This is a genomic window from Rhodanobacter sp. G2-10, assembly GCF_055809185.1.
This window is the reverse complement of the sequence record NZ_CM147900.1, coordinates 2677600-2908285: the sequence shown is the minus strand read 5'-3', so window position 1 is coordinate 2908285 and position 230686 is coordinate 2677600. Positions and strand designations below refer to the sequence as shown.

The 230686-nt window shown below is 64.7% G+C and carries 195 protein-coding genes and 5 pseudogenes (1 of these 200 cut by a window edge); 122 read left to right on the top strand and 78 right to left on the bottom strand.

The annotated features are described in order from the left end of the window. From hemE to AC0L58_RS13200, 5 genes are all read right to left on the bottom strand, one after another. Positions 1–968 carry the 5' portion of a uroporphyrinogen decarboxylase gene (hemE, locus tag AC0L58_RS13220; protein ID WP_473684126.1) on the bottom strand. It extends 100 nt beyond the left edge of the window, so only the first 968 of its 1068 coding nucleotides appear in the window; its start codon is at positions 966–968; its stop codon lies off the left edge, out of view. Between the two features lie 24 nt (positions 969–992). Beyond that, positions 993–1253 carry a WGR domain-containing protein gene (locus AC0L58_RS13215; RefSeq protein WP_473684124.1) on the bottom strand — a complete coding sequence of 87 codons (261 nt, stop codon included), beginning with the start codon at positions 1251–1253 and terminating at the stop codon, positions 993–995. Between the two features lie 80 nt (positions 1254–1333). Further along, positions 1334–5080 carry a translocation/assembly module TamB domain-containing protein gene (locus AC0L58_RS13210; protein ID WP_473684122.1) on the bottom strand — a complete coding sequence of 1249 codons (3747 nt, stop codon included), beginning with the start codon at positions 5078–5080 and terminating at the stop codon, positions 1334–1336. Between the two features lie 63 nt (positions 5081–5143). Next, on the bottom strand, positions 5144–6919 hold the full coding sequence (locus tag AC0L58_RS13205; protein ID WP_473684120.1) for an autotransporter assembly complex protein TamA: 1776 nt from the start codon (positions 6917–6919) through the stop codon (positions 5144–5146). Positions 6920–7073: 154 nt separating this feature from the next. Continuing rightward, a complete protein-coding gene (locus tag AC0L58_RS13200; RefSeq protein WP_473684118.1) occupies positions 7074–9674 on the bottom strand; it encodes a glycosyltransferase family 2 protein in 2601 nt (866 codons plus the stop codon). A gap of 563 nt (positions 9675–10237) precedes the next feature. Between AC0L58_RS13200 and AC0L58_RS13195 the strand changes: the two genes are divergently transcribed. The 3 genes from AC0L58_RS13195 to AC0L58_RS13185 all read left to right on the top strand — a co-directional run bounded on the left by AC0L58_RS13195 (position 10238) and on the right by AC0L58_RS13185 (position 15853). Beyond that, entirely contained in the window at positions 10238–11512 is a 1275-nt protein-coding gene (locus AC0L58_RS13195) for an HlyD family secretion protein (RefSeq protein WP_473684116.1), read from the top strand. Continuing rightward, positions 11509–13701: a peptidase domain-containing ABC transporter gene (locus tag AC0L58_RS13190; protein WP_473684114.1), complete on the top strand. Its 2193-nt coding sequence runs from the start codon at positions 11509–11511 to the stop codon at positions 13699–13701. Before AC0L58_RS13195 ends, AC0L58_RS13190 begins: the two co-directional genes overlap by 4 nt. 877 nt (positions 13702–14578) lie before the next feature. Continuing rightward, a complete protein-coding gene (locus AC0L58_RS13185) occupies positions 14579–15853 on the top strand; it encodes an aspartyl protease family protein (RefSeq protein WP_473684112.1) in 1275 nt (424 codons plus the stop codon). Positions 15854–16303: 450 nt separating this feature from the next. Here the strand turns inward: AC0L58_RS13185 and AC0L58_RS13180 are convergent, their stop codons facing one another. From AC0L58_RS13180 to AC0L58_RS13170, 3 genes and pseudogenes are all read right to left on the bottom strand, one after another. After that, a complete protein-coding gene (locus tag AC0L58_RS13180; protein WP_473684110.1) occupies positions 16304–17242 on the bottom strand; it encodes an IS110 family RNA-guided transposase in 939 nt (312 codons plus the stop codon). Between the two features lie 9 nt (positions 17243–17251). Then, positions 17252–18388, bottom strand: a pseudogene (locus AC0L58_RS13175) (IS3 family transposase). A 218-nt stretch (positions 18389–18606) separates the two neighbouring features. Continuing rightward, on the bottom strand, positions 18607–18897 hold the full coding sequence (locus AC0L58_RS13170) for a hypothetical protein (protein WP_473684108.1): 291 nt from the start codon (positions 18895–18897) through the stop codon (positions 18607–18609). A 266-nt stretch (positions 18898–19163) separates the two neighbouring features. Here AC0L58_RS13170 and AC0L58_RS13165 point away from each other — a divergent pair, with 266 nt between their 5' ends. The 6 genes from AC0L58_RS13165 to AC0L58_RS13140 all read left to right on the top strand — a co-directional run bounded on the left by AC0L58_RS13165 (position 19164) and on the right by AC0L58_RS13140 (position 23975). After that, complete coding sequence (locus AC0L58_RS13165; RefSeq protein WP_473684106.1) at positions 19164–19730, top strand: hypothetical protein; 567 nt, start codon at positions 19164–19166, stop codon at positions 19728–19730. Between the two features lie 49 nt (positions 19731–19779). Then, the gene (locus AC0L58_RS13160) at positions 19780–20268 is read left to right on the top strand and encodes a transposase (protein WP_473684104.1); all 489 of its coding nucleotides are present in this window, start codon (positions 19780–19782) and stop codon (positions 20266–20268) included. A gap of 20 nt (positions 20269–20288) precedes the next feature. Further along, a complete protein-coding gene (locus AC0L58_RS13155; RefSeq protein WP_473684102.1) occupies positions 20289–20723 on the top strand; it encodes a hypothetical protein in 435 nt (144 codons plus the stop codon). 485 nt (positions 20724–21208) lie between these two features. Continuing rightward, positions 21209–22456: a group II intron reverse transcriptase/maturase gene (ltrA, locus tag AC0L58_RS13150; RefSeq protein ID WP_473683945.1), complete on the top strand. Its 1248-nt coding sequence runs from the start codon at positions 21209–21211 to the stop codon at positions 22454–22456. Positions 22457–22513: 57 nt separating this feature from the next. Then, positions 22514–23161 carry a transposase gene (locus AC0L58_RS13145; protein ID WP_473684100.1) on the top strand — a complete coding sequence of 216 codons (648 nt, stop codon included), beginning with the start codon at positions 22514–22516 and terminating at the stop codon, positions 23159–23161. Positions 23162–23243: 82 nt separating this feature from the next. Continuing rightward, positions 23244–23975: a hypothetical protein gene (locus AC0L58_RS13140; RefSeq protein WP_473684098.1), complete on the top strand. Its 732-nt coding sequence runs from the start codon at positions 23244–23246 to the stop codon at positions 23973–23975. A gap of 72 nt (positions 23976–24047) precedes the next feature. On the opposite strand, the gene AC0L58_RS13135 is transcribed toward AC0L58_RS13140, so the two are convergent. Further along, positions 24048–24884, bottom strand: coding sequence for a sulfotransferase domain-containing protein (locus AC0L58_RS13135; protein ID WP_473684096.1), 837 nt, complete (start codon positions 24882–24884; stop codon positions 24048–24050). A gap of 374 nt (positions 24885–25258) precedes the next feature. On the opposite strand from AC0L58_RS13135, the gene AC0L58_RS13130 reads away from it, so the two are divergent. From AC0L58_RS13130 to AC0L58_RS13110, 5 genes are all read left to right on the top strand, one after another. Continuing rightward, positions 25259–25672, top strand: coding sequence for a hypothetical protein (locus tag AC0L58_RS13130; protein WP_473684094.1), 414 nt, complete (start codon positions 25259–25261; stop codon positions 25670–25672). 359 nt (positions 25673–26031) lie between these two features. After that, the gene (locus AC0L58_RS13125; RefSeq protein ID WP_473684092.1) at positions 26032–26415 is read left to right on the top strand and encodes a GntR family transcriptional regulator; all 384 of its coding nucleotides are present in this window, start codon (positions 26032–26034) and stop codon (positions 26413–26415) included. Between the two features lie 2 nt (positions 26416–26417). Then, positions 26418–27314: an ABC transporter ATP-binding protein gene (locus tag AC0L58_RS13120; protein ID WP_473684090.1), complete on the top strand. Its 897-nt coding sequence runs from the start codon at positions 26418–26420 to the stop codon at positions 27312–27314. Further along, positions 27311–28801, top strand: a complete 1491-nt coding sequence (locus AC0L58_RS13115; protein WP_473684088.1) for a hypothetical protein — start codon at positions 27311–27313, stop codon at positions 28799–28801. The genes AC0L58_RS13120 and AC0L58_RS13115 overlap by 4 nt, the downstream gene beginning before the upstream one ends. A gap of 94 nt (positions 28802–28895) precedes the next feature. Continuing rightward, a complete protein-coding gene (locus AC0L58_RS13110) occupies positions 28896–30350 on the top strand; it encodes a hypothetical protein (RefSeq protein WP_473684086.1) in 1455 nt (484 codons plus the stop codon). 20 nt (positions 30351–30370) lie between these two features. Here AC0L58_RS13110 and AC0L58_RS13105 read toward each other — a convergent pair whose 3' ends face one another. Further along, on the bottom strand, positions 30371–30796 hold the full coding sequence (locus AC0L58_RS13105) for a hypothetical protein (RefSeq protein WP_473684084.1): 426 nt from the start codon (positions 30794–30796) through the stop codon (positions 30371–30373). On the opposite strand from AC0L58_RS13105, the gene AC0L58_RS13100 reads away from it, so the two are divergent. The 4 genes from AC0L58_RS13100 to AC0L58_RS13085 all read left to right on the top strand — a co-directional run bounded on the left by AC0L58_RS13100 (position 30795) and on the right by AC0L58_RS13085 (position 36876). Next, positions 30795–32114: a hypothetical protein gene (locus tag AC0L58_RS13100; RefSeq protein WP_473684083.1), complete on the top strand. Its 1320-nt coding sequence runs from the start codon at positions 30795–30797 to the stop codon at positions 32112–32114. The two genes, AC0L58_RS13105 and AC0L58_RS13100, sit on opposite strands and share 2 nt — an antisense overlap. Before the next feature lie 56 nt (positions 32115–32170). Beyond that, positions 32171–34837: a M16 family metallopeptidase gene (locus tag AC0L58_RS13095; RefSeq protein WP_473684081.1), complete on the top strand. Its 2667-nt coding sequence runs from the start codon at positions 32171–32173 to the stop codon at positions 34835–34837. 186 nt (positions 34838–35023) lie between these two features. Then, entirely contained in the window at positions 35024–36172 is a 1149-nt protein-coding gene (locus AC0L58_RS13090) for a baeRF3 domain-containing protein (RefSeq protein WP_473684080.1), read from the top strand. A gap of 131 nt (positions 36173–36303) precedes the next feature. Next, positions 36304–36876, top strand: a complete 573-nt coding sequence (locus tag AC0L58_RS13085; RefSeq protein WP_473684078.1) for a GNAT family N-acetyltransferase — start codon at positions 36304–36306, stop codon at positions 36874–36876. A 72-nt stretch (positions 36877–36948) separates the two neighbouring features. On the opposite strand, the gene AC0L58_RS13080 is transcribed toward AC0L58_RS13085, so the two are convergent. Next, complete coding sequence (locus tag AC0L58_RS13080; RefSeq protein WP_473684076.1) at positions 36949–37416, bottom strand: Dps family protein; 468 nt, start codon at positions 37414–37416, stop codon at positions 36949–36951. Positions 37417–37545: 129 nt separating this feature from the next. Here AC0L58_RS13080 and hrpA point away from each other — a divergent pair, with 129 nt between their 5' ends. Then, positions 37546–41808, top strand: coding sequence for an ATP-dependent RNA helicase HrpA (gene hrpA, locus AC0L58_RS13075; RefSeq protein WP_473684074.1), 4263 nt, complete (start codon positions 37546–37548; stop codon positions 41806–41808). Positions 41809–41818: 10 nt separating this feature from the next. Here hrpA and AC0L58_RS13070 read toward each other — a convergent pair whose 3' ends face one another. Next, entirely contained in the window at positions 41819–42298 is a 480-nt protein-coding gene (locus AC0L58_RS13070; RefSeq protein WP_473684072.1) for a hypothetical protein, read from the bottom strand. Positions 42299–42443: 145 nt separating this feature from the next. Between AC0L58_RS13070 and AC0L58_RS13065 the strand changes: the two genes are divergently transcribed. The 5 genes from AC0L58_RS13065 to AC0L58_RS13045 all read left to right on the top strand — a co-directional run bounded on the left by AC0L58_RS13065 (position 42444) and on the right by AC0L58_RS13045 (position 50205). Further along, positions 42444–44570, top strand: a complete 2127-nt coding sequence (locus tag AC0L58_RS13065; RefSeq protein WP_473684070.1) for a RelA/SpoT family protein — start codon at positions 42444–42446, stop codon at positions 44568–44570. Positions 44571–44653: 83 nt separating this feature from the next. Continuing rightward, positions 44654–46357: a hypothetical protein gene (locus tag AC0L58_RS13060; protein ID WP_473684068.1), complete on the top strand. Its 1704-nt coding sequence runs from the start codon at positions 44654–44656 to the stop codon at positions 46355–46357. 7 nt (positions 46358–46364) lie between these two features. Beyond that, positions 46365–47204 carry an SDR family oxidoreductase gene (locus AC0L58_RS13055; RefSeq protein WP_473684066.1) on the top strand — a complete coding sequence of 280 codons (840 nt, stop codon included), beginning with the start codon at positions 46365–46367 and terminating at the stop codon, positions 47202–47204. A 137-nt stretch (positions 47205–47341) separates the two neighbouring features. After that, positions 47342–49687, top strand: coding sequence for a penicillin-binding protein 1B (gene mrcB / locus AC0L58_RS13050; protein WP_473684064.1), 2346 nt, complete (start codon positions 47342–47344; stop codon positions 49685–49687). A 2-nt stretch (positions 49688–49689) separates the two neighbouring features. Beyond that, positions 49690–50205 carry a tetratricopeptide repeat protein gene (locus AC0L58_RS13045; protein WP_473684062.1) on the top strand — a complete coding sequence of 172 codons (516 nt, stop codon included), beginning with the start codon at positions 49690–49692 and terminating at the stop codon, positions 50203–50205. A 249-nt stretch (positions 50206–50454) separates the two neighbouring features. Here AC0L58_RS13045 and AC0L58_RS13040 read toward each other — a convergent pair whose 3' ends face one another. Beyond that, a complete protein-coding gene (locus tag AC0L58_RS13040) occupies positions 50455–50844 on the bottom strand; it encodes an MAPEG family protein (RefSeq protein WP_473684060.1) in 390 nt (129 codons plus the stop codon). 122 nt (positions 50845–50966) lie between these two features. Between AC0L58_RS13040 and AC0L58_RS13035 the strand changes: the two genes are divergently transcribed. The 5 genes from AC0L58_RS13035 to AC0L58_RS13015 all read left to right on the top strand — a co-directional run bounded on the left by AC0L58_RS13035 (position 50967) and on the right by AC0L58_RS13015 (position 57762). Further along, on the top strand, positions 50967–52901 hold the full coding sequence (locus tag AC0L58_RS13035) for an ATP-dependent DNA helicase (protein ID WP_473684058.1): 1935 nt from the start codon (positions 50967–50969) through the stop codon (positions 52899–52901). 482 nt (positions 52902–53383) lie between these two features. Further along, on the top strand, positions 53384–54739 hold the full coding sequence (creD, locus tag AC0L58_RS13030; protein ID WP_473684056.1) for a cell envelope integrity protein CreD: 1356 nt from the start codon (positions 53384–53386) through the stop codon (positions 54737–54739). Then, on the top strand, positions 54736–55428 hold the full coding sequence (gene tsaB, locus AC0L58_RS13025; RefSeq protein WP_473684054.1) for a tRNA (adenosine(37)-N6)-threonylcarbamoyltransferase complex dimerization subunit type 1 TsaB: 693 nt from the start codon (positions 54736–54738) through the stop codon (positions 55426–55428). Before creD ends, tsaB begins: the two co-directional genes overlap by 4 nt. A gap of 514 nt (positions 55429–55942) precedes the next feature. Further along, the gene (locus tag AC0L58_RS13020; protein ID WP_473684052.1) at positions 55943–56689 is read left to right on the top strand and encodes a polysaccharide deacetylase family protein; all 747 of its coding nucleotides are present in this window, start codon (positions 55943–55945) and stop codon (positions 56687–56689) included. Next, positions 56686–57762, top strand: coding sequence for a glycosyltransferase family 4 protein (locus AC0L58_RS13015; protein WP_473684050.1), 1077 nt, complete (start codon positions 56686–56688; stop codon positions 57760–57762). Before AC0L58_RS13020 ends, AC0L58_RS13015 begins: the two co-directional genes overlap by 4 nt. A 61-nt stretch (positions 57763–57823) precedes the next feature. On the opposite strand, the gene AC0L58_RS13010 is transcribed toward AC0L58_RS13015, so the two are convergent. After that, positions 57824–59155 carry an NADH:flavin oxidoreductase/NADH oxidase family protein gene (locus AC0L58_RS13010; protein ID WP_473684048.1) on the bottom strand — a complete coding sequence of 444 codons (1332 nt, stop codon included), beginning with the start codon at positions 59153–59155 and terminating at the stop codon, positions 57824–57826. A 389-nt stretch (positions 59156–59544) separates the two neighbouring features. Between AC0L58_RS13010 and AC0L58_RS13005 the strand changes: the two genes are divergently transcribed. After that, positions 59545–59958 carry a DoxX family protein gene (locus tag AC0L58_RS13005; protein ID WP_473684046.1) on the top strand — a complete coding sequence of 138 codons (414 nt, stop codon included), beginning with the start codon at positions 59545–59547 and terminating at the stop codon, positions 59956–59958. A 42-nt stretch (positions 59959–60000) separates the two neighbouring features. Here AC0L58_RS13005 and AC0L58_RS13000 read toward each other — a convergent pair whose 3' ends face one another. Then, positions 60001–61041 (bottom strand): YeiH family protein, encoded by a 1041-nt coding sequence (locus tag AC0L58_RS13000; RefSeq protein WP_473684044.1) that lies wholly within the window; start codon positions 61039–61041, stop codon positions 60001–60003. A gap of 149 nt (positions 61042–61190) precedes the next feature. Here AC0L58_RS13000 and AC0L58_RS12995 point away from each other — a divergent pair, with 149 nt between their 5' ends. Next, positions 61191–62084: a LysR family transcriptional regulator gene (locus AC0L58_RS12995; RefSeq protein WP_473684042.1), complete on the top strand. Its 894-nt coding sequence runs from the start codon at positions 61191–61193 to the stop codon at positions 62082–62084. Between the two features lie 117 nt (positions 62085–62201). Here AC0L58_RS12995 and ptsP read toward each other — a convergent pair whose 3' ends face one another. The 12 genes from ptsP to AC0L58_RS12935 all read right to left on the bottom strand — a co-directional run bounded on the left by ptsP (position 62202) and on the right by AC0L58_RS12935 (position 72388). Further along, on the bottom strand, positions 62202–63950 hold the full coding sequence (gene ptsP, locus AC0L58_RS12990) for a phosphoenolpyruvate--protein phosphotransferase (protein WP_473684040.1): 1749 nt from the start codon (positions 63948–63950) through the stop codon (positions 62202–62204). Between the two features lie 145 nt (positions 63951–64095). Continuing rightward, positions 64096–64365, bottom strand: coding sequence for an HPr family phosphocarrier protein (locus AC0L58_RS12985; protein WP_473684038.1), 270 nt, complete (start codon positions 64363–64365; stop codon positions 64096–64098). 20 nt (positions 64366–64385) lie between these two features. Beyond that, positions 64386–64778, bottom strand: a complete 393-nt coding sequence (locus AC0L58_RS12980) for a PTS sugar transporter subunit IIA (protein WP_473684036.1) — start codon at positions 64776–64778, stop codon at positions 64386–64388. Positions 64779–64821: 43 nt separating this feature from the next. Next, positions 64822–65724 carry an RNase adapter RapZ gene (rapZ, locus tag AC0L58_RS12975; protein ID WP_473684034.1) on the bottom strand — a complete coding sequence of 301 codons (903 nt, stop codon included), beginning with the start codon at positions 65722–65724 and terminating at the stop codon, positions 64822–64824. A 5-nt stretch (positions 65725–65729) separates the two neighbouring features. Further along, the gene (gene hprK / locus AC0L58_RS12970; RefSeq protein WP_473684032.1) at positions 65730–66686 is read right to left on the bottom strand and encodes an HPr(Ser) kinase/phosphatase; all 957 of its coding nucleotides are present in this window, start codon (positions 66684–66686) and stop codon (positions 65730–65732) included. Between the two features lie 146 nt (positions 66687–66832). Next, a complete protein-coding gene (gene hpf, locus AC0L58_RS12965; protein ID WP_473684031.1) occupies positions 66833–67156 on the bottom strand; it encodes a ribosome hibernation-promoting factor, HPF/YfiA family in 324 nt (107 codons plus the stop codon). A 149-nt stretch (positions 67157–67305) separates the two neighbouring features. Continuing rightward, positions 67306–68781, bottom strand: coding sequence for an RNA polymerase factor sigma-54 (locus AC0L58_RS12960; protein WP_473684029.1), 1476 nt, complete (start codon positions 68779–68781; stop codon positions 67306–67308). Between the two features lie 88 nt (positions 68782–68869). Further along, the gene (gene lptB, locus AC0L58_RS12955; protein WP_473684026.1) at positions 68870–69589 is read right to left on the bottom strand and encodes an LPS export ABC transporter ATP-binding protein; all 720 of its coding nucleotides are present in this window, start codon (positions 69587–69589) and stop codon (positions 68870–68872) included. 4 nt (positions 69590–69593) lie between these two features. Beyond that, positions 69594–70184, bottom strand: a complete 591-nt coding sequence (lptA, locus tag AC0L58_RS12950; RefSeq protein ID WP_473684024.1) for a lipopolysaccharide transport periplasmic protein LptA — start codon at positions 70182–70184, stop codon at positions 69594–69596. Then, complete coding sequence (gene lptC, locus AC0L58_RS12945) at positions 70147–70758, bottom strand: LPS export ABC transporter periplasmic protein LptC (protein ID WP_473684022.1); 612 nt, start codon at positions 70756–70758, stop codon at positions 70147–70149. The genes lptA and lptC overlap by 38 nt, the downstream gene beginning before the upstream one ends. Next, positions 70755–71303, bottom strand: a complete 549-nt coding sequence (locus AC0L58_RS12940; protein ID WP_473684020.1) for a KdsC family phosphatase — start codon at positions 71301–71303, stop codon at positions 70755–70757. The genes lptC and AC0L58_RS12940 overlap by 4 nt, the downstream gene beginning before the upstream one ends. Positions 71304–71377: 74 nt before the next feature. Beyond that, positions 71378–72388, bottom strand: coding sequence for a KpsF/GutQ family sugar-phosphate isomerase (locus AC0L58_RS12935; RefSeq protein WP_473684018.1), 1011 nt, complete (start codon positions 72386–72388; stop codon positions 71378–71380). A 180-nt stretch (positions 72389–72568) separates the two neighbouring features. Between AC0L58_RS12935 and AC0L58_RS12930 the strand changes: the two genes are divergently transcribed. After that, complete coding sequence (locus AC0L58_RS12930) at positions 72569–72811, top strand: BolA family protein (RefSeq protein ID WP_473684016.1); 243 nt, start codon at positions 72569–72571, stop codon at positions 72809–72811. An 88-nt stretch (positions 72812–72899) separates the two neighbouring features. After that, on the top strand, positions 72900–74159 hold the full coding sequence (gene murA, locus AC0L58_RS12925) for a UDP-N-acetylglucosamine 1-carboxyvinyltransferase (RefSeq protein WP_473684014.1): 1260 nt from the start codon (positions 72900–72902) through the stop codon (positions 74157–74159). Between the two features lie 157 nt (positions 74160–74316). On the opposite strand, the gene AC0L58_RS12920 is transcribed toward murA, so the two are convergent. Genes AC0L58_RS12920 through purM form a run of 3 tightly spaced genes read right to left on the bottom strand, consistent with a single transcriptional unit; the run spans position 74317 to position 76945 of the window. Continuing rightward, positions 74317–75018, bottom strand: a complete 702-nt coding sequence (locus AC0L58_RS12920; protein ID WP_473684012.1) for a DUF3108 domain-containing protein — start codon at positions 75016–75018, stop codon at positions 74317–74319. Positions 75019–75053: 35 nt separating this feature from the next. Beyond that, the gene (purN, locus tag AC0L58_RS12915; RefSeq protein ID WP_473684010.1) at positions 75054–75716 is read right to left on the bottom strand and encodes a phosphoribosylglycinamide formyltransferase; all 663 of its coding nucleotides are present in this window, start codon (positions 75714–75716) and stop codon (positions 75054–75056) included. 8 nt (positions 75717–75724) lie between these two features. After that, on the bottom strand, positions 75725–76945 hold the full coding sequence (purM, locus tag AC0L58_RS12910) for a phosphoribosylformylglycinamidine cyclo-ligase (RefSeq protein WP_473684008.1): 1221 nt from the start codon (positions 76943–76945) through the stop codon (positions 75725–75727). Positions 76946–77032: 87 nt separating this feature from the next. Between purM and AC0L58_RS12905 the strand changes: the two genes are divergently transcribed. The 3 genes from AC0L58_RS12905 to hda are packed head-to-tail and all read left to right on the top strand — an operon-like array spanning position 77033 to position 79904. Further along, on the top strand, positions 77033–78028 hold the full coding sequence (locus AC0L58_RS12905; RefSeq protein WP_473684006.1) for a DUF2066 domain-containing protein: 996 nt from the start codon (positions 77033–77035) through the stop codon (positions 78026–78028). Next, a complete protein-coding gene (locus AC0L58_RS12900; RefSeq protein ID WP_473684004.1) occupies positions 78025–79200 on the top strand; it encodes an AI-2E family transporter in 1176 nt (391 codons plus the stop codon). The genes AC0L58_RS12905 and AC0L58_RS12900 overlap by 4 nt, the downstream gene beginning before the upstream one ends. Next, complete coding sequence (gene hda, locus AC0L58_RS12895) at positions 79197–79904, top strand: DnaA regulatory inactivator Hda (RefSeq protein ID WP_473684002.1); 708 nt, start codon at positions 79197–79199, stop codon at positions 79902–79904. The genes AC0L58_RS12900 and hda overlap by 4 nt, the downstream gene beginning before the upstream one ends. Before the next feature lie 73 nt (positions 79905–79977). Here the strand turns inward: hda and AC0L58_RS12890 are convergent, their stop codons facing one another. Beyond that, complete coding sequence (locus tag AC0L58_RS12890) at positions 79978–80685, bottom strand: RNA polymerase sigma factor (RefSeq protein WP_473684000.1); 708 nt, start codon at positions 80683–80685, stop codon at positions 79978–79980. Between the two features lie 55 nt (positions 80686–80740). Continuing rightward, positions 80741–81370 (bottom strand): GTP cyclohydrolase I FolE, encoded by a 630-nt coding sequence (gene folE / locus AC0L58_RS12885; RefSeq protein WP_473683998.1) that lies wholly within the window; start codon positions 81368–81370, stop codon positions 80741–80743. Between the two features lie 153 nt (positions 81371–81523). Here folE and AC0L58_RS12880 point away from each other — a divergent pair, with 153 nt between their 5' ends. From AC0L58_RS12880 to AC0L58_RS12870, 3 genes are all read left to right on the top strand, one after another. Then, positions 81524–82060 carry a DUF4142 domain-containing protein gene (locus AC0L58_RS12880; RefSeq protein ID WP_473683996.1) on the top strand — a complete coding sequence of 179 codons (537 nt, stop codon included), beginning with the start codon at positions 81524–81526 and terminating at the stop codon, positions 82058–82060. Positions 82061–82070: 10 nt separating this feature from the next. Then, positions 82071–82403: a cupredoxin domain-containing protein gene (locus tag AC0L58_RS12875; RefSeq protein ID WP_473683994.1), complete on the top strand. Its 333-nt coding sequence runs from the start codon at positions 82071–82073 to the stop codon at positions 82401–82403. A gap of 117 nt (positions 82404–82520) precedes the next feature. Beyond that, complete coding sequence (locus AC0L58_RS12870) at positions 82521–83186, top strand: FAD-binding oxidoreductase (protein WP_473683992.1); 666 nt, start codon at positions 82521–82523, stop codon at positions 83184–83186. A 50-nt stretch (positions 83187–83236) separates the two neighbouring features. Here AC0L58_RS12870 and AC0L58_RS12865 read toward each other — a convergent pair whose 3' ends face one another. Then, on the bottom strand, positions 83237–84016 hold the full coding sequence (locus AC0L58_RS12865) for a YiiX/YebB-like N1pC/P60 family cysteine hydrolase (protein WP_473683991.1): 780 nt from the start codon (positions 84014–84016) through the stop codon (positions 83237–83239). 298 nt (positions 84017–84314) lie between these two features. Then, a complete protein-coding gene (locus tag AC0L58_RS12860) occupies positions 84315–85118 on the bottom strand; it encodes an inositol monophosphatase family protein (RefSeq protein ID WP_473683989.1) in 804 nt (267 codons plus the stop codon). Positions 85119–85231: 113 nt separating this feature from the next. Between AC0L58_RS12860 and AC0L58_RS12855 the strand changes: the two genes are divergently transcribed. Beyond that, positions 85232–85993 (top strand): RNA methyltransferase, encoded by a 762-nt coding sequence (locus AC0L58_RS12855; protein ID WP_473683987.1) that lies wholly within the window; start codon positions 85232–85234, stop codon positions 85991–85993. Positions 85994–86083: 90 nt separating this feature from the next. Here AC0L58_RS12855 and AC0L58_RS12850 read toward each other — a convergent pair whose 3' ends face one another. Beyond that, a complete protein-coding gene (locus AC0L58_RS12850; protein WP_473683985.1) occupies positions 86084–87409 on the bottom strand; it encodes a hemolysin family protein in 1326 nt (441 codons plus the stop codon). Between the two features lie 135 nt (positions 87410–87544). On the opposite strand from AC0L58_RS12850, the gene AC0L58_RS12845 reads away from it, so the two are divergent. Further along, positions 87545–88174, top strand: a complete 630-nt coding sequence (locus AC0L58_RS12845) for a DUF47 domain-containing protein (RefSeq protein WP_473683983.1) — start codon at positions 87545–87547, stop codon at positions 88172–88174. 90 nt (positions 88175–88264) lie between these two features. Next, positions 88265–89377, top strand: a complete 1113-nt coding sequence (locus AC0L58_RS12840) for an anion permease (protein ID WP_473683981.1) — start codon at positions 88265–88267, stop codon at positions 89375–89377. 20 nt (positions 89378–89397) lie between these two features. On the opposite strand, the gene AC0L58_RS12835 is transcribed toward AC0L58_RS12840, so the two are convergent. Beyond that, on the bottom strand, positions 89398–89802 hold the full coding sequence (locus AC0L58_RS12835; RefSeq protein ID WP_473683979.1) for a hypothetical protein: 405 nt from the start codon (positions 89800–89802) through the stop codon (positions 89398–89400). Between the two features lie 80 nt (positions 89803–89882). Between AC0L58_RS12835 and AC0L58_RS12830 the strand changes: the two genes are divergently transcribed. After that, the gene (locus AC0L58_RS12830; protein WP_473683977.1) at positions 89883–90224 is read left to right on the top strand and encodes an MGMT family protein; all 342 of its coding nucleotides are present in this window, start codon (positions 89883–89885) and stop codon (positions 90222–90224) included. Positions 90225–90232: 8 nt separating this feature from the next. Here AC0L58_RS12830 and AC0L58_RS12825 read toward each other — a convergent pair whose 3' ends face one another. From AC0L58_RS12825 to AC0L58_RS12815, 3 genes and pseudogenes are all read right to left on the bottom strand, one after another. Beyond that, a complete protein-coding gene (locus tag AC0L58_RS12825; protein WP_473688727.1) occupies positions 90233–91531 on the bottom strand; it encodes a polyhydroxyalkanoate depolymerase in 1299 nt (432 codons plus the stop codon). 369 nt (positions 91532–91900) lie between these two features. Beyond that, positions 91901–92377: pseudogene (locus tag AC0L58_RS12820) on the bottom strand (class I SAM-dependent methyltransferase); the annotation flags it as partial. 41 nt (positions 92378–92418) lie between these two features. Further along, complete coding sequence (locus tag AC0L58_RS12815; RefSeq protein WP_473683975.1) at positions 92419–92925, bottom strand: RDD family protein; 507 nt, start codon at positions 92923–92925, stop codon at positions 92419–92421. 32 nt (positions 92926–92957) lie between these two features. Here AC0L58_RS12815 and xerD point away from each other — a divergent pair, with 32 nt between their 5' ends. From xerD to AC0L58_RS12795, 4 genes are all read left to right on the top strand, one after another. Further along, positions 92958–93893, top strand: a complete 936-nt coding sequence (xerD, locus tag AC0L58_RS12810) for a site-specific tyrosine recombinase XerD (protein WP_473683973.1) — start codon at positions 92958–92960, stop codon at positions 93891–93893. A gap of 134 nt (positions 93894–94027) precedes the next feature. Then, entirely contained in the window at positions 94028–94510 is a 483-nt protein-coding gene (locus AC0L58_RS12805) for a MarR family winged helix-turn-helix transcriptional regulator (RefSeq protein ID WP_473683972.1), read from the top strand. Further along, positions 94507–95130 carry a glutathione S-transferase family protein gene (locus tag AC0L58_RS12800; RefSeq protein WP_473683971.1) on the top strand — a complete coding sequence of 208 codons (624 nt, stop codon included), beginning with the start codon at positions 94507–94509 and terminating at the stop codon, positions 95128–95130. Before AC0L58_RS12805 ends, AC0L58_RS12800 begins: the two co-directional genes overlap by 4 nt. Before the next feature lie 66 nt (positions 95131–95196). Continuing rightward, on the top strand, positions 95197–95610 hold the full coding sequence (locus AC0L58_RS12795) for a VOC family protein (protein WP_473683969.1): 414 nt from the start codon (positions 95197–95199) through the stop codon (positions 95608–95610). A gap of 36 nt (positions 95611–95646) precedes the next feature. Here AC0L58_RS12795 and AC0L58_RS12790 read toward each other — a convergent pair whose 3' ends face one another. The 3 genes from AC0L58_RS12790 to AC0L58_RS12780 all read right to left on the bottom strand — a co-directional run bounded on the left by AC0L58_RS12790 (position 95647) and on the right by AC0L58_RS12780 (position 99075). Continuing rightward, positions 95647–96258 (bottom strand): hypothetical protein, encoded by a 612-nt coding sequence (locus AC0L58_RS12790; protein ID WP_473683967.1) that lies wholly within the window; start codon positions 96256–96258, stop codon positions 95647–95649. Positions 96259–96881: 623 nt separating this feature from the next. Next, positions 96882–97952, bottom strand: coding sequence for an IS110 family RNA-guided transposase (locus AC0L58_RS12785; protein WP_473683965.1), 1071 nt, complete (start codon positions 97950–97952; stop codon positions 96882–96884). 172 nt (positions 97953–98124) lie between these two features. Further along, positions 98125–99075 carry a LysR substrate-binding domain-containing protein gene (locus AC0L58_RS12780; protein WP_473683963.1) on the bottom strand — a complete coding sequence of 317 codons (951 nt, stop codon included), beginning with the start codon at positions 99073–99075 and terminating at the stop codon, positions 98125–98127. Positions 99076–99360: 285 nt separating this feature from the next. On the opposite strand from AC0L58_RS12780, the gene AC0L58_RS12775 reads away from it, so the two are divergent. The 14 genes and pseudogenes from AC0L58_RS12775 to AC0L58_RS12710 all read left to right on the top strand — a co-directional run bounded on the left by AC0L58_RS12775 (position 99361) and on the right by AC0L58_RS12710 (position 112210). Next, positions 99361–102042 carry a M1 family metallopeptidase gene (locus AC0L58_RS12775; protein ID WP_473683961.1) on the top strand — a complete coding sequence of 894 codons (2682 nt, stop codon included), beginning with the start codon at positions 99361–99363 and terminating at the stop codon, positions 102040–102042. 853 nt (positions 102043–102895) lie between these two features. After that, positions 102896–103336 (top strand): tetratricopeptide repeat protein, encoded by a 441-nt coding sequence (locus tag AC0L58_RS12770; protein ID WP_473683959.1) that lies wholly within the window; start codon positions 102896–102898, stop codon positions 103334–103336. A 97-nt stretch (positions 103337–103433) separates the two neighbouring features. Further along, positions 103434–103688, top strand: a complete 255-nt coding sequence (locus AC0L58_RS12765) for a hypothetical protein (protein ID WP_473683957.1) — start codon at positions 103434–103436, stop codon at positions 103686–103688. Between the two features lie 435 nt (positions 103689–104123). Further along, entirely contained in the window at positions 104124–104588 is a 465-nt protein-coding gene (locus AC0L58_RS12760) for an SseB family protein (protein WP_473683955.1), read from the top strand. A gap of 110 nt (positions 104589–104698) precedes the next feature. Next, positions 104699–105073, top strand: a complete 375-nt coding sequence (locus tag AC0L58_RS12755) for an energy transducer TonB (RefSeq protein ID WP_473683953.1) — start codon at positions 104699–104701, stop codon at positions 105071–105073. A 7-nt stretch (positions 105074–105080) separates the two neighbouring features. Continuing rightward, positions 105081–105494, top strand: coding sequence for a hypothetical protein (locus tag AC0L58_RS12750; protein ID WP_473683951.1), 414 nt, complete (start codon positions 105081–105083; stop codon positions 105492–105494). A gap of 106 nt (positions 105495–105600) precedes the next feature. Further along, entirely contained in the window at positions 105601–106530 is a 930-nt protein-coding gene (locus AC0L58_RS12745) for a hypothetical protein (RefSeq protein ID WP_473683949.1), read from the top strand. 832 nt (positions 106531–107362) lie between these two features. Beyond that, entirely contained in the window at positions 107363–107725 is a 363-nt protein-coding gene (locus AC0L58_RS12740) for a hypothetical protein (RefSeq protein ID WP_473683947.1), read from the top strand. A gap of 193 nt (positions 107726–107918) precedes the next feature. Then, positions 107919–108598, top strand: a pseudogene (locus AC0L58_RS12735) (IS3 family transposase); the annotation flags it as partial. 506 nt (positions 108599–109104) lie between these two features. Then, positions 109105–110352: a group II intron reverse transcriptase/maturase gene (gene ltrA, locus AC0L58_RS12730; RefSeq protein WP_473683945.1), complete on the top strand. Its 1248-nt coding sequence runs from the start codon at positions 109105–109107 to the stop codon at positions 110350–110352. 78 nt (positions 110353–110430) lie between these two features. After that, positions 110431–110886: pseudogene (locus tag AC0L58_RS12725) on the top strand (IS3 family transposase); the annotation flags it as partial. Positions 110887–111094: 208 nt separating this feature from the next. Then, positions 111095–111289 carry a hypothetical protein gene (locus AC0L58_RS12720; RefSeq protein ID WP_473683943.1) on the top strand — a complete coding sequence of 65 codons (195 nt, stop codon included), beginning with the start codon at positions 111095–111097 and terminating at the stop codon, positions 111287–111289. Between the two features lie 220 nt (positions 111290–111509). Continuing rightward, entirely contained in the window at positions 111510–111836 is a 327-nt protein-coding gene (locus tag AC0L58_RS12715; protein ID WP_473683941.1) for a nucleoside triphosphate pyrophosphohydrolase family protein, read from the top strand. 107 nt (positions 111837–111943) lie between these two features. Then, positions 111944–112210 (top strand): hypothetical protein, encoded by a 267-nt coding sequence (locus tag AC0L58_RS12710; RefSeq protein WP_473683939.1) that lies wholly within the window; start codon positions 111944–111946, stop codon positions 112208–112210. Positions 112211–112269: 59 nt separating this feature from the next. On the opposite strand, the gene AC0L58_RS12705 is transcribed toward AC0L58_RS12710, so the two are convergent. Then, on the bottom strand, positions 112270–112911 hold the full coding sequence (locus AC0L58_RS12705) for a DUF998 domain-containing protein (RefSeq protein WP_473683937.1): 642 nt from the start codon (positions 112909–112911) through the stop codon (positions 112270–112272). Positions 112912–112919: 8 nt separating this feature from the next. After that, positions 112920–113252, bottom strand: a complete 333-nt coding sequence (locus AC0L58_RS12700) for a hypothetical protein (protein WP_473683935.1) — start codon at positions 113250–113252, stop codon at positions 112920–112922. Positions 113253–113588: 336 nt separating this feature from the next. On the opposite strand from AC0L58_RS12700, the gene AC0L58_RS12695 reads away from it, so the two are divergent. From AC0L58_RS12695 to AC0L58_RS12680, 4 genes are all read left to right on the top strand, one after another. Then, the gene (locus tag AC0L58_RS12695; protein ID WP_473683933.1) at positions 113589–114011 is read left to right on the top strand and encodes a GntR family transcriptional regulator; all 423 of its coding nucleotides are present in this window, start codon (positions 113589–113591) and stop codon (positions 114009–114011) included. Further along, entirely contained in the window at positions 114008–114895 is an 888-nt protein-coding gene (locus AC0L58_RS12690; RefSeq protein WP_473683931.1) for an ABC transporter ATP-binding protein, read from the top strand. The genes AC0L58_RS12695 and AC0L58_RS12690 overlap by 4 nt, the downstream gene beginning before the upstream one ends. Continuing rightward, entirely contained in the window at positions 114892–115578 is a 687-nt protein-coding gene (locus tag AC0L58_RS12685; protein ID WP_473683929.1) for a hypothetical protein, read from the top strand. The genes AC0L58_RS12690 and AC0L58_RS12685 overlap by 4 nt, the downstream gene beginning before the upstream one ends. Before the next feature lie 116 nt (positions 115579–115694). Continuing rightward, entirely contained in the window at positions 115695–116819 is a 1125-nt protein-coding gene (locus tag AC0L58_RS12680) for an acyltransferase family protein (RefSeq protein ID WP_473683927.1), read from the top strand. Between the two features lie 171 nt (positions 116820–116990). On the opposite strand, the gene AC0L58_RS12675 is transcribed toward AC0L58_RS12680, so the two are convergent. Beyond that, the gene (locus AC0L58_RS12675; protein ID WP_473683925.1) at positions 116991–117956 is read right to left on the bottom strand and encodes an alpha/beta hydrolase; all 966 of its coding nucleotides are present in this window, start codon (positions 117954–117956) and stop codon (positions 116991–116993) included. Positions 117957–118137: 181 nt separating this feature from the next. Here AC0L58_RS12675 and AC0L58_RS12670 point away from each other — a divergent pair, with 181 nt between their 5' ends. The 4 genes from AC0L58_RS12670 to AC0L58_RS12655 all read left to right on the top strand — a co-directional run bounded on the left by AC0L58_RS12670 (position 118138) and on the right by AC0L58_RS12655 (position 125837). Next, positions 118138–122283 (top strand): hypothetical protein, encoded by a 4146-nt coding sequence (locus AC0L58_RS12670; RefSeq protein WP_473683923.1) that lies wholly within the window; start codon positions 118138–118140, stop codon positions 122281–122283. After that, positions 122276–123097 (top strand): peptide chain release factor N(5)-glutamine methyltransferase, encoded by an 822-nt coding sequence (gene prmC / locus AC0L58_RS12665; RefSeq protein WP_473683921.1) that lies wholly within the window; start codon positions 122276–122278, stop codon positions 123095–123097. The genes AC0L58_RS12670 and prmC overlap by 8 nt, the downstream gene beginning before the upstream one ends. 455 nt (positions 123098–123552) lie before the next feature. After that, positions 123553–124683 (top strand): carboxylate-amine ligase, encoded by a 1131-nt coding sequence (locus tag AC0L58_RS12660; protein ID WP_473683919.1) that lies wholly within the window; start codon positions 123553–123555, stop codon positions 124681–124683. Beyond that, positions 124680–125837, top strand: coding sequence for a hypothetical protein (locus AC0L58_RS12655; RefSeq protein WP_473683917.1), 1158 nt, complete (start codon positions 124680–124682; stop codon positions 125835–125837). Before AC0L58_RS12660 ends, AC0L58_RS12655 begins: the two co-directional genes overlap by 4 nt. Before the next feature lie 65 nt (positions 125838–125902). Here AC0L58_RS12655 and dxs read toward each other — a convergent pair whose 3' ends face one another. Then, entirely contained in the window at positions 125903–127795 is a 1893-nt protein-coding gene (gene dxs / locus AC0L58_RS12650; protein ID WP_473683915.1) for a 1-deoxy-D-xylulose-5-phosphate synthase, read from the bottom strand. Positions 127796–127928: 133 nt separating this feature from the next. Here dxs and AC0L58_RS12645 point away from each other — a divergent pair, with 133 nt between their 5' ends. After that, positions 127929–128372: a low affinity iron permease family protein gene (locus tag AC0L58_RS12645; RefSeq protein WP_473683913.1), complete on the top strand. Its 444-nt coding sequence runs from the start codon at positions 127929–127931 to the stop codon at positions 128370–128372. 11 nt (positions 128373–128383) lie between these two features. Here the strand turns inward: AC0L58_RS12645 and AC0L58_RS12640 are convergent, their stop codons facing one another. Then, complete coding sequence (locus tag AC0L58_RS12640) at positions 128384–128983, bottom strand: HNH endonuclease (RefSeq protein WP_473683911.1); 600 nt, start codon at positions 128981–128983, stop codon at positions 128384–128386. A gap of 236 nt (positions 128984–129219) precedes the next feature. Between AC0L58_RS12640 and AC0L58_RS12635 the strand changes: the two genes are divergently transcribed. After that, on the top strand, positions 129220–129996 hold the full coding sequence (locus tag AC0L58_RS12635) for a SapC family protein (protein ID WP_473683909.1): 777 nt from the start codon (positions 129220–129222) through the stop codon (positions 129994–129996). 65 nt (positions 129997–130061) lie between these two features. Here the strand turns inward: AC0L58_RS12635 and AC0L58_RS12630 are convergent, their stop codons facing one another. Continuing rightward, positions 130062–130535 carry a GNAT family N-acetyltransferase gene (locus tag AC0L58_RS12630; RefSeq protein ID WP_473683907.1) on the bottom strand — a complete coding sequence of 158 codons (474 nt, stop codon included), beginning with the start codon at positions 130533–130535 and terminating at the stop codon, positions 130062–130064. Between the two features lie 163 nt (positions 130536–130698). On the opposite strand from AC0L58_RS12630, the gene AC0L58_RS12625 reads away from it, so the two are divergent. Then, positions 130699–132132: an RNB domain-containing ribonuclease gene (locus tag AC0L58_RS12625; RefSeq protein WP_473683905.1), complete on the top strand. Its 1434-nt coding sequence runs from the start codon at positions 130699–130701 to the stop codon at positions 132130–132132. Between the two features lie 24 nt (positions 132133–132156). On the opposite strand, the gene AC0L58_RS12620 is transcribed toward AC0L58_RS12625, so the two are convergent. The 5 genes from AC0L58_RS12620 to AC0L58_RS12600 all read right to left on the bottom strand — a co-directional run bounded on the left by AC0L58_RS12620 (position 132157) and on the right by AC0L58_RS12600 (position 135359). Next, the gene (locus AC0L58_RS12620) at positions 132157–132522 is read right to left on the bottom strand and encodes an ArsR/SmtB family transcription factor (RefSeq protein WP_473683903.1); all 366 of its coding nucleotides are present in this window, start codon (positions 132520–132522) and stop codon (positions 132157–132159) included. Further along, positions 132506–132967, bottom strand: coding sequence for an SRPBCC family protein (locus tag AC0L58_RS12615; RefSeq protein WP_473683901.1), 462 nt, complete (start codon positions 132965–132967; stop codon positions 132506–132508). Before AC0L58_RS12615 ends, AC0L58_RS12620 begins: the two co-directional genes overlap by 17 nt. 145 nt (positions 132968–133112) lie before the next feature. Next, entirely contained in the window at positions 133113–133712 is a 600-nt protein-coding gene (locus AC0L58_RS12610) for an OmpA family protein (protein WP_473683899.1), read from the bottom strand. 186 nt (positions 133713–133898) lie between these two features. Further along, positions 133899–134909: an Lnb N-terminal periplasmic domain-containing protein gene (locus tag AC0L58_RS12605; protein ID WP_473683897.1), complete on the bottom strand. Its 1011-nt coding sequence runs from the start codon at positions 134907–134909 to the stop codon at positions 133899–133901. A gap of 39 nt (positions 134910–134948) precedes the next feature. Continuing rightward, positions 134949–135359 (bottom strand): hypothetical protein, encoded by a 411-nt coding sequence (locus AC0L58_RS12600; protein ID WP_473683895.1) that lies wholly within the window; start codon positions 135357–135359, stop codon positions 134949–134951. 223 nt (positions 135360–135582) lie between these two features. On the opposite strand from AC0L58_RS12600, the gene AC0L58_RS12595 reads away from it, so the two are divergent. After that, positions 135583–135828 carry a hypothetical protein gene (locus tag AC0L58_RS12595; protein WP_473683893.1) on the top strand — a complete coding sequence of 82 codons (246 nt, stop codon included), beginning with the start codon at positions 135583–135585 and terminating at the stop codon, positions 135826–135828. A 161-nt stretch (positions 135829–135989) separates the two neighbouring features. Here the strand turns inward: AC0L58_RS12595 and AC0L58_RS12590 are convergent, their stop codons facing one another. Further along, positions 135990–137780 carry an acyl-CoA dehydrogenase C-terminal domain-containing protein gene (locus AC0L58_RS12590; protein ID WP_473683891.1) on the bottom strand — a complete coding sequence of 597 codons (1791 nt, stop codon included), beginning with the start codon at positions 137778–137780 and terminating at the stop codon, positions 135990–135992. A gap of 37 nt (positions 137781–137817) precedes the next feature. Then, the gene (locus AC0L58_RS12585; protein ID WP_473683889.1) at positions 137818–138300 is read right to left on the bottom strand and encodes a hypothetical protein; all 483 of its coding nucleotides are present in this window, start codon (positions 138298–138300) and stop codon (positions 137818–137820) included. Between the two features lie 177 nt (positions 138301–138477). On the opposite strand from AC0L58_RS12585, the gene AC0L58_RS12580 reads away from it, so the two are divergent. From AC0L58_RS12580 to AC0L58_RS12545, 8 genes are all read left to right on the top strand, one after another. Continuing rightward, positions 138478–138966: an SET domain-containing protein gene (locus tag AC0L58_RS12580; RefSeq protein ID WP_473683887.1), complete on the top strand. Its 489-nt coding sequence runs from the start codon at positions 138478–138480 to the stop codon at positions 138964–138966. A 135-nt stretch (positions 138967–139101) separates the two neighbouring features. Continuing rightward, positions 139102–139620, top strand: a complete 519-nt coding sequence (locus AC0L58_RS12575) for an RDD family protein (protein ID WP_473683885.1) — start codon at positions 139102–139104, stop codon at positions 139618–139620. Further along, positions 139620–140300: an RDD family protein gene (locus tag AC0L58_RS12570; protein ID WP_473683883.1), complete on the top strand. Its 681-nt coding sequence runs from the start codon at positions 139620–139622 to the stop codon at positions 140298–140300. Before AC0L58_RS12575 ends, AC0L58_RS12570 begins: the two co-directional genes overlap by 1 nt. Further along, positions 140297–141274 carry a stage II sporulation protein M gene (locus AC0L58_RS12565; RefSeq protein ID WP_473683881.1) on the top strand — a complete coding sequence of 326 codons (978 nt, stop codon included), beginning with the start codon at positions 140297–140299 and terminating at the stop codon, positions 141272–141274. The genes AC0L58_RS12570 and AC0L58_RS12565 overlap by 4 nt, the downstream gene beginning before the upstream one ends. Beyond that, complete coding sequence (locus AC0L58_RS12560) at positions 141264–142796, top strand: DUF4129 domain-containing protein (RefSeq protein ID WP_473683879.1); 1533 nt, start codon at positions 141264–141266, stop codon at positions 142794–142796. The genes AC0L58_RS12565 and AC0L58_RS12560 overlap by 11 nt, the downstream gene beginning before the upstream one ends. Continuing rightward, positions 142793–143908 (top strand): DUF4350 domain-containing protein, encoded by a 1116-nt coding sequence (locus AC0L58_RS12555; protein WP_473683877.1) that lies wholly within the window; start codon positions 142793–142795, stop codon positions 143906–143908. Before AC0L58_RS12560 ends, AC0L58_RS12555 begins: the two co-directional genes overlap by 4 nt. Next, complete coding sequence (locus AC0L58_RS12550) at positions 143905–144909, top strand: AAA family ATPase (protein WP_473683875.1); 1005 nt, start codon at positions 143905–143907, stop codon at positions 144907–144909. The genes AC0L58_RS12555 and AC0L58_RS12550 overlap by 4 nt, the downstream gene beginning before the upstream one ends. Positions 144910–145069: 160 nt before the next feature. Continuing rightward, positions 145070–146377 carry a DUF58 domain-containing protein gene (locus tag AC0L58_RS12545; protein ID WP_473683873.1) on the top strand — a complete coding sequence of 436 codons (1308 nt, stop codon included), beginning with the start codon at positions 145070–145072 and terminating at the stop codon, positions 146375–146377. A 175-nt stretch (positions 146378–146552) separates the two neighbouring features. Here the strand turns inward: AC0L58_RS12545 and AC0L58_RS12540 are convergent, their stop codons facing one another. The 3 genes from AC0L58_RS12540 to fusA form a co-directional block, all read right to left on the bottom strand. Next, the gene (locus AC0L58_RS12540) at positions 146553–147410 is read right to left on the bottom strand and encodes a tetratricopeptide repeat protein (protein WP_473683871.1); all 858 of its coding nucleotides are present in this window, start codon (positions 147408–147410) and stop codon (positions 146553–146555) included. Between the two features lie 323 nt (positions 147411–147733). Then, entirely contained in the window at positions 147734–148555 is an 822-nt protein-coding gene (locus tag AC0L58_RS12535) for a tetratricopeptide repeat protein (protein ID WP_473683869.1), read from the bottom strand. A 259-nt stretch (positions 148556–148814) separates the two neighbouring features. Continuing rightward, complete coding sequence (gene fusA, locus AC0L58_RS12530) at positions 148815–150863, bottom strand: elongation factor G (RefSeq protein ID WP_473683867.1); 2049 nt, start codon at positions 150861–150863, stop codon at positions 148815–148817. A 659-nt stretch (positions 150864–151522) separates the two neighbouring features. Between fusA and AC0L58_RS12525 the strand changes: the two genes are divergently transcribed. From AC0L58_RS12525 to AC0L58_RS12505, 5 genes are all read left to right on the top strand, one after another. Further along, positions 151523–152305 carry a hypothetical protein gene (locus AC0L58_RS12525; protein WP_473683865.1) on the top strand — a complete coding sequence of 261 codons (783 nt, stop codon included), beginning with the start codon at positions 151523–151525 and terminating at the stop codon, positions 152303–152305. Between the two features lie 421 nt (positions 152306–152726). Beyond that, positions 152727–154730 carry a hypothetical protein gene (locus AC0L58_RS12520; RefSeq protein ID WP_473683863.1) on the top strand — a complete coding sequence of 668 codons (2004 nt, stop codon included), beginning with the start codon at positions 152727–152729 and terminating at the stop codon, positions 154728–154730. Between the two features lie 101 nt (positions 154731–154831). Continuing rightward, positions 154832–155365, top strand: coding sequence for a hypothetical protein (locus AC0L58_RS12515; RefSeq protein WP_473683861.1), 534 nt, complete (start codon positions 154832–154834; stop codon positions 155363–155365). Between the two features lie 218 nt (positions 155366–155583). Beyond that, positions 155584–155862: a hypothetical protein gene (locus AC0L58_RS12510; RefSeq protein ID WP_473683859.1), complete on the top strand. Its 279-nt coding sequence runs from the start codon at positions 155584–155586 to the stop codon at positions 155860–155862. Between the two features lie 190 nt (positions 155863–156052). Further along, on the top strand, positions 156053–156472 hold the full coding sequence (locus tag AC0L58_RS12505; protein ID WP_473683857.1) for a TonB-dependent receptor: 420 nt from the start codon (positions 156053–156055) through the stop codon (positions 156470–156472). A 46-nt stretch (positions 156473–156518) separates the two neighbouring features. Here AC0L58_RS12505 and AC0L58_RS12500 read toward each other — a convergent pair whose 3' ends face one another. From AC0L58_RS12500 to AC0L58_RS12465, 8 genes are all read right to left on the bottom strand, one after another. Next, positions 156519–158801: a xanthine dehydrogenase family protein molybdopterin-binding subunit gene (locus tag AC0L58_RS12500; RefSeq protein ID WP_473683855.1), complete on the bottom strand. Its 2283-nt coding sequence runs from the start codon at positions 158799–158801 to the stop codon at positions 156519–156521. Beyond that, positions 158798–159328, bottom strand: a complete 531-nt coding sequence (locus tag AC0L58_RS12495) for a (2Fe-2S)-binding protein (RefSeq protein WP_473683853.1) — start codon at positions 159326–159328, stop codon at positions 158798–158800. Before AC0L58_RS12495 ends, AC0L58_RS12500 begins: the two co-directional genes overlap by 4 nt. A gap of 127 nt (positions 159329–159455) precedes the next feature. Further along, positions 159456–161102, bottom strand: a complete 1647-nt coding sequence (locus tag AC0L58_RS12490) for a methyl-accepting chemotaxis protein (RefSeq protein WP_473683851.1) — start codon at positions 161100–161102, stop codon at positions 159456–159458. Between the two features lie 55 nt (positions 161103–161157). Beyond that, positions 161158–161586: a phosphate ABC transporter substrate-binding protein gene (locus tag AC0L58_RS12485; RefSeq protein ID WP_473683849.1), complete on the bottom strand. Its 429-nt coding sequence runs from the start codon at positions 161584–161586 to the stop codon at positions 161158–161160. A gap of 10 nt (positions 161587–161596) precedes the next feature. Then, positions 161597–162805 carry a hypothetical protein gene (locus AC0L58_RS12480; protein WP_473683847.1) on the bottom strand — a complete coding sequence of 403 codons (1209 nt, stop codon included), beginning with the start codon at positions 162803–162805 and terminating at the stop codon, positions 161597–161599. A gap of 147 nt (positions 162806–162952) precedes the next feature. Beyond that, a complete protein-coding gene (locus tag AC0L58_RS12475; RefSeq protein WP_473683845.1) occupies positions 162953–164275 on the bottom strand; it encodes an APC family permease in 1323 nt (440 codons plus the stop codon). 142 nt (positions 164276–164417) lie between these two features. Further along, positions 164418–165299 carry a PhzF family phenazine biosynthesis protein gene (locus AC0L58_RS12470; protein WP_473683843.1) on the bottom strand — a complete coding sequence of 294 codons (882 nt, stop codon included), beginning with the start codon at positions 165297–165299 and terminating at the stop codon, positions 164418–164420. A 97-nt stretch (positions 165300–165396) separates the two neighbouring features. Next, positions 165397–167301 (bottom strand): S53 family peptidase, encoded by a 1905-nt coding sequence (locus AC0L58_RS12465; protein ID WP_473683841.1) that lies wholly within the window; start codon positions 167299–167301, stop codon positions 165397–165399. A 347-nt stretch (positions 167302–167648) separates the two neighbouring features. Here AC0L58_RS12465 and AC0L58_RS12460 point away from each other — a divergent pair, with 347 nt between their 5' ends. From AC0L58_RS12460 to murD, 5 genes are all read left to right on the top strand, one after another. Continuing rightward, positions 167649–169166, top strand: a complete 1518-nt coding sequence (locus AC0L58_RS12460) for a fumarate hydratase (protein ID WP_473683839.1) — start codon at positions 167649–167651, stop codon at positions 169164–169166. A gap of 352 nt (positions 169167–169518) precedes the next feature. Next, on the top strand, positions 169519–172134 hold the full coding sequence (locus tag AC0L58_RS12455) for a bifunctional aspartate kinase/diaminopimelate decarboxylase (protein ID WP_473683837.1): 2616 nt from the start codon (positions 169519–169521) through the stop codon (positions 172132–172134). Positions 172135–172297: 163 nt separating this feature from the next. Next, positions 172298–172615: a DUF559 domain-containing protein gene (locus AC0L58_RS12450; protein ID WP_473688725.1), complete on the top strand. Its 318-nt coding sequence runs from the start codon at positions 172298–172300 to the stop codon at positions 172613–172615. A gap of 3 nt (positions 172616–172618) precedes the next feature. After that, a complete protein-coding gene (gene murL, locus AC0L58_RS12445) occupies positions 172619–173995 on the top strand; it encodes a UDP-N-acetyl-alpha-D-muramoyl-L-alanyl-L-glutamate epimerase (RefSeq protein ID WP_473683835.1) in 1377 nt (458 codons plus the stop codon). Then, on the top strand, positions 173995–175359 hold the full coding sequence (murD, locus tag AC0L58_RS12440; protein WP_473683833.1) for a UDP-N-acetylmuramoyl-L-alanine--D-glutamate ligase: 1365 nt from the start codon (positions 173995–173997) through the stop codon (positions 175357–175359). Before murL ends, murD begins: the two co-directional genes overlap by 1 nt. A gap of 468 nt (positions 175360–175827) precedes the next feature. On the opposite strand, the gene AC0L58_RS12435 is transcribed toward murD, so the two are convergent. After that, a complete protein-coding gene (locus AC0L58_RS12435; protein WP_473683831.1) occupies positions 175828–177186 on the bottom strand; it encodes a winged helix-turn-helix domain-containing protein in 1359 nt (452 codons plus the stop codon). Positions 177187–177324: 138 nt separating this feature from the next. Here AC0L58_RS12435 and AC0L58_RS12430 point away from each other — a divergent pair, with 138 nt between their 5' ends. Then, positions 177325–177849: a hypothetical protein gene (locus AC0L58_RS12430; protein ID WP_473683829.1), complete on the top strand. Its 525-nt coding sequence runs from the start codon at positions 177325–177327 to the stop codon at positions 177847–177849. Positions 177850–177953: 104 nt separating this feature from the next. Here AC0L58_RS12430 and AC0L58_RS12425 read toward each other — a convergent pair whose 3' ends face one another. From AC0L58_RS12425 to AC0L58_RS12415, 3 genes are all read right to left on the bottom strand, one after another. Beyond that, positions 177954–179363 carry a winged helix-turn-helix domain-containing protein gene (locus tag AC0L58_RS12425; protein WP_473683827.1) on the bottom strand — a complete coding sequence of 470 codons (1410 nt, stop codon included), beginning with the start codon at positions 179361–179363 and terminating at the stop codon, positions 177954–177956. 312 nt (positions 179364–179675) lie between these two features. Beyond that, entirely contained in the window at positions 179676–180110 is a 435-nt protein-coding gene (locus tag AC0L58_RS12420; RefSeq protein ID WP_473683825.1) for a type II toxin-antitoxin system death-on-curing family toxin, read from the bottom strand. Positions 180111–180119: 9 nt separating this feature from the next. Further along, positions 180120–180341, bottom strand: coding sequence for an AbrB/MazE/SpoVT family DNA-binding domain-containing protein (locus AC0L58_RS12415; RefSeq protein WP_133947811.1), 222 nt, complete (start codon positions 180339–180341; stop codon positions 180120–180122). Positions 180342–180580: 239 nt separating this feature from the next. Here AC0L58_RS12415 and azu point away from each other — a divergent pair, with 239 nt between their 5' ends. Then, a complete protein-coding gene (azu, locus tag AC0L58_RS12410; RefSeq protein WP_473683823.1) occupies positions 180581–181186 on the top strand; it encodes an azurin in 606 nt (201 codons plus the stop codon). A gap of 152 nt (positions 181187–181338) precedes the next feature. Here the strand turns inward: azu and AC0L58_RS12405 are convergent, their stop codons facing one another. From AC0L58_RS12405 to AC0L58_RS12395, 3 genes are all read right to left on the bottom strand, one after another. Further along, positions 181339–183390 (bottom strand): M13 family metallopeptidase, encoded by a 2052-nt coding sequence (locus AC0L58_RS12405; protein ID WP_473683821.1) that lies wholly within the window; start codon positions 183388–183390, stop codon positions 181339–181341. 162 nt (positions 183391–183552) lie between these two features. Then, positions 183553–184665, bottom strand: coding sequence for a 3-dehydroquinate synthase (gene aroB / locus AC0L58_RS12400; protein ID WP_473683819.1), 1113 nt, complete (start codon positions 184663–184665; stop codon positions 183553–183555). Beyond that, a complete protein-coding gene (locus AC0L58_RS12395; RefSeq protein ID WP_473683817.1) occupies positions 184662–185219 on the bottom strand; it encodes a shikimate kinase in 558 nt (185 codons plus the stop codon). The genes aroB and AC0L58_RS12395 overlap by 4 nt, the downstream gene beginning before the upstream one ends. Before the next feature lie 47 nt (positions 185220–185266). Between AC0L58_RS12395 and AC0L58_RS12390 the strand changes: the two genes are divergently transcribed. The 3 genes from AC0L58_RS12390 to AC0L58_RS12380 all read left to right on the top strand — a co-directional run bounded on the left by AC0L58_RS12390 (position 185267) and on the right by AC0L58_RS12380 (position 186795). Continuing rightward, positions 185267–186100: an NAD-dependent epimerase/dehydratase family protein gene (locus AC0L58_RS12390; RefSeq protein ID WP_473683815.1), complete on the top strand. Its 834-nt coding sequence runs from the start codon at positions 185267–185269 to the stop codon at positions 186098–186100. Between the two features lie 39 nt (positions 186101–186139). Further along, positions 186140–186481, top strand: a complete 342-nt coding sequence (locus AC0L58_RS12385) for a YbjQ family protein (RefSeq protein ID WP_473683813.1) — start codon at positions 186140–186142, stop codon at positions 186479–186481. A gap of 110 nt (positions 186482–186591) precedes the next feature. After that, complete coding sequence (locus AC0L58_RS12380) at positions 186592–186795, top strand: dodecin family protein (RefSeq protein WP_473683811.1); 204 nt, start codon at positions 186592–186594, stop codon at positions 186793–186795. A gap of 129 nt (positions 186796–186924) precedes the next feature. On the opposite strand, the gene AC0L58_RS12375 is transcribed toward AC0L58_RS12380, so the two are convergent. Further along, entirely contained in the window at positions 186925–187752 is an 828-nt protein-coding gene (locus AC0L58_RS12375) for a kinase (protein ID WP_473688723.1), read from the bottom strand. A 236-nt stretch (positions 187753–187988) separates the two neighbouring features. Here AC0L58_RS12375 and pdxH point away from each other — a divergent pair, with 236 nt between their 5' ends. The 6 genes from pdxH (at position 187989) to AC0L58_RS12345 (ending at position 191590) form a co-directional block, all read left to right on the top strand. Continuing rightward, complete coding sequence (gene pdxH, locus AC0L58_RS12370; RefSeq protein ID WP_473683809.1) at positions 187989–188576, top strand: pyridoxamine 5'-phosphate oxidase; 588 nt, start codon at positions 187989–187991, stop codon at positions 188574–188576. Further along, on the top strand, positions 188573–189013 hold the full coding sequence (locus AC0L58_RS12365) for a secondary thiamine-phosphate synthase enzyme YjbQ (protein ID WP_473683807.1): 441 nt from the start codon (positions 188573–188575) through the stop codon (positions 189011–189013). The genes pdxH and AC0L58_RS12365 overlap by 4 nt, the downstream gene beginning before the upstream one ends. A gap of 19 nt (positions 189014–189032) precedes the next feature. Next, entirely contained in the window at positions 189033–189830 is a 798-nt protein-coding gene (locus tag AC0L58_RS12360) for a cobalamin-binding protein (RefSeq protein ID WP_473683805.1), read from the top strand. Between the two features lie 36 nt (positions 189831–189866). Further along, positions 189867–190337 carry a hypothetical protein gene (locus AC0L58_RS12355; protein WP_473683803.1) on the top strand — a complete coding sequence of 157 codons (471 nt, stop codon included), beginning with the start codon at positions 189867–189869 and terminating at the stop codon, positions 190335–190337. A gap of 54 nt (positions 190338–190391) precedes the next feature. After that, the gene (locus AC0L58_RS12350; protein ID WP_473683801.1) at positions 190392–190727 is read left to right on the top strand and encodes a hypothetical protein; all 336 of its coding nucleotides are present in this window, start codon (positions 190392–190394) and stop codon (positions 190725–190727) included. 107 nt (positions 190728–190834) lie between these two features. Beyond that, positions 190835–191590 carry an SDR family oxidoreductase gene (locus tag AC0L58_RS12345; RefSeq protein WP_473683799.1) on the top strand — a complete coding sequence of 252 codons (756 nt, stop codon included), beginning with the start codon at positions 190835–190837 and terminating at the stop codon, positions 191588–191590. A gap of 46 nt (positions 191591–191636) precedes the next feature. On the opposite strand, the gene AC0L58_RS12340 is transcribed toward AC0L58_RS12345, so the two are convergent. Then, entirely contained in the window at positions 191637–193103 is a 1467-nt protein-coding gene (locus tag AC0L58_RS12340; RefSeq protein WP_473683797.1) for a GTPase, read from the bottom strand. Positions 193104–193373: 270 nt separating this feature from the next. On the opposite strand from AC0L58_RS12340, the pseudogene AC0L58_RS12335 reads away from it, so the two are divergent. The 3 genes and pseudogenes from AC0L58_RS12335 to AC0L58_RS12325 form a co-directional block, all read left to right on the top strand. Further along, a pseudogene (locus AC0L58_RS12335) lies at positions 193374–193826 on the top strand (ligand-binding sensor domain-containing protein); the annotation flags it as partial. 151 nt (positions 193827–193977) lie between these two features. Then, positions 193978–197076 carry a hybrid sensor histidine kinase/response regulator gene (locus tag AC0L58_RS12330; RefSeq protein ID WP_473683795.1) on the top strand — a complete coding sequence of 1033 codons (3099 nt, stop codon included), beginning with the start codon at positions 193978–193980 and terminating at the stop codon, positions 197074–197076. A gap of 220 nt (positions 197077–197296) precedes the next feature. Then, complete coding sequence (locus AC0L58_RS12325) at positions 197297–200797, top strand: hybrid sensor histidine kinase/response regulator (RefSeq protein WP_473683793.1); 3501 nt, start codon at positions 197297–197299, stop codon at positions 200795–200797. Between the two features lie 56 nt (positions 200798–200853). Here AC0L58_RS12325 and AC0L58_RS12320 read toward each other — a convergent pair whose 3' ends face one another. Together AC0L58_RS12320 and AC0L58_RS12315 are read right to left on the bottom strand one after the other, a co-directional pair. Next, complete coding sequence (locus tag AC0L58_RS12320) at positions 200854–201273, bottom strand: DNA polymerase III subunit chi (protein ID WP_473683791.1); 420 nt, start codon at positions 201271–201273, stop codon at positions 200854–200856. Positions 201274–201432: 159 nt separating this feature from the next. Next, complete coding sequence (locus AC0L58_RS12315) at positions 201433–202923, bottom strand: leucyl aminopeptidase (RefSeq protein WP_473683789.1); 1491 nt, start codon at positions 202921–202923, stop codon at positions 201433–201435. A gap of 184 nt (positions 202924–203107) precedes the next feature. Here AC0L58_RS12315 and lptF point away from each other — a divergent pair, with 184 nt between their 5' ends. From lptF to AC0L58_RS12230, 17 genes are all read left to right on the top strand, one after another. Next, a complete protein-coding gene (gene lptF / locus AC0L58_RS12310) occupies positions 203108–204220 on the top strand; it encodes an LPS export ABC transporter permease LptF (protein WP_473683787.1) in 1113 nt (370 codons plus the stop codon). Further along, on the top strand, positions 204220–205320 hold the full coding sequence (lptG, locus tag AC0L58_RS12305) for an LPS export ABC transporter permease LptG (RefSeq protein ID WP_473688721.1): 1101 nt from the start codon (positions 204220–204222) through the stop codon (positions 205318–205320). The genes lptF and lptG overlap by 1 nt, the downstream gene beginning before the upstream one ends. A 121-nt stretch (positions 205321–205441) precedes the next feature. Beyond that, complete coding sequence (ltaE, locus tag AC0L58_RS12300; protein ID WP_473683785.1) at positions 205442–206464, top strand: low-specificity L-threonine aldolase; 1023 nt, start codon at positions 205442–205444, stop codon at positions 206462–206464. Between the two features lie 93 nt (positions 206465–206557). Beyond that, positions 206558–208378 (top strand): DNA helicase RecQ, encoded by a 1821-nt coding sequence (recQ, locus tag AC0L58_RS12295; protein WP_473683783.1) that lies wholly within the window; start codon positions 206558–206560, stop codon positions 208376–208378. Positions 208379–208788: 410 nt separating this feature from the next. Next, positions 208789–210210: a sugar porter family MFS transporter gene (locus AC0L58_RS12290; RefSeq protein ID WP_473683781.1), complete on the top strand. Its 1422-nt coding sequence runs from the start codon at positions 208789–208791 to the stop codon at positions 210208–210210. Between the two features lie 189 nt (positions 210211–210399). Continuing rightward, a complete protein-coding gene (locus tag AC0L58_RS12285; protein WP_473688719.1) occupies positions 210400–211422 on the top strand; it encodes a LacI family DNA-binding transcriptional regulator in 1023 nt (340 codons plus the stop codon). Between the two features lie 324 nt (positions 211423–211746). Next, positions 211747–212937: a GGDEF domain-containing protein gene (locus AC0L58_RS12280; protein ID WP_473683779.1), complete on the top strand. Its 1191-nt coding sequence runs from the start codon at positions 211747–211749 to the stop codon at positions 212935–212937. Between the two features lie 238 nt (positions 212938–213175). Beyond that, positions 213176–213694 (top strand): adenine phosphoribosyltransferase, encoded by a 519-nt coding sequence (locus AC0L58_RS12275; protein WP_473683777.1) that lies wholly within the window; start codon positions 213176–213178, stop codon positions 213692–213694. 114 nt (positions 213695–213808) lie between these two features. Then, a complete protein-coding gene (locus tag AC0L58_RS12270) occupies positions 213809–214576 on the top strand; it encodes a DsbC family protein (RefSeq protein WP_473683775.1) in 768 nt (255 codons plus the stop codon). A 90-nt stretch (positions 214577–214666) separates the two neighbouring features. Beyond that, on the top strand, positions 214667–218593 hold the full coding sequence (purL, locus tag AC0L58_RS12265) for a phosphoribosylformylglycinamidine synthase (RefSeq protein ID WP_473683773.1): 3927 nt from the start codon (positions 214667–214669) through the stop codon (positions 218591–218593). Positions 218594–218622: 29 nt separating this feature from the next. Continuing rightward, positions 218623–219375 carry a hypothetical protein gene (locus AC0L58_RS12260; protein WP_473683771.1) on the top strand — a complete coding sequence of 251 codons (753 nt, stop codon included), beginning with the start codon at positions 218623–218625 and terminating at the stop codon, positions 219373–219375. Between the two features lie 1010 nt (positions 219376–220385). Next, complete coding sequence (locus AC0L58_RS12255) at positions 220386–221309, top strand: glycosyltransferase family 2 protein (protein WP_473683769.1); 924 nt, start codon at positions 220386–220388, stop codon at positions 221307–221309. A gap of 143 nt (positions 221310–221452) precedes the next feature. Then, on the top strand, positions 221453–222361 hold the full coding sequence (locus tag AC0L58_RS12250) for a DMT family transporter (protein WP_473683767.1): 909 nt from the start codon (positions 221453–221455) through the stop codon (positions 222359–222361). Positions 222362–222630: 269 nt separating this feature from the next. Continuing rightward, entirely contained in the window at positions 222631–223803 is a 1173-nt protein-coding gene (gene iadA, locus AC0L58_RS12245; RefSeq protein ID WP_473683765.1) for a beta-aspartyl-peptidase, read from the top strand. A 147-nt stretch (positions 223804–223950) separates the two neighbouring features. Next, on the top strand, positions 223951–224799 hold the full coding sequence (locus AC0L58_RS12240) for a cyanophycinase (protein WP_473683763.1): 849 nt from the start codon (positions 223951–223953) through the stop codon (positions 224797–224799). A 137-nt stretch (positions 224800–224936) separates the two neighbouring features. Next, the gene (gene cphA, locus AC0L58_RS12235) at positions 224937–227732 is read left to right on the top strand and encodes a cyanophycin synthetase (protein ID WP_473683761.1); all 2796 of its coding nucleotides are present in this window, start codon (positions 224937–224939) and stop codon (positions 227730–227732) included. Positions 227733–228126: 394 nt separating this feature from the next. Then, entirely contained in the window at positions 228127–229899 is a 1773-nt protein-coding gene (locus AC0L58_RS12230) for a Mur ligase family protein (RefSeq protein ID WP_473683759.1), read from the top strand. A 15-nt stretch (positions 229900–229914) separates the two neighbouring features. Here the strand turns inward: AC0L58_RS12230 and AC0L58_RS12225 are convergent, their stop codons facing one another. Then, entirely contained in the window at positions 229915–230415 is a 501-nt protein-coding gene (locus AC0L58_RS12225) for a DUF2127 domain-containing protein (RefSeq protein ID WP_473683757.1), read from the bottom strand. Between the last annotated feature and the right edge of the window lie 271 nt (positions 230416–230686).

Sequence of the window (230686 nt, the reverse complement as noted above, 5' to 3'; positions counted from 1 at the left end):
ACATGGCCGGGATGATTGCCGTAGCTGTCCATCACCGCGCGGGCCTCCCGGCGGATCACGTCGGCGCCCGCGCGCAGGATCGAGGGGTCCAGGTTCCCCTGCAACGCAACGCGATCGGCCACGGCGACGCGGGCATCGGCCAGGTTGATGGTCCAGTCCACGCCGAGGCCGGCGCAGCCAGTGTCGGCCAGTGCCGCCAGGTGTGCGCCAGCGCCCTTGGAAAACAGGATTACCGGCAGGTCACGCGATGCCGGGTCGGCGTTCAGCGCGGCCACGATCTGCGCCATGCTGCGCAACGAGAATTCGCGGAACGGCGCCGGGCCGAGCAATCCTCCCCAGGTATCGAAGATCATCAGGGCCTGCGCGCCAGCGGCGGCCTGGGCGATCAGGTAAGCAGCCACCGCCTGCGCCAGCGTGTCCAGCAGCTGGTGGGCGAGCCTGGGCTGATCCCAGCACATCGCCTTGAGCGTGGCGAAATCACGCGAACCGTGGCCTTCGACCATGTAGCACGCCAGCGTCCACGGGCTGCCGGAGAAGCCGATCAGCGGCACGCGGCCGTGCAATTCCTGGCGGATCAGTCGCACGGCATCCATGACGTAGCGCAGTTCGCCGTCCATGTCCGGCACGGCGAGTTTCACGATGTCGGCGGCGCTGCGCACGGGACGGGCGAATTGCGGGCCCTCGCCCTGCGCGAAGGACAGTCCCAGCCCCATCGCGTCGGGGATGGTGAGAATGTCCGAGAACAAGATCGCGGCATCGAGCTCGAAGCGCTCCAGCGGCTGCAGGGTCACCTCGCAGGCGTATTCGGGGTTTTGCGCCAAGCCCATGAAGTTGCCGGCGCGTTCGCGGGTGGCGCGGTACTCGGGCAGATAGCGACCGGCCTGGCGCATCACCCAGATGGGCGTGGTATCGGTCGGCTCGCGGCGCAGGGCGCGCAGAAAACGGTCGTTCTTCAAGGTGTCGGGCATGTCTGTCAACTGGTCGGGGAGGTGTCAGCGGCCGTACGGACCGTCCTGGCCCTGGGCGAACATCACGCGGAAACCACGCTTGAGCTGGGCGTCGCGGGTCTTCTCGAAGGCGGCGATCGCGGCTTCGCGCTCCAGGAATTGTTCGCGCTTCATCGTGGCGCGGCCGCCCTGCGTGCCCGATTCGCGATACAGCGTCCAGCCGCCGAGCAGATCCTGCTCCAGCGTGATCTGGACATAACGTGGTGCATCGGCACTGCCGGGCACGGTTTGCAGGTAGAGGCGCATGGCTTCCCGGGGCAAGGTGGCAAGAGCTGCTGCGAACTGGACATTCTAGAAGGCTGGCGCCCAGGTAGCGAGTGCGACCGCTATTTCTCCAGCCGATAGTTCAAGCTGGCGCGACTGAATTCGGTCGCTTGCTGGGCTTCCAGGTTCCAGCGCTTGCTCAAGCGGTAACGCAAGGTGATGACCTCGCCGGGCTCGAACAGGCCCACGCCGTAGCTGAGGTACAGCCGTGGCGAAAGGTATTTGCCGACGGTAAAGGCGGAGTTGCCGCCCAGTGCTTCGTTGCTGGAAACGCCAATATCGTCGACACCGATCTTGGAGCCGATCCGCTTGGCCAGCAAATCGCCCGCGGCCGAGCCCAGTGCCTGGGCGGCGGCGCTGACCATGCTGCCTTCGCCGCCCTTTACCTCTGACAGGGGTTTGCCGGTGATCAGGTAGGACAACGCGTCGGACTGTTCCATCACCGGATTGGAAAACACCGTGAGGATCGGGCGCTGCGCCGTGCCGGAGACGTACAGGCCCACTTCCTGCCCCTCGTCGATGGTGGCATTGGGGTTGAGCTTGCGTATGGCGCGGATGTTGAGGCCGGGGTTGTCGATCGGTGTGCTGGCGAACAGCAACTGCCCGCGCTGGATCTTGAGATCCTGGCCGTAGGCGCGGTAGGTACCGTTCACCGCGATCTGCCCTTGTCCGGTGGTGGCCCTGCCCGGCTTCTCGCTGACCGTCAGCACGCCGCTGACCCGACCATCCAGACCCATCCCGGTGACGTGGGTGTTCTCACCCAGATCGACTTTCACGCGTGCGACCAGCGGCAATTTTCTGGCCGCCTCCTGCTGTTTCTCATCCACCACCACCACGTCCGGTGAGGCGTCGGTGGCGCCCGCGCCGGGCAGTTTGTCGACATTGATCCGTGCGCGATCGAGGCTGACCGAACCACCGATATCGATGCCGGACGCATCCTGTCTCACGGTCAGGTCGGGCGAGATCACCACGCTGGCGGCAGGAATGTCGGCGGCGGTGAACTGGCTGCCGGTAATGGTCAACTGCGTCTGCGCGCCGCTGCCCAGGCCGGCGACCCCGGTTACCGCCAGCTTGCCCTTGCCTGACTGCACGCTGCCGCGGATCTGGAACTGGCGTGCGTCGGCGGTGCTGAGCGCGAGCTGGCCCTCGCGCAACTTGAGGCCGGCGGCGGGTATTTCGGCGGCAAAGTCGCGAACCTCGGCCTGGCCGGTGACGGCCGGTTGATCCAGGCTGCCACCAAACTGGAAACTGCCGTCGATGCCACCGCTGACATTGGCAACCTCGTGGCTGAACAACTCGACGAAGGCGAGACTCTTCAAGTGAAGCTCGAGCTGCCCATCCAGCGTCTGTTGTGCGCCGGTGATGCTGGCCTGACCGTCGATGCTTCCGCCATCGTCGAGCCCGGCATGCAATTCTATTTCCTGGCGGCCGGGCGCAAGGTCCGCATTCAGTCGCAACTGGTCGTAGCGCAGCAGCGGCGCGTGCGCGTCGTCGGTGTAGGTGATCGTCCCTCGCGCGGAAGTAATGGACGCATGGCCACTCAGCGCGCCGGCTGCGCTGCGACGAATCTTGCCCTCGCCTTCGATATTGCCGTCGGCGCGCAGTGGCAGGTCGGCCTCGCCGGCTGCGTTAAGCAGCAGGGCCAGCGGCAGGGCCTGCAGCCGATAGCTGGCGTCGAGGTTGCCGGGCTTGTCCTGTCGGGCGCTGACGCAAAGCAGCGGGTCGCCGGCGCTTAGGCACAGTTCGGACAGGCTCATCGCGCCGTCCCGGTAAGCGAGTTGGGTTGGTTTTTGCAGGCGCCAGCCCGGCATGCCCTGGGGTTCGAGATTGAGCGTGGAGAGCGTGCCGGTCCAATGCGAACCCTTCAGGGCACCGTGCAAATCCAGTTCGCCCGAGATCTGACTGCCGCGCGCGTCCACGCTCACGCGATGGTCGCCCCGGCTGCCCTCGGCAAGCAGATTGATGTGTTGAAACAGCAAGCCCTGCAAGTAGACATTGCCAGTTTGCAGATCCAGTTTGCCGGACGGATGACTGATGTCGGGAATGCCGACGATCAGTCGCAAGGTGTCAGCCTTCTGCTGCTGCCAGCTCAGGGCCTGGCCGTGCAGCTGGCCATTGACGCTGAGTCTCGGCGCCACGCCGCGGATCCGGAAATGGCCGTCCAGACGGCCGCCGGCGTTCGGCAGCCAGTCGCCGAGCGAGGCGAGGGCGAGCTGAAGTTCAGCGTCATTGCTGGCCCCGGGTCGGGCGATCAGCCTCACCGTGCTGCCGCCGGAGGCGATATCCAGCTGACCGTCGAGGACCTTGTTTGGTGACAGGTGCAGTTTGCCACTGCCGCTGACCGCGCGATCACGCAGTTTGCCGCCGAGCTCGTGAATCTCCAGCGTGGCATCGGGACCGCCTTTGGCTACGCTGCCCTGGCTGGCGATGTCGAAATCCAGCGCGCCGTTCCAGCCGGCAAACAACTGACCGGGGTCGAATTTGTCTGCGCTGGCCTCGCCCTGCCAGGCACGCGCGGGTTGCAGGGTCAGTGTGCCATGGGCCTGCAGCTTGCCTCGGGCCTGCGTCATGCTCAGTGCATGCAGGATGACCTGCTGCGTGGTGCCGTCGAGGTTCAACGCCAGTTGCGCCAGTTTTCCGGGCGGACCGATCCCGAGCTTGCCTTCGGCGTGGTATCTGGCAGCGCTGCCGCTTGCCTTGACTTGCCCCTCACTGGCCAGTGCCTGGCCGGTCAGGTCTGCCGGCAGCTGCAGATCGTTCCAGTGGATGTTCAGCGCCGCGCTGACCGGGGTGGCGGCAAGTTGCACGGTGCCATTCGCTTCAAGCGTGCCCTTGATCTGCGGCGAGCCAAGCTTGAGCTGCTGCAGGGTCAGGGTCTGGTAGTCGTGACCGAACTGCGCGCGCAGCGGTTGCAGCAGCAACTGGTAGTCGTTGAGATCGAGCCGGCCTTCGAGCGTGCCGCCGTAGCGGTCACCGTGTCCTTGCACGGCGATGGCGACTGTCTTCAGCGAGCCGGGCCCGAGCAGCGGCGCGGGATCGAAACGCGGCGCGTCGAGCGTGCCTGTCCATGCATAGTCGCCGCGCTGGGTGAGGTTCAGTTGCAGTTGCATCGCCGTCGGCGCGGTGAGCTTGAGATCAAGCTGCGCCTGCTTGCCGTTGCTGTTCGCATCGAGACTGCCGGCGTACTGCGTACCGTCGATTTTCCACGCGAACGCCGCAGTGGCCTGTCCGCGATAATTCTTGCCGATGGCCAGTTTGCCGTTCAGATCGGCGTGGCCATCGGGGGCCTTCAGCACCAGTTTGCGAATCTTGATGCCGCGTGAGGTCCAGCTGCCCGCGAGGTCGAGCTGGCTGGAGGCAAACAGCGGCTGGCCCGCCTGCGTCACGTTCACCTTGCCGACCTGCACGCGATCGAGGATCAGCGCGATTGGCGGCTGCAACGAGAAGCTGCCGTTGTCCTTCGTGTCCTGTTCGGTCGGCTTGGGCAGGGCGACCTCGACGCCATCGGCGCGCAGGGCCAGCACATGCACACGCCGGGCCAGCAACGGCCAGAAACGCAGGTTCAGGCGCAGCGTGGCCACCTTGGCCACCATGCCCTTGCCATCGTCGTAGCGCACGCCGGTGAGGTCCAGCGGACCGATCAGGCGTCCCTTCGCCTGTTGCACGTGCAGCGCACCATTCGTGGCAGCTTGCGCGCGGGCCAGCGCAAAGCGCATGCCGGCCTGGCTGCCCAGCAGCCACCACAGCGCCGCCGCCGCGATCAGCAGCAGCGCAGCGAGTGCGATGGCAATGCGCTTGACCCACTTCATGTATTCAGCCTGCTCCTGTTGATGTTTGCCTCATGCCCATGCCGCCTTTCCCGAATCCCGAACCTACAAATCCGGCCCGATCACGAGGTGCAACTCGATGCCGTGTTTGCGCGAGTCGTGAATCGGTGTGCCGAAGTCGACGCGGATCAGACCCACCGGGGAGCGCCAGCGCACACCGAAACCTGCGCCGATCTTCGGCCGGTAGTCCTTGCCGGTGAAGGCGTTGCCGGTGTCCACGAAGGCCGCCATGCCCCAGTTGCGGGTGAAGTAGTGCTCCACCTCGGTGCTGAACACCAACAGGTTCTGCCCGCCGATCACCCGGTCGTAGCTGTTGCGCGGGCCGATCGACTGGTAGCCATAGCCACGCACCGAACGATCGCCGCCGGCGAAGAAGCGCAGTTGTGGCGGCAGTGCGGAGAAATTGTCGGTCCAGGTCGCGCCGAAACTGCCGCGCAGGATCAGACGATTGCGCTGCTTCGCGCCAAAGGCCCGGATCCACTTCGCATCCGCGGTGACCTGGCTGAAGTTGGCATCCGACAACAAGGTGCCAGCGGTGCTGCGCGCGGCCAGGTTGAGCGACCAGCCACGATGGACGAAGCTGAGATTGTCGGCCTGCTTGCGGCTCAGCGATGCCTCGGCGAAAACCTCGGTGCTGCGCCCGCGTTCGATGCCGGGCGTGTCGTTTGGCTCGTTGCCACGCTTGCCCACGGTAAAGGTACCGGACAAGGCGTGCAGGCCGATCGAACGGGTCCAGCCACGCCATTGGCGAGTCTCGTTGCCGACCAGCTCCAGCGTGCGCGATTGCGATGTGGTGGTGTCAGAGTCGCGGAAGTTGGCGCCGAAGTTGTAGCTGCGCTGATGCGGCCCCGGCATCGGGATGACGTACAGCGTCGACAGCGTCTTCAGGCGCTGCGCCACCACCAGCTCGTTCTTCCACTTGTGCCCGCGCCGGTTCGTCCAGCGGCGCTCGACGCCGCCGCGCACGCCGAAACCCGTGTCGGTGCCGATGAATGGCCCGCCGGTGTAGATCGTGCGCTTGGCGGGCGCCAGTTGCACGGTGACGTCGACCACGCCGTCTTTCGCCTCATCGACGTCCGGCAACACGTTGACCACGGCGAAGTAGTCGGCACCATTCAGTGCCTGCTGCAAGGCCAGCAGCTGATCCTGGGAGAAGTAGTCGCCGGACTTGAACGGTACATAGCGGTCGAGGAAGCCGGGATTGAACTGGGACCCCTCGAAATCCACCTTGCCATAGCGATAGCGCGGGCCGGTGTCCCAGGCCAGCTTGATCACGGCGCTATGGGTGCCGCGATTGACCTCGACCCGATGCGTCACCAGGCGGGCGTCGAGAAAGCCGTTGGCGGTGAGCTGCGCACTCAGGGCATCGCGTGCTTCGTCGTAGGCTGCATCGTTCTGCGTCCTGCCCTTGAGTCGCTCGATGGCGCGCCGCGCACGGCGGATCGGCGGGATGTCGCTGGCGGTCTTGTCCAGCTGCAGCTCGACCGCGGTGACTTTCACCGGTTCGCCTGGCTTCACATGCAAGGTGACCTGCCAATCGTCGCCCACCTGCTTGAGGTCGCCGCTTACGCTGGCGTCGTAATAACCGTAGGGTCGCAGGGCCAATCTGGCCTGGTCCGGCGCGCGTTGGTACAGGCGCGTGGCCTGGGCTGCCGTGACATCGCGCCTGGCGTACTGCGAGAGCTCCACACGGTCGATCACGGCGGCCTTCAGCGGATCGTCGATCCCGTCCACCTGCAGCGTCATGCCCGCGTGCGCCGGCCATGCCAGGGCCAGCAGCAGCGGCAGCAACAGACTCAAGTGTCGGGGCGGGCGGCACATGCGGAGGCGGGTCGTCCTTGGCTGGTGTGAAGCGGAGTGCCAGCTTACCTAACCGAGGGTTGACGGCGAATGAAGCTTTCTCGATCCCGCGACGTTGGTGCTGGCGCGCAGGGCTGATTCGCGGGTGCGGCCGAAGCCGCTCCCGCCCGTGATTTCAGCCCGCCTTGTCGCCCGCGCGGTGCGCGATCCAGGCGCCGGCCACGGCGGACAGGTAAGGGATCGACTGGGCCGCCAGGATGATCATCCACAGCGTGCCCTCGATGTAGCGCGTGCCGAAGGCCCCGGCCATGCCCGTAATGCACAGCGCCAGCGCGATCGCCATCAGCAGCTCCTCGCGCACCGGGGCGAACGCGGCGAAGTTGCTGCCGCCCAGGCGCCGGCTCTTCGCCGTGACCACGAACGAGGTCTTCTCTCGGGTCAGACCGTGCAGGATGCCGCGTGCGATTGCGTGCGACAGGCCCATGCTGGCCAACGACGCCATCAGCGTGTCGCGCCAGCCGCACGGCACGCGGGCGCGGTACAGCACGATGCCGAAGATCGCCTTGGCGAAGAAGAAGCCGATCACCGGGATCAGGAACAACTGCATCGGCAGACTGAAGTACTGCGGGAACGCCACCATGCCCGCGGTCCAGAACAGCGCCATCAAGGTGAAGATCAGGTGCAGCGCGTCGGCGAACCAGCTGAACCAGCCGGTGAGGAAGTGGAAACGCTGGCCGGCGCTTAGCGGGCCCTTCTTCGTCATCCAGCTCCAGCGACCCTTGAGGATCTGCATCGCGCCGAAAGCCCAGCGGTAACGCTGGCTCTTGTACGCCTTGAAGTCGGCCGGGGTCAGGCCCTTGCCCATCAGCTCGTCGACATAGACCAGGTCGTAACCGGCATGCATCAGGCGCAGGCCCAGCTCGGCATCCTCGCAGATCGTCCACTCCGACCAGCCGCCGGTGCCCTCCAGCGCGCTGCGCCGGACCATAGTCATGGTGCCGTGCTGGATGATTGCGTTGCGTTCGTTGCGGTGATGCATGCCGATGCGGAAGAAGCCGTCGTATTCCCAGGCGGTCATGCGGCGGAAGGTGTTGTGTTCAAACTCGCGATGCGCCTGCGGGCATTGCACCACCGCCACCTTGGGGTCGTGGAAATGCCCGGTGAGGGTGGACAGCCAATCGTGGCGGACCACGTAGTCGGCGTCGATCACCGCCACCACGTCGGCCTCGGGCGCGGTTTCCTTCAGGCCGAAATTCAGCGCGCCGGCCTTGTAGCCAGGCCACGGTTCAAGGTGGAAGAAGCGGAAACGCTTGCCCAGCTGCTCGCAGTATTCCTGCACCGGCTGCCACACCGCCGGGTCCTTGGTGTTGTTGTCGATCACCAGCACTTCGTAATTTTCGTAGTCGAGCGCGGCCAGCGAGTCGAGCGTGACTATGACCATCTCGGGCGGCTCGTTGTAGCAGGCCAGGTGGATCGACACGAACGGCTGCCGGTCCGGGTGATCCGGGCGCAGCATCCCGGCATGGCGCATCCACTTCGGGCGCCACAGCACCTCGGTGAACTCGAAGCCGTTGATCAGCAGGATCGCCAGGATCGCGATCTGCGCGGGGAACAGCAGCGTGAGCATGGTCCAGTCGACCCAGCTCAGGTAGAAATTGAACGGTAGCGTCGCCGCCCACACGATCAGGCCGCAGGCGAGCTGGATCAGCGCGCAGAAGAAGAACCGCCCGACCAGCTTGAAGCGGCTGAAGCGGCGTGCGAACAGGATCATCGGCAACAGCGCCAGCAGGCTGGCGGCCAGCGCTTTCCACGGCCAGGCGGTGTCCTCGGTCACCGGCCCGGTGAACGGAAACTTCAGCTGCCGGTCGGCATTGAAGATGCCCCAGTACGCGCCGGTGCGACCTTCACCCGTGGCTTCCTTCCAGGGCTGATCGAACGCCTCGAACAGGTAGTAGTCGATGTTCTGTGCCTTGGCCGCGTTGAGCCAGTCACGGTCGAAGATCGCCTCGTTGGACACCGAGGGATCAGCATATTCCCGGCGGTCGCCATTCGACGGCCAGCCGATTTCGCCGACCACGACATGCTTGCCGGGGAAGCGTTGTTGCACGTTGTGATACGCGCCAAGTGCCTGGCCGACCGCATCCTTGCGCACCACGCCGTTCCAGAACGGAAACAGATGGATAGTGATGAAGTCGACGTGGTCGGCCAGCTCAGGGTATTTGAGCCAGATGTAATCCGGCTCCGCTATCGACACCGGCTGATGCACGGCGGCACGCACCCGGTCGAGGTACGCAATCATCTGTTCGGGCGTGAGATCGTTGCGGAACAACACCTCATTGCCCACGATCACCCGGTCGATCGTCTGCGGAAAACGACGTGCCATCGCAATGAGCACCTCGATTTCCCGCTCATTGTTGGCCAGGCGCCGGTCAATTTCCGCCCCCGCCATCACTTTCAGGCCTTCCTTGTGGGCCAGCCGGTAGGTCTGCGGATTGACCTGCATCGAGTAGGTGCTGATGCGGTCGGTATATTTCGCGACCAGCTTGAGATCCCGGTCGACCTGATCGTCACTGGGGAAATCCTGTTTGGTCGGATCCTGGTAGCGCTGGAACGAGGAGAACGCCAACCCCCCGATCTTCCCGTGCCAGTCATCCGGCCCGTGCGGATAGTTGCCACCCCACCACAGCGCAATATTCAGTGCCGCCGCGACCAGCGCGAGCACGATCGCGCTGAGCAGGGGAAACCGGCTGTTGTGATTGGCTGCGCTGGTGCTCAAAAAAATTCCTGACGAAGCCTGCACGACAGGCGGCTTAGCCGCAGAAGCTTACTGAATGTGCGGCTGGGGGCCAATGATGGAGCGCAGAGGCGGTCAGCGGGAGGTCATGACGGGGGGGCTGCCCAGAGATGACTGGCGTCGATGCCATGGAGGCCCAAGGTCTGAGACACCCAGCGACTCAGGGCATGCCTATGCTGCCTCCGTACCCAGGGGGCTGCCATTGGCGTGAAAGCAACCCCGCCGCCGAGAATGCGACCGTTCGGTGCGCAAAGTGGGCATTTCCAGACGGGTAGGAAACGAAAGTTCTCACGAAAGAGTGCGAGATCCCTCTGACGAGCAAACAGAAGCATTTCTACTACTTCGGCCGGAACTACTTGATTCCACGCCATCTTGCCGAACCGCCGTGTGATTGGTGAGCGTGCGCACGTTTTTGCGATCAACGCGAGCTAGGAAAATCTCCTATTGCCGTACTGCGTCGAGGTCTGAAATATAGAAAGGGAGCTGCAGAAAGCGCTGACCAGCAGGCATTTTCGCTCTGAATCAAATTATGGGGAAGTCGGGTTTTGTCACAGGGATTGTTTCGACAAGAAGTCATCGATGCGAAGCGCGGCGAGTGGCTGGGCGCAATTAATCTTGCGACCCCGCTGTCATTCACTTGGTGGTCTTTGCTGGCAGTGGCGATGGCTACTGCCATTGTACTGCTGTTAATTTTCGGCAAATACACCCGCCGCGAACAAGTCACCGGCCAGCTGTTGCCGAGCGAAGGATTGCTCACGCTATCGGCACAAACGACCGGCACCGTGACACAAAATTTGGTACACGAAGGCCAATCTGTCGCGTCCAAGCAGCCGCTGGTCGAAGTCTCCAGTGAGCTCAATACCAGCATGGGCGAAACCCATGAATTGGTTAACGCAAAACTACGAGCGCAGGCAGCGCAGGCCCGCATAGCCCTCGCGAGCGTGCAACCTCAAGCCGATGCCCAGACCAAAGACTTGCGGAATCGTGTTCGTATGTTTCGCGCGCAGCTCAGTCAAATCAAAGGTCAATTGGCGCTGCAGCGCCAACAGGCCGATACCGCTGCGAATTTGTTGCAAAAAATCCTGCCTCTGAAAGCGCGCGGCCAGATCTCCATGGTTCAGTTCGACCAGTATCAGGCGACCGCTCTATCTGAAGAAAGTCAGGTCGCCACTATTGTAAACAAGCGGCTCACTGTCCAGCAGCAGTTAAGTGGTTTGAGGGCACAACTGAAACAATTGCCGCTCACCACGGCATCCCGGGCCAGCCAATTGCGCGGACAAATCGCTCAGTTGGATGCTCAGATTGCGGAGAACGCGGCCGCGCGCGGAACATTGCTGCGAGCGCCACAGGCAGGCACCGTCACGGCATTGCTGGTAAAGCAGGGTCAGAGCGTGACCGCGGGTCAACAGCTACTCTCGATCCTTCCGCAAGGTTCCAAACTTGAAGCGCAACTGTTGGTACCCAGCAGCGCGGTCGGATTCATTGATCCCGGCAATCGTGTGGTGCTTCGTTATGAGGCGTATTCGTATCAAAAATTTGGTCAACAATACGGTAAGGTCGTACAAGTTTCGCGCAGCGCGCTTACTGCTACAGAAGCCACATTACTGTTGGGGCATAGCGCGACGGTCCCACTGTACCGTGTATTGGTCGCACTCGACCACCAGACGATTGACGCGTACGGCGAAGCAAAAGCGCTGAAGCCTGGCATGGCGCTGAGCGCAGACATCTTGCTTGATCGCAGGAGTCTGTGGGAGTGGGTATTTGAGCCGCTGTACGGGTTGCGCCAGCAGCTCTCGGTCCACGCGGAGCCGCGCAGTTGAAGGGAAAGCCAGCCAACGACGGCAGAAGTCCGTTCGACGGCGTGCAATGGGGCTGGCGGCGCCGGTTGCCCATGGTGCTGCAAACCGAAGCAGCTGAATGCGGACTCGCATGCCTTGGGATGATCGCGGGCTACCATGGTCATGATGTTGATCTTCCGTCGCTGCGCCGCAGGCATTCGGGCTCGCTGAAAGGCACGAACTTAGCGCAGGTGACGGAACTGGCGGTTCAACTTGGCTTCGATACTCGCGCATTGCGATTGGAATTGGACGAGCTGACGCAGCTAAAAGCGCCCTGCATCTTGCACTGGGGCTTGAACCACTTCGTGGTGCTCAAACATGCTGGTACACGCAGTGCAACCATCCACGACCCGGCACGCGGTGCGCGAAAACTCACCAACGCGGAACTCTCAAAATATTTCACTGGAGTCGCGCTAGAGTGTACACCCAGAGCCGATTTCCGACCCATCAAAACGCGCCAATCAATCTCGCTGCGCGCACTGGCAGGCAAGGTCAAGGGTTTGCCGGGCGCGTTGACTCAGATTTTCGCACTGGCTTTGGGATTGGAAGTATTTGCTTTGGCCGGACCGTTCTATCTGCAATGGATATTAGATCAAGTATTGGTCTCATCCGACAAGAACCTGCTGACTCTGCTCGGCATTGGATTTATAGTTTTGTCAGTGCTCCAAGTACTTATTTCATCTATCCGAAGTTGGACGGTAACCTGGTTCGGAACCGTGCTGAATTTGCAGTGGACCAATAATCTGTTCAGTCATATGTTGCGGCTGCCGTTGGACTGGTACGAGAAGCGTCACGTCGGCGACATAGTCTCGCGTTTCGGTTCACTGGGCGCCATCCAATCCACGGTCACGACGCAGTTCATCGGTTCGATTCTTGATGGATTGATGTCAACGGTGACCTTGGTCGTGCTGTTCTTATATTCAGTACCATTGACCTTCCTTGTACTCGGATTGTTTGTGACATATCTGGCCCTACGCTTGGCATTTTTCAGGCCGTTCTATCGTCTTTCAGAAGAGCAAATTGTCTATTCGGCACGGCAACAGACTGAAATGTTGGAAGCGATTCGGGGTGCATTGTCGATTAAACTCGGAAACAAGCAGTCCCAGCGCGCAGCCCGCTATGCCAATACCATGGTGGAGACAACGAACCGTGGAATCGCGACCCAAAAGTTGGGTATTTTGTTCAAATCTCTCAATCAAACGTTATTTGGCGTTGGCAACGTGGTATTAGTCTGGATCGCAGCCACCTTGGTGCTGAGCGGTCGATTTACTGCGGGCATGCTCATCGCGTATACGGCCTACGCGGCGCAATTCACTTCCCGGGCGGGAAGCCTCGTGGACTATGCGATGCAACTGAGGATGCTCCGCTTGCATGTCGAGCGAGTGTCCGATATCGCGCTGGCTGGCCCGGAGGCTGCCGTTGAAACCACATGGATTGAAGAAACACTGCAACCTTTCGTCGAGGTATGCAACGTCAGCTTCCGCTACGCCGAGAGTGAACCGTGGATTCTTCGTAATTTTTCGCTTCGAGTTGAACCCGGCGCCTCCCTAGCTCTCGTTGGGCCGTCTGGCTGCGGCAAAACAACACTAGTGAAAGTCATGTTGGGCTTATTGATGCCGCAGGAAGGAAGCGTTCGTTATGGTGGCGTCGACATCCGCAAACTCGGTCTTGGCCGCTACCGCAGCCACATCGGCACAGTAATGCAGGACGATCAAATGTTCGCTGGGTCCATTGCCGACAATATCTGCTTCTTCGAGCTCGATGCAGACCAAGCGCGTGTCCAGGAGGCTGCTGTACTAGCCGGCGTCCACGAAGACATTATTCGGATGCCAATGGGCTACGAATCGCTCGTCGGGGACATGGGATCAACCCTCTCCGGTGGCCAGCAACAGCGCGTAATTCTTGCGCGTGCGCTATATCGGAAGCCAGCTTTACTTGTGCTTGATGAGGCCACCAGCCACCTCGATATCGAACGTGAGCGCCAAATCAATGACGCAATCAGCCGCATGAAAGTGACACGAGTAGTAATCGCGCATCGGCCGGAAACGATCGATAGCGCGCAGTACGTCCTGAATATATTAGATGGTGAGCTGAAAGAGCTTAGTCCGAAATCTGTGAAAATGACGGCTGACTCAGCTGTTACCAGCGGAAAGGTAGAAATGATAAAATGACGTCAACGATAAGTACTGACACGAATGCCGAATACGACTACCGTCCGTCGCATGATGGCATCGCTGTAGTCACGGTATTCCCGCCAAAGAGAGGCTAACTGTGACGGTCGAATGATAAGTAATGCGGTGCTGAGAAGCACTGAACTTTTATTAGAACGCTTGAGCATGTTGCGGAACCGTGTCGAAAAACGAGTACCGAAGAAGCGGCGGGGTTGCGTAAGTTGACAAGTTTGCCGAGTATATATCTTATGGGGTAATTTGGCGAAATTGCCAAGTGTATAAAGTAAGTGTGGCAATATAAATGTCCTGAACCGTTTTAGGCTGGCGCTGGAACAGCCACATATTTCCAGCATTTAAATTACGAGGTAACGGAGATGCGCGAACTACTAGTGACAGAACTTGAGTCCGTTTCTGGCGGTAGCTTCTGGGGCGATGTTTGGAATACAATAAAGCAAATTTTTGGAAATGATTCAAAAGGACCCACTGACCCGTGCCCACCCGGCATGAACTTCACATTTACTAGTGGAGGAAGTAGCTTCGAAGTCAGCGGCAGCGGCGTGGGTCCTGAGGGCGTAGTCAATTTCGATATAAAGCAGAACGGGTCTGATCAGAAAACGCACTATTCGTGCACCGTGCCAACGTCGGGATCTGGCCCAGCACATGGCTCCAGTTCGATTCAACAGTAACGCTGCCTAGAGCTCTTCACGGCTGGTCTTGTGTGATGTGACAAGGCCAGCCTTTCAAGTTCATTTGTTGCGTAGGTTCCGATTTCGGGAGGCCTGGGGTTTTGCAAAGGATAGTTTCAAAGTCAGCACTGGTATTGGTCGCTCTGTTCTCGATATCATATTGCAAATACTCGACATTAAACCAAAATGATTTGTCGCAAGACGAAGGCGGCAAGATCAGGATCGCGATGCTTTCTGGTGACGTTTCATTGCTACCTGCTTGCGAAAAAACATCTTGCTTGCATGGCAAAAGAGACCTGTTCATCGCCGCCGCAATGCGTATTGAGGGCAATCTCGCCGCGTCGACGGATTTGGCCACGAGGTGCCTCGCGTTGTCTAGAGCTCGGATGGTCATTCATTACACGTGCGCCCGCATCTTGAATATGGATGCAAAGGATAAAGATGGGTTATACGGCGATTGGTCGACCATTGACAAGCTGGCGGATGCTGTTGAGCCATTGTACCGCAATCATGTTTTCGGGAAAGAAGAAGATTACTCGTCCAGCTATTTGAATGTAAGGAGGAGGCGATTACGTTCGCTGAAAATCCCGCCTGAAAGTACCGTCCACATCTCGTCTGCAGCGTCAGTCCCGCTTGTCGGCCATTTGCGAAGTTCAGTGTTTGTCGATAAAGAGTCCCGGGTGTCGAAGGTCGCGCAGTACTTATACCCATCGGTTCCTGTATTGGTCAATGGTGTTCCGTTGATATTGCAGGTCGATACAGGATCCCAAACAACAACTTTGACGGCTTCCGCGGCGCGCAGGGCCGGCGTGAAGTCGGTTGAAGGTCTTCGTGAAAACACACAGTCCCTGACGGGGAAGGTTATGGTGGTCCGCCCTGGAATTGCTCGCACGCTTAAGTTCGCGAACGTGCTAATCGCAAATAAATCAGTTCAAATTGTTCCCGACAGCTCGGGGAAGTCGGCTGATTTGGGAGATGGAACCTTGGGGCTAGATGCGATTCGTAAACTCAATTCCTTCGAGATTACCAAAAACTCGCTTGTTGTTGGGAGTCATCCGCCGCCTGGCTGTAATGGAGATTTGGGGATTTCTTCAGACATTAATTCTGGTGGCGTTTTGGGACTTGTGTTGCTACATTCGACGTTCAACCATATTCCGGTTGTAGCCCTGCTCGATACAGGTAACGCGATTGCCGGAGTGATTCCCACAGCTCAACTGGGGCCGCATCATGGAATAGAAGTAAAGGATCGTCATCTTTTGAATGTCGTGGCTCTTGGAAGGTATTCCACGGTGGCGTCTGGTTATGTGGATGGTACGTTTGGGGTGTTGGGAAGCAAGTACAAAGGAAAGATGGAGATTGCCGCGAGCTTTCCAGGGACGCCGATAGATTTTGACATCGGCATGCCGGTGTTCGGGGGAGAGCCGATTTTTGTTGATCTCGACAGGATGAAAATCTGTCGGGGCTGAAATCGGATTGACTGTTTTGCCGCCCGTCTGAGCAGGCACATGTTTTTTGATGTCCGCTTGTCACGGAAGTCCGGAAAACAGGGGTCATCATTTCGCCGCCTGAGTCAATAGGCACGCACTTGCTCTTCCCCGGCGCTGCCGAAGAGGATATGCCCGTCTTGTCGTTGACCACCAGCCGTTGTGTTTCAGCCGGCGCCAAGATCGCGCCAGTCACCGTTCTGGTTAAGTCCGCGCTGACGGCCCTTGTTGCTTGCCAAACACTCGTCGGTCATCGCGGATCCCGTCCAGGTGCACGGCGTGCGTGGCACAGAATCACGGGCTCAAGGCCCACCCCTTGATGGCTCGGTCCGCGTGCGGTCTTGCGTACAACACGGGTGCCGACGGTCGCGACCTTTCAGAGTGACTGGCTCAGAGCCAAACCCCGGTTCCGGCCTGCGACCGTCAGCGTGATCAGCCGAAGGCACGTTGGAGATCGAACGTCGTGCCGTCGTGCAGCATGTGATAACAGGCGCGAGCCAGCTTGTGTGCCACGGCCTTGATGGCGACGACGCGGTGCTTGCGTGCGCGCTTGCGCTCGTACCAGCGTCGGATGGACGGGTCGTAGCGCACCGCATAGTTGGCCGCCTCCATGTACGCCCAGCACAGGTAGCGGTTGCCGCACTTGCGGTTGCCGTGTCCCTTGCGCTTGCCGTTACTCAGACGCACGCTTTCGACCATGCGGCAGTACGAGGCGTGGTCGCCGACCGAGGCGAAGCGCTCGATCGTGCCGCTCTCGAGCAGGATCGTCATGCCCAGAATGGAGCCGATGCCGGGCACGCTCTGCAGCCGTACCAGCAGATCCGGTCGCGCCAGATCCTTGCGGATCCAGCGCTCCAACGCGGTGATCTGTTCATGCAAGGTCAGCCACAACTTGAACTGGATCAGCACGCCGTAGCGCTTAGAAAGCTCTGGAAACAGGTCGATCAGCTGCGACGGCGACAGCTGTCGTAGCTGGTTGACCGACAGCTGTCTGCCGGTGCTGCGGCTGAAGCTGGACTGGATCGACAACGTCAATCGCACCGCCTGCCGTACCAGGCTGAAGCGACGACGCAGCAAGTCGCGCGTGCCGCGCTGCTCGCGCGGGTAGATATAGCCTTCCGGCAACAAGCCGAGCCGCATGAGCTGGGCCAGATGCAAGGCGTCGCTATCGTCGTCGCCGTGCTTGAGGCCGTCGTACTGGGGGATCGCCGTGGTGTTGACCAGATGCACGGCATAGCCGTGATCCATCAGGCCATCGACCAGCCAGTACCAGTTGTAGGTGGATTCCACCGCCACGCCGACCAGTTCCTCCCGGTAGGGTGCAAGGTCGCTCAGCAGACGCGCCTGAATCGCCCCGGCTTCTGTAGACACCCCGAAGCCTCAAACTGATTGTCGCTTTTCGAACTCTACCGGAGGCAGCCCGTCGTTGTGGCCGTGCTGCCTGCGGACGTTGTAGAACATCTCGATGTAGTGGAAGACATCGGATCTCGGCCTCATCGCGGGTGGTGTAGATCCGGCGCCGGATGCGTTCGCGCTTGAGCAGCTGGAAGAAGCTCTCGGCGACGGCGTTGTCATGACAGTTGCCACGCCGGCTCATGCTGCTGACCAAGCCATGGGCCTTGAGGAAGTCCTGGCAGTCGTGGCCGGTAAACTGGGTTCCCTGATCGGAGTGCACGAGCAAGCCGGCCGGTGGCTTGCGCCGCCATACCGCCATCATCAACGCCTGCAACACCAGGTCGGTGTGCATCGTCGATCCCATGGCCCAGCCCACGATCTTGCGCGAGTACAAGTCCATCACCGCCGCCAGGTACAACCAACCTTCGTGCGTGCGGATATAGGTGATGTCGGTGACCCAAGCGCGATTGGCCGCGACAGGGTTGAACTGCCGCGCCAGGTGGTTGTCGGCCACTACGGCCGACTTGCCCCCGCGCATGCCCGGGCGGCGGCGATAGCCGACCTGTGCCCGCAGACCTTCCCCGCGCATCAGCCGGGCGACCCGATGCTTGCCGCAGCGCTCACCCAGATCACGCAGGTCCCGGGTGATCTTGCGGTAGCCATAGACGCCGCCGCTCTCCAGCCAGGACTGCTTGATCAGTCCGAGTACGCGTCGATCGTCCCGAGCCCGTGTTGATAGCGGCGCACGGCGCCATGCGTAGTACCCGCTGGGGTGCACGCCCAGCACCCGGCACATGCTGCGCACCCGGAACTCCCGCTCATGGTGGCGCATAAAGGCGTACCTCACCCGGACTGCTTGGCAAAGTACGCCGCGGCTTTTTTTAGAATGTCGCGCTCCTCCGTCACCCTGCGAAGCTCCGACTTGAGGCGGCGAAGCTCCTCCGCCTCGCCCGCCGCTGTCCCCTGCACGGGACCCGACTTGCCGCACTGCTTGCGCCATCCGTAGAGACTGTGGATCGACACCCCCAGCCGGCCGGCAACATCGGCGACCGAATGGCCGCGGTCCGTCACTTGCTTGACCGCCTCAATCTTGAACTCTTCCGTGTACCGCTTGCTGCTCATAGACACTCCTGCTGCTGCCGTGGATTATGACTGCAAGGTGTCTACGAAACACGGGGCGATTCACTGGTTCGGTGTGATGAAGAAGTTGTCTTCCCAGTTTGCAATGCGCGAAAGGTTTTGCAATCCCGGATTGTTGCGAAAATTTCCTATGGACGCGGAGAGACAGGGTTTGAAATCATGAGTGGATGACGTGCGGCGAACGAGTTTCGTTGGGCACTTCAATGCCTAATCGATGCAAAGGGAATTGAAAAATTGTCACAGGGATTGTTTCGACAGGAAGTCATCGAGGTCAAGCGCGGCGAATGGTTGGACTCGATCATCGTGGCCTTACCGTTGTCGCGCTGGTTGCTCACCGCCTTGGCGTTGACGTTGGCTTCAGCCATCTTGCTGTTTCTGTTCTTCGGGCATGACACCCGCCGCGAAATGCCGCCGGACAACTGGCGCCTAGCACCGGCGCGCTCAATATCGCCGCGCCCAGTGTCGGTACGATCACCCAGTTGCATATCCACGACGGTCAACAGGTAGACGCCGGTATCGAAACTTGGATGATCCTCGCTTGCGGAGAGATAAATTACCCCTGCCCAAAATCATATACGTCAGAACTTCACTCAGCGCACTCCAGGATGAATCTGGCAGCGTACCTGCAAATAAACTTGATACAGACGCCATAATGATGGTCAGATACATATTCAGATCGTTTACCTTCTTTGCCCTCGCAATTTGCGTCCTTGGCGCTGGGGGGACAGAGTCAAATGGGCGCGTCAGGAACGAGCAGGTGAAACCCATCATGGGCGATCTCTATGGTGTAATGCATACGTTCGTAGCCTGGGATGTTGCTGGTCTCGCTGCATACAAGAAAAATCACAATGAAATGATTTCGGACCTGGCAAGGGCGGCTACGTTCCGCCTGCAAGGGAGTAAAAACCAAGCCATCTCTTCGGTGAACAAGTGTATTAGTAATCGCGTGGACCGTGGTGTCGACGCCTATCTTCACGCGGTGTGTTTATGGGTACTCGCTGGTATGGAGCGCGAAAACGGCAACCATCAACAATTTTATCTAAGGCACAAGGAGGGATGCGACTATGTGCGCTTGCATGAAGGAATTATTGCCGGAGACTTGACTGATGAGGCAACGGGGTACCCGAACACTGCCGGGAGTCTGGTCGGTGCATGTCGGGAACTTGGATATTTTTCAACAGAACTGTATTTCCCGAAGACGTCTTATCATTTGAAACAGGATTGGTCTTCTTTCGGTGTAACTGACGGTTACTTAGAGCTCTACATCGATGGCAAGAAGGTCGATTTCCTTGTGGATACGGGTGATCCCCCTCTGTCACGATAGTTGTCCGCTCTTTTGATACCTGCCCTGAGGGGGCGAGAGGAGCACAACCATGACCCGTTACAGCGCCGAGTTCAAAGAGCAGATGGTCCGCAAGATGATGCCACCGAACAACCAGAGCGTCGCCAGCATCCACCGGGAGACCGGCATCTCCAACCCGAGCCTGTACGCTTGGAAACGTCATTTCCAGGAAAAAGGATACGTCGTGCCTGCCAAGACTTCCCCGCCCGACGGTTGGGACAACAGAGCCAAATTGGCCGCCGTGATCGAGACGGCCCTGATGAACGAGGCCGAGCGTTCGACCTACTGCCGCGAGCGGGGTTTGTACGTAGAGCAGCTCGATAGGTGGAAGTCAGCCTTCGAGCAACCGGGCGGCGCCGGCACGGTCGTCAGCCCGGCGATGTTGGCCGCAGAGCGCAAGAAGACACGTGCGCTGGAAAAGGAGCTTCATCGCAAGAACAAGGCGCTGGCGGAGGCGGCCGCGTTGCTGACGTTGTCAAAAAAAGCCCAGGCCATCTGGGGCACCGACGAGGACGCTTGATTCCCGAGTCGATGAAACAGATGGCCATCGTATTGATTGATGAGGCGTTCGGCGCCGGAGCGCGTCAATGCAAGGCGTGTGAGGTGCTCGGCCTCACCAGCCGTACGCTGCGTCGATGGCGGCGTGCCGACAGCCTGCAAGACCGGCGCAAGGGGGCACCGCGCACCTGTCCACACGCGTTGACCGACGAGGAGAAGCAAACCATCGTGACGACCTGCAACCTGCCGCAATACCAGAGTTTGCCGCCGGGCCAGATCGTTCCGCGCCTTGCCGACGAGGGTATCTGGCAGGGCTCGGAGTCCAGCTTCTACCGGGTGCTTGCCGAGTACGATCAGTGCCACCGACGGGGCCGCGCCAAGGCGCCGCGCAACGTCGCCAAGCCCAAGGCGTTGGCGGCAGAGATAGCCAATCAGGTGTGGTCGTGGGACATCAGTGTGCCGCAGCAAGCGGCGTGAGAGATGAGGGTAGGTCCCTCGCCATCGGCTTGCAGGAGCAGGTGGCAAACCACCGCAAGCGGCTTGGATCAAAAGTCCCGGTCGTGAGCGTTGCGGAAAAGGCGTCCGTGAGGCGTCAGGTATGAACCCGAAAGACGAACAACCGTGAACAGCCGTTCAAGCGTCGAAAGTGATCAGATGACATCGAAACCGGGGAGTGATGTTGCTCCGGGATCAGTCTGGCAGGTGCCTGCTTATGGGCCAGGCGGTGTCCGGCGTAGAGGCTGCGTGAGTCGGGTTCAGGCTCTTGCGTTGAACTGCGGGAACCTTCGGTGGCGATGGCAAGGGAAAGGCACAAGCCCGCAAGGCGAGGCCGATAGTACCGATGCGTCACCAAGGGGCGGAGCGGTCCGTAGTAGTGATGAAGTCGCGGTAATCGCGATGGAGCGAAGGGGCCGCGTCATCCGCGCACGTTCATGGGTCAACTGCGTGAGCAGGAGGAGCCCATGGGCGTGAGCAAGCCGTTTGCGATTCCCAAGCAGTTGGTCTGGGAAGCGTACAAGCGTGTGAAAGCCAATGGCGGTTCATCCGGGGTCGATCAGGAATCGATCGAACGGTTCGAACAGCGTCTCGGCAACAACCTGTACGTGCTTTGGAACCGGCTCTGCTCCGGCAGCTATTTCCCGCCGCCGGTAAAGGGCGTGGCGATTCCGAAGAAGTCAGGCGGTATGCGGATGCTCGGCGTGCCCACCGTGGCCGACCGGGTGGCGCAGACCGTGGTCAAGATGGTCTTGGAACCGGTGCTTGAGCCCGTGTTCCATCCCGACTCGTACGGCTACCGACCCGGGCGCTCGGCGCTCGATGCGGTGGCCCGTGTACGGCGTCGGTGCTGGGATTACGACTGGGTGATCGAGTTCGACATCAAGGGATTGTTCGACAATATTGACCATGCATTGCTGATGCGGGCGGTGCGTAAGCATTGCCGGATTCCATGGGTACTGCTGTACATCGAGCGTTGGCTCACGGTACCGATGGTGATGGCGGACGGACGGCAGGTGGAACGGACGCAGGGTACCCCGCAAGGGGGTGTCGTGAGCCCACTGCTGGCCAACCTGTTCTTGCATTACGCGTTTGACCGCTGGGTGGCCGAGCATCTGCGCAGTGTGCGGTTTTGCCGCTACGCCGATGACGGGGTCATCCACTGCCAGAGCCAGGCGCAGGCAGAGTATGTCCTGCGTCGGATCGCCGCGCGGTTCAAGGCCTGTGGGTTGGAGCTGCATCCGGACAAGACACGGATCGTCTACTGCCGCGACGTCAACCGTCCAGCGGACTACCCGGTCGTGAAGTTCACGTTCCTCGGCTACACCTTCCAGCCGCGCAAGGCGGTGGACAAGTACGGCCGAATTTATGTGAACTTCTCGCCTGCGGTCAGCCGTGACGCGTTGCGCGCCATGCGGCAGACCATCCGAAGCTGGCACCTTCAGCTCATGTGCGACCGTGAGGTGGGCGATCTGTCCCGCATGTTCAATCCAATCCTTCGGGGCTGGATGAACTACTACGGGCGGTTCCGCGGTTCTGCGATGGACGTCGTGTGGAAGCACGTGAACGCCTACTTGACCCGGTGGCTGAGGCGCAAGTACAAGAAGCTGGCCCGTCATAAAACGCGGGCCATTCGTGCACTTGGCAAGTTGGCAGTCGCCTCGCCCCGTGCCTTCGTGCATTGGGAGAAGGGAATCTATCCTGCGGCTGGATGATGGGAGCCGGATGACGCGAGAGTGTCACGTCCGGTTCTGCGAGAGGCTGGGGCTGCAATGCCCCGGCCTACTCACCCCTACCTGCCTACCGCTGTACGTGGCCAGTTCTACCGGCTGTACATGGTGCTGGATATCTACAGCCGGAAAATCGTCGGCTGGGAAATCCACGGCGAAGAGCTGGCCAGCCACGCCGCCGTGCTCATCGACAAGACCTGCCGGCGCGAGCGCATCGCCAAGAATCAGCTGGTACTGCACGCCGACAACGGCGGTCCGATGAAAGGCGCCACCATGCTGGCCACCCTGCAGAAACTGGGCGTGGTGTCGTCTTTCAGTCGACCCTCCGTCAGTGACGACAACCCGTACTCCGAGGCCATGTTCCGCACCCTGAAATACATCCCGGCATGGCCAAAGCAGCCCTTCCAAAGCCTGGATGAAGCGCGCCAATGGGTGCAGACCTTCGTCACCTGGTACAACACCGAGCACCGCCACAGCGGCATCCGCTTCGTGACCCCGCAGCAGCGCCATCAAGGCCTCGACAAGACTATCCTCACCGCACGCACCAGCGTCTACGAGCAAGCCAAGGCCAAACATCCGAACCGCTGGCGCGGTCGAGCCGTGCGCAACTGGACACCTGTCGGAACCGTGCTGCTCAACCCGGATCGAGAGTCACCTACCGCAGCCGAACCTGACCGTCTGGCTGCATGATTGAGCGGACAACTTCGTTGACAAATACCGTGATGGTGAGATAACCATCAACTGCAAGGTAAACAAGAGAGTGTGTGAAGGTATGCAGAAGGTGGGCGTCGAGTACGCGGTGACTGATTTTACACACACCTACACTACGCATGATCTGGTGGCCAAGCACGTCCGTGTTGGACCTCTTTACGTGAATAACGCGTACCTCGGTACCACGGATAGCGCGCCGAGCACTATCGGTGCCGCTTACCTCAAACGTCTCGGGAGGTTCGTTTTAGGCAAGCATGAGATACGCAGGCAGAGTTCGAGGCCAGCAGGTGCTTCGCAGTGCGCGCGCCTCGAGTATCACTACGGTGTCTTGGATGCGCGGCAGCCGAACCTGTTGGTCGATGTGGCAACCGATATGGGCGACTTGAAGCTGCAGTTCGATACAGGGAGCTCCTCCGGTCCGGGAATGCCGAAGACGGCGTTATTCGTATACAGCGGGTCGCACGCGGATCGCGCTTCGATAGAGGCAAATGTGTTCAAGACACAGAATGTCGGACGGACGCAGCATGGATCGCGTATTGCCATGAGGGCCAAGTTTTTCCACTTCGCCATGGCCGGCATTGCTGGGACGGAACTGACCGGACTGGTCATGTCCGGGCGTGATTATGCGTCTGGAGAGGCGGACGGAGTTCTTGGTGGCGCGTTGGTCGACCAGTTGTCGATGTGGCTGGATTTCGACCATAGGAGAGTGTGCTTTTTCCCGCCTGCTGAGGGAAACGACAAGCGTGGGTCGGAGACTTTGTCTGATGCGGCCAAAGGGGAAAGTGGCAGTTGATGTTTGTCAGGCGCCTTCCGGCTCTCCCGGTCTCAGGATCCCGAGCCTTCTTTTCACGCGAGTCTCCGGCTCTCAATAGCCGGGAGGCAGGTAGCCGAAGCGCTTCATCTGGTCGCGGTGGGCCGCGACGACGCGCTGAATCTGTTCACGGGTCAATTGTGTGCGCCATTCATTGTGGCGGCCTTTGCGGAAGAATCGTGCGCCGGTGTCGGATGCCTCGACGAAGCCGTGTTGCTTTTCCATCGAAGCGAGAGCCTGGAAATTGCTGTGCCGGATGGCGCGCTCGACGCGCGGGCGATCGTGGCCGAGGCCGGCCAGTTTCGCCACTTTGACGAAGACCTTGGCGGGCTTTTCGATCATGTCTTCGTATCGCACCACCAGCACGCGGTCATGCTTGATGTCGGCCCAGCTCTTTGCATGCAGCGACCATGAACCGAGAATCTGGCTGACAAACAGGGCATCGTTGGCTGTTGCCACGTTTTCGTTGCCGAGCCGCTCGATGGCTGCGTCGGTGTCGATGCCGAAATGGTGCGTCATGCTGATCGCGACGTCGAGCGGATTGCGCACGACACAGATCGCGCCGGCCGTCACCTGCATATTGTGCAGCGGGTGTCCGTCGAAGTTTCCGAACATGTTGTGGGTTTTCACGAAACGCGTCCCGGCGCTGCGCCTGGCAATGGCTTCGTGTACGGCCGGGCGCAGCGCGGCGATTTCATCGATATCGAGACTGCTGCTCGGCTTGCCTGCCAGGGCGCTGAACAGATCCGGATTCGCCTCGTCTTCCGCGAAGCTCGACAGCTCGTTCAGGGGCACGGGATCGGCGCGATTGGCGACAAGATTGGCAAGGAAGGCACGTAGCCAGGTGTTGCCGGATTTGGGGTATGAAGCGAGCCAGACGATGTTGCCCATGGTGTTGCCGTCAATGAAATCAGAGCCGCATCCTAGCAGTCGCTTTGCGACGCAACCAGAAGCGGAGCAGGCTTGTCGTGAGTCGGAAGGCCGGGGCGGGTGCCGAGATTTCTCCCTGGAATGCCATGATCAAACAAGACGTTGTGCACAGAGCGGGGAGCACCTGCGGGTGGTGAGGTCCTTCCACACGGGTCACGAGGCTGGCGCACCATGCGCGAGGATGAAAGATCGCGAAGGCGCCTGGGCTGCACGTCGATCGGTGCGTCTACTGCGGCGACGCAAGCAGTCCGTCGTGATGCTCTCTGCTGCGCGGCGTATTATCCACTTCGCACAATTCGTGCATCCGCTTATCACACGCTGAGGAGAAAGTTCGCATGAGCAAATGGCTGACCAGGATGTTGATCGTTTCGCTGTCGTTCGTGGCGCTGGCCGCCTGCACCTCTGCGCCGCTCAAGCCTGCCGCGCCGGTGGACGTGCCGCCGGGCCTGACCCAGGCGCAGGTCAAGTCAAGCATCATCGATGCGTTGAACGGGCGCGGCTGGACGATCGACGAGATCAAGGATGGCTCGATTGGCACCACGCTGCATCTGCGTGATCACACCGCCACGATCCGCATCACCTTCGACCGCTCGCAGGTGCGGCTGGCTTACGTGAGCAGCACCAACCTCAACTACGCCAATCGCCGTGGCAGTCAGACGATTCATCGCAACTACAACAGCTGGATCATGTATCTGGAGCAGGACATCACCCGCAACCTGCAGAATTTCAGGGCCACTCACGGCAGCTGATTGCGCGACTGAAGCCAGGGCGCCGCGGCTCTTGTGCCGCGGTGTCCTCCTGTTCCGGAAGCCTTGAGCGACGGACGCAATTTGCGCTTCGGCGCTATCAGGGAATCCCGGTTTGCGTGCGGCCGCGGGCGTTCACGCCAGTTTCCGGCTTCAACCGCATCATCCGGCTCCCGGCAGGTGCACAGCACCCGACATAGCGGCGTGTGGGACACGTTCCGAGCCGCATGGTTCTGACTGAACCTGCTGTCGAGACAGCTCCCGCCGGCTCCGAGGTACTGCGGAAAACTCCCTGCGGCCCCGACCACCATGCCGCAATTTCCACTTGACTTTGCATCAAGTGTATTGTTGTATTGATACACATGGATGCCTCCTTGTTCAATGTGCAACCGTCTTCGCCGGAGCCGATCTACCGGCAGATCGTGGAGCAGTTGCGCCGGTTGATTGCCGGGGGGCAATTGGCCGCGGGCGATGCGTTGCCGTCCGTGCGCGAGGTGGCGGGGTTCCATGCGATCAATCCGATGACCGTGTCTCGCGCCTACAGCCTCGCCGAAGCGGATGGCCTGCTGGAACGCCAGCGCGGCAAGGGCATGGTGGTGGCCAGTGTGCGCCGCTCCAACCTGTCCGAGAGTCATCGGCTGGCTTTGCTTGAGCCGCAACTGGAAGCGCTTGCGCGACATGTGCGCGAGCTTGAATTGCCTGCCGAGCCGGTGCTGGCTCGGCTTACTCGTCTGATGGGGAGTTGAAGATGAATGCGATGCTTCGCGAGATGAAGTCCGCCGACAGCGCACCGCTGGTGGCACGGGAGCTGACTCATTGCTATGAGGGCAGCAATGTTTTGTGCGGTGTCGATCTGGCCTTGGAGCCGGGCTCGGTGCTGGGCCTGATCGGGCGCAACGGCGCCGGCAAATCCACCTTGATCCGCGCCATGCTCGGGCTGTTGGAGCCGTTGTCCGGCGAGGCGTTCGTGTTCGGTGAGCCGGCGCTGAAGCTTTCCGATGCCGCCAAGGAACGCCTTGCGTATGTGCCGCAGCAGCCCGAGGCGCTGGCCTGGCTGACCGCGCAGCAGATGCTGGATTACGTGGGTCGTTTCTATCCGCGCTGGGATCAGGATTTTGCGAGAAACACGCTGGACCGCTGGAAGATCCCGTCGAACAAGGTGATGGCGAAGCTGTCACCGGGCGAGCGCCAGCGGGTCGATCTGATCCGCGCGCTGGCCTCGAATCCCGATTTGCTGGTGTTGGATGAGCCGGCCGCCGCGCTCGATCCGGTCGCGCGTCGCGAGCTGCTGCGCGAGATCGCCCTGCGTGCCGGCGAGGCCGGCGCCACCGTGCTGTTCTCCACCCATATCGTGTCGGACCTGGAGCGTGTCGCCTCCACGGTCGCCTTTCTGCATCAGGGCAAAGTGCTGATGCATTGCAGCGTCGACGAAACCAAGGAGCGCTACGGCCGTCTCTGGCTGCCCGCCAGGTTCAGTGTCGTGGCACCGGCGCAAAGCCTGAGTCGGCGCCACCACGAGGACGGAAGCCTCAGCCTGGTGGTCGAGCGTGATGCACAAGGTCAATGGCCGGAAGCTGCCAGCCTGGAAGGTGCGCGCGTCGATGCGCTGGGGCTGGAGGACTTGTTCGTCGAGATCGCGGAATGAAAACCTGGCGGCTATTGGCGCTGCCGGGTCACGCGCTGTCGAAGACGGCGAGTCTGATCTTGCTTATCGTGGGTGTGGCCGTGTGGTCGATATCCGTCACCGTGACGGGAGTGATCGGTGCCGACGCGCAGACTTCGACCGCAGCGGTGCTGAATACCGCACACGCCTGGGCCGTGATGAACGCCTTGGCTTGGGTCGCGTTGTCCAATACCGTGCTGCTTGCCCGCGACGCACGACACTGGCGGCTGCCGCGACTTGAGCGGCGCGCCATCGCCAGTCTTGCCCTGTACGCGCTGCTTGGTGTGCTGCTGCCCGACGCGCTGCTGTGCTGGATGCATGGCGGTGCACTGTCCGTGTTGCTGCTGTTGCTGATCGGCGCGGGCCTGGGCATGGCCTACGCGCTGCTGCCGGCCTACCTCTCTGCTTTCGTGCTTTTCGCACCGTCGATTCGTGCCGGCTTGTCGACGTGGCTGCCGTTGCCTGCCGCTGGCCAGCCCGGCTTCGTCACGTGGGCCGGGCCCTTCGCCATCCTGCTGTGTGCTCTGCTCGCGTGGCGTTGGCGCGGACTGCAGCGCGGTGACCATGCGCTGGATCGACCCAACGGTCCGATGTTGCTGTTGTTTCGGCAGGCCATCTGGCGCTGGAGCGGACATGGTTCCGGTAGCGTAGGTGATTGCCGCGCGCCGGGGCGGGGCCCGCGCTGGACGCAACCGACGGTGGACTTGCGCGATTGCGGTCCTGGCCATCCCACCACGAATCTGCGCGTGGCGCTCGGCGGTTGGTGGATGCCGCAAACCCGGTCCAGCCGTGCGCGGCAGCTGGTTCTGCTGCTCGCCGGTGTGCTGGTGGGTGCCATGTTCCTGATGCTGCAATCCCTCGGCGATGCGCACGATCATGTGGCCGACATTTGGTCTGACTTGGGTGACGTTGGCAGCGTGCTGTTTTTGGGCACCTTGTTGAGCGTGATTATTGCGTTGTACACGGTTCGCACGTTGTACCAGCGCTGGAGCCGCACCGATGCCGAACTGCCCCTGTTGGCCTTGCTGCCCGGGCTGACGGGCGCAGGCTCGGCCAAGCCGGCCTTGCTGCGCGCCAGCTTGCTGCCGTCATTGTGCGGCCAGCTCGCGCTGGCGCTGCTGATGCTGTTGATCGCCAGCAAGGCTGGCTGGATCGACGAGGCCATCGTGCTGCTGATGCTGGGACCGATCGGCAGCGCGGGGTTGATGTGCAGCTTCACGCTGATGCTGTTCGGTGCCGGGCCGTTGCGTGGACGGGGTCTGGTATGGGTCGGCGGCGCCGCCTACCTGTGGATCTGCGCTACCGCCGGCGGTGCATTGTTCCAGCAGCATCCTTTGAGTTTCGGCCCCGTGGCGCTCTCGCTGCTGGCGCTGGGCTGGTCCGCGCTGTTCGTGGCGCTGCTGTGGCTGGGTCGGCGCGGCTGGGCAATGTTGCAGCAGCGGCCGCACCCGTTTCTGGTCAATCGATGATTGCCCTTCGCGCCAAGGCGATGGGCATATCCCGCCTCGCTCATCTCGAGGCCCCGAACGCTGCTTTCGGAAGCTTGTGCAGGGAGGATTCGAAGTGAATATCAAGGACGCATACCTGTTGCCATGGCGGATGACGCAGAAGGGCATCGGCTGGATCGAACTGGCGTTTTTTGTCCTGGCGCTGATCGTGGCGACTTTCCTGGCGATCTTTTCCCACGAGCCACACTTGTGGATGGATCTGGCTGCGCTCAGCGGTGTTGCACTCGCGTTGATCCTGCCGCTGTCAATGAATGCCGCGGTGCTGCTCAGTGTCGATGCGCACCAGTTGCGCCTGCCCGGTGTACAGCGAGAGGCGGTGGTGGGGGTATGGCTCAATGTATTGGTGGCGGCGCTGCTGCCGACACTCGTGCTCGGCGGTCTCTTTGGTCACACCCTTGCGATCGCGGTGATCATCGCCGTGCTGGTGGTTTCCGGCCTTCTGTACGGGTTGCTGCCGCGCATGGTCGGCATGGTTTTCTATCTCGCGTTCGTGGCGACCCTGTCCGGCGGCTTGTGGCGCCGCTGGCTGATCACCATGGGCTCTCACGATTTCGATGTGGCATGGCTGGCGTTGGCCGTCGGGGTCATGCTCGTGATGCTGTTCTGGCGCCGTCTGGTACGTGCCTCGGACCCGCAAAAACTGTCGTGGCACAGCCCGATGGTGCTGCGCCTCGGGCGCGGCCGGGGTGCGGCGGCGGGACGCGTCGGCAGCTCGCAGATCCATCGTCGGCCCGACTGGTTGCAGGCGCGTGGCGATTTGCGCCGCTGCGGCCCGGGCCACCCGGTGACAAGTTTGCGCATGGCGCTGGGCGATCCCTACATGCCACTGACTGCCATGGGCAAGCTGCGCCGTTACGGGGTGTTGGTGGGCACGGTTGCCTTGGTGGGCGCGTGGGTCGTTTTTGTGATCGTGAGCGATGGCGAATCGCTCGCGCGGATATGGAGTGGTGACGGGCTGGTCCTTCTGCTGCTCGCAGGCGGCGGGGCGATCGTGATGACCTCGCTCTTGTGCCTCACCAGTCTCACGATTCGCTGGAGCCGGACCAACGCCGAACTTCCGCTGCTTGCCTTGCAGCCGCAGCTCGGTCACGACGTCAAGGGTGACCTGCTGCGTGCCGCGTTGGGGCCACCGCTGCGCAAGTTGCTGCTGGCGGCCGCGCTCGTGCTTGTCGTGCTGCCCCGCATAGGGTTGCGCCGCGACTTGTACGCGCTGTTGCTGGTGGTTGGCGCAGCAGGTTTCGTGATTACTTTCGGCTTGCGCATCCTGAGTCATTGCCGGTTGCAGCGATGGGAGGCACGTGCAGCCGCCATCCTCGGCTTCGTGTTGTTCGTGGGCACGCTCATCGGCGGCGAGTTGTCCATCGACCTGCACGGCGATCCGTTCGTCATTAACCTGGTGTGGCTCACGTTGCTGGCCGGCTGGATTGCCGTGGCGGTGATGTTGTGTCGGTTGGGGCGCCGCGCGTGGCAAGTGTTCGCGCGGCGACCGCATCCGTTCCTGGTCAGGTGAGGAGATCAGGATGAATTGGGTCAGTCTGAAACCGTTGGCGCGAGGCTGCGCGCCTTCATGGGTGGCGCACGAATCCATCGTTTGCGCGCGAGCCAGCCTGCTGCGCAATCAATCCGGAGTGCCGCGCATGTTGGTTGGCGCTGCGCATCAGCGCGGAACGGCGTTGTCTTTAGCTGACATCGACGGGTTACTGCCTTCGAGGCGGATGCTGCCGCGAACGCATGCGGGCGATGCGCGCCTAACAGCGGCATCCGCGCAGATCGTTCAATCATCAACGCGAGCATCCATGTCATGAATTTCTTTCGAATCCTGTTGGCACCCTGGATGGCCGCGCCGCGATCATCGCGATGGCTGGCCGTATCCGTGCTGGCATTGATGGTCGCAGGGGTCGCGTTGGGTCGAACCTTGGCCCCTGCGCAACATGAGCTGGCGTTCAGCGCGGCCATGTTGGTAACAACCAATGCAGTGTTTTGGCTGTTGTTGATGCCGAACGGCTTGCTGTTGACGCTCGCGGCGCGTCAGCTGCGTCTGCCGGGAGTCAGTCGCGACGTGGCGTGGAGTCTGCCGTTGTATGGCGCGCTGTGGATCGGCGTTCCGATGCTGTTCCAGTTCCCGCAGGGGCATGTGTCGGAATTTGCCGTGATGCAGCTGTTGGCAGCCACCGGTGCCATGTTGTTCATGGTCATGCCGGCCTATCTCTGGTTGACGTTGTACCTGGTCTTCCTGATTTTTCATCGCGCGCTGAGCCATGTCATTCCGATGCCCGGGCTGTTCGATGCGCGCTTCGTGCCATGGGCTGGCACGCTGGCTGTCGCATTGGTGCTTGTGCTCGCTTGGCGCTGGCGCCGGTTGCAGCGCGGCGAGTATCCCCGGAAAGGATGGCTCGCGCCTAATTTGATCAATCTGCGGCTCGGCAGATCGGCGTCATCAAGCGATCCGCTGGCCGACGCGAGCTTGATTCGTGCGCGGCCCAACTGGTTGCTGGCGCGCCCGGATTTGCGTGGCGTCGGTCCGCGGGCGCCGGGCAAGTCGCTGCGCACCGCATTGGGTGGCGTGTACCTGCCGCAAACCATCATGGGTCGCCTTTGTCAGTGGGTTCCGGTGGTCCTGTTCGTGGCGGCGTTCGGGCTGATCTACTTTGCGCTCACGCTCGACGATCAGGGCTTTTCGCGTGCCTGGCATTACATCTTCAGTCGCGACGGTTTTCACGCGTTGAGCTGGGTGTTTGCGGTATTCAGTCTGGCCGTCGTGATGATGCCGGTTGAACTATTGACGCTGCGCTGGAGTCGACCGAACGCCGAGCTTCCGTTGCTGACGTTGTTGCCCGGGTTGAATTCGGCACAACGTGGCAAGTCCGTCCTGCTGCGCGCGGCGATTGGTCTGCCGGGCATTCGTCTGGGCTTGCTGTTGGCGGTGGGTTGGATCGGTGCGGCCAGCGTGGGCAGCGGATGGTCGGTGGGGCCGCTGATGCTGGCGATTGCGCTGGGTTGCCTCGGCTATCTGCTGGCCATGGTGCTGAGTGTTTTGGGCGGCAGCCCGTTGCCCGGTCTGGCCAAGGTCGTGCTGATGATCGGCCTGTCTGGGCTGATGGGCCTTTCCATGCTGTTGCCGCAGATATGGAACGACTGGAGCGCACGATCCGTGGCCCAGGCGGAAGGCGTGTTGGCGACGGGTTGGATCGTGATCGCGCTGATCCTGTTCTGGCTTGCCCGCCGCGGCTGGCATGGATTGCAGCAGCGGTCGCACCCGTTCCTGCCCAATTGAATTCACCTCGGGACGCGGGGGTCGCGTCTGCTTTGCTCAAACAAAAGGACCTATGGATGAAGAAGCGATTCGTACAACTGACGGTGGCAATCTCCCTCGCGCTGGCTGCAAGCGGTGCCATGGCTGCCGGGAGCGACGCCGACGTCACTCGTGCCACGCTCGACAACGGCATGCGCGTGGTGATCGTGCGCGACACGCTGGCGCCGGTGGTGGCAACCGAGATGAATTATCTGGCCGGTTCGAACGAGGTGCCGAAGGGCTTTCCCGGCACCGCGCATGCGGTCGAGCACATGATGTTCCGCGGCAGTCCCGACCTCAGCAAGGATCAACTGGCGGCGATCGCGGCGAACATGGGTGGTGCGTTCAACGCCGACACCACGCAGGGCGTGACCCAGTACTACTTCGTCGCGCCGGCGCAGGATCTGGACGTGGCGCTGCATGTACAGAGCCTGCGCATGCGCGGCGTGGACATGGATCAGGCGGCCTGGGCGAAGGAGCGTGGCGCGATCGAACAGGAAGTGTCGCGGGACATGTCCAGCCCGACCTACAAGTTCCAGACCCAGCTGATGGCGCAGATGTTCGACGGCACGCCGTATGCGCATACGGCGCTGGGTACGCGCGGTTCGTTCGACAAGACCACCGCGGCGATGCTCAAGCAGTTTCACGACAGCTGGTACGTGCCCAACAACGCGATCCTGGTGATTGCCGGCGATGTCGATCCGGTCGCCACGCTGGCCAAGGTGAAGCGCGAATTCAGCGACATCGCGCGCAAGACCTTGCCGGCGCGGCCCACGTTCGATTTCAAGCCGGTGCAGGCGAAAACCATCAAGCTGCCGACCGACAGCCCTTATGGACTGGTGGCGGTCGCCTATCGGTCGCCGGGTTTGCGCTCCAGCGATTACGCCACGTCGCTGGTGTTGAGCCAGGCGCTGGGCTCGCAGCGCGCGGCGCTGGCCGGCATGCGTTTTGACGGCACTGCGCTGTATGGCGGTTTTGCAGGAAATGCGATGCCGCATGCTGGCGTCGACTATGCATTGGCAGCGTTCCCCAAGGGCGGTGATCCGCAGCCGATTCTCGAGCGCATGCGCGGCATCCTGGCCGAGGCGGCCGCCAAGGGCGTCGATCCGGCCCTGGTCGAGGCAGCCAAGCGCAAGGCGATTGCGGCGCTGGAGTTCAAGAAGAACTCGGTGGATGGCCTGGCCAATGCCTGGTCCAGCGCCTTGTCGATGCAGGGACTGGAATCGCCCGACGCGATGAAGCAGGCGGTCGAGGCGGTGACGCCGGCCGCGGTGAACGCGCTGGCCAAGGCCACGTTCGATCCGACCCACGCAGTGACCGCGATCTTGACCCCCGAGAGTTCGGGCAAGCCGGTTGCCGGCAAGGGCTTTGGCGGCGCCGAGAGCTTTGCTTCCAGCCCGGACAAGCCGGTGACCTTGCCCGACTGGGCAGCGAAAGCGTTTGCCCAGCTTGAGCTGCCGCGGTCCAGCCTGAAGCCGGTCTCCTACACCCTGGCCAACGGCCTGCGCGTGATCGTGCAGCCCGAGACCATCAGCGACACCGTGGCCGTGTACGGCCAGATCAAGACCAACCAGGATCTGCAGGCGCCGAAGGGTGAGGAAGGTGTCGCCGACGTACTCGCCGGCCTGTTCCCGTTTGGCACCACCGACATGAACCGGCTCCAATTCCAGCAGGCGCTCGATCAGATCAGTGCCCACGTCAGCGCCGGCACCAGCTTCTCGCTGGCGGTGCCTTCGGCGCATTTTGCCGAGGGCATCAAGCTGCTGGCCGACAACGAGCTGCATCCGGCGTTGCCGGCGCGGGCGTTCGCCGTCGTGCAACACCAGACCGCCGCGGCCGTGGCCGGGCAGTTGCAGTCGCCCGCGTTCCTCACCGGGATGGGCCTGCAAAAGGCGCTGCTTCCGGCGCACGATCCCTCCTTGCGCCATGCCACGCCGCAGAACGTGATGGGGCTGAACCTGGACAAGGTGAAGCAGTACTACGCGCAAACCTTCCGTCCCGACATGACCACCATCGTCATCGTCGGCAAGGTCGATCCGACGCAGGCCAAACAGGTGGTCGAACAAGCCTTTGGCGGCTGGAAGGCCGAGGGCCCCAAGCCGGATGTGGATTACGCCGCCGTGCCGGCCAACAAGCCTGGGCAGTTCAACGTGCCCGATAGCAGCGCCAGCCAGGACAGCGTGCAGATGGAACAAATCATCGACGTCACCAGCCACGACCCGGCGCGCTATGCGTTGTACCTGGGCAACGAGGTGCTTGGTGGCGGCTTCTACGCATCGCGCCTATACCACGACCTGCGTGACAAGCGCGGGCTGGTCTACACCGTAGGCACCGGATTCGACCTGGACAAGCATCGCGGCACCTACTCGGTGTCCTTCGGCGCCGATCCGGACAAGGTCGCGGCGGCCAGCAAGATCGTGGTGCAGGACTTGAAGCAGATGCAGCAGGCGCCGGTGACCGAAACCGAGCTCAAGCGTGCCAAGGGCATCCTGCTGCGGCAGATCCCGCTGGGCGAATCCAGCTTCGGCGCGATCGGTGGCCAGTTGCTCAGTCTGTCCATCGAGGGCAAGCCGCTGGATGCGATGACGATTGCCGGCGAGCACTACCTCAAGCTCACCGCCAAGGACGTGCAGCATGCCTACGCGCAGCACATCCGCCCGGACGGATTCGTCATGGCGGTGAAGGGGCCGGCACCGAAGGGTTGAGGATGGCCCGAGTCACTTTCCGCTCGCGGGAAGTGACTCGGGCGCCGCGGGCTTGACGAAGGATGTCGGCCTCCGTGTCAGCTGCGAAGTGATGTGTGCCGATGCCCGCGTGGGAGCTTGAATTGCGTCGCCATCGGCCAGATGTCTGACAGGAGGGGGAAACCGCAGCCGAGGAGTTTGTCGACCGTGGATCTGCTTGCCAATGATTATCCTGATGTCATCCTGGCCGATCGTGCCGGACCTTGTTTGTCGCTGTACCAGCCGACGCATCGTCGGCACCCGGAGAACCTCCAGGATCCGATCCGCTTCGGCAACCTGGTCAAGCAATTAGCCCAATCCCTGCAGAAGAAGTATCCGCAACGCGATGTCGCGCCGCTGTTGGCGCCGCTGCACGCGCTGGCGAAAGACAGCAGGTTCTGGAATCAGAGCCTGGACGGACTGGCCGTGCTGGTGGCGCCGGATTTCCTGCGTGTCTACCGACTGCAACGACCGGTTGCCGAGCTCGCCGTGGTTGCCGACAGCTTCCACACCAAGCCCTTGCTGCGCATCGTGCAATCCGCCGACCGCTATCAGGTGCTGGGCTTGAATCGCCACGAGGTGCGCCTGTTCGAAGGCAATCGCGACAGCGTGGATGAGATCGAGCTGGCGCCGACGGTTCCGTCGACCCTGGCAGATGCGCTGGACCGCGATATCGAACGGGAACGCGCGATCCGTACCCACGGTCCGGTCAAGCACCAGACGATGGGGCGCCACGGCGCCAGCGACGTGAAGCAGGACGCCATCCGGGCGGACACCGAGCATTTCTTCCGCGCGGTGGACCGCGCCGTGCTCGAGCATCACTCGCGGCCCACGGGCTTGCCGTTGTTGCTGGCTGCGATGCCCGAACACCATCACCTGTTCCGTGAGATCAGCCGCAACCCGAACCTGCTTGCGGAGAGCATCGATGTCCATCCGGACGACCTGACGCTGGATGCCCTGCGTGAGCGCGTATGGGAACAGCTGCAGCCCCATTATCTGAACCGGCTTGCCGGTCTGGTCGACCGCTTTCATGCGGCGGTCCCGCGTGAACAGGCTACCGACGACCTGGCCATGGCGGCGAAGGCAGCCGTCGCTGGTCGTATCGACACTTTGTTGCTTGAAGCCGAACGTCATGTGGCCGGTCGCATGGATGCCAGCAGCGGGGCACTGTCGCTCGGAGAGCTGGATGATCCGGAGATGGACGATGTGCTCGATGATCTCGGCGAACGCGTGCTGGCCGCCGGTGGCGAGGTGGTGATGGTGCCCGTCGAACGCATGCCGACGCGCACCGGGCTTGCGGCGATCTACCGCTTCTGATGGCACGGCAGCCGGCATCGCCTTCGTCGGTCGATGCCGGCCCCGCGCTTGCGATCAGGGTGCTGGAACGGGGCGAACTGGACGCGGCCGCGGCACTGCTGGCCGACGGCATGCGTGACAATCCGTTGCACGTGAAGGTGTTCGGTGGCGGTGTGACGCGCCACCGACATCGCCTGTTGCGATTCCTGCGCCAACTGCTGCTCCACGTCCATGCGAACGGTGCGCTGCTGGGTGCATTTGCGGACCAGGAGCTGATCGGCGTGCTGGGCATGATGAAGCCAGGCCGCTGTCGTCCGTCAACACGAGAAATCCTGCGCATGGCCGGCGCGATCATCGTCAGCAATCCGCCGCTCGGCGTCTTGCGCATTCATCGTTGGCTCAAAACCTGGGCGCGCAACGATCCGCAGGAGCCGCACGCCCACGTGGGCCCGCTCGCGGTATCACCCGCGTGGCGGAGGCAGGGGGTGGCGCGGGCATTGATGAATCGGTGCTGCCGGCATCTCGACGCGCAAGGCCAAACCGCCTGGCTGGAAACGGATCTGGCGATCAACGTGGCCTTCTACGAAACGCTGGGATTTGTCGTGGTTCGACAGGAATCCGTGTTGGGCGTGCCCAACTGGTTCATGCGGCGGGAGCCCGGGATACGGACTATCGCAGCGCCTGGCCGCGACAAGGCGGGCAAAGCCCGCCCTACAACGCCGTAGGGCGGGCTCCGCCCGCCAGCTTTGTTGCGTAGGGCGGGCTCTGCCCGCCGGCCATCGATGCACCGCCGCAGCCTAGCGCAGCAGCGAGCGCAGCATCCACGCAGTCTTCTCGTGATCCATCAGGCGCCCGGTCACCATGTCGGCGGTACCTTCGTCGCCCGCGTCGTTGGCTGACTTGATGGTGTCGCGCGCGGTTGCGGCGGCGATTTCGTGGCCCTCGACCAGCTGGCTCACCATCTCCTTCCATTCCGGCACGCCGGACTCTTCCTTGATCGAGCTGAGCTTGGCGAACTGGCTGTAGGAGCCGGGGGCGAACACGTCCAGCGTGCGGATGCGTTCGGCAACTTCATCGGCCGCTGTCCACAACGCCACGTACTGGGTTTCGAACATCTGGTGCAGGCTGTTGAACTGCGGGCCGGTCACGTTCCAGTGGAAGCTGTGCGTTTTCAGATACAGCGAATAAGTGTCCGCCAACAGCTTGGACAGATGCTTGGCGACCGCTTCACGGTCCTTCCTGGCGATGCCGATTGAAATGGCCATGTGTTGCTCCTTCCGGGTGGGTGAATGCAATGGATCAACGGTAACGGGCGGGTGGGCGCGTGTGAAATGAATCCTTCGGATGCCGCCGATAGCCGGTGACTATCGGGTCGGCTGGCGCCAGCCGCTATCATGCGCAGTCCGATGAACGACAAACACTCGCCGACGCCCACCGCCGCCGCCGATCCAGGCCTGCGCAAACTGCGCCGACAACTGGATGCAGTCAGCAGCCGCGATTTCGGTCGCCTGCTGGGACGCTGGCGCACGCTGTCGCGTCGACCCGACGAAAAGAAGATGGGGGCGCTCATCGCCGATATCGAGCGCTCCGCGGCCAAACGCCGCGCACGCGCCGCGGCCAAACCGGTCATTCGGCTCGACGATGCGTTGCCGATCAGCGTGCGCGCGGACGACATCGTCAAGCTGATCCGCGAACATCAGGTGGTGGTGATTGCCGGCGAGACCGGTTCGGGCAAGACCACCCAATTGCCCAAGCTGTGCCTGGCTGCCGGCCGCGGCGAGGCCGGCATGATCGGTTGCACCCAGCCACGCCGGTTGGCCGCACGTTCGATGGCGCGGCGCGTGGCCGAGGAGCTGGGCACGCCACTCGGTGAGGTCGTGGGTTTCCAGGTGCGTTTCACTGACCAGGTCTCGGAACGCAGCCTGATCAAGTTCATGACCGACGGCATCCTGCTGGCCGAAACACAGGGCGATCCCTGGCTCAGCGCTTACGACACCTTGATCATCGACGAGGCGCACGAGCGCAGTCTGAACATCGACTTCCTGCTCGGCTATCTCAAACGGCTGGCCATCAAGCGACCGGAGCTGAAGATCATCGTGACGTCGGCGACGATCGACACGGCGCGTTTCGCCGAGCACTTCGGCGGTGCGCCGGTGGTCGAGGTGGAAGGACGGGCGTATCCGGTCGAGCTGCGCTGGCGGCCGGTCAACGACACTGTAGGAGTGCACCCTGTGCGCGAACGGCGGGCACAGCCCGCCTCGCAAGAGCAACAACAAGAGCATCGCGCACAGGGTGCGCTCCTACAAGAGCGTCGCAACCTGCAACAGGGCAGCGCCGAACACATCGCGGCCGTACTCGACGAGATCAGCCACGAGGACCCGCGTGGCGACGTGCTGGTGTTCCTGCCCGGCGAGCGCGAAATCCGCGACGCGCACCAACTGCTGTCGCGTCGGCAATATCGCGAGACCGAAATCATGCCTTTGTATGCGCGGCTCTCGGCTGGGGATCAGGATCGCGTGTTCAAACCCGGCGTGAAGCGCCGCGTGGTGCTGGCCACCAATGTGGCCGAGACCTCACTGACCGTGCCGCGCATCCGCTACGTGATCGACACCGGCACGGCGCGCGTCAAGCGCTACAGCCAGCGCAGCCAGCTCGAACGGCTGCACGTGGAGCCGATCTCGCGCGCGGCAGCCGACCAGCGCAAGGGCCGCTGCGGCCGGGTCGGGCCGGGCATCTGCTTCCGGCTGTACGACGAAACCGACTTCGCTGGTCGCGATGCATTCACCGATCCCGAATTGCTGCGCTCGTCACTGGCCAACGTGATCTTGCGCATGCTGGCGCTGAAGCTGGGCGAGGTCGACGAGTTCCCGTTCCTGGATGCACCCGACCCGCGCGTGGTCGCCGATGGCTTCCGCCGGCTCACCGAGATTTCCGCGATCGACGACCAGCGAAAACTCACCACGATCGGACGCATGCTGGCGCGCCTGCCGATCGACGTGCAGCTGGCGCGCATGCTGGTCGAGGGCGAGAAGTTGCATGCCTTGCGCGAGCTGCTCACCATCGTTTCCTTCCTCAGCATCCAGGACCCGCGCGAGCGTCCTGGCGACGCGCGCCAGCAGGCTGACACTGCGCATGCCGTGTTTGCTGATCCGAAATCGGACTTCATCGGCGTGCTGAACCTGTGGCGGGCCTACCACGACGCGCATGAGGAGTTGACCCAGTCGAAGCTGCGCGACTGGTGTTCGCGGCACTTCCTCAGCTTCATGCGCATGCGCGAGTGGAGGGAGTTGCATCGGCAGTTGTTGGTGGTGGTCGAGGAACTTGGCTGGCGACTTGGTACTGGCGGCTCTGCTCCTTCTCCCCCGCGAGGAGAAGGTCGGGATGAGGGGACACGATCGCGACGAACTCCGGGCGCCCGGGCGGCGATTTCACGCAAGAGCGCGGGCGGCCGAGATTCCGGCGAGCACCCGCCCCTCACCTCAAACCTCGTCCACCCGCAAAGAGACTCCGTCCGGTCGCGGACGGGCAAAGGAGGCGAACGCAAGGAGCGCGACGTGGACCAAGAGACAGCGGCCGATCGCCGTTTTGAGGCGATCCATCGCTCCTTGTTGGCTGGCCTGCCGACCCAGGTCGGCCGCAAGGACGAGAAGGGCGTCTACCAAGGCACGCGCGAGCGCAAATTCCATGTTTTTCCCGGGTCCGCGTTGGCCAAGGCGCCGCCGAACTGGGTGTTTTCGGCGCAGATCCTCGACGTGGGTGGGCGCGTCTGGGGGATGGCGAATGCGCGGGTGGAACCGCTGTGGATCGAGCAGCAGGCGGAGCACCTGCTGCGCACGCAATGCCGCGATCCGCACTGGTCGAAGAAGCGCGGCTGCGTGGTGGCGCATGAACAGGTCAGCCTGTTCGGCCTGGTGCTGGTGGAGAAGCGCCCGGTCACGTTTCAGCAGCAGGATCCGGCATTGGCCCACGCGATCTTTCTGCGCGAAGGGCTGGTACGTGGCGACATCGACACCAAGGCGGATTTCGTCCGCGCCAATCAGCGCGTGCTGGAGGAAGCGCTCGGCATCGAGGCCAGGCAGCGCCGTGAAGGGTTGATTCGTCACGAAGACGATCTGGTCGCGTTTTTCGAGGGCAAGCTGCCGGAGGAGATTGCCAGCGGCCGCGCACTCGATGCGTGGTACCGCAAGGCGCGCCCGGCCGAGCAGGCGGCGCTGCGCTGGTCACTGGACGAGGTGATGGGCGGCAGCGCCGGGCTGGATGCGAAGGCATTTCCAGCGTCGCTGGACATGGATGTCCGAGTGCCGCGAGCGCAGGACGCGCAGGAGCGACCATCGGCCGGGGCAACACAAAAGTACAAGTTGGAGTACCGCTTCGTGCCCGGCGACGAAGCCGATGGCGTGACCCTGCAGCTGCCGCTCGCCATGCTCAACGCCGTGCCGGCCGCGCGCTGCGAATGGCTGGTGCCGGGCCTGCTCGCCGACAAGGTGGCCGAACTGATTCGTGGCCTGCCCAAGGCGCTGCGCCGCAACTTCGTGCCCGCGCCGGACTTCGCGCGCGCTTTCGTCGAGGCTGAAGCGCCGCGCGACGAACCGCTGGCCAAGGTACTGGCGGCCTTCCTGAAGCGCGCCACCGGTGTGGCGATCGGTGCGGACGAATTCGCCGCAGTCGAACTGTCGCCGCATTTCCTGATGCGCTATCGGCTGCATGATGAGCGGGGCAAGACCCTGGCCAGCAGCCGTGATTTGCTGGCACTCCGCGGCCAATGGGAAGGCCGGGCGCGCGAGGCTTTTTCGCGCAAGACCGATATCGAGCTAACGCGTGAGGATGTGGCCAGTTGGGATTTCGAGGCAATCCCGGCGCAGGTGCGTTCGGACAGTGGCCTGGTCGCATGCCCGGCACTGGTCGATCTGGGCGAGACGGTGGCCTTGCGCGTGTTCGAGCGCGATGACGAAGCGCGCGCAGCACACCGACAAGGTGTGGTGCGACTGCTGCGCAATGCCTTGGCCAGCGAGGCGAAACAGGCGCGGCGTCGGCTGCCGATCAGCAACGCGATGGGGTTGCAGTATGCGCCGCTCGGCAGCGTGGACGGCTTGCGCGAAGACCTCGTCGAAGGCGGATTCCAGGATCTGCTGGCCAGCCATGCGCTGGATGTGCGCACTGCTGCCGCGTTCGAGGCATTGCGCTCGCAATGCTCGCGCGAGCTGTTCGGTGCCGGTGTCGAACGCCTGAAGCTGGCCGAGCCGATTGTCGAGGCCCAGGCCGAATTGAAGCCCTGGCTCGATCCACCGCTGCTGGGTTTTGCCCGTGCCAGTTACGACGACATGCATGAACAGCTTCATGCGCTGCTCACTGCCGGATTCCTGCGCGAGTTGTCACCGTCGAGATTGAGCCACTACCCACGCTACCTGAAAGCGATGCGCCTGCGCGGCGAACGGCTGCGCCAGGATCCGGCGAAAGACCAGCAGCGGATGCTGCAGGTGATGCCGTACTGGCGTGCCTACCTTCACCATCGCGCCGCGGGGGCGGCGCCGGCGGACCTTGCCGAACTGCGCTGGCTGATCGAGGAATGGCGCGTGTCGCTGTTCGCGCAGGAGCTGAAAACCGCCGAGCCGGTGTCGGCCAAGCGGCTGGCCCGGGCGCTGGCGCTATGGGACTGAAACCTCGGTGTCAGCGAACCCGCTCCACGTGCACGCTGCCATTGCAACCGGAGACGTACATCAGCCAGTTGCCCATGAACGACGGCTTGACCTTGGCTGGCGGGTTGTCCGCCGTCATGCACTGCACGGTATCCGAACCGATCTGTTGCCACACCTGACCGTTGTCCAGGGTGTATTCGTTGTTGCCGTCCCAGCCACTGAAATGCCCCTTGATGCGGGCATTGATCTTTTCACGCTTCACCTTGTCCGGGTAGAACACCGGCTTGCCGCCGGAATCCACCATCTTGACGGTGGTCTTGGTGTGTTTGCTCAGCCAGTTGTCCAGGTTCTGCAATTCCTGCGGCGAGAGCTTGTCCAGGCCAGCGGCGTGGAATTCGGCGCTGCTCATGCGCTGCTGCAGTCCGTTGGACGGCTGCTGTGTCTGTGCATAGACACCGCCCAGGGGAAGAATCAGCAGCAGCGACAACAGGTGGCGGGGACGGATCGGCATGGACGAATTCCTCTGAATGCGAGCGGCGAACATTGATTCTGCGCGTGAACTCACGACAAGCCAAGCGTGCAGCCGAAAACCGCTGCTGCGCGCGTGGCGATCCGCGTTCTCGTTACTATGGTCGCACGCAAGGAACCTTGGCGACATGTCTCCACGTCCACCCACAACCAGCCTCACGCATTGGCGCGAACGCGCCGACGCCTTGCCGCAAGAACTGGCCGAGGCGCTGCGGGCGGCGGCCACGCTGCCGCTGCCCGAAGCCGAATGTGGCGACACGCTGGACCTGCTGGGCATGCTCGGCTGCGACGCGCAGACCCAGGCGGCTGCCCTGTGGTTCGAGCTGGCGCGTGCGGATCCGGCGTTGTGGGCATCGCGCAGCGTCAGGTTGCCGGCGGAGTTGCAGCGACTCGTGGCCGGCCAGCAAGCCGCCGAGCAGGTCTGGGCGCTGCACGCGCAGCGCTCGACGGAGGGCTCGACCGAAGGCTTGCGCCGGCTGCTGCTGGCGATCGTGCGCGATTTGCGCGTGGTGTTTGTGTTGCTGGCCCGGCAGCTCGCGCGGATGCGGGCTGCGGTTGCGCTGCCGCCGGAGCAGGCCGCGGCGCTGGCGCGGCTTAGCCGCGACATCCATGCCCCGCTGGCGAACCGGCTCGGCATCTGGCAGCTGAAATGGGAGCTGGAGGATCTGGCCTTCCGCTTCCTGCAGCCGGACACCTACCGCCGGATCGCGAAGCTTCTCGACGAGCGGCGCGCCGATCGCGAGCAATTCATCCGCCAATCCCTGGATGAACTGCAGCAGGCGCTCGACGCCGCGGGCATCCGTGCCGACCTGGCCGGGCGGCCCAAGCACATCTATTCGATCTGGAAGAAGATGCAGCGCAAGTCGCTGGACTTCTCCGACCTGTACGACATTCGCGCGGTGCGCATCCTGGTCGACAGCATCACCGACTGCTACGCCGCCTTGGGCGTGGTGCATGCGCATTGGCCGCATCTGCCGAACGAGTTTGACGACTACATCGCGCGGCCCAAGCCGAACGGTTACCAGTCGCTGCATACGGCCGTGCTGGGTCCGTCCGGCAAGACCCTGGAAGTGCAGATCCGCACCCATGCCATGCACCGCGCCAACGAACTGGGCGTGGCCGCGCACTGGCGCTACAAGGAAGGCGGCGGCAGCGACGCCGAGTTCGAGGCGAAGATCGCCTGGATGCGCAAGCTGCTGGAGCCGCGCAGCGGCGACGACAGCACGCTGGCGGCGGAGTTGCAGACCGAATTGCTGGAAGATCGCGTCTATCTGCTGACACCCAAGGGCGAAGTGTTCGACCTGGCACGCGGCGCCACGGTGCTGGACTTCGCCTACCTGATCCACACCGAGGTCGGGCATCGCTGCCGCGGCGCCAAGGTCAACGGCCGCATCGTGCCGCTGACGTTTCAGCCGCAGAGCGGTGACCGGGTGGAAATTCTCACCACCAAGGTCGCCGAACCCAGCCGTGACTGGCTGTCGCCGCACCACGGCTATCTGAACACCGCGCGCGCGAAAGACAAGGTGCGCGCCTGGTTTCGCCGTATCGCGCATGACACCAATCTCACCGTTGGCCGCGGCATGCTCGAGCGCGAATTGCGCCGACTGGGCCTGCCGCAGGCCGAAATCGGCAAGCTGCCCGCGCATTTTCACCTGCAGACACAGGACGAGTTGCTGATTGCACTGGCGCTGGGTGAAGTCACCCCGGGCCAGATCGCGCGCGTGTTGCAGGAGGCCGCGCATCCGCCGGCGGCGACACCGACGCCCGCACCCGCGCCGGCGCGGCCAACCGCACTGGAGCAGGGCGCGCTGAGCATCGAGGGCATCGGCAACCTGCTCACCACGCTGGCGCGTTGCTGCCAACCGTTGCCGGGGGATGCCGTGCGCGGCTACATCACCAAGGGTCGTGGCGTGTCGGTGCACCGGGCCGATTGCGGCAGCCTGGCGCGCCTGCTGCGACGCGATCCGGACCGGGTGATCGAGGTGAGCTGGGGCCGGGCCGCGAGCCAGGCCTATGAAGTGGACATCGAGCTGCGCGGCTACGACCGCAAGGAGCTGCAGAAGGATGTCACCAACGTGATCAGCAACGCCGGCACGCACATTCTGGCCTCCGCCAGCCGACTGCATCCGGAAAGCGGCGAGGTGGACATGCGCTACACCTTGCGGGTGCGTGATTTCGAGCAGCTGTCGACCCTGCTGGGCAAGTTGTCGGCGCTGCCGAACGTGACCGATGCGCGTCGTGTCGGCATCGGCTGAATGCTGAACGACGGTGGTGGTGGTGCAAGGCGGGCCGCTGGCCCGATGTTAAGCTGCGGCTGATATTTCCAGCGTCATGGACCATGAGCACTCGCCGGGACCCGAACGACAACAGGCCACACCTACGCAGTGAACCCACCCTGGGCGATCTCGACCGCGTGGATGAACCGCTCCCGCGCGACCCGGACGGGCTGCCGCAGGTCACCGTCGAGCCGCGTCGACCCCGTCATGCGCCCGCGGCCGCCGCGCCACCGGTGCGACGCCAGCGGCGGCGTTGGCCTGGCCTCGTGCTGGGGTTGCTGATGGTCGTCCTGGCAGGTTTGTTGTGGTTGAACCAGGGCAACCTGCGCGGCATGTTGCCGCGTACCGACCTCAACACCGTGCTGACGCAGGCACAGCAAGCCTTGAAGGATGGCCGTCTGGACGGCCAGGATGGCACCAGCGCACGCGAGCTGTTCCAGCAGGTGGCGGCGCGCGAGCCGGATAATGATCGTGCTCGCGAGGGCCTGCGCCAGGTGGGCCAGGCCGAATTGTCACGTGCGGATGCCGCGCTGCAGGCTGGCCAGCTGGCCGAGGCGGCGCAGCGTGCCGCGGTGGCGCGCGAACTGCTCGGCGGCGGCAGCGATGTCGATCGACTCGACACGCTGATCAGCCGCGCCCAGGCGGCGCAGGTGCAAACCGTGGACCTGGTCGATCAAGCCCAGCAGGCCCTGGCGGCAGGCAAGCTGGAGGGGCCGCAAGGCGCCGGCGCCTTGTATCGGCGCGTGCTCCAGGCCGACCCCGGCAATGCCGTGGCGCGGCATGGGCTCGACCAGGTGGGCAACGCCCTGGCCGTGCATGCGCACGACGCGCTGGAATCGAACGATCTGGCCAAGGCCGATGCGAGCATCGAACAACTCAGCGCGCTGCAGCCGAACAACGGTGCCTTGCCGGCCCTGCGCGCCCTGCAGGCGCAGTTGCGCCAGCAGCAGGATGGCGCGCTGAAGGCCGCCCTCCAGCGCGGCCGTGAGGCCTTGCGCGCCGGCCGCATCACGGGATCCGGCGACGACACCGCTCTGGCCGGTTTCAAGGCGGCGCTGGCACTTGATCCGGACAGCAGTGAAGCCAAGGCGGGCCTTGGTGACGTGGCGCAGGCGCTGACCGTGCAGGCCAACGCAGCAATCGATGCCGGCGATACCGCGCAGGCCGGTCAGCTGCTCGATCAGGCCGCGCAACTGGCACCGAAATCGGCCGATCTCGCGGCGGCACGCGCGCGCTTGCGCAGCAAGGCGGCCACCGCGTCGAACAATTCCGGCGCGGACACTGGCGACAGTCGTGGCGATGTCGTCACGGCAGTGCTGTCGCCCACGCAGAGCGCGGCGGTGGCACAACTGGTGAAGCGTGCGCAGCAGGCTACACGCAGCGGCAACATCATGATGCCGCCCGGCGACAGCGCCTACGACCTGTATCGCAGCGCGCTGGCGATCGACGGCAACAGCGCAGCCGCGCGCCAGGGCTTGCAGGGTTTGCCCGACGAGGTCAGGCAACAGTTCAAGCAGGCGCTGGCCGCCGGCAAGCTGGGGCAGGCCGGTGACATGCTCGCCAACCTCGCCCAGCTGGCGCCGGGCGACTCTGCGCAGGGCGTGCTCGGCAACCAGTTGGCCAGTGCCTGGCTCGATCGCGCCGAGCAGCAACTGGACAACGGCGATCGCATCGGCGCCAGCCAGTCGCTGGCGCACGCGCGCAAACTGGCGCCGAATCACCCGCGCCTGAGCGACTTGAGTGCCCGCCTGCAGGGCGGGCAGTGAGCGCGGCATGACCGTGCTGGTGGTCGGAGGCAGCAGCCAGATCGGCCATTTCCTGCTGCCGCGCCTGAAATCCAGCGGCGAGCCGATCGTGGCCTTGAGCCGGATTCCGCGACCAGCGCGGGAGGGCGTGGAGTGGCTGCTCGGCTCCCTCCCTGACGCGATGCCGTCGCTGCCTGAGCTGTCGGCGATCATCAGCTTCGGCCCGTTGCAGGCGCTGGCCGAATGGCTGGGGCGGATGACCCCGGTCGGAACCCCGCGCGTGATTGCAACGAGTTCGATGAGCGCCGAATCCAAGCGCGACTCCGCCGTGCCGGCCGAACGCGAGATCGCGCGGCAGCTGTGCGCCGGCGAGACGGCACTGGCCGGGATCTGCGCGCGACGCGGCTGTGCCTGGACCGTGTTGCGTCCGACCCTGGTGTACGGCGCCGGGCTGGACCAGAGTCTCACGCCGATCGCGCGACGGGCGATGCGGACCCGGCTGTTTCCGATCCCCGCCGGTCGCGGTCTGCGCCAGCCAGTGCACGCCGATGACCTTGCGCAGGCGGTGCTGGCGGCGCTGGAATGTCCTGCCGCGGCCGGGCAGATCATTCCGATCGGCGGCGGCGAGCGGCTGCCCTATCCGGAGATGTTTGCGCGGGTGCGCAAGAGCCTGCCTTGCGCGACATGGCCCGTGCCGCTGCCAGCGTGGCTGCTGCGGCTCGGCCGGCAGTGGTATGCGCCGCTGCGCGGCCCGCTGAGTCGGCTTGACCACGATCTGGTGGCCGACAACGCCGAGCTGCAGCGCCTGCTGCATCTCCAGCCCCGCCCGTTCCAGCCCGATGCCGCGATGTGGCAGCCGCCGGCGTAGTCGGCTGGACTGGCAAATTGCTCGCATGGCTCTGCCCGCATTGCCCGCGTTTGGCCACAAAACCGCCTCCTGCGTTCATTTGCGCGCCGGGGTGCAGGCCCTATGATCGAAACACCTGATTGGCGGATTTCCCCACGTTGGCTTTCCTGACTCGTACCCGTTCCCTCGCACGCCGCAGCTGGCCGTGGCTGCGCATTCCCTTCTGGATCGCACTGGGCCTGCTGGTCGGCTTCGTGCTGCCCTACGTGCTGGTACTCAACAAGCGGGTGCAGGATCGCTTCAACGACCTCGTGTTCGCGGTGCCCACGCGAGTCTATGCGCGACCGCTGCCGCTGCAGGTCGGCGAGCCGATGTCGCCCGCGGCGCTGGAGCTCGAGCTGACCTTTGCCGGCTACAGCCATGATGCCCGCGGCGAAGTGCCGGGCAGTTGGGTGAAGAAGGGCTCGCACTACGTGATTTCCTCGCGCGGCTATGCAGGGCCGGATGGCGGCGAGTTGCCGAAGCGGATCCGGGTGAGCCTGGGCCGGGGCGATGTGTCGTCGGTGCAGGATGCGAGCAGCGGCAAGCCGATCAAGCTGACCCATCTCGATCCCGCACGCATCGCCACGCTGTATGGCGCCACCCAGGAAGAGCGCCGCTTCGTGCAGCTGGCAGACGTGCCGCCGTTGCTGGTCAAGGGTCTGCAGGCGGTCGAGGATCGCAACTTCAAGAGCAATATCGGCATCGATTTCAGCGCCATCGCGCGGGCGGCATTTGCCAACCTGCGCGCCGGACATACCGTGCAGGGCGGATCCACGCTGACCCAGCAGCTGGTGCGCAACCTGTTTCTCAGCCGCGACCAGACCTTCACGCGCAAGATCAACGAGGCGCTGATGTCCTTGTTGCTGGAGGCGCATTACAGCAAAGGGCGCATCCTCGAGGCCTACGTCAACGACGTGTTCCTCGGCCAGCAAGGCAACCAGGCGGTGCATGGCTTCGGCGCCGCGTCGGAGTTCTACTTCGGGCGCCGCCTGCAGGAGCTCAGGCCGCAGGAGATCGCGCTGCTGGTCGGCCTGGTGAAAGGGCCGAGCTATTACGACCCGCGTCGCGCGCCGAAGCGTGCGTTGGCGCGGCGCAACCTCGTGCTGCAGGAATTCTTCGACACCGGCCTGCTCACGGCCGGGCAACTCAACGCCGCCCAGGCAGCGCCGCTGGACATCATCAAGGACGGCCAGCTGCCGCACAATCGGTTCCCGGCCTTCATGGACCTGGTGCGCAAGCAGATCACTGCCGACTTCGACGAGAAGTCGTTGCGCGAGGGCAATCTGTCGATCTTCACCACGCTCGACCCGGCGGCGCAGCTGTATACCGAACAGGCCATCACCAGCACATTGAAGGGCCTGGGCAAACGGGGCGACGGCGTGCAGGCGGCGGCGGTGGTCACCGATGCGCAAACCGGCAGCGTGCTGGCCGTGGTCGGCAGTCGCACGCCGGGCGAACCGGGTTTCAATCGCGCGCTGGACATCCAGCGGCCGATCGGTTCCACGATCAAGCCGTTCGTCTACCTGGTCGCGTTGACCCAGCCGGAACGCTGGAATCTGGCCAGCCTGATGGACGACAGTCCGATCAGCATGCGCCAGCCCAACGGCAAGGTGTGGACGCCGCAGAATGACGATCACCAGAGCCACGATCCGCTGATCATGGTCGATGCGCTGGCGCATTCGTGGAACCTGGCGACGATCCATCTGGGCATGCAGGTCGGACTGCCGCGGATCCAGGCATTCCTGAAATCCTTCGGCATCGGCGACATCAACCCCAGCCCCTCGCTGCTGATCGGCGCGCTTGACCTGGCGCCCTTGCAGGTGGCGCAGCTGTACCAGTACCTCGCCGCCGACGGACATGCGTTGCCCTTGCTGGCGGTGCGGGGCGTGCTCGATGGCAACGGCCGCACGATCAAGCGCTATCAGGTGCAGCCCGGCCCCGGTGAATACCAGGACGCGGTGCGGCTGACCACCTGGGCGATGCAGCAGGTGGCCGAGTATGGCACTGCCAGCGCCATCGGCAATTCCAACCTCGCCTGGCTGCATGCCGCGGGCAAGACCGGCACCAGCAACGACATGCGCGACAGCTGGTTTGCCGGTTTCACCGGCGAGCATCTGGCGGTGTTCTGGATGGGCCGCGACGACAACAAGCCGACCACCCTGTTCGGTGCCAGCGGCGGTCTGCGCGCCTGGCGCGACCTGTTCGCCAAGCTGCCGACCCGGCCGCTGTCCGCCGCACCCGGTGCGGGGCTGGAAATGGCCTGGGTCAATCCCGAGGACGGCAAGCGCACCGAACCGCAATGCCAGGGCGCGCAGCAGGTGCCGGTGGTGGCCGGCAGCCTGCCCCCCGATACCGAGGGCTGCTTCTGGCAAGGCGTGCAGAACCTGTTCGGTGGCGATTCCACGGCGCCGGCGAGCGGTACGCCCGCCGCATCTTCAACCAATCCACCGATCCGGAACTGATCATGCGATTCCCGTTCAAATGCTTGCTGTCGTCGGCCTTGCTGGTCGCCGGTTGCAGTCAGTTCTCGCCCAAGGTGCCGGAGCAAAAGGCTGCGCCATCGAGCCGGGACATGGTGGCCGCGATCCGTGCTGCCGGTGCGCAGGACAACTCGGTCATCGAGGTCAAGCCGTTGCGCGATCCGGCCGTGGCGAGCCTGGTCGATGCCGCGCAGCAGGACGAGCAGGGCGGCCACTATGCGGAGGCCGCAGGCAAACTCGACCAGGCACTCCAGATCGCGCCGGATTCGCCCGAGCTGCTGCAGGACCGCGCCGAACTCGCGGTGCGGCTGGGTGATTTCACCCGCGCCGAGCAGCTTGCCCGCAAATCATGGTCGCTCGGTCCGCAACTTGGCCCGCTGTGCGCGCGCAACTGGCAAACCATCGTGGAGACGCACCTGCGCGTTGACGATCAGGCCGGTGCAAACACCGCCCGCAAGTGGGTCAAGCAATGCCGCAAGGCGGACATTCCCCGCTATTGAGACGGGTCGCCGATCGGGCAGCCTGAGGCGATGTCGGTCGCGGACACCAGGGCATGCATGAACCTCGCTTCCCCCGCTGTGCGGGGCAAGGTGCCCGCCAGGGCGGATGGGGGCGCTCTTTCGACGGGCATCGCGCATCCCGGTCATCGACGCCGTGCGCAGCCATGGCAATGCCGATCGAGTATCGAGTAGCGCAAACCCAAATCGCGTCGCTCTGCACAGCCCCGTACCGACCCCGTCGGCATTGCCTCAGAACATGGCCGTCAGCACCAGCACGATGCCCGCGATGCTCACCGCCCAGACCAGGGTGCGCAGGTAGGGGATGCCGGCTGCATAGACCGGCACGTAGACCAGCCGCGCCCAGAAATACAACTGCGCGCCCAGCGCCGTCGTGCCATCGAGGCGTTGCATGGCAAATGCAGCCAGCACGGCAGCCGCGAACAGCGGAAAGGTTTCCAGGAAGTTGGCGCGGGCACGATCCAGCCGCCCCGCCACGCCCGTCAGTAGCTTGGCGTCGCCGTCGCGAGCACCGGCGGCCCAGCTCAGGCCACGTTGCGCCACCGAGCCGCTAGCGGCCAGTGCGATCTGCACCAGGCCCAGCACCGCACCAGCTACCAGCATGCACAGTTCGGTCGTCATCTTGCGCTTCCCTCGTGTTTGGAGCTTGCATCGTGATGCATTGCGCCAGCCTTCGCCAGCACGACGCTGGTCTCGCCTGTTTTCCGGATGCCGGTGTGGGCGATACTGCAACGATGACAGACATGGATACGCGTGACGACGATGACGTCGGCGAACTGCTGGGCGCGGAAGGGCCGTTCGCACGCGAACTGCCCAATTTTGCTCCGCGACTGGCGCAACAGGTCATGGCTCGTGCGGTGGCGCAGGCCATCGAAGGGCGTGACACGCTGGTGGCCGAGGCGGGCACCGGTACCGGCAAGACCTATGCGTACCTGGTGCCGGCCTTGCTGTCGGGCGAGCGCGTGATCATCTCCACCGGCACCAAGGCGCTGCAGGATCAGTTGTATTTCCGCGACCTGCCCAGGGTGCGCTCGGTGCTCGGCACGCGGCAGAAGACTGCACTGCTGAAAGGTCGCGCCAACTATTTGTGTCTGTACCGGCTCGACCAGACCGTGCGCGAGGGCGCCAGTTTCGAGCGCGTGCAGGCCGGGCAGCTGGCGACGATCCGCGCATGGTCGGCACGCACCCGCCGCGGCGACCGCATGGAGCTGGCCGAAGTACCGGAGGAATCGCCGCTGTGGCCGCGCGTCACTTCCACCGCGGAGAACTGTCTGGGGGTGGAGTGTCCGTTCTACGACGACTGCCACGTGTTCAAGGCGCGCCGGGAGGCGATGGAGGCGGACGTGGTGGTGGTCAACCATCACTTGTTGTTCGCCGATCTGGCATTGAAGCAGGAAGGTTTCGGGGAAATTCTGCCGGGCGCGGCGGCCTTCATCCTCGACGAGGCACACCAGATCCCCGAACTGGCCGGGCAGTTCTTCTCGCAGAGCCTGAGCGCGCGCCAGCTCACCGACATGGCGCAGGATGCGCTGACGGAATGCGGCGGCGTCACCGGGGCGATCGGTCTGTTGCTGGAACCGGTCGAAGCCCTGCAGGGCGCCTTGCGCAAGCTGCGCCTGGCGATGGATCCGCTGCCCTCACGCGGTGCGTTCGCGCTGCTGGAGGACCGTGCCAGCGTGCGTGACGCGCTGCATGAGCTGGGCGAGCTGCTGGCCACGCTCGCCGAATTGCTCTCCTCGCAGGCGGAGCGCTCGCGTGGCTTCGCCAACCTGCAAGAGCGCGCCGAGCTGTTCCGCGGAAGGCTGGAGCGCATCGTCGAGTCGCATGGCGATCAGGACGTGCGCTGGTACGAGACCTTCCCGCGCGGCTTCGCCCTGTACGCCACGCCGCTGGATCTGGCGGCGCCCATGCGTGGCCTGCGGGAACGGGCACAAGCGGCGTGGATCCACACCTCGGCGACCTTGTCGGTGGCCGGCAACTTCGACCACTTCACGCGTCAGCTCGGCCTGGATGAACCGCGTACGCTGAGCCTGGAAAGCCCGTTCGACTACGCGCACCAGGCGCTGTGCTATCTGCCCGCCGGCTTGCCCGACCCGAACGCGCGCGACTACACCGAGCAGGTGCTCGACGCGGTGCTGCCGGTGCTGCACGCCTCCAATGGCCGCGCCTTCCTGCTGTTCACCTCGCACCGCGCGCTGCGTCGCGCTGCCGCGTTGCTGCAGGACAAGGTGCCGTGGCCACTGTTCGTGCAGGGCACCGCGCCACGGCCACGGCTGCTGGAGGAGTTCCGCGCCAGTGGCCAAGGCGTGTTGCTTGGCGCCGCCAGTTTCTGGGAAGGCGTCGACGTGGTCGGCGAGGCGCTGAGCGTGGTGGTGATCGACAAACTGCCGTTCGCCGCGCCCGATGATCCGGTATTGATGGCGCGCCTCGCCGCGCTGCAGGAATCAGGCATCAACCCGTTCATGGGCTGGCAGGTACCCAGCGCGGCGATCGCGTTGAAACAAGGCGCCGGCCGATTGATCCGCGACGTGCATGATCGCGGCGTGCTGGTGCTGTGCGATCCGAGATTGACCACCAAGGGCTATGGCAAGCTGTTTCTCGCCAGCGTGCCGCCGATGCCGCGCACACGCGAGCTCGCCGACGTGCAAGCGTTCTTCGCTGGTGCAGCCACACCGTAGGGCGGGCTTCGCCCGCCGCATTTGGTCCGGGCCGGCAACAAAAGCCGGCGGGCAGAGCCCTCCCTACGGGCTGTCGCCGATGCCGCGCACACGCGAGCTCGCCGACGTGCAGGCATTCTTCGCTGGTGCAGCCACACCGTAGGGCGGGCTTCGCCCGCCGTACCCGGTCCGGGCCGGCGACAAAAGCCGGCGGGCAGAGCCCGCCCTACGTGCATCCGGCTGTCGCGCACAAGCGAGCTGGCCGATGTGCAAGCATTCTTCGCCGGTGCAGCCACACCGTAGGGCGGGCTTCGCCCGCCGTACCCGGTCCGGGCCGGCGACAAAAGCCGGCGGGCAGAGCCCGCCCTACGCGCGCATGGCTGTCGAGCTGCAGGGTTTGGCCGCGTTTCGCCATGCGTGGGCCCGGCAAAGGCTGAAATCCGCCCGTTGATGACCCGCTTCACCTGTTCCCATCAACACTCCATTCCGGGGAGTGCGGCAGCATGGGCAAGTGGACACAGACGGTCACCGCCAAGGTGCTTGGCATCGGCGTGCTGGCCTTGCTGATGACGATTCCGTTGTTGCAGGTAAGTGGCCTGGTGCTTGAGCGCCAGCAGCTGCGCGAGCAGGCCGTCGCGCAGATCGCGCAGGGCTGGGGTGGCGACCAGGTACTGGGTGGTCCGCTGTTGGTGGTGCCAACCGTGCGCCAGGTCAGTGCGGGTGAAAACCAGCCCTACCAGTTGCGCGCGGGCAGTGAGAGCATGCTGGCCGACACGCTGAAGATGGATGTGGCGATGGCGGTGCAGACGCGCAGCTACGGCATCTATAGTGCTCCGGTGTTCGTGGCGACGGTGAAGCTCGACGCACGTTTCCGCGCGCAGGATGTCGCGCAGTTTCAGCATGACAGCGCGGCCGCCTGGCGGCCTGACAAGGCCGAGTTGCGCCTGCCCGTGGGCGACCTGCGCGGCCTGCAGGAGATCACCGGCGTGAGCATCAACGGCAAACCGGCGCGTTTCGAATCATCGACCTCGCGCTTCGGGCCGTGGCCGAACGTGGTCGTGCCGATCGACCTGGGTGGCATGGCGGGCCAGCCGATCGACGTGGAAATCGCGCTGAAGCTGGCCGGGACGGAATCGCTGAAGCTGCTGCCGCTGGGACGCAGCACGGACGTGAGCATGCGCGCGCCCTGGCGCGACCCCAGCTTCGTCGGCGCGGCGTTGCCGCTGGAGCACCGCCTCGATGCCAACGGTTTCAGTGCGCGCTGGCATCTGCTGGATCTCAATCGCAGCTATGGCCAGCACTGGACCGATCTCGAGGACATGAGCTCCGCGCTGCAGGCTTCCACCTTCGGCGTGCAGTTGTACCAGCCGGTCGACGTCTACCAGCGCAACGTGCGCGCCGGGAAGTACGGTCTGCTGTTCATCGCGATGACCTTCGTGGCCTTCTTCCTGTTCGAGGTACTCAAGCGCCTGCGCGTGCATCCGCTGCAATACCTGCTGGTGGGCGCGGCGCTGGCGACGTTCTACGTGGTGCTGCTGGCGCTGTCGGAACAGATCGGCTTCGGTCCGGCGTATGCACTGGCGGCCACGGCGGTGGTGCTGATCGTCGGGGGTTACGCGATGGCGGTACTGCGCACCCGGCGCGCCGGTGCGCTGCTGGGCGGCGTGCTGGGTCTGATCTACGCGATGTTGTACGGACTCATCGCCGCCGAGCAGTACGCCTTGCTGATCGGCGCCCTGGTGCTGCTGGCGATGGTGGCATTGATGATGTACCTGACCCGGCGTATCGACTGGTACGCCTATGTTCCGATCCCGAGCGAACCGACGCCAGCGCCACCGGCTATCATGGAGCGGTCATGAACCTGCTTGCCATCGAAACCGCCACCGAAGCCTGTTCCGTCGCCCTGATCCACGGCGACGAGTTGATCGCCCGCAGCGAGATCGCGCCACGCCGCCACACCGAGCTGGTGTTGCCGATGGCCGATGCGCTGCTGGCCGAAGCCGGCATCGGGCGGCTGGCGCTGGACGCGATCGCGGTGGGCCGCGGTCCGGGCGCATTCACCGGTGTGCGGCTGGCCGTATCGCTGGCGCAGGGCATGGCCCTGGCGCTGGATCTGCCGGTAATCACCATTTCCTCGCTGGCGGCGCTGGCGCTCGAAGCGCCCGAGGAAGAGGACACCGCCATCCTCGCCGTGATCGACGCGCGCATGGGCGAGATCTATGCCGCCAGCTACCGACGCGACGACCACGGCGGCCTGGTCGCTCTGGATGACGAGCGCATCTGCACCGCCGAGTCGCTGCTGCTGCCCGAGGCGACAGCCTGGCAGGTGGTCGGCAGTGGCTGGGCCACCTACGCCGCCGTACTCAGCCAGCGACTCACCGGCACCCTCCACTCGGCCGACGGCCATTGCTATCCGCAGGCCGCGCATGTTGCCGAACTGGCGGTCCGCGAATTCAAGGCCGGCCGCGGACAAGCGCCCGAACTGGCGTTGCCGGTCTACCTGCGCGACAAGGTTGCGATGACACTGGTGGAGCAGGGGAAGGCCTGAGCGGCCTTGATGGTTTCCGGCGCGTGACTGACTTCGAGGCAACTACACCCGGCCTGCCTTGAAACTCAAGGAGCATCGCGTGTGAAGTCCTTCTGGACGGGCGGCACACGCCACGAGTTGAGCCAAGCCAGGCCCCTATGTGTGGTGGCACGTGCGTCATCCGTGGGGCTGCTCGGCTATCGGACGGTGACGCTGAATCCCTGCCTTGCGGTGCCGCTCAACGGCGCGCCATTGCGTCCAGAGTCGTTCCTGAAATGCCCCGGCATGGCCCGTTGCGGGGACAGCGCCGATTGCGGCGCAAGACCTGCGCATTGGGATTGATTCTTGCTCGACCACGCGGCGTGGTCGTCTCAAAAGGCAGTTTTCCCGCCGGCCCGCGTGCGCCTGACTGACAGCCCGGCGAAAGACTCATCCGCTGAACTAACTCCCTGCACATTCCCCGCGACGACAGGCCCTGGTTGGTCCTGGTCGCCCCTTATCTTGCGTGCAGATTTGTCTGCGATGGAGCCAGGCAATGCCTCACTCGAAGTCTGTGGCCGGCTACCGCCTGCCCATCCTGATGTATCACAACATCGCGTGCGCCCCGCGGGATCTGCGTGTCTATCGCAGCCTTTTCGTAAGCCCTGGCGCGTTCGGTCGCCAGATGGGATTGCTGCATCGCCTGGGTTACCGGGGCCTGTCGATGTCGGCCGCGATGCCGTACCTGCGCGGCGAGCAGCAAGGTCGGGTAGCGATCATCACGCTGGATGACGGTTACGCCGACAACCTCGAATCCGCCCTGCCGGTGTTGCAGAAATATGGTTTCAGTGCCACGACGTACGTGGTGAGCGGAAGCATCGGCCGTTTCAACACCTGGGATGCGGAGCGGCTCGGCATCAGAAAGCCCACCATGAGCGTCGAACAACTGGGCGCCTGGTGTGCCGGCGGCATGGAGGTCGGTGCACACACGCGGACGCATCCGCGCCTGACGCAATGTGACGATGCCCGCTTGCGTCTTGAGGTTCATGGCTGCAAGGCCGACCTGGAGGACCGTCTGGGTGTGGCGGTTACACAGTTCTGCTATCCCTACGGCGACGTCGACGACCGTGTCGCCGACGTGACCCGCGAGGCGGGTTATGCCGCGGCAACGGCCACCCGTCGCGGGCGCGCGGTGCCAGGCAGCGACCTGTGGCGGCTGCCACGGGTGCAGGTGGCACGCCATCATCTGCTGCTGCAGTTCGCCATGCGTGCCCTGACCGCGTACGAGGATCGGCGGGCATGAAGTTTCTGTTCGTGGGAACCAACCCGGAAAACAGCGGGGCCGCCACACATTTCGTCGCGCTGGCACAGGCGCTTGTCGAGGCCGGACACGAGGTCGTCGTCGTGGCATGCCGTGATGGCCTGATCAGTCACGAACTCGCCGGTTCAAGAGTGCAGCTGGTAGTGGCGACGTTTCGGAATGCGCTGGATTTGCGCGGCTATTTCAAAGTACTTGGAGCAGCCAGGCGCTTCAGGCCGGATTGGCTGGTGGGCAACTTCGGCAAGGAATATTGGCCATTGCTGGTGATCGGATGGATGCGGAAGATACCCGTTGCGCTGTTCCGCCATCGCACGACGCCAATGAGGAGGCTGTCGGCGCATCTGTTCCCGCGCCTGGCGCGGCGCTTCTTTGCTGTCTCCAACTACGCGCGTCAGGGTTACCTGGATCAAGGCATTCCGGCGCAGCTGGTTCGTGTGTTGTACAACCCGGTCAACATCGCGCAGTTCCAGCGCGATGATAAAAAGTGCAGTGCCATTCGGGATGCTTTGGGTATCGACCGCGACGCCATCGTGCTGGGCTATGTCGGCCGCATGCACGTGCGCAAGGGCACGTCTGCCTTGTTTGAAGCTGTCTCCGAGGCGATGGTGGCCGAGCCCAGGCTGCACTGCCTGTGGATCGGTGATGGCCCCGAGGGTCCCGCACTGCGCGAGCGTGCGGCGGCGCATCCACTGCATCGGCGACACCACTTCGTCGGCTGGACGCATGACGTCTACGCATACTACGGGGCCATGTCGATGCTCGCGCTCCCTTCGATCGAGCCGGAGACGTTTGGGCGGGTATCGGTGGAAGCGCAGGCTGCCGGTATCCCCGTTCTGGCAAGCAGGATCGGCGGTGTTCCCGAAACGCTGCATCCGGGCGTGACTGGTGTATTGCTGCCGCCGGGCGACGTCGCCGCGTGGCGGGATGCAATCCTCAACATGTGCGCCGCACCGCGCCGACTGCCGATGGGAGCCGCCGCGCGTCAGTTCGCCCTGGCGCACTTCAGTACGTCCGTCATCGCTGGAGAGTTCTTGAGGATTCTTCTGGATGGCTGACTGGCGGGGCAGCTGCATGCTGGGCGGATGATCACCTGCGGGCCAAGCCCGCGGGTTTCCGTCACAGATCTTGCTCCGGGGTTCTGATTGCGTCTGCTCCGCCATGGGGCTGAGCCGCCAGCGGCAGTCTCCAGGAGGCACGCTTCCGTGCTATCGCCCGTCCAAGGTCTTTTTTGAAGTGCCCCAGCAGCGCCCGCCACGGCGACAGCCGCAGCTGCGGCGCAAGTCCGGCGCCGAGGCGTTCGATCTGGTGGTAGTACCAGCCAGCCTGGGCCTGGTTGTTGAAGGCGCGCATGGTGCTGGAGCGGCTGTTGGGTCCGCGCCAGCCTTTGCCCAGGGCCAGGCGATCCTCCGGCATCGGCAGGGCGGGCAGGTCGCCGGCGAGCATGCGGTTGGGGAAGTCGGGATCGAGGCAGAACGGACGAGCGATGCCGATCATGTCGGTCTGTCCTTCGCGCAGCGCGGCTTCCATGCCGGCCAGGGTGCGGAAGCCGCCGGTGATCATCACCGGCATGTTGGCGACCGCCTTGATCGACTTGGCGTATTTCAGGAAGGTCGCCTCGCGTTCGCGCGTGCTGTCGCGGATTTCGGCCGGGTCGCGGGCCTTGAAGAACTCGATCTGCTCGTAGGTGCCGCCGGAAATTTCCAGCAGGTCGATGCCTGCCTCGCTGAGCCAGCCAACGACCTGCAGGCTCTCATCGAGGGTAAAGCCGCCTTTGACGAAATCGGAGGAGTTGAGCTTGACCGCGATCGGGTAGTCCGAGCCGACGCTGGCGCGCACCGATCGCACCACCTCCAGCAGCAGGCGTGCCCTGTTTTCCAGCGAGCCGCCCCAATGGTCGCTGCGCCGGTTGGTGCGTGGGGAGAGGAACTGCGACAGCAGGTAACCGTGTGCGGCGTGGATCTGCACGCCGTCGAAACCGGCGACTTTCAGGATCGCGGCGCTGCGTGCGAAACGGCCGATCACGTCGAGGATGTCGCTTTCGGTCATCGCGCGCGGCTTGCCGAAATTGCCGGCCGCCGCCAGCTGCACTTCGGACGGCGCCAGCGGGGTGAGGTTGACCAGACGCGGGCATTGCCGGCCCGGATGACTGACCTGCGCCCACAACTGGCTGCCCTGGGCATGCACGGTGTCTGCCCAGGCTTCGGGTTCGCGGATGCCGCAGTCGTCCTCGACCACCACGTTGCCGGCGCGCTCCAGGTAGCGGCGATCGATCATGATGTTGCCGCTCAGGTGCAGTGCGGAACCTCCGCCGGCCCAACTGGCATAGAGTCGCCGATGCGCATCGGTGGCGTGGCCGGCCGGACTGGCCAGGCCTTCGGTCATCGCCGATTTGCAGAAGCGGTTGCTCAGCACGTGGCCGCAGGGCAGGGTCAGGCTTTGCTCGATCACGCGGTGATTCCGTGGGCAGGAGACTTGCCGAATGAATGTGCGGGCATGTGGTGCCGCAATTCAAGCGGACGCTGTGACTGGAGCGATGGCTGGCGACTCGATGCAATGCTGAAAATCCGGGTGCGGATGTGGGCGGGGCGAGCCACCACGGCACGCCCTCCGCTGGGGCCGACGAGGCCAGACTGTACGCCATGCCCGAACGGCGTAGGATGGGCCCTGATGGGTCTCGCCGGAACGTTGCGGGATGGCCGGGAAGTCACGGCACTCCATTTGGAATGCCTGCCCGCAAGCAAGACTCACCTGGATGCCTCCGGCGGTCCCTGATCCGCAGCGTCGCCTGGCGCTGCACTGATCTTGATGGCCAAACGTGACGCCGTAGGGAGGCAATCATGCGCTACAGCTTGTTCGAAGACTACAGAGATCAGCTGATTCTGCTGGCCCGTATCCTGTTGATGGTGCTGTTCGTCAAGTTCGGCTTCGACAAGGTTCTGGGCTTCACTGCCACGGTCACCTACATGACATCCACCGGCATGCCGCTGCCCGGGCTGTTGGCATTGATCGCGGTGCTGATGGAATTCGGGGTCGGGATCGCGCTGGTGCTCGGCTTCTACACGCGCCCGCTGGCACTGGCCCTCGCCATCTACACGCTGGCCGCCGCGCTGATCGGCCACCGCTACTGGAACATGGAAGGCATGCAGCACTACCTGAGCATAATCAGCTTCTACAAGAACATCAGCATCGTGGGCGGCCTGTTGTTGTTGAGCGTCATCGGACCTGGAAAATATTCGCTGGACAAGCGCTGACCAACAACCGGCAAGGGCGCGTGGCGCGTAGCCACGCGCGGGTCACAGCTGCCCGATGACCAGCTGCACCATCAGGCTGCTGACCGAAACGGCGACCCACACGCCAAGCCCCAGCAGGATCGGTCGCGCGCCGCTGGAGATCATCCGACGCAGGTTCGCGGAGAGCCCGATCGCGGTCAGCGCCACGATGATCAGGAACTCGGCCAGCATGTGCAGTGCCGGTTGGATCGCCACCGGCACCAGGCCGGCGGTGCGGACAGCCGAGGCGACCAGGAACCACAGGATGAACCAGGGGAAGATCCGGGCCAGGCTGAAGCCGCCGGTGCTGCCGGTCTGTGCCTGCTTGCGCTTTTCGCGGGCGGCCACCACGAAGGCCAGCACCAGGCAGACCGGGATGATCAGGGTGGCACGGGTCAGCTTGACGATGGTGGCGTAGTCGCCTGCCGCATGGCTGTAGCTGTAACCGGCGGCGACCACCGACGAGGTGTCGTTGATTGCGGTGCCGGCCCACAGGCCGAAGCCGAGATCCGACAGGTGCATCAGGTGGCCCAGCATCGGGAACAGCAGCACGGCGACCACGTTGAACAGGAAGATGGTGGAGATGGCGAAGGCGGTGTCGTGATCGTCCGGGCGGATGATCGGGGTCACCGCCGCGATCGCCGAGCCGCCGCAGATGGCGGTGCCCACGCCGATCAGGATCTTCAACTTGTCGTGCACGCCAAGCCAGCGGCCGAGCCCCCACGCGCTGAGGAAGGCCACGCTCATCGTGATCATGGTCACCCACAGCGATTCCATGCCGGTCTTTGCCACCTGGGTCAGACTGAGCCCGAAGCCCAGCGCGATGATCGACCACTGCAGCACCTGCTTGCCGCCGAACTGGATGCCGGGCGTGAAGCGCGCATCCGGCGCGAACAGGTTGCGCACCAGGATGCCCAGCACGATGCCGAATACCGGTCCGCCGATGATCGGCGCCCAGCGCCCCAGCAACAGCGCGACCAGGCCGATCGCCACGGCCAGCAACAGGCCCGGTGCGCGGCTGCGCAGGGTGGGATGAATGGTGGCGGCGATGGAGGGGGCGTTCATGCAATGGGCCTGTCGGGCGGGGATAGTCGCGTCCAGGTTGCGGGTGCCGACATTCGGCGCACCTCTCGATTCCGGGAGCGTCGCCATTGTCGGTGTTGCCATGCATAAAGAAAACTTTGAAATTCTGATTTCATGTATAAGATCGCCTGATGATCAATATCAGTCCGCGCCAACTTGACGTGTTCGTGCAGATTGCGCTGCTGGGCAGTGTGCGTGCCGCGGCCGAGCGCCTGCACCTGACCCAGCCGGCGGCAAGCATGGCGCTGGCGGAAATGGAGCGTCAGCTCGACGCTTCGGTGTTCGATCGCGAGCGTGGCCGCCTGCATCTGAACGCGCGCGGGCGCGAACTGCTGCCGCTGGCGCAGGAGTTGCTGGAGCGCCATGCGGAATTCGGCCGTCGCGGCAGCGAAACCGGCGCCACCCTGGGCGGCGAGTTGCGTATCGGCGCCAGCAACACGGTGGGCAATTACCGGGTCGGCGAGTTGTTGGGGTCGTTCGTGCGGGCGCACCCGCAAGTGGCCATTCGCCTGCGCGTGGCCAACACCGAGGCAATCGCGGCGGCGATGCTCGACCACAGCTTGGACATCGGATGCGTCGAAGGGCCGGTGGCGCATCCGCAACTGGAAGTGCGGCCGTGGCGGGACGACTTGCTGGCGGTGTGCGCCGCGCCGGAACATCCGCTGGCCCGCAAACGTGGACTCAAGCCCGCCGATTTCGCCGGCGCCCGTTGGGTGCTGCGTGAACCGGGTTCGGCTACGCGCGCCACCAGCGAGCGTGTGCTGGCGCAGCTGCCACCGGGCGAAACCGTGCTGGAACTCGACCAGATCGAGGCGATCAAGCAGGTGGTGGTGGCGGGCCTCGGCATCGCCTGCCTGCCGGCGGTGGCGATCACCGACGCGGTGGCTGCCGGTCATTTGAAGGCATTGAATACGCCGTTCCTCGACCTGCGCCGCAAGCTGTCGCTGCTGTTGCACCGGCAGAAATACCGCGGTGCGTTGCTGGATGCGTTTCTGGAGAGTACGGGGTTTGATCGCGGGGAGTGAGGCGCCGGGCTTGGTGCGCGCGATTGCCTGCGCGGAATCTCGCGACATCGGATGTCGCGGCTCTTGTCGAGTTCAAGAGCTGGCGGGCGGAGCCCGCCCTGCGGGGCTGCCGGTATCCTACGTGTCGGCGGTGGGGTTTTCGACGATGTCGTTGAGTAGCGCTTCGGCTTGCTCGTGGGTATGGGCGCGCAGGATGCGCGCAGCGTTCTTGCGCAGGCGGGCGTGATCCAGCGAGGCGAGTCGATCGCGCACGTGCAGGATCTGGCTCGGGTGCATGCTGAACTCGTCCAGGCCAAGCATCAGAAGCAAGGCGGTGAAATGAATGTCGCCGGCGATCTCGCCGCACAGGCTCACCGGCTTTTTTGCGCGACGGCCGGCGCTGATCACGTGCGAGAGCAGGCGCAGCAGTGCCGGCTGCAGCGGGTTGTAGATGTTGTCCAGCGCGTCGTTGCCGCGGTCGGCCGCGAGCACGTACTGCGCCAGGTCGTTGGTGCCGATGGCGAGGAAGTCGCAGTATTCCAGCAGCGCGCGCACATTGATCGCCGCGGCGGGTACTTCGATCATCGCACCCAGCGGCAGTTTTTCCGGCAGGTCGATGTTCTCGCGCTTGAGTTCCTGGCGCGCCAGTTTGAACAGGGTACGTACCGCGATCAGCTCGTCCGGCTGGGTCACCATCGGTACCAGCACGCGCACCGGGCCGTAGCAGGCGGCGCGCAGGATCGCGCGGATCTGGGTGGTGAACACCGAGGGATGACGCAGCGACAGCCGCACGCCGCGCACGCCCAGCGCCGGGTTTTCCTCGCCGCGGGTGGCCAGCCCGGCGGCATCGGCCTTGTCGGCGCCCAGGTCCATGGTGCGAATCGTCACGGGCAGGCCGCCCATGCCCATCACCAGGTCGCGATAGGCGATGAACTGTTCGTCCTCCGAAGGCAGCACCCGCTTGCGCAGGAACAGGAATTCGGTGCGGTACAGACCGACGCCATCGGCACCGCGCGCACGCGCCATGGCGACATCGGCGCTGGTTTCCGCATTGGCCAGCAGCGCAATCTCGACGCCGTCCAGGGTACGCGTGGGGGCGTTGGCCAGCTTCGCCAGGCGGCGCCCCTCATTGACCGCCTCGCGCTGCCACGCGCGGTAGCGCGAGAGATCCTGCGCGGTAGGGTGCACCACCGTTTCGCCGCGCTCGGCGTCGAGCAGGATCAAGTCGTCGTCGTGGATGTTGGCCAGCGCGTCGCGGGTGCCGACCAGCATCGGCAGGCCCAGGCTGCGGGCCAGGATCGAGCTGTGCGAGTACGCGCTGCCGGAACTGGCGACCACGCCGAGCAGGCCGTTGCCGGCCAGTTGCGCCATGTCGGCCGGGGCGATGCTGTCGGCGATCAGGATCTCGCCCACGCGCGCGGCCAGCTTGCGTTCCTCCGGGCTGGTCTGCCGTTGCAGAGCGGAAATCACGCGGTTGATGACCTGCTCGACGTCTTCCTTGCGGCTGCGCAGATAGGGGTCGTCCATGGCCTCGAACACGGCAGACAGACGGTCGCGCTGCTTCTTCAGCGCCGCGCCCGGGCGGTAGCGGCCGATCTTCACCAGGTCATCCAGCCCGCGCAGCAACTCGGCATCGTCCAGCAGCAGGCTGTGCGCGTCGATGAATTCGTTGACTTCGCGCGCCAACGCGCCATGCAGCTTGCCGCGCAGTTCACGCAACTCCTGCCGCGCGGTATCCAGCGCCTGGTGCAGCAGTTTCAGCTCGCTCTCGACCTCGTCCTCCTCCAACGGACGGGTGTCGACCGCGTAACGGCTGGGCTGCACCAGGCGTGCGCGGCCCAGCGCCATGCCGTGGGCCGCGACCGTGCCGGGAAGGACTTCCCTCATGGTTGGGCCCCCCGTGAGCAGGGAATGGGGAATCGGGAATGGGGAATGGACAAGGCGGTCAACATGGGGCTGGTGCCGACACCTTGGTCATGCCGAGCTCGACTTTTCCCGATTCCCGATTTCCGATTCCCGATTCCCATCCCAATCACGCTCCCTCGTCGAACTTGCGCTCGAATAATTCAACCACGGCGGCGACGGCCGCTTCTTCGTCCGGACCGTCGGCACGCACGCTCAGCGTGGTACCGATGCCGGCGGCGAGCATCATCACGCCCATGATGCTCTGTGCATTGACCTCGCGTCCCTTGCTGACCAGCCACACGGTGGATTTGAAGCCTTGTACCAGTTGCACCAGTTTGGCCGAGGCGCGGGCATGCAAGCCGAGTTTGTTGGTGACGACGATTTCTTGCTCAAGCATGGGGAAGCGCGCGCTTGTGATCAGGCATGGTCAATGAAAATTCCTCCGCGGCCACCACTGGCGGCGACTTCGGCCAGCTCGTCCAGTGATTTTTCCGCATAGTTGAGAACGCGCAGCAGCATCGGCAGGTTCAGCCCCGAGACGCAGCGCAGATGGACGCCGAGTGCGCCCAATGACAGGCCGATGTTGCATGGCGTGGCGCCATACAGATCGGCCAGGATCAACACGCCGTCACCCTGGTCGAGTTCGCGCGCGTGATGGGCGGTAAGCGTGCGCATCACTTCCGGATCGGACTGTGGCGGAACTTCCACCGCGGTCACCCGCAGGGGCAACTTGGGCATCACGTGATGCGCGGCGGAAATCAGCGCCTTGCCGACCGCCTCGTGCGTCATCAGGAGCACGCCGACGCTCATGGCCCGGTGCCCGAGAATTCGAGGAAAGGAAGCGCCATGATGGTCATTCGAGTTCGCGATGGAAGGTGAGCACGCCTTCGCGCTGGTCACGATAGTGGGCCGCCAGTTTCTCGACCAGGTAGACCGAGCGGTGCCGGCCGCCGGTGCAACCTACCGACACGGTCAGATAGCTGCGATCGTCCTGCTCGAAGCGCGGGATCCACGCATCCAGCCAGCGCATGGTGTCGTCGAAGTATTCCTGGACCAGCGCTTCGCCATCGAGGAACTCGCGCACCGGGGCATCCTTGCCCGACAACGGGCGCAGATGCGGTTGCCAATGCGGATTGGGAAGGCAGCGCGCGTCGAACACGAAATCCGCGTCCAGCGGCAAGCCGCGGCGGAATGCGAAAGACTGGAACATCAAGGTCAGCCCTTCGGTGGCCTGGGCGTAGCCGGTAGCCACCAGGCGGCGAAGCTGGTGCACGTTGAGGTCGCTGGAATCGATCACTTTCTCGGCGATCGCCATCAACGGACGCAGCAGGCGACGCTCTTCCACGATGGCATCGGCCAGCGACACCCCGCGCAGTGCCAGCGGATGGCGGCGGCGGGTTTCCGAATAGCGCTTGATCAGTACCTCGTCGCGGCAATCCAGGAAGATCAGGTGTACTTCCACGCCGGAGGCGGCCAGCTCGGACAGCACTTGGGGAAGGTGGCTGAAATCCTCGCCGCGGTTGCGCACGTCCATGCCCACCGCGATGCGCCGGCGCCGACTGCTGTGATCCTGCAGCACCGCCTGTACCAGGTGCGGCAGCAGGCTGCCGGGCAGGTTGTCGACGCAATAGAACTCCAGGTCCTCGAGTGCGCGCAGCGCCACCGTCTTGCCGCCTCCGGACAGGCCGGTGAGCACGATCAGATGGATCGCTTCGCGCGCATTGAATGGAGTCAACGGCGGCTCGTTGTCGTTCATGCTGTTCACCACGGTGGTAGCCGGCGCAGCTGATGCGCCTGGCGGTCGATGAAGGTTTGCGCCGGATCGATACCCTTGCTTTTCAGTGCGTGGCTGCGCACCGCCGCTTCCACCAGCACCGCGATATTGCGTCCGGAGGCCACCGGGATGGTGATCATCGGCACCGATACGTCGAGGATCTGACGATGGCCGATATCGCCGGTAAGGCGGGTCAGCGCGTCGGTGTCGTCGGCATCGCTGTCGCGCAGCGGTTTGAGGTGCACCACCAGGCGCAGGTATTTGGACGCCTTGACCGACATGTGTCCGAACATCTCGCGCACGTTGAGCACGCCCAGGCCGCGGACCTCGAGCAGATCCTGCAGCAGCTCCGGACAGGTGCCGTCGATGACGTCGGGTGCGATCAGGGTGAACTCGGTGGCGTCGTCGGCAACCAGGCGATGGCCGCGGCTGATCAGCTCCAGCGCCAACTCGCTCTTGCCCGAACCCGCCTCGCCGGTGATCAGCACGCCGATCGAAAAGACTTCCAGGAACACGCCGTGCAAGGTGGTCTTGGCCGCCAGCATTCGCGCCAGGTGATATTGCAGGTAGGTCAGCAACTCGTGGCCGCGCTTGGGGCTGGTCCACAACGGCATGTCGGTTTCTTCGGCCACCTCCCGCAAATCGGCGGGCACCGACTGGTCCTTGGTCACCAGCAAGGCCACCGGCTGGTAGGCGGCGATCTTGTGCATCACTTCCCAGCGCTGGCGCGAATCCAGCCCGTCGAGGTAGTTCAGTTCCTCCGAGCCGATGATCTGGATCTTGTTCGGGTAGATGACGTTGAGATAGCCGATCAACGACGGTCGACGTGCCTGCGCCACGCCCGGCTCGAGCAGGCGTCCCTCCCCGCGCATGCCCGACACCCAGCGCAAGGCCATGCGCTCGTGGACGCTGTCGTAGAGTTGTCGCGCGCTGATCCGATCCAAGCCCAAGGCCCTTGTGTCACGTGATGAACCCGCCAGAGCTGTGCGGAGCCGGCACCATTGTGCCAGCTTGGGGCGAAGGCGTCGTGCAGGGACGGAAACGGCCCGCCTGGCTCAGGCGGGCCGCATGCGTGGAGGAGAAGGGATGATCAGCCGTACTGGCGTTCTTGGCGGGCTTCGCGTTGATGCTTGTCGGAAACCTTTTCACGGTACTTGCGCAACTGGGCAACCAGCTTGTCGAACAGCACATCGATCGAGGCGTACATGTCAGCCTCGGTGGCTTCGGCATGGAGGGTGGTGCCGACCGCGTTCAGGGTGCCGTCGGCGCGTTGTTGGAGCTTGTCCAGGGAAAGCACGATCACGAGACTTTTCAGCTTGTCATCGAGACGGGTAAGGCGGTCGAGCTTGGCGGTGGCGTGATCGCGCAAGGCCGGGGTGACTTCAATCTGCTGGCCGCTGAGTTGGAATTGCATGGGGCGCCTCCTCTGGTGGTGCAGTGCCGCATTTCGCGGCGGGTGGACGTGCCGTGGGCCGAGGCTCTTGGCACATCGTCAATCATCTTCTAGCAGGTATGGGAGCGCTTTTTCGTTAACCAAGTTCCCGAACCCGTTTCAGCGATCACTCAGCCCGCGCGTTGGCGTTCGCTGGAGGTGGGAATGCGCAGTCCCTCCCGGTATTTGGCGACCGTGCGGCGGGCGACCTGGATGCCCTTGGATTGCAGATCTTCGGCGATGGCCTGGTCAGAAAGCGGCTTGCGCGGGTCTTCGGCGTCGATCAGTTTGCGCAGCATGGCCTGGATCGCGGTGGCCGAGGCGCTGCCGCCATCCTCGGTGGACACACCGCTGGAGAAGAAGTATTTCAACTCGAAGGTGCCGCGCGGCGTGTGCAGGTACTTGCGTGTGGTGACGCGTGAGATGGTGGATTCGTGCATGCCCACCTCCTCGGCGACCTCGCGCAGCACCAGCGGGTGCATGGCCTCGGGGCCGTAGTCGAGGAAAGCACTCTGCCGCCGCACGATGGCTTCGGACACCTTGAGCAGGGTTTCGGCCCGCGATTCCAGGCTCTTGATCAACCAGCGCGCCTCCTGCAGCTGGCCGCGCATCCAGCTGGCGTCGTCGCCGCGTGCCTTGGCGATCAGGCCGCAGTAGTGCTGGTTCAGGCCCAGCCGCGGTTGCGAGTCGGGGTTCAGGCTGACCCGCCAGCGACTGCCGTCGCGTATCGCGTAGGCGTCCGGCGCCACGTATTCCACCGGCGTGGTGTCCAGCGCGGCGCCCGGGCGCGGATCAAGGCTGCGGATCAAGACCGCCGCTTCGGCGACATCGTCCGGATCGGCGTGCAGGCGGCGCGCCAGTTTGGCAATGTCGTTGCGTGCCAGCAGATCCAGCTCGCCATCGACGATGCGCAGCGCCAGGTCGCGATACGGGGTCTCGGCGTCGAATTGTTCCAGTTGCACGCACAGGCAATCACGCAGATCCAGGCTGCCCACCCCGGCGGGGTCGAAGCCCTGCAACTGGCGGCGCACGGCGTCTACTTCGTCGAGAGTCGCGTTGAAATCGGCCGGCAAGGCGGCAAGTACCGCATCCATGCTTTCGCTGAGGTAGCCGGCCGGGTTGAGCGCGTCGATCAACACCGTGGCGATCAGGTGTTCCCGCGGGGTGAACCCCGCCAGGTTGAGCTGCCACATCAGGTGTTGCTGCAGGGTTTCCGGCGCGGCGTTCTGCGGCTCGAAATCGTCGTCGCCGCGAGATCCGCTGCTACTGCTACTGCTACTGCTGCTGCCCGGGCTATTGCTCGAAAAGTCGATCGGCGACTCGGCCGGCCCGCCGCCATCGGCCCAGTCGACGGTCTCGCCATTGCTGTCGCCGTCGCTGCTGCTTGTCTTGTCCGCGACCTGGTACTCGCTCTCGGCGACTTCCTGGCTTTCCGTCTCGTCGTCCTCGAGCTCCTCGGCAAACTCCAGCAGCGGATTGCTTTCGGCGATCTGGCGCAGCTCGGCTTCCAGCTCCAGCTGCGACAATTGCAACAGGCGAATCGCCTGCTGCAGTTGCGGCGTCAGGGTCAGTTGCTGGTGGAGGCGAAACTGTAAGGCGGGTTTCATGCCAGCCAGGTCGAGTGGACGTGCATCCATCCTAGCGCGTGGCCGAGGGCGGGGCCATAGCTGCTGGCCCGAATCTTGCCGGAGCTGGTCAGAGGCGGAATTCGCGGCCCAGGTAGACCTCGCGCACTTTCTCGTCGGCGAGGATGTGGGCCGGGGTGCCGCGCGAAAGCACCTCGCCCTCGTTCAGGATGTAGGCGCGGTCGCAAATGCCCAGGGTTTCGCGCACGTTGTGGTCGGTGATCAGCACGCCGATGCCGCGTTCCTTGAGGTGTCGCACGATGCGCTGGATCTCGCCGACCGAGATCGGGTCGACCCCGGCGAAGGGTTCGTCCAGCAGCATGTAGCGCGGGTTGGCGGCCAGCGCGCGGGCAATCTCGACGCGCCGGCGTTCGCCGCCGGACAGGCTGATGCCCTTCTGCCCGGCGATGTGGGCGATCTTCAGCTCGTCCAGCAGGCTTTCGAGTTCGCCGCTGCGTTGCTGTGCGCTGAGCCCTTGGCGCAACTCCAGCACCGCCATGATGTTGTCGGCCACGCTGAGCCGACGGAACACCGAGGCTTCCTGCGGCAGGTAACCGATACCGAGGCGTGCGCGTGCATGCATCGGCAGGCCGGTGATGTCCTGCTTGTCGAGAGTGATGCGGCCGGCGTCGGCCTCGATCAGTCCCACCACCATGTAGAAGCAGGTGGTCTTGCCGGCGCCGTTGGGGCCGAGCAGACCCACCACTTCGCCCTCACGGATCGAGAAGGCGAAGTGGCGCACGACCTGGCGTGACTTGAAACTTTTCTGGAGACCTTCGGCAGAGAGCATGGATTCAGCGATTTCCCTGCGGCGTCGGGCTGCTGCCGGCGGGCGCGGGCGCGGATGCAGGCTTGGGCTTGGGCAGGAATACGCCATGCACCAGGCCATCGCCGCCGGAGTCGCCGGTGATCTGGCTGCTTGCCGTGTTGTAGGTCAGCTTGTCGCCATGAAACTCGCCGCGGCCCTGCTGCTTGACCGAGGCGTTGCCGGTGAGCACCGCAATGCCGTGGATATTGTCGTAATCGAGCTTGGCGGCATTGCCCGTCATCAGGTTGCCGTTGTCGTCCAGTTGCTGGATGTGCGCCGGATTGCCGGTGACCACGACCTGCGATATCTGGCTGTCGGCATCGAGATGGATTTTGGCGGTGTCGCCGGTGAGCAGCAGCGTGCCCTGGGATATCTTCACGCTGCCCTGCAAGGTGGTCACCGTGTTCGGTGCGTTGTAGGCATCGGTGTGCTTGGCCGCGAAGTTCATCGGCTGCTGGCGATCGGACTGCCTGGCCACGACCCACGCGGGCAGTAGCGCCAGCGAACAGGCGGCCAGCAGGCCAGCGGCCCAGCGGCGACTAGCGCTTGCGCGGCGGGAACGTGCCGTGGCTGTCATCGAGCAACTCCAGGTGATGTTCGTTGAGGTTGGCACGCATGCCGATGCCGCTCATTCTACGGTCGCCATGAGACATCTGCGCGGGGGCGGCGGTTTCCATGCGGTTCTGCCGTGGCCACGCGGTGACATCCGAGGTCTGCAGCGAGGCCTCCGGCTGGACTACGCCGTGTGCATCGGTGAAGGCCGGCCGGTGCATGCTGACCGGCCCCTGCAGCTTCAATATCGTGCCCGGTTTGTTGACCCAGCCGTACAGCGATTTCCCCTGCCAGTCGGGTACGCCAGGCTGCTTGGCCGGCATCTGGAACGTGGGGGTGTCGAGGTACAGCGAATCATCGCCTTCGCGGCGTTCGACGCGGGGCGACTGCATCTGCAGGCCCGGTTTGCCGTCAAGGCCGAACTCGGTGACCCTGGCGTCGATCAATGTGTAGCCCGAACGCGGCGGCCCCACGAAGGTGTGGACACGCGGCGCCGGGCCCAGCCACCACAGCAGCAACTGGGTGGCTCCGGCGGCCAGCGCAACGAGCACGATCGCAACCGGCAAGCGCCGGTCGCGCAGCCACAGGCGCACGCTCACTGCCAGTGCTCCCGTTCCGCGTCGCTCTTGCCTTGTGCGTGCAGGACAAGGTCGCTTACCTCACGGGCGGCGCCTTCGCCACCGCGCTGGCGCGTCCGCCAATGTGCTGCCTCGATGATCCATGGATGCGCATTGGCGACCGCCACGGCCATGCCCACCATGCGCATCGGTGCCAGGTCGGGCAGGTCGTCGCCGACGTAGGCGACCTGGTCGGCGCGCAGGTGCAGGGCATCGATCAGTTCGTTCAGGCAGGCACGCTTGTCGCCCTGGCCCTGGTAGACGTGGGTGATGTCCAGCTCTTCGGCACGCAGCGCGACCGGATGGCTGATGCGGGCGGTGATCAGCGCGACCTCCACGCCATGCGCTTGCAGGCGCTTCAGGCCGAGCCCGTCGTGCGCGTGGAAAACCTTGGTTTCGTGGCCGTCCTCGGCGTACCACAGCCGCCCGTCCGTCAGCGTGCCATCCACGTCGAATACGGCCAGGCGGATTTTCGCGGCGCGGGCGAGGATGTCGGCGGTGAGGTTGGCGAGCGACTCAGGATGCATGGTCCGGGCTTGCGTGGTGGAAAACGTCAAAAGCAGGCGTGCCTGATTTGTCTGATCAGTCGAGACCAATCAGATCAAACCACACGCGCCCGGAGCAGATCATGAATATTCAGTGCGCCGACCACGTGTTGTTCGTCGTCCACCACCAGCAGTGCGTGGATCTGGTGCTTTTCCATCAGTTGCGCGGCTTCGGCGGCCAGCCGGTCGGCACCGATCGTCTTGGGGCCACGAGTCATCAGCTCGGCCACGGTGGCACCGCGCAGGTTGACGCCTTCGTCGTCCAGCGCACGGCGCAGGTCGCCGTCGGTGAATACGCCGAGCAGGCGCTCATCGGCATCGATCACGGCGGTCATGCCCAGATGCTTGTGGGTCATTTCCACCAGGGCAGCCGTCAGGGTGGCGTCCGGCGATACCCGCGGTACATCGTCGCCGGTGTGCATCACGTCGCTGATGTGCAGCAGCAATCGGCGGCCCAGGGCGCCTGCCGGGTGCGAGCGCGCAAAATCGTCCGAGGTGAATCCGCGCGCCTCCAGCAGCGCGATCGCCAGCGCGTCGCCCAGCACCAGCCCCACCGTCGTGCTGGTGGTCGGCGCCAGACCCAGCGGGCAGGCTTCGTTCGAAATGCTGCCGTCCAGATGCACGTCGGCCTCGCGCGCCAGCGAGGAGTTGGGTTTGCCGGTGATCGCGATCAGCGGAATACCCTGGCGCTTGATCACCGGCAGGATGAACAGCAATTCGTCGGTTTCGCCCGAGTAGGACAAAGCCAGCACCACGTCCTGCGGCAGGATCATGCCGAGATCGCCATGGCTGGCTTCGCCGGGGTGCACGAAGAAGGCCGGTGTCCCCGTGGAGGCGAGGGTGGCGGCGATCTTGCGCGCCACATGGCCGGACTTGCCCATGCCGCTGACCACCACGCGGCCCTTGCAGGCGAGGATCAGCCGGCAGGCTTCGACGAAATCGGGGCCGATCCGCGATTCCAGTGCCGCTATGGCAGCCGCTTCCGTGGCAATCACGGTGTGCGCGCTGCGCGTGATGGCTTCCGGGTTCAGGTTGGTTGGCGCGGGCGGGGCAATGCGTGCGTTCATGGGGGCTCGGCTGAAGGGAGAGTCGACAATGCGGGCCGCTGGGGCACGGCTGTCGTTTCTGTGCCAGACAAATTCCATTACCATGGCATATTCGCATTTTAACGTCATATGCCAGCCACATGGTGCCGCGCCGCGCGGAAAACCATGATCTTGCCGGCCCGACCCCTCATGGAACGTCTCATGGATCCCAGCCGCATACAGGCATTGATTGAAGCAGGCATGCCCGGAGCGCGGGTTGAGGTCGAAGGCGCCGATGGCGTGCATTTCCAGGCCACCGTGGTGGCCAGCCAGTTCGCCGGCAAGTTGCCGCTGGCACGGCATCGGCTGGTGTACGCGACGCTGGGCGACCTGATGGGTGGCGCGATCCACGCGCTGGCCCTGACCACCCTGACGCCGGAGGAGGCCGGGATTCGGGATTCGTGATTCGGAATTCGCCAATGCCGAACCCCGCCACTCTCTCGCCCCTCAGGCTGTTCCGAATCCCAAATCCCGAATCTCGAATCCCGAAATTATGGCCAAAATCCTGATCAATGGCGGCGTGCCGCTCCAAGGCGAGGTGGCCATTTCCGGCGCCAAGAATGCCGTGCTGCCGATTCTTGCCGCCTGTCTGCTGGCCGATGAGCCGGTCAGCATCGGCAACGTGCCGCACCTGCATGATGTCACCACCTTCATCGAGCTGATGGGCCGGATGGGTGTGCAACTGGTGCTGGATGACCGCATGAAGATGCACGTCGACCCGCGCACCACCAGCACCTGCGTGGCGCCTTACGACCTGGTGCGCACGATGCGTGCCTCGATCCTGGTGCTGGGTCCGCTGGTGGCACGCTTCGGCCAGGCCGAGGTGTCGCTTCCCGGTGGCTGCGCGATTGGCTCGCGTCCGGTCGACCAGCATATTCGCGGGCTGCAGGCACTCGGCGCCGAGATCACCGTGGAGAACGGTTACATCAAGGCGAAGGCGTCGCGGCTGAAAGGCGCGCGGGTTTCGATGGACATGGTCACCGTTACCGGTACCGAGAACATCATGATGGCCGCCACCCTGGCGCAGGGCACCACGATCATCGACAACGCCGCGCAGGAGCCCGAGGTGGTGGATCTGGCCAATTGCCTGATCGCGATGGGCGCGCAGATCGAAGGTGCCGGCAGCTCCACCATGGTGATCCACGGCGTAGAACGCCTGCACGGCGCCGAGTACAACGTGCTGCCCGACCGCATCGAAACGGGAACCTTCCTGGTCGGCGCGGCGATGACCGGCGGCAAGGTGCGTGCGCGTCATGCGCGCGCCAACACCCTCGACGCGGTGCTGGCCAAGCTGGAGGAGGCTGGCGCGCAGATTTCCACCGGCGACGACTGGATCGAGCTGGACATGGGCGGCCGACGCCCCAAGGCGGTCAATATCAGCACTGCGCCATACCCTGCCTTTCCGACCGACATGCAGGCACAGTTCACCGCGCTCAATTGCGTCGCCGAAGGCACCGGCGTGGTCACCGAAACCGTGTTCGAGAACCGCTTCATGCATGCCCACGAGTTGCAGCGCCTCGGCGCCGACATCCATCTCGAAGGCAATACCGCGATCGTGCGGGGCGTGAAGCAGATGAGCGGCGCGCCGATCATGGCGACCGATTTGCGCGCCTCGGCTTGCCTGGTGCTGGCCGGCCTGGTCGCCAGCGGCGAGACCATCGTCGACCGCGTGTATCACATCGATCGCGGCTACGAGAACATCGAGGAAAAGCTCGGCGTGCTGGGCGCAAGGATCCGGCGTTTGCCGAATTGACTTTCCGGTCCTGCAAACATGGTCTCTTGATGGCTCCCTGCGTCGAGGCAGGAGAGCCGGTGGGCAGAGCCCGCCCTACCAAGGTGCCTAGAGTGCCGGCAGGCAGAGCCCGCGCCACCAAGGCGCCGTAGGGCGGGCTCTGCCCGCCGGCTCTTGCTCAATCGGCGTGGAAGCTCACCAGCTCCATCACCAGGTCGCCGCCGTCATGCTGCGACAGCTTCAGCGGCAGCGGATAACGTTCGGGGGCGTACCAGGCGCTGAAGCCGCGGTCGGCGTCGGTCCGATCGATCCGTTCGGCCTGAAAGCTGCCCGCGGGAACGGTCACGGTTTCCTTGCCGGTCACCTGGAATTGCTGGGTTTCCACCTTCTGCCGCACGGCAACGGCGAGTGCCACCTGCTGCTTGCCGCCCTGCAGGGCCACGCCCAGCGCCAACGGCAGGGTGTTGCGCTCGACGATGCCGGGTTGGGCCGGATAGCTTTCGGTGCCCTTGCTGCCATCAACGCTGACCTGGTTGGTGTTCCAGTCCACGCGCAGATGGCGCTGTTTGTTTTTGATCCCGGTGTTCAGCTTGTAGTCGTAACTGAGTGCTTCGGGCAGGTCGCCTTTCCAGCGGAAACGCGAGGTTTCGTCCACGCTGGCGCCCAGCATCGCGGCCAGGCCGGCAGTGCCTTTGACACTCTTGCGATACGTCCACTGACCGTTCCCATCGTCGCGCAGACTGATGGTGGCAGTGCCCATCGGGCTGCCACCGCGCAGCACCTTGTAGGTGGCGGTGAACGCGGTCGGGACGGTGGCGTGTGCCGTGCCGCAAAGCAGGGCAAAGCCAAGCAGGGGAAGGAGCAGGAATCGGAGTCTCATGCGACGAGTCTGCCGATGACGGGCTGAACCGCGGATCACTCCAGCCCGTGTTCGCCCAGATTGAGCGGTTCCGACAGGGCTCGACCGTCATAACGGGGCGCGCCTGCCTGCCATTGCAGGCGCTGGTTGGCCAGCACGGCCAGCACCGCCGGCAGCAGGCGATGCTCCAGTGGCAGCAGGCGGTCCGCCAGACGCTGTTCATCATCACCGGATTCGATCGGCAGCCGTGCCTGCGCGATCACCGGGCCACCATCCAGCTCGGCGGTGACGAAGTGCACGCTGACCCCGTGTTCGCTGTCACCGGCGTCAAGCGCGCGGCGATGAGTGTGCAGCCCGCGGTATTTCGGCAGCAACGAAGGATGGATGTTGATGATGCGGCCCACCCACGGGCGCAACGCTTCACCGTCGATGATGCGCATGAAACCGGCAAGCACCAGCAGCTCCGCGCCACTGGCCGCAACGCGATCGAACAGGTCCAGGTCGAAGCTGCGGCGATCCGGGTAGCCGCGCGGATCAAGCGCCAGCGTCGGGATATTGGCCGCTTCGGCCAGGCGCAGTGCACGGGCGTCGGCCCGGTCGCTGCCAACCAGCACGAACTCGACCGGCAGCTCGCCGCGAGCCCGTGCATCGAGCAGGGCAGTGAGGTTGCTGCCACGCCCTGAAGCGAGGACGGCAACTTTGGCAGGTGTCGCCGACATGCAGCGGATCAGCCGATATGCACGCGTTCGTCACCCCGGGCGGGTACCACTTCGCCGATCACCGAGCTGGCCAGCCCGTGCTGCGCCAGCAACGCGGACGTGCCGGCCACCGCGTCGCGCGGCAGGATCACGGTGAAGCCGACGCCGCAGTTGAATGTGCGCCACATTTCCTCGCGCGCGACATTGCCCTCGCGCATCAGCCAGTCGAATACGGGCGGCAACACAATGGTCGAGGCGTCCAGCGCAATGCCCAGCCCATCGGGTACCACGCGGATGATGTTTTCCTTCAGGCCGCCGCCGGTGATGTGGGCCATGCCGTGGATGTCGGGGATTCGGGAAGTGCCGGCGGCGAGCAATGCCAGCATGGGCTTGACGTAGATCGTGGTCGGCGCCATCAGCGCGTCGGCGAGCGTGGCGCCGCCGAGATCCAGGTCGAGCGGGTTGCCGGCGCGCTCGAGAATCCTGCGTACCAGCGAATAGCCATTCGAATGCGGACCGCTGGAGGCCACGCCGAGGATCACGTCGCCCGCGACGATAGCCTCACCCGTCAGCATCTGTGATTTTTCGACCGCGCCGACGGTGAAACCGGCCAGGTCGTATTCGCCGGGCGGGTACATGTCCGGCATCTCCGCGGTTTCGCCGCCGATCAGGGCGCAGCCGGCCAGCTCGCAACCCTTGGCGATGCCGCCGACCACGGCCACGGTGGTGTCCACGTCGAGCTTGCCGGTGGCGAAGTAGTCGAGGAAGAACAGCGGTTCGGCGCCCTGCACCAGCACGTCGTTGACGCACATGCCGACCAGGTCGATGCCGATGGTGTCGTGGCGGCCCAGCGTCTGTGCCAGCTTCAGCTTGGTGCCGACGCCGTCGGTGCCGGAGACCAGCACCGGCTCCTTGTAACGACCGGACAGGTCGAACAGGCCGCCGAAGCCGCCCAGCCCGCCCATCACCTCGGGGCGGAAGGTGCGCTTGACCAAGGGCTTGATGCGTTCGACCAGCGCATTGCCGGCATCGATATCGACGCCGGCGGCGCGGTAGGTGAGGGCGTCAGACATGGCGAAAACCGGGGTGGACGAAACGCGCAATTCTAGCAGGATGCGGCGTGCGAGCCCGTCGGACTTGGGTGGTCGAGACGAAAAAGCCGCCAGAATATGGATCGCAGAGACGGATTCGCAGGCCACCCAACCCAGGTACGAAAGTCCCCTGCGTACCTTACGCGCGGCGGCGGTCATCGACCGGGCCGAATTCCCGTGGATGGACGCTGCGCGTCGGATTGGGCAGACTTCGCGGGAGTTTTCCCGAGGAAGAACCCTGTGTCCATGCGCCTGCCCCGCCTGTTCGTCGCTTTCCTGCTGCTGGGCCTTGCCGCGCTGCCTGCATTGCACGCGCAGGCCGTCAGCTCACCTTATTCGGTCACCGTTCCGGTCGCCGATACCAGCGAGGCGCAGCGCAGCCAGGCCTTTGCCACGGCGTTGGCCCAGGTGATGACGCGGGTTGCCGGTGGCCAGGACCTGCGCAGCAACCCCGGCTACTCCGCAGCCCTGGGCAGCGCCAGTTCGCTGGTGCAGAAGTTCCAGTACCAGCGTGCCGCCACCGGCCTCGTGCTCGACGTGGACTTCGCACCGGCGTCGGTGCGGCGGCTGGTTGCCCAGCTCGGCGTCAGCAGCGCCGGGATCAAGCCGCCGGTGTTGCTGCTGCTGCAGCGCGCCGACGGCAGCCTGGTCGACCAGGCCACCCTGGCGAGTCTGGCCGCCACCGCGGCCGCGCGCGGCACCAACGTGGTGTATCCGGATGCCGCGGGCGAACTGGATGCAGGCAAGGTCGCCGCCGCCGATCCGGCCACGATGGCGCTGATCAACCGGAAATACCACACCGGGCTGGTGCTCTTGGGCAAACTGCATGACGATGCCGCCGACTGGACGCTGATCTCGGGTGGCAAGGTGCAGCGCTGGAGCAGCCAGGGCGCCAGCGATGAGGCATTGCTTGCCGCTGCCGGCAACGGCTTGGTCGATCACCTCGGCCAGCAACTCAACGTGATCGGCTCGGTGGCCAGCCAGGGCAAGCTCTGGGTCAGCGGGCTGGATTCGGCCGCCGATTATGCCGGCCTGCTGGCCACGCTGAACGCCGACCCCTCGGTGCAGCAGGTCACCACGGTGGGCGCGCTGAACGACGGTGTGCTGCTCGACATCAAGGCAACGGTGCCGATGGGCGCGCTGGCCGCAAACCTCGCCGCTGGCGGCCGCTTGTTGCTGCAGGGACAGCCGCATGACGGGGCCGACGCCAACCTGCGCTGGCTGCACGGAAATTCGCCATGACCCAGGCTCGGGACGTCTCGCGCCGCTGGCAACTGCTGGCGATCACGGCGGTCATCGTCTACCTGATCTGGTTGCTTTCTCCGGTGCTGACGCCGTTCGCGATCGCGGCGATGCTCGCGTATCTCGGCGATCCGCTGGCCGATCGCCTGGAGCGGATGGGTCTGAACCGCATGTGGTCCGCCACGATCGTTTTCGTGGTGTTGCTGATCGCCCTGATTGGCGTGCTGTTGCTGCTGATTCCGTTGATTGCGCGCCAGGTCGAGAACCTCATCAGCAACCTGCCGCGTTACGGCGACTGGGCGCAGGACGTGGCGTGGCCATGGCTGCAGGCGCGCCTGCACCTGGACCCGCACATGTTCGACAGCGATCGTCTGGTGACCGCGATCAAGGAGCACATCGGTTCGATTGGCGGCGTGGCGACGGTGGTACTGGGCAAGGTGTCACGCTCGGGCGTGGGCATCGCGATGTGGCTGACCAACCTGGTGCTGATACCGGTGGTCGCGTTCTACCTGCTGCGCGACTGGGATCGACTGGTGGCGACGATCGACGGCATGCTGCCGCGTTCGGTGCAGCCGACCATTGCCCATCTGGCGCGCGAATCGGACAATATCCTCGGCGCTTTCGTGCGTGGTCAGCTGCTGGTGATGCTGGCGCTGGGCGTGTTCTACGCCGCCGGTCTCGGGCTGACCGGACTCTCGGTCGGGCTGCTGATCGGCATGGTCGCCGGCCTGCTCAGCTTCGTGCCGTACCTGGGTTTCATTATCGGTTTCGTCGCCGCCATCATCGCCGCGCTGGTCCAGTTCGGCGACTGGACGCACGTGCTGCTGGTCTGTGCCGTGTTTGCCGTGGGCCAGTTGCTGGAAGGCTATGTGCTGGTGCCCAAGCTGGTCGGCGACAAGATCGGCCTGCATCCGGTCGCGGTGATCTTCGCGGTGTTGGCCGGGGGCTATCTGTTCGGCTTTCTCGGCGTGCTGCTGGCCTTGCCCGCCGCGTCGGTGATCCTGGTCTTGTTGCGCTACCTGATCGAACGCTATCGCATGAGCGAGCTGTATACCGAGCAGGGACTGCACGATCCGGTGATTGCCGAGGGCGAGGTCGACGCGAACGAAGATGCCCACATCGATCCTGACGTCGTCGTTGTGCCCGCGTCGGAGCAGCGGTCCTCCGAATGAATCCGCAGTTGCCGTTGGCGCTGCGCTGGCCGCGTCGCCAGCGTTTCGAACACTTCCATGCTGGCGCCAATGCCGCTGCGCTTGCCGCGGTGCGGGCGCTTGCCGTCCAGCCCGGTGCGCCGTGGGTATATCTGCACGGGCCTGGCGGCAGCGGCCGCAGTCACCTGCTGCTGGCCGCCTGCCAGGCCGCGATCGCCGCCGGTCGGCGCGCGCAATACCTGCCGCTGGCCACGCTCGGCGATCACGCGGCGGCGCTGCGCGGCGTGGCCGGCAGTGAACTGCTGGCGCTGGATGATCTGGGCGCCATCGCCGGCAACCACGAGGCAGAACACGCCTTGTTTGATCTGTACAACCGCATCAAGGCCGATGGTGCCGCGCTGCTGTTTGCGGCCGATGCCACCCCGACCCAACTCGGCATCGCGCTGCCCGACCTGCGCTCGCGACTGGGCGCCTGTACCCAATTTGCGCTGAAGCCGCTCGATGACAACGAGCGCCGTGACGTACTCAGGGCAAGGGCGGCTGCGCGCGGCATCGAACTGGACGACGGCGTGCTGGATTGGCTGTTTGCGCGCTACGCACGGGATCTCGGCGCGCTGCTGGATCTGCTGGATCGACTGGATCAGGCGTCGCTGGCGGCGCAGCGGCGGATCACGATCCCGTTCCTGCGCGACGTGCTGCGATCGGACGGACGGGACGCATCATGACGTGTCGCCTGGCGCAGACCGGCGCAGCGATGCGTTCTGGCGTGTCCAAGCGGCCACGCCTTGGCTGAGGAAGTCAGGCGTCGGCCGACTCGGCGTCAAGCTGCGCCATCACGGCGTCGGTGACACGGGCGCAGCGCTCGCCCATGAACGGAAACGCCTCGACCATCGTGGTCGCCAGTCGGTCGCGCAGCGCCGCGCGCAGCAGGCGCCGCGCGCGGTGCAGGCGCGTCTTCACCGTTTCTGCCTTGATACCGAGCTGGGTGGCGGTTTCTTCCGCACTGCATTCCTCGACCTCGCGCATCATGTAGACAATCCGGAACGCGGGCGGCAACTGGTCGATGGCGTGTTCGAGCAGGTGGCGTATCTCTGCGCGCGCCGCGGAGGCCGCGGGGTCTTCGCTGCCGAATTTCGACGGAAACTGGATGATCTGGTGGGTGTCGTCGGACGCGGCGTCGACCTGCTCCAGCCCGACCATGGTGCGGCGCTTGCGCAGTCGGCCGCGGGCCTCGTTCAGCACGATCGTGGTCAGCCAGGTCAACAGGGTCGAATCGCCGCGGAACGAATCCAGCTTGTGGTAGGCACGCATATATGACTCCTGCAACACATCCTCCGCCTCCGAGTCCTCGCCGATCACGGCGCGCGCGACACGGAACAGGCGCTGGTTGCAGCGCTGCATGATGTGGCGGAACGCTTCGCGCTCGCCGTTGCGGACGAGCGCCACCAGTGCGTGGTCGTCGAGGGCGGCGTAGTCGGTGCGGGAAACACGGGCGTGGACGGGCATGATTTTCTCCTTCTACACCCGATGCGATGCATTTGCATGCTTCAAGGTTCCCGCTTCATCCAGCAAGCGTGGCGAGGATCTCCCGCCGCCGTGGCTCCTGCGCGAACTCGCCGAGCAGGCGGCGGGTCTGCATCGACACGTCGTGCAGGCGCACTCCGCGCGAGGACAGGCAGGCGTGGCTGGCCTGCACGACCACCGCCACCCCGCGCGGTTGCAGCGTCTGGGCCAGGGTGTCGGCGATCTCGGTGGTCAGGCGTTCCTGGATCTGCAGGCGTCGTCCGTAGGCCTCGACCAGGCGCGCCAGCTTGGAGATGCCGACCACCCGCTGGCGCGGCAGGTAGGCAATGTGGACGACGCCACGGATCGCTGCCATGTGGTGTTCGCAGGTGGATTGCAGCGGGATGTCGCGCAGGATCACCACGTCGTCATAGCCACCGACCTCGCCGAAGGTGCGGTTGAGCAGACCGGCCGGATCCTGTCGGTAGCCGGCAAACCATTCTTCGTAGGCGCGTACCACGCGTGCCGGCGTGGCCAGCAGGCCCTCGCGTGCGGGGTCGTCGCCGGCCCAGCGAATCAAGGTGCGTATGGCCGATTCCGCTTCGGCGCGGCTGGGTTGCCGTGGGCTTGCGCCGGCGGACGAAGCCGCGACGGGAGACGGACAGAGGGCCTGGTCGGAATCGAGCATGGGTATGTCTTCGTTGGTGATGACAACCCATGCGATGCAGCAGTTGCCGTCGCGGTTCCCGTGAGCCGGGCGGGAACCTGCGGGTTGGCCCTGCATCAGATGGGCACAGGCGGGCGTTGCTCGCCTCCCATCCACACCAAGGAAACCTCCCTCATGAACAAGCCGCTGTTTGCCTTCGCCCTCGGACTCGTCTTTGCGGTCAGCCCGGTGGTCGGCGTGAACGCCGCCACGGCCGCTCCCTCCATCAACGACGCGCAGATCGCGCACATTGCCTATACCGCTGGCGCGATTGATGTCACGGCGGCCAAGCAGGCGCTGCAGAAGTCCGGGAACTCCGAGGTGCGGGCGTTCGCCGAAGAGATGGCGCGCGACCATGCCGCGGTGAACGACCAGGCGCTGGCGCTGGTGAAGAAGCTGGGCGTGACGCCGCAGGACAACCCCACCAGCCAGTCGCTGGCCAGCAGCGCAGCGGCCGAACAGGAAAAGCTCGCCACCCTCAGCGGCAGCGATTACGACAAGGCGTATGCGGCGAACGAGGTTGCCTTCCATCAGGCGGTCAACGACGCGCTGCGCGATACGCTGATCCCCTCGGCGCAGAACGCCGAGCTGAAGTCGTTGCTGGAAACCGGCCTGAAGTTGTTCGAGTCGCACCAGATGCACGCCGAACATCTCGTGCAAAGCCTGAAGTAGGGAGCGCGTCATGTTCCGTATCGTGATCCTGCTTGCCGGGCTGCTGCTGGCATCTGCCTGGCAGATACCGGCCACGGCGACCGGCACGAGTCAGTCGCAGCGCGTGCATGTGATCGTGATGGACAAGATGGCATTCGGTCCGATGCCGACCGGCGTGCGCGCCGGCGACATCATCGAGTGGGTCAATCACGACATCTTCGAACACAGCGCCACCGCCCGCGACGGCAGCTTCGACGTCGACCTCAAGCCCGGCGCCACGGCCCACATGACGGCGACCAGCGGCAGCTTCGCGTTCTTCTGCAAGTTTCATCCCACGATGCGGGCAACCCTGGAGGTGAAGTAGCAGGACATCCGCCGCCCGCATGCTCCGGAAAGGGCCGACTCGCAGCGTCTGCGCGTCGGCCCGCAAGTTTGACTCACGAATGCAGGCGACGTTTGCCGTTGCCGAAGGAGGTCACCGATGAATCACGCAACAGCCCTTTTGATGAAGGAATTCGTCACCCATGACGTGCTTCGCTTCATCCTGTCCCGCCCCGAAGGATTCACTTTCGAGCCGGGGCAGGGAGTGGATCTGGCCATCGACGCTGACGGCTGGCGCGAGCAATCCCGCCCGTTTACGCCGACCTCGTCGAGCAAGGCGGGCGTGCTGGAATTCACGATCAAGATCTACCCCGACCATGCCGGTGTGACGCAGGCGCTGGCGGCACTGGAACCCGGCGCGGCGCTGATGATTTCCGATCCATGGGGCACGATCGGCTATCGCGGCCCCGGCGTATTCATCGCCGGCGGCGCCGGGATCACCCCGTTTCTCGCGATCATGCGTCAGCTGCGGGACAGACGTCGGCTCGCCTGCCACGGCCTGATTTTTGCGAACAAGACGGCTGCGGATGTCATCTGCGAAAAAGAGTTGCGCGCAGCCTTCGGCGAGCAGGCGTGCTTCCTGGTGGATCATGATGCAAGCGACGGATTCGAGGCGGGTCGCGTGGACGAGGACCTGCTGAAACGTCGCATCGTAGACTGGAACCAGCACTTCTATGTCTGTGGACCACCGCCGTTCAACGACGCGGTGATGCAAACCCTGCAGCGGCTTGGTGCGAAGCCGGATGCGCTGGTGTTCGAGCAATAGCGGCGCGCAAAAATCAGTGGCGCGACTGCCTGCGGGATGTGGTCGCGCGCTCAGCCCGCTGACGAATGCGCCGGATCGGCGTCCCAGGTCAGTCGCTTGTAGTTGAATCCCTGGGTCAACGACGGCTTGATGACTTCGAAGTACGGTGAAACGTCGAAGTCGCGCGGGGTGTACAGGCTGTGGTCGCGGATGTGGAAGATTTCGCGGATGCAGTCGCGGCATTCGGGCGTGGCGGCGGACTCGACCCGGATCACCGGCAGGATCGGGAACTGCACCGACTGGAATGCTTCCGCGACCAGGGTGGAGCAGATCGCACGCGTGGGGTCACCGCTGCCCAGCGCCAGCATGCGCCGGCGCCAGGGGCCTGGCACGGGCGGTGTCGGCAGCAGGTAGCGCGCCAGGTCGAATACGTTCTTGAGATCGTAACGCTGGCCAAGTCGCGCCATCGCGTAATCCACCACGCGGTGCGCGTCATCGTCGCTCAAGCCCATCGGCCGGCAGATGCGCAAGTGATAGCCACCGAGGTCCTGCAGGTCGAGCAGGTGCACACCTTGTTCGGTGTCGGCCTCGACCAGCAGATGAGGCTGGCCGGCCAGGGCGTGACCGGCGTAGTCGCCGACGTAGAGCGCCACATGCGACCAGGTCGATTGGGTCAGGTATTTGATGGCGGTGCTGATGCGCGCGCGACCCTCGACCAGCACGACGTCGGCCGGGCGCAGGATTTGCCGCAATGCCGCCAGGTTGGCCGGCAGGTGCGGGTAGGGTCCGCGTGCGGGCTGGTTCAGGTAACGCGCCAGCGCGCCACCCACTCGTCGCGCAAGGCGGTTCATCGGGTGCCTCGGGCGTGTCTGTTTCCGTACCATGCGACGCCGATGCCGGCATGCTGCATGGGAGATCGAGCGCTGCAAGGGATGGAATCGGAACGCACGTCGCGGGCCTGCGGAATGGTTGGCAGTCAGGCTGGTCGGGTGCGGCTGCGCGAGCAGCTCCGCGTCTGGCCTGGTCAACCAGTAGATGCGTCGGTGTCGCGGTGGGTTCCCGCGTCAGCTGCGTCGACCCGGCGCGGCGCCGTGCGCGAAAGAAGAAGGCGCCCGAAGGCGCCTTTCGTCCATTTCGTGGCGAACTTGCTCAGGCCTTGAGCAAAGCCGGCGTCGCCTGTTGGCCGATGGCGTCGACCATGGCTTTCGCCACGTGCAGGTTGCCGGCGACGATGTTGCCGCTTTCGGGGATGCCGTCACGGCCGGCGAAGTCGCAATAGCGGCCACCGGCCTCATGCACCAGCAGCACGCCGGCGCCCATGTCCCACGGCTTCAGGCCGATCTCGAAGTAGCCGTCGTAGCGACCGGCGGCGACGTAGGCCAAGTCCAGCGCGGCGGAGCCGGAGCGGCGGATGTCCTCGGCCTGGCCCAGCATGGCGCGGGTCATGTCGAGCTGCGCGGTGAGATGCTCGCGCTGGCGGAACGGGAAGCCGGTGGCGATCATCGCGCCGCTCAGGTTCTCGCGCTTGCCCACGCGCATGCGGCGATCGTTGAGGTAGGCACCGTCGCCCTTGCTGGCGGTGTACAGCTCGTCGCGCAACGGGTCAAACACCACCGCGTGGATCGGCACGCCCTTGTCCAGCAGGGCGATCGAGACACAGAAATGCGGAATGCCGCGCAGGTAGTTGTGGGTGCCGTCGAGCGGGTCGATCACCCAGGTCAGCGGGCCCTTGCCGGTCTGGCCGCTTTCCTCAGCGAGGATCGCGTGATCGGGGTAGGCGCGGCGCAGTTCCTTGATGATTTCCGCCTCGGCCAGCTTGTCGACTTCGGAGACGAAGTCCCACTGCTGCTTCTCGACGACATTGAGCCCGTCGATGCGGTTCATGTAGCGCAGGATCACATTGCCTGCAGAACGCGCGGCGCGCGCCGCGATCGTGACGTGTGGTCTGGCCATGGTGTCGACTTTGGAAGAGAGCGGGGTTGCGGCCGGCGATTCTAGCAGAGGCGGGCCCTCGCCGCCCCGCGTCCGTTATCCTTGGGCGCTTCCGTTGCCAAGCCGTTCCGCGCATGCCCGACTTCTCCGATCTCGCCGCCCACCTCCGTTTCGTGTTGGTGCGCACCTCCCATCCCGGCAATATCGGCAGTGCGGCGCGCGCGATCCGCACCATGGGCTTCGAGCGGCTGGAGCTGGTGACGCCGGCGCGTTTTCCCGATCGCGAAGCCAATGCCCTGGCCGCCGGTGCCGACGATGTGCTGGAAAACGCCGGCGTGCATGCCGATCTGGTCGATGGATTGGCCGGCTGCAACTTCGCGCTCGGCCTGTCGGCGCGCCGGCGCGGTGTCACGCTGGCCGAGCTCAGTCCGCGCGAGGCGGCACATCAGGCGCTGGCTGCCGTCGCGCGTGGCGAGCAGGTGGCGCTGCTGTTCGGCAACGAGCGCAGCGGTCTGGACAACGAGGAGCTGGCGCGCTGCAACGCGATGGTGCGCATTCCCAGCGTGGACGATTTCAGCTCGCTCAACCTGTCACAGGCGGTGCAGGTGATGGCCTACGAACTGCGCATGGCCCTGCTCGGCGACGAGCTGCCGCAACCCCCGTCCGAACACGATGAACCACCCGCCGACGCGATGCAGATGGAGCAGTTCTACCGTCACCTGGCGCAAACGCTGGACGACATCGAATTCCACAAGGGCCGCGAGCCGACCACGATCATGTTGCGCTTGCGCAAGCTGTTCCAGCGCGCCCGGCCCGACCAACAAGAACTGCGCGTCCTGCACGGCATCCTGGCTGATGCGCAGCGCATGGCCGGACTGGCGAAGAGGGAGAAGTGAGGAGTGAGAAGTGAGGAGTGAGAGAAAGCCACAGCCGGTTCCGCATCAGCCTTCTCTCACTCCTCACTCCTCTTTACTCACTTCTGCCTGTCAGCCAGTCTCCTCACCGCCGGCGTCGTTCGCCGAGGGCGCCGGCGTGACCAGCAACTTGTCGATGCGGGCGCCGTCGAGGTCGACCACCTCGAAGCGGATGCCGCGCCAGGCGAAGATTTCGCCGGTCTGCGGCACGTGGCCCAGGGCGGTCATCACCATGCCGGCGACGGTGCGGAAATCGTGCTCGTCCTCGCCGGGGAGTTCACTGGTGCGCAGCAGTTCGCGAAGGTCGTCGGTGGAAAGGCTGCCGTCGACCAGCCAGCTGCCGTCGGGGCGCTGCGTGATCGGGCCTTCCTCGCTGCTGCCATGGCCGATCTGGCTGGCGCCGACGACCGCCGCGAGCAGGTCGTTGACGGTGACCACGCCCTCGATGTCGCCATACTCGTCCACGACCAGCGCCAGTGGCGTTTCGGCGTCGCGAAACTCCTCCAACAGATCCAGCGCGCGCGCCGTGGCGGGCACGAACAGCGGCTTGGACAAGTGGGTGAACAGCTCCGGGCGGCCTTCGGCAAAGCTGTGCAGCATCAGCTTGACCTCGGCCACGCCGACCACGTCGCTCTCGTCGCCCCGATATACCGGGTAGCGCGAATACGGGGTTTCGCGCATCACCTCGATGTTTTCCTCGCGCGGCGCGGCCACGTCCAGCCAGGCGATGCGCATGCGCGGAGTCATCACGCTGTCGACGGTGCGGTCGCCCAGGCGCAGCACCCGATTGACCATGTTGTGCTCGTCGGCATCGAGCACGCCCTGTTCGGCGCTCTCGGCCACCAGCATGCGGATCTCCTCCTCGGTGACCACGCCGCGGCCCTGCGGGTTGAACCGCAACAGCCGCAACAGCAGGCTGCTGGACGCGTTCAACAGCCACACGAACGGCGCGGCGATCTTCGACAGCACCTGCATCGGAATCGCCACGTAGGACGACAACCGCTCCGGTGCCGCCAGCGCCACCCGCTTTGGCACCAGCTCACCGATCACCACCTGGATGAACGAGATCAGGATGAAGCCCAGCACGATGCCGACGATCCTGGCGTAGGGGACCAGCCAGCTCATCCGGTCACCCTGCAGCGCGGTGGCGATGTGCCCGCCCAGCGCGTCGCCGGCGACGGCACCGGTGATCAGCATCACCATGGTGATGCCCACTTGCACGGTGGACAGGAAATATTCCGGCGCTTCGGCTTGACGCAGCGCCAGGGCGGCCTTGCGGCTGGTCCGGGCCATTTGCTTGAGGCGGCTCTTGCGAGACACCACCAAGGCCATTTCCGACAACGCGAAGAAGCCGTTGCACAGCGAAAGCACGAGGACAAACGCGATTTCGGTCAGCATCGGCGGGGAGATGGCGGGGGTTGCATGGGCACAGTGTAAGGGCAGTGATGCCTATTCTTCATCCTGTCGTTGGTGCATGGCAGCATGGCCGTCCTGTACCATAGCCGCATTTGGTTCGCCCGGGGCGTGACACCGATGTTTTCATTGCAGACGATTTTCGGCAAAGGCGACAAGTTCTACGGCCTGCTTGAGCAGAGCGCCGCCACGGCCTGCGAAAGTGCCCAGGCCTTGCACGACCTGCTGACCAAGCCGGACCAGGGTGCGGTCATGGCCTCCTTTGCGGCCACCCGGACGCGTGAAAAGGAGTTGGCCGCGCAGATCAGCGAAGGGCTGGTGAACACCTTCGTCACCGCGCTGGACCGCGAGGACATCGAGGCGCTCAATTCCTCCCTGTACAAGATTCCCAAGACCATCGAGAAGTTTGCCGAGCGCTACGAGATCGTCGAGACACGCCTGGAGGGGGTGGACTTCACCCAGCGCGCGCAGGTGCTGCTGCATTCCAGTGAGGTGGTGGTCGAGATGGTCCACGAATTGCGCCGCGGCCTGCGCATCGACCGCGTGAAGAAGCTGCAGGATCGCCTGCAGGCGCTGGAGTCGGAAGGCGACCGCATGTTGCTGGCGCCCTACCGCACGCTCTACGTCGAAGGCAATGACGCGATGCGCGCGATGCTGGCCAAGGACCTGTTCGAGCTGATCGAGAAGGCCATCGACAAGTGCCGCGATGTCGGCAACATCGTCTACTCGATCGTGTTGAAGAATTCCTGAGGGGCTCGCCGTGATCCTGCGCATTCCGCTTCGCGCTACCGCGCTGTCGATGCCGTTGCCTGCCACTTCGGCAAACACCGGGGTCCGCGCATGACTGTCGTCATCGCGGTGGTGGTGATCGCGCTGGTGTTCACCTACATCAACGGTTTCCACGACACCGCCAATTCGATAGCCACGGTGGTGGCGACCAAGGTGCTCAGTCCGGGGCAGGCGGTGATGCTGGCTGCCGGCACCAACCTGGTCGGCGCGTTCATGGGTACCGCGGTGGCGGCCACGATTGCCTCCGGGCTGATCAACGCCGGCGTGGTCGACATGAGTTCCCAGTTGCTGATCTGCGCCCTGCTGGCGGCGATCGTGTGGAACCTGATCACTTGGTGGCTGGGCCTGCCCTCGAGTTCCAGCCATGCCTTGATCGGCTCGCTGGTGGGCGCGGCACTTGCGGCGTCGAACAACAATTTCGATTCGGTGATCTGGGTACAGGGCGGCTGGCTGGAAGGCAGCGGCGTGATCCCGAAGGTGATCATCCCGATGATGCTGTCACCGGTGGGTGGATTCATCCTCGGCTTCATCGTGATGGGCTTGCTGTACGCGCTGCTGGTCTGGTTTGCAGGCCGGCAGGGCTGGTTGCGTCGGCTCGGGCGCACGCCGTTCGTCAGCGCCTTTTTCGGCAAGGCCCAGATCGCGTCGGCCGCGGCGATGGGCGTGGCGCACGGCATGAACGATGCGCAGAAGAGCATGGGCATCATCGCGCTGGCGCTGGCCGGCGCCACTGCGGCGCATCAGTTCGATCACTTGCCGGAGGTTTTCTCGTTCCTGCGCATCGACGAAAACCCCGCCGGCGGCTTCGCCATTCCGGTATGGGTGAAGGTGGTTTCCGCCCTGACCATGGCAGCCGGTACCGCCGGTGGCGGCTGGCGCATCATCAAGACGCTGGGCCACAAGATGGTCAAGCTGCATCCGATCAACGGTTTCGCCGCCGAAACGAGTTCTGCGCTGGTCATCCTGTTCGCGTCGGTGTTCGGCATCCCGGTCTCGACCACCCACATCGTGTCGTCCTCGATCATGGGCGTGGGTTCGGCCAAGCGTTTCAACGCGATTCGCTGGTCGGTGGTGGAACGGATGGTGTGGGCCTGGATCCTGACCCTGCCGATCACGGCCTTGATGGCGTACGGCTTCGTGCTGGGCTACCGCCACCTGTTCTGACGGTTTCGCCGTCCGGGCGGCTACAGGGTGTCGTCGGCGCTGGTGACCAGTTGCTCCAGCTGGTCGCCCAGCGAGCCCAGTTCGCGGATGACGCGCTCCAGCTCGCTGGCGTCGAGAAATTCGTACAGGCGGTTTTCGCACAGGTGCAGGTAAGGCGAGCCGTCGAGGTCGGCCACGGCAAGGAACCCGGTGCGTTGCTGCCAGTTGAAGCGCAGGCAGCGCTGTGGGTCGGCGCCGGCGAGCGGGCCGATCGGGGTCGATACGCGCAGGTAGCGGCGACCGGATTCCCCCTCAAGCTCGGCCAGGTAGATGCCCTGGTGGCGATCCCCGCCAAGGCTGAGGTCGAAGCTGATCAGGTACGGATCGTTGTGATGCAGTTCGTACTGGCCGCCGATGTGGGAACGCACTGCTTCAAAGTGGCGCATGGTGCCGTTTCCGCTGAAATAAGCCGAGGTTACTCTGTCACTGATGACATTCCGAATCACCAGCCCCGGGTGCAGCGTGCATGAACAGCCGTGATGCCCGTATCTACGCCGCCATCGCGGCCATTCCGCCCGGTCGGGTGGCCAGTTACGGTGCCATCGCCGCGCGCGCGGGTCTGCCGGGCCGGGCGCGGCTGGTCGGGCGCCTGCTCGGCGAGGTGCCGGACGGCATGGAACTGCCCTGGTTTCGCGTGTTGCGTGCCAGCGGGCAGATCGCGCTGCCGCCGGGCAGTCGCGGCTTCCGCGAACAATGCCGGCGCTTGCGCGCCGAAGGTGTCGAGGTCCGCCATGGTCGCGTACCGCTGTCGCGGTTCGGTCTGGATGGCGATCTCGACCACGTGCTGTGGGGACTGCCTGACGAATAGCCGCTTGCTCAGGCAGCCGTGGCGCGCCGCCGCTTGCCCCGCGCCGCCTTGCTGGCCTTGAGTGGCTGGTCGAACTGGCGGATGAAATCGCGTACCTGCGGGTACACCGTCTCGCGCCAGCGCCGCCCGCTGAAGATGCCGTAGTGGCCCGCTCCCTCGATCACCCGGTGCACGCTGCGCTGTGCCGGAATGCTGCTGCACAGGTCATGCGCCGCCTCGGTCTGGCCGAGGCCGGAGATGTCATCCAGTTCGCCCTCGATGGTCAGCAGCGCGCTGGTCCTGATCGCGCCCGGATCGACCCGCTCACCGGCCACATCCCACAGGCCGCGCGGCAGCAGGAACTTCTGGAACACCTTCTCGATGGTGTCGAGATAGAACCGCGCCGGCATGTCCAGCACGGCGTTGTACTCGTCGTAGAACTTGCGGTGTGCCTCGGCGTCTTCCTGGTCGCCGCGCAGCAGGTCCTGGTAGAAATCCCAGTGCGAGCTCATGTGCCGGCTCGGATTCATCGCGATGAAGCCGGCGTGCTGCAGGAAGCCCGGATAGACCTCGCGCCCGCGACCCGGATAGTTCGGCGGCACGGTCTGGATCACGTTGCCCTGGAACCAGGACAGCGGCTGCCGCGTGGCCAGGTTGTCGACACTGGTGGGGCTGCGCCGCGGGTCGATCGGGCCGCCCATCATGGTCAGGCTGCGCGGAGTGGTCTCGCCACGTGCGGCCATCAGTGACACCGCCGCCAGCACCGGCACGGTGGGCTGGCACACGGAAATGACGTGCAGCGATTCGGCGCCGATATGGCGGATGAACTCCTCCACGTAGGCGACGTAATCATCCAGGCTGAAGGTGCCTTCGCTCGCCGGCACCATGCGTGCGTCGACCCAGTCGGTGATATACACCTTGTGGTCGCGCAGAAGGGTGCGCACGGTGTCACGCAGCAGAGTGGCGTGGTGGCCGGACATCGGCGCCACCACCAGCACCACGGGATCGCTCTTCATCTTGGCGATGGTGGCCGGATCATCGCTGAAGCGCTTGAAGCGCTTCAGCTGGCAGAACGGCCTGGTCATCGTCACGCGCTCGATCACCGCGATCTCCTGATCGTGGGCTTGCGCGACGTGGATACCGAACTCGGGCTTCTCGTATTCCTTGCCCAGGCGGTAGATCAGCTCGTTGCCGGCGGCCAGCCGCGGCACGCCGGGAAACTGGGCGAACGGGTTGGTGGATGCACTGAGCATGCGCGCGTTGGCCTCGGCGAAATAGCTCAACGGGCCAAGCAGCGAACGCTGCCATTCGTGGATTTGATAAAGCATCGAACGGGGGAAGCCTTGGGTCGGAAGCGTCCGATAGTAGCGGTTTTGGCCGCCTGTTGTTGCGACGCCGCAGACATAACGGCGATACCGGCCAGTCAGCCGGTGCAGCGGCAATGCAGCAGCAATTCGTCCACCCCGCGCGTCTCGCCCAGCCCGTCGCGCCAGCGCAGGGGCTTCTGGAAGCGCAGCCCCATTGGCATGAATACGCGGTTGTACCACCACATCGCCCGCTCGCGCTGGTGGGTCAGATACCACTGGCCGAGGTCGAGCAGACGCGAGGATTCTGGGTTGCATCCCGTAAACCGCGCTGTGCTCGAGCCGCAGGCCGTGCTGCTCCAGCAGGGCGAGGATCCGTGCCGGTTCGTAGCGACGGCAGTGGCCGACGAACTCGTCGAACGCGGTCCAGGCTTCCGGGTGGAGCGGCACCGACAGCAGGACGTTGGCGCCCGGCGCCGCGACGCGGGCAATTTCGGCCAGCGCGCCGCTGTCGTCAGCGACGTGCTCGAGTATGTCCAGCGCGCAGACCAGGTCGAAACTGGCGTCGCGGCAAGGCAGCGCACCGATCATGCCGTGGACGGCGCTGGCGCCGCTGGCGCGCAGACGACGCAGTGCGGCGTGGCTCAAGTCGACGAAGCAGGTGCCATCCAGCGGCAGCCGCGGACGCAGTCCGGGGGCGACTTCCAGCCGACGCGGCGCCTGTCGCGCCAGTTCTTGCAGCAGCGGCCAGGTGTTGAATCGCGCCGGGTCGACCAGGCTGGCCTGCGCCCACAGTGATTCGTAGAAGCCGCGATTGCTGCGGATCAGCTCGGCGTCGCTGGGGCTTTCGGCGGGGCGCGGTGGCGGCATCGCACGATTGAACCGCGCCGGCGCTGAGCAGAACGTGAAACTCAGCCGATCCGGCGCAATTCGGTCGCCGCCACGATGTCGTGCAGTGCGCGCCGGCGTGGGTCGAACAGCGCCACCAGGAACCACGCGGCCCATACGGCCAGCAGCGTCCACAGCGTGGTGCGCAGACCCAGCATCGGCGTCAGTGTCAGCAGCAACATCGGCGCGGCGGCCAGCAGCAGCCGCAGCACGGCCTGTTGCAGGGTGGGGCTGCCGCCGTCGCGGCTGGTCAGCTGGATATGCCAGGGCCGCATGCCCACGGTCTGCCCGCCGCGCAACCAGGAGGCGAGGAAGTACGCCGACACCACGAGCCCCTGCAATGGCCGATACCAGGCCGGGATCACCGCGTGCCCGTCGGTGCGGATCAACTGGCCATGCGTTGCCAGCTGGCACAGCAAGCCCACCACCATCACGATCGCCACCACGATCAGCAGGTCGTAGACCAGTGCCAGCAGGCGGCGCCACAGCGGGCAGGGTACGGAGGTCATCGCATCGGGCGTGGTCGGCATGGGTATCGAATCGCTTGCGTGGAGCGCGCGCGATGGTCAGCATCGTGCGCATGAAGGAAGTAGACAGCCCCGCAAGTATCGCCGAAGCCGACCGGCGCAGCATTGCCGCGTTCCTGGAACGGGTGTGGTCGGAGGATGGCCTGGCCGAGCGCACGCTGGAAGCCTACCGGCGCGATCTGGAAGCACTGGCAAGGTGGCTGGCCGCGCGCGGCAGCGATCTGCACACCGCCACGCGCGAGCAGATCTCGGCCTACCACGGCGCACAATCGGGAGCGGTCCGTTCGATGGCGCGTCGCCAGTCGGCGTTCCGGCGCTACTACGCCTTCGTCACTCGTGACGAGCCGCACTTCGTCGATCCCACCTTGTTGATCGAGCGGCCCAAGACACCGCGCAGCCTGCCCAAGGCGCTGGCCGAGCGCGAGATCGAGAGCCTGCTGCAGGCACCGGATCTCGGCACCAACCTGGGCCTGCGCGATCGCGCCATGCTGGAGCTGATGTACGCCTCCGGCCTGCGCGTGTCGGAGCTGGTGGAACTGCCGCTGGCTGCGCTGAACACCCGCCAGGGCGTGCTGCGCGTCACCGGCAAGGGTGGCAAGGATCGGCTGGTGCCGGTGGGCGAGGTGGCGCTGGAGCACATCGCCGCCTACCTCCAGGCCGCCCGTCCCGGCTTGGCCAAAGGGCGGCAGCCGGTCGCGCTGTTCCTCAGCAATCGCGGGGAGGGCATGAGCCGGCAAATGTTCTGGACCCTGGTGAAACGCTACGCACTCAAGGTCGGCATTCATCCCAAACGCATCTCGCCCCACGTATTGCGTCACTCCTTCGCCACCCACTTGCTCAACCACGGCGCCGACCTGCGCGCCCTGCAGATGCTGCTCGGCCACAGCTCGCTGAGCACCACGCAGATCTACACGCTGGTGGCGAAGGAAGGCCTGAAGCGGCTGCATGCGCAGCACCATCCGCGCGGCTGATCCGGGGATGGCTGCGCCGACGTTCAATAACCGGCCGGATTCCCGGCTGGCTTGCACGCCGCATTGATCACGTCAGGCCGTTGCGCCCCGCGAAGCTTGCCTTGAACATTTAGGTGTAGATACACTTATTCGCGATGAATCCCGATCCCGCCATCCTCGAAACCACGCAATGCCTGTGCCTGGCATCGCGCCGTGCGGCGCGCACGATCACCCGCGAGTTCGACCAGGCCCTGCGCGCGCAGGGCCTGCGCGCGACGCAATTCACGCTGCTTGCGGCCTTGCACCTGGCCGGCCCGAAAGCGATCGGCGACCTGGCCGAGCTGTTGTCCGCCGACCGCACCACGCTGACCCGCAATCTTGCCGTTGCCGAGCAGCATGGTCTGGTGGCCGTGCGCGCCAGCCGCGAGGACGCGCGCTCGAGGATCGCGTCCATCACGACCAAGGGTTCGCGCACGTTGCGTGCCGCAATGCCGGCGTGGCGCAGCACCCAGCAACGCCTGCTCGAGGACATCGGCGAGCCGGCCGCGGCGAGCTTGCGCCGGCTCGCGGGCGGGCCATGCAGCATGCCGCTTCCCGTCGATCTTCCAAATCACCCAGCGAAGGAGACCGTGCCGTGAAACTCTATTGGTCCGACGTGCTGTCGCCGCGCAAGGCTTGCGCGGTGGCGAAATACCTGCAGTCTCCCGTCGAGTACGTCTACCTCGACCTGGGTCGTGGCGAACACAAGGCGCTTGAGTACCTCGCACTCAACCCGAACGGCAAGGTGCCGACGCTGCTCGATGGCACGCGCACGCTGTGGGAGGCGGACGCGATCATGTGCCACCTGGCTGCGCGCTGTGATTCGGACCTGTGGCCGCAGGATGGGCGCCAGATCGACGTGATCCGCTGGCTGAGCTGGGCCACCCAGCATTTCAATCGCGCGGCCGGCGAACTGTACTTCGAGTACATCATCAAACCGCGCTTCAACATCGGTGCCGTCGATGCCAACGCCGTCGCCGGCGCCGCCAGTCAGTTCCGCCAGCATGCCGGCGTTCTCGACGCGCATCTCGCTGCGCGTCATTGGCTGGTCGACGACACGCTCACCGTGGCCGACTTTTCGGTCGCGGTCACCCTGCCGTGGGCGAGCGAGGCCCATATTCCGCTGGATGAATTTCCCGCGATTCGCCGTTGGCATGATCGATTGAATGAACTGGAAGGCTGGCGCGAGCCGTTCCCGGCCGTCGCCGTGGCAGCTTGAACAAACCTGCGCGAAACCCATCGTGCAGGCCGTTTTCCCGCAATTCCACCCACCGAGGAAACCGCCATGCAACTCACCACCTATCTGTTCTTCCGCGACCAGTCCAAATCCGCCTTCGAGCACTACGCCAAGTGTCTTGGCGGCGAGATCGTCAGCCAGGTCACCTTCGCCGACATGCCTGATTGCCCGGACATGCCGGACAACGCCAAGAGCCTGATCGCGAATATCTGCCTCAAGTCCGGCGACACCATGCTGATGGCTTCAGACTGCCCGCCGGGCTCACCATTCGAACCCATGCAAGGCTGCGCGGTGGCGGTCGACGCGGAAGATGCGCAGCAGGCCGAGCGCCTGTTCGCCGCGTTGGGTGAAGGCGGCAAGATCACCATGCCGATTGCGGAAACCTCATGGGCACAGCGCTTCGGCATGCTCACCGACCGCTTTGGCATCCACTGGATGGTCAATTGCAACAAGCCCGGATGAGTGTCGAAGAAACCGTCAAAAGACCTCCCTTCCGCGTCAGTGCATTGAGGGTTCGGGCATCACGTCCACGCTCTCCACGTAGATCAGCTCACACGCCCCCGCGCCGGTGTCATTGCGGGTCATCGAGGTGTTCCAGTGCCAGCCGCCGGGGCGGCTGGCATCGACCAGGAAGCCTTCGAGGTGGACGACCTGACCCGCGCGTAACTTTTCGAGTTGCCGTTTCACGCCGGGGTCGGCGGGGATCATGTGCATGTTGGCGCTGGAGGTTTCGATCTCGCGTTGCGGGATCGGGAATTCCTTCACTCGCCAGTAGTAGAAGCGGCCGGATTGGCTGATGTCGATTTTGGCCAGCACCGCGCTGTCGGACATCCGGCCCCAGCCCAGCGCGAGGTCCATCGGTATCAGGTCGGCGCCTTCGCCCCAGGAATAGTCCTTGCGTGAAAGCACGCGCGCGGTGATGTCGAAATGCGCGCGGGTGGTGAGCGTCGTGTCGCCTTTCTGCAACTGGGCGCCGTGACGCAAATTGACCTGCACGGGCGCCTCGGCGGCAAGCACGCCGGGTCCGTGGTGCACGGGCCGGTGCTGGCAATGCCTTAGCGCACCCAGCAGTACCAGCAACGCAGCAGCGGCGATCAGGATTTTGCGCATGTGGATTGCGGCGGTGGCGATGCGCGCAGTGTACGTGAGGCGGCGACTCGGCGTTCAGGCGAAGTCGGTTGCCAGCTTGCGGGCGTGAAACTCGGCGGCTTCGCGCGTTTCCTCACTTCCCAGGCGCTGTAGCCAGCGTAGGGCGGGCTCTGCCCGCCGGCTCTTCAATCATGTGCCGCCAGACGGGGCAAGAACGGCGGGCACAGCCCGCCCTATGTATGGACTCGCCCCTGGTGTCAACCGCTGCGTGAGCAGGAAAGCACTGGCTGCATTTATGTATGAGGCCTTGACGAAGGTGGTCGATAGACCACAGGCCGGCATCGGATGAGCTCGTGGAAAGGCCGATTACGAAGAGGCTGCAAGAGCCGGTAGGGCGGAAGGCCTGGTGCCACGATGGTCTGACCGGATGATTCGAGCTGGGCAGCAGCGGTAGCGCGCAAAGGGACAAAACGACATACGGGAAGGCGAGTTGCGCCGGGAGGGCAGCGTGCGACGCCGCATCACGGCATGCCGACCCCGAGGGTCTTGGGCGGCGGCAGTCCATGGCGCGTCAGCGCTTGCGAAGCCATGGACGGGCGCCGCCCAAGACCGGCTCCTCGGGCAGGCCGTGATGGGGCGCCCTTTCAGTGCATGGCCGCCTCCCGCGCTTCGGTGTCGCGCTGGGCAGGATCACTGCAAAAGCGCATGTCGGGGTGCTTGAGCAGCAACCACACCACACGCAGATTGTGATTGGCCAGCCGCACCGCCGCGCCCTTTCGGCCACAGCGCTGGACCCAGCGCTGGATGCGGCGACTGTAGGGGTCGGTGGCATCGGGACGGATTTGCCGGATCACCGCGTGCGCGCCTTCGATCAGGGCACTACGCAGATAAGCGTCACCACGCCGGCTCATGCGGCCCAGCCGAACGGTGTTGCCGCTGCTGTGCTGGCTGGGCGTGATACCGAAGTAGGCCGAAAACTGGCGGCCGTTGGCGAACCGGTCCGGATTGAGCGCCTTGCAGGACAGGGCGGTGGAGATGACGGGGCCGATGCCGCGCGCCTGGCACAGGTGCCGGGCCAGCGGTTCGGTGCGGCTCAAGACAGCCAGTTCGCCATCGGTGGCCGCCATCCGCTCACCCAGTGCGCGCCATTCCCCCATCAGCTCGGCGACCAGGGCACGCAGACGATCGGGGATCGGCAAGGTGGCATCTTCCAGCGTGCTGTCGACCTTGCGCACCAGCGCCAGATTACCGCGCGCCATGACCACGCCTTGTTCCAGCAACAGCCCGCGCACCTGGTTGCTGATCGCCGTCATGCGCCGCCGCCAGCCGCGCCGGGCGCGGTGCAGAGCCTGCAGGGCCAACTGCTCCTGGGTCTTGACCGGCACCGGATGCACGCTCACGTCGTGCAGGGCACGAAGAATCGACAGGGCATCGTTGGCGTCGTTCTTGTTGCCGCTGCGGTGGGCGGCGGTGTGCTGCGCCGGCAGGATCTTCACCTCGACGCCGCGCGCCTGGATCTCCCGCGCCCACGCTTGCGCACCCGGTCCCGTCTCAATGGCCACCGTCAGCGGTGGTTCGAGCGTCTGGATGAACTTGTGCAGCGCCAAGCGCGACTTCACGCGTTCAGACAGCACCACCTCACCGTGCGCGTTTTCACCCGCCACCTGAAACACATTCTTGGCCAAATCGATGGCTATCGCAGTAATCTTGTTCATGGCCTCGCCCTCGCGCGGTTGTGTTGGGAGCACTAGCTCACCACCACTGGCACCGCGATGCCTGAATGCGCGGGGGCGAGTCCATGCGATTACGGGTCGTGTGCGGCATGCGGAGCCGCTGGCTCGGTGGATGTTCGGCGACGGGCTGCTCATGTGGCGTGGCCACAGGGGATCAAGCGGTCGCTGGCGAAGCGCTCTTGCTGGGCGTGGCGGCGGGGTGTGGATCCAGCAATCCGGTCGGCAACTTCTTCAGCACGTCGGCCAACCGTTTCAGGAACGCCTCCATCGACGAGCTCTTGCGCCAGACCATGGCAATGCGCCGGCTTGGCGGCTGACCCTTGAACTCGATCAGGTGCAGCCCCGCCACCGGTGCCACCGGCGGCTTCACCGCCATCACCGGCAGCAGCGTGATGCCGACGTTGGCCGCCACCATCTGGCGCAGCGTCTCCAGGCTGGTGGCGCGGAAACCACTGTGCTCGCCGGCGCCGGACATGTGGCAGACCTCCAGCGCCTGGTCGCGCAGGCAATGACCTTCCTCCAGCAGCAGCAGATTCTGGTTGGACAGGTCGCGCAGTTTCAGCAGCCCCTGCTTGTGCGCCAGCGGGTGTTCCTCGGCGACCGCCAGCAGGAACGGCTCCTCGAACAGAAACTCGCTGTGCATGCTGTCCTCGTGCAGCGGCAGCGCGAGTATGCCCGCATCGAGTCGGCCTTCGCGCAACAGGCGCAGGACGGCCTCGGTCTTTTCCTCGACCAGCAGCAGTTCGAGCCTGGGGAAGGCGGCGCGCACCAGCGGCAGCGCATGCGGGAGCAGGTAGGGCCCCAGGGTCGGAAAGATGCCCAGCCGCACCGTGCCGGACTCCGGGTCGAGCGTGCGCCGGGCCACCGCGCGAATCTGGTCGATGCCGGCAAGCACGTCGCGCGCACGCACCACGATGTCGCGGCCCACCTCGGTCAAGAGCACCTTGCGCGGCGTGCGCTCGACCAGCGGCACGCCGAGTTCCTCCTCCAGCTTCTTGATCTGTGTCGACAGCGTCGGCTGGCTCACGAAGCATGCTTCCGCGGCACGACCGAAGTGCCTGTGCTCGGCCAGGGCAACGAGATACTGGAGGTCGCGCAGATTCATCGACGAGCCCGCCTGATCAATAGTCAGAAGCTATGGTAATGATGCCAATAATCAATTGGAACAATACACCGGCTGGTTCTATCGTGCATCACGTACTCCTTGTGATTCCCCGCGCGCTACAGCCCTCCCTCAATCCCCCGCGAGCGCGCGGATTCAACCACTGGCAAGAGGTTTTCCTCGCTGGTGGTTTTTTTTGCCCGCGGCTGACCGTGCCTTCTGGCACTGTGCCGAAAGTCATGCGGATCCTACGGTGTGATTCTTTTGGGCCACCCGGGGATCGCCGTCATGCATCGCATTATTCGCCCACTCGTGTTCACGGCGCTGGCCAGCTGTTGCGCCGCCGCCTTTGCGGCCACCTCCGATCAGGCACCACAGGGCCGCCTGCCGGGCTGGGCGGTGCCGCAGTCGTATCAGATCGCGTTCAAGGTGGATCCGGCGCAGCAGGATTTTTCGGGCACCACCACGATCAAGCTGCAGCTGAAGAAAGCGTCCGACCATGTCTGGCTGGACGGCAAGGCGCTGAAGGTATCGAAGGTGACGATCACCGACGCCGCCGGCAAGCAGCACGATGGCAAATACGTCGATGTCGATCCGAAAGCCGGCGTGGTGAGGGTGGATTTCGGCAGCACGCTGCAGCCGCAGGAGTTGCGTCTGAAGTTCGAGTACAGCGCGCCGCTCAACGCGCAGTTGCAGGGCCTGTACAAGGTCAGCGCCAAGGGTCAGCCGTATGCGATGACGCAGATGGAACCGATCAGCGCGCGTTACGCCTTTCCCAGTTTCGACGAACCCGGCTTCAAGACGCCATTTGACATCAGCCTGACCATTCCGGACGCTGAAGTGGGCGTGGCCAACACCAAGCAGGTCAGCGCAACGCCGGCCGGCAAGGGTTGGAAGACGCTCACGTTCGCGCGGACGGAGCCGCTGCCGACCTATCTGGTCGCCTTCGGCGTCGGTCCCTGGAGCATCGCCGACGCACCGGCCATTTCACCCAATGCGTATCGCTCCACGCCACTGCCGCTGCGGGGCATTGCCCCGGCCGGCCAGGCGCACCGCATGAAACACGTGCTGGGCGAAACGCCGAGCATCATCCACGCGCTGGAGAACTACTACGGTTTCGGCTATCCGTTCGACAAGCTGGACCTGCTGGCCGCGCCGGACTTCTCCGCCGGCGCGATGGAGAACGCCGGCCTGGTCACCTTCCGCGACTGGCTGCTGCTGCTCGACAAGGATTCCCCGGCGCGCAACGTGCGCGGCTCGTTCAACGTCACCGCGCATGAACTGGCGCACCAGTGGACCGGCGATACGGTGACCCTGGAATGGTGGAACGACATCTGGCTGAACGAGGCGTTCGCCACCTGGATGCAGCAGAAGATCACGATGGAGGTGCACCCCGAATACCGCGCCGACCTCGATCGGGTGCGCGGCGCGGAAGGTGCGATGAACAACGACGCGCTGGTCAGCGCACGCAGCATCCGCCAGCCGATCACCGGCAACGGCGACATCCTCACCGCGTTCGACGGCATTACCTACCAGAAGGGCGCCGGCGTGATCGCAATGTTCGAGAATTACGTTGGCGACAAGACATTCCAGAAGGGTATGCAGGCGTACATCCGCAAGCACGCCTTCGGCAATGCCACGGCCAGCGATCTGGTCGGGGCGATCGCCGCCGCGGCCGGCAAGGGTGAGGCGTTCAAGCACGCCTTCAACAGTTTCCTCAACCAGACCGGCGTGCCCTACGTGCAAACCAGCGTGACTCACGACGACGGCAAGACCGTGCTGCAGCTGAGCCAGAGTCGCTACCTGCCGCTGGGCAGCAAGGGCGACCCCAAGCGGATTTGGGGCGTGCCGGTATGCGTGCGCTATGGCACCGTCGACGGCAGCAAGGTCGGCTGCGAGATGCTCGACAAGGCCAGCGGCTCGATGGTGCTTGCCGACGCCAGCCAGCCGACCTGGATCATGCCCAACGCCAACGCCAGCGGCTACTACCGCTTCAGCCTGGGCAAAGCCCAATTGGCCGAACTTACCGCCCACGTCGGCAAGCTCTCCGATACCGAGCAACTGGCCTATGCCGATGCCATCGGCGCCAGCTTTCGCCGCGGGGACCTCGATGCCGGCGATGTGCTGGCCGCGTTCAAGCCACTCACTGTATCGAAGGTGCGGGCCGTGGCCACGGCTCCGCTGGGCGAGGTTGAATGGATCTACAAACACGAGGCCCGCACCGATGCCCAGCGCGCACGCGTGGCGGCATGGGTCAGGGACGCCTACCTGGCACGCCTCGAACAGCTCGGCTACCAGCGCAAGGCGGGTGAATCCGAGGATGATTCGCTGCTGCGCAGCACGCTCGCCGGCACGCTGGCGTTCGACTTCAAGCTGCCGGAAGTGCGCGCAGCCCTGCTCAAGCAGGGCGAGGCCGTGTTGAAGCCCGCTGCCGATGGCACCCTCGATTTCGCCGCCGCCGATCCGGACCTGCTTGGCGACGCGCTGGGCGTGGCCGTGCAGACGCAGGGCAAGCCAGCCGTCGACGCGCTGATCGCCGCCTTGCCACAGACCAGCGATGCCGCGTTGCGCAACGGCATCCTCGGTGGCCTCGCCCATGTGGACGATCAGGCGCTGGCCACGCAAGTGCGCAACTTCGCGCTGGACAAGCAGGTCAAGGTCGGCGAGATGGGCTCGCTGCTGATGGGCGGTCGCGACACGGCGGCCGGGCGCGATGCCATGTGGCAGTGGTTCACAAGCCACTACAAACAGGTGCTCGGTCGCACCGGCAGCTTCGCTGGCGGCTACCTGCCACGCCTGGCTGCCGGTGGCGGTTGTTCCACGCCCGAAGTCGCGCGGATGCAGGCATTCTTCAAGCCGCGCATGAACGACGCGGCCGGCATCTCGCGTGGCCTGGCGCAGACCAGCGAATCGATCCAGCTGTGCGCCGCGTTGAAGCAGGCACAGGACCCTGCGGCCATTCTGAAGTAAGCGTGCGGTTGGTCGTTCAGTATCAGCGGCGATCATGTGGTGCGCCAGTCGAGCGACTGGTGCGCTATTTTTTCGCAGGTGGTAGCGCGTGACGCAACCAAATCTGGCTGGCGGTCCTTTCGCCAATCCCGGCCATGTGGAAAGATGTATTCCAAGTTCCTCCGGAGACATGGCGGGATTAGGTTGCCGGATTAGGCTGCGCGACGAGAAGCAAGTTGTTGATCTGCTTGGGGTGGCGGCACGGCTTCTGAACCGCATGTCGGAATTAGGCTGCCGTATTAGACTGCAATTTGAAATCTACTTAGCGTTAGGCCACCACAGGAAATCGTCGCATGGCGAATGATGCTCAGCTTGAGGTCTACCGAGCTTTGCGTACATCGCAAGATAAGTACGCATATTTTCTGCTCGCTGCCGCCGGTGCCTCAATCGCCTTTGCGGTTACACAAACACGCGGCCACCATATCTCTTGGTTCCAAGTTCCTCTTGGGCTCGCGGTTCTTTGCTGGGGCCTAAGTTTCTTCGTTGGTTGTCGTAACATCGCATACGTAAATTCAACTCTGTATGCAAATTCTGAACTCATCCGCATACAGAATGGGGAGCACCCGGATGTCGGTCGTGACCCTCAAAGGCAACACGCTGCCAGTGCTGGCGTCCGCGCCGCAATTGAATCAAACTCAAACGTGGCAAATTCGCTTTCCAAGCGTCAGTTTTACTTTCTAATCGCCGGTGCCGCCTTGTACATTTGTTGGCACGTCACCGAAATGTGCGTGCAATGGCACGCGGCCTAACAACGCAGTCAAGCGGACCGCGTTCCGCGGCCGCTTACTTCAAGCGTTAGGCGCCCGAGGGGAATATGGAAATACCCAATGCGACGCACACCGAGATTCAAGAACTCTGCGCCGAGGGCGACGTCCTCCTTGAGATGGGCGACTTTCAAGCGGCCTACAAAAACTACATAGCTGCCCTCGAGTTGGTTCCAGAGCCGAAGGAGTCCTTCGAGGCTACTACTTGGATCATGGCCGCCTTGGGCGACCTGTATTTCCAAGCCAAAGACTATCGCCAGGTAGCTCAGGTACTGTCCGATGCCATGCATTGCACAGGTGCCGTCGGAAACCCGTTCCTGCATCTTCGCTTGGGCCAAGCTCAATTTGAGCTTGGCAACTATGATCGAGCCGCAGATGAGCTTTGCCGTGCCTACATGGGGGCTGGTGGCGAAATCTTCGCCAAAGAGGAGGCAAAATATTTCAACTTTCTCAAGACCAAGGTCGCCCCGCCTGCAGATGGCCTATGGTGAGGCCTAACAGTTCGTTCAAGGCGGACGCGCGGACGCGCGCCGCTTAACTCCAGCGTTAGGCAGCAGAACAACGTCATCGCAACGGGGGAGATCGCAAATGGGAGAGCGAGTCGGCCAAGACCTCAACCAGCAGTGGCAGGTCGGTGCGCGCCACGCGCTGTATCGCGAAGACGGGCGCTGGTTCCATCAGCTCACCAAATTTCCCGGCGCACTGTTCGATGCACACGGGTACATCCTGTTTCCAACGGAGCAGGCTTATCGCAACTGCAGCTACCTCAGCATCGGGAAGGACATTAATGTCCCCAACCCAAGCGGCATTTCAGCCATTCCAGGATATGTTCGGGTCAAGTAGGCTGCTTCCTAACCCGTCGTCCAAGCGGACGCGCGAAAAGCCGCGCGCCGCTTAACTCCAGCGTTAGGCCTCATGCCATATTTCCGTGTGCGTGTCGAAGGTAAGGACATTTCCGTCCCAATGGACGACACGATTGCAGTCGGGTTCTTCACAACTCGCGCAGTACGCGCGCAGTCGCCCGTGGAGGCAGTTGAGAAAGTACGCTCCATGCTCACCGCAGCCTGGACTACTGGGCCGTATGGAGCATGGAATAACGGAGCCGCTCCAACAATCCTTGTCGAAGAGGTCTGGCGTTCACCGTGGTACAAGAACATATTCTTCAAGAATGAAGGCCATGTCTTCTATCCAGACGGAGATGAGGAAGATGAGGCCTAACAATTCATTCAAGCCGACACCGCTTCGCGGCGCGGCTTAATTCAGGCGTTAGGGCGCTAAATGAGCATCCTCAACAAATTGCTAGGAAACAGCAGGCCTCCTCAGGGTTCTTCATCGGACGGTCCCGCAACTCTATCCGCGCATGAGGCTATCCAACAGGCGCGGGCAGGCCGGCTATCCATTCAAGAGATGCTGACCAGCTTGGCAAAAAGCTCGCTATTCGTTCCTCTCGCCGCTCCACCCCAGATGGACGGCGAGGCGATTCGGGCTTGGAAGCCGTCCACTGTCTCAAAAGCAGACGGCTCCCAATGGATTGTGGCGTTCACCGCTCCGGACATCGCATCAGAGTTCTGCAAAAATGCCCCTGCCTATTCGTATGGATTGAGCGTAGGAACCAAATGGCTGCTTCAAGCCATCCCTCCAGGGCACGGCATCGTGATCAATCTTGGTACGACGCAAGGCTTTGAGTGGAACGCGGCCGGGATCGCTGAATACAAAGCAAGGGCGTCGGAGGGCGCGCCCTAACAATGCGTTCAAGCCGAAATTGCATCGCTACGCCGTCAACATGGCAGAAAGAGCTTGCCATGTTGCCGGCTACGCGCTGCAATTCGGCTTAACTTGAGCGTTAGCTGTCTATGAAACTCATCGCCATTTTGCTGTTGATTTTCGCAGGCTCTGCCTTTGGCACTCAGCCAATGCCCGTCACGGCGCCGGCGATCCGTGCACCAGCGGACGCATGCTCCGTTACGTCTGGTGTTTGCGTTGCAACGGTCTCCTTTTTCGTGCTCCCCGACGGCAAAGTTTCAGACGTATCAATCAAGGAGTCTTCTCGCGATCGAGCTTGCGACTTGGCCGTGAAGTATGGTGTAGCCAAGTGGCGTTACGCGCCGCGCGCGTCGTCAATAAAAATCATCAAGCAGGTGCAGGGCTACACTTGTCCCGCGCACGAAGCGGCAGCTAACCATTCGTTCGAGGCGGACGGCTACGCCGCCGCTCAACTCCAGCGTTAGGCCGCAGATGGTAGAACACAGTATTCCCACCAGAGTTCTGCTCACGGAGACGCTTCGCCTTTTCCTGCGGTTTCTTTTGTTTGTTGCTGTGGTAGCCGTAGTCTGCTTCGCTCTTTATCCGTTGCTTGGCATTCCAAAGCCTTCGGTCTATGTGGTTGCGTCATTCTTCGCGTTGCTCTATTTCTCGGCGCCGCTCGCATCCTCGGCGGTTCGTTTCAAACGGGGGCTGCGGCTGTTCACACGTGCTGCCGGCAAGACATTGTTGTTCTCGTTTGTGTGGGGAGCGATCGTCGCAGGTTTGTTCATAGCAGCGTTGCAGGTCCGGCGAGGCATGGAGGCAACACTCATCAACTACATCCTGGCAATGGTCGCAGCAGGTGTCGTCTGCGCTGCAACGGCTACAATCCCAAGTGGTCGCTAAAAGTGTCTGCGGCCTAACAAGTCAATGCAGCGGACGGCGTACCGCCGCCGCTGATTTCCAGCGTTATGTTTCAAAGCAAACTTACGGCACATCGGGGGGAAGATAAGTGAAATTGTCCTACTACGGTTACTCAGTCTCGCACCATGAGACAGGCAAGAGCTACCTTTTCGACATCCATAAATTCGTGCACGGATTTGCCGAACTAGACGATGTTGCATTCAAGAGCCGCTTCACTCATGGAGATGAGCAGGTTTTTTTGATCCCGTTCATTGGGAATCTGTACCTGTTCTTAATAACAAGAAAGCACGAGATCATTAAACGAATAAAATCAAAGGATTTGTCTGTATCGGAAATATACGAGGTTCTAAGTAAAGATGAAAATCTCGGATTTGCATCATATGTATATTTTGGAAAGTATTTCATCGGTTTTGCGTCAACCGTTATGGCGCCGAAATCGAAAACATTTGCAATATTTGTAAATGACCTATTGGATGCAATCGGGCTCAAAGGGTACTTGTTCATCCTTCATCCACTCATGAAGCAATACACTAAAACGGATGCCTTAAAAATGGAATTCATAGGCCGATCCATTGTACAGGTAACCAAAGAGAACAAGTTCTACGATGATCTTCGGGGGTTATTTGGAGGGTCCTCTGAGGAATTTTCGGACGTTGATGCATTTGAAGTAGTTATTAAGCCACGAAAGAAGCAGAACATACAATCCGCGATACGAAAAGTGATCCATAATGTTGATGACGCCGGCCTAGACAAAATGTTGCTCCGAGCTCGCGATGAAATAGGCGATAACCTGATGGACGTTTATCTCGCAGGAAAGGGCCAGGTGGCAGATGATCTAGACAAAAGCGATGAGAACAAGATCTTGCAACAGATAAGGGAAAAAGCCAAGAGTAATTCTATATTGCAAGAAAAGGTGCGTGAACATGAGGACAATGACGAATTCGAGAAGAAAGAGCCTGTCCATTTTTCTAATTTGCATGATGCTACTGCCTGGTCCAGTCGCATTTCTGATCTATGAGTTAATAACTGACAAGTACTCATATATTGCATTAGGGCTCTCAGGTAGCAGGGTCGCAGTTTCCTCAGTTGTTGCAGGATTTGCGTTCACGATGCTTGGATTCCTTGCAACAGTCATAACAATTATTTTTTCATTTACACAAACAAGAACTTTTACTAAGTACCGCAGGCGGGGTTACCTTCGGTTGCTATTCATGTGCTACATCATAACGATTGTTTCATTGGTGGTAACTAGTTTTCTTGCGCTGGCTAATTTCTCGAATGAGCTCCATGCGGTACTTTTCGACTTGCAACTTGTAAGCATAACAAATAACATTTTTCAAGTTGGCATTTTGGCAATAATAATCAGCAATGTCGCACGACGTGCGGGCCATGAAACATAACAGTTCATTCAAGTCGACCACCAAACCGCTACGCGGTTCGTCGGCGGCTTAATTCAAGCGTTAGGCTTCAAGAGCTTTCCGGGTTAGTGGCAGGTCAACGCCAGCGTGTCGGTCGGGCTTCGCATCAGCTTGGTTTCTTCGTTCGGCACCGGGCTGGCTTGCGTGTGTTGCATTCGGGCGCTGGGGCAGTTCATCGCAACTTGCGCGCGTGTTAGTTTGCGCATCCATTGCGCCTGTCGCACGCGCGGTGTGTCGCAACTTCACCGTTTCGCACGCGGGTTGTTTGTCGCACGCAGGCCATCACTGATGCGCGTTCTTGCGGTGTGTTGGGTGTGGCATGATGGTTCGTCAAAGGTCGTGCTTCGGTATGGCCTAACCAGTCGTCCAAGCGGACGTGCGTACCGCACGCCGCTTAACTCCAGCGTTAGATGCTCGGGATTAATAGAAGCCATGCCCACAAACTTCGAGAAGCACTTTGTTACCCCGCTCTACGTTGTCCTAGGATTGCTTCTAGCAACAAACGTTCTCACCTTGCTCTCAGGCAGGTTGCTTTCACTGCTGACACTGGCCGTTCAATTCGTGGTTCTTGGCGCTGTTTACTTCCGGAAACCTTGGGCCTACATCGTCGTGAAGGTATGGGCGGCCATCGCTATGCTTGCCGGGCTAGCGATGTGGTTGGCCGTCCTCCTGGACGGGCCAAAATACTTTCATTCTGTGTTCCACGCGGTTTCCAATACGCTTATGCTTCTTGCTGGCTTCTACTTCTTTAAATTTGCCAAACCTGCACTCCAGCCAGTTCGCGAGCGCATCTAACATTTCGTTCGAGGCGGACGGCTCCGCCGCCGCTCAACTCCAGCGTTGAAGCTGTAGAAAAACCCATTTCGGATCTACGAAACGAGTCCGCCATCCGGCGGATTTTTGTTTGATGCTCGTGAAGAACTTCTGAATCGCCCCGTGTTTCGTAGACACCTTGCAGCCATAATCCACGGCAGCAGCAGGAGTGTCTATGAGCAGCAAGCGGTATACGGAAGAGTTCAAGATTGAGGCGGTCAAGCAAGTGACGGACCGCGGCCATTCGGTCGCCGATGTTGCCGGCCGGCTGGGGGTGTCGATCCACAGTCTCTACGCATGGCGCAAGCAGTGCGGCAAGTCGGGTCCCGTGCAGGGGACAGCGGCGGGCGAGGCGGAGGAGCTTCGCCGCCTCAAGTCGGAGCTTCGCAGGGTGACGGAGGAGCGCGACATTCTAAAAAAAGCCGCGGCGTACTTTGCCAAGCAGTCCGGGTGAGGTACGCCTTTATGCGCCACCATGAGCGGGAGTTCCGGGTGCGCAGCATGTGCCGGGTGCTGGGCGTGCACCCCAGCGGGTACTACGCATGGCGCCGTGCGCCGCTATCAACACGGGCTCGGGACGATCGACGCGTACTCGGACTGATCAAGCAGTCCTGGCTGGAGAGCGGCAGCGTCTATGGCTACCGCAAGATCACCCGGGACCTGCGTGATCTGGGTGAGCGCTGCGGCAAGCATCGGGTCGCCCGGCTGATGCGCGGGGAAGGTCTGCGGGCACAGGTCGGCTATCGCCGCCGCCCGGGCATGCGCGGGGGCAAGTCGGCCGTAGTGGCCGACAACCACTTGGCGCGGCAGTTCAACCCTGTCGCGGCCAATCGCGCTTGGGTCACCGACATCAGTGTGCCGCAGCAAGCGGCGTGAGAGATGAGGGTAGGTCCCTCGCCATCGGCTTGCAGGAGCAGGTGGCAAACCACCGCAAGCGGCTTGGATCAAAAGTCCCGGTCGTGAGCGTTGCGGAAAAGGCGTCCGTGAGGCGTCAGGTATGAACCCGAAAGACGAACAACCGTGAACAGCCGTTCAAGCGTCGAAAGTGATCAGATGACATCGAAACCGGGGAGTGATGTTGCTCCGGGATCAGTCTGGCAGGTGCCTGCTTATGGGCCAGGCGGTGTCCGGCGTAGAGGCTGCGTGAGTCGGGTTCAGGCTCTTGCGTTGAACTGCGGGAACCTTCGGTGGCGATGGCAAGGGAAAGGCACAAGCCCGCAAGGCGAGGCCGATAGTACCGATGCGTCACCAAGGGGCGGAGCGGTCCGTAGTAGTGATGAAGTCGCGGTAATCGCGATGGAGCGAAGGGGCCGCGTCATCCGCGCACGTTCATGGGTCAACTGCGTGAGCAGGAGGAGCCCATGGGCGTGAGCAAGCCGTTTGCGATTCCCAAGCAGTTGGTCTGGGAAGCGTACAAGCGTGTGAAAGCCAATGGCGGTTCATCCGGGGTCGATCAGGAATCGATCGAACGGTTCGAACAGCGTCTCGGCAACAACCTGTACGTGCTTTGGAACCGGCTCTGCTCCGGCAGCTATTTCCCGCCGCCGGTAAAGGGCGTGGCGATTCCGAAGAAGTCAGGCGGTATGCGGATGCTCGGCGTGCCCACCGTGGCCGACCGGGTGGCGCAGACCGTGGTCAAGATGGTCTTGGAACCGGTGCTTGAGCCCGTGTTCCATCCCGACTCGTACGGCTACCGACCCGGGCGCTCGGCGCTCGATGCGGTGGCCCGTGTACGGCGTCGGTGCTGGGATTACGACTGGGTGATCGAGTTCGACATCAAGGGATTGTTCGACAATATTGACCATGCATTGCTGATGCGGGCGGTGCGTAAGCATTGCCGGATTCCATGGGTACTGCTGTACATCGAGCGTTGGCTCACGGTACCGATGGTGATGGCGGACGGACGGCAGGTGGAACGGACGCAGGGTACCCCGCAAGGGGGTGTCGTGAGCCCACTGCTGGCCAACCTGTTCTTGCATTACGCGTTTGACCGCTGGGTGGCCGAGCATCTGCGCAGTGTGCGGTTTTGCCGCTACGCCGATGACGGGGTCATCCACTGCCAGAGCCAGGCGCAGGCAGAGTATGTCCTGCGTCGGATCGCCGCGCGGTTCAAGGCCTGTGGGTTGGAGCTGCATCCGGACAAGACACGGATCGTCTACTGCCGCGACGTCAACCGTCCAGCGGACTACCCGGTCGTGAAGTTCACGTTCCTCGGCTACACCTTCCAGCCGCGCAAGGCGGTGGACAAGTACGGCCGAATTTATGTGAACTTCTCGCCTGCGGTCAGCCGTGACGCGTTGCGCGCCATGCGGCAGACCATCCGAAGCTGGCACCTTCAGCTCATGTGCGACCGTGAGGTGGGCGATCTGTCCCGCATGTTCAATCCAATCCTTCGGGGCTGGATGAACTACTACGGGCGGTTCCGCGGTTCTGCGATGGACGTCGTGTGGAAGCACGTGAACGCCTACTTGACCCGGTGGCTGAGGCGCAAGTACAAGAAGCTGGCCCGTCATAAAACGCGGGCCATTCGTGCACTTGGCAAGTTGGCAGTCGCCTCGCCCCGTGCCTTCGTGCATTGGGAGAAGGGAATCTATCCTGCGGCTGGATGATGGGAGCCGGATGACGCGAGAGTGTCACGTCCGGTTCTGCGAGAGGCTGGGGCTGCAATGCCCCGGCCTACTCACCCCTATATCCGCACGCACGAAGGTTGGTTGTACCTGGCGGCGGTGATGGACTTGTACTCGCGCAAGATCGTGGGCTGGGCCATGGGATCGACGATGCACACCGACCTGGTGTTGCAGGCGTTGATGATGGCGGTATGGCGGCGCAAGCCACCGGCCGGCTTGCTCGTGCACTCCGATCAGGGAGCCCAGTTTACCGGCCACGACTGGCAGGACTTCCTCAAAGCCCATGGCTTGGTCAGCAGCATGAGCCGGCGTGGCAACTGTCATGACAACGCCGTCGCCGAGAGCTTCTTCCAGCTGCTCAAGCGCGAACGCATCCGGCGCCGGATCTACACCACCCGCGATGAGGCCAGATCCGATGTCTTCCACTACATCGAGATGTTCTACAACGTCCGCAGGCAGCACGGCCACAACGACGGGCTGCCTCCGGTAGAGTTCGAAAAGCGACAATCAGTTTGAGGCTTCGGGGTGTCTACAGAAGCCGGGGCGATTCATTGCCAACCCAGTGCTTACCTGCTCGCTTACAAGGCAGTCTGCAGCGGCGCTGCTTGCATCTCTTTCGTAGCCGCAACCGATCCGTCATTCACGCGAACAGCTCCTCCGCCGTCCAACTCCAGCGTTGAAGTGCAAGCGAACTTCTACACCACCACAAAAAAGGGAATTTCTCATGGGATTTGACAGCGTTTGGTATTGGATGGTCTTTTTTTCGCTGTTCGTCTTCTACGTTCCGGCGTGGCGCATCGTCAGCAAGGCCGGGTTTCCTGCCGTCTTGTCTTTGCTGTTGCTGGTGCCTGTCCTGAATATTGTCATGCTTTGGGTATTCGCCTTCGTGCGCTGGCCGGTCGAGCGAGACAAGGCTTGATCAATCACCCATCCGGACGGCTTCGCTGCCACGCTGCTCCAGCGTTGAAGCAGTGGAGAAATCTCTGCCGGGAAAACTCACCGCGCGGAGGTGAGGGAGCGACCTCACAAAGCGCTCGACCATCGACGCGCAGCCATTCGGGAAGCCTTCAGGCAACCGCTGAAGGCACGCGACTGCGCGCGCAGGATACTTTCCTACAGCAACCTTGTGCGTAATCAACATGAACTTTACTGATCTGGAAAAGACTGCCCTGAGACTCAATGAGCTGTATGAGCAGCTTGAAACCCGGTTGTATGGACGTGCCTGGACCACGGAGGAGCTTGCGCTCGGTTTCGTGGGGGACGTCGGCGATCTGGCGAAACTGATCCAGGCGCATGCAGGCGTCCGCAAAATTGACGACTGCAAAGCGAAGCTTGGGCATGAGTTGTCAGACTGTCTCTGGTCAATCATGGTGCTTGCGCACAAGTGTGGCATCGATTTGCAGGCTGAGTACTGCAAGAACACGGGCGAACTGATAGAACACGTGTCCAGTCAGCTGGAAACTTGACGATGCATGCGGGCGGTTAGCTGCCGCTCGGTTCCAGCGTTGGGCAGGAGTGAGGGCGTGCCATGACAATTTCCGAAGCAGACTGGATGAAATTCTAGCGAATCAGGTTGATCGCCCTGGATCGATTTTGTCATCGCGTTGTTGATGAATGTCAGGCCATATGCGCCGCCGAATCGATGACGGCGCATGAAAGATATGGCGAACTGTTCGGCCGGCTGCAGAAGCGGGACAGGGAGATGCGGCAGGCCTTCGACGAATTTCGGCGCTCGACAGTGGCCATGTGCCTGAGGTTCATGGTGTTCCATGAGCTGGTCACGGAGGAGGAGCTGTCGGAGTTCAGTTCGGAAGTTCGGGATATGGTGCGTGCGCGATAGCTTCGCCCGGCGGGGAGCTGCAGCCGGCATCCACTTGCCGCGCTTGAGGGCGGGAATGGTCAAGACTTTGGTGCGCTGCCGGGTGGCTTGGCTGGCACCGCCCCGTCGCGCAACCACCGGGCCGCCAGCAGCAGCCAGGCCAGGATCAGCACGATCACGATCCGCTGCTCCAAACCTCGCGGCATGCCATGCCACAGCGCGTCGATCCAGAGCGCTATGAAACCCGCCAGCGCGAGTGCGAAAGCCGGTGCGAATCGGGGCTGCCAGCCCGCTGCTCCGCGAAGTCGCCATGATTGCAGCATCGTTGCCACCGTCACGCAGAGAAAGGTGGTTTGTGCGGCCGTGCCGTGTAGCCAGCCTTCGAGTGTCGGCGCACGGCCGGGCAGGTTGCTGTGCGCCAGTGCGGTCACGCAGAGGCTGATGCCGGCGCACGCGAACAACCAGCGGGGCGCGGCGCTGCGCACGGCGTTCGGCAGCACGACGTAGTAGCACCAACCGAGCAGGCCCAGCGATGCGCCCAGCACGAAGTACGCCGCCTGCAACCAATGGCCGCCACGGCCGATGAGGTAGAAGCTGAGCGGTGCGTCGATCCAGTTCATGTCGGAACGCTGCCACTGCACGATCACCGCAACGGCCATGAAGGTCAGCCCCCCGACCAGGGCGATTGTGCCGATGCGACGGATGAACCGGGGAGATGACAAGCGGGCGCTCAGCGCTTGCGCGTCAGTTCGACGCCATCAACCGTCATCTTCCATTGCCCTTGAACCTGATGCGGCGGTGCGGAGACCTTGAAGGTAGTGGTGGCCGGGCCGACGCCGACAACAAAGTCGTCGCCGTCGAAATTTTTCACGGGCGCGTTGATCGACGTGCTTGTGTGGCCTTCCGCACGCTTGTAACTCACCATGCCGGACGAGGTGATCAGCAACGACATGGTCGGGGCATCCCACTCGCCCGCGTACGCGGTCTTGTCGGCGGGCAGCGGTTTGGCGCAAGCCGACAACAACAGGCAAAGGATGGCGAAGGTGATGGTGAACTTGCGCATGTCGTTGCCCGTGGGTTGGTTGAAGCGTCGCCGCAGCATCGCCGCATCGACTCATTCTCCAATGGCTTGGATTGTGCTGCCAGTAGTGCAGCTTTCCCCTGGATACGTGATGAGCGCAATGAAGCAACCGCCATCATCCGCCTGCGGCACGCGCGACACCTTTTGGATGCATGACACTGAGCGGGCAAGTGTGCGGCCATCGTGGGCGACAGTTTGGCGGGAACGGCACGGTGTACGGCTGGACAGAACCACCCCTGCTGCCTCCTGTGACAGCGGTTGGGCCGCCACTTCTTCGGGTTGCTTTACAGACAGTGATGATCTGTGCATACTGTGTATATGAAGTATGCACAGGCCGATCCCGAACTGTTCCTGTCAGTCAATGACAGTACGCCGATGTATCAGCAGATCATCAATCAGATTACTACCAAGGTGATGGCAGGTGATTGGTCCGCGGGTCAACCGTTGCCATCGATTCGGGAGCTGGCGAGTGCCAGCCGGGTCAGCGTGATCACGGTCAAGCGTGCCTATGCGGAACTTGGGCAGGCGGGGGTGATCGTGACGCGGCAGGGCATGGGCTCGTACGTCGCCGAGTCACCAGACTTGTCGACGAGCCTGTTGCGTGCCGAGTTCACTCAGCACTTCGACGCGATGCTGGCGTGCGCCCGACGACTCGGCCTGTCTCCGGATGATGTCCGGCAACTGTTAGACGAGAAGCAGGCCGACTGGTCTGCCGAATCCACCGAAGGATCCAGACCATGACCACCGCATTCGCCCTGTCCGGGGTGACCAAACGCTACGAGAATTTTGCGCTGCAGGACGTCGACCTGAGCATGCCCGAAGGACAGGTCATGGGGCTGGTGGGAGTCAATGGCGCTGGCAAGACGACCCTGCTGCGGCTGCTCGGCGGTCTGGCGCTTGCAGACGCGGGAACCGTCGAGGTGCTCGGCTACGCCATGCCCGCCCAGCAGGTTGCCGCGAAGAAGGAGCTGGGATTCGCCACTGAAGACATGCGTCTGTTCAAGAGCCAGTCCTTGCGCTGGCACATGGACTTCGTGCGCTCCATCTATCTGGGATGGGATGAGACTTACGCCATCGAGCTGCTTCGTCGTTTCGATCTGCGTGCGGAGCAGACGGTGGGCGGGTTCTCGCATGGGCAGCGCGTCAAGGCGCTGTTGATGCTCAATTTTGCCCGCCGACCAAGACTGCTGCTTCTGGACGAACCCACCACCGGGCTTGATCCGGTAGCGCGTGACGAGGTGCTGCAAGTGCTTGCAGATGTACTTCGGGACGAAGCACGCAGCGTGTTGTTCTCCTCCCACAACACGAAGGATATCGAGCAGATCGCCGACACCATCACCTTTGTTCACAAGGGAAGACTGCTTGCGTCGAAGGACAAGGAGGTGTTTCTCGATGGATGGCGCCGGATTGTTTGTCAGGGGTCGTGGACGCCGCCCGACAATGCCCTGTGGCCAGAAATCGCTTCAACGCGACAGAACGGTTCCATCCTGGAACTAAAAGTGCGCCAGTTCAGCGACGGTTTGCTCAAGCGGCTGCAGCAGCAAGGCGTGGATGTGCGTAGCGCCGAGCCGATGAGTCTGGAAGATATTTTCGTTACCACCGTGCGCGCCGGAGGTGTGGCATGACTCTCTCCCAACTCAACCTGCCGGTGATCAAGCTGTTGGTCGCCAAAGACTGGAAGCTGTTCGAGAGGCAGCTTGCGGCGTGCGTGGTTGGCGGTATTGCCGCCCTGTGCCTGATCGGCATGGCCAAGGGCTGGAGCTTCTATCTTGGCTCGCTGTTGATGATCATCGTGCTGGTGGGTGCTGCGTGCTTCTCGATCTCCACCTCGTTGCTGGTTGAACGCAAGGAACACACCCTGGAGTTCGTCATGAGTCTGCCGGTGACCCCGCTGGACTATTACCTTGCCAAGCTGCTGGGCAACTTGATCACTTTCCTCGTGCCGTTCCTGCTGATGCTGGCCGGTACCCTGCTGGTGATCCTTCTTACGCCCTTGCCCGACGGACTGGTTTCCCTGTCGCTGTTGGTCTTCGGCCACGTATTGTTGGCTTATGCGGCATCACTGAGTGTCGCCATGGCGGTTGAATCGGAGGGTTGGAACATCTTCGCCATGATCGGCAGCATGTTGTTGATCAATCCGTTCATCATGTTGCTGGGGCAACTCCCCGTGATCAGCGAACACGTCAAGACCGACACCATCGTATTCGGTCCGATCATCGCGGCGATCTTGTTGTTCCAGGTGTTGGCCAGCGTGGCCGTGCTGGTTGCCACCGGCTGGGTGCATGGCCGCAAAAGGTCTTTCTACTGACGACGCTTCGATACTGAAAAGCCGCTGCGTTCGCAGCGTCGCCAAACGCTCTCGTCATACTTCCGACCGCTCCGCGCGGAGGTCCCGCCATGCACGACACAGTACGTTTTCATTACATGGACAGCTTGCGCGCGCTGGCCATGCTGTCTGGTGTGCTCTTTCATGCCGCGCTGGCGTACAGCCCGATCATTCATCCGTATTTTCCGGTTGCCGATCGTGCCCAGTCACCCGTCGTGGACGTGTGCATTTGGTTCCTGCATTTGTTCCGCATGCCGCTGTTCTTTCTGATCGCCGGATTCTTCACTGCGATGCTGCTGCGCAAGCGTGGCATGGGAGGCATGTTTCAGAATCGGCTCAGGCGCATTGCGTTGCCGCTGATCATCTTCTGTCCGCTGGTAGTCGCTGCAATGAGCTACAGCACCATGCACGCGGCGGCGACCGTACAGAACCCGTCGCCCATGCTGGTGATGATCCAACAATTCTCCTTGACGGCGAATCCGCCGAAGCTGCCACCCAGCACCGGCCACCTCTGGTTCCTCTACTACCTGCTGCTTTTCTACGTACTTGTCTGGGCGGCGAAGAGTCTGGGTGTGGGAATGCTTGGAACTTTGGTGCGGCGTCTGGATCCGGTATGGCTACTGGCGCTGCTGCCGCTCCTGCTGGTGCCGGCGCTCGCTTCGGTCAGTGCACCCCATCCTGCTCCGGAGGGCTTGTTTCCGCGGTTCTGGGTATTCGGGTTCTATGGGCCATTCTTTGCCTGCGGCTACCTGTTGTTCGGTCACGAGGCGGTGATCGACCGGTTCCGACGCTTTGCTCCATGGTTGCTGGTGGGAAGCCTGCTGCTCTACGCGGGTTTCTGGCACCTGATGAAGCGGCACGTCCCCACCGCTGCCGACCCGTCTGCGACTGTGCTGATTGCGTCAACCGAGGCCTTCATTGGTGTCTGGATGACCTGCGTGATCCTCGTCATTGGCCGATCCCTGCTCAATCGTGGCAGCCGTCTGACGCGCTATTTTTCGGACGCATCATACTGGGTCTACATCATCCACTTGCCGGTTCTGTTCGTTATTCAGTACCGGTTGATGGACATGGACCTGTGGTGGCCGGCCAAGTTCGCGATTGCGGTCGTGGTCACCTTTGCCACATGCCTGCTCAGCTACCACGCACTCGTGCGAGGGACGGTAATCGGAAAGCTGCTTGGCGCCCCGTCGCCGGCGCCGAGCAAAGTGGCGGCGGCCTGACTGTGCAGGAAGTCGATCCGTTCCGCGTTGCCTCGGCGCGACAGCTTGCCCACGGCGCCGGTTATGTGGAACTTGTTGAAGGTGAGCCTGATGTCCGCCTCGGTCAGCGTAGTTGCCGTCAATACTCGACTGTCTGCGCTCGTCAGCCACGCGCAGCATCTTGGCGCCGACTCAATGGCTGGCGGTTTCGACGTCCGCATGGCGAGTGCGATCCGACATGTTCTGGTCGTGACTATTTGCCGCGTGCGCCCTGATGAATGCGACCACATCCTCAAGCGCTGGCGCCTTGCCGCGAAATGGCCGCGAGATCGCCAGCAGGATCGCGGCGTGTCCGATATCCGGATACATCTTCACCTCGGCCGGCTCACCTTCGCGCTTGAGCGCCGCGGCCAACGAAGTGGCGTTGCGCGGCCATACCACCTTGTCGGTGCTGCCTTGCAGAAGCAGCATCGGGGGTTCGTCGCCATCGACGAAGTGCACCGGTTGCGAGCGCAGTTGTTGCTGATGGGTGGCGCCGAACATGTCGATGAAGTCGGGGTCTTTCAGGGGCAGGAAGTCGTACGGGCCGGCCAGGCCGATGAAGCCGGCGAGTTGGCGTGGATGCATGCCGACGCCAGCGAGCCAGTGTCCGTCGGTGGCCAGCAGGGCACCGATGTGGGCACCGGCCGAGTGGCCCATCAGGAAGAGCCTGGCGGGCTTGGCGCCGTACTGGGCTGCGTGCGCGTGGGTCCACGCCACGGCGTTTGCGGCGTCATGCATGAAGCCGTCGAGGCGTACACGGGGCCACAGGCGGTAGTCGGGGATTACCACCACCACGCCGCGTCTGGCCAGCGCTTCGCCAGCCCAGTGGTACCACTGCCGCTTGCCCGATTTCCAGCTTCCACCGTAGAAGAACACCACGACCGGTGCGTCGCGGGCGTCGCGTGGTTGATAGACGTCCAGAGCCAGTTGATGGGCGCGGTCGTAGATGACGTCCCGCTGGACCACCACATCGGCCCTGCTGGCGGTGGCGTTGAGGCTGCGGAACAGCACGGCCTGGCAGCCGCTGAGCAGCCCGCTGCCGAGCAGCAGCACGACCGTGGCCAGCAGGCCGCGTGGACTTGAAAGGCGGGATGAAGGGTCCTGATTTGCTGGCATGCGGTTTCCTGATGGATTTGCGTGGGCCTTGACCCCTTTCTGCGGCGCGTTGCGTTGAATCCTGGGTGCGGCCTGCATCCATACATACGCATCGCGACCGCCAGAGGATGCAGGCAGCGTCGTGTGCCTGACGTGTTCCACTTACACTGTGCCGGCCGACGGCCTACAGGGGGAAAGCGACATGCTTCGTCGATTGTGCATTTTGCTGGGACTGGGGTTGCTGTGGGCGGCGCCGCTGTCGGCGCAGGACATACCGCCACCGCTGCGCGACTGGCAGGGCTGGGTGTTGCACGATGTGCCGCATCACGCCTGTCCGTTCCTCGCCAATCGTGCACCTGGTTCGGACAGCTATCGCTGCGCGTGGCCGGGCCGGCTCACGCTCGATGCCGACAAGGACGGCGGTCGCTTCAGCCTGGACGTGCATGTGGATGCGCCGAGCTGGGTTGCCTTGCCGGGCGACAGCCGTCACTGGCCGCAGCAAGTGAGCCTGGACAAGCAGCCGGCCACGGTGCTGGAGCATGAAGGGCAACCGATAGTGTGGCTGGCGCCGGGCGACTACCAGATTCGCGGCCTGCTGCCCTGGGTGTCGCGACCGGCGAGCTTGCGCTTGCCAGAGGCGATCGGCCTGGTGACCCTCAGCGTCGACGGCGCCGCGGTGACGCGGATCGAACGCGATGGCGCGCAGCTCACCCTCGGCGAGGCAGCCAGTGCCCAGCGTGCGGCCGATGCGCTTTCGCTGCGCGTCTACCGGCGTCTCGGCGATGGCCTGCCGGCCACGCTGGAAACGAGGCTGCAATTCAATGTCACCGGCAGTGCGCGCGAACAGGTGCTGGGGCCGGTGCTGCCCGCAGGCTTTGTCGCGACGGCGCTGGACGGCCAGTTGCCTGCACGCCTGGAGAACGACGGGCAATTGCGCGTGCAACTGCGGCCGGGTCAGTGGACGCTGACCCTGATGGCGCGCAGTGTCGCCCCGTTGGCCAAGGTCGGCGTGAGCTTGCCGCCGGCGCCGTGGCCGAAGCAGGAAATCTGGAGTTACGCCGACGACAATGCGTTGCGCGGCACGCGTGTCGAAGGCAACGCCACCGATGCCGCGCAGGCCGGCGTGCCGGCGGACTGGGCCAATCTGCCGGCCTATGTGCTGGATGATGGTCGCGGCTTGAAGGTGGAGCAGGGCAATCGCGGCAATGAAGGCAGCCGCGGCGACGCGCTGCATCTGCAGCGCGAGATGTGGCTGGATTTCGATGGCGGGCATTTCAGCGTGGCCGACCAGCTCAGCGGCGAATTGCGCCATCACCAGCGGCTCGATGCCACTGCGCCCTGGCAGTTGCAGCGCGCGGCGGAGGACGGCGATCCGCTGCTGGTGACCCGCGATGCCAAGGGGCGCGCCGGCGTCGAATTGCGTGATCAAAGCATCGACGTGTCGGCCGGCCTGCGCGTGCCGGCCCACGCCGGTGCGATACCGAGCTCCGGTTGGCAACTGCCGCTGGATGGCATCGATGCGACCGTGCACCTGCCGCATGGCTATCGCCTGCTGGGCGCGATCGGTGCGGATCGCTCGAATGATTCCTGGGCAGCCCGATGGACCTTGCTCGACCTGTTCGTGGTGGCATTGATCGCGTTGCTGGCCGGCCGTCTGCTGGGTTGGCCGTGGGCGCTGCTGGCGGCTGCTTACCTGACGCTGGCCCAGCACGAGTCGATGGCGCCGCTGTGGACGCTGGCCGCGGCCCTTGCCCTTGCGTTGGTGCTGCGTGCGTTGCCCGAGGGACGCTTGCGCCTGGTTGCCCGCGGAGGCGCCATGGCACTGTTCGCGTTGGCGACGCTGTGGGCATTGCCCTTCAGCGCGGCGCAGTTGGAGTACGCGTTGCATCCGCAGCTTGAACAAGGCCTCCGTGAGCGGGTCGTTTCGGTGGCATTTGTGCCGCCGCAGGATGCTCCCGCCATGGAGGACAAGGCGCAGACTGGAATGCCGCCACCGCCGGCGCCTCCGGCGCCGCAGCAAGCGCCTGAGCAGCCGCCTCCCAAGATCATCGGGCAGTCTGCGCCACCGCCAGTGTCCGCGGTGAGCGAGAACTCCGTCCAGGCGCCGCCACGCACCTTGGACAGCATCGTCGTCACCGGTTCGCAAATCTCGGTCAGCCAACTGGTGAGCAACGAACAGGACAATCACACCGTGATCCAGGCCGGCCCCGGCATGCCGAGCTGGAATGAGGGCAATAATTATCGACTCGGCTGGTCCGGCCCGGTGACGCCGCAACAGACCACGCGGCTGGTGATCGCACCGGCCTGGCTGGTGCGGCTGTTGCGCGTGTTGATGGTCGGTCTGCTGGCGGTGGTGCTGGCTCGTCTGGCGCTGCACCTGTGGCGACCGCGGCGTGGTGGCCGGGTGACTTCGCGTGGTGCCGGTCTGGCGGGCGCCGCGCTGCTGGCGGTCGCGTTGTTGCCGACGAGCGCGCGCGCGCAGGCCTTGCCCGATGCGCAGCTGCTGCATCAGCTGCGCAACCGACTCACCGAAGCGCCGAAATGCGCGCCGCAGTGTGCCGAGGTGGCCCAGGCACAATTGCACGTCAATGGCAGTGTGCTGGAGGTCGAACTGGAAACCCATGTCGGCGCGACCGTCGCGCTGCCATTGCCCAGGCCCGACGAGACAATGCCGCTGGTTGACGTCAGCCTCGATGGCCACGCCAACCCGCCCTTGCTGCGCAGTGATCATCAGCTGCTGCTGCGGCTCGAGCGCGGCGTTCACCGCATCAGCCTGCGCTACCGACTCGACGGCGTCGACAGCGCGGCATTGCGCTTCGCGCTGCCGCCGCAGCGCATCGACTTTGTCGGCGCAGGCTGGTCGCTGGAAGGTGTCGATGCGGGGCGGGTGCTAGGCGACAGCATCACCCTGCGCCGCGCGCAGACGGCGACCGATGGCAAGCCACTGCAGGCAGCACAGGATTTTCCGCCGTATGTGCGGCTGACCCGCAGCATCGGCCTGGGTCTGGACTGGATCGTGGTGAACCGGGTCCAGCGCATGGCACCGCGCGATGGCGGCTTCAGCATCAGCTTGCCGCTGTTGCCGGGCGAGCACCCCCAGGGCGAGGGCGTGCTGGTCAAGGACGGCAGGATCCACGTCACCTTCAAGGCCGGCGAGTCGATGGTGAGCTGGAACAGCCAGCTCGATCGCTCCGCGCAGATCACCTTGCAGGCGCCGCCCCTGGGCGAGCGCGCCGAGGTGTGGGAGGTGGGCGCCGCGCCGATATGGCATGTTGACGCCAGCGGCGTGCCGACCAGTGGCAGCCCGGATGGTCTGCGGTTTGATCCGCTGCCGGGGGAAAAACTGCAACTGGCGATCACCCGTCCCGAGGCGATCGCGGGCGACAGCCTCGCCATGGATGGGGTGGGGCTGACCATCCGCACCGGCGAGCGTGCCAGTGACCTCAACCTGAGCCTGCGTGCGCGCAGCACCCGCGGCGGCGAGCATGCGATCGACTTGCCGCCGGGCAGCGAATTGCTCGATGCCAAACGCGACGGTCAACCGATCAACCTGGCGATACGCGACGGCAAGCTGAGCCTGCCGCTGCTGCCCGGCGAGCACGACTACGCCCTGCATCTGCGCGAACCCAAGGGCGTGGCTGCGCGTGTCAACACGCCATCGCTGGATCTGAACGCACCGGTGGCCAACATCGAGCTCACCTTGCGGCTGCCACAGAACCGCTGGGTGTTGTGGACCTGGGGGCCGACCGTCGGTCCGGCGGTGCTGTACTGGTCGCAGTTGCTGGTGTTGCTGGTGGCGGCCTGGCTGCTGGCCCGGTATGCGCCCACGCCGCTGCGCCTGCGCCACTGGCTGCTGCTGGGGCTGGGCTTCTCGGCCTTCGCGTGGAGTGCATACGCGCTGGTGGTGGCGTGGCTGATCGGACTGGGCCTGCGTGCGCGCATGCGTGCACCGGAACAGATGCCGAGCCTGCGCTTCAATCTGCTGCAACTGGGCCTGGCCGGATTGACGGTGCTGGCACTGGGCGTGCTGGTGGGCGCGGTGCCGCAGGGCCTGCTTGGCCTGCCGGACATGCATGTGGCGGGCAACGGCTCGTATGCCGCCAGCCTGCACTGGTTCGCCGATCGCAGCAGCGGCGTGCTGCCCTCGGCCGGTGTGCTCAGCCTGCCGCTGTGGGTCTACAAGGTTGCCATGCTGGCATGGGCGTTGTGGCTGGCGAACGCGTTGATCGGCTGGCTGCGCTGGGCCTTCGATGCCTGGACGCACGGTGGTTACTGGCGCAAGCGTGCAGCGCAGAAGACGCCGCCAGAGTTGCCGCCGTCGGCGGCGGAGCCGGGCGCCGATGCCTGATATCCGCAACGCCCTGGCAGTAGCGACGCAGCGGCTTGGTGAACGCGCCGATGCCGAAGCGTTGTTGCTGCACGTCCTTCAGCAGTCACGCAGCTGGCTGTTCACGCATGCCGACGACGCGCTGGACATGGACGTCCAGACGGCTTACGAAGCCTTGCTCCAGCGCCGCGAGGCCGGCGAGCCGGTGGCCTACATCACCGGCAGCCGCGGCTTCTGGACGCTGGAGCTGGAAGTCACCCCCGCGACCCTGATCCCCCGCCCGGAAACCGAGCTGCTGGTGGAGCTGGCGCTGCAGCGCTTGGCGCCCGACTTCCGCGGGCACGTGGCGGACCTCGGCACCGGCAGCGGCGCGATTGCGCTGGCGCTGGCGCGCGAGCGACCGCACGCGCAGGTGGTCGCCACCGACGCCAGTGTCGCCGCGCTCGAGGTTGCCCGCCGCAATGCGCGGCGCCACGCCATCCACAACGTCAGCTTCGTGCACGGCGACTGGCTGGCACCGTTGGGGGGTCAAGACTTCGCGCTGATTGTTTCCAATCCCCCCTACATCGAAGCTGAGGACCCGCACCTGCTGCAGGGTGACCTGCGCCATGAGCCGGCCTCCGCGCTGGCCTCCGGCAACGATGGACTGGACGATATACGCCGCATCATCGACGCGGCACGCGCGCATCTCGAGCCGGGCGGCTGGCTGTTGTTCGAGCATGGCTGGAACCAGGGCGAAGCGGCGCGTGGATTGCTGCGCGATGCCGGTTACGCCGAGGTGTTTACCGCCCGGGATCTGGAGCAACGCGATCGGGTGAGCGGCGGGCGGCGTTGATCAGCACCGCCAGGGCGCCGAAAGTTTGCCGGCCAGCTGGTGTGCCTGCGTCGATCATTGAGGGATCGGCAGACCGTGCCGTGCGAGTTGCACGTCCGCTGTTTTCGGCTGGCGTGGGGACGCACGACAGGCGAAGCAACAGCAAGAGCGCCCCCATCCGCCCTGTCGGGCACCTTCCCCCGTAAACGGGGGAAGGAAGATCCCTGCAAGCTACGAGTTGCATCCCTTCCCCGGCAAGCGGGGGAAGGAAGATCCCTGCAAGCCATGAGTTGCATCCCTTCCCCCGCAAGCGGGGGAAGGTGCCCGACAGGGCGGATGGGGGCACGCCGCCACCGGCGACGTCGAGACGGCAGCCGCCTGCCCACCACCGGCTTGCGATCCTGCGAAGCCATCCTCGCCTGCCACCTCGAAGCAAGTGTTTCATGGGCTCTCCTGAAGCGAAAAGGAGAGGGGTCATGCTTACGTTGGGTATCGAGGAAGAAGTACAGGTGGTTGATGGTCGCGGCGATTTGGTGGTGCACGACCTGACACGGGACCCGGCGCAGCTCGCCGTGCCCGAGGGCGAACTGGATCGGGAGATTCATCGCTGCGTGATCGAGCTGAAAACCCGGGTCTGTCGCAGCGTGCCGGATTTGCTGGCGGCATTGGATGCGTTGCGCCGCCAGGCCCGGCGCCGGGCGGCGGCGCAGGGGCAGTCGATCATCGTGGCCGGTCTGCATCCCACGGCCAGGTGGCAGGCACAAGCGATGCACCTGGGGCCGGCATTTCCGCATTACACCGACCTGGTGCAGGAATACCAGGACGTTGCCCGAAGCGCCTTCAGCTTCGGCATGCACCTGCACCTGGGGCTGCCGGCGGGTGCGCCACGCATGGCGGTGATGAACCGGTTGCGACACGTGTTGCCCGAAGCCTTGGCGTTGTCGGCCAGCTCGCCCTTCCTGGACGGCAGCGATACCGGCTTGCAATCGTGGCGACACAGCTTGCTGGACCGCTACCCGCGCATGGGCACGCCGGATACGTGGGACAGCGACGAGGCCTACGTGGCGCATGTCCAGCGGTTGCGCGGGACGGGGTGCATCGGTCCCGAACAGTCGCTGTGGCAGGACCTGCGCCTGCACCAACGCTACGGCACGCTGGAGGTGCGCATCATGGATACGCACCCGCAGCTGCGGCGCATCGGCCTGATCGCCACGCTGCTGGCGTGGGAGGCGCAGACGATCCTGCAGGAGTTGCACGATGGCCATGCCGGCTCGATATGGTCGCGTGCCTGCATCGACGAGAACAAGTGGCGTGCGCGGCGCCATGGGCTGCGCGCGCAGTGGATCGACTGGGATCGTGACGAGGCCTGCAATACGGCGACCCGGTTCGCTCGCTGGTGGGCCCGTCTGGCGCCGCAGGCCGCGCATGCCGCCGTGCGGAGCTACTGGGAGCGCGAGCTTGCCGATGCGCTGGACGAGGGCACTTTTGCCGATCGCCTGCGCGCGCGTGCCGCCAGCGACGCCGACTGGTCTGCCACCTTGCGCTGGATGGTGGAGTCGAGCGCCGAACACGTGCCGACCTTGCCGCAGGCCGGGGGCTGGCGATGAACGCGCTGCCGTCGCTGCAACTGCGCCCGCTGGGTGCCACCGCCTTGGCGCAGTCGCTGGCGCAGGTGGGGGCGCCACATCTTCCGCTGCAGCAGTTGTCGGACCACTATGCCGTTGGCAACCAGTCGCTGCGGCGCGTCTTGCAGGGCAGGCTGGAGAGCTTGCTGGCAGGTCTCACGCCGCAGTTGCGTGTGGGCGGGGGCGGTTGGCCGCAGATTCCCGCGGACGTGCTGGCGCTGGACATGGCCTTCGTGGACAGTCCCGACCGGCCATTCGACCTGGCCTGGGTGGAGATCCAGGCATTCACCTCGATGCTGCCCACCTTCCACACCCTGCATCTCGCGCAGCGTCGCGTGCACGGACTGGCGCCGAACTGGTTGCCGCACGATCCGCTGACGCGCGGCACGAACTGGGTGGAACAACTGCGCCCGTGGGTCGCGCCGGATGCGGCCACCGTGCTGGTCGAGGATCGTCCGCGCGAACGCCCGACCTGGCCGGATCTCGACGCGGCAAGGTACTGGTGGCAGGTGGATGTGCACGACTGGCGCGACTTGCTGCCGAGGCACCGACGACTGAGTCATCCGGGCAGCGGACGCGAGTACAGCCATGCATGGAACCGGCTGATTCTGTCCGACCTGGCGCCGATCGACCGCCTGCGTGCGGAGGCGACGCTGATGGCCGCCGACCGCCTGACCTGGCACAGCCATCCAGTCTGGTACGAGCGCATCCACAAGGGTTGTCTTGCCGGGCAGACGCTGCAGGCGCACGAGGCCTGTCACTGGGTCGAGGATTGCCCGGATGGCGGGCGCGGCTGGCCCGAGCCCGGGCATTGGGTGGCCAAGGCGGCCGACGGTCATTCCGGCAATGGTCTGTTGCTGGCGCCGACGACGGCCCAGTTGATCGAGCTGCCGCGGCCGCGACGCTGGATCGTGCAGCGCCGCTTCCGTCAGCGACCGATCGGGCAGCATGCCGACACCGGCCAGCCCCTGTTCGGGGAGTTGCGTTGCATGCTGGGTCTGGGTGGAAACCGTCCGCCGTGGGTGATGGCGTGGATCCTGCGCCTGTCCACCGACGGCATCGCCACGCTTACCGGGCGGCAGACGGTTCCGGGCGAAGGCATGACGATGCTGTACTTCGAACAAGGGGATGGCTGAGGTGTCGTCAACGAAACACGCCGCGCAGGGGCGCGGCGTGTGGCGACCACGGCTGGTTGGCTGGATCAGCCGGTGCTGGCGAGGCTGGTGCTGGCCAGTTGCGGGAAGCGCGCATGGATCGCATGGCGAATGGCGGGCAGGTCGAGCCCGGCCATGGTCAGCACTTCCTCGCGGCTGCCGTGTTCCAGGTAGGCGTCCGGCAGGCCAAGCTGGAGGATCGGCAAGGTGATGCCGTGTGCAGCCAGGCATTCCGCCACGGCCGAACCGGCACCGCCGGCGATGGCGTTGTCCTCGAGCGTGACGAAGGCGTCGTGGCTATTCGCCAGCTCCACGATCAGCGCTTCGTCCAGTGGCTTCACGAAGCGCATGTTGACCAGGGTGGCGTCCAGCTCGGCAGCGATCGTGGCCGCCGGTGCCAGCATCGCGCCGAAGCTGAGCAGGGCCAGGCCGTGGCCGCGCCGACGGAGTTCGGCCTTGCCGATCGGCAGCGTTTCCAGACCGTGGTGAATCGACACACCGGGGCCGGTACCGCGCGGGTACCGGATGGCGGCGGGGCCGGCGTGCTGAAAACCGGTACTCAGCATGGCGCGGCATTCGTTCTCGTCGGCTGGCGCCATGATCACGAAGTTCGGCAGGCAGCGCAGGAAGCTCAGGTCGAAGCTGCCCGAGTGCGTCGCGCCGTCCGGGCCGACCACACCGGCGCGGTCGATCGCGAAGGTGACGTCGAGGTTCTGCAGCGCCACATCGTGGATGGCCTGGTCATAGGCGCGCTGCAGGAAGGAGGAATAGATCGCCACCACCGGCTTGGCGCCTTCGCAGGCCATGCCGGCGGCCAGCGTCACCGCGTGCTGTTCGGCAATCGCCACGTCGAAGTAGCGCTTCGGATACTCCCGCGAGAAACGCACCAGTCCCGAGCCCTCGCGCATGGCCGGCGTGATGCCGAGCAGGCGTTCGTCCGCGGCAGCCTGATCGCACAGCCAGTCGCCGAAGATGTCGGTATAGGTCGGCTTGGCCGGGCCGGATTTCTTTTTCAGGCCGGCGTTGGGATCGAACGGGCCGACCGCGTGGTATTCGATCTGCGCCTGCTCGGCCGGCGCGTAGCCCTTGCCCTTGGTCGTGATCACGTGCAGCAACTGCGGTCCGGGCAGACCCTTCACCGTGCGCAGTGCCTGCAGCAGTTGCGGGATGTTGTGGCCGTCGATCGGGCCGGTGTAGTGGAAGCCGAGCTCCTCGAACAGCGTGCTTGGCACGAACATGCCCTTGGCATGCTCCTCCCAGCGCTTGAACCAGCGCCCGAAGAAGGACTGCCTGGGAATGGCCCGCTTGGCGCGCTCGCGCCACTCGTTGAGCCGCTGGCTGGCCATGGCGCGAGCCATCATCTTGGTCAGCGCGCCGACGTTCTCGCTGATCGACATGCCGTTGTCGTTGAACACCACCAGCATGTCCGGTTCCACGTCGCCGGCGTGATTGAGCGCTTCGAAGGCCATGCCGGCGGTCATCGCGCCGTCGCCGATCACCGCCACGACCTTGCGGTGGTCGCCCTGTTGCTGCGCGGCGATCGCCATGCCCAGCGCGGCGGAGATCGAGGTGGAGGAGTGGCCGACGCCGAAGGTGTCGTACTCGCTTTCCTCGCGACGCGGGAACGGGGCCAGCCCGTCCTTCTTCTTGATCGTGGTGATGCGATCGCGGCGGCCGGTGAGGATCTTGTGCGGATAGCACTGATGGCCCACGTCCCAGACCAGGCGGTCATGCGGCGTGTCGAATTCATGGTGCAGGGCCACGGTCAGTTCCACCACGCCCAGGCCGGCACCGAAATGGCCGCCGGAGCTGGCCACTGCCTCGATCAGGTACTGGCGCAACTCGTCGGCGACCGCCGGCAGCTCCTCGTCGGGTACGCGACGCAGGTCCGCCGGTGTCTCGATCGGGGCCAGGTGGGGGTAGTGGCTGAGGTCATTCATCTGTGTATTGTTGGCCCAGCGGCGGGGCGGGGCAAGGGCGGGATTGTGAACAAGGCATGATTTGGCATGTGCACATGACGAACACGCGGCCGCGAGGAATCTTCGCAGACCGTTCAAACCGGGGAGTCAGGCCATGTCCATGCGCAAACTGTTTCGCCGATTTGCCGAATCGACCGCACGCCAAGCCGGAAAGCCCGCGGCGTTCATCATGGCGGCGACGTTGGTCGTCATCTGGGCGGCGACCGGACCACTTTTCGACTACGGAGACACCTGGCAACTGGTCATCAACACGTCGACCACGATCATCACGTTTCTGATGGTGTTCCTGATCCAGAGCAGTCAGAACCGGGATACGGGTGCGCTGCAGATCAAGCTTGACGAGCTGATTCGCACCAGCAAGGCCCACAATGCTTTGTTGAATCTCGAGGAGCTTGACGACGACCAACTGGAGCGAATCCGCAAGCACTATTGCAAACTGGCGACAAGCGCGCGGGACAGCATAGACACGATCGAACGGGACGCACAGGATCTGCACAACGACGACGACGGCAATGCCGGTCGCGAAGGGGCGGACTGAAAGAACTGCGGTCAGGCGGCGATCGAGCGGCGGTCGCGCGGCAGGCGGCTGACCAGGAATTCCATCTGGTCGGCCAGGATGTTGCGGTTGGACAGGATCAGGTGCTCGACCCAGCTCGGCCGGTAGGGCACCGCCAGCAACGGCATGTTGGCCTGTTGCGGCGTGCGGTTGCTCTTTTTCAGGTTGCACGGCAGGCAGGCGCTGACCACGTTCTCCCACTCATCCTTGCCCTGCCGCGAAATCGGCAGCACGTGGTCACGGGTGAGCTCCAGGCGGGTGAAATGCTCGCCGCAGTACATGCAGATATGGCGGTCGCGCGCAAACAGCGCGGTGTTGGTCAGCGCGGGAGACGGGTCGATCGCGTGCTGGCGGCAATGGCCGGTGCTGGCGATGATCGGATGCAGCTGCAGCGTGCTCTGCACGCCGAGCAGGCGGTTGTGGCCACCGTGCACGGTGAGGCAGGGGTCGCCCAGGGTCCATGCCACGGCATCGCGGACATACAGGCAAACTGCGTCCTGCCAGCTGATCCAGTCCAGAATGCGGCCGGCGGCGTCCAGCGACAATACGCGGGTCGCGTGGAGATTGGCGGATTTTGGCGCGTCCATCAGCATGTGGATCGTCCTTCAGCCAGGGCGTTGCAGGGCACGTTGTCAAATGCCCTTCTGTCTGCAGCATAGACCAATTTTGTGCCGGATCGCACGCGCTCTGGCGATATACGGCGGTCCGGGCAGTCGCCGCCATGCACGAGCGCTGATATGATCGGGGGTCTATGCAGACCCCACGCCGGGTTTGACAGGGGCGCTGCAGTGGTGGCCCGGCACGGCGGGGGGATACAAGGTGGATCAACGTGGCTGAAGTCATTTTCTACGAGAACCCGGTGCCGCTCAATCGTACCGAACACAAGGAACTTCGCCTGAAGGGCCTTCCGCACATGAAGTTCGCGATGAACGCGCACTCGGTGCCGCTGACCGCGGGGGAATTCGGCCTCGCCGCGCGTGACCTGATGATCGTGTTCGCCGGCACCGACGTGGCCAACGCCGGTCCGATCGCGTTGCTCGGCCTGCGTCAGAACGAAAACCTCTATGTGGATGCGCAGGGGCACTGGGCACCGAACGTGTACATTCCCGCCTTCGTGCGCCGTTATCCGTTCGTGCTGGGCGAAAAGCCGGAAGGCCAGGAGGGTGCCGATTTCACCGTGTTTCTCGACGACAAGTTCGAGGGCTTCAGCACGGAGGATGGCCAGCGCCTGTTCAATGAGGACGGCACCGATACCGAGCTGCTGACCAATGCAGTGGGCTTCCTCAGCGAGTTCCAGCAGAACATCGAACGTACCCGCAGCTTCATGCAGCATCTGGTCAAGCACGACCTGCTGGAGTCGCGCAATGTGCAGTTGCGCAAGGGCGAGGATGATTCCAGCCCGGGCATCACGCTCAATGGCCTGTACATGGTCAACGAGGAAAAGCTGCGCGCGCTGGATGAGAAGGTCACCCACGAGCTGATGCGCGAAGGCGTGCTCGGCTGGGTCTATGCGCACCTGCTGTCGCTGTCCAATATCGATCGCCTGGCCCACCGGCTGAGCGAGCGAGAGCAGGCCGAGGCCACCGCGGCAACCAGCACCAACTGAAGCACCGCATGGTGCCGTTGTCATGAGGAAGCCGCCTTCGGGCGGCTTCATCGTTTGCGTCACCTTCAACGTGCCGGCTTGACCAGCCGCAGCAAGTCCGTGGCGTAGCCGCACGATTCGTAGAGCGCCCGTGCACGTTCGTTGCCCGGGAATACCGCCAGCGTGACCAGGGCGCAGTGGTGCTCACGCGCCCAGTTCTCGGCATGCAGCATCAGCGCCTTGCCGACGCCACGCCCTTCATGCCGGGGCGCGACCGCCACGTTGTTGATATGGCAATTGGTGCGGCCGGTGAAGAAGTCCTGTGTCTTCTGCAGTTCGATGAAGCCGACCCGTTCGCCGTCGGCATTCTCCGCCACGAACAGGAAGTTGTTGGCGGGCTGGTCCTCCAGGTGGCGGTGCAGATCATCACGGATGCCTTCGATGCACTCGTGCCGCCGCCGCCACGGGGGCAGGGTGAAATCGACCAGGCGCGGGATCAGCGGGAGAATGAAATCGTCGTCGTCTTCGGCCAGACGGATCAGCAGGGTCGAGTCAGTCATGCGGCGTGGGTCAGTGGGGTTTTCGCCTGTTTTTACACCTGCCGCGTGACCGGTGGAAGCCCCGCGTCCGCGGGACATGTATATTCCGGCAGGGTCGGCCCGATGAGGCGCAGCGCATGGTTCCGGGGTCGGCCACCAGCCATCGAGCGCCAGGGAGTCCAACTTGTCCACCACGCGTCGCATCCACCTGCAGCCCGCCAACCACGCCGTGCTTGTGCAGGGCATGGCGAACATCCGCCAGGAAATGAAGCTGCCGGCCGAATTTCCGCCCGAGGTCGAGGCCGCTGCGGCGGCCGCGGCCGCGAATCCGCGCCTGCCGACGCTGGACCGTACCGACGTGCCGCTGGTCACCATCGATCCGGCCGAGTCGATGGATCTGGATCAGGCGATGTATGTCGAGACGCGTGGTGACGGTTACCGGGTGTTTTACGCGATTGCCGATGTCGCGGCCTTCGTCAGCGCGGGCGATCCCGTGGACCTGGAAGCGAATCGTCGTGGCGAGACCCTGTACGGCGCCGACTCGAAGATTCCCCTGCACCCGAAAGTGCTTTCCGAGGATGCCACCTCGTTGCTGCCCGACCAGGTGCGCCCGGCTTTGTTGTGGACGATCGAGCTCGATGATGCCGGTGATTTCGCCGACATCGACGTGCGTCGGGCTCTCGTGCGCAGCCGCGCCAAGCTTGACTATCTCGGCGTGCAGCAGTCGATCGACGACGGCAGCGCCGGACCGATGTGGGCGGTGTTGCGCCGGATCGGCGAGCTTCGGCAGCAGCGTGAGCAGGCGCGCGGTGGCATCAGCCTGCCGCTGCCGGAGCAGGAGATCAGTGTGGTCGATGGGCGCTGGACGCTGGCATTTCGCGCGCGTCTGGCGATCGAGGACTGGAACGAACAGATTTCGCTGTTGACCGGCATGGCCGCGGCTCGGCTGATGGTGCAGGCGAAGGTGGGTTTGCTGCGCACCTTGCCCGAGCCCGATCCGCAGGCGTTGCAGCGACTGCGGATCACGGCCAGGGCACTCGGCATCGACTGGCCGGCGAGCCTGGACTACCCCGGCTTCATCCGTTCGCTCGATCCCTGCAATGACCGCCATGTCGCGATGCTGACCGCATGCACCTCGGTGCTGCGCGGCGCAGGCTATGCCGCCTTCCATGGCAGCCTGCCGGCGCAACCGATGCAGTCGGCGATTGCGGCCGAATACACCCACGCCACGGCGCCCCTGCGTCGGCTGGTCGATCGCTATACCGGCGAAATCTGCGTGGCACTGTGCGCGCAGCAGCCGGTGCCGGATTGGGTGCTGGCGGCGCTGCCGAACCTGCCGGCCACGATGCAGGCATCCGGCCATCGTGCGCACCAATACGAGAAGGCCGTGCTGGACCTGGCCGAGGCCGCCGCGCTGGCCTCGCGCATCGGCGAGCAGTTCGACGGCGCCATCGTCGAAGTCGCGGCGGATGCCAGCAAGGGTGTGGTGATGCTGCGCGAGCCGGCGGTCGAGGCCGGCGTGACCAGCACGTCGACACTGCCGCTGGGCGCCGACGTCAAGGTGACCCTGGTCGAAGCCGATCCAGGCAAGCGGGTAACGCGCTTCGCGTTGGCCTGAGCGTCGGCGTCAAGATCCGGACGATCAGCTTTCCACCATGGTGCGCAAGCGCTGCAAGGCCTGGTCCCATTGCCGTTCGATTGCTTCAAGCGAGCGGCGCGCCTCGTCAAGCCGGGTTGGCTCGAATTGCCATAGCCGTTCGCGGCCCTGCCGCATGTCGCTTACCAGGCCTGCGCCGGCCAGAACATCCAGGTGCCGGGTTATCGCCTGCCGGGTGATCGCCGTGCCGGCGGTGAGCTGGGTGATCGACATGGCACCGCCGGCGCAGAGCACGCCCAGCAGGCGGAGCCGGGTGGGATCGCCCAGGGCTGCGAAAACCGGTGCAGACTTCCCCACGGTCGCGGCGGTTGCGCGAGCCTTCGAGGCGATCGTTTCAGCGCGTTTCGACATGATGCAGGATGTTCTTCATCTGCTGCTCCCAGCCACCACTGTTCATCCGGAATGCCTCGGCGCGGCGTTCGGCCGGTATCTGGTTGAAGCCGGACTCGACGACCCGCAGCAGGGTGCCACCGCTGACTTCTTCCAGCTCGAACACCACCCGCGTGGGCGGTTCGTTCGAGTAATCATGGGTGGCGTCCACCGCATACGGGTGCCAGTGGAACGAGAGCAGCCGTTCGGGTTCGATCCGTTCGAGGGTGATCTCGAACAGCAAGTGCTCGTAGCCCGGATGAGTGATGTGACCGCGGACGCATTCGCCGGCGACGAAGCGCTGGCCCTGCAATGCCACGCCGAACCATTCCCCGAAGGCCTCGGCGTCGGCAAGGGCGTGCCACACGCGCGAGCGCGGCGCCTTCAGCAGGATCTGTTTTTCGATGCGGTCGGTCGAGGCATTCATGGGCAATCTCCTTCGTCGGAAAGGGCAACCACGAGGTTGCACATTATTCCGGTCGGAAGATAAATGCAACCAAATTGTTGCATTACTCCAGAGCGCCATGCCCAAGCTGTCCCGGAGCGGCTCCGGGACAGCTTCGCCTCTTGGGTTACGGCGCCGCCGTGGCGACCGCGCCAGCGCCGGTGGCGTCCACGGTCAGCGATACGCGACGGTTGTCCACACCACGATCGTGGGTGGCGCCCTTCACGACCTGGCGGTTGCTGTCCTCGCCATAGCTGACCGCCCGCACCTGGTCTGCCGAAAGGCCGCTGCTGACCAGGAAGTCACGCACGGCGTTGGCGCGCTGCATGCCGAGTTTCTTGTTGTAGGCGCGCGAGCCGGCCGGGTCGGCGAAGCCTTCCACCGTGATGAGCACGTTGGGATGGTATTTGGCGATCGTGGCAGCGAAGTCCTGCAGCGCCGGCTTGTCCTGTTCGTTCAGCGTGGCGCTGTTGAAAGCGAAGTGCGCCACCGTGTCGATGCTCACCCGTCCCTGCATGGCGGTGATCTGCTGGTCGTACTTGGAGAACTGCGACTGCATCTGCTGCTTGATCGCATCGATCTGCTGTTGCTGATCCTGCTGCTTCTGCTGCAGCTGCTGGATTGCGGTGTTGAAGTCGGACTGCTTGACGTATTGCGAGCAGCCGGCGAGGCCGAGTGACATGAACGCTGCGGCCAACACGGCCATCCGGGTGATCCTGGTACTCATCGCAGTCTCCTTGGATTCATGCGCGTCTTCACGTGACAGCTTGGCGCGCGGGACAGGGGAGGGTTTTTGCATGCTGTCCCGAAAAACCTAACCGATCATGGTGGCAAGCACACGTGAAACGATCACACTGGGTGACCGCTGTTCAGTTTGAGTTTCATTCCAGCGCACTGTGATCGGATGATCTGGTTACGCGATCGCATCGATTCGCCTGATGGCGTGCGAGAAATTCGCGTCGAGGGTGCTTGCCCTTGCACGCTCGGTGATACGGCTGCGCTCACGCAAGGTCTTCACCGGCACGCTGCGATCGACCGCGCCGATGCGATGGAGGTATTCGGGCAGGTAGCCGGTGAGCAGCAGGCGTATGTCCCACGGCAGGCCGGCATCGATCTTGCGCGCCATGCGATAGACGATGGTGGTGCAGTTCGAGGTGAACGTGTTGTAGAAGGCTGGCTGCACCGCGAGCTGGTTGGCGGCGTGCACATAGGACAGGAACAGCGCGCGCAAGGTGGCATGCTCCAGCTGCAGTGGATACAGATAGTCGTCCTCGCCGCGGACATTGGTGCGCACGCCGATGATGTCGCTTTCATCGGCCGCGACCAGGATGGTTTCGAACTGCTTGAAGAAGCCGCCGATCGAGGAATATGCCTGCTCGCGACTCTTGCGTACCTCCATCGAGAACACCAGATGGCGGCCATCGTCGAAACCGAACGAAATCATCGCGTGCGCGATCGCCTGGCCACTCCAGTAGGACAGCACCGCATCGGCGCCGGTCAGGCGGTTCAGATCGACCTCGCGGCGTTCCCAGCGGATGTCATAGTCGCTGTCGCTGCGCCAGCGGAAGTTGCGAACGTTGTCCAGCTGCACGTGGTCGCCACGCACCGTGCCGGTCAGCAAGCGTGCAACATCGTCGCGCCACGGCTTGTCGCCGGACGGTTTGATGCGGATCCACCACAGCAACAAGCCCGCGTGAACCGCCACCAAGACCAGCAACGGCAGGACGCTGCGCGCGTCGAGGGCGAGCACCACCAGCGCCAGCACCAGCAGTATCCACGCCATGCTGCCGACCGTGCGCGCGATCCTTCCGCCCGGTAGCCGATACCACAGTGCCAGCGCCGCCCACGCTCCCGAACACACCACCAGCAGCACCATCAGCGCGAGCAGGATGGTGCGCCCGATCGTCCACAGCCAGTCCGTCATCTTGCCGTCATCGCCTTGGCCGACTTTGTGATTGCCGACTCAACCTTGCCGGTAAAGCTTCATCAACGCCACCACCCCCAGCCCCCAAACGCCGTTGAGCAGCAGGGCGCCGACGATCAGTTTGGGATCGAAGCCACCGGCCATCGGCATGCCCTTGATCGGAAACACCACGAACAGCGCGATGATGCTCGGCAGCAATGCGCCCCAGATGGCGCCCCACAGCCAGCGCTTTCCACCACGCAGATGGCGGATCATGGCCCACAGCAGGATCCCCCACAGACCACCCCAGAACGCCAGCGAGATGACCGCCGGTACGTTCCACGGCGGCACCGCCGTCATGTTCCACGCCGCGTGCGGGAAAGCACCAACCAGGTGCAGAAGTTCAAGCAGCCCCTGATGGAATACCAGGGTGGAAACAAATCCCGCCACGAACGCCAGTAACCATTTCATTGCCATCTCCAGTGAGGGGGTGACGGCGGGCTTCGGCCCGCCGTTCCCGGATTCGGTTGCGTCTTGATCGCGGCAACGCGCTTTCGTCATTGCCGGAATCTTCGTCCGTAACGGTATCGAGGTTACTCCGTGGGCCACCATGTCGGCCGCACCGGGGATGTGGCTCTGCACGGCGGGTCGATCATGCGTGGTCGGTTGGCAAGCCTGTTGCATCACCCCAGGCATGAACGACATCGCCTATGACATCTCTCATCTGCTCGAAGTCGAACTCCACCAGGCGGAAGCGCCTGCGCCGAGGGTCGTGCGGGCTGTTCCCGACGCTGTAGCCAGCCCCGCGCGATCAAGCGTGGCCGAAGCGCAGGAGGCGTTGGCCCGCGAACTGATGCAGTCTGCGGCCATCCACGACGCCCTGGTCCAGCAGTTTCTGCGCATGCGCGGGGATACGTTCCAGGAAGCCTACGGCGAGTAGCTCGTGTCGGTCCGGGCGCGTGGTCGCAGTTGAGCCAAACGTGACACGCTTCGGCACCTGACCTGACGCAGATCGTTCACGTCACCGGCTGGTCGGTCCACGCCCGCGAACGACAAAGCCCGGGCTTGCCCGGGCTTTGTCGTTTGCGGATGACCGGGGCTTCAGTCGATTGTCGGCAGGCTTGCCACGCCCGCCTCGATGCCGGCCTGGTGCACCAGGGTGCGCGGCAGGATACGGGCAAAATAGAACGCCGCCGTATCACGCTTGGCCTGCTTGAAGGCGGCCGCATGGGCGCCGGTTTCCGCGGCCAGCACGCTGCGTGCCCACAGGTAGGCCAGGGCCACATAGCCGGAGTAATACAGGTAGTCGGTCGCGGCCGCGCCAAGTTCTTCCGGGTTGGCCTGGGCGCGTTGTGCCACCGCGAGGGTCAAATCACTCCAGTTGCGGGTGGCCACGGCCAGCGGCCCGATGAATGCCTTCAGCGATTCGGTCTCGGCATGCTGCTGGCAGAAGGCGCTGATCTCTTCCAGGAAGTGCTTGAAGCCCACGCCCTGCAACTGGAGGATCTTGCGTCCGAGCAGGTCGGCGGCCTGGATGCCGGTGGTGCCTTCGTACAGCGTGATGATTCGCGCGTCGCGGACGAACTGCTCCATGCCGTTCTCGGCAATGTAGCCGTGGCCGCCGTAGATCTGCAGGGCTTCCTTGGTGCACTCCTGTGCCAGCTCGGTGACCATGCCCTTGGCGATCGGGATCAGGAACGCCACCAGCTCGCCGGCCTTCTTGCGCGCCTCCGCGTCGATGCCGCGATGTTCGATGTCGGTTTGCAGCGCGGTGTAGAGCACCAGCGCACGCGAGCCCTCCACGAAGGCGCGTTGGGTCAGCAGCATGCGCCGCACATCCGGCTGCACCAGCAGATTGTCGGCCGGTTTGTCCGGGAATTTCGGGCCGGACAGCGAGCGCGACTGCAACCGCTCGCGAGCGTAGTTGAGGCTGTTCTGCAGCGCGCGCTCGGCCAGTGCCAGTCCTTGCACGCCGACCGACAGGCGCGCCGCATTCATCATGGTGAACATCGCCATCAGGCCCTTGTGCGGCTTGCCGATCAGGTAGCCTTCGGCGCCGTCCAGGTTCATCACGCAGGTGGAGCAGGCGTGGATGCCCATCTTGTGCTCGATCGCGCCGGCGGCGATGGTGTTGCGTTCGCCCAGCGAGCCGTCGGCCTTGAGCTTGAACTTGGGCACGATGAACATGGAGATGCCGCGGCTGCCTTCGGGCGCATCGGGCAGGCGCGCCAGCACCAGGTGCACGATGTTTTCGGTGAGGTCGTGTTCGCCGGCGCTGATGAAGATCTTGGTGCCGGTGAGCTTCCAGGTCGGGTGGCCGTTGGCGTCGGCTTCCCCCGGTTCGGCGCGGGTCTTGAGCAGGCCCAGGTCGGAGCCGGCCTGCGGTTCGGTCAGGCACATGGTGCCGGTCCAGCGGCCGGCCACGATCGGCTTCATGTAGAGCTCGCGCTGCCATTCCTCGCCATGCTGTTCCAGCGCGTGGGTGGCGCCTTCGGACAGCAGCGGGTACAGACTCCAGGCCAGGTTGCCGGACTGGAAAATCTCGGTGGTGGCCGTGCCGAGCACGCCGGGCAACGCCTGGCCGCCGTAGGCCTCGGGGTTGGTGAGGCTGGTCCAGCCGCCTTCGGCAAACTGGCGGAACGCTTCCTTGAAGCCCTTCGGCGTCGTCACCTCATGGGTGGTCTTGTCGAAGTGACAACCTTCCGCATCGGCGGGGGCATTGGTGGGTGCCAGCAGTTGCTCGCTGAGTCGCCCGGCCTCCTCAAGCACGGCATCGAGCAGGTCGCGACTGTGCGCTTCGCCGCCCTGCAGCGCCGTGAGGGTGGGCTCCGCGCCGAGCACGTCGAACAGGGCAAAGCGCAGATCGTCGAGTGGGGCCTTGTAAGCAGTCATGTGGGTTCCTTGCTGAAGAGTCGTCGAGTGGCGTGGCTCAGCGCCAGGTGTTGGGGATGCCCGGTACCGGCGAGATCCAGCCGTTGCCGTCGAAATCGAAGTCGCGGGCGTGCTTTTCCTGTTCCGGTTTGGCGCGGGCCGTGCCCTTGATCTGATACGTCACCGCACCGGCGCTGCCCTTGCTGGCGGCTTGCTGCAGCAGCTGATTCATCGCGCCGGTGGGCAGCACATCGAGTGGCAGCACGTCCCCGGCCAGCTCGGGGATGTCACGTTCGAAGGTCGTGTGCAGGCGGATCGGAGCCAGTGTGCCGACCTTCAGCTGGCCCTCCAGCGCGGTGAAACCCATCTCGTCGTAGCTGTTGTTCTGGATGCGCAGGGTGACGCGCCACTGGCCGTTTGGCAGTACCGTCAGCTGCTGGATGCTCAGCGTGGGTGGAAACACGCTTTTCCGGGTCGGCCCGCAGGCAGCCAGGCCGGCGCCGAGCAGGATCAGCAGAAATCCGCGTAACAGTCGTTTCATGGGCTCACCTCAAACGATTGTTTGAATCTTAGCAGGGATTGGGGATTGGGGAATCGGGAATCGGGAGTCGGGAGTCGCTGGGGCGTTCGGCTCCACCGCCATGGCTGGGGGCGGTTTTCATTCGGCGCGGCAATCGGCATCATCGTCGTTCTTTCCGCCATGCCAGCAGATCCTTCCATGCCCCAGGTTTCACGTCGCCGCTTCGTTGCCCGCCGCTCACCGATCCATGGCAACGGCGTGTTCGCGGCCGACGCCATTGCCCGCGGCGAGCACATCATCCAGTACAAGGGGCGATTGATGAGCCACGCCGAGGCCGATGAGCTGTATGGCGATGGCGGCGAGACCGGTCACACTTTCCTGTTCACGCTCAACGACGAATACATCGTCGACGCCAACCGGCAGGGCAACACCGCGCGCTGGATCAACCACAGCTGCACGCCCAATTGCCGTGCGGTGATCGAGGAAAGCTCCAGCGGCGATCCGCGTCGCGACAAGGTGATGATCGAGGCGATCCGCAAAATCGAGCCCGGCGAAGAACTGACCTACGACTACGGCATCGTGCTCGAGGTGCCGCACACGGCGAGGCTGAGGAAATTGTGGGAATGCCGCTGCGGTTCGCCCAAGTGCAGCGGCACCATGCTCAAGTCCAAGCGCAAGACACGCTGAGCCGGATGCCCGGCCGGCGCATGGCAGGCCGCTTCACCGCTCCCGCGCCAGCGCTGGTCAAGCGGGAAAAATCGCTTTTATACTCGACCCGGTTGCCCGACATGGGGTAGGGCAAAAGGAAAGAGGGGAAGCAGCATGGAAACCAACCCATACGCCGCGCCGGCGGCCGTGGTCGACGACGTGCAGGGGCGATTCGAAGGGGATCTGGAGAGCCGCAAGGCAAGCCGCGGCAAGCGGCTGGGTGCCGCCTTGCTCGACGGCGTGATCAACGTGGTGTGGCTGGCGCCGTTCATCATGGGCGCCGTGATGGCTGACGGAGTCAAGGCGGGAACCAAGTCGGCCGGCCCGATGATCGCGCTGGTCGCGTTGGGGTGCATCCTGCTCCTGGCGCTGATCGTGATCAATTGCGTGATGATCCATCGCACCGGACAGACCATCGGCAAGCGCACGCTGGACGTCGCCATGGTCCGCAGCAATGGCGATCGCATGGGGCTGCTCCGTTACATTTTCCTGCGGGTGCTCCCGCTTGGCGTGCTCGGCGCCATCCCGCTGGTGGGCAGATTTGTCGGCCTGATCGATGTGTTGCTGATCTTCGGCGCCGAGCGCCGCTGCCTGCATGACCTCATCGCCGACACCATCGTCATCGACGTTTGATGATCGATACGATCCGCGAGATCGAGACGCCCGAAGGCATTTCGCTGCGCCTGCGCGCCGCCGGTGCGTTGCCACGCGCGCAGGCGTGGATGGTCGATGTGCTGGTGCGCCTGCTGGTGCTGTTCATTGCCGCGATTCCGCTGTCGATCTTCGGCGTGGGCGGCAATGGCCTGGTCCTGCTGCTGATGTTCGGCTTGATGTGGGCGTACTCGGTGGTGTGCGAGGTCTGGTGGCACGGGCAGACGCCCGGCAAGCGCGCGCTGGGGCTGCGCGTGGTCAATGCGGATGGCACGCCGGTGACCTGGCTGCCCTCGGTGGTGCGAAACCTGATGCGCACGGTGGATATTCTGCCCGGCGTGTACGGCGTCGGCCTGATCAGCACCCTGGTCGATCCGCATGCGCGTCGGCTTGGCGACATCGTTGCGGGCACCTTGGTGATCCACGCCACCGAACTGCCGCCCGGGCAGGAAGTGCCGACGATGGAGGCGATACCGCTGCCGGTGGCGTTGGCGATGGACGAACAGGCTGCGCTGGTGGAGTTCACCGAACGCGCCGGCCAGCTCACCGTGCAGCGGCAGGAGGAGCTGGCAAATCTGCTGACCCCGCTGACCGGTCTGCGTGACACGGCGGCCATCCGGCGTCTGGTGGCCCACGCCAACTGGCTGCTGGGGCGCGCATGAAGCAGGAACGTTTTGTCGCCCTGCACAGCCGCGAATGGGACAGCCTGCAGTCCTGGTTCAGCGCGCTGGAGCGTCAGCCCAAGCGCACGATGCGGCAGGATCAGGCGCTGGATTTTCCATCGGCGTATCGCCGCGTGTGCCACCACCTGGCATTGGCGCGTGGGCGCGGCTACAGCCACGACGTCACTGATCGCCTGCAGCGCCTGGTGCAACAGGGTCACCTGGTGCTGTATCGGCCGCCGGCACCGCGCTGGCATCGCGTGGCCAGCTTTCTGGTTGCCGGGTTTCCGCGCCTGGTGCGTTCGCAGTGGCGCTGCATGCTGGCGGCGACCGTGCTGTTCTATGTACCGGCGCTGGTCATGCTGGTGTTGATGCAAATGCGTCCCGAGCTGGCGCACACGGTATTCAACAGCGCCCAGCTGGCGCAGTTCGAGAAGATGTACGACCCCTCGAATCCGCATATCGGCCGCAGCAGCGGCACCAATCTGCAGATGTTCGGTTTCTACGTGATGAACAACGTCAGCATCGCGTTCCGCACGTTCGCGTCCGGGCTGGTGTTCGGCGTGGGCGCGCTCTACGTGCTCGGCGCCAACGGCGTGATCATCGGCGGCGTCGCCGGGCATCTCACCGCGATCGGCTATGGCGGTCCGTTCTGGCGGTTCGTGGTGGGGCACTCGCCGTTCGAATTGAGCGCGCTGGTGATCGCCGGCGGCGCCGGCCTGCAACTGGGTCTGACCTTGCTGGCCCCGGGGCGTCGTCGTCGCGGGCCGGCGCTGGTGGCTGCCGGCTGGATCGGCGCGCAACTGGCGCTGGGCGCATTCGCGATGTTGCTGGTGGCGGCCTTCATCGAGGCGTACTGGTCATCGGATGCGGCCTTGTCCGACCCGGTGAAGTTCGGCAGTGGCGCCTTGCTGTGGGTGCTGGTGCTGGGGTGGTTGTGGCGTGGCGGCAAGGCGGGTCGGCATGGAGCTTGAGCGCATCAGCGTGGTGCTGCGCCCGCGCGTGCCACGCGAGGCCCTGGATCTCGGCGCGGCCATGCTGCGTGCCAATGCGCGTGCGGTGTGGTCGGCGTGGTTCGCCTTCACACTGCCGATCTTCGTGCTCTGCAATGCGGTGGGCGTGCTGGTCGGCGTGCCCTGGTTGGGCCTGCTGCTGATGTGGTGGCTGAAGCCGCTGTTCGACCGTGTGCCGCTGTACGTGCTGTCGCATGCCGTGTTCGAACAGACGCCGGGTTGGCGCGAGACCCTGCGCGGTCAGCGCCGGTGGGGCTGGCGCAGCACCCTGGCCGCACTGAGCTGGTTGCGTATCGACAGCCATCGCGCGCTTCGCCTGCCGCTGGATCTGCTTGAAGGCGCAGCCGCGAAGCAGCGTTCGCTGCGCTGGAAGGTGCTGCGTCGACGTATCGGCGGCATCACCAGCATGCTCACCTACAGCTGCCTGCAATTCGAGCTGGTGCTGTTCCTCAGCGTGTGGCTGTTCATCCTGTTGCTGATACCGAACGAATGGCGCCCCGAGTCGCTGAGCGGATTCTTCCGCGATGACGTTCATCACGCCGCGACGTCATGGATGCTCGCGGCGGCAAGCGTGGCCTATCTGGCGATGAGCGTGATCGAGCCGCTGTATGTGGCATGCGGTTTCGCGCTGTATCTGAACCGGCGCACCCAGCTGGAGGCCTGGGACATCGACCTCACGTTCCGGCGTCTGCGCGCGCGGCTTGAAGGCCTGGGCAAGGTGCTCGGCGTGCTGCTGTTGATTGGTGGCGCGCTGGCGCTGCCTGCGCACGCGGCGGCACCGGCCACGGCGGCAAGCACTGCGTCCGCGCCGGCCGAGGTCAGCATCGAGCAGGTCTTCCACCAGCCGCCGGACAGTGGTGATGCGCGCTTCGCCGCGCAGGCGGCGCAGGTGTATCGCGACCCGCGCTTCGGCGGCGAGCATACGGTGCGTCGTTGGGTGTTCAAGTACTCATGGCATTCCGACACCAGCGAGAAGAGTGTGCCGTTTCCGCTGCTGGGGCGGTTCCTGTCGGGATTCTTCAAGATAGTGCTGTGGCTGCTGGTGATCGGTGCGCTCGCTACCTTGCTGTGGTTTGCGTGGCGCCACCGCGGACGCTGGCTGCCGGAAGCCGATGACGATGTGCCGATGGCGCCGGCCAGCCTTGAAGCCCGCGTCGCCGGCGAGCAGGCGCTGCCGGCAGACCTGGCCGGTGCCACCCGCAAACTCTGGCAAGCGCAGCGTCGGCGCGAGGCGCTGGCCTTGTTGTACCGCGGCTGCGTGGAGCAGACCGCCTTGTTGCTGCAACTGCCGCCGTCGACCGACAGCACCGAGGCGGACTGGTTGCGTCAGGCCGCGGCCATCGACGACCCGAAGCGTGCGCAACAGGTCATCGCGATCGTGCGCACCTGGCAGTTTGCTGCCTACGCCGGGCGCTATCCGGACGACGCCACCATCGAGAACCTGCTCAGCGGCTGGCCGGTGCAGAGCGGGGCGGCGCCATGAATCGCCGGCCGCTCTATATCGGCCTGGCGGTGCTGGGGGCGGTGCTGCTGCTGGTGGCGGGTTTCTTTGCCTCGTTCGAGCACAAGCAAGTCACCGAGCCCACGGTGGCCCATGGCGAGGCGCGCTATAACCGCTTCTTCGCGCTGGACCTCACCCTCAACCGCTTGCAGCTGCCGACGCGTTCGCTGACCACGCTCGACTCGTCCAAGCTGTCGCTCAAGTCCGGCGATACGCTGCTGCTTGGCGTCGATGCTGCCCGCGTCGACATGGCCGATGCGGCCCGACTCGTCGCGTGGGTGCGCAGCGGCGGCCACCTGCTGCTGTCGCCGGGTTCGACCAGCGTGGCGCGTACTCCGCTGTTCGATGCGCTCGGTCTGTTCGATGCGCGCTCGGCGCTGTTCGACTGCATCAAGCCGAAGGCGGCCACGCCCGCCGGCAAGCATGAGGTGCCGATCTGTGCGAAGAAATTCCGGCTGACGCCGGCCGCGGTGGCACGCGTCGACGCCGCCATCGGCAATGCGCAGGACGGGTACCTGTTTGCACGCACGCGGCTGGGCTCGGGCACCGTCAGCGTGCTGTCGACCTTCACTCCGCTCACGCGGACCCATCTTGAACACGCCTGGAACCAGCAATTCGCCTGGCGGCTGCTGGCGCCCAACCGCGGCAAGGGCACCATCTATCTGGTGTACGCCCTGGATGGCCCTTCATTCCTGGCCTTGCTGGCGGTCAAGGGCTGGCCGGCATTGTTGGCGCTGACGCTGCTGCTGGCGGGGTGGATGGCGATGCGCAGCGCGCGCCTGGGTCCATTGATGCCGGCACCGGTGCTGCACCGGCGCGCGTTGCTCGAACACGTGCACGCCGCCGGTGAATTCCTGTATCGCCGTGACGCTGGTCGCACCTTGCACAGCCTCGCCAGCCAGACCGTGTTGGCGCGTCTGCGCCGACGCGACCCGGCTTGCGTCATGCTCAATGGCGATGCGCTCTACGCGCGCCTGGCCGAACGCAGCACGCTCGATGTCGCGCAGATTGCCCAGGCTTTCCAGTCACCCGCGAACGCGCAGGCGTTTCGCGCCTCCATCATCACTCTGGCCCGACTCAGGAGCCGCCCATGACCACCGAAACCCTCGCCGCCCCGGCCACACCGCCGGCGCCGTTGTCGATCACCGAGCTGGGCGAGCGCACCCGCGCGCTGCGAACGCAGGTGGCGCGTGCCTTCATCGGCCAGGAGCTGGTGTTCGATCAGGTACTGCTGGCCCTGCTGGCGGCCGGCCATGTGTTGATCGAAGGTGTGCCCGGCCTGGGCAAGACCTTGCTGGTGCGCGCGCTGGCCGCCTCGGTCAGCTGCAGCTTCGGGCGGGTGCAGTTCACGCCCGACCTGATGCCGGCCGATGTCACCGGCCATGCCGTCTACGATCCCAAGACCGAACGCTTCCAGATTCGTCGCGGCCCGGTATTCGCCAACCTGCTGCTGGCCGACGAGATCAACCGGGCGCCTGCGAAAACCCAGGCGGCGCTGCTCGAATCCATGCAGGAGGGACAGGTCACCATCGAAGGTCGTCGCTTCGCGTTGCCGGAACCGTTCATGGTGGTGGCCACGCAAAATCCGATCGAGCAGGAAGGCACCTATCCGCTGCCCGAGGCGCAGCTCGACCGCTTCCTGATCAAGGTGGTGATCGGCTATCCCACGCTGGAGGACGAGAAGCGCATGGTGGCCGGCGTGGTCAACGGCAAGGTCGCGGCTGACTTGGATGTGTCGAAGGTACAGAGCGTGCTGAGCCAGGCCGAACTGCTCGCCGTGCAGCAGGGTGTTGCCGCGATCCGCATGGATGCCGCGGTGACCGACTATGCCGTGCGCATCGTGCGCACCACGCGCGAATGGCCAGGTGTGATCGCCGGAGCCGGGCCACGTGGCGGGCTGGCGCTGGCGCGTCTGGCGCGCGCGCAGGCGGCCGTGGACGGGCGCGATTTCGTCACCCCCGACGATGTGCGTGCGGTGGCCCTGCCTGCGCTGCGCCATCGTCTGCTGCTCGCGCCGGAAGCGCTGATCGAACGCCAGCATCCCGACGACGTGCTGGGTGCCTTGCTGCACAAGGTGCCGGCGCCACGCCAATGAGGCTTTGCACCCGCCCGGGTCTTGATCCCTGTAGGAGCGCACCCTGTGCGCGACGCCCTTGTCGTTGCTGTGAGGCGCGCTGCGCCCGCCGTTCGCGCACGACCGAAGGAAGTCCCTTGCGCACAGGGTGCGCTCCTGCACGCCGAAAGGGAGGGTGGTGATGCGGCCGGCACCCTTGCTATTGGGACTGTTGCTTGGCTGGACCGTACTCGGTGTGCTGGCCAGCCTCGGTGTGTTGCCACTGTCGGCATGGCTAACGGCAGGCGCGGCGATCGCGGTGTTGCTCCTGATTGATGGCTGGCGTCTGCAACGGATGCCTTCACCCGGCGTGCAGCGCGAGGTGGCACCGGTGATGCCGTTGGGTCCGGAGGCGCGCGTCGGGTTGCGCCTGCACGGCAGCGCCGGGCACACGCAAAAGCTCCGTCTGCACGATCTGCATCCGGGCGGCTGGGCCGTGCGTGGCATGCCGCGCACGCTGACCTTGCCGACCGGCAGCGATGTCGTGCTCGACTATGCGGTGACGCCCGATGCGCGCGGCCAGTTCAATTTCGACGGCTGCCAAGTGCAACTGCGCTCGCCATGGCAGTGCTGGAGTTCGCGTCGCCTGCTCGGCGAACCATCGACGGTGCGCGTCTATCCCAACTTCGCCTCGCTGGCCGAGCTGGCCGGACTCAGCGTGGAACTGGCCTCGCGCAGCGTGGGGGCACGCCTGCAGCGACGCCGTGGCGAAGGCACCGAATTCCAGGAACTGCGCGACTATCGCGTGGGCGACAGCCTGCGCAAGATCGACTGGAAGGCCACCGCGCGCGCCAGTCGCCTGATCTCGCGCGAGTATCGCGACGAGCGCAACCAGCAAGTGGTGCTGATGCTCGATTGCGGCCGGCGCATGCTGGCGCAGGACGATCACCTGGTGTACTTCGACCATGTCCTCAATGCCTCGCTGGCGCTGGCCAGCATCGCGCTGCGCCAGGGTGATGCGGTGGGCATGCTCGCCTGCACCGGCCAGGAGCAACGCTGGTTGCCGCCGCAGCAGGGCAGTGGCGGCATGGACATGCTGCTCGGCGCCGGCTACGACCTGCAGCCCCTGCCGCTGGCCACCGACTACCTTGCCGCCGCCAGCGCCTTGCAGGCGCACCAGCGCCGTCGCGCCCTGGTAGTGCTGATCACAAACGTGCGCGACGAGGACGATACCGAGCTGCGCGCGGCGGTGAGCATGTTGTCCAAACGCCACCTGGTCATGCTGGTCAGCCTGCGCGAACTGGCGCTGGACCGCGCTGCCGCGACACCCGGTGATGAACTTGAAAGCAGCATCCGCAGCGCCGCGGCGATGCACTACCTGGCCGAGCGCGAGCGCGTCCACGAATCGCTGCGCCGCGAGGGCATCAACACGCTTGATGTCAGCTGCAGCGAATTGTCCGGCGCCCTGATCGAACGCTATCTGGCGATCAAGCGGGGCAACCGCCTGTAGTCGTTCGCAGCAGACATAGGGCGGGCTCTGCCCGCCGCGGTTGCTGCACGAATCGGCAAATCGTCACCCGGAGGACGGCGGGCAGAGCCCGCCCTACGGAGTTGGTCGGGCGGGAATGGGTGGTTGAGGGGTTTTCGGTGTTCAGACTTTCACCGAACACCGAACACTGCTGCCTTCAATGCCCGCTATCGGATGATTTTGCCGGGGCAGGGGAAGCCGGTGGACTCACCTTGCGCAATTCACCAACCGTGACGGTACCAAACCATTGCGCGTCGCGGGCGGCGAAGTATTTCTTGGGGTCCAGCAATTTCGGATCATAGCGGCCGCAGCCACGGCGAGGCACTTCCACGCCACCGAGGAAAAGTGTGTAGCCGGCGCAGTTGGCTGGACCCTCGTCGTTGTTCATGGACATGGTTCGCACGTTGGCGTCGGCGCCGAGCAGCGATCCGGTCACCGAGTTTTTGGCCATCGTGAGTGCCAGCTTCATCCGCTGCTTGGCGATCTTGTCGCCGTATTCCGGAGTCAGCTGGTCCAGCGTCGCCATCGCCTGGTCGTGTTGTGCCGGACTCAGTGCGCCGCAGATGTGATCGCGCGCATTGACGTAGCTGGGAAACCCTCGTTCGGCCGCCAGCGTGATCCACGCGCAGGCGGTGGCCGGATCCTTGCTGACGCCGCGGCCGTGGAGATACATCATGCCGATGCTGAGCTGGGAGAGCTTGTCGGCGTAACGCGCGCCGAGCTTGAAGTATTTCAGCGCACCCTTGTAGTCGCCCTTGAACAGGCGCTGGATGCCGGCGAACTGGCCAAACAGATCGGGGTGACCGTCGGTCGACACCTCGCTCATCGTCTGGATGATGCGGTCGAGCTTGGGATTGGAGCGCGGCGGTGGCACCGGTGACTGCGTGCTCGCCGATGTTGTGTCTGTCGATTGCTGTGCGGGGGAAACGGCTGCATTTGCCGATGGCCAGGCATGCGCCATGGTGCCCGCGCTTGCCAGCAGCGCGCAGATCATTCCAAGCAGTATCGGTTTCATGAGCAATTCCCTCGCTATTGATATGTCATGTTTCAGGTGACGCTCCCGTCTTTCGGATGATAGGAGAGAATTTGCCTCGCGCCGTCCTTCGTTTGCATGAGGGGAGTACGGAGGAGCTCGTTCCTCCGCGGGCTGAAGTCACCGTCATGGCGGGACGCATCATATTTCTCTGCTGGCGCTCCCGACATGTGCCATTCGTTCTGCGGGCCGGGTGACCAAGCCGACGATTGATGGGTCCCCGACGAGCAGAGCGGGATTGTGGCGTCACACAATCGTTTGGCAGCGGCGGGCAGAGCCCGCCCTACGGCACGGTGTCGCCGTTGCTATGGCTTGTTGTCGGGTTTCTTCTTGTCGGAGGTCTGAATGGGCGCATTCACCTTGGTCAACGAACCCACGGATACCGTGGCGTACCATTGGGCGTCGCGCGCCGCGAAGTAGGCTTTCGAATCCCACAGACTCGGGTCGTACATGCCGCAGCCGCGGATAGGTACCGTTACGCCGCCGAGATTGAGTTTGTCGCCGCTGCAATTGCCGGGAAACGATTCCATCGACATGACTTTGATGTTGTTGGCGTTGCGGCCCATCAGGCTCCCCGTGAGCGCGTTTCTCGCGATCACCAATTGCAGCTTCATGCGCGGCTTGGCGACGGTGTCTCCGTATTCGGGCAGCAACGCGCTCAGCGTTCCCATGGCCCGGTCATGCTGGTCAGGGAGCAGCGCCCTGCATATCTGGTCGCGTGCGTGGACGTAGCTCGGGTATCCCCGTTGTGCCGCCAGCGTGATCCAGGCGCATGCCGTAGCCGGGTCCTTGTTTGCGCCGCGGCCGTGCAGATACATCATGCCGAGACTCAGCTGGGAGAGTTTGTCGGCGAAGCGCGCGCCGATCTTGAAGTACTTCATGGCGCCTTTGTAGTCGCCCTTGAACAAACGGCGCATGCCGGCGAACTGACCGAACAGGTCGGGATGCCCGTCGGTGGAGGCCTGGTCCATCGCCGCGAGGATTCTCTTGAGCTTCGGGTTTGTGCGCGGTGGCGGAACCGGTGACTGCGTGCTCGCCGATGTTGTGTCTGTCGATTGCTGTGCGGGGGCGGCAGCGGCATTTGCCGGTGGCGCGGCATAGACGGTAGTGCCGACACTGACCAGCATCGCGTAGATGGTTCCACGCAATATCGATTTCATGAGCATTCCCTCGCTGTCGTTGCGTCATGGTCCAGGTGACGTCTCGATCCTTCGGATGGTAGCAGAAAGTTTCGGACGCCTGGTCAGCGATGAACAAGGCAGGCCTGCGGCTGAGGGCGGCGGGCAGAGCCCGCCCTACGGTCCGGCGTCGCCGTTCCAGAGGAGCGGCCGTGTCGAAGGTGCCCGTCTGAAAGCCGAACACCGAACACCGAAAACAGCTCCAATCTCAATCCTCCTCTGCATGCGGTTTCCACGATTCGCTGAGTTGCTTCTGCACGTTCGGCGGTACCGGTTCGTAATGGCTGAGGTCGAGGCTGTAGCGGCCGCGGCCGCCGGTCATCGATTTCAGTTCGGTGGGATAGTCGATCAGCTCGGCCAGCGGCGCCTGCGCCTTGATCACCAGTTCGCCGCCGCGTTGGGTGTCGGTGCCCATGATGCGCGCGCGCTTGCCGGCGAGGCCGCCGGTGACGTCGCCGACATTGTGTTCGGGGATCGCCACCTCGACGTTGACAATCGGCTCCAGCACAACCGGACGGGCCTTGCCCACGGCATCCAGGAACGCCTTCTTGCCGGCGCTGACGAAGGCAACCTCCTTCGAGTCGACCGCGTGGTATTTGCCGTCGTAGACGGTCACGCGCAGATCCTGCAGCGGATAGCCAGCCACCGCGCCTTGCTCCATCGCCTGCAGCACACCTTTCTCCACGGCCGGCAGGAACTGGCCGGGGATCACGCCGCCCTTGGTGGCGTCGACGAATTCGAAGCCGGTGCCGCGCGGAAGCGGTTCGATGCGCAGGAACACCTCGCCGAACTGGCCGGCGCCGCCGGTCTGCTTCTTGTGCCGGTGATGGCCTTCGGCGTGGGCGGCAATCGTTTCACGGTAGGCGATGCGCGGCGGGTGGGTTTGCACTTCCACGCCATAACGTTCGCGCATGCGCTCCAGCATCACTTTCAGATGCAGGTCGGAAAGCCCGCGCACCACCGTCTCGTTGAGCTCCTTGTGATGCTCGACGCGAAAGCAGGGTTCTTCCTCGGCCAGCCGCGCCAGCGCCTGGGAAAGTTTCTGTTCCTGGCCCTTGTGCGTGGGTTCCAGCGCCAGCCCGTACATCGGCGCGGGAAATGCCGGCGGGGCCAGCGAGATCCGGTCCTCGTCGTGGGAGTCGTGCAGCACGGCGTCGAAGTGGATGTCCTCGACCTTGGCGATGGCGGCCAGCTCACCGGCAACCGCTTCGTCGATCTCCACATGGTTCTTGCCCTGCAGGCGAAACAGATGGCCGACCTTGAACGGCTTGCGGCCGTCATCGACCAGCAGCTGGCTGTCGCGGCGCACGGTGCCCTGCCACACGCGGAACACGCCGAGCTTGCCCACGAACGGGTCGTTGATGATCTTGAACACGTCGGCGATCACATGGGCTGCCGGATCGCTGTCGATCTGCAGCGGTGTGCCGTCGCCGCGCACGAAAGGGGGCGGGTTGCCCTCCGCCGGGTTGGGCAGCAGTCGAGTGGCGATGTCGAGCAGCTCCCTGACCCCGGCGCCGGTGCGCGCACTGACGAAGCAGATCGGGACCAGATGCCCTTCGCGCAGGCACTGCTCGAAGGCGTCATGCAACTGCTCCGGGCCGAGTACGTCCTCACCCTCGTCGAGGTAGCGCCCCATCAACGCCTCGTTGATCTCCACCACCTGGTCGAGGATCTGCTGGTGCGCCTCTGCCAGCGAGGAGAAGTCGGTGCTGCCCTCGCGATGGAAGAAGCAATCCAGCACCTTGTTGCCGCGATTGGCGGGCAGATTTACCGGCAGGCATTCGCTGCCGAATTCCTCGCGCAGCGAGTCGACCAGGGCAGCGAGGTTGGCGCCGTCGAAATCGATCTTGTTGACCACCAGCATGCGTGCAAGTCCGCGTTCGCGCGCATGCATCATCATCCGCCGCGTGCTGTGTTCGACGCCGTTGATCGCGTTGACCACGATGGCCACGGTTTCCACCGCGGCCAGTGCAGACAGCGTGGCGCCGCGGAAATCGCTGTAGCCGGCGGTATCGATCAGGTTGAGGCGGCAACCGCCGTATTCGAGTTGCGCCACGCAGCTGTCGATCGAATGCACGCGCGCTTTTTCCTGCTCGTCGGTATCGGATACCGTGTTGCCGCGTTCGACCGAGCCCGTGGCCTGGATCGCTCCTCCGGCGTGGAGCAAGGCCTCGAACAGCGTGGTCTTGCCCGCGCCGGCGTGCCCGGCGAACGCGATGTTGCGGATGCTTTCCGTGGGGGAAACAGAATCGGACACGATGCGACCCTCCTCGATGCAGGGCGTGGCCTCGTGGCATCAACGGCGCCGCATGAGGCCGCGCGTTGGCGGCTGATGTCGGGCCGTCATGGTCGTCCGGCACTCCATGGTGGGCGAGGGCGGTCATGGCGGTTGGCGCGGGGCGCCGGTCGTTCAGGAGCCTGTCGAGTCTGGCTTGGCCGGTTTGGGAATCCGCCTGTGTGGTCCGTATCCCCGCCGACTCCTGCTCCATGCAACCACCATGGACCGGCGAATCGTCAGGAACCTGTCCTCGCACAGCCGAATTCTCGTCTCGACCACCCACGCCCGACAGGCTCCTAGCCTTGTGCCAAGCGCGGGCGCGGTCAAGCTGCACTGCGGGGAACCCGGCCACCGGGACGGCGGTCTGATTCAATCAGGCCTGCAAATTTGTGCGCAGCCGGTCGCCCTTGGTTCAAGCCGCATGCGGCATCCTGCGCTCACCCTGCGTTCCCCACCGAGGTATTGTCATCGCCCCCGCGCCGCCTTCCCAACAGCTTCGGTCACCGTCGAGCCAGCCTGCATCGCCCGCGCTCGCGCGTGACGGACTCGCGCTGTTTGACCAGGCGATCCGGGTCCGCCGACCGCAGCGGTATTGGCATGAGTCGGCAGTCGCGCCGCCTCATCGCCGGTTGGCCTGGGTGGTCGTGCTGCTGTTGCATGGCCTGTTCGCGTTGCTGGCCTGGCTTGCCATGCGGCCGGCCGCTCCCCTGCCTGCGCCCGCCGCGCCCGAAGAGTTGATGCAGGTCCGCCTGATCGACAACACACCCGTGGCCCATGCGCCGCCACCGCCACTGGCACTGCCGCCCGCACCCGCCGCGCCGCCGGCACCAAAGCACCGCGAGCCACCCGCGAAAAATGCCATGGTGCTGCAGGCGCCACCCGCACCCGCGCCCCGGCTGTTCGACGAACACGGCCAGCCACTGCTGCCGGCGCACGCTTCGACCGCGCCCCCTCCCGAATACGTGCAACAGATGCCGCAAGGGGATACGCGGATCATGCGGCACGACAGCCCGATCAAGTATCGGTCCACCCGTTTCGAGAAGGACTGGGATCCTGGCGCCAATGCGGTCGACAGCGCCCTGCAGAAACTGGTGGACAAGACCACGGTGAAAAAGACGATCCGGTTGCCGGGCGGTATCCGTCTCCATTGCGCCGTGTCGCTGGCGATGCTGGCCGGTGGCTGCGGCGGCGATCCGCCGCCACCGCCGTCACGCAAGGATGGTGACGAGCGCCTCAACATGGCGCCGGCCCGGTCACTGGATGGCCACGAGCATGGGCCGAAGCCACCCAGTGTCGAGGCCTGCATCGCGATGTACCGCGCCGGCAAGCCGTTGGCCCATGGTTGCCCGGTGGATACGCCCAATCGCGCCGTCGATGCCGAGCTGCGCGAACGTGCCGCAAAGCCTGACGCTCATCCGTAGTTCTGAACGATCGCCCGTCGGTGAAGGGAATGGTGTCAGTCAAAGCAACGTTGCACGTGGAGACAAGGTGCAGCAGAGCCTGATGGCTACGAGCCATGTCGACACAGGGCGTTCGAAGCGCCAGCCGGAGCGCCCCCATCCGCCCTGTCGGGCACCTTCCCCCGCGTTGCGGAGGAAGGGATACGGCGCGTGGCTTGCGTAAACATTCCTTCCCCCGTTTACGGGGGACGGTGCCCGACAGGGCGGATGGGGGCCGCCGCGCGAGGAGGGCAAGTCCGCACAAGTGCCACTCCGGTGATCACTGACTTTCACCCGACACCCGTCATCTGCACGAACGCAGCAGGCATGAAAACGGGCAGGGCCACGCGCCCAGCCAGCCGGCACTCGACCCAACGACAGGCACCCCCGCTACACTGCCTGCATGCCTTTGCCACCCCCGGATCGCGCACCCGCTGGTCGCGCCACCAACCCCGCGCGGATCCTGCTGGACTCGCCGCTGGCGGCCGCCACACGCGGGCGCGCCAACCGCCGGCGCGCCCGCGCGCTACCTCCGGATCGCGTCCGCCGCGTGCTGGCGATGGCCGGTGCGCTGCTGGTGCATGTGATCTTTCTGCTGGGCTTCGTGCTGGGCCCCGCGATCGAACCCACGCCACCGCCGCCGCCTCCGGAACTGGCATTGCAGGTACGTCTGGTCGAACCGCCCGAGCCGCCTCCGCCGCCGCCCGTACGCGGCACCCCGCCCAGGGAGCGTGGTCCGCGGCACCAGGGCAAGCGCAGCACCCCGACGCCGTCCACCGAGCCCAGTGCGAACACCGAAGCAATCCAGGCCACCGCCCCGCGCCCGGAGCCAGCGCCCGCGCCCGCAGTGATCGCGCAGCGCCAGCCGCCGCGTGCTGCCGAGCCGAAACCGGTGGTCACGCCACCGCCACCGGTGAGCCTGCCCGCACCGGCGCCATTGCCGCTGCCCAAGCCCGTGTTGCCGGCCGGCCAGCCACCGACACTGGCCGTGCAGTTGCCGACGCCGTTGCCGCCCGCGCCACCGCGATTCCAGCCCGAGCCGGCGCGTCCACCGCAGGCCGAGGGCAATCGGCCGATCCTGTCGCCCAGCTCGCTGGCGCTGCCGAAGGTGTCGACACCAATGCCGCTCAACCTGCCGGCGATGGCCATCCATGTCGATGTGCCGAAAGCGGTGGCGCCAGTCAGCGTGACGCCGGCGCCGCAACCGCCGGCCGCGCCCGAGGTGCCGCGCGCGCAACCATTGCCGCTACCGGCACAGCCGTCACCGATCGTCATGCGGGAGACGCCAGCGCCGACGCCCGTCGAGATCGCGCCTGAATCGCTGCCGCAACCGCAGACTCCGGCGATCACCCTGGGCGCCACCGAAATCCGGATCGCACCGGCGGCCGCCGAACCCGCGCCATCGCCGGCCACGCCGGTGTCACCGGCGAAGATCGCGCTCGACCAATCAGTGCGTGCACCGGCTCCGCAGCCAGCCAGCCTGCGTCCGTCGATCAGCGCCCCGGTCGCGATCGCGGACGTCGCCACGCCAGCACCGAACCCGACCACAGCCGCCGAGCCGAAAGCTGCCAGCACGCCGGCCAGCACCGAAGCCGCCGCCCCCGTTCGGAACGACGCGGCACCCAGCACCGCCGACACCGTCAAGGACGCCAATCGCGCGCCGGACGCGATTCCGCAGGGCAGCGACAACGCCACCGTGGGTGAACCCGCCGGCATCACCCAAGCCCCGCCGAGCACCGCCTCCACCACTTCCGCCACACCGCCATCGTCAACAGCGAACGGCAAGACCGCCGGCAAGCCAGTCGAGCTGCGCGGGGTCGGCAAAGCCGGCGCCAACCAGCCCGGCGCGAGGGAGGGCGAGCAGCATGGCGCCGTCGGCGACTACGTGCAGCTGAAACCACGCGGCGACACCGAAATCATGCGCCACGGCGCGCCGAACATCGGCTACAAGGCCACCCGCTTCGAGAAGGACTGGACCCCCGAGGGCGAAAGTTCGATCGACACCGCGCTGCGCCGTGCGGTGGAAAAGACCACCGTCAAACACACTTTTCACCTGCCACGCGGCCTGCGGGTGGAGTGTGTCGTCCGGCCACTGGCACCGACCTCGCTGTTCGGCTGCCAGAACCCCGACCCACCGGCGGTACCGCTGCCCGAGAAAATCTACGACCGCCTGAACGTGGCACCGGCCGAGCCGCTGGCCCCACCCGCTCCGGCGGCCAGCACTGCTCCGGTGCAAACGCCCACCCCGATGATCAAATTCGACAACAGCGCCGAATGCGCCGCCGCCCGCGTCGCCGGTGGCCCGCTGCCGCCCGGCTGCGATGCAGAAGCTGCGCCCGCCAAGGCGCTGCATGCACCCGCGTCGTCGTCCAGTTCATGGGTGCCGGCAAGTGATCAGTTTCACTAAGGGAGGATCGGAGAGGAGATGATCGGTCGAGATGCAAATCCAGGTTCGCCCACGCGCACGCCGCACCGGCGCCGCCGGACTCCGGCGTTTGGCGGCCGCCCATGAACACGCTCAGAATCACCATGAACTTCGCTTTGTCCGGCGTTCTCGTGGCTGCGGGACTGTATGTCCTGTTCACGGAGTCCTGCGTCATGCGCGACATGCGGTTCATCGGGTGGTCGAGATATCTGTTGTCCGCGTCCCTGTTGTCGATGGCGGGATTTCCTGCGGTCGTCGCCTCGGGCTGGATTCGCGGAAGTCTTTCAAGGCCACCGCCAAGCCGTTTCACGTGGCACCCCACGTATGTCGATCCGGTCTACAAGGGGACGCTGCTCGTCCGGCACTGGTACATCGTGATGCCGGCGTTGACCTGTTTCGGGTTGGCGTTGGCATTGGCCGAGAAGGCCCCCGAGACGGCGCGGCACATCGCCGCCATCCTGCCGGCGTTCCCCTGTCAGCTGACGAACCGACGGGCTGAATTGCATTCCGTGGAACTGCAGCAAAAGGGGATGGCAGCAAGAAGTGGACAGAGGGCATTGGGCCGAGATAGTTTCCGCTGGCCCCCGATGCCGGCAGTGGCGGACGAATTGCCGTGACAGACGTGGCGCTGTGCTTCCGACGTGCGCTACCGGCGACCTGATCCTTCCTGGGCGGATGAGCTGACTTGATGCGACGACAACGGGAACCTCGTAAAGCCACCGACACAGGGTCGGGCTCAAGGCCCACGAGAGCGGCATGTGCGCTGTTCGCGTTGCTGGCCGGCGCGGTGAGTTCGCCGGCTTGGGCTTCCTATAGCGACGGCTTCGCGACCCTCATGCTCCTCTATTTCGGCGCCATGGTGGGCGCGGTGGCGGTCGTCGTTTCACTGGTCCTGTGCTGTTTCGGGGTGTTTCGGCACAAGAAGGCGTTTCGGGCGTACGTCTTGCTGATGAGTACGGGGGCCGGGTTTATCGCGCTGATAGCCTGCTTCGACAGGCGCGGGGTCGCCTTCCTGATTGCCATCCTGCTGGTGCTGGTGCTGCTGTCGATCGTGGTGGCTCCCGCCTCGATCCAGTATGGGTTTCACCGTCGCAAAATGCGCAGGGCACGGTAGCGCCGGGGACGGATTTTCTCGCGGGCACCATGACTTTCTTGCGCGCGTGCTACCCCGGGTGCCGACGTTGAATGCATCAAGTCTGCCGCGCCTGCGTCATCGGAACAGGGATTTGAGGTGGAGTATTCGGGCATGGCGCAACCGACTGCGCGATGCCTGCCCAAGCCGCCGGTGGATCGGGGACAAAGCCATGGCCATTGATCGGAAGTTTCTGTTTTGCGGGTTTGTATACGCCATTGCAGGCATGGGTCTGGGCATCTACATGGCGGCATCGAAGAACCATGCGCTGTTCATTGCCCACGCGCATATCCTGCTGGTGGGTTTCGTGGTGTCGTTTGTGTATGCGCTGGTCCACAGGTTGTGGATCGCCGGATCGAGCCGGCGGCTGGCTGGCGTGCAGTTCTACCTGCATCAGGTGGCGACCCTGGTGATGGTGGTCGGCCTTGTGCTGCTTTACGCGGGGATCGTGCCGGAGGCCACCTTGGGCCCGATGCTTGGGCTGGCGTCGGTGGGGGTGTTGCTGGCGGCGCTGCTGGTTGTCTGGATGATCCTGCGCTTGCCGCGTGAGCAGCCGGCTGAGGTCCGCCAGGGCGTTTCCGCATCCGACTGATCCGGCACCGTGGGCGCCCGCCACGCGGCGATTGCAGGCATGGCTCTCACAGCAGTCGCAGCAACTCCTTCATCAATGGCAGCCGTCGCACGCGCACCGCGCTGGCGCGAAACACGGCGTTCGCAAGCGCCGGAGCGGCGGTGGGCATGGCCAGGAAGCTGGCGCCACTGGGTGCACGCTCTCCGGGCACGGTGATGACTTCGACGTCATTGGGCAGCTGTGCCATCGTGGCCAGCGGGTAGTCCTTGTAGCCGTGTTGCTGGATCTTGCCGTTCTTGAAGGTGATCGCCGGATTGAGCGCGTTGGACAAGGCATCGAGCGTGGCGCCGACCACCTGGCCGTGCAGCCCCAGCGGGTTGATCACGCGACCCACGTCGACCGCGCAGGCCACCCGCTTGATGATCAGGGTCTCGTCTTGCATGGCCGCTTCGATGGCATGCGCGACATAGGCGCCATCGATGTGCCAGCAGGCGATGCCGAGGCCGTTGACGCTGTGCAGCCAGTTCTTCCATTCGATGCGGTCCGCCACCAGTTGCAGCACGTTGCGCAGGCGGCCGATGTCCAGCGCGCTGCCGTTGCCGAGCGGCAGCTGGCGTGGTTCGCCGAGGATGCGCAGGCGCGTTTTCAGCGGGTCCTCGCGCATCTGGTGGGCGATCTCGTCGATGAAGCTTTCCACCGCGAAGGCATTGCTCAGATGGGGCATGCCGCGAAACGGTCCACGCGGCTGGGCCGACTGCTGGGCGTACCAGTCGCTGCGAAGGTTTGGCACCAGCCCGGCGGGCAACTGGTCGGCGTGCAGTTCCGAGCCCCACAGCTGATCCTGGGCCACGCCGCGATGAGCCAGCGACGAGGCGCTGATCATGCGTTGGTGCCAACCCACGAGTTGGCGCTTGCGATCGATCACGGCACTGAACCGGTGCACGCAGCCGGAGCGGTAGTAGTCGTGGCCGAAATCCTGATCGCGCGTCCACAGCAGGCGCACGGGCGCGTCGACCGCCTTGGCCAGCATCACCGCTTCGGCGACGAAGTCGTGGTCGAGCCGGCGACCGTAGCCGCCGCCGACGCGGGGCACGCGGATGTCGATCTTGTCGGGAGCGAGCCCGGTCAGTCGTTGCACCACGGCCCAGGCCTTTTGCGGCGCCTGGGTGGGTACGACGAGGCTGGCGCGATCCTTGTCCAGCCGCACCAGGCAGTTCATCGGTTCGGCCGTGGCATGGGCCAGCCATGGCTGGAAATAGGTGGCGTCGAACCGGCGCGCGGCCTTCTTGTTGGCCGCGTCGAAATCGCCATCGTCCCGCACACGCGTGGTGGGTGCGGCGTCGCTGTCGAGGGTAGCCACCGCCTGTTGTTCCAGCGTGGCGCTGCTCTCGTCGCCGTGGTCGCCGGGTTTCCACTCGAGCTTGAGTTTGGCGCGCCCCTGCAGCGCCGCCCAGGTGTTCTTCGCCAGCACGGCCACGGTGGGCGCGATCACGGTACTGCCCCAGGGCTGGCCGGGCTCGGGTTTGAGTTGTATGACCTTGACGACGTCCTTGACGCCGAGGGTGTCGCTGGTATCGATGCGCGCGAGCGTGCCATCGGGCCACGGGCAGTGCACCACGACCGCCACCAGCGCATCACCGAGATGCTCGTCGATGGCGTAGCGTGCGTGACCGGTGACGATGTCATGGGCATCGACGTCGCCTGCGGAGTGGCCGATCAACTGGTAGCTGCTGGCCGCCTTGACCGCTGGCGCCTTGGCCGGTAGCGCGATCTGGCCGGCATCGGCGGCAAGGCTGCCGTAGGTGACGCGGCGACCGTCCGGTGCGATCACCGTGCCGGAATCGCAGCGCAACCGGTTGGCCGAGACGCCCAGCCGTCGCGCCGCCGCCTGCATCAGCAGCCAGCGCGCCAGCGCGCCGACCTGGCGCAGGTCGCGCCAGGCCGCGGGGATCGACCCGCCGGTGCCGCCGACCTGGCGGCCGTAGGTCCAGCGCGGCTGGCCGTTGTCGTTGCTGACGCCCAGGCCCAGCGCGATCACGCTGACCCGATTCCAGTCGGCGTCGAGTTCGTCGGCGATGATGCGCGGCAACGAGGTGGCGACGCCGGTGCCCGTGTCCGGGTCGCGCGCGCCGATCAGCACGTTGCCGTCCGCGTCGATGCGCACGTAGGCGCCGAGATCGTGGAAATGGTCGCCAAGCAAGGCCGGTGGCAGCGGTGCGTCGGCCGCGTCAGCGATACGGATGCCGACCACCAGCGCGCCGGCGGCGCCGGTGAGCACCTGCAGGAAGCGGCGACGGTCCAGCCGGATGGCGTCTCGCGCCTTGTCGTCGCTCACGATCTTGCCGCTCACGGTTGCCCCGCCTTGCCGGCGGCAGCCCGCTTGATGGCGTGGCGCACCCGCGTCTGGCAGCCGCAGCGGCACAGGTTGGGCAACTGGTCGATGTCGTCGTCACCGGGTTTGGGCTTGCGCCGCAGCAGGGCGACCCCGGCGATCAGCCAGCCGGGCGTGCAATAACCGCAACCGATCGCGTCCTCGTCGATGAAAGCCTGTTGCAGCGGATGCAGCGTGCCATCGTTGGCGGCCAGGCCTTCCACCGTGGTCACCGACTTGCCGGCCAGCTTTTCCATCGGAACGGTGATCGCGGAAACTGCCTTGTCGGCCACCAGCACCAGGTCCGACCCGTTCTCGCCCTGTTCGCTGCCGTACTTGGTGCCAGTCAGTCGCAGCACGTCGCGCAGATACCAGAGCAGTGGCATCTGCGGGTCGCCGTTGTGGCGGAAATGCTCGCCGTTGATCTGCAGGTCGATGCCGTCGCGTACCTTCTCGGGCACGATGTTGCTGGCCGGTTCGGCAGGCGGGACATGGGCTTGCAACATGGGGAGATCTCCACGGGTCGTCTCCCTATTGTGGCATTGCCGTGCGGCCGGAGCAGCTGCCGCGTGGGGCTGCCGTTCATCGCGGGTCGGGGCGGGCGGCCTCGGGCCGGCTCCGCCCCGCACAGTTTCAGAACTCCTGCCAGGCGGCTTCGGCACCCACTGCGACCACGGCGCGGCCCGGGGCGGGTGCACGCGGGACCACGATGACCGGGGTCCGTACCGGGGGCACCTCCGGGGTCTGCTCGGTGCATTCGTCGCCGCCCTCGACGGGCAGTTTGAAGAAGGCTACCTGCTCCATCAGTGCATTTGCCTGCTCCTGCATGGCGCGACTGGCGGCGGAGGCTTCTTCGACCAGGGCGGCGTTCTGCTGGGTGCTCTCGTCCATGTTGGTCACCGTGTGGCTGACCTCGTCGATGCCGGCGGCCTGTTCCTGGCTGGCGGCCACGATGTCGGCCACGGTGTCGGTGACTTTCTTCACCCCCTCGATGATGTCGGTCAGCATGCGCCCTGAGCGCCCGACCAGTTCGCTGCCTGCGGTGACCTTCTCGACGCTGTCATGAATCAGGGTCTTGATTTCCTTGGCCGCGCCGGCCGAGCGCTGGGCCAGGCTGCGCACTTCGCCCGCAACCACGGCGAAACCGCGACCCTGTTCGCCGGCACGGGCCGCCTCGACGGCAGCGTTGAGGGCCAGCAGATTGGTCTGGAACGCGATCTCGTCGATCAGGCCCACGATGTCGCCGATGCGACGACTGGAGGCATTGATCGCCTGCATCGCCTCGTGGGTGTCCTGCATCACCTGGCCGCCTTCTTCGGCCTTGCGGCGCGCATCGCGGGTGATCTGCTCGGCCTCGCCGGCGTTGCTGGCATTGCGCTTGACCGAGGCGGTCATCTGCTCCATCGACGCGGCGGTTTCCTCCAGCGCGGCGGCCTGGGTCTGCGTGCGTTGCGAAAGGTCGTCGTTGCCCTGCGCGATCTGTGCCGAGGCCTCGCCCACTTCCTGCGACACGTTGCGGATCGAGCCGACGATCTGGGCCAGTTGCGCGGACATCCCCTGCAGCTTGCCGCGTACCGAGCGGGGGTCGACCCTGTCGTTGTCATGGGCCTGCAGGTCGCCAGCGGCGATGCGCTCGACGATGGTGCGAAGGTATTCGGGTTCGGCACCGAGATCGCGTGCAATCGCGCGCAACACCAGCCATGCGCCGAGGATCAAGGCCAGCACGATCGCCGCGCCGGATACGGCGTTGGAGATCATCACGTAGCGCACGTCGCGTCGCGATGCGTCGAGACGTGCCTGCACGTTGTGTTCGGCGCTCTTGATATCGCTGCTCAGCACGGTGGCCAGCGTCTTCTGTGTTTCCTGCATGGCGCTGACGCGCGCGGCGGTGTCGTTGCTGGTATCGAGCATGCTGCGAGCCGCTGCCGCGGCGGCTTCCGAATACGCGACATAAGCCTTGCCGATCGCTTCAGCCGAGGCCTTGCGACCCTCCAGCGCGGCTAGTCGCTTCACGGTGGCAGCGGCTTCGGCCGCGATATCCTGCACGTCATCCAGCTTGGTCTTGTCGCCTTCGGCTACCGCGCTCTGGGTAGTCTGGGTGGTGCGCTTGACCAGCTCGTCAAGGTGGTTCACCCCTTCCAGGTAGGGATAGTCGACCCCGCCCAGCGAAGCCACCGACGAGGCCGCCTGCGAAGCCAGGGTCGCGCTCACCAGCCAGCCGGCCACGAACAGCGCCAGGGTCACGGCCGGCATCAGCAGGATTCGGGTCTTGAATTTCATGATGGGTTACTCCGACGGACCTGCGCAGCGCACGGCGCTGCGCAGGTGAGAGGGTTTACGGCAGCTTGGTCACGGTCTGGACGGAGCCGTCCACCGCGCCGGCGTCCACATAGCCGACGGCCGCAGGGTCGGCAGCGACGGCCTTGATCACGGCGGCGTCGTTGGCCAGTTCTTTCGGTGGCAGGGCGCGACCGCTGAACACCAGACGCGACCAGACCGACTTCACCTGGCTGGCCGATTTGCCGGTCGCTGCCTGGTAGAACCTTTCGCGACCGGCGTTGGCGTCTGCCAGGTCGTACAGTTTGGCGCCGCCGCCGCCGGGCAGGCTGGTGGTCTTGCCGAGATAGAGCGCAGCCACGTCGGACTTGCTCAGGCTCTTCACCGAACTCTTGGCGCTGGTGATCACCACCATGCCGGCGAACGCGGGCATGGCGGCAAAGCTCAGCAAGCCGGCGAGGATGCAGTTTCTGAAAGTGCGTTGCATGGGACTGTCCTCAAAATACGAAGTCGACGACGACGGAATAGACGTTCACCGCATGGCCGTTGTAGCCGGATGCGACGCCTTTGAAGGTGCCGCCCTTGGCGGAGGGCAGTGCGCGATCAACCTGCGCCTTGATCGCGACGTTGTTGCGCGCGTCGATCTTCATCCCCAGTGAGGTGGTGTGCTGGCTGTTGGCGGCAGCCACGCTGTCCACGCCCATGGCCAGCGGCAGCAGCGGACCCATCGCCGGGATGTTGTAGCCACCACGTTCGTTCTGCTTGCTGTAGCCGGCCCAGGTCACGTAGGGCATGACCTTGCCCAGCCGATAGCCGAATGTGCCGTACCAGCCACTGGCGTGGCCCAGCAGGCGCGAGGCGGAGCGCAGCTTGGCGTACTCGCCGGTAAGCAGGACATTGCCGGAATCGTAGTTCGCGCCCAGGCTGGAGAACGTGGTGCGCGAGTTGTCGGCCTCGAACAGGTCGACCACCTCGTCGAAGCCGGCCTGGTGCAGACCCGCGAACAACTGTGTCGTGCTGCTCACGTGGTAGCTCACCTTGCCGGTGCTCAGGCCGCCGCGCAGGCGCAGGTTGCCGATTTCATAGCTGACATAACCGCCGGCGAGCTGGTTCACCTTCAGGCGGCCGCTTTGCGAGCTGGAGTCGGCGATCGGGGTCGAGGCGTGCCCGGCCAATGCCTTCAGCGTGACGTAGCCTTCGCCCAGGTCGTGGTTCCAGCTGAGGTCGGCGCCTTCGAAATAATCCAGCGGTGCCAGGTTGTAGACCTCCAGCGGCGCACGCACCCACGGGTTCGCGTAACCGACATAGCGGTAGTCCGACACCTGGTAGGCGGGGAACCCGAGGCGACCGACGCGCAGCGACACGCTGTCGGCGAGCTTGTAGCGCAGGAACGCCCATTCCAGTAGCGGCATGAAGCGGCCCTTGGCGTCCTGCATGGCAATCGCCTGCACGGTGGCGCTCAGTGCGTTGTTGAAATTGAGGTCGAGCTGGCCACCGATACGCGAATCGACCAACGCGGAGCCGCTTTCGCGGGCGCCCTTGAGCTGGTTCGGATTGGCCAGCGTCACATCGTTGCTGTCGGTGGCGGTGTAACCGACCGTGCCGAAACCGGACAGGCGGTAGCTGAAATTGTCGTCGGCGTGGGCCACGGAAGTAGCCACGAGCGATGCTGCCAGGACGGCGGCAAGAGTCTTCACTGGGGACATGGGGTGTTTCTCTAGCGGGGGATAGGGAGGGCGGAGCAGGCCGCCGTGTCGGTAAAATCGGCACCAACTGGTCAAACTTTAACCAGCCCCTTTCGCGTACCCCGTGGCGATGCGCTTTCTCACCTTTCCCTCAACGCCGTGCGCACTTCAGCCCCTGCTGCGAAAACCCCGTCGCCACAAGCCATAAGCGGGTATGCCGGCTGCCATGATCAGCAGGCCGATGCCCGCATTGCGCGGATTCTCGAGCAGGGTGGACACCACCACCGCAACCACGGCCACGATGAACAGCAACGGCAACCAGGGATAGCCCGGCACGCGGAATCCGGGCGTGGCCCGATCATGACGGCGGTACCAGAACAGCGTGCCCACGCCCACGGCGCAGGCCAGCCAGTCGCCGAAGGTGGCGTAATCCAGCAACTGGCCGTAGCTGCCCGAAAACACCAGCACGATCGCCCAGGCGGACAACAGCAGCAGGGCGGTGTTGGGCGTGCGCCAGCGCGGGTGCAGGCGAGCCACGGCGCGAAAGAACAGGCCGTCTTCACCCATCACCTGCAGCACACGCGCGCCGGCAACGAGGGTGATGTTGCAGAAGCCCAGGGTCGAGATCGCCACGCCTACTGCGATCAGTTTGGCGCCTGTCGGACCCACCACCTGCTGCATCACGTCGGCGGCGGGGGCGGTGCTGTGGGCCAGCCCGGCGTGGCCGAGCACAGCCAGGTAAGCGACGTTGACCAGCAAGTAGGCGATGATCACCAGCGCCATGCCCAGCGCCAGCGCACGCGGCAGGCTGCGCTGTGGTTCGCGTACCTCGCCGGCGAGGTTGTTGAGGTAGGTGAATCCGGAATATGCGAAAAGCACCGGCAGCGCCGCGCTGGCAAAACCGACTCCCTGATACATCGGGTCCAGCGCCAGCACCTGACCGTGACCGGCGCCGGCGAAAAACAGCCCGCAAACCACCAGCACTGCCACTGCCAGCAACTTGAGTACGGCGAACAGGTTCTGGATCTGCGCGCCGAGCCGGATGCCGAACAGGTTGATGCCGCTGACAAACACCAAGCCACCCACGGTCAACGGCAAGGCCCAGGCGGACGACAGGCCGAACAGCGCTGCCGTGTAGTTCGCGAAAATGGTTGCCACCGCCGCCGTGGAGCCGGAGTAGATCACCAGCAGCATGGTCCAGCCGAACAGGAATCCGGCCAGTGGCCCGAATGCTTCGCGCAGGTACACATAGGTGCCGCCGGCCTGGGGGCGACGTGCGCCCAGTTCCGCATAGCAAAGCGCGCCGACCAGGGTGAGCAGCCCGGCAGCAGCCCACACCGACAACAGGGCCAGCCCCGATTCGGTGCGCTGCGCCACGATGCCCGGATTGAGAAAGATTCCGCCACCGATGATGCCGCCGACCACGACCATGGCGGCATCCCATGGACGCATGCCGCGGCGGTAGCCGGAGGAGACTGGAGGGTTGCTCATGACATGACCGCCGCGAAAGGTGCCGGCGAGCATGGCGATTGCAACGAATCAGGGCAAGTCCGACGCGGACATTTCATGCTGGCCACGTGGAAGATGGCACGGTATTCGCGGTTCGCGAGGACAGGGACCAGCGGCGACCGCGTCAATCGAGCGTGAGTTCGCCGCGCACGCCGATCACGCAGGCGCCGCCGATGGTGATGCCGCCGCTGGCTGCGTCGCGCCGCACCTCGACCAGCCCATCGCGCCCGACCTCGCGCCCCTGGCTGGCGCGGTAGTGCAAACCGTAGCAGTCGCGATCGTCGCGTGCGGCCAGCCAGGCCATGATGGCGGCGTTGGCGCTGCCGGTGACCGGGTCTTCCGGAATGCCGTCGGCAGGACAGAAGGCGCGCACGGCCATCGCCGCATGGCCGGTGCGCTCGCGCCCGAACACGCTGACGCCGACCGCATCGTGCCGCGTGCACCACGCGGCGATGGCGCCCATGTCCGGCTCGAGCGCGCGCACGATTCGGGCTTCATCCAGGTGGCACAGAACCCAGTGCGGACCATTGTCGACGCGGATGGCCTCGCCCGTGGCCACCTCCGTGCGCAAGGCGACGGCAAGCGCGGCGCGACCGGCGTCCTCGACCGCGTGCAGACGCGCCGGCGGTGCCTGCACGTGGATGATCCGCCCTGGGCCTTCGCCCACCACGCGTACAGGCAATAGGCCGGCAGCGCATTCCTGCACCAGGCTCGGCCTGGTGGCGTCGACCAGGCCGGCTTCGATCGCCGCATACGCACTGCCCACGCTGGGGTGGCCGGCGAACGGCAGCTCCTGGCGCGGGGTGAAGATGCGCACGCGGTAGTCCGCCTGCGCGCTGGTCGGCGGCAGCAGGAAAGTGGTCTCGGAGAGATTGGTCCAGCGCGCGATGCGCTGCATGGTGTCGCCATCCAGGTCCTGTGCATCGACCACGACGGCCAGTGGGTTGCCCTTGAACAGCTGGCTGGCAAAGACATCCAGTTGCAGGAAACGGCGCGAACGGGACATGGCGACTCCGGGATGGGAATCGCCAGAACATCGCATTGAAGTCACCTGCTGGCAAGCAGGCGAGCCGGCCCGCGACTGGCGCGGGCCGGTCGTTCGATCAGAAGCCGCTACGCATGAACAAGTCGAGGTTGGCCACGTTCAAGGTGCCGATGCCGGAGCCCGGGTTGTAACGCCCGTTGCCCGCATAGAACCAGTTGTTGCCGGCACTGATGCGGTTGAATGCCGACCACTTGCCATACCCGAAGATGTTCTGCAGCAGGTACAGATGCGGGTTCCACAGCCCGATGCGGTGCCCGGTGCTCTGGCGCAGCAGCGCGCTGATGCCATTGAGCTGCGGCGATACGAAGCTGGTGCCACCGGAGCTGTAGAAACCGCCCTGGTAGACCAGCAGATAACCCGTGTACGGGTCCGCGTTGAGCGAGATGTCCGGCACGTTGCGCCCGCGGAAGTGGCTGGGCAGCTTCAGGTAGGTGTACGGGCCCGTGGCTGGATCGTTGTAGGTCAGGGTCTGCCCTTTCTCGCTGCGACGCGTTCCCCCGGTGAACCACTGGTAGATCGGCTGGTGCCAGTACGCGCTGACGCCACCGCCACCGCCGACGGAGAACACGGCATCGCGGCTGGGTACGAACGGCAGCAGATAATCCCAGCCCCAGACGCTTTCCTGATCGATCGACAACACCACGTCGCCCGCCGAGTTGGTGAACTGGACCGGCAACGTGGTTCCGCCGGCGGCGGTGATGTAGGGATCCGAGGCGGGTGAATCCACGGTCAGTGGCGCATTGAATTGGCCCGGACCGTCACCGGCGCCCAGCCCGCGCACCGTGTCATATGCGCCGGAGTCGCCGCTGGCGGCGAACATCGACTGGCCCTGCGCTGCCGCCTCCAGGAAGATCTGGTGATAGGCGCGCAGATCGCCCGCGTCGGTGGTGTCGGTATTGCTGGCGCCATCGACGTTCAGTGCCGCGAAGTTGAAGATCTCGGGCGAGCCCCAGCTGGTCGAGATGCTGTCGGCCTTGTTGTCGGAAACCGCCCGCGCGAAGGCGTCGATGAAACCCGAGCCTGCATTGGGTGCGTCGTAGACGATGATATCGGCTTGCGGCGCCAGGCCCCCGGCCTGCTGTACGTCAAGCGTCGTTTCATCGGCACCATCCGTGCCGCCACCGCCATCGACGTGCACCTGGGTGATGCGATGGGATTTGGTGTCCAGGCCGATCGCGGCCCAGTAATCCTCCGCATCCGCCGGATCGAAGTCGGCCAGCGTGACGATGGCCACGGTCGAGCCCTTGCCGGTGATGCCGCGTTCGTACAGCGGATTGATGTTGTAGAACCCGGCGACGTCACCGACCGTGTACTGGCCCGGGATCCCGGTGGAGACGACATGGGTGCCGCCGGTCGAACGGGCCTGGGCGGAAAGGGTGGTCGCCGGGTTGGTGAGATGCAGGTTGGCAAGCGGCAGCTTCGAGGTGTGGTGCGGAACGTAATGCCACTGGCTGTTGAGGCCGCTGGCGACAACCACGTTGTTGCCCAGCCCAACCGGCATCACCAGCGGGCGCGCCGGGCGATGGAAGCGTCGGCCGGTCTTCTTCGACACGTAGTTGTGCACGGGCGTGTCGAACAGCTTGCTGAACTGGCCCAGGGTGCCGTTGACGCTGATCACCATGTGGTTGGCCATCACGTCGCCACGCAGGCCGTGCTGGGCCAGATACTTCTGTACCTGGGCGATCTGCGCGTCGGTGGCGCCATAGCGCTGCGCGAACTCGTCCGTGCTCAGGAACTTCTGGAAATTCGCGCTGCCCGGCGTGGCGGTCTGGCGTACGTAGTTTTTCAGCTCCGCCTCGTGGCGCAGGCGCAGCACCAGGCTCACGGTCACGTTCTGGTCGGTGGGTGCCAGGCCCTGATCGGCAAACGCCTGCAGGCCGCCAGCGGTAGCCGACGTGGCAACGCCGGCAAGCATGGCTGCCAGTGTGAGGGCGAGGGTCTTCCTGTGTAGATTGACGCGCATCGGTGTTTCTCCCTGAGTGGGCCGGGTTGCCACGGAAGCCGATCTGCATTCGTCAGGAACGAAACAGCCACCCGCTTCCGAGTTCAACCGCAAGCGATTCATAGAAATACGTGCATCTTCCCCAGCGACGTCGTCAGTTCCCCCTGACGACCGGCGTTGCGCCGCTGTGCCGACAGTAGCGCGGAAATTCGCGCATGCAAAGCACGAACACCTGATCCCATGCCTCGCCGCACCGATGATGCACCGCGTCGTCGTCGCATGACTTGGTCGCCTGCGGCGGGTGCGGCACAATGACGGGTTTCCCCGAGCCGCCCACCGCGCGATCCAGCCAGTCGACCCCAGAGCCCATGACCACCATCAAGCAGGAACACCTGATCCAGTCCGTCGCCGATGCGCTGCAGTACATCAGCTATTACCACCCGGTCGACTACATCAAGAGCCTCGCCGCCGCGTACGAGCGCGAGGAATCACCGGCGGCGAAAGACGCCATGGCGCAGATCCTGATCAACTCGCGCATGGCCGCCGAAGGGCATCGCCCGCTGTGCCAGGACACCGGCATCGTCACGGTGTTCCTGAAGGTCGGCATGAACGTGCGCTGGGACGACGCCAGCATGTCGCTGGAAGACATGGCCAACGAAGGCGTGCGCCGCGCCTACCTGGACCCGGACAACAAGCTGCGCGCCAGCGTGCTGGCCGATCCCGCCGGCAAGCGGATCAACACGAAAGACAACACGCCGTCGGTGGTCAACATGTCGATCGTGCCGGGCGACACGGTCGAGGTGATCGTGGCGGCCAAGGGTGGCGGCTCCGAGGCGAAGTCGAAGTTTGTCATGCTCAATCCGTCCGACTCGATCGTCGACTGGGTGCTGAAGACGGTGCCGACCATGGGCGCTGGCTGGTGCCCGCCGGGCATGCTCGGCATCGGCATCGGCGGCACGGCGGAAAAGGCGATGCTGATGGCGAAGGAAGCGCTGATGGAGTCGATCGACATCCAGGAGCTGATCGCTCGCGGCCCGGCGAACCGCGCCGAAGAGTTGCGCATCGAGCTGTTCGAGAAGGTCAACGCGTTGGGCATAGGAGCCCAGGGCCTGGGCGGCCTCACCACCGTGCTCGACGTCAAGGTCAAGGACTTCCCGACCCACGCGGCGAACCTGCCGGTGGCCATGATCCCGAACTGCGCCGCCACGCGCCACGCGCACTTCGTGCTGGATGGCTCCGGTCCGGTGATGCTCGATCCGCCGTCGCTGGAGGACTGGCCCAAGCTTACCTACGACACCTCCAAGGGCCGCCGGGTGAACCTCGACAGCGTGACCCGCGAGGACGTGGCGAGCTGGAAGCCGGGCGAGACCCTGCTGCTCAATGGCAAGCTGCTCACCGGTCGCGATGCAGCGCACAAGCGCATGGTCGAAATGCTCGACAAGGGCGAGCCATTGCCGGTCGATTTCAAGGGGCGCTTCATCTACTACGTCGGTCCGGTGGATCCGGTCCGCGAGGAAGTGGTCGGTCCCGCCGGTCCCACCACGGCGACGCGCATGGACAAGTTCACCGAGCAGGTGCTGGCGCAGACCGGTCTGCTCGGCATGGTCGGCAAGGCCGAGCGCGGTGCGGCCGCGATCGAGGCGATCAAGAAGCACCAGTCGGTGTATCTGATGGCAGTGGGCGGCGCGGCTTACCTTGTGTCCAAGGCGATCAAGGCCTCGCGGGTGGTCGGCTTTGCCGACTTGGGCATGGAGGCGATCTACGAATTCACCGTGGAGGACATGCCGGTGACAGTGGCGGTGGATTCCGGTGGTACTTCGGTGCACCAGACCGGGCCGCGCGAGTGGCAGGGACGGATCGGAAAGATCCCCGTCTTCATGAAATGAAAGCAGTGCGCGCAGCGCACACCATCGCCTCCTCCCCCTCCCAGAGGAGGATTGAGGAGGGGTAGCTCAGGGTCACCGAAAAGCCCCAAAAGCGCCGCTCAAAAGCCCGCAGCGCAACGCAAGCTCCGCGTCATCCTTGCAAGCCCAAAGCACCCCTCCCCAACTCTCCCGTGCAAGCAGGGGAGGGAGCAAACGCAGCGCACGTCATCGCCTCCTCTCCTGCCATGACAGTAGGCAGGACTCGACATTCAGACGTCCAAACGGCCAAAGGATATCCGTCAAAAAACCATTTGCATTTGTTTTGCCGCAGCGCAACACTGGTCGAATACTCATCTCCTGATTGCGAAGCCACGTGACCTCATCAACCTCGACGCCATTGCCCGCGGACGCCCCCTGGATCGTGATGAAGTTTGGTGGCACCAGTGTCGCCACCTTGCCGCGCTGGCAGAACATTCGTGAGCTGGTGGCAGGTCGCCGCGCCGAAGGTGCCCGCGTGCTGGTGGTGGTTTCCGCCTTGTCGGGCATCACCGACGCGCTGCGGCAGCTGTGCCGGCACACCGAGCTGGCGGAGCGCAATGACGCGGCCAAGGCGATTGTGCAGTGCCATTGCGAGCTGCTCGAACACATGCAGCTTGCCTTGCCCGATACGCTCAATGATCGGCTCAGTGACCTGATCCAGCTGGCGAAGGAGGGCGCGGCAGGTCGTGGCGAGTTGCCCTGGAAGGCCGAGGTGCAGGCACATGGGGAGCTGATGTCCAGCGCGCTTGGCGCGGCCTTTCTCACCCACAGTGGCTTGCCCACGCAGTGGCTGGACGCACGCGAATGCCTCAACGCCGTGGCGCTGCCGAACCAGAACGAGCGCACGCGCCTGCTGTCATCCATGGTGGAGACAAAACCGGATCCGGCATTGAACGCGCGCCTGGCGTCGCTGGGTGAGGTGTTCATTACCCAGGGCTTCATCGCCCGTGATGGCGAGGGGCGCACGGTGCTGCTGGGCCGCGGTGGCTCCGACACCTCGGCGGCCTACTTCGGTGCGCTGCTGAAGGCGGCGCGGGTGGAGATCTGGACCGACGTGGCTGGCATGTTCACCGCCAATCCGCGCCAGGTACCCGGTGCGCGCCTGTTGCAGCGGCTGGATTACGAGGAGGCCCAGGAAATCGCTTCCACCGGCGCCAAGGTGCTGCATCCGCGCTGCCTGTCGCCATTGCGCGAGCCGCGTGTGCCGCTGTTGATCAAGGACACCAACCGGCCCGAGCTCGACGGCACCGTGATCGGCCCCGAGATCCGCGCGCATGCGCCCAGCGTCAAGGCGATCAGCGCGCGCAAGGGCATCACCCTGGTATCGATGGAGTCGGTGGGCATGTGGCAGCAGGTCGGTTTCCTCGCCGACGTGTTCGCGCATTTCAAGACGCACGGCTTGTCGGTGGACCTGATCGGCTCGGCCGAGACCAACGTCACCGTGTCGCTGGACCCCACCGAAAACCTGCTCGATTCGGACGCGATCGCCGCGCTGGCCAGCGACCTGGCCAAGGTGTGCCGGGTCAAGGTGATCGCGCCGTGTGCCGCGATCACCCTGGTCGGTCGCGGCATGCGTTCGCTGCTGCATACGCTTTCCGGCGTGCTGGCCGAGTTCGGTCAGTTGCGCGTGCACATGATTTCGCAATCGTCGAACAACCTGAACCTCACCTTCGTGGTGGACGAGGAAGTCGTCGACAGTTTGCTGCCGCACCTGCACGACCTGCTGATCGGTGCCGGGTCCCTGCGCACGGACGACAGCGCACTGTTCGGCCCCAGCTGGCAGGCCTTGTATGGCAGCGGCGAGACGCTGGACACGGCGGCCGCCTGGTGGCGCGACGCGGAACGCGAGCGCCTGCTGCGGATCGGCGCCGAGGCGACTCCGCGCTATGTCTATCACCTGCCCACGGTGCGCCATCAGGCACGTGAGCTGAAATCGCTGGCGGCGGTCGATCGCCTGCATTACGCGGTGAAGGCGAATACCCATCCGGCGATACTGGCTGCGCTGGCCGAGGAGGGTTTTGGTTTCGAATGTGTCTCGCCGGGTGAGCTGAAAGCGGTGCTGGCGCATGTGCCGGAGTCGGCACCGCTGCTGTTCACGCCGAATTTCGCGCCGCGCGAGGACTACGCCTGGGCGCTGACCACTCGCGCCACGGTCTCACTCGACTCGATGTATCCATTGGAGCACTGGGGCGAGCTGTTTCGTGGCAGCGAGATCGTGTTGCGGGTGGACTTGGGTCGCGGTCTCGGTCATCACGAGAAGGTGCGCACGGGTGGAACCGGCAGCAAGTTCGGCCTGCCGGTGGACCAGCTCGATGATTTCCTGCAACTGGCCGACGCGCACGGCGTGACGGTGCGCGGCCTGCATGCGCACCTGGGTTCGGGCATCCTCGACGACACCCACTGGGGCGACGTCTACGCCCAGCTGGCCAGCCTGGCCGAGCGCATCGGCAGCGTCAGCTTCATCGATATCGGCGGTGGTCTCGGCGTGCCGTCGCATCCCGGCGAGGCGCGGCTCGATATCCCGGCGCTCGACAGCGTGTTGCGCGAGGTCAAGGCCGCCTATCCGCATTACCAATTGTGGATGGAGCCTGGTCGTTACCTCGTCGCCGATGCCGGCGTGCTGTTGGCCAAGGTGACCCAGCAGAAGGGCAAGGGCAGCCTGCGCTACCTCGGTATCGATACCGGCATGAACAGCCTGATCCGCCCCATGCTGTATGACGCCTGGCACGAGATCGTCAACCTGACCCGACTGCACGAACCCGCCACCGCGCTGTACCAGGTGGTGGGCCCGATCTGCGAAAGCGGTGACGTGCTCGGCAGCGACCGCCGCCTGCCCGAGGCGCAGGAGGGCGACGTGGTGCTGATCGCCCAGGCCGGTGCCTACGGCAAGGTGATGTCCAGCCCGTACAACCTGCGCGACGAGGCGGAGGAAATCATCATTGATGCGTGAAGCTTCTGCCTCCTCTCCCCTGCGAGCAGAGGATTGAGGAGAGGGGCCATGCCACGACCATGCAACAACAACGGAGCCTTTCAAGGATGAAACGCCAAGACGGCGATCGTGCGCGTGGACTGCGCAGACCCGGACCGACGCGGAATGCAGGCTCTGGTAGCACCTGCGCAACCGCCAGCTGGCGGGCCACAAATTCCGTCGCCGGCATGAAGTCGACCACTACATCGTTGACTTCGTGTGTATCGACGCCAAGCTGGTCGTCGAACCGGATGGCGGCCAGCACACGGAACAACGAGCATGCGACGACCAACGCACACGCTATCTGGAAGCCAGGGGTTGCCGCGTGCTGCGTTTCTGGAACAATGAGGCATTGACCAGGATTGAAAGCGTGCTTGAGGTGATTCTGGCTTCCCCCGCAGGCCCGGCCCCTCACCCCAACCCTCTCCCCGCGGGGGAGAGGGAGCACATCCCGGAGAGTTGAAGAGTGACGATCATCCAACCGCGCCTCACCCAGGTGTTCCGCTTCACCCGCGCGACCTACGCCGATGGCGTGGCCGAGCTGGCCTATGCGTTCGACGATGGCGAGGAGCTGGTCGAGACGATCCGCTTTCCGCGGGCACCGGCGGTGCCGGCCGAGCGCCGCGCCGCTTTCGAGGCGGCGCTGAAGTTGCTGCACCTGATCGCCGGCGTCAGTTATTACAAGGCCGGCGTGCCACCGAGGATCGAGCTGGCCGATGGCGCGCTGGACGACGCCACCGCCGACCTGCTGGAGGCGTTGTACCTGCACGGACTGGCCGAGTTTGCCTACCGCAACAAGCTGGATCTGCGCGACCGCATCAAATTTCCGCGTATGTCTCCCTCTCCCCGGGGGGCAGAGGGTCGGGGTGAGGAGGCGGATCTACCGGAAGCTCTCGCGCTCAACCTCCCCAAGCGCACCCTGGTTCCGATCGGCGGTGGCAAGGATTCGCTGGTGGCCGTCGAAGCGATCAAGGCCATCGGCGGCGAGGCGACGGCGGTATGGGTCGGCAATTCCGGGCTGATCGCCGCTTGCGCCGAACGCACCGGCCTGCCCACACTGAACATCCAGCGTGAACTCGCGCCGGGCCTGTTCGAGCTGAACCGGCAAGGGGCGTGGAACGGCCACATTCCCGTCACCGCCGTGAACTCGGCGATCCTCGCCTTGGCGGCGATCCTGTACGGCTACGATTCGATCACGTTCGCCAACGAACGCTCCGCGTCGGCGGCCACGCTGGAATACGAAGGCCAGCAGGTGAACCACCAGTGGAGCAAGGGTTTCGCGTTCGAGAAGCTGCTCGGTGACTGGCTCCACACGCACGTCGCCAGAGATCTGGACTATTGCTCGCTGCTGCGGCCGTACTCGGAGCTGGCGATCACCCGCGCCTTCGCCAGATTGACGCCGTACTTCGACGCGTTCTCCAGCTGCAACCGCAACTTCAAATTGCTCGGTCCCAAGCCGGTCGACCGCTGGTGCGGGCAATGCCCCAAGTGCCACTTCGTGTTCCTGGCACTGGCCCCGTTCCTGCCCAAGCCGCGACTGCTGTCGATCTTCGGCCGCAACCTGCTGGATGACGAGAACCAGGCCGGCGGGTTCGACGCGCTGCTGGAGTATCAGGATCACAAGCCGTTCGAGTGCGTGGGCGAAGGTGCCGAGGCGCGCGCGGCAATGTACGCCTTGAGCCAGCGCCCCGAGTGGCAGGAAGACGCGCTGGTCGCGCGCTTCCGCACTGAAATCCTGCCGCAGCTGGACGCTTTGCAGCTCGCGCTGGAGCCGTGGCTGGAACCCTCGCCGGAACATCGCGTGCCGGAGCGATTGCGCTCCGCGTTGGAGTCGATCGGCTGATGCGCCTCGCCGACCTGTCGGGCCAGCGCGTAGCCGTCTGGGGTTTTGGCCGCGAAGGGCGTGCGGTCATCAAGGCGCTGCGCGGGGTTCTGCCAAGACAGTTCTTGACCCTCCTGTGCCATGTGTCCGAAGTCGACGCCGCGCACGACTTCGATCCGGCGCTGCACCTGGTGGCAGGCGAACCGGACGCCGCCGCCCTGCGCCAGTTCGACGTGGTGGTGAAGTCACCGGGCATTTCCGCCTACAAGCCGGCGTTGCTGGCAGCACGGGAAGGCGGCACCACGTTCACCTCCGGCACGGCGCTGTGGTTCGGCGAGAATCCGGACGCACGGGTGATCGCGGTCACCGGCACCAAGGGCAAGAGCACCACCAGCGCCTTGACTGCGCATCTGGCACGGGCGCTGGGTGTGCGCACGGCGCTGGCCGGCAATATCGGCTTGCCGCTGCTGGAACTGCGCGGACAACAGGCGGACTTGTGGGTGATCGAACTTTCCAGCTTCCAGACGGGCGAAGCCGGTCCGCTGGATCTGGGCGTGGTCACCAGCCTGTACGAGGAACACCTGGACTGGCATGGTTCCCGCGAGCGTTACGTCGCGGACAAGTTGAAACTGGCCGATGTCTCGCGCCAGTTGCTGGTGAACGCGTTGCAGCCTGTCTTGCTGGAGCACACGAAGGGCCACCCGCAGCGACTGACCTTTGGCCGCGCGGAAGGCTGGCACGTCGGCGCAGATTTTATCTGTCGTGCCGGCCAGCAGGTGTTCCCCATCGCGCAACTGGCGGCGCCGGGTCTGCACAATGCACTGAACGCCTGTGCCGCACTGGCCGCGCTGGAAGCGATCGGCATGGATGCGCTGGCCGCCGCGCCGGCGCTGGCCAGCTTCCGCCCGCTGCCACATCGCCTGCAGCCACTGGGCGAACGTGACGGCTGGCATTGGATCAACGATTCGATCAGCACCACGCCGCTGGCGACGCTGGCCGCGTTGGAAAGCCTGCATGGCCGCGCAGTGACCGTACTGGTCGGCGGACATGATCGCGGGCTGGACTGGACTCCCTTCGTCGACGTCGTGTGCAAGACCCCACCGAACGCGATCGTCTGCATGGGCAGCAATGGCGGACGCATTGCCGACGCGCTGCGCGCCGGTGGCCTCGCCTGTCCGCTGACAAGGCAGGACGACCTGGCCAGCGCCGTAGCCGAAGCGAAATCAAGCACACCGCAAGGCGGGGTGATTCTGCTGTCGCCGGGGGCGCCCAGCTTTGACCAGTTCAAGGATTATGCAGAGCGCGGCAGGCGGTTCAGTGCGCTCGCGGGTTTTGATGGGGCGGGGATCGTGGGCATCGATGGATTGGGGATCACTGGCCAGTGATCGAGCCGATGCGACCGGCCGAGGTCGCGCGTGCTGCTTGTAGGTCGTCACTTGACCGCGATGCTCTTGCTACGCTCGATGGGGAATTCTCGCGATTGTGATGTGACGCGAAGAGATTTCGTCCGCCGGCGGCGGCCGCGCCACCTGTCGGTGCGAAAGGAGCCGAAATCCCTGTCGACTCCCGCTACATGGCCTGTTGCCCCACCGCACCGCCGCACACGGATCCCGGATAGAGCACGGTTCATCGTGGTCGGACTCGACAGATGTGCCAAGGGAGAGCAAGAACAGAAGCACAGACACGGGTGGAGGCGAACGCTGGCGGCGTGGGTTCGTTTTGCCGGAGGCTTTCCCATGTCGTGGATTGTGCGGGAACCACGGTTTGCATTCACTCGGTGTTCGAGCTGGCCAAGTCCGCCGCTTTCTACGTTCCATGCCGTGGCTCGGTCGCGATTCGAGCGGTGATGCTTCTCACAGAACTCCGCTCGCCGTCCCCGCGGCGAAGCCCATGCGTTCCATCAAGGCTGCGAATCGCGGCCGTGATCGCAGGTTGTTCCAGCGCGCATCGACCTTCAGGAAGGTCATGCGCACGTCGCGTTGGTCGCAGGCGAGTTCGAGCAGATCAAGCGCTTCATCGTGGTCCCCCAAGGCGTTGCTGATTGCGGCACGGCTGGAGCACGGTACATAGGTTGTACCGGACAGCGTCTCCAGTTCTTCGCGCAAGCGCTCGGCAGCGGCGCGGTTGCCGATCCCGATCAACGCCTGCGCCAGCACGGCCAGCACCTGACTGCTTCGCCCGGACAGCGTCGCAGCTTGTTCAAGAATTTCGATCGCCGCAAGCGGGTCGCCACTTGCATTTGCCATCGCCGCGCGTGCCAGCAGCGCAACCCAGAATTCCGGTGCGATTTCGAGGGCTTCCGCAATCCGCAAGCGCGCCTTGTCCGGGTACCCGGCGGCAGCAAGGAAGCCCCCCTCGAGGGCGTTGACCAGGGGCGACAGCGGATCCAGCTCACGCGCTTGGCGGGCCTGTATCAGCGCCTCGTCGAATCGTCCAAGATTGTTGAGCAGGTGCGCGTACGCGAAGTGGCCGTCCGGCACGCGCGGATCGAGGCTGATGGCGTGCTTGCACGCGAGCTCGGCGCCACGCCAGTCCCAATCGCACCAGAACAAGTTGAAGCCGTGCGCTGCGTGCGCCTCAGGCAGGTCGGGATCAAGTGCAAGCGCATGCTGGACGGCTGCCTTGGCCAGCGGAAACGCTTGTTGCGGGTCCATGTCGCCAGTGATGGTCAGCGCGCGCCAGGCAAATGCCTGCCCACTCCAGGCGCGTGCGTGACGTGGATCGATGTCCAGCACTTTCCGGAATACGCCGATCGCGCGTTTGGCCCTGGCCATGCTCGGCGCATCAATCAGGTCGCGGCCTGCCAGATAGAGGCGTTCGGCCGCCGCTGGAGATTCCGTGATATCGCCAGGGTGGTGCCGCTCGCCAGCTGATTCCTGGATCAATTCGGCGACGAAACGATAACCACGCCCCGGAACCGTGACAATGTAGCTGTGCTCCCCCGCGCCGACACCGAAGGCCCTGCGCAGTGTCGAGATAGCCTGTGTCAGGGTGTTTTCCTCGACCACCCTTCCTGTCCATACGGCAGCCAGCAGTTCATTCTTGTCGACCACGCGGCCCCGCTGTTCGATCAGATACACCAGAACTTCCAGTGCCTTGGACGGAAGCGGGATCGCCTCCCGGTCCGGGCCTGCCAGCTCCCGCGACACGGCATCCAGCCGAAAGCCGGAAAACCGGTATTGACGCCGCTTGGCTTCCCCAATCGTGCGCATCAGAAAATTTCACAAGGTTTCAGGAAATCTAGCAGGATTCCTTGACGCAAGTAAGCGATTGTGCAGCCGTCGCCGGTGCGTATCCCGACGGCGGGACTCATTGATTGGGCACATCCTCCATTCGCAAGGAGATTCATCATGAACAACAAGACAGCGCTTGCCGTAGCCGTCCTCACACTCTCGACGGCCGCCAGTGCCGCCCAGCCAGGCGCGGATCACAAAAATGGTGTGGTCTGGGGCTGGGGTGCCGGGCGCATCGTCGGCACATATCAGTCAAACGCCCAAGTCAGGCCATGCGGGACCTTCCTTCCGTACGTGCCGGTACTGAACACGATTTCCTTCCAGGCCGGCGGCACGCTCATCGAAAACGCTCGCTTCCCACCGGCAGGCGTTCCCAACGTGTTCGGCATACCTGGTCTCTTTACGCGCACGATCGGTCTGGGAAGCTGGTCGTACAACCCGCCGACGCATACCTACTCGATGAGCCTGCGCTATGACTTTTTCGAAAATGGTGCGTTCTACGGGACTGGTGTCGTGCAGCGCGATATCCAACTCAATGCTGATGCCAGTGCGGGTTCCGGGTCCGTGCATGCCACGACCTATGCCGCAGACGGCAGCGTTATTGTTGATCTGTGCGGAGAGGCGACTTCCACGCGCCTGTGAATATCCGGATCGGCAGCGGGGTCAGCCTGGCTTGTCGCTGACAAGTGAGCCTGACTCCGCGTGGGAAGGTCTTGCTGGCCTTGGATGTGGTGTCCTGGGGCTGTCTACATGGCCCCACGCGCCGCACTTGGGGCATACCGCATGCGCCGCATGAGCGCCTTGAATCGAGGTCTCGTTCGCAGGTTGTTCCAACGCGCATCGAACATGATGAAGGTCATGCGCACATCGCGCTGCTCGAAGGCGAGTTCGAGCAGATCGAGGGCTTCAGCGTGGTCGCCCAATGTGTTGCTGATGGCGGCGCGACTGGTGCCCGGAACATAGGTTGTCTGCGAAAGCGCGCGCAGTTCTTCACGCAACATCTCTGCGCCGGCGCGGTTGCCGGTTGCGACCAGAGTCGAAGCAAGCACGGCCACCACGTTGCTGCTGCGCCCGGAGAGTTTTGCTGCGTGTTCGACAATGGCAACGGCGGCGGCCGGGGCGCCACGCTCCATCATCATCCCCGCGCGCACCAAAGACCCGAGCCAGAAGCCGGGTGCGATTTCGAGTGCCTGTGCAATACGCGCTTCGGCTTCCTCCGTTCGCCCAGCGATGGCAAGAAAGGCACCTTCCAGCGTGTTGATCAACGGCGCAAGGGGATTCAGTTCGCGTGCGGTGCGCGCATGCGCCAGCGCCTCGTCGAATCGTCCCATGTTGTTCAGTAGCTGCGCGTACCCTGAATGGCCGTCCGCCGCGCGCTGGTCCAGGCTGATGGCATGCCTGAAGGCAAGCTCGGCACCACGCCAATCCCAGTCGGCCCAGCACAAGTTGCATCCACGGGCGGCGTGCGCTTCGGGCAGATCGGGATCGAGCGCGAGCGCGTGTTGAACCGCCGCTTTTGCCAGTGGGAAGGCCTGTTTTGGATCCATGTCCGCGGTCATCGTCAGCTCGCGCCATGCAATCGCCTGCCCGCTCCATGCGCGTGCATGGCGCGGATTGATCTCGAGCGCTTGCCTGAACATGTCGATGGCCCGCTCGCAGCGGGACAAGTTGGGTGCGGCGACCAGGTCCCGACCTGCCAGGTAAAGACGGTCCGCGGCCCCGGGTGAGGCAACACCATCTGCAGGCTGCCGCTGTTCTGGGAACGGAGCAGCGCTGGTGGGAGCGACGAAACGGTAGCCGCGGCCCGGCACCGTGACGATGAAACAATGTTCGTCGGCGGCACCGAGGCAGAAGGCCTTGCGAAGCGCGGAGATGGCCTGGGCGAGATTGTTCTGCTCGACTATCCGGCGGGGCCATACGGCGGTCAGCAGCTCGTCCTTGGCGACCATGCGGGGGCTACGCTCAACCAGATACACCAAGACGTCCAAGGCCTTCGATGTGAGCGGCAGGGCTGCACCATCCGGGCCAAACAGCACCCGCGAAACGGGATCCAGCCGAAAGCCGGAAAACTTGTACTGATGCCGATCAGTCCCCGCTGGCATGTGCATCAGAACGCTTGAGAACGATTCACGAAATTTAGCAGGATTGGCGAACACACGCCGGCGATCGTGACACCGCCGTGGGTATGCGTTCCGACCACGACAGGGTTCGGTAGACCTGCGCCGATCTGTCCGGAGAACCATCATGACGATCAAGTCCTTCGTCGGCGCTTTTGCAGATTGCCCTCTCAAATCGACCGGAGGCCTGATTCTGTCCGAAAGCGGGCGCATGCTCCCTTACCGTCTTGGCAAAAACACCTCGATAGGAAACACAGCGTCGAATACTCGCCGCCAGCGCGCCTTGTGTCGGTCCTGCTTTGTCGCACGCCAGTGCGCGGATGTGTCCGCAATATTCGGCGGCGCGTGTTTTCAGCTGTCGCGCGCATGGCGCGCACGCGGCTCGTTGATGCGCTTTGGGCCATCGAGGCTGATGCGCTCGCGTAGCCAGCCGGCGAAGTCGGCTTCGGACAGGATGCCTTCGGCGAGGGCGAGATACTGGAGATACAGTTCGAGGTCGTCGGCGTTGAGGGTGCCGTCATTGAGCATCACGAAAGTTTCGCAGGCGACGGTCGCCGTGCGCTTGTTGCCATCAACGAACGGGTGGTTGCGCGCCAGGCCGAAGGCGAGGCTGGCTGCAAGATCGGCGAGATCAGGCGGTGGATCGCCGTCGGCATGAAGTTGCTGCGGGCGTGCGAGTGCGGAATCCAGCAGGTTCTCGTCGCGCACGCCGCTGCCGCCGCCGTGTTCAGCCAGCTGGCGTTCGTGGATGGCGATGACGAGCGGCCTTTCGATCCAGATGATCATGGCCGCAACCTACTGCGCCAGCTTGTGCAGCAAGGTGCGCCGCTTGCGCATGACTTCCTCGGCCACTTCCATCTGTTTGGCCAGGGTAGGGTCGTAGGTGGTGAGGCGGATGCCGTCGGGCGTCTCCAGTGCGAACAGTTCGTCGCCTTTTTCCAGACGCAGGCGGGCCAACAGATCGCGCGGCAGAATGACGCCGGCCGAGTTGCCGATGGTGGTGATCTTCAGTTTCATGGCTGCTCCGAAGCACGTTATAACGTATGTTATACAACGGTGGTGATCTGAATACAACGCGTGTGGCAAGACAGGCGGGAAGGAGCGTCGGCCGTCATGATGCGGCCTTTGATTTCAGTCGTTTCCGGCCGGCTTCGGGGTTCGCCTGGTGCCGCGCCCGGGGTGGATCGTGCTGCAATCTTCACGTCGCGAAGAGCGGGACTGGCCGACAATGGCACTTTGTCATTTGAGGAGAGACCATGATGAACAGCAAGATGACGGTCCTGGCCCTTGCCTGTGCGCTGGCACTGGCCGCGTGCAGCGACAATTCATCAGCGCCTGCCGGGCCAGGCGCTGCGCCGTCGGCCACGGCGTCCATGCCGATGCAAACACCTGCTCCGGCGGCCTCGACCGCCGCTGCGGCTCCCGCTGCCCCCGCGGCCGCTGCAGCGACGAACGGCAAGCCGACGGCAGTGGTGACCGATTGCGCCACGGAGATCGAAGGCAACGATGCGATGCAGTTCAATGTCTCGTCCATCGTCGTTCCCGCGTCGTGCACGGACTTCAAGATCACCCTCAAACACACCGGCAAATTGCCGGTCACGGCGATGGGTCACGATGTCGTGATCACCAAGGCTTCGGACTTGAAGGCGGTGGATGCCGATGGCATGGCGGCGGGTGCACCCAACGGTTACGTCAAGCCGGATGATCCGCGCGTCATTGCCCACACCAGCCTGATCGGTGGCGGCGAAACCACGTCGGTCAGCTTCGCGGTGAGCAAGATCCAGGGTGACGGCCCGTACGAGTTCTTCTGCAGCTTCCCGGGCCACGCTGCCCTGATGAAGGGTTCGATCAGCGTCCAGTAACCGGGTTCGACGTGGGTGCGGCTGCGACTGCGCCATCTGTCCTGGACCATTGTCGACGAGGCAAATCGCCCACGGATGGATTGGCAGATACAAAAAGGCCGTGATCTCTTCCGGGATCACGGCCTTTTCGCGCTTCGGGTGCGGAACCCCGGTTACCAGATCTTGACCCGGTCCTTCGGTGCCAGATACATCTTTTCACCCGGCTTCACCTTGAACGCGGGATACCACTGATCGAGATTGCGCACGGTTTCGGCGCGGAACTGCGGCGGTGCGTGCACGTCGGTATTGACGCGCTGGCGCAACGCAGCGTCGCGCATCTTGCTGCGCCAGGTCTGGGCGAAGGCGAGGAAGAAACGCTGGTCGCCGGTGAGGCCGTCGATCACGGGCGCGGGCTTGCCGCCGAGCGACTTGTGGTAGGCGATGTAAGCGGCGGTCAGGCCGGAAACGTCGGCAATGTTCTCGCCCAGGGTCTGTTCGCCGTTGACGTGCAGGCCGGGCAGGGCTTCGTACTGGTCAAACTGTTTCACCAGCTTGTCCGTGGCGGCCTTGAAGTGGGCGGTGTCGGCCGCTGTCCACCAGGTATGCATGCGCCCGCTGGCATCGAATTGCGAACCGAGGTTGTCGAAGCTGTGGCTGATCTCGTGGCCGATCACCGCGCCGATCGCGCCGTAGTTGTGCGCGGGGTCGGCGTTCGGCTCGAAGAATGGCGGTTGCAGGATCGCCGCCGGGAAATTGAGCGCGTTCTCCAGCGGAAGGTTCAGCGCATTGACGGTCTGAGGCGTCATCCACCATTCGCTGCGGTCGACCGGTTTGCCGAGCTTGGCCTGCTTGAACGCGGTGTCGAATTTTTCCACCGCGATGGCATTGGCCAGCGGGTTGTCGGGGCTGATCGACAAGCCTTCGTAACTGCGCCAGTGCTCGGGATAGCCCACACTCACCTGCAGGGTGTCGATTTTCTCGCGGGTCTTGGCGCGCGTGGCGGGGGTCATCCAGTCCAGTGAATCGACGCGCGAGCGGAACGCCGCGACGAGATTGCTCACCAGATCTTCCACCTGGCGCTTGGACGAGGCCGGGAAATAATGCTCCACGTAAATCTGCCCCACCGCATCGCCCAGCGCGGTGCTGGTGGCGGCCACGGCGCGCTTCCAACGTGCCTGTTGCTGCGGCACACCTTGCAGCACATGGCCGTGGAACTCGAACGACAGGTCAGCATAGGCCTTGGGCAGCAAGGCTGCGTAGTGATCCAGCGTATGGAAGCGCAGCAGCGCCTTCCACGCAGCCAGAGGCTGGTCCGCGACCAGTTTCGACAAGCCGGTGACGGCATGCGGTTGCCACGCATCGATCACCGGCTGCTGATCCAGGCCGGCTGCCTTGAAGTAGGTGTTCCAGTCCAGGCCAGGGGCTTTGCTGGAGAAGTCCGCCACGCTCCACAGGTTGTTGGCCTTGTGCGGGTCCTGGCTGTCGACCAGGCTTTCCTGCGCCTGCGCGATCTTCGTTTCCAGGTCGAAAACCTGGCTTGCCACGGCGTCGGCATCCGCGGTGCCGGCCTGCTTGAGCAGCGCGGCAATGTACGTCTTGTACTTGTCTCGCGCGCTGGCCATGGCTTTGTCGCCGGACAGGTAGTAATCACGACTGGGCATGCTCAGGCCGCCCTGCAACAGGTAGGCGATGTTGTGCGATGGGTCGGTCAGGCCTTGCGCCACGAACAACCCGAACAGGTTGACGGTATGGAAATCGGTGGCGTTGATCGGATCCACATCCTGACGCAGGCGGCTGCCCAGCACGCGGGCAAGATCCTGCCGCGAGGCGATCGCGTCGATGGCGTCCAGCTGTGGCTTGAGCGGCGCGAGGCCATGCTTCTCGATCGCGTCAGTGTTCATGTAGGCCGCGTAAAAGTCGGCGATCTTGCGCTGGTTGCTGCCGGCCGGCGGGTTTCCCTCGGCGGCGCCCTTGATCAGCTCGGCGGTCTGCTGCTCGGCCTGCTTGAACACGGTGAAGAAGGTGCCGATGCTGGAGCGATCGGCCGGGATCGTGGCGGTCTTCAGCCAGTCGCCATTGGCGTAGCGAAAGAAGTTGTCGCCGGGCTTCACCCCGTGGTCGATTCCCTTGAGGTCAATGCCGATGCCGGCGGCTGTCGGCGTGGCAGCGAAACCGGTGGTGCTGCACAGGACGGCGGCGGCGAGTATCCAGCGAAGTCGTTGCATGGGCGTGTCCAGGCGAAAAGGTGCCCATCATTTTAGTGCAGCGCCCGGTATCGGAAACGTGACTGATGGGATACGTCCTGTCAGCGAATTCCAGGCCGCGTGGGATGCGGCGCGCACGAGCGTGTCCGCCGACGCCTTGGCTGGCGGAGTCGCGCGCAAGGGTCAGCCCACTGACTGCACCGGGGAAATGGCTGCATCCAGCGTGGCCAGCACATCGGCTTCCGCCACGTCACTCACGATTTCGGCGCGACCAATGCCGCGCCACAGGATGAGCCGCAACTGGCCGGCGGTGTTCTTCTTGTCCAGCCGCATCAGCTCCAGCAGCTTCTGCGCATCCATGTTGGTCGGGATGGCCAGCGGCAGCCCCAGTTTGTGCAGCAGTTGAGCCAATCGGCCGGTGTCGGCGGGTTCGCTCATGCCCAGGCGCTCGGACAACTGCGCGGCCAGCAGCATGCCGATCGACACGGCTTCGCCGTGCAGGAGGGTAGTGTAGTGGCCTGCCGTTTCCAGCGCGTGGCCGAAAGTGTGGCCGAAATTGAGCAGGGCGCGTTCGCCCTGTTCGGTTTCGTCGCGGGCCACCACGCCGGCCTTGTATTGCACCTTGCGCGCGATCGCTTCGAGCACGGCAGCGATATCGCGCGCGGCGAGCGCGTCCGCATTTTGTTCCAGCCAGGCGAAGAACGCTTCGTCGCCGATTGCCGCGCCCTTGACCACCTCGGCCAGTCCGGCGCGGTACTCGCGCTCGGGCAGGGTGGCCAGGGTGTCGATGTCGGCGATGACCGCACGCGGCTGGTGGAATGCTCCCGCGAGATTCTTGCCCACGGGCAGGTTGACGCCGGTCTTGCCGCCGACCGAGGAGTCGACCATGGCCAGCAAGGTGGTCGGCATCTGGATGAAATCAATGCCGCGCATCCAGCACGCTGCGCTGAAACCGGCCAGATCGCCCACCACGCCGCCACCCAGGGCGATCACGCAGGCATCGCGGGTGGCGCCAAGCTGGCCCAGCGCGTCGAGTGCGCGGCCGACATTGGCAAAGCTCTTGTGTGCTTCGCCGTCTTCGAGCAGGAATGACGACCAGTGCAAGCCTTCCAGTCCGGCCTCGATCCGTGGCAGGTAAAGCGGTGCCACGGTGGTGTTGCTGACCACCAGCGCATGCCGGCCGCGCAGCAGCGGACGCCAGCGCGATGGGTCGCCCAGCAGGCCGGAGCCGATCCACACCGGATAGCTGCGCAGGCCGAGTGCGACATTGAGACTATGCAAGGTGGGCTTGTTCATGCGGGGTGGGATGACGGTGGAATGGGGGCGCGTTGCCAGTGTTGGTCGAGCAGGGTGATGCAGCGTTCGCCGGCAGCAATCACACTCCCATGGTGGCCGGGTACGGCGAGGTCGGCAAGTTCGAGGTAGATGGGGTCGCGGGCGGCAGCCATCGCCTCCAGTCGCCCGCGGCGATCGGGCACGGCAAGCAGGGGGCGCGCCTTGTCGCGTTCCAGCCGTTCCAGCTGTTGCTCGACGCTGGCCTGCAGCCACACCACGTAGCCGCGCTGACGCAGCCACTGGCGGTTGGTTTCACTCAGCACCGCGCCCGCGCCGGTGGCCAGCAGCACCCCGTTGCGCTGGCTCAACGTATCCAGCAGCGCACTTTCGCGCAGGCGGAAGCCGGCTTCGCCCTCGATCTCGAATACCGTGTTGGCGTCCACGCCGCAGTGCTTCTCGACCTCCTGGTCGAGATCGAGCAGCGACAGTCCATAATGGTCGGCGAGCCGTCGCCCGATCGAGGTCTTGCCGGCGCCGGTCGGGCCGATGATGAACAAATTGCACGATGGGTTCATGGCTGAATGCTAGCAGGCGTGAATGAGCGAACTCCGAAGGAGCTGCAGTGAGCGAAAAGGTACTGCTGGCCGGGTGTGGCGATCTGGGTGCGCGCGTGGCGCAGCGGCTGCGTCGGCAGGGCGCCGAGGTGTGCGCCTTGCGTCGGCAGCCGCCTGCGCGTGGCGAAGATGGCATCGCGTGGCTGCGTGGTGACTTGACCCAGCCGCAAACGTTGCGCCACTTGCCTGCTGGAATTACCCAGCTGGTGTACCTCCCGACACCCGATCGGCGCGACGCCGCGGCCTATCGCGCCACCTTCGTTGACGGCTTGCAGAACCTGCTCGACGTGTTGGGCGAGACCACGCTGCGCCGGGTGTTGTTCGTCTCCTCAAGCGCGGTCTATGGCGACCACGCCGGCGGCTGGGTGGATGAGGACACGGCGGTAGCGCCGCCGGGGTTCAATGGCACGGTGCTGATGGAGGCCGAACAATGCCTGGCAACGCGGCCGGTGCGCTCGGTCGTGTTGCGACTGGCCGGCTTGTACGGGCCCGGCCGCCTGCATCTGCTCGATCGTCTGCGTGCGGGAACCGCCCGGGCGCCGCGCGAAACACCGCATTGGTCCAATCGCATCCATGTCGATGACGCCGCGGCGGCCATCGCGCACCTGCTGCACCTGACCGAGCCACAATCCTGTTACCTCGGCGTGGACAGCACGCCGCTGCCACTGGACGTGTTGTATGACCACCTGGCGCGCCTGGTCGGCGCGCCGCCGCCGCCCGACGGACCGCCGCCGGCCGGCATCGGCAGCAAGCGGCTCAGCAACGCACGACTGCTGGCCAGCGGTTTCGTGCCGCGCTGGCCGGACTCGCGCGATGGCTACGCGGCATTGATCAACGGCTGAACCTCGGAACTACGAGATCCATCCACGAAGGAGAACATCATGGCAACACGCATTCCGCATCACCAGGTCAGCACCGGCAACGACATCCCCGGCTGCCACATCGTGCGTTCGTTCGGCATCGTGCGCGGCATCACCGTGCGCTCGCGCAGCGTGGTCGGCAACATCGGTGCCGCCCTGCAGACCATCGTCGGCGGCAACATCTCGATCTACACGCAACTGTGCGAGAAGGCGCGCGAGGAGGCCTTCGAGCTGATGCTGCAGCACGCCGCCGCGATGGGCGCCAACGGCGTGGTGGCGATGCGCTACGACGCCAACGACGTGGCCCAGGGAGTGACGGAAGTGTTGGCTTATGGCACCGCGGTGCAGGTGCAGCCTGTGTGAATGGATGACGCACTGCGGCTTGTCCTGCGACACGGGCGCGGGGCAGACTGGGGCTTCGGGACAGGGAGCGCCGCGTGCCGTTTCGCATGCCAAGACAGGAGATTCACATCATGTCAGTAGCCAAAGTCATCGAGCTCAATGCGTCATCGAAAAAAGGCATCGAGGACGCCGTACAGCACGGCCTGCACAAAGCCGCTGAATCGGTGAAGAAGATCAAGGGTGCCTGGATCAACGAGATCAAGGTAGTTACTGCCGACGACGGCAGCGTCACCGAGTGGCGGGTCAATATGAAGGTTAATTTCGTGGTGGATTGAGGGGGAGCTGGGTGTTCGGTTTTCAGTTATCAGTTATCAGTTAGGCGCCGCTGAACACCGAACACCGAACACCGAACACCGAACACCGAACACCGAACACCGAACACCGAACACCGAAACACCCCAGCCTCACCCGTGCGTCAGCCCCGTCACATGCCGCTCATCGTCATACTCCACCACCGTGTCCGCCAGCGCGGGCAGGGTGGCCAGGGCGTGGCGGCTGAGCCGTTCGAAGTGCATCAGGAACCGGTTCATCGTGGCTGCGTCCATCGCCAGGGGTGCGTGCCGTGCCACCAGTTCCTCTTCCTGCTCGCCACGCCAGCGGCGCACGATTTCCCAGCTGGGAGCTTGCAGCACGATCAAGGCGTCGAATTTGCGCCAGAGCGGCTGGTAACTGCGTAGCTGCTTGTTGACCCACCGCCGCCACTCGGCATCCGGGTCCTCTTCGCGTTCGAGCAGGTTGATCGGCTTGGTCAGTGACGACAGCAGCTGCGGCCGGATGCCCAGCGCCCAGCCCTCGACGATCACCAGCTTCGGTCGTTTGGAAATACGCGGCCAGCGTGACGGTGGCAGGCGGGTGTCGCGCCCCTTGTTGAAGCGCGGGTGGGTCACCGCCAGCCGGTCCGATGCCTGGGGCATGGCGGCCAGCACGGACAACAGCAACTCGATCTCGTGCGTACCGGGCACGCCACGGGTGCGCAGCAGGGGGTGCACGTCACGCGCCAGCGCCTCGCGCTCGCTGCGGGCGTAGTAGAAATCGTCCAGCGAAAGCACCTCGGTGGCCCAGCTGCGGGCCCTGGCCTGGGCTTTCATGACCCGTGCCAAGGTGCTCTTGCCGCTCCCCTGCAGACCCGAGAGGCCCAGGATGTACGGGCGTCGGGAGCGGGCGATGCGCCCGGCGTACTGGTCGAGCAGATGTCCGGCCAGTGCTTCGTTCTGCCGCTCGCCGGGCGTCATCATCGATCGCGATTCCGGGTTCCGGGGGGAACGACGGCCACCGGCAGCCCGCGCTGGTGCTGGTCCGGGCCGCGATCGGTCTTGCAGCTCTCTTCACAAGGCATGCGAAACAATCGCGCCGTCAGCGGCGTTGAAGTGGTACGGGCTGTAGAGGTCATTGCACTATCATCGGTCAGGTTCAATCGCTCCATGATGGCGCGAACAGGCCACATTGCAAAAGGGAAGTTTCACACATCATGCTCAAACCCGAAATCCTGGATACTTTTCTGCACCTGCTGGATGAGGCCAAGGCCAGTGGCGACCGCGAACCGACGGCGATGAATCTGGCCACGGTTGATGCCAGTGGCCGGGTCTCGTCGCGCATCGTATTGCTCAAGGGGGCCGATGAACGCGGCTTCCGTTTCCATACCAATTACGAGAGCGACAAGGGCAGCCAACTGGAAGCGCACCCGCAGGTGGCGCTGTGCTTTCACTGGAAGCTGCTGCGCGAGGGCGTGCAGGTGCGCGTGGAAGGTGTCGCGCGCAAATTGCAGGAGGAGGAGTCCGACGCCTATTTTGCCAGTCGCAATCGCGGCAGCCAGATTGGTGCGTGGGCTTCGCTGCAATCGCAAACCCTGCCCGACCGGGACACCTTCGAGCAGCGCGTGGCGCGCTATGAAAAGGAGTTCGAAGGGCGCGAAGTGGCGCGGCCTCCGCACTGGGGCGGCTTCCTGGTCGAGCCGGACATGCTGGAGTTCTGGTACGGCGCCGAGTTCCGGCTACATGAACGCGTGCGCTGGAGTCGCCACGGCCAGACCTGGACCAGCCGACTGCTGTATCCATGAGCGGCGCATTGCCTTCGATGCATGTCGCGCAGACCGGTTTCACGCTGAACACCGGCGGTCGCGGATTCCGTGAAATCACCCGCGACGTCGCAGCCCTGGTGGCGCAGAGCCAGGTGGGTAGCGGCCTGGCCAACATCTTCACCGCGCATACCAGTTGCTCGCTGCTGCTCGGCGAGAATGCCGACCCCACCGTGCGCGACGATCTGGAGCGCTGGTTTGCCCGCATCGTGCCCGATGGCGACCCGATCTTCCGCCACGATGCGGAAGGCCCTGACGACATGCCGGCGCACGTCCGCTCGATCCTCACAGGGGTCAGCCTCAACGTGCCGGTGCATGACGGCAAGCTGTTGCTCGGCACCTGGCAAGGCATTTACCTGTGGGAGCATCGCCTGCATCCGCACCAGCGCAAGGTCAGCGTGACCGTGCTGGGACATTGAGCGTGTGGGCCGACAAATCATGAGCGACCCCTTCCCGCAGCGCATCGTCTGTCTCACCGAAGAGCCTACCGAAGTGCTCTACGCGCTGGGCGAGGAGCACCGCATCGTCGGCATCTCCGGCTTCACCGTGCGTCCGGCGCGGGCGCGCAAGGAAAAGCGCAAGGTTTCCGCATTCACCAGCGCGAAGATCGGCGAGATCATGAAGCTCGAGCCCGACCTGGCGATCGGCTTCTCCGACATCCAGGCCGAGATCGCGCGCGAGCTGATCAAATGCGGCGTGGAAGTGTGGATCAGCAACCATCGCAGCGTGGACGGCATCATCGCCTACATCCGTCGCCTCGGTGCGATGGTCGGCGCACATGAAAAAGCCGAAGCCTACGCGCAGCGGGCCGAACAGCACATCGCGGACATCCGTGCCGCCGCGGCGCAACTGGATCGGCGTCCAAGAGTGTATTTCGAAGAATGGGATGACCCGATCATCACCGGTATCCGCTGGGTAGCCGAACTCATCGGCATCGCCGGCGGCGACGACTGCTTCCCCGAACTTGCGCGCGAGCCACTGGCCAAACAGCGCATCCTCGCCAACGGCGACGAGGTCGTGCGTCGTGCCCCCGACATCATCCTCGGTTCCTGGTGCGGCAAACGCTTTCGTCCGGAAAAGGTGGCCGCGCGACCGGGTTGGAACAAGATCCCGGCGGTACGTGACGGGCAGCTGTTCGAGATCAAGTCACCGATCATTTTGCAGCCGGGGCCGGCGGCATTGTTTGACGGGTTGGAGGCGATCCATCGGATCATCGTGGCGTGGGCGCGGCGTTGAGCGGCGACCGTTCTCCCTCATTGAGCTGGTGACGCCATGCCTTTCAAAATGACAACGTTACTTCTGCTTGCAGCTTGCTCTGGTTGCATTGGTGGGGCTTCCACCTCGGTCGTTCTGCCCGCGGAGCAGGTTCAGGTGCTCTTGAAGCAATGTTCCCGGTCGGACCCCGAGAACGTGACAAGCCTGTGGGTCGTACCGGCTCGCGTGGCTCGTGACATCGATCGCAATATTGATGGCGTGTCCGCGCTCCGTTCCCCATCGGGCAAGACGATCGTCGAGCCACACAAGTATTTCCGTCAGTACGGTGGCGTGGTTGCGGGTGGCAGGAAGCTTGTCTACATCAACGCCTTTTCCTTGCCCGGCTTCATTGATCCGGACGAACTGTCATGGCGGACCAAGGCGATCGTGGTTTGTGATGGCGGGAGCACGGCGTGGGGTGCGATGTATGATCCGGCCACGCAGCACTTTTCCAAGCTCACCATCAATTCCCAGCTTGGTGGTGCATAGTATTCCGTTGAAGGCGGAAGCCTGCGCCGCCGATCAATTCCAGTGTCAAACTTCATGACCATCGACATCGACAAACTGACCGAAGCCGAACTCATAGACCTCAATCACCGGGTGGTCGAGAGACTGCGTTTCATGCAGCAAGCTCGAGCTCACGCAACGATGCTTCGCTTCAGCATTGGTGATCGCGTCACTTTCGAGCCTGACATGCGTGGACCGGTGGGTGGCGTCATCATCCGCTACAACAAGAAGTCGGTCTCGGTGCTTGCCGACGATGGTCAACGCTGGACGGTCGCGCCCGGCTTTCTCCGCCCGGCATCCACCACGGACGTCAAGGATTCCTCGTCCAGCAACGTTGCCGCCTTGCCTCACACGCCGCACGGTGAGGTCTAGCTGTTCGTCCAGGCGAACGGTGTACTGCCATCCTTCAAGTCATGCGTTGCACGTCACGGTGGGAGTCCTCGGCGCAAGCCGAGTCGCCATGAATACAGAGGACAATCATGCAAGATAGCCGCGTCGCCTTGGTCACCGGAGCCAATCAGGGAATTGGTCTGCAGATCGCGAAGAGCCTTGCAGAGCAAGGTTTTACCGTACTCGTTGGCTCACGCAGCCTTGAGAGTGGCGAGCAGGCGGCCAAGGGTATTGACGGTGATGGACGTGCAATTCAGCTCGATGTAACCGATCGGGCGTCGATAGAAGGTGCTGCCGATCGCATTCGCTCTGAACTTGGACGCCTGGACGTACTGGTAAACAATGCCGGTATCGCTCATGCAGGGGCGAGGGAGCGACCGCTTGCGGAAATCGTTCAGTCGGGCCGCGCAAGCGTGGCTTCGCTCGATGAAGTACGTGCCGTGTTCGAAACCAACGTATTTGGCGTAATCGCGGTAACCCAAGCGATGCTGCCGCTGCTGCTCGAAGCGCCTGCCGGACGCATCGTCAACGTGTCGAGCGGCAGGGCATCGCTGACCCTGGCTTCGGACCCAAGTGAATCACGCAGGCGACAGATGTTTGGCGTCACCTACGCCGCGTCGAAAGCTGCTCTTAACGCGGTGACTGTCGCGTTCGCGTTGGACCTCGAGTCGTCAGGTATCAAGGTGAACGCGGCGGCGCCGGGCTTCACGGTGACTGCCATGAACAACTTCGAAGGCAGGCGTACGGTCGAGGAGGCGGCCCGCGAGCCTGTTCGGCTGGCGCTCCTCGGCCAGGACGGCCCGACGGGCACCTTCTCCGACGAGGACGGGCCGATTCCGTGGTAGGGCAGCCAGGCACGGTGCATGACCGTTCGCTCCAGTCGCCACAGAGTCACTCGCCCGACTCGCGCTCCCGCACCGCCTCCATCGTGAGCGTCGCCAACCGGCGCATTCGCCCGCTCCCGGCGTCGGCCAGCAGCTCCTTCAGCCGCGCTCCGGCGTCATCCTGATCCAGCGTATGTCGCTCGGCCAGTGACGCTGCCAGCGCTCGCCCCATGGAATCGAAGATCAACGCATAGGCGAACGCGTGCAGCACGCCGCCGCCGAGCGTGCCCAAGCCGGGGAATGCCTTCATCGCATTGCCCGCCACCGCCAGGACGATCGAGCTGCCGCTGCGCAGGGTGAGCTTGGCCTGACGCACGAAGTCTTCTATCTGCACCTCGCTGACCTTGATGCCATACAACTCGGCCAGAGCGCGGGTGAGGCCGGTGGCGAGCACGCCCTGGATCACCAGGTCGCTGCCGGGTGCCACCGCGGCCATGGCGCCGACGATGGCGCGGCGGGCGTATTTGCGCACGATGCGTTCGGCTTCCTCGGCACGAGTCTGCGCTTCCAGCGTGCCGGTACGCTGGTGCAGGGCGGCGAGTACGGCGTTTTCGCGCAGATCTTCCAGCCCTTCGGCGCCGGGGGCGGTGAGTCTGGACAGCGCCTGCAGCAGGGGAGCGATGTCAGGTTGGCGCTGGCGTTCGACGGATTCCGTGCTGCCGTCGGCGAGCTGGCGCTGGTAGCGCTCGCTGCCGCCGGCGCTGATCGCGATGACTGCGCTGGCGATGCCGCGTGCCTGCTTGCGCAGCTTGGCCAGCAACTGGTCGCGTTCGCTGTCGCTCCACTGGTCGGCCTTGTTCAATACCAGCAGCAGCGGCTTGCCGAAATCGGCGAGCCAGCGCAGTTCGTCGACCTGGCTGCGGGTGAGGTCGCCGGCGCACAGGTAGACCACGGCATGGGCGCGCAGGGATTCTTCGCGTGCGGCGGTTTCGCGCGCTTCGCCGCCGCTTTCGCGGCTGCCGGGCACGTCGGCGAGCACCATGCTGCGACCGTCGGGCAGGGTGCTGTCGTAATGGCCGACTGCGCGGGTGGTGCCGCCGCGCGCATCACTGGCGAGCTGCGCCTGCGGCACCATGGCGCGGATCAGGCTCGACTTGCCGGTGGAGATTTCGCCAAAGACCGCGACATGGATGCGTGCGTCGAGCCGGCGCCGGTCGAGTTCGCCCAGCTCGGCGGCAAGCGCGCCGGTGTCTGCGCCGTGCTCGCGCAATTGGCCGATGCGTTGCTCCAGGTTGCTCCGGTCCGGCGCGGGCAAAGGTCGTCGTTTGCGCCGCGGTCGCAGCAGCCACCACAGCACGCTGAGGCCGGCGGCGGCGAAGACCGCCAGTACCAGACCGAACGTCCACTGCAAGGCAACGGGCAGGGCCAGGAATCGCTGAGTCAGGGCGAGGAACCGCTCCGCGGCGGCGAACAACAACCACAGCAGCGCGGCCATCGCCAGTGCGGCGAACAGTAATCGCAGGCGTCGGGACATGGCTGCATTCTAGCCGGTGGTGAAACGGGTCGAACGGAGCCTGCGGATTTGGCCTGTTGCGGTGGCAGAGGCGGCCCGGTGAAGCCGTTGCGGGAGGCGGGATCGCGTTGATGAGGGGCGGTGATCTTGTCCGTCATCCATGAATGCAGTGTCGAGGATGCGTGCGCCATCACGTCTTGCATCGAGGCGACGCTCGCTGCGGCGGGTGCAATTTGGCATCATGCGGGGGTTGGCAGGAATCAGGGGATTCCGGTCTAGCGGGTGCCGCGGATGACCCGCTACCGCATGGGCGCGACCCGTGCCCGAGCTGGCATGGACGGACGCGGAGGGGGAAGTGCTCGGCGCGTTGAAGAAAGGCGGGATCGCGTTTCTTCAACATTTCAAGGGGAACATCGCTTGCTTGCCACGTTCGTGCTGAATGCAGTTCTGGCGATTGCTGCGCCGGCGTCGAGCGTCGCGACGGCAAGTGCGGCCGAGCCGGTTGCAGCAACCCTGCCGGGCCAGGCGGGCATTCCTGCCACGCCGCAATTTCGGCGCTACGGTGTGGCTGATGGCGTGCCCAGCGGCTCGATTTACGCGGTGGCGCAGGATCGGCGTGGCCTGATGTGGTTCGGCACCGATGGTGGCCTGCTGCGTTTTGATGGCATTGAATTCAAGTTGTTCCGGCATGTCCCGGGCGATCCGGCGTCCTTGCCGAGCAACCAGATCTACACGCTGTTCGTTGATCGTGACAATCGCCTCTGGGCAGGCGGTGTCTCTGACGGCTTGATGGTCTACGACCAGGTCAGCGGTCAGTTCCGGCACTGGGAGCACGATCCGAAGGATCCACACAGTCTCAGCAACAACGAGGTGTGGAGCATCACGCAGACCCCGGATGGACAGATTCTGGGTGGCCACCCAGGGCGGCCTGGACCGCATGCGTGCCGATGGCAGCGGTTTCGATGCGCTTCCGCTGGATCTCGGCGCGAAATCTGCGAAGTCCTTCGGTCCGACTCGTGCCCTGCTGGCCGGGCGCGACGGTCGCCTCTGGATCGGCACCGAAGGCGGGCTATACGTGCGCTCGCCCGATGGCACGGTGCGGCGCGTGCCGATCGATCCGTCGTTTCATGGCGACAGCGGCGCGGTGTGGCGCATTGAGGGCAGTGCCGACGAAGTGCGCGTGGCGGTGAATGGCGGACTGCTGATCGTGGGGGCCGACGGGGTGGCAAGACCGTTGGCCAACCAGCAACTGGCCGACACGCGCATCCTCGGCAGCGTGCGCGACAACCAAGGGCGCTTGTGGATGGGCAGCCTGGATGGTGTCTGGCTGGGCACCGGCCACGGCACGCTGCAACACATCGTGGGTGAGCCGCTGCTGCCCGGCGGGCTGCCCAGCGATCGACTGTGGCAGGTATTCCGAGACCGCGAAGGCGGACTCTGGTTCACTTTCGACCAGTCCAGCATTGCCTATCTGCCACCGAGCTGGAATGGCTTTGCGCGGTTCACCCATGTGCCGGACCAGCCGGGTAGCCTGTCCAACACGGCGGCGTTGTCGGTCCTGCCTGCCCGGGACGGTCAGCTTTGGGTGGGTGGATACAACGGCTGGGTCGACAAGCTCGACACGGCGACCGGACGGGTCACCCATGTCCTGCATGGACTGCATGGCAACCTCACCTCCATGGCCGAGGATGCGCGCGGTCGACTGTGGATGACCGGCCCGGGCCGGATCTATCGCTACGACCATGGCAAGCTGCTCAGCCTGGATGCCAGCCGGACGCACGTGAAGCGACCGGTGGCGCTCGTTGCCGGCGCGGACGGGCGCATCTATGTCAGTGCGTGGGGGGATGGACCGCGCGTGATCGACCCCGACAGCCTGGCATCGACATCGCTGTTGCCGCCGGATGCGCCCGATGGCACCCGCTTCCATGACCAGCTCCGCGCGCACGACGGAGCGATCTGGTACGCCAGCATGGCCGGCCTGATGCGCAACGACGGGCCCGACGGGAAGCTGGCTTTCGTGCCGGGCGTGCCGCGGCAGGAGATATACACGTTCGCGTTCGGTCCCGACGGGTTCTGGATTGCCACCGAGCAGGCGCTGGAGCATTACCGCTATGCCAACGGCCGCGCGACGCGCGAGCAGAGTGTCGACATCAGCAGCATGGGGCTGATTGCCGACCTGCGTACGATGCTCGTGGATCACCACCATCATCTGTGGTTGTTCAGCAGTCCCGGCTTGCGCCGCTTCGATCCCAAACTGCAGCGCTTCACCCAGTTCGGCACGGCGCAGGGCTTGTCGGATGCGGAGTTCAGCAACGGCTCCGCCGTGATGACTGCGGACGGCACGATGCTGGCTGCCAGCAGCGGTGGCGTGATGGCATTCCAGCCAGATCAACTGGCCCGACTCGAGCAGCTGGGACCGCCGCCGCTGGTGTCGATCACCCGTATCACCGTGCGACGGGAAGGCAAGGTCATCAAGTTGCCACTGGACAAGCCGGTACAACTGGGCTGGCGCGACAGCGACCTGCGGGTGGAGGCGCGCGTGGCTTCCTATGTGGATCCGGCCGCCAATCGCTACTACTACCACATGCTCGGCTTCGACAGTGGCTGGGTCGGTGCAGGCAGCCTCGGTCAGCGCGAATTCGTGGGGCTGGGTGCCGGCAGCTACACCTTGCAGGTGCATGGTCATGGTGCGGACGGTCAATGGGGCAAGGCGCCGCCCTTGTCGGTGCACGTGCAGGCGCCGCCGTGGGCGCGCTGGTGGGCGTGGCTGTTTTACGTGCTGGTAGTCGCCGCACTGGCCGGTGCGCTGCTGCAAGGCTGGCGCCGGCGACTGGCGCAGCGCCATCAGGTACAACTGGCCGACCAGCAGCGGCAGATGGCCGAAGCGGCCAGCGCGGCAAAGACCCAGTTCCTGGCGACGCTCAGCCACGAGATCCGCACGCCGATGACCGGCGTGATGGGCATGGCCGAATTGCTGCTGAGCACCCCGCTCAATCCCTTGCAGCACGACTACACGCGCGCGATGCAGCGCTCCGGCGGCATGCTGCTCAAGCTGCTCAACGACGCGCTCGACCTGGCGCGGATCGAGGCCGGCCGGTTGGAGCTGGAACCGGCGCCGTTCAATCCGCGCCAGTTGCTGGAAGATGTGGCGCAACTGGAACAAGGCCTGGCGCATGCCAAGGGCATCCGCTTCGTGCTCGAGCTCGCCGACGATTTGCCGGCCGAGGTGGTCGGCGACGCCGTGCGGATCAAGCAGGTGCTGTTGAACCTGGCCAACAACGCCTTGAAGTTCACCGAGCGCGGACACGTCACCTTGCGCGCCACCGCCACCACGAACGGCTTGCTGTTCAGCGTCAGCGACAGCGGGCCGGGCATTCCCGAAGCCAGCCAGGCCCGCCTGTTCCAGCGCTTCGAGCAGGCGGACGGGCCGCAGCGGCGCGCCGGCAGCGGTCTGGGCCTGGCGATCTGTCGCGAGCTGGTCGACATGATGGGCGGCAGCATCGAGCTGGAGTCACGCGTCGGCCATGGCAGCACCTTCCGCGTGCGTCTGCCGCTGGTTCCGCCCGAGAGTGTTGAAGCTTTGCCGCTGACCGGCGAGGGCGGCAGCTACCGGCTGCTGCTGGTGGAGGACGACACCATCGTGGCGGCGGTGATCCGCGGATTGCTGGAGCGCGAGGGCCACGCCCTGGTGCACGTGGTCAACGGACTGGCGGCGCTGGCCGAGCTGGCGCACACGCGCTTCGATGCCGTGCTGCTGGATCTCGATCTGCCGGGCGTGGACGGTTTCCAGATCGCGCGCCTGATCCGCCAGCGCGAACCCGCCGACGAACACCTGCCGATCATCGCGGTCACCGCCAGATCAGGTGGCCGTGACGAAGCACGCGCCCGCGAGGCCGGCATGGACGGCTTCCTGCGCAAGCCGGTGACCGGCGAACAACTGGTCGCCGCATTGGCTCGCGTGGTGGGCATGCCGGCGCCTGGGAAACCGGTTTGACGACGCCGCGGCACAGGGCAGCTAGCGTCCTCCATCAGTCAGTCGCGCAGCGCGTTGCAGTATCCGCAACCCCGGTTTCGTGCGCCGCGGCATCAGGTTTGGCATGATGCCGATTGCGGAAACGGGGATCCGGATGTTTGCATCACTAGTACTTGGCGCTGTTCTGGCGACTGCCTCATCGAGCGCGACGCCGAATCCGTCCGCAACGCCAACAGCGGCGATGGCCAGCGCGCGTACGGCGGTCACGTCATTGCCGACTCCGCAGTTCCGTCGATTCGGCATCGCCAACGGACTGCCGGGTGGGCAGGTCTACGCGGTGACGCAGGATCGCAACGGCTTGATGTGGTTCGGCTCCGCCGGCGGCCTGATTCGCTACGACGGGGTCAATTTCAAGGTGTACCGGCACATCGGCGACGATCACAAATCGCTGCCGTTCAACGCGATCTACACCGTGTTTGCCGACAAGCAGAACCGGATCTGGGCCGGCGGAATCGCCGGTGGTCTGGAAGTCTACGACCAGGCAACCAACCGCTTCCGGCAGTGGGAACGTGATGGCACCGATCCGGCCAGTCTGTCCAGCAATGAAGTCTGGGACATCGCGCAAACCCCCGATGGCACGCTGTGGGTGGCAACCCAGGCGGGCCTTGATCGCATGCGCGCGGATGAGACCGGATTCGATCACGTGCCGCTGGTGGTCGAGGGTGCGCCTGCCGCAGCGTTCGGACCGATACGGGCCCTGCTGGCCGAAGCCGACGGGCGTCTATGGATAGGCGCCGAAAGCGGCCTGTACCTGCGCCTGCCCGACGGCCACGTGCAGCGGGTGCCGGTGGATCCGGCCTACCACGGCGATCTGCACAAGATCTGGTCCATCGAGGGTGGTGACGGCGAAGTGCGTGTCGCGCTGGATGATGCCTTGCTGGTGATCGGCGCCGACGGCATCGCACGGCCGTTGCTGCAGCAGGCGTCATCTCGCGTGCTGAGCAGCGCGCGCGATCACGAGGGGCGGCTGTGGATTGGCAAGGCCGACGAACTTGTACTCGATACCGGCGCCGGGCAGCGCCAGGCGATTCATGGTCACCCGTTGCTGCCCGGCGGGCTGCCGGGCAGCAAGATATGGCAGACGCTGATTGATCGCGAGGGCGGGCTGTGGATTACGTTCGAGGAATCCAGCATTGCCTACCTGCCACCAGGTTGGGATGGATTCACGCGCTTCACGCACATCCCGGATGACCCCGGCAGCTTGTCCAAGATCACGGCGGCAACGCTGTTGTACGGTCACGATCATCGTTTGTGGGTAGGCGGTGACGACGGCTGGCTCGACAAGCTGGATGTGCGCACGGGACAGGTCGAGCATGTGCTGAAGAACATCCACGCGCAGATCGTGGCGCTGGCGGAGGATCGTCGCCAACGCCTGTGGATTGCCGTGCCCGGTGGTCTGAAGCTGTTCGAAAACGGAAAGCTCCGCTCGATCAACATCAGCCACGCGCAAGTGACGCGTCCAGTGCTTCTCACGTCCGGCGATGATGGCCGGGTGTATCTGGCTTCATGGGGCGAGGGGGTATTCGTCATCGATCCGGACAGCCTGGCGATCACGCCCGTCCCGATGACGACCCACGAGCAGGGCACGGGACGCTTGCTGCCGTCCCAACTTACCTGGCATGCCGGCACGTTGTGGTATGCGAGCACGGACGGGTTGATGCGCCTTGATCCGACGTCCCGCACGCTTGTGGACGTACCCGGCACCCCCGCGACGGAAATACGCGCGTTCGATTTCGATGCCACCGGATTGTGGTTGCTGACGGACCAGTCGATCGGGCATTACGTGATCGTGGACGGCCAGGCGCGGCGCGACGATGTCGTGGATACCCGGGTGGTGCAGTCGGCGGCGGACCTGACTGCCCTGCGGGTTGATCAACAAGGCGGGCTGTGGCTGTTCGCCAACCCGGGCTTGTGGAACTTCGACCCGGCCACTCGAAAGTTCACATCGTTTGGTCCTGCACAAGGACTGCCCAATGCCGAATTCGGTTCGGGCGACACGAAAGTCACCACTGATGGCGTGATCGTGGCGTCCGACACCGGCGGCGTGGTGGCGTTTCAACCGCAACATCTGATGCGCGAGGAAAGGTCGACGCACGCGAGCCGGCCCCCGTTGACGCTGACCAATGTGAGCGTGCGGCGAGACGGCAATTACCACGAACTGGCTGTCGACCACGACAGCGTCCAGCTGGGATGGCGTGATCGAGACCTGCGCGTGGACGCGCGCCTGGCGTCGTACATCAACCCGGACACGAATTGCTATCGCTACCGATTACTGGGCTTCGACAGCGACTGGGTCGGGGTCGGCAATCGCGGCGAGCGCGAATTTGCCGGACTCACGGCGGGTGACTACACGCTGGAAGTCAGCGCCACTGGCGGTAATGACCAGTGGAGCAGACTGACCGCACCCTTGCATATTCATGTGCAGGCGCCGCCGTGGGCGCGCTGGTGGGCATGGCTGTTTTACGTGCTGGTAGTCGCCGCACTGGCCGGCGCGCTGCTGCAAGGCTGGCGCCGGCGACTGGCGCAGCGCCATCAGGTGCAACTGGCCGACCAGCAGCGGCAGATGGCCGAAGCGGCCAGCGCGGCAAAGACCCAGTTCCTGGCGACGCTCAGCCACGAGATCCGCACGCCGATGACCGGCGTGATGGGCATGGCCGAATTGCTGCTGAGCACCCCGCTCAATCCCTTGCAGCACGACTACACGCGCGCGATGCAGCGCTCCGGCGGCATGCTGCTCAAGCTGCTCAACGACGCGCTCGACCTGGCGCGGATCGAGGCCGGCCGGTTGGAGCTGGAACCGGCGCCGTTCAATCCGCGCCAGTTGCTGGAAGATGTGGCGCAACTGGAACAAGGCCTGGCGCATGCCAAGGGCATCCGCTTCGTGCTCGAGCTCGCCGACGATTTGCCGGCCGAGGTGGTCGGCGACGCCGTGCGGATCAAGCAGGTGCTGTTGAACCTGGCCAACAATGCCTTGAAGTTCACCGAGCGCGGACACGTCACCTTGCGCGCCACCGCCACCGCGGACGGCTTGCTGTTCAGCGTCAGCGACAGCGGGCCGGGCATTCCCGAAGCCAGCCAGGCCCGCCTGTTCCAGCGCTTCGAGCAGGCGGACGGGCCGCAGCGGCGCGCCGGCAGCGGCCTGGGCCTGGCGATCTGTCGCGAGCTGGTCGACATGATGGACGGCAGCATCGAGCTGGAGTCACGCGTCGGCCATGGCAGCACCTTCCGCGTGCGTCTGCCGCTGGTTCCGCCCGAGAGTGTTGAAGCTTTGCCGCTGACCGGCGAGGGCGGCAGCTACCGGCTGCTGCTGGTGGAGGACGACACCATCGTGGCGGCAGTGATCCGCGGATTGCTGGAGCGCGAGGGCCACGCCCTGGTGCACGTGGTCAACGGACTGGCGGCGCTGGCCGAGCTGGCGCACACGCGCTTCGATGCCGTACTGCTGGATCTCGATCTGCCGGGCGTGGACGGTTTCCAGATCGCGCGCCTGATCCGCCAGCGCGAACCCGCCGACGAACACCTGCCGATCATCGCGGTCACCGCCAGATCAGGTGGCCGTGACGAAGCACGCGCCCGCGAGGCCGGCATGGACGGTTTCCTGCGCAAGCCGGTGACCGGCGAACAACTGGTCGCGGCCCTGGCACGAACCATCGGCGCCCAAATGGCAACGCCGCAGCCCTGACCACAACGCAAGCGATGCCCTCCAAAAACCGAACACCGAACACCCGCCCCACAACCCTACATATCGTACTTCCGCACCTCGAATCCCAACCGCTGATATTCCCGCCAACGCTCGCGTGAACCCTCACGCGCCGCCGGGTCGGCGGCCACGACTTCCAGCACGCGCTGGCAGGAGCGCCCCGGGCACGCGTCGCGCAGGTTGATCAGCAGCGGTCGGTCCGGCGTATCCACATCGGGCGGCACGATCAGCACCGCCGTCTGCGCGTCGTCATCGTCGCCGGCCAGCTGGTGCGGAATCATGGCGTCATCGTCGAACGCCCACAGCAGCTCGTCGACGGCGTGCGCCTGCTCGTGGTCGCGCGTCAGGATCAAGGTCGGCTGCTGCGCCGCGTACGCCTTCTTCACCAGCTCGCACACCAGCAGCAAGGGCTGCTCGCGGAAGCGTGGTTTGTCGATGAGGTAGAAGTCGGCGCGCATCAGGCAGGAGTGGGTTGAAAGAAGTGAGTGGTGAGAGGCAACGTGAGGTGAAGGCGGGGGATAACGGAAAATGCGGTGTGGAGATCGGAGTTGAAGAGCGAAGGCTCATGCAACGCGAGGAAGCGTGTGGCTTCTCTCTCACTCCTCACTTCTCTTCCCTCACTTATCGCTTCGGTCAAGCAACCACTGCGCCAGCAATGTCACCGGGCGACCGGTGGCCAGGCCTTTGCGTCCGTCTTCCCAGGCAGTGCCGGCGATGTCCAGATGGGCCCAGCGCTGGCCGTCGGTGAAGCGCGACAGGAAGCAGCCGGCGGTGATCGCGCCGGCGGTCTTGCCGCCGATGTTGGCAACGTCGGCGAAACCGGATTCGAGCTGGGCCTGGTAGTCATCCCAAAGTGGCAGGCGCCAGGCGCGGTCGAGTGTTTCCTCGCCGGCGGCGAGCAATTCGGCGGCGAGGTCGTCGTGCTTGCTCATCAGGCCGCTGGCGTGTTTGCCCAGGGCCACCACGCAGGCGCCGGTCAGCGTGGCTGCGTCGATGATGGTGTGTGGCTGGTAGGTGCGCGCAGTCCAGGTCAGCGCGTCGCACAGGATCAGGCGTCCCTCGGCATCGGTGTTGAGCACTTCGATGGTCAGGCCGGAGAGGCTGGTCAGCACGTCGCTGGGACGATAGGCGTCGCCATCGGGCATGTTCTCCACGCTCGGCACCACGCACACCAGGTTGAGCTTGACGCCCATCTTCACCGCGGCCACGAAGGCACCCAGCACACCGGCCGCGCCACCCATGTCGAATTTCATGTCTTCCATGCCCGGGCCGGGCTTGAGGCTGATGCCGCCCGCGTCGAAGGTGACGCCCTTGCCGACGAAGGCGTAGGGTTTGTCGCCTTCCTTGCCGCCCTTGTATTCCAGCGCGATGAGGCGCGGCTTGTTGGCCGAGCCGCGCGCCACCGCAAGCAGCGAACCGAAGCCCAGCTTGGCCATCTCGACCTCGTCGAGCACGTTGCAGCTGACCTTGTCGTGGTTGGCGGCGAAAGCACTGGCCTGCTCGGCGATATACACCGGGTTGCAGATGTTCGGCGGCAGGTTGGCCAGCTCACGCGCGAAACGCACGCCTTCGGCGATGCCGGCGGCCTGGTCCAGCGACGCCTCCTCGTCGGCGCTGCCGGCGAAGGTGATCGCGGCCAACTCCGGTGGCTTGGCCTTGTCGCGCGGCTTGAACGTGGCGGTGTAGCGATAGGCGGCGAAGTCGCTGGCCAGCGCGGCCACGCGCATGCGCCAGTTGGCATCGCGACCGGGCACATCCAGCTCGGTCAGATACGAGACTGCCTCGGTGACGGGCAGGCGGCCGAGCGCGCGGGTCGCTTCGTGGTTCGCCTTCTGGAAGCGCGCGCCATCGAACGATTTCTGCGCGCCCAGTCCGACCACCAGCACGCGCCTGGCACTGATGCCGGCGGGAGCGAACAGCACGCAGCTGCTGCCAGATTTGCCGGTGATGTCGCCGCTCTCGATCTGGCGCTTGATCAATCCGTCCGTGGCGTTGTCCACCCGTTCGGCGGCGCTGCTCAGCGTGCCGTTTTCGTACACGCCAACGACGATGCACGCGTTGTCGACGGATTCGGGTGTGGAGGTGCCAAGGCTGAACTGAAGTGTCATGGGATATGTTCCTGTTTGAGCCCGGTCATGGCCGGACAGGCTAGACTTGCGGTTTTCCGCCTTGCGGAGTCTGTCGGACTTTGGTCGGCAAGTCTGCGAATCCTTACACAGCCGCATTCTCGCCTCGACCAACAAAGCCCGACAGCCTCCAGGGGCGAACCGCGCAAGCAGACAAGTCTATCGCATGCTGAGCATTCTCGACCGCTATTTCCTGCGTGAGCTGGCGCAGACCGTGGCCGCCACCGTGGTGGTATTGCTGGTGATCGTCGCCGGCAGTGCCTTCGCCAAGGTGCTGCAGCAGGTCGCCAACGGCAGCTTTCCCGCCAGCGTGATGTTCCAGGTGCTGGGCCTGCGTACGCTCGACGGACTGACCAACCTGATGCCGCTGGCCAGCTTCATCGGCGTGCTGATGGGCCTGGGTCGGATGTACCGCGAGAGCGAGATGCATGTACTGGCATCGTCGGGCATGGGGCCGGCGGGCCTGCTGCGGCCGATGGCGTTGTTGGGCGCGGTGCTGGTCGGGCTCACCATGCTGGTGTCGCTGTGGCTGGGGCCGTGGGCCGTGCGTACCAGCGATGCGCTGGTGACCGCGGCGAACCGCTCGGTGATTGCCGCCGGCCTGGATGCGGGGCGCTTCACCAGTCTTCCCGGCAAGGGCGGCATCATCTTTGTGGACAGTCTGAGTCGCGATGGCACGCAGCTCGGACGAACCTTCGTCGCGGCGCAGCGCGTCAACAAGGAAGGGGCCGTGCACCTGAAGGTGGTGAGCGCAGCCAGTGGCCAGCTGTACCAGGGCAGCGACGGCGTCGGCCGCTTCATCGCCTTCAAGAATGGCTGGCAATACGACATTCCGGTGGGTGCCGACGACTGGCGCCAGATGCAGTACCAGAGCAACGACACCTCGCTCTCCAGCGTGCAGGCCGACGACGACGAGGATCCCTCGCACTCCAAGAGCACCTGGGCCTTGTCCCAGTCATCCAACCCCGATGACCGCGCCGAACTGGCCTGGCGAACCAACGCGCCGCCGTTGACCCTCGTGTTGTTGATGCTCGCCCTGCCACTGTCGCGACAGAGCCCGCGCGAACCGAAGTACGGCCGCCTGTTGCTGGCCGTGCTGGGCTTCTATCTCTACTACCTGCTGCTGGCACTGGGGCGGGCGCAGATCGGCAAGGGCCACTGGCACAACCAGTTGCCGCTGTGGGGCTTGCACGTGATCGTGCTGGGCCTGGCCTGCTGGATGCTGTGGAAGCAGTACTCGCCGCGCCGATTGCCCGCATCGACGGCGGGCAAAGCGTGATGGGCGTGTTCAACATCAAGCGCGTGGACCGGCTGGTGGCGATCAGCGTGCTCGGCTCGCTGCTGACGGTGTGGCTGGTGCTGACCGGTTTCGATGCCGTGACCCAGTTTCTGCGTCAGCTTGGCAACGTGGGCAAGCACGGTTACACGGCCACCGACGCCGCCGTCTACGTGCTGGTGACGTTCCCGCGCCGTGCCTACGAAATGTTCGGCAACGCCGCCTTGATCGGCGGCCTGCTCGGGCTGGGCGGGTTGGCTGGCAGCGGCGAGCTCACCGCGCTGCGCGCCGCCGGCCTGTCCCGCCTGCGGATTGCGGGCTCGGCGGCGGGCGTGGTCGCGGTATTGATCGTCGGTGTGGTGATCATGGGCGAGACCGTGGCACCCTGGGGCGACCAGCAGGCGCAGGCGATGCAATTGCGCATGCGCTCGGGCGCCATCGGCATGGGCACCAATAGCGGGCTGTGGGCACGCGACGGCAACGACATCATCAATGCGCGTGGCACCACGCTGAAGCAGAGTGACGGCGTAGGCAAGGTGCAGCTGGCTGACGTGCGCGTATTCACGTTTACGCCTGACGGCAGGATCAGCCAGTTCCAGTGGGCCAAGACGGCCGAACACGACGGCTCGCAGTGGGTACTGCATGACGTGCGCAAGACCGTGCTCGACGAGCAGGGTACGCACTCCACCACGATGGCCAGCGAACCCTGGCATTCGACCCTGAACCCGCAGGTCTTGGCGCAGTCGGTGATCCAGCCGCAATACCTGTCGATGCGCGACCTGCGCCGCAACATGGACTATCTGGAAAGCAACGGCGAGAGCCCGGGCAGCTATGCGGTGGCCTTCTGGGGTCGCGCACTGTATCCGCTCAACGTGCTGGTGCTGGTGCTGTGCGCCATGCCCTTCGCCTTCGGCACCTTGCGTTCCGGCGGGTTGGGCAAGCGGCTTTTCATCGGCATGCTGCTGGCCATCGGCTGGTATTTCATGCAGCAGGCCATGGTGAACTTCGGCACCGTCTACGGCATGCCACCGCTACTGGCGAACCTGTTGCCGGCGATGTTGCTGGCGTGTGTGGCGTGGCTGTATTTCAGGCGGCGGGTGTGAGGGGTCGGGAATCGGGAATGGGGAATCGGGAATTGCAAAAGCAAACTCGGCATGCCGAACAACGCCTGCCTTTCTGATTCCCGATTCTTCATTCCCGATTCCCCCTCAGGAGAACAAAACGATGAATGTGATCGACTTGCGCAGCGACACCGTGACACGCCCGACCAGCGCCATGCGCGAGGCGATGCTCGCCGCCGAGGTCGGCGACGATGTCTACGGTGAAGATCCCACCGTCAACGCCTTGCAACAGCGCCTGGCCGACGAGCTGGGTTTCGACGCGGGTTTGTTCGTGCCCAGCGGCACGCAGTCCAATCTGCTGGCCTTGCTCGCGCATTGTGAGCGCGGCGATGAATACCTGGTCGGCATGGAAGCGCATACCTACAAGTTCGAAGGTGGCGGCGCGGCGGTGCTGGGTTCGATCCAGCCGCAACCCATCGTGCAGGCGGATGACGGTTCACTGCCGCTGGAGCGGATCGAGGCGGCGATCAAGCCGGTTGACCCGCATTTCGCACGCACGCGGTTGCTGGCGCTGGAGAACACCTGGCACGGGCGGACATTGCCGCTGGATTATCTGGGCGAGGCGCATGACTTTGCGCGATCGCGAGGCTTGGCACTGCACCTGGATGGCGCGCGGCTGTTCAACGCCGCGATCGCCTGCGAGGTGCCGGCGCGCGAGATCGCCCGCCACTTCGATAGCGTCTCGATCTGCCTGTCCAAGGGTCTGGGCGCACCGGTCGGCTCGGTGCTGGTTGGCTCGCACGCACTCATCGACAAGGCGCGGCGCTGGCGCAAGGTCTGCGGCGGCGGCTGGCGTCAGGCGGGCATGCTGGCCGCGGCAGGCCTGTACGCGCTGGATCATCATGTGGCGCGCCTGGTCGAGGATCATCGCCGCGCGGCGCACCTGGCGGAGCGCCTGGGCGAGATCGGCGGCATCAAGCTGCTTGGCCAGCACACCAACATGGTCTTCATCGACGTGCCGGCCGCGCGACTGCGCGAACTGGATACCCACCTTCAGGCAGTTGGCATCCGCATCAGCATCGGCTACCTGCCCACGCTGCGTCTGGTGACGCATCTGGACATCGATGACGATGGCATCGAGCGCACGGTGGCGGCCTTTCGCCAGTTTTTCGCGCGTGCAAACTGACGGCCTTGCCCCGCATGCCGAGGCGGTATTGCTTGACAGGCAGGGCGGTGCAGGCCGACAGCCGCGCGCCGTGGTTTTGTTAGCATGATGGCGATGAACCAGCCTTCCGCATCCGACCTGCTGCAAAGCGTTTTCGGCTACCCCGGCTTCCGTGGCCAGCAACAGGCGATCGTCGAGCATCTGTGCGATGGCGGCGACGCGCTGGTGCTGATGCCGACCGGTGGCGGCAAGTCGCTTTGCTACCAGATTCCCGCCTTGCTGCGGCAGGGCACGGCGATCGTGGTGTCGCCGCTGATCGCGCTGATGCAGGACCAGGTGGATGCCTTGCGCGAGGCGGGCGTGGCTGCGGCGTATCTCAATTCCAGCCTCGCCGGAGACGCGCAGCGCGAGGTCGAGCGGCAGTTGCTGGCGGGCGGGTTGAATCTGCTCTACGTGGCGCCGGAACGATTGCTGACTTCGCGGTTCCTCGATCAGCTTGAACGCATCGAAGTGGCGCTGTTCGCGATCGACGAGGCGCATTGCGTGTCGCAATGGGGGCACGATTTCCGCCCCGAGTATCGCGAGCTGGCGATTCTGCACCAGCGCTTTCCGCAGGTGCCGCGCATTGCGCTCACCGCCACCGCGGACCCGCGCACGCGGGAGGAAATCGTCGAGCGCCTGTCGCTGCAGAACGCGCGGCAGTTCGTCTCCAGTTTCGACCGACCCAATATCGGCTACCGCGTGGGCCTGCGCCACAACGCCAAGCGCCAGCTCGGCGAGTTCCTGCTCGGTCACGAGGGCGAGTCCGGCATCGTGTATTGCCTCAGCCGGCGCAAGGTGGACAGCATCGCCGAATGGTTGGCCGAGTCAGGCATCGAGGCATTGCCGTACCACGCCGGGCTGGATGCGGCGACGCGGGCGAAGAACCAGCAGCGCTTCCTGCGCGAGGACGGCGTGGTGATGGTCGCCACGGTCGCCTTCGGCATGGGCATCGACAAGCCCGACGTGCGTTTCGTGGCGCACCTGGACCTGCCGCGCAGCATCGAGGGCTACTACCAGGAGACCGGCCGCGCCGGTCGCGACGGCCTGCCGGCCGAGGCATGGATGATCTACGGCTTGTCCGACGTGGTCACCATGAGCCAGATGATCGCGCAGTCCGAATCGGCGGATGAGCGCAAACGGGTCGAGCGGCAGAAGCTCGAATCGTTGCTGGCCTATGCCGAAGCCACCACCTGCCGGCGCCAGCTTCTGCTGGGCACCTTCGGCGAAACCTATCCCGGGCCCTGCGGCCACTGCGACAACTGCATCGCGCCGCCGAAAACCTGGGATGCGACGGTACCCGCGCAGAAGGCCTTGTCGGCGGTGTACCGCACCGGCCAGCGCTTCGGCGCCGGCCACGTCATCGACGTGCTGCGCGGGGAGGAGACCGAACGCGTGCTCAGCCTCGACCACCATCGCCTGAGCACCTTCGGCATCGGCACCGAGCTGGACGACAAGCAGTGGCGCTCGGTGTTTCGCCAGTTGCTGGCAGCCGGCCTGCTCGAAGCCGATGCGGAAGGCTACGGCACCTTGCGCCTGAGTGCGGCCAGTCGGGCCGTGCTCACTGGCGGGCAGAGCGTGAGACTGCGCGAGGATGCCCGCCCCGAGCGCGCCCGTCGTCGCCGTCGCGACAGCAAACAGATCACCGGCTCCGGCAGCCTCGGCATCGAGGCCTACGAGCAGCCGATGTGGGACGAGTTGCGCGCGCTGCGCACGCAACTGGCCAGGCAGCAGGGCGTGCCGCCCTATGTGGTGTTCCACGACGCCACCCTGCTGGCGATGCTGCGCGCGCTGCCCGCCAATGAGGACGAGCTGGCCGGGATCAGCGGCGTGGGCGAAGCCAAGCTGAAACGCTACGGCCAGGATTTCCTCGCCGTGATCAACGCACCAGCCTGACTTCGCTCGAACGGCACTCCGCGCAGGGCGGGCTCTGCCCGCCGCCCCGTTTCGTCGAGTTCAAATGGTCCGTCGTTCATGGCCTCGGTCGAACGGCACTGCGCGTAGGGCGGGCTCCGCCCGCCGCCCCATTTCGTCGAGTTGAAATGGTCCGTCGTTCATGGCCTCGGTCGAGCGGCACTCCGCGTAGGGCGGGCTCCGCCCGCCGCCCCCGTTTCGTCGAGTTCAAATCGTTCGTCGTTCACTGCCTGGATCGAGCGGCACTCCGCGTAGGGCGGGCTCTGCCCGCCGCCCCCGCGCCGTTGAGTTGAAATCTCCCGTCGTTCATTGCATACGTATTCAGTCGGACACGACCAGCCGGCTCGGTGCAGACTCGGGCTGTTCTGCATGCCATGACGTGGGGAGACGCGATGAGCTCGGTGAACGCGACAGACGGGTTGGGCCAGCACGCAACGATGCGGGTCGTACTGATATCGGCGGCAGCCGCGTTGGGCGGCTTCCTGTTCGGCTTCGACACGGCGGTGATCAATGGCGCGGTCGACGCGATTCGCAGCCATTTCGAGCTGGATGCCGGTCAGATCGGCATCACGGTCTCCTGCGCGCTGCTCGGTTCGGCCTTCGGCGCCGGATTCGCCGGCATGTTGGCCAATCGCTTCGGCCGCGTGCGCACCATGCAGGTAGCCGCGGCGTTCCTGGTCGCTGCCGCGCTGGGCTCGGGTCTGGCCTCGGCCGTGTGGGACCTGGTCGTGTGGCGTCTGATCGGCGGCATCGGTGTCGGGGTCGCTTCGGTGATCGCGCCCACCTACATCGCCGAGGTGGCGCCGGCGCGTATTCGCGGCCGACTCGGCTCGATGCAGCAACTGGCGATCGTGCTGGGCATCTTCGCAGCCCTGCTCAGCGATGCCTGGCTGGCCGATGCCGCCGGGGGCGCCGCCAGCATGCTCTGGTTGGGCATGCCGGCCTGGCGCTGGATGTTCCTGGCGGCAACGCTCCCAGCCTTGATCTATGGCCTGCTGGTGCTGGCTGTGCCCGAATCGCCGCGCCATCTGGTGGCGAAAGGGCGACTGGCCGAGGCACGGACAGTCCTGCTGAAAGTGCTGAACATGCACAGCGAAGCCGCGCTGGACAAGAAGCTGGGGGACATCGAGGCCAGCTTGCGCTCGGAGCACAAGCCGCGCCTGCGCGACCTGCTCAGCAAGGCAACGGGTCTGCTGCCGGTGGTATGGATCGGCATTTTCCTGTCGATACTGCAGCAATTCGTCGGCATCAACGTAATTTTCTACTACTCCGCCACGCTGTGGCATTCGGTCGGCTTCAGCGAGGCCGACTCGTTCACCATCACCGTGGTCACCTCGATCGTCAACGTGTTGGTGACCCTGGTGGCGATCGCGCTGGTCGACAAGATCGGACGCAAGCCGTTGCTGGTGATCGGCTCGGCCGGCATGGCGATCACCCTGGGCACGATGGCCTGGTGCTTTTCGCAGGCTACCGGCGCTGGGGCGGATCTCAGTCTGCCCGGTTCGGTGGGCATGGTGGCGCTGGTCGCGGCGAATGCCTACGTGGTGTTCTTCGGCGTAAGCTGGGGTCCGGTGGTGTGGGTGCTGCTGGGTGAAATGTTCCCGAACCGGATCCGCGCGTTGGCGTTGGCGGTTGCCGCGTCGGCCCAATGGCTGGCCAACTTCGCCATCACCAGCACCTTCCCGGCACTGGCGGAGATCGGCCTGACCTTCGCCTACGGCCTGTACGCGGGTTTTGCCTTGCTGTCATTGTTCTTCGTGCTGTATGCGGTACGCGAGACCAAGGGCGTCGAGCTGGAGGACATGCAGGCATGAGGACCATGGAGCACTCCTTTTCCGTTGGCGCGACTGCGCAGGTGCCGTCAACATTCTGCCGCAGCGTGGAAGCACGCCGCGCCATCTACGACGCGCGACGCGCAAAGCGGTTAGGATTCGGAAACGGCGGCGGCCATGGCATGGCCGCAAGCGCAGCGTTTGAGGGGCAACTGGCGGATCGGGTCGCGGATGAAGGGCAAGGCCACATCGATCGACATTGCACACCTGGCCGGGGTCTCCCAGGCCACGGTGTCGCGTGCGCTCGCCGGTAGTCCGCTGGTCAATGAGGAAACCCGGCGGCGCATCCAGGCTGCCGCCGAGCAACTCAATTACAAACTCGACAAGAACGCGTCCAACCTGCGCCGGATGCACACCGGCACGCTGGCGCTGCTGTTTTTCGAAGACCCCACCGCCGACGAATCGCACATCAATCCGTTCTTCCTGTCGATGCTCGGTTCGATCACCCGTGCCTGCGCGCTGCAAGGCTACGACCTGCTGATCTCGTTCCAGCAGCTGTCCGATGACTGGCATGCCGATTTCGCCGACAGCAAGAAGGCCGACGGCTTGATCCTGCTCGGTTATGGCGATTACCTCGCCTATCGCGACAAGCTGGAAAAACTGGTCGAGCAGGGCACCCGTTTCGTGCGCTGGGGCGCGGTCCTGCCCGATCAGCCCGGCCTGTCCTTCGGCAGCGACAACGAGCGTGGCGGCAGGGAAGTGGCCGAGCACCTGCTCGAGCGCGGCTGTCGCCGGATCGCCTTCCTCGGCGATGCCTCCAGCCACTATCCGGAATTTTTCGGCCGCTATCGCGGCTACGTCGATGCGCTCACCGCCGCCGGCATCGAGGTCGATCCCGCCCTGCAGGAAAATGCCGAAAGCACCCAGCATTCCGGCTACGAGGCGATGCGCAACCTGATCATGCAGGAAGTCGGTTTCGATGCCGTCTTCGCCGCCAGCGACCTGATCGCGATCGGCGCCATGCGTGCGCTGAGCGACCACGGCCTGCGCGTACCGCAGGATGTCGCCCTGGTCGGCTTCGACGACATTGCCACGGCGAGTTTCGTGAACCCGCCGCTGACCACGGTGCTTCAGGACACCGGCCAGGCCGGTGCAGTGCTGGTCGACAGCCTGCTCGGGCTGATTCGGGGCGAGGCCGTGGAGAGCGAGGTGTTGCCGGTGAAACTGATGGTGCGGAAATCGAGTCTGCGGTGAACGGCGCAAGACGGGGTCTGCGCAGAGGTGGTTGCTCCAGCTCAGTGGCTATCCGTTTGCGGGTGCGAACCCTTGTCGCGACATCATCACAAGGTGGGTGGTCAACCCGCCGTCGGTCGTGGCGTTGCGGGTCCGCAGTCAAGTCGGGGTGGTATCGGCCGATAACCTGTTTGGGCTGATTCGGGGCGATTCGGTGGGCAGTGAGGTGTTGCCGGTGAAGTTGGCGGTGAGAAAGCCGAATTTGCGGTGGGGGCGCAAGTCCAGGGGAATCGGTGCGCGTGTGGAAATGCTCACGGCGCAGGGAAACGACGGAGGCTGACGCGCATGCCACCTGAGCGCTCTGTGACCAAAGATGCTGCATCCATCCCTGCCAGGTCCTGGATGGAACAGATTTCCGACCTGATCCTCACCACGGACCGGCGGCGGCGGATCCGGCTCACGCAGTGGGTGGTCGTCGCCGCGGTCTATGCCGGCAGCGTGCCGGTGGTGGGGTTCGGTCTCCGGTACGGATCTGCCAGCGTCTTCTCCTATTACTGCTGGGTCCTGTTCCTGACAATCTTCCTCATCTGCGTTTACGTGGCGCTGCGCAGCGGGTGGAGCGAACGACTCGTCGACCCCTCCCTGACCACGATACAGATGATGCTGGGGCTGGCAGGCGTTGAGTGGGCTTATGTGCTTTGCGGCCCCACGCGCAGCATGACCTTGTACCCGATGCTGTTGATCTTTGCCTTTGGCGCGTTCTCGCTGAGCTGGCGCCGGATCATGTGGCTCACGCTGCTGACTCTGGCGAGCCTTATCGTCACGGTGACGATACTGACCTTGTCCCGGCCCGCCAGTCTGGATCCGGCGGTCCGCGCCAGCGAGCTGTATATCGACGGGACCAACGTTCTGATGATGTCGATCGTGCTGCCAGCGGTCTCCGTCATCGCGGCGCAATTGTCGATCTTCCGGCGCAAACTCCGCTCGCAACATGCCGCTCTGAGCGAGGCACTGGAGGAAGTGCGGCGATTGGCGACGCACGATGACCTGACGGGGTTGGTCAATCGTCGCTACGCGGAGGATCGACTGGCGCACGAGCTGCACCGATTCCAGCGCTATGGCAATGCTTTCAGCGTCGCCATCATCGACCTCGACTTCTTCAAACGGATCAACGATACCCAGGGTCATCCGTTTGGTGACAGCGTGCTGCAGGCCTTCGCCAGGGAAGCGAGAGCCACGCTACGCGATTCGGACTTGATCGCGCGCTGGGGCGGAGAGGAGTTCCTGGTACTTCTGCCGGATACGCACGGCCCGCAGGCCGTGGTGATGATTCAGCGCCTGCTTTCGCAAATGCACAAGTTGCCCCATGGCAGTGCCCCGCCGTTGACGTTTTCCGCCGGGATAGCCGAGGTATCCCCGGATGAAACGGTGATCGAAGTCGTCGCTCGCGCAGACGAAGCCATGTACGAGGCGAAGCAATCCGGGCGCAACACGGTGCGGTTGCGTGAACCTGCAGTCCAGGAGCTTGGGTCGTAGAAGCCTTTGGACTGCGACAACGCACTCATCCAAAGCCTGCGCCTTTGGTCGGGCTTGCATGGAATGACCATGCAAGCCCTCCGACAGTCACACCCTGTGGCGACAGCCTCATCTCGCTCTCCAAAGATTGTGCGGCCCAAGCTCCCGGGAGCCTGGTCAGGCAGGCTCTGGGTCGGCGACGCGCCAGTTGTTACCGTGTCGTCTCCACGACGACCGCGGAATTCCACGGAGACGCTCCATGCAGACATTGGCCGACCTGATTCGCAGCGTGCCCGACTTTCCCCGCACCGGGGTCATGTTCCGCGACGTGAGCCCATTGCTGGCCAGTGCCAGCGGCTTTGCGCGTTGCATCGACGCACTGGCCGAACCCTGGCTGGGGCAGGGCGTGCAGGTGGTTGGCGGGATCGAGGCGCGCGGGTTCATTTTCGGCGCTGCACTCGCGTTGCGGTTGCAGGCGGGGTTCGTGCCCTTGCGCAAGCCGGGAAAGTTGCCGCCGCCGGTGCACTCGGTGGATTACGCGCTGGAATACGGCACCGATCGACTGGAGCTCCAGCACGAGGTGCTCCGGCCGGGCGAGCGGGTGCTGCTTCTCGACGATGTGCTGGCTACCGGAGGGACCCTGGTGGCGGGTGCGGAGCTGATCGAGCGTACGGGGGCCAAACTGATCGGGGCAGGCGTGGTGGTCGAGCTGACAGGCCTGAACGGGCGTTCACGCTGGGCAGAACGGGCGCCACTGCACAGTTTGCTGTGCTACTGAGCCCATCGACGTGCCGTTTCGTCGCAGTCGACGTGGGCGGGTTCGGGCCCTGTGCGAGAATACCGCACCGCGGCGCCGCCTTGGCGCACGCTCCGTACGCCACCGAGGTTACTGATGCTCAAGAGAATTTTGCTGCTGGGTTTGCTGGGCTCGGCGAGCCAGGCATTTGCCGCGACGGCGGCGGCGCCGGTGGTGGGCCCCACGATCACACCGGCGACGGTGCAGATGGTGCAGCAGGCGATCCGCAAGCTGTCGTCGAAGGTCGAGGTGGATTCGATCCAGCAAGCGCAGCTGCCCGGCTTCTATCAGGTGATCGCCTCGGGCCAGATGGTCTACATCAGCACCGACGGCAAGTATCTGATGCACGGTGATGTGGTGGATCTTGCGCAGCGCAGGAACCTCAGCGACGACGCCTGGGCGAAGTTCCGCAAGACGGCGCTGGCCAGGGTGCCGGCGTCACAGCGCATCATCTTCGCGCCGGCCAACCCCAAATACACCGTGACCGTGTTCACCGACGTCAACTGCGGGTTTTGCCGCGCCCTGCACGAGCATGTCGCCGCGTTCAACAAGGCCGGCATTGCAGTGGAATACCTGGCATGGCCACGCGAAGGGGTAACCACCACCTCGGGCAGCCTCACGCCGACCTACAAGGAGATGGTTTCGGTGTGGTGCGCCAAGGATCCCAAGGCCGCCCTGACGGCGGCAACCAAGGGCCACGCCCCGCCTGCGGCCACCTGCGCCAATCCGGTCAAGGACCAGTTCGAGCTGGGCTTGAAGCTCGGGGTCAGCGGTACGCCCACGATCTACGGCCCGGATGGCAACTCGCTGGGCGGCTATGTCACCCCGGAGCAATTGCTGAAATCGCTGCAGACGGGCGGTTGAGCTGATCGCAGGCTCGCGCGGCACCGGTTTATGCCGTATTGCAGCATCGGTTAGAATGGGCGTTTTCCCTGCACAGCGCCGTTACCCCGCATGATCGTTTTCGACGGGCAGAGCGCCCTCTCGCTGTTTCGCCTCGACCGCCTCAATGCCCGCCTCGATGCCCTGCATCGTGGCGTGCGGGTACAGGCCTCCTGGTACGTCTATATTCTCGACGTCGAGCATGCGCCCGAGGGCACGCTGCGCGAGCGGCTGCTGGCCGTGCTGGAAGCGAAGGATGCCCAGCCGCAGCCCGCCACGCTGTGGGTGGTGCCGCGACTGGGCACGATCTCGCCGTGGTCGAGCAAGGCGACCGACATCCTGCATGGCGCGGGCTTCGAGGTTCGTCGGGTCGAGCGCGGGCTGGCCTGGCAGATCACCGGCCTGCCGCCGGCCGATGCGCCGGATTACGCGGCGATCATGGCCGTTCTGCACGACGCGATGACGCAATCGGTGCTCAGCCGCATCGAGGACGCGCAGGGGCTGTTTCTCGCCGGCACGCCTGGTGATCTGGTGCACGTGGCGCTGGGGTCCGATCCGCAGGCGGCGCTGGCGGAGGCGAATCAGCGACTGGGCCTGGCCCTGGCCGACGACGAAATCGAATACCTGGTCGAGCGTTATGCCGAGCTGGGTCGCGATCCCAGCGACGCTGAACTTTTCATGTTCGCCCAGGCCAACTCCGAGCACTGCCGGCACAAGGTGTTCAACGCCAGCTGGACCGTGGATGGCGTGGAACAGGAAAAGACCCTGTTCGGCATGATCAAGCACACCCACCAGCAATCGCCGGCGCACACCTTGTCCGCCTACAGCGACAACGCGGCGGTGATCGAAGGCAGCCAGGGCCGGCGACTGCTTGCCGATCCGGATGACCGCGTGTGGCGCAGCCACGACGAGCGCATCGACTTCGCGATCAAGGTGGAGACGCACAACCACCCCACCGCGATCGCGCCCTGGCCCGGTGCGGCCACCGGCGCCGGCGGCGAAATCCGCGACGAGGGTGCCACCGGTCGTGGCGGCAAGCCGAAAGCCGGCCTCACCGGCTTCTCGGTGTCGGACCTGCGCATTCCCGGTCACCCGCAACCGTGGGAAGTGGAGCGCCCGCTGCCGCCGCGCATGGCCACCGCGTTCGAGATCATGCGCGACGGCCCGCTGGGCGCCGCCGCGTTCAACAACGAATTCGGCCGGCCCTGCCTGGGCGGTTATTTCCGCACCTACGAGAACGAGTTGCCCGGCCAGGTCGGCCTTCGCCGCGGTTACGACAAGCCGATCATGCTGGCTGGTGGCCTGGCCAACTTGCGCTCCGGCCATGTGTTGAAGCAGGCCGTGCAACCGGGCCACCTGGTGATCGTGCTGGGCGGCCCAGCGATGCTGATCGGGCTCGGCGGCGGTGCGGCCTCGTCGGTAGCCGGCGGCGCGTCGAGCGCGGAGCTGGATTTTGCCTCGGTGCAACGCGACAACGCCGAGATGGAACGGCGCTGCCAGGAAGTCATCGATGCCTGCTGCGCACGCGGCGAGCGCAATCCGATCGTCAGCGTGCACGACGTCGGCGCGGGCGGCCTCTCCAACGCGATCCCGGAGTTGCTCAACGACGCGGGCGTGGGCGGCGTGATCGACTTGTCGAAGATCCCCTGCGACGACCCCTCGCTGTCGCCGATGCAGGTGTGGAGCAACGAATCGCAGGAACGCTACGTGCTCGCGATTGCGCAGGCGGATCTACCCGACTTCGAAGCCATGTGCCAGCGCGAGCGCTGCCCCTATGCCGTCGTCGGCGAAGCCACCGCCGAGCGTCGCCTGCTGGTGACCCGCTCTGCAGTGGCTTCTGCCGAATCCCCAATCCCGGCTCTCAACAGCCTAACGGCTGGTCATCCCGATTCCCGTGAAACCGTGATCGACCTGCCCATGGACGTGCTGTTCGGCAAGCCGCCACGGATGCACCGCGATGCGCAGCGCGTCAAGCCGCGCATCGACCTGGTGCCCGATCTCACCGGCATCGACATGGACGAGGCGCTGCTGCGCGTGCTGCGATTGCCCACCGTCGGCAGCAAGAGTTTCCTGATCACGATCGGTGACCGCACCGTTGGCGGCCTCAACCATCGCGACCCGATGGTGGGCCCGTGGCAGGTGCCGGTGGCCGATTGCGCCGTGACCCTGGTCGATTTCGACGGCTATGCCGGCGAGGCGATGGCGATGGCCGAGCGTGCACCGGTGGCCCTGCTGAGCAGCGCCGATGCCGCGCGCCTGGCCGTGGGCGAGGCGATCACCAACCTGGCTGCCGCACCGATTGCGAGCCTGGGGGAAATCCGTTTGTCCGCGAACTGGATGGCTGCGGTCAACCATCCGGGCGAAGACGCGGCGCTGTTCGACGCGGTGCATGCGGTCGGCATGGAGCTGTGCCCGGAGCTGGATATCTCGATCCCGGTGGGCAAGGACTCGCTGTCCATGCAGACCGTGTGGATGGACGGTGAGCAGGAGCAGCGCACGGTGTCGCCGGTGTCGCTGGTGATCACCGGCTTTGCGCGGGTCGGCGACGTGCGCCGCACGCTCACGCCGCAGCTCAGGCTGGATCGCGGCGACTCCGATCTGTGGCTGATCGACCTCGGCGCGGGTCGTGACCGGCTCGGCGGCTCGGTGTTGACCCAGGCGTTCAACCGCAATGGTGGCGTGCCGCCGGATCTGGATGACCCGAAGCGTCTGAAGGCCTTGTTCGAGCTGATCCAGGAGGCGAATGCCAACGGTCTGCTGCTGGCTTATCACGACCGCTCCGACGGGGGTGTCATCACCACCTTGCTGGAGATGGCCTTTGCCGGTCATTGTGGCCTGGAGATCCGGCTCGATGGCTGGGCCGAGGCGACCCTGCGCGCACTGTTCAACGAGGAACTGGGCGCGGTGGTGCAAGTGGCCGAAGCCAATCGCGAGGCGTTCGAGACCTTGCTCGTGAAATACGGACTGGCGGTGGTGAGCCACCGCATCGGTCGACCGAAACAGAAGCTCGGTATCAAGCTGTTCCTGGGCGACGAGACGCTGTTCAAATGGAACTGGTGCACGCTGTACAAGGCGTGGCACGAAACCAGCTTTGCCATGCAGAACCTGCGCGACAATCCGCTCAGTGCCGAAGCCGAACTCGAATGGCGGATGGATGACACCGACCCCGGCATTTCGCCCAAGCTGAGCTTCGATCCGGCCGAGGACGTGGCTGCACCGCTGATCGCCAGCGGCGAGCGCCCGCGTATCGCGATCCTGCGCGAGCAGGGCGTCAATGGCCAGGTGGAGATGGCCGCCGCGTTCACCCGCGCCGGCTTCGATGCGGTCGACGTGCACATGTCCGACCTGGCCAGTGGTCGCGCGACCCTGGCGGACTTCCGTGGCCTCGCGGCGTGCGGCGGTTTTTCCTACGGCGACGTGCTCGGTGCAGGTCGTGGCTGGGCCACCTCGATCCTCTACAACGACATGCTGCGCGAGCAGTTCACGGCCTTCTTCGCCGACGAGAACAAGTTCGCGCTGGGTGTGTGCAACGGCTGCCAGATGCTCTCGCAGCTGAAGGAGATCATCCCGGGCGCACAGCATTGGCCGAAGTTCCTGCGCAACGCTTCCGAGCAGTACGAGTCGCGCGTCGCCACCCTGGAAATCCTCGATTCGCCGAGTATTTTCTTCAAGGGCATGGATGGTTCGCGGATTCCGGTAGCGGTGGCGCACGGCGAGGGCCGCGTCAGTTTTCCGCAAGCCTGCAGCCCGTCGAAATCCCATGGCGCGGTGCGTTTCGTCGACAACCGCGGCAAGCCGACCGAGAAGTTCCCGCTCAACACCAACGGTTCACCCGGAGGCCTGGCCGGCTTCACCGCCGCCGACGGCCGGGTGACGATCATGATGCCGCATCCCGAGCGCGTGTTCCGCAGCGTGCAGCTGAGCTGGTGCCCGGACTCGTGGGGTGAGGATTCGCCGTGGATGCGCATGTTCCGCAACGCCCGGGTGTGGTGCGGCTGATCCGCTCTGCATGGCCGGGGCGCTGAGCCATGACTCGGCGCCAACCGGCGTGGGCGACCGCGTTGTACATCCTGCTCTGGGTGCTGCTGCTGGCGCTGTTGCCATGGTGGCTGGGCCTGCCCTTGCTGTTTGCGCTGGTAGCCGCGGCCTTGCTGCTGCAGCACCGGCTGGCGCCAGGTCATCTCGGCTTGATCCGCCACGCGCTGCGCTGCGGGCTGGCCGGATGGCTTTTGGCCTTGCTGCTCACCCTGGGTGGTGGCGTCCCCGGCTGGGGCGCGCTGCTGCTCGGGGCGCTCGCGGGCTACACTTTGCTGGCGGGACTGGACACCTGGCTCAAGCGTGACCAGCCACGCAGCACGGCTCCCGCGGAAACGACTGACTGGCCTGAACTCGCGCACGCCCAGACTGGACCACCCGCGGAAATCATCGAGCTCAAGACACCGGCATGGCAGCCGGTGGATCGCGAACTGCGTGATCCGCAAGGTGGCCTGGTGGATTGCCGCGCTGAAGTTTGCCAGTTCGACAACGGCGAGCGTGTCGATGCATCGCCTGCATCGGCCGGGTTTGCCCAGGTCTGCTTCAGCCCCGAAGGGCGCTGGTTTGCCGCATGCACGGCGGATCAGCGCGTACTCACATTGTGGGACCGCCAACGCGATCGTCGACATCGGCTGCGCGGCCGGCTACTGAGTGGCTGGCATCACGAGCAGCCCTGGCTGAGTCGTCGCGACGACGACATGCCGCTGTCCCTGCACGCCGTGCTTGGTCGTGACGACGACGATTGAGCCGCGTTGACCTCGCGATTCATCCGGTAGCACAAAGCCTCAAACCGCTCGTGCGGCGCGACCCCTGTTTCCCTTCCCCCGCTTGGTGGGGGAAGGTGCCGAAGGCGGAAGGGGGCGCTCTTGATCCTGGTCGAGCCCGGCAAGAGCACCCCCATCAGCCCTCCGGGCAGCTTCCCCCGCGCCGCGGGGGAAGCGGTGCACCGTTTGGCATGGCGGCAAAATCCGACGACTCCGCATCCGGAGCATGTTTCCCTTCCCCCGCCAGGCGGGGGAAGGTGCCGAAGGCGGAAAGGGGCGCTCTTGATCCTGGTCGAGCCCGGCAAGAGCGCCCCCATCAGCCCTCCGGGCAGCTTCCCCCGCGCCGCGGGGGAAGCGGTGCACCGTTTGGCATGGCGGCAAAATCCGACGACTCCGCATCCGGAGCAAGTTTCCCTTCCCCCGCCAGGCGGGGGAAGGTGCCGAAGGCGGAAGGGGGCGCTCTTGATCCTGGTCGAGCCCAGCAAGAGCACCCCCATCAGCCCTCCGGGCAGCTTCCCCCGCGCCGCGGGGGAAGCGGTGCACCGTTTGGCATGGCGGCAAAATCCGACGACTCCGCATCCGGAGCAAGTTTCCCTTCCCCTGCCTGGCCGGGGGAAGGTGCCGAAGGCGGAAGGGGGCGCTCTTGATCCTGGTCGAGCCCGGCGAGAGCACCCCCATCAGCCCTCCGGGCAGCTTCCCCCGCGCCGCGGGGGAAGCGGTGCACCGTTTGGCATGGCGGCAAAACCCGACGACTCCGCATCCGGAGCATGTTTCCCTTCCCCTGCCTGGCCGGGGGAAGGTGCCGAAGGCGGAAGGGGGCGCTCTTGATCCTGGTCGAGCCCGGCAAGAGCGCCCCCATCAGCCCTCCGGGCAGCTTCCCACGCGCCGCGGGGGAAGCGACACAACGTTTGGCATGGCGGCGAAGCCGGATTCGACGCCTTCTTGCCCGCCCGGCAGTTTTCCCGCCAAGCGCCAACGCGCATACTTGTGCGATGGATAACGCCGACTTCCAGCACTCACTCTCCTCGCCGGCACTGAGCGTGATCATGGTGGCTGCCGACAGCGGGCCGGAGCTGCGTGAAAGCGTGCACCTCATTCTCGCGAGCAGCCTGTCGCTGGAATTGATCCTGGTGGACAACGCCTCACTGGACGGTGTGCCCCCGGCGATCGAACGCGCGCGTGAGCATGACGAGCGATTGAAAGTGACCTACAACCATCGCAATCTCGGCTTTGGTCCCGCTGTGAATGTCGGGGCGAAACACGCGAAGGGTCGTTCGCTGTTGATCCTCAACCCCGATTGCCTGCCCGACGAGAGTGACCTGCAGCGTCTGCTGGCCTTGCAGGCGGCCAGCCCCAAGGCCGGCTTGATCGGTGCGGTAGTCTGCGATGCGGATGGTCGCCCCGATCCGGCATCCTGGCGACGTGATCCGCTGTTGCAGCGATCACTCAACACCTTGCTGGGGCGACCCGGCGAGAAGGTACAGGTGGAGCAGGAAATCCCCGCCGAAGCGATCCAGGTCGAAGCGATCTCCGGTGCCTTGATGTTGATGACGCGCGAGATGTTCGATCGCCTCGGCGGCTTCGACGAAAAGTACTTCCTGCATTGCGAGGATCTCGACCTGTGCCGTCGCGTGCGCGACATCGGCTATCAGGTGCTGCTGGCGGGTGACGTGCGCGTGGCGCACGGCAAGGGCAGTTCAAGCCGGCACCGACCCGTCTTCGTCAGCCGACACAAGCACCGCGGCATGTGGCGATGGTTCCGCCTGCATGATCCAGCTGCACGCAAGCCGCTGATCGCAGCAATGGTGTGGCTGGGTATCTGGACGCATTTTCTGATGCAGATCCCGAGCCAGTCGTGGCGGCTGTGGGTGAAGAGGGGAAGTGGAGAATCCCGCGAGGATGCTTCCCTGCGGTAGCGGGAAACGCGAAGTAGGTCGCGTACCCTTGCTGCGCTATCGTGGCGCATCGACTTGTTAGTGATCGGTCGGCATTCATTTGGTATTGCAGGTCGCCAAAATCTGCTTTCCCGTTTCCCGTTTCCCGTTGTCCAAGAGACCCCATGCCCTCAGCTCGCGCGACCACCATTCTTGCAACGCTGGGCCTGGTCGTGATGACGGCTGTCTGGGGTTCGACCTTCGTGTTGATCAAGGACGTGGTCAGCCGGATGCCGGTAGCGGATTTTCTCGCCGTGCGTTTCGCCGTGGCGGCACTGGCGATGCTGGCACTGTTTCCGCGCCAGACGTGGCGCCTCGGTCGCGCACAGATCCTGCGCGGGCTCCTGCTGGGTGCGATCTACGGTATCGGTCAGTTGTTGCAGACCTGGGGCCTGGCGCTGATTTCGCCCAGCGTCAGCGGCTTTGCCACCGGCATGTATGTGGTGTTCACGCCAATCCTTGCGCTGGTGCTGTTGCGCCAACAGGTGGCCGGCATTGTGTGGTTGGCCGTCGCGCTGGCGACGGTGGGTCTCGCGTTGCTCACACTCAACGGCATCGAAGTCGGCTTGGGCGTGTGGCTGACCCTCGCCTCGGCGGCGTTCTATGCACTGCACATCGTGCTGCTCGGCCAGTGGTCGCGCCAGGGCGAAGCGTTCGGCCTCTCCGCCGTGCAGATGGTGGCGATCGCGCTGGTCTGCCTGCTCGCCACCGCGCCGCATGGCCCCGTGCTGCCGCCCGATCTCGGCGCCTGGATTGCGATCTTGTACATGGCGCTGATTGCCGGCGCTGGCGCGATGCTGATGCAGACCTGGGCGCAATCGCATTTGCCTGCGGCGCGCGCCGCGATCGTGATGACCACCGAGCCGGTGTTCGCTGCGGCCTTCGCGGTCTTGCTTGGTGTGGATGTGTTGAGTTGGCGCATGCTGGTGGGCGGCGGGTTGATTCTGGCCGCGATGTATCTGGTCGAATTGTTGCCGCGGCGCAAGGGTGACTCTGAGGTGCCACCGGCTGAGGCGGTGCACCACGAGGTGTGATCGCGCGGCTGGACTTGTTCGATCCTGCCGCTTCGACGGATCGGGAATCGTTCCAGCAACGCGTGTTCGGCTTTGCCCGTCAGTTCTTTGAATCAAGAGCGATTCGTCCTCCTGCGGAGGGCGAATCGCTCTTGATTCAATCACGACGCACGAAACAGGCAGTTGAGCAGGCCTGACCCGATCAGCTCGAGTTTTCGGCTAGGCATGGCAATACCTTCCGCAGCGTGAGCCGCTTGACGCCAACCCCCCACTCTCGTCACATTGCCCCCATGAATCTCCTGCTGCTCCGCAACGCGCTGGTCTACGCCCCCGAACCGCAAGGTCACCAGCACCTGCTGTTGGGCGGCGGTCGCATCCTGTGGATGGGCGCCGAACTGGCCGACCTGCCAGCGGCGTTGTCGGTGGAAACGATCGACCTGGAGGGGCGTCGACTCGTGCCCGGCCTGATCGACGCACATGTGCACGTCACCGGTGGTGGCGGCGAAGCGGGTTTCCGCACTCGCGTGCCACCGCAGGGCGTGTCGCGTTTCACTCGTGCCGGCATCACCACCGTGGTCGGCCTGCTCGGTACCGACGACGTGGCACGTGGGCCGCAGGACCTGCTGGCTACCGTATACGGACTGCGCGAAGAGGGCCTGAGTGCGTTCGCCTTCAGCGGCGGCTATCACGTGCCGCCGCGCACGTTGACCGGCAGCGTGCGTGGGGACCTGGTCTTCATCGAGGCCCTGATCGGGCTGGGCGAGGTGGCGATCAGCGACCACCGGTCCAGTCAGCCCACCCTGGACGAATTGCTGCGACTCGCAGCGGATGCGCATGTGGCGGGACTGATGACCGGCAAGGCCGGTATCGTGCATCTGCATCTGGGCGATGGGCCGCGCGGACTTGAACTGGTGCGCCGGGCGCTGGCGCAGAGCGAGCTGCCGCCGCGGGTGTTTCATCCGACCCACGTGAACCGGCGCAAGGCGCTGTTCGACGAAGCGCTGGCGTTAGCGGCGCAAGGCTGCACGGTGGACCTCACCGCGTTCCCGGTGGAGGAGGACGAGGATGCATGGAGCGCGGCGGATGGCTTGTTGCGCTATCTGGACAGCGACGCGCCAGCAGAACACATCACGGTCAGCTCCGACGCCGGCGGCTGCCTGCCGGTGTTCAATGCGGACGGACATGTCTGCCGGATGGGCGTGGGCGAATCGGGCGCGTTGCTGGAAACATTGAACGAGGTGCTCCGCCGCGGCGTGCCGCTGGAGCGCGCGCTGCCCGCCTTCACCAGCAATCCTGCGCGGCTGCTGCGGTTGTCGCGCAAGGGCCGGATCGAGGTAGGCGCCGATGCTGATCTGCTGGTGCTTGATGCCGATGGCACGGTGCACGACGTGCTGGCTGGTGGGGTGGTGCATCTACGTGATGGCCGGATCCAGCACCGCGGCATGTTCGAATCGGCGGACTGATACGCGTTGAGCGGGGCGGCGACACGGCTGCAGCGACCGGTGCGATACAATGGAGGTTTGAGAACATCCCCATGATGGGTTTTCAAGGTACCCATGGGGTCGTTTGTGCCAATCCGGTTGGCCGAATCAGAACAAGGCAAAGAGCGCATGTGTCCAAGCAGGGTCCAAGAGGGTGAGCAGCGCGGCTGGATCGTTCCGATCGGCGGCGCCGAACACAAGGAACATGATGCACGCATCCTGGAGCGCTTTGTCGCCCTGTGCGGTGGCAGCGCGGCGGATATCGTGGTCATCCCCACAGCCAGCCAGTTGCCCGATACCGGTACGCGCTACGAGCAGATATTTTCCGGGCTGGGTGCAGGCCGCGTCACCGCGCTGGATTTCGACACGCGGCGCGACGCCACCGAAGCGAACCGGCTGGAGCGTATCGAACAGGCCAGCGGCATCTTTTTCACCGGCGGCAACCAGCTGCGCATCGCGACCCTGATCGGCGGCACCCCGATCGCCAAGCTGATCCGCTCGCGCAATTCGCAAGGCGTACACGTGGGCGGCACCAGTGCCGGCGCCAGCATTCTCAGCGAGCACATGATCGCGTTCGGCAAGGAGGGCTCGTCGCCCACCGCCGGCAGCGTGCGGTTGGCGCCTGGCCTGGGCCTGACCAACCGCTTCGTGATCGACCAGCATTTTCGCCAGCGCGACCGGCTCGGCCGCCTGCTGGCGGCGCTGGCGTACAACCCGTTTGCCGTCGGCATCGGCCTGGACGAAGACACCGCCGCGTTCATCCGACCGGACAATACGCTGGAAGTCGAGGGCAGCGGCGCAGTCACCGTGGTCGATGCCAGCGAACTGCAGTTTTCCTCGATGGATCAGGCCAGCGAGGATGAGCCGATCTGCCTGCTCGGGCTGAAAATCCATATCCTGATCGCCGGCGCCACCTTCAACCTGCACACGCGGCGTGCCTCCTCGGGCACACTGGCAGTGAACAAGAACGCCCATTGATGCCACGGCGCCGGTCGGGCGCCTGACAGATTCGCGAGGAGTTGCAAGGCTGGCCCGGGCATGTCACACCCGGTCCGGGTTTTCGAATATCGACACACATCCAGATGACGAGCCTGCGGGTTCGGGGAGATCAAGTCATGCGCATACTCGAGCGTTCCGTTTTCGTCGGCCCGTCGCTGTATGCGCACTTCCCGGTCATTCGCCTTGAACTCGATCTCGGTGAACTGGAGCAATGGCCGACCGGCAAGCTGGGTGCCGCGTTTGTCGATGGCCTGATCGAGGCCCTCCCCGGATTGGCCGAGCATGGTTGTTCGTACCGCGAGCCGGGCGGATTCATCCGCCGCATGCGCGAAGGCGAGGGCACCTGGCTGGGGCACGTGCTGGAGCACGTGGCGATCGAATTGCAGAACATCGCCGGTGAAGACGTCACCTTTGGCAAGACCCGCGGCACCGACAAGCCCGGCGTGTATTCGGTGGTCTACGAATACGTGCAGAAGGACGAGGGCGTCGCCGCCGGCGAGCTTGCGCTGCGCCTGTTGTGCTCGCTGCTGCCGGAACAGCTGGAAGCGCGCAAGAACGTGCCGGAAGGCTGGGAATGGCCGGCTGCCCGCGACGAGTTCATCCGCTATGCCCAGCGCGGTGCGCTGGGCCCGTCCACCGCGTCGCTGGTGCGCGCGGCCGAGGAGCGCGGCATCCCGTGGTTGCGCCTCAACCAGCAATCGCTGGTGCAGCTCGGCCATGGCAAGTACCAGCAGCGCATCCAGGCCACCGTCACCGGCAAGACCTCGCACATCGCGGTGGAGCTGGCCGGCGACAAGGAGGAAACCAACAAGATCCTGGCCTCGCTCGGCCTGCCCGTGCCGAGGCAGGAACTGGTGCAGAGCGAGGAGGGCGCACTGCGCGCGGCGCGCCGCCTCGGCGTGCCGGTGGTGACCAAGCCGTACAACGGCAACCATGGCCGCGGCATCTCGATCCACCTGACGACGGAGGATGAGATCGTCGCCGGTTTCAAGGCGGCGCGCGAACATTCGCGCTCGGTGATCGTGGAGAACTTCCTGAGTGGCGATGACCATCGCCTGCTTGTGGTGAACAACGAACTTGTCGCCGCGACTCGGCGCACGCCAGGTCACGTGGTCGGCGACGGCAAGCACACCATCGCGGAACTGGTCGACATCGTGAACACCGACCCGCGCCGAGGCGTCGGTCATGAAAAAGTGCTGACCCGACTGGAGCTGGATGCGCAGGCGCAGATGATGCTGGAGCGTGTCGGCTACACCGCCGATTCCGTGCCCAAGGCTGACGAGACGGTGTACCTGCGCTCCACCGCCAACCTGTCCACCGGTGGTACCGCTACCGACGTCACCGACATCATCCATCCCGACAACCGCGACATGGCGGTGCGCGCCGTGCGCGCGATCGGACTGGACGTGGGCGGCGTGGATTTCCTCAGCACCAATATTGCCGAGAGCTACAAGAAGATCGGCGGCGGCATCTGCGAGATCAACGCCGCGCCAGGCTTCCGCATGCACGTCAGCCCCAGCGAGGGCACGCCACGCGACGCCGCCGGGCCGGTGATCGACATGCTCTTTCCGCCGGGTGTTCCGTCACGCGTGCCGATTGCCGCGATCACCGGCACCAACGGCAAGACCACGACCGCGCGCATGCTTTCGCACATCACCAAGATGGCGGGCTACACACCCGGCCTGACCACCACCGACGGTGTCTACATCGACGGCCAGCGCACCGTCGAGGGCGACATGACCGGGCCGGTCTCGGCGCGGATGGTGCTGGCCGATCCGCACATCGACATCGCCGTGCTGGAAACGGCGCGCGGCGGTCTGCTGCGCGCGGGCATGGGCGTGCGTAGCGTCGACGTCGGCGCCGTGCTCAACGTGCAGTCCGATCACCTGGGCCTGAAAGGCATCGACACGCTGGAGCAGCTGGCCGAGGTCAAGCGTATCGTGGTCGAGGTGGCGAAGGATTGCGCGGTGCTCAATGCGGACGATCCCAACGTGCTGAAGATGTCCGGCTACACGGACGCCAAGGTGATCTGCTACGTCACCATGAATCCTTCCCACGCGCTGGTGCGCGAGCACGTGCGCGCCGGTGGCCGCGCCTGCGCGCTGGAAGCGGGCGTCAACGGCTCGATGATCACGCTGTACGACAAGGGCAGCCACATCCCGCTGCTGTGGACCCATCTGATTCCCGCCACGCTGGAAGGTCGCGCGCTGCACAACGTGCAGAATGCGATGGTCGCGGCCGCGATGGCGTTCTCGCTCGGCATCAAGCTCGACGCGATCCGCCAGGGACTGCGTACCTTCGACAGCACCTTCTTCCAGGTGCCCGGTCGCATGAACGTATACGACGAGCATCCGTTCAAGGTGCTGTTCGACTACGGCCACAACGCGCATGCCGTGTCGGTGATGGCCGACCTGGCCACGCGACTGGATGTCGTCGGCCGTCGCATCGTGGTGCTGGCCGGCCCCGGTGATCGGCGCGACGAGGATCTGGTCGCCATCGCCAACGCGGTGGCGGGCCGTTTCGACCATTACATCTGCCGGCGCGACGATTCGCTGCGTGGCCGCGACGGCGACGAGGTGCCGCGGATATTGTCCAAGGGGCTGCTGGCTGCCGGCGTGCCGGAGCAAAGCATTTCGATCATCCCCGATGAGCAGCAGGCCGTCGATGCCGCGCTGAAGATGGGTGAGGCAGGCGATCTGCTGTTGGTGTTTGCCGACGCGCTGGTGCGCTCGTGGAAGCAGGTCATCAAGTTCCGCGCCGAAGGTGCACCCGCGCCGCGCGAGGAACGCCCCGCCGCGCCGACGCAGGTGCCGACGCCGGAAGCGGCGTTCGACGAAGCCAGCTTTGCCTCTCTCGGCGAACTGGTGCGTGACGAACGCGGCGTGCGCTTCTCGCGCGAAAGTGATGATTGAGCGCTTGTGAACGAATGTCCACACGTTGCCATCGTGGCGGGGCATCCGTGCCAGCGTGCTGGCTTCCCCGTGGAACGGGGTGCATGGACCACGATTCGCCGGAACTTTGCGGCATAGGCCGGCGGGCAGAGCCCGCCCTACGCTCAGGATGCCGCCCCGTAGGGCGGGCTCTGCCCGCCGGCTCTTCGTCACCGATGCGAAACACGCCCAAGAAGCAAAGCAGCACACCAAAACGAAAAATCATGCCGCCGGCAATCATCGAGCTGCCACGGATCGTGTGAAAAGCCATGCGACCGAATCCATTCATCCCCGTCTTGCCCGCCGCGCAAGTGGTAACCAACGCCAGACCCCGCCCGCCTGAAGGCGGCGGAAATCTTCACAGGTCCTGAGCACCATGCCCGACTTCATTCCGTTCGACGATTCGCGCCGGCTTACCGGTTTCAACCTGTATTTCCGCGATGTCGGCGCCGTGCTTGAAACGCAGGGTCCGCGGCCTGACGAGTCGGCCCTGCAGGCATGGGACGCGGACGTGCGACGCGCGTGCAAAACGCTGGGCTGGCCGATCGGTGAGCGCGTCGTTCGGCGTCATCGCACGGGCGCGTCACTGGCGCTGGCGGCGCCGCTGGACCAGCTGTTCAGTGCCACCGAAGTCAACGAGTGGGCGTGGACCCGCGCGCACGAGAGCGTTCACGGACCGCTTGTCGCGCACTTCCACGCGCCCGGTCATCCCGCGACCTGGGATGAAGACGCGGCGATGCACACCTTGCGCGCGTTTGCCGAGGCCGAGCGACATCCCGCGATGCTGGCATTGGTCGACGCCGCGCGGCAGCGTGGCCTGCCGGTGCTGGTGGACGACGAGCAGCTCTCGATCGGCGCCGGCGATGGTGCGGCAAGCTGGCCGATCGGCGCCTTGCCGTCGCCCGATACGCTGGACTGGGGGACGCTGCACGCCGTCCCGGTGGCCCTGGTCACCGGCTCCAACGGCAAGACCACCACGGTGCGATTGCTGGCGGCGATGGCGCGTGCGCATGGCTGGCATGCGGGTCACAGCTGCACCGACGGCGTGTTCGTCGATGATCGGCTGATCGACGGCGGCGACTACTCCGGCCCCGCCGGCGCGCGCGCCGTGCTGCGCGAACCGGGTGTGCAGGCGGCAATCCTGGAAACCGCGCGCGGCGGTCTGCTGCGCCGCGGCCTGGCGGTCGAGCAGGCGCAGGTGGCCGTGGTCACCAATATCAGCGACGACCATTTCGGTGAATACGGCATCCACGACCTGGCCGGGCTCGCCGCGGTCAAGCTCACCGTGGCCAGGGCCATAGACGATACCGGCTTGCTGGTGCTTAACGCCGACGATGAGACGCTGGTGGCGCAGTCGGCGCAGCTGGCATGCCCGATTGGCTGGTTTTCGAGGGACGACACCGTGCCGCGCTTGCGCGCCACGCGCGACCGGGGCGGTGCCACCTGCGCCGTGCGCGACGGCAAACTGCGGCTGACATGGCGTGGTGTGCAACACGACCTGGGCGCGGTGGATGCCATGCCGCTGAGCTTCGCCGGGCGCGCCACCTACAACATCGCCAACATCGCCGCGGCTGCGCTCGCGGCGGCTGCGCTGGGCATTCCTGTCGACACCATCGCTGCCACGCTGGGGCAGTTCGGCAACCAGCGCGCCGACAATCCCGGCCGCCTGCAACATTGGCAGTTCGATTCGCTGCAGGTTTACGTCGACTACGCGCACAACCCGGAGGGTCTTCACGGGCTGCTCGACATCGCCACCGCGCAACATGCTGGCGGCCGTCTCGGGCTGGTGCTGGGCCAGGCCGGCAATCGCGAGGATGCGGCGATCCGCGAACTGGCCAGCACTGCCGCCGGATTCCAGCCCGACCGCGTTTTGCTCAAGGATATCGAGGGCTACATGCGCGGCCGTGTTGCAGGCGAGGTCGCCGCCATCCTGCGCGCGCAGCTGCAACACGATGGTGTCAACGAAGACGCCATCATCGATTGCCTGGATGAAGTGGCGGCGGTACGCGACCTGCTGGCCTGGTCACAACCCGGTGATGTGCTTGTTCTGCCCAGCCACGGCGTCGCTGCGCGTCGCCAGATCCGCAGCCTGCTCGACACGCTGGAGGCGCAGCGCTGGCAGCCCGGCACGCCGTTGCCAGCCGGTTGAAACAAGCCGGCTGGTTCAGCGCGATTCGCGTGGCTGGAGCGCGATGCGCACCAGATACACGATGATGGCCACGTTGCCGACCAGCATGGCCAGCTTGATCCAGCCGAAGTGGTACAGCGATTCGTACAGTTCCAGCGGAATCAGCGAGCCGGTCGCGATCACGGTGAACCATTCTGCCCAGTGCTTGCCCAGCCACAGGCCGATGCCCTCGATGCCGAACAGCACGGCGTAGCCCAGGGTCACCATGCCGACCGCCACGAACTTGCTGGGTCCGAACGCCACCAGCATGTCCACCAGTTTCCAGCGCAATCCATTGCTGCCGGTCAGGTCCAGGTGCTCCAGCCAGTGCACCAGATGCTCGAAGTTCTCCTGCCGGTCCAGGTGGAATGCAGCCAGCGCCAGCAGCAGCAGGCACAGCGTCTTGGCGATCTCGTAGAAGGCAATGATGCGCAGGCCGGGATGGGTCTGACGGGGGTGAGCTGGAGGGATGACGACGCTGGAATCAGGGTTTGGCATGGGTGGGGCTGGGCGGGCAATCTGTCTATTGTCGCCGATCAGCGCTTCATGAGCAGTGTGGGATGACGGGACGTTGCGCGTGGACCTCTCGCGGCCTGGCCTGGGACTGGAACCAAGGCAACGCGACGTCGAGTGCTTCCGCGTCGAGACGTGACACTACCCAAGAGGAGATTGCGGATGATTTCGACCACGCCGGGCCGATCGGTCCGCGAGGCCGGGACGGCAGCTCACGTTCTTGCCGTCGCCTGGCCACATGCACATGGCCGGTGAC

Coding starts and splice junctions, on each gene's coding strand:
- AC0L58_RS12430 (WP_473683829.1), top strand. CDS start 177,325: ATGAACAACAAGACAGCGCTTGCCGTAGCCGTCCTCACACTCTCGACG.
- AC0L58_RS12325 (WP_473683793.1), top strand. CDS start 197,297: ATGGCCAGCGCGCGTACGGCGGTCACGTCATTGCCGACTCCGCAGTTC.
- AC0L58_RS12415 (WP_133947811.1), bottom strand. CDS start 180,341: ATGAAACTGAAGATCACCACCATCGGCAACTCGGCCGGCGTCATTCTG.
- AC0L58_RS12595 (WP_473683893.1), top strand. CDS start 135,583: ATGAACGACATCGCCTATGACATCTCTCATCTGCTCGAAGTCGAACTC.
- AC0L58_RS12720 (WP_473683943.1), top strand. CDS start 111,095: ATGGGATTTGACAGCGTTTGGTATTGGATGGTCTTTTTTTCGCTGTTC.
- AC0L58_RS12740 (WP_473683947.1), top strand. CDS start 107,363: ATGCCCACAAACTTCGAGAAGCACTTTGTTACCCCGCTCTACGTTGTC.
- ltrA (WP_473683945.1), top strand. CDS start 21,209: ATGGGCGTGAGCAAGCCGTTTGCGATTCCCAAGCAGTTGGTCTGGGAA.
- AC0L58_RS12380 (WP_473683811.1), top strand. CDS start 186,592: ATGTCAGTAGCCAAAGTCATCGAGCTCAATGCGTCATCGAAAAAAGGC.
- AC0L58_RS12255 (WP_473683769.1), top strand. CDS start 220,386: ATGGATAACGCCGACTTCCAGCACTCACTCTCCTCGCCGGCACTGAGC.
- AC0L58_RS12930 (WP_473684016.1), top strand. CDS start 72,569: ATGGATCCCAGCCGCATACAGGCATTGATTGAAGCAGGCATGCCCGGA.
- AC0L58_RS12260 (WP_473683771.1), top strand. CDS start 218,623: ATGACTCGGCGCCAACCGGCGTGGGCGACCGCGTTGTACATCCTGCTC.
- AC0L58_RS13160 (WP_473684104.1), top strand. CDS start 19,780: ATGACCCGTTACAGCGCCGAGTTCAAAGAGCAGATGGTCCGCAAGATG.
- AC0L58_RS12760 (WP_473683955.1), top strand. CDS start 104,124: ATGAGCATCCTCAACAAATTGCTAGGAAACAGCAGGCCTCCTCAGGGT.
- AC0L58_RS12865 (WP_473683991.1), bottom strand. CDS start 84,016: ATGAACCGCCTTGCGCGACGAGTGGGTGGCGCGCTGGCGCGTTACCTG.
- AC0L58_RS12540 (WP_473683871.1), bottom strand. CDS start 147,410: ATGAAACCGATACTGCTTGGAATGATCTGCGCGCTGCTGGCAAGCGCG.
- AC0L58_RS12615 (WP_473683901.1), bottom strand. CDS start 132,967: ATGAATGCCTCGACCGACCGCATCGAAAAACAGATCCTGCTGAAGGCG.
- xerD (WP_473683973.1), top strand. CDS start 92,958: ATGGTCAGCATCGTGCGCATGAAGGAAGTAGACAGCCCCGCAAGTATC.
- AC0L58_RS12960 (WP_473684029.1), bottom strand. CDS start 68,781: ATGAAACCCGCCTTACAGTTTCGCCTCCACCAGCAACTGACCCTGACG.
- AC0L58_RS12330 (WP_473683795.1), top strand. CDS start 193,978: ATGGACAGATTCTGGGTGGCCACCCAGGGCGGCCTGGACCGCATGCGT.
- AC0L58_RS12495 (WP_473683853.1), bottom strand. CDS start 159,328: ATGTTGCAAGCCCATGTCCCGCCTGCCGAACCGGCCAGCAACATCGTG.
- AC0L58_RS12465 (WP_473683841.1), bottom strand. CDS start 167,301: ATGCGCGTCAATCTACACAGGAAGACCCTCGCCCTCACACTGGCAGCC.
- AC0L58_RS12230 (WP_473683759.1), top strand. CDS start 228,127: ATGCCCGACTTCATTCCGTTCGACGATTCGCGCCGGCTTACCGGTTTC.
- cphA (WP_473683761.1), top strand. CDS start 224,937: ATGCGCATACTCGAGCGTTCCGTTTTCGTCGGCCCGTCGCTGTATGCG.
- purM (WP_473684008.1), bottom strand. CDS start 76,945: ATGACCGCCGCCGCGCGTAAGGTACGCAGGGGACTTTCGTACCTGGGT.
- hpf (WP_473684031.1), bottom strand. CDS start 67,156: ATGCAATTCCAACTCAGCGGCCAGCAGATTGAAGTCACCCCGGCCTTG.
- AC0L58_RS12640 (WP_473683911.1), bottom strand. CDS start 128,983: ATGCTGATGGACGCGCCAAAATCCGCCAATCTCCACGCGACCCGCGTA.
- lptB (WP_473684026.1), bottom strand. CDS start 69,589: ATGCTCTCTGCCGAAGGTCTCCAGAAAAGTTTCAAGTCACGCCAGGTC.
- AC0L58_RS12630 (WP_473683907.1), bottom strand. CDS start 130,535: ATGACTGACTCGACCCTGCTGATCCGTCTGGCCGAAGACGACGACGAT.
- AC0L58_RS13000 (WP_473684044.1), bottom strand. CDS start 61,041: ATGAACGCCCCCTCCATCGCCGCCACCATTCATCCCACCCTGCGCAGC.
- AC0L58_RS12890 (WP_473684000.1), bottom strand. CDS start 80,685: ATGCCCGTCCACGCCCGTGTTTCCCGCACCGACTACGCCGCCCTCGAC.
- AC0L58_RS12515 (WP_473683861.1), top strand. CDS start 154,832: ATGAACACGCTCAGAATCACCATGAACTTCGCTTTGTCCGGCGTTCTC.
- AC0L58_RS12815 (WP_473683975.1), bottom strand. CDS start 92,925: ATGCCGACCACGCCCGATGCGATGACCTCCGTACCCTGCCCGCTGTGG.
- AC0L58_RS12560 (WP_473683879.1), top strand. CDS start 141,264: ATGGAGCTTGAGCGCATCAGCGTGGTGCTGCGCCCGCGCGTGCCACGC.
- AC0L58_RS12870 (WP_473683992.1), top strand. CDS start 82,521: ATGAATCACGCAACAGCCCTTTTGATGAAGGAATTCGTCACCCATGAC.
- AC0L58_RS13040 (WP_473684060.1), bottom strand. CDS start 50,844: ATGACGACCGAACTGTGCATGCTGGTAGCTGGTGCGGTGCTGGGCCTG.
- AC0L58_RS12580 (WP_473683887.1), top strand. CDS start 138,478: ATGCCCCAGGTTTCACGTCGCCGCTTCGTTGCCCGCCGCTCACCGATC.
- azu (WP_473683823.1), top strand. CDS start 180,581: ATGATGAACAGCAAGATGACGGTCCTGGCCCTTGCCTGTGCGCTGGCA.
- AC0L58_RS12805 (WP_473683972.1), top strand. CDS start 94,028: ATGAATCCCGATCCCGCCATCCTCGAAACCACGCAATGCCTGTGCCTG.
- AC0L58_RS12345 (WP_473683799.1), top strand. CDS start 190,835: ATGCAAGATAGCCGCGTCGCCTTGGTCACCGGAGCCAATCAGGGAATT.
- iadA (WP_473683765.1), top strand. CDS start 222,631: ATGAATCTCCTGCTGCTCCGCAACGCGCTGGTCTACGCCCCCGAACCG.
- AC0L58_RS13055 (WP_473684066.1), top strand. CDS start 46,365: ATGACCGTGCTGGTGGTCGGAGGCAGCAGCCAGATCGGCCATTTCCTG.
- AC0L58_RS12785 (WP_473683965.1), bottom strand. CDS start 97,952: ATGAACAAGATTACTGCGATAGCCATCGATTTGGCCAAGAATGTGTTT.
- AC0L58_RS12565 (WP_473683881.1), top strand. CDS start 140,297: ATGAAGCAGGAACGTTTTGTCGCCCTGCACAGCCGCGAATGGGACAGC.
- AC0L58_RS12660 (WP_473683919.1), top strand. CDS start 123,553: ATGCTTACGTTGGGTATCGAGGAAGAAGTACAGGTGGTTGATGGTCGC.
- AC0L58_RS12405 (WP_473683821.1), bottom strand. CDS start 183,390: ATGCAACGACTTCGCTGGATACTCGCCGCCGCCGTCCTGTGCAGCACC.
- AC0L58_RS12790 (WP_473683967.1), bottom strand. CDS start 96,258: ATGCGCAAAATCCTGATCGCCGCTGCTGCGTTGCTGGTACTGCTGGGT.
- AC0L58_RS12340 (WP_473683797.1), bottom strand. CDS start 193,103: ATGTCCCGACGCCTGCGATTACTGTTCGCCGCACTGGCGATGGCCGCG.
- aroB (WP_473683819.1), bottom strand. CDS start 184,665: ATGAACAAGCCCACCTTGCATAGTCTCAATGTCGCACTCGGCCTGCGC.
- AC0L58_RS12280 (WP_473683779.1), top strand. CDS start 211,747: ATGCCACCTGAGCGCTCTGTGACCAAAGATGCTGCATCCATCCCTGCC.
- AC0L58_RS12225 (WP_473683757.1), bottom strand. CDS start 230,415: ATGCCAAACCCTGATTCCAGCGTCGTCATCCCTCCAGCTCACCCCCGT.
- creD (WP_473684056.1), top strand. CDS start 53,384: ATGGGCAAGTGGACACAGACGGTCACCGCCAAGGTGCTTGGCATCGGC.
- dxs (WP_473683915.1), bottom strand. CDS start 127,795: ATGAATGACCTCAGCCACTACCCCCACCTGGCCCCGATCGAGACACCG.
- AC0L58_RS12490 (WP_473683851.1), bottom strand. CDS start 161,102: ATGAAATTCAAGACCCGAATCCTGCTGATGCCGGCCGTGACCCTGGCG.
- AC0L58_RS13155 (WP_473684102.1), top strand. CDS start 20,289: ATGGCCATCGTATTGATTGATGAGGCGTTCGGCGCCGGAGCGCGTCAA.
- AC0L58_RS13015 (WP_473684050.1), top strand. CDS start 56,686: ATGAAGTTTCTGTTCGTGGGAACCAACCCGGAAAACAGCGGGGCCGCC.
- folE (WP_473683998.1), bottom strand. CDS start 81,370: ATGCTCGATTCCGACCAGGCCCTCTGTCCGTCTCCCGTCGCGGCTTCG.
- AC0L58_RS13125 (WP_473684092.1), top strand. CDS start 26,032: ATGGATGCCTCCTTGTTCAATGTGCAACCGTCTTCGCCGGAGCCGATC.
- AC0L58_RS13210 (WP_473684122.1), bottom strand. CDS start 5,080: ATGAAGTGGGTCAAGCGCATTGCCATCGCACTCGCTGCGCTGCTGCTG.
- AC0L58_RS12775 (WP_473683961.1), top strand. CDS start 99,361: ATGCATCGCATTATTCGCCCACTCGTGTTCACGGCGCTGGCCAGCTGT.
- AC0L58_RS12935 (WP_473684018.1), bottom strand. CDS start 72,388: ATGAACGCACGCATTGCCCCGCCCGCGCCAACCAACCTGAACCCGGAA.
- AC0L58_RS12920 (WP_473684012.1), bottom strand. CDS start 75,018: ATGAGACTCCGATTCCTGCTCCTTCCCCTGCTTGGCTTTGCCCTGCTT.
- AC0L58_RS12285 (WP_473688719.1), top strand. CDS start 210,400: ATGAAGGGCAAGGCCACATCGATCGACATTGCACACCTGGCCGGGGTC.
- murA (WP_473684014.1), top strand. CDS start 72,900: ATGGCCAAAATCCTGATCAATGGCGGCGTGCCGCTCCAAGGCGAGGTG.
- AC0L58_RS12825 (WP_473688727.1), bottom strand. CDS start 91,531: ATGCTTTATCAAATCCACGAATGGCAGCGTTCGCTGCTTGGCCCGTTG.
- AC0L58_RS12275 (WP_473683777.1), top strand. CDS start 213,176: ATGCAGACATTGGCCGACCTGATTCGCAGCGTGCCCGACTTTCCCCGC.
- AC0L58_RS12765 (WP_473683957.1), top strand. CDS start 103,434: ATGGGAGAGCGAGTCGGCCAAGACCTCAACCAGCAGTGGCAGGTCGGT.
- AC0L58_RS12645 (WP_473683913.1), top strand. CDS start 127,929: ATGTCCATGCGCAAACTGTTTCGCCGATTTGCCGAATCGACCGCACGC.
- AC0L58_RS12555 (WP_473683877.1), top strand. CDS start 142,793: ATGAATCGCCGGCCGCTCTATATCGGCCTGGCGGTGCTGGGGGCGGTG.
- AC0L58_RS12655 (WP_473683917.1), top strand. CDS start 124,680: ATGAACGCGCTGCCGTCGCTGCAACTGCGCCCGCTGGGTGCCACCGCC.
- AC0L58_RS13100 (WP_473684083.1), top strand. CDS start 30,795: ATGTTGGTAACAACCAATGCAGTGTTTTGGCTGTTGTTGATGCCGAAC.
- AC0L58_RS12750 (WP_473683951.1), top strand. CDS start 105,081: ATGGTAGAACACAGTATTCCCACCAGAGTTCTGCTCACGGAGACGCTT.
- AC0L58_RS12475 (WP_473683845.1), bottom strand. CDS start 164,275: ATGAGCAACCCTCCAGTCTCCTCCGGCTACCGCCGCGGCATGCGTCCA.
- AC0L58_RS12315 (WP_473683789.1), bottom strand. CDS start 202,923: ATGACACTTCAGTTCAGCCTTGGCACCTCCACACCCGAATCCGTCGAC.
- AC0L58_RS12460 (WP_473683839.1), top strand. CDS start 167,649: ATGACCACCATCAAGCAGGAACACCTGATCCAGTCCGTCGCCGATGCG.
- AC0L58_RS13095 (WP_473684081.1), top strand. CDS start 32,171: ATGAAGAAGCGATTCGTACAACTGACGGTGGCAATCTCCCTCGCGCTG.
- AC0L58_RS12995 (WP_473684042.1), top strand. CDS start 61,191: ATGATCAATATCAGTCCGCGCCAACTTGACGTGTTCGTGCAGATTGCG.
- AC0L58_RS12850 (WP_473683985.1), bottom strand. CDS start 87,409: ATGCTGACCGAAATCGCGTTTGTCCTCGTGCTTTCGCTGTGCAACGGC.
- lptF (WP_473683787.1), top strand. CDS start 203,108: ATGCTGAGCATTCTCGACCGCTATTTCCTGCGTGAGCTGGCGCAGACC.
- AC0L58_RS12480 (WP_473683847.1), bottom strand. CDS start 162,805: ATGTCCCCAGTGAAGACTCTTGCCGCCGTCCTGGCAGCATCGCTCGTG.
- AC0L58_RS12690 (WP_473683931.1), top strand. CDS start 114,008: ATGACCACCGCATTCGCCCTGTCCGGGGTGACCAAACGCTACGAGAAT.
- AC0L58_RS12375 (WP_473688723.1), bottom strand. CDS start 187,752: ATGACGCCCGGCGAGCGGCAGAACGAAGCACTGGCCGGACATCTGCTC.
- AC0L58_RS12980 (WP_473684036.1), bottom strand. CDS start 64,778: ATGAGCGTCGGCGTGCTCCTGATGACGCACGAGGCGGTCGGCAAGGCG.
- purL (WP_473683773.1), top strand. CDS start 214,667: ATGATCGTTTTCGACGGGCAGAGCGCCCTCTCGCTGTTTCGCCTCGAC.
- AC0L58_RS12840 (WP_473683981.1), top strand. CDS start 88,265: ATGACTGTCGTCATCGCGGTGGTGGTGATCGCGCTGGTGTTCACCTAC.
- AC0L58_RS13145 (WP_473684100.1), top strand. CDS start 22,514: ATGCCCCGGCCTACTCACCCCTACCTGCCTACCGCTGTACGTGGCCAG.
- AC0L58_RS12365 (WP_473683807.1), top strand. CDS start 188,573: ATGAGCGGCGCATTGCCTTCGATGCATGTCGCGCAGACCGGTTTCACG.
- AC0L58_RS12880 (WP_473683996.1), top strand. CDS start 81,524: ATGAACAAGCCGCTGTTTGCCTTCGCCCTCGGACTCGTCTTTGCGGTC.
- AC0L58_RS12680 (WP_473683927.1), top strand. CDS start 115,695: ATGGACAGCTTGCGCGCGCTGGCCATGCTGTCTGGTGTGCTCTTTCAT.
- AC0L58_RS12320 (WP_473683791.1), bottom strand. CDS start 201,273: ATGCGCGCCGACTTCTACCTCATCGACAAACCACGCTTCCGCGAGCAG.
- AC0L58_RS12905 (WP_473684006.1), top strand. CDS start 77,033: ATGCGCCTGCCCCGCCTGTTCGTCGCTTTCCTGCTGCTGGGCCTTGCC.
- AC0L58_RS12505 (WP_473683857.1), top strand. CDS start 156,053: ATGGCCATTGATCGGAAGTTTCTGTTTTGCGGGTTTGTATACGCCATT.
- AC0L58_RS12985 (WP_473684038.1), bottom strand. CDS start 64,365: ATGCTTGAGCAAGAAATCGTCGTCACCAACAAACTCGGCTTGCATGCC.
- prmC (WP_473683921.1), top strand. CDS start 122,276: ATGCCTGATATCCGCAACGCCCTGGCAGTAGCGACGCAGCGGCTTGGT.
- tsaB (WP_473684054.1), top strand. CDS start 54,736: ATGAACCTGCTTGCCATCGAAACCGCCACCGAAGCCTGTTCCGTCGCC.
- AC0L58_RS12590 (WP_473683891.1), bottom strand. CDS start 137,780: ATGACTGCTTACAAGGCCCCACTCGACGATCTGCGCTTTGCCCTGTTC.
- AC0L58_RS12860 (WP_473683989.1), bottom strand. CDS start 85,118: ATGGCCAGACCACACGTCACGATCGCGGCGCGCGCCGCGCGTTCTGCA.
- rapZ (WP_473684034.1), bottom strand. CDS start 65,724: ATGAACGACAACGAGCCGCCGTTGACTCCATTCAATGCGCGCGAAGCG.
- pdxH (WP_473683809.1), top strand. CDS start 187,989: ATGCTCAAACCCGAAATCCTGGATACTTTTCTGCACCTGCTGGATGAG.
- AC0L58_RS12350 (WP_473683801.1), top strand. CDS start 190,392: ATGACCATCGACATCGACAAACTGACCGAAGCCGAACTCATAGACCTC.
- AC0L58_RS12270 (WP_473683775.1), top strand. CDS start 213,809: ATGCTCAAGAGAATTTTGCTGCTGGGTTTGCTGGGCTCGGCGAGCCAG.
- AC0L58_RS12360 (WP_473683805.1), top strand. CDS start 189,033: ATGAGCGACCCCTTCCCGCAGCGCATCGTCTGTCTCACCGAAGAGCCT.
- AC0L58_RS12355 (WP_473683803.1), top strand. CDS start 189,867: ATGCCTTTCAAAATGACAACGTTACTTCTGCTTGCAGCTTGCTCTGGT.
- AC0L58_RS12575 (WP_473683885.1), top strand. CDS start 139,102: ATGGAAACCAACCCATACGCCGCGCCGGCGGCCGTGGTCGACGACGTG.
- AC0L58_RS12675 (WP_473683925.1), bottom strand. CDS start 117,956: ATGCCAGCAAATCAGGACCCTTCATCCCGCCTTTCAAGTCCACGCGGC.
- AC0L58_RS13215 (WP_473684124.1), bottom strand. CDS start 1,253: ATGCGCCTCTACCTGCAAACCGTGCCCGGCAGTGCCGATGCACCACGT.
- AC0L58_RS13045 (WP_473684062.1), top strand. CDS start 49,690: ATGCGATTCCCGTTCAAATGCTTGCTGTCGTCGGCCTTGCTGGTCGCC.
- AC0L58_RS12685 (WP_473683929.1), top strand. CDS start 114,892: ATGACTCTCTCCCAACTCAACCTGCCGGTGATCAAGCTGTTGGTCGCC.
- AC0L58_RS13115 (WP_473684088.1), top strand. CDS start 27,311: ATGAAAACCTGGCGGCTATTGGCGCTGCCGGGTCACGCGCTGTCGAAG.
- AC0L58_RS12395 (WP_473683817.1), bottom strand. CDS start 185,219: ATGAACCCATCGTGCAATTTGTTCATCATCGGCCCGACCGGCGCCGGC.
- AC0L58_RS12600 (WP_473683895.1), bottom strand. CDS start 135,359: ATGAAATGGTTACTGGCGTTCGTGGCGGGATTTGTTTCCACCCTGGTA.
- AC0L58_RS12770 (WP_473683959.1), top strand. CDS start 102,896: ATGGAAATACCCAATGCGACGCACACCGAGATTCAAGAACTCTGCGCC.
- AC0L58_RS12715 (WP_473683941.1), top strand. CDS start 111,510: ATGAACTTTACTGATCTGGAAAAGACTGCCCTGAGACTCAATGAGCTG.
- AC0L58_RS12830 (WP_473683977.1), top strand. CDS start 89,883: ATGAACAGCCGTGATGCCCGTATCTACGCCGCCATCGCGGCCATTCCG.
- AC0L58_RS12610 (WP_473683899.1), bottom strand. CDS start 133,712: ATGAGTACCAGGATCACCCGGATGGCCGTGTTGGCCGCAGCGTTCATG.
- AC0L58_RS12605 (WP_473683897.1), bottom strand. CDS start 134,909: ATGACGGACTGGCTGTGGACGATCGGGCGCACCATCCTGCTCGCGCTG.
- AC0L58_RS12535 (WP_473683869.1), bottom strand. CDS start 148,555: ATGCTGGTCAGTGTCGGCACTACCGTCTATGCCGCGCCACCGGCAAAT.
- lptG (WP_473688721.1), top strand. CDS start 204,220: ATGGGCGTGTTCAACATCAAGCGCGTGGACCGGCTGGTGGCGATCAGC.
- AC0L58_RS13140 (WP_473684098.1), top strand. CDS start 23,244: ATGCAGAAGGTGGGCGTCGAGTACGCGGTGACTGATTTTACACACACC.
- AC0L58_RS12755 (WP_473683953.1), top strand. CDS start 104,699: ATGAAACTCATCGCCATTTTGCTGTTGATTTTCGCAGGCTCTGCCTTT.
- AC0L58_RS13105 (WP_473684084.1), bottom strand. CDS start 30,796: ATGGCCGCGCTGAACGCCAGCTCATGTTGCGCAGGGGCCAAGGTTCGA.
- AC0L58_RS12695 (WP_473683933.1), top strand. CDS start 113,589: ATGAAGTATGCACAGGCCGATCCCGAACTGTTCCTGTCAGTCAATGAC.
- AC0L58_RS13130 (WP_473684094.1), top strand. CDS start 25,259: ATGAGCAAATGGCTGACCAGGATGTTGATCGTTTCGCTGTCGTTCGTG.
- AC0L58_RS12570 (WP_473683883.1), top strand. CDS start 139,620: ATGATCGATACGATCCGCGAGATCGAGACGCCCGAAGGCATTTCGCTG.
- lptA (WP_473684024.1), bottom strand. CDS start 70,184: ATGACAGCCACGGCACGTTCCCGCCGCGCAAGCGCTAGTCGCCGCTGG.
- AC0L58_RS13005 (WP_473684046.1), top strand. CDS start 59,545: ATGCGCTACAGCTTGTTCGAAGACTACAGAGATCAGCTGATTCTGCTG.
- ptsP (WP_473684040.1), bottom strand. CDS start 63,950: ATGAGGGAAGTCCTTCCCGGCACGGTCGCGGCCCACGGCATGGCGCTG.
- AC0L58_RS13120 (WP_473684090.1), top strand. CDS start 26,418: ATGAATGCGATGCTTCGCGAGATGAAGTCCGCCGACAGCGCACCGCTG.
- ltrA (WP_473683945.1), top strand. CDS start 109,105: ATGGGCGTGAGCAAGCCGTTTGCGATTCCCAAGCAGTTGGTCTGGGAA.
- AC0L58_RS12855 (WP_473683987.1), top strand. CDS start 85,232: ATGCCCGACTTCTCCGATCTCGCCGCCCACCTCCGTTTCGTGTTGGTG.
- AC0L58_RS12875 (WP_473683994.1), top strand. CDS start 82,071: ATGTTCCGTATCGTGATCCTGCTTGCCGGGCTGCTGCTGGCATCTGCC.
- AC0L58_RS12420 (WP_473683825.1), bottom strand. CDS start 180,110: ATGATCATCTGGATCGAAAGGCCGCTCGTCATCGCCATCCACGAACGC.
- AC0L58_RS12900 (WP_473684004.1), top strand. CDS start 78,025: ATGACCCAGGCTCGGGACGTCTCGCGCCGCTGGCAACTGCTGGCGATC.
- AC0L58_RS12780 (WP_473683963.1), bottom strand. CDS start 99,075: ATGAATCTGCGCGACCTCCAGTATCTCGTTGCCCTGGCCGAGCACAGG.
- AC0L58_RS12545 (WP_473683873.1), top strand. CDS start 145,070: ATGCGGCCGGCACCCTTGCTATTGGGACTGTTGCTTGGCTGGACCGTA.
- AC0L58_RS13020 (WP_473684052.1), top strand. CDS start 55,943: ATGCCTCACTCGAAGTCTGTGGCCGGCTACCGCCTGCCCATCCTGATG.
- AC0L58_RS12550 (WP_473683875.1), top strand. CDS start 143,905: ATGACCACCGAAACCCTCGCCGCCCCGGCCACACCGCCGGCGCCGTTG.
- AC0L58_RS12510 (WP_473683859.1), top strand. CDS start 155,584: ATGCTCCTCTATTTCGGCGCCATGGTGGGCGCGGTGGCGGTCGTCGTT.
- murD (WP_473683833.1), top strand. CDS start 173,995: ATGCGCCTCGCCGACCTGTCGGGCCAGCGCGTAGCCGTCTGGGGTTTT.
- AC0L58_RS12845 (WP_473683983.1), top strand. CDS start 87,545: ATGTTTTCATTGCAGACGATTTTCGGCAAAGGCGACAAGTTCTACGGC.
- AC0L58_RS12795 (WP_473683969.1), top strand. CDS start 95,197: ATGCAACTCACCACCTATCTGTTCTTCCGCGACCAGTCCAAATCCGCC.
- AC0L58_RS12290 (WP_473683781.1), top strand. CDS start 208,789: ATGAGCTCGGTGAACGCGACAGACGGGTTGGGCCAGCACGCAACGATG.
- AC0L58_RS12585 (WP_473683889.1), bottom strand. CDS start 138,300: ATGAAACGACTGTTACGCGGATTTCTGCTGATCCTGCTCGGCGCCGGC.
- AC0L58_RS13060 (WP_473684068.1), top strand. CDS start 44,654: ATGAGCACTCGCCGGGACCCGAACGACAACAGGCCACACCTACGCAGT.
- AC0L58_RS13070 (WP_473684072.1), bottom strand. CDS start 42,298: ATGCCGATCCGTCCCCGCCACCTGTTGTCGCTGCTGCTGATTCTTCCC.
- purN (WP_473684010.1), bottom strand. CDS start 75,716: ATGTCGGCGACACCTGCCAAAGTTGCCGTCCTCGCTTCAGGGCGTGGC.
- AC0L58_RS12835 (WP_473683979.1), bottom strand. CDS start 89,802: ATGCGCCACTTTGAAGCAGTGCGTTCCCACATCGGCGGCCAGTACGAA.
- AC0L58_RS12670 (WP_473683923.1), top strand. CDS start 118,138: ATGCTTCGTCGATTGTGCATTTTGCTGGGACTGGGGTTGCTGTGGGCG.
- hda (WP_473684002.1), top strand. CDS start 79,197: ATGAATCCGCAGTTGCCGTTGGCGCTGCGCTGGCCGCGTCGCCAGCGT.
- AC0L58_RS12620 (WP_473683903.1), bottom strand. CDS start 132,522: ATGTCGAAACGCGCTGAAACGATCGCCTCGAAGGCTCGCGCAACCGCC.
- AC0L58_RS12700 (WP_473683935.1), bottom strand. CDS start 113,252: ATGCGCAAGTTCACCATCACCTTCGCCATCCTTTGCCTGTTGTTGTCG.
- AC0L58_RS12485 (WP_473683849.1), bottom strand. CDS start 161,586: ATGCAACGCACTTTCAGAAACTGCATCCTCGCCGGCTTGCTGAGCTTT.
- AC0L58_RS13080 (WP_473684076.1), bottom strand. CDS start 37,416: ATGGCCATTTCAATCGGCATCGCCAGGAAGGACCGTGAAGCGGTCGCC.
- AC0L58_RS13135 (WP_473684096.1), bottom strand. CDS start 24,884: ATGGGCAACATCGTCTGGCTCGCTTCATACCCCAAATCCGGCAACACC.
- hrpA (WP_473684074.1), top strand. CDS start 37,546: ATGCGCAGTCCGATGAACGACAAACACTCGCCGACGCCCACCGCCGCC.
- AC0L58_RS12435 (WP_473683831.1), bottom strand. CDS start 177,186: ATGCGCACGATTGGGGAAGCCAAGCGGCGTCAATACCGGTTTTCCGGC.
- AC0L58_RS12385 (WP_473683813.1), top strand. CDS start 186,140: ATGGCAACACGCATTCCGCATCACCAGGTCAGCACCGGCAACGACATC.
- ltaE (WP_473683785.1), top strand. CDS start 205,442: ATGAATGTGATCGACTTGCGCAGCGACACCGTGACACGCCCGACCAGC.
- AC0L58_RS12520 (WP_473683863.1), top strand. CDS start 152,727: ATGCCTTTGCCACCCCCGGATCGCGCACCCGCTGGTCGCGCCACCAAC.
- AC0L58_RS12250 (WP_473683767.1), top strand. CDS start 221,453: ATGCCCTCAGCTCGCGCGACCACCATTCTTGCAACGCTGGGCCTGGTC.
- AC0L58_RS12470 (WP_473683843.1), bottom strand. CDS start 165,299: ATGTCCCGTTCGCGCCGTTTCCTGCAACTGGATGTCTTTGCCAGCCAG.
- AC0L58_RS13065 (WP_473684070.1), top strand. CDS start 42,444: ATGTCTCCACGTCCACCCACAACCAGCCTCACGCATTGGCGCGAACGC.
- AC0L58_RS13035 (WP_473684058.1), top strand. CDS start 50,967: ATGGATACGCGTGACGACGATGACGTCGGCGAACTGCTGGGCGCGGAA.
- recQ (WP_473683783.1), top strand. CDS start 206,558: ATGAACCAGCCTTCCGCATCCGACCTGCTGCAAAGCGTTTTCGGCTAC.
- AC0L58_RS12940 (WP_473684020.1), bottom strand. CDS start 71,303: ATGCATCCTGAGTCGCTCGCCAACCTCACCGCCGACATCCTCGCCCGC.
- AC0L58_RS12240 (WP_473683763.1), top strand. CDS start 223,951: ATGTGTCCAAGCAGGGTCCAAGAGGGTGAGCAGCGCGGCTGGATCGTT.
- AC0L58_RS13205 (WP_473684120.1), bottom strand. CDS start 6,919: ATGTGCCGCCCGCCCCGACACTTGAGTCTGTTGCTGCCGCTGCTGCTG.